Here is a 226,635-nt window from a genome sequence, read left to right as displayed (position 1 = left end):
CCATCCGCTGCGTGCACGGCGGCCTGTTCATGGCGAACCAGTAAATGCGTGATATCGACAGTTTCCTGGAGCGCATCGTAAAGCGGCAGAACGGCACCGCCCGGATATCCCCAAACCGTATCAACCCCCTCTTCACACAACACGGAGACGACAATCTGCGCTCCCGATGCGTGGACCTCTCTGCCCAACGCGCCCGAAGGATCTGCCTTCGCGACCTGTTGCATCTCCGAACCTGCAATCTTCATTTTTAGCTCCACATAGGGCGGATCACCGTTGCCACGGCGCGGCTCTGTGCTCGTCTCGCTTGCCATAGCGATCAACGGCCTGTCTAACGATATCGGCCGAGATTGCACCGTCGTCCGCAAGTGCTTTCAACGCAGCAATCGCGATCGAATTCCGATCGACTTCGAAGAAGGCTCGCAACGCCGCACGGGTGTCACTGCGCCCAAAGCCATCCGTACCGAGCGTCACGTAGCGGCGAGGCACGTACGCGCGGATGAGTTCTGGCACGGCGCGTACATAGTCAGTCGCCGCGATCACGGGTCCGTGGGAGGTAGACAGCGCAGACGTCACATACGGAGCACTGCTCTGATCCTCCACGAACAAACGCTCGATGCGCTCGGCTGCGGCGCCGTCTCGATGCAACTCGGTAAAGCTAGTTACGCTCCACACCGATGCTTCAATATTCCAGTCTTCCTTCAGGATGCGCGCCGCCGCCTGCACTTCACCCAGAATCGCGCCCGAGCCGAGCAACTGGACCTCGGCCCGTTCGAGCGATGCCGCGTCAAGCGGATACATCCCCTTGAGCACGCCCTCGCGAACGCTTTCGATGGGTGCACCTGGGAGCGAAGCCTGCGCATAGTTTTCGTTCGTCACGGTCAGGTAATAGAATACGTCGCGCTGACGTTCGATCATTTCGCGCATGCCTTCGTCGACGATCAGTGCCACCTCGTAGGCGTATGCAGGATCGTATGCACGGCAGTTCGGTACCGTTGAAGCCACCAGATGGCTCGTGCCGTCCTGATGCTGCAATCCCTCGCCACCGAGCGTCGTCTTGCCCGCGGTAGCGCCAACCAGAAAGCCACGTGCGCGCTGGTCTGCAGCCGCCCAGATCAGATCGCCGATGCGCTGAAAGCCAAACATTGAGTAATAGATGTAGAAAGGCAGCATCGGAAGATCGTGCACGCTATATGAAGTTGCCGCCGCGACCCACGACGACACAGCGCCAGCCTCCGAGATACCCTCTTCCAGTATCTGTCCGCCGGTATCTTCCCGGTAATAAAGCATCGAGCCCATGTCTTCCGGCTCGTACAGTTGCCCGAGCGGCGAATAGATCCCAACCTGGCGGAACAGATTTGCCATACCGAACGTGCGTGCCTCGTCGGCGACGACGGGAACAATGCGTGGGCCGATCGACGCGTCTTTCAAAAGGCTACCGAGCATCCGCACGATCGCCATCGTGGTAGACATCTCTTTACCGTTGGCTTCCAACGCGAATTGTCCCCACGCCGACATTGCCGGCAAGGTCAGCGTCTGCGACGCAGCTATCCGCCTGCGAGGCAGATACCCTCCGAGTGCAGCGCGTCGATCATGTAGATATCGCATTTCCGGACTGCTTTCCGCCGGTTTATAGAACCGCAACTGCTCGACATCTTCGTCGGAAAGAGGCAGACGGAACCGGTCGCGAAACTCTTTCAGTTGTTCGACGTCGAGCTTCTTCTGTTGATGCGTCGTCATGCGGCCTTGGCCGATCGAGCCCATGCCGAAGCCCTTCATTGTCTTCGCGAGAATGACCGTGGGCTGGCCAGTATGCTTAAGTGCCTTGTCGTACGCCGCATACAGCTTGCGCACGTCATGGCCGCCCCGCCGCAAGCGGTCGATGTCGTTGTTGCTCAGATGGGCGGCAAGCGCCTCCAGATCCTCGTTCTGTCCGAAGAAGCGGTCGCGGTTGTAGGCACCGTCGTTGGCTGAGAACGTCTGAAACTGTCCATCGACGGTATGTGCAAATGCGCGTAACAAGGCGCCGGTGCGATCGCGTGCGAAAAGGCCATCCCAGTCGGAGCCCCACACGACCTTGATGACGTTCCATCCCGCGCCCGTAAACTGCGCCTCGAGCTCGTCGATGATGCGTCCGTTACTTCGCACGGGCCCGTCCAGACGCTGCAGATTGCAGTTGATCACGAAGACCAGGTTGTCGAGCCCCTCGCGTGCCGCGAGCGACAATGCGCCGATCGATTCTGGCTCGTCCATCTCGCCGTCGCCGAAAAAGCCCCATACCGTGCGACCTTCAGTCTTCAGCAGGCCGCGATTCTGCAAATAGCGCATGAAGCGCGCCTGGTAAATGGAGTTGATTGGTCCGATGCCCATCGAGCCCGTCGGAAACTGCCAGAAATTGGGCATCAGCCAGGGATGTGGATAAGAACATAACCCTGGGCCCGAGATCTCGCGACGGTAGTGCTCAAGATGTTCCTCGCTCAGGAAGCCCTCAAGAAAAGCGCGCGCATACACGCCCGGCGACGAATGCGGCTGGAAGTACACGAGGTCGCCGCCATGCGCATCATTCGCACCGTGAAAGAAATGATTGAAACCGACTTCGAACAGATCCGCTGCCGATGCATAGCTCGCGATGTGTCCACCGAGTTCGCCGTATGCGCGGTTCGCCCGCACAACCATCGCGAGCGCATTCCAGCGCAACGCGGCCGCAAGTCGCTCTTCGATATCGATGTCACCCGGAAACGGCGGTTGTTGATCAACCGGAATCGTATTGGCATAGGGCGTGACATTCGCGCGTGCCGTCGCGATGCCGCTCGACAAGGCGTGCGAGGCCAGGCGGTCGAAAATATACTGCGCACGTTCTACGCCGACATGCTTCACCACGCCATCCAGCGCAGCGAGCCACTCGGCAGTCTCCTGCGGGTCGCTATCGATACGGGTCTGGGTGAGGGCAAGAACGGGCTTAGCACCGCTCGATAAATCGGTCATGGCGACTCCAGGCTTAACAATGAGATTCGTGGCCTTCGGGACTCGTGCGGGTCAAACTGCACAGTTCGATGCGGCAAGAAGAGTTTATCTAGCGCTTCACAAAATGTGCGTCTCTTTTGCTGGTGGTTTTTGTCGCAGATAGGGCATAAATTCCGGGAATGCAGTCTCCCGTGAGATTTCCATACTGAGACATCCGAAACAAATCTACCGACCCGCCGCTTGGACCGCACCGACATCGCGATCCTTCGACAGTTGCAGGACAATGCGCGCATCCCAAACGCTCATCTCGCACGCGCGGTTGACTCTCTCCCACTCCCTTCTTCAATCGCGTAAGCGCGCTCGAAAAGCTTGGTCTGTTCCGGTCGGCAACACGTCACCTTCTCGACGCCAGCACGCTCGGGTTGTGTATCGATGCCTTCATTCAGGTCAGGCTGGGGCAACAGGGTAGAAGACGTACTGCGCCGCTTTGAAAGGGAGATTGCTGACCGACCCGAAGAGATGGAACGCTATCTGATGGCGGTCGATTCAGATTATCTGCTGCAAGTTGTCGTGCCCGACATGCAGAGCCTCGAGCGCTTCATCGTGCAATGGTTGACGGAAATATCCGGCGTGTCGAACATCTGCTCCTGCTTCTTTCTCAAGCAGGTGCGCTATAAGACAGCCGTGCCGCCGCTGACTGCAAAACTCACATTGCCAAGTAGCGACGAAACGAGGACTTGAACGGGCAGTGGCTAATGTCTTTAGGCGATGGCGCTGCTAACGCCCTTGTGCCGACAAGTAGCCGACCGCACAGACAGTTAATGCAGAAGTTGAAAATACCCCGTCGCACTCCGCCGCTGCTACCGCAGCCGGCTCGCGAACTCTGGATTTGAGCCGAGCCCGGTTCCTGAAAACCTAACACCTTCACACCGCTATTGGACAGGCGAGCTCGATACCCTTTTTTCCCCTCACCGCGCCGACGGCGAGATTGGCCAAGGGACACTGGTCCTCGAGCCCGCATGATCTCATCGATTTAACCTCAGGCCGCGTCGACTAGAATTTATGACGAAGCCCGAGGCGCAGAACGAGCTGGTTGCGGTTCGAAGAAACGCCGTAAGCACCGGGTACGTATGCGACATCCAGCACTGAACCTGTCGTATCGCCTCCCACATGCTGGTAGGCTCCCTGAAGATAAACGTCAGTTCGCTTTGAAATGTTGTAGTCGCCCATCAACCCGAACGTCTGATAGTTCGGATGGAATCTGCCCGCCGCCGTGGTCATAGACGCATGTGTATAGGTGTACATCGCACCAACATAGAACGCTGGCGTGAACTGGTATTTGCCGTTGACCTCGAGGTTCTGGAAGCGAAGGTCCGAAGCCGGACCGCTAAGAGGCGTAATAGCGCCCACGTACCCGGAATTCGTCGGATTCTTCACATCCACGTTTGAGTACGCGAAACCGAAAGTGGCACTGCCAATATAGTAGTTGATACCTGCACCGAATATCCGCAGCCGGTCGCCCACGAAATTTTCATCACCGCCATTGTTGATGGCACCGGTTGCGGTTGAGGATGGGTTATTAGCCTGCAAATAGGACGCTGCGATCAGAAAGCTTCCTGTCGAATATTGGGCGCCTAGACTATATTGGCGATTGTTGGCAAAGTTGGTGTCATTAGAGAAACTGTAGGTTCCACCGAACTGGAAGCCACCAAAGTTCGGACTGGTGTATTTTGCCGTATTATTTACACGGAACGTACCATCCGTATTATCGTTGTCGTATGGGTGCGAGAACAGATAACCCGCCCAGTTACCATTTGCTGTCGTCAAGGAGAAGTAGTCAACAATCGAGTCATACTGCCGACCGAAGGTAATCTTGCCATAAGTCGAACTTGACAGGCCCACATATGCCTGACGTCCAAACATCAGGCCGCCCTGGCTAAGCTTTCCGTTATTGACGTTGAAGCCGTTTTCAATCTGAAACACTGCGTTCAATTGACCGCCGAGATCCTCGATACCTTTCAAACCCCAACGACTACCCTGAACATAGCCGCTTTGGAGTTCATAGGCCTTGCTTCCCGATGCGTTGTTCGTAAAGTCAAAGCCCTCGTCAAACAGACCGTACAAGGTAACCGATCCTTGCGCATATGCAGAGACTCCGACGGCGGTCAGAACCGACGCAACAAGCAATTTCATCTTCATTTAATGTCTCCAAATCCAAAAACAGCGTTATTTTATTTGTAGTGCTAACTACAACCTATACAGCTATCTTTTCACCTGAAATATTTCCTATTAGGCGCGTCAACGTCACCGCCTTCTGATTCAAGGTCCCGTCAAACGGATGTAAGGAACAACGTAGCTATCGCTCCTCGCATCCGAATGTCGACTTTACAAGTTCTTCACCTGTTTCGACAAATCCATCATTTCGCGGCCTAGTCAGAACGGCGATTTAGGCAATTTTTCCGCTTGAAAAAATTTGTCTGCTTATTTATGCAACAACTGGCTAAGGAATTGCTTTGCTCGCAGGTGCGTCGGGTTCCGGAAGAACGTCTCAGGGTCTGCAGATTCGATGATTTCCCCCCCGTCCATGAAGATGACTCGATCCGCAACTTCGCGGGCGAACCCCATTTCATGGGTCACACAGATCATCGTCATGCCATCACTTGCAAGCTCTGTCATTACGTCGAGTACTTCCTTAATCATTTCGGGATCCAGTGCAGACGTCGGCTCATCGAACAGCATAATCTCCGGCTTCATGCAGAGAGCGCGAGCAATGGCGACGCGCTGCTGCTGTCCGCCGGACAATTGACCAGGATACTTCCTCGCCTGATCCGGTATCCGGACTCGCTCAAGATTTGTCATCGCAATCGCTTCGGCCTCCGCTCTGGAGAGTTTGCGTGTTCGGACCAATGCTAAAGTGCAGTTATCGAGCACATTCAAATGCGGAAAAAGATTAAATTGCTGGAACACCATTCCGACATTGCGACGCACATGTGCCAACCCTTTCATTTTTGAGTGCATCTCGATTCCGTTCACAACAATCCGGCCTTCTTGGTGCGTCTCGAGTTGATTAATACATCGGATCAAAGTCGACTTTCCGGATCCCGATGGACCGCATATCACTATTCGTTCGCCGCATTCCACGTTTAAACCTACGTCGCGTAGAACCTGGAAAGCTCCGTACCATTTGGATACGCCCTCCATAGATACTGCGGTTGACCCAGGCGCTATCGCCTGCAGCCCAGCTGTGACGCATGGTTGCGTCAATTGGGATGCCATGTCTTCCTCCACAACAATTTTTTTCAAGGTTCTATTGAAATGCGACCTGCTTATCGATGAGGAGCTCCGACCCCAAGGTAGCGCTCAGCCTTTCCGACCAGTCCGACGGCGCCCAGAGCCAATACCAGAAAGAGCACGCCAGCAACAAGCATCGGTTCGGCGTAACGATAGGTTTCAGATGCCACATCCATTGCGCTGCCCAGCATTTCGGGAACCGCTATCACGGCGAGGTACGGCGTGGACTTCAGGATCGCGATCGAATATGCCCCCAGAGGGGCCGCGACGTTTCGTAGCATCTGCGGTGCGACGACGAAGACGATTGTGTCCCACCAGTTGAGCCCCAGGCTCTTCGCTCCTTCGGTCTGCCCAACTGGAACAGCATCAATCCCAGCCTTAAACACTTCTGCCATATACCCGGAATAGTAAAAACTGAGAGCGAAAATGCCGATGAAAAGCGCGGGCAAAACGACACCATAATATGGGAGAACAAAAAACAGAAAGTAGATCTGAACGAGTGCTGGCGTAGACCTTATCGCATCGATAACGAACTGAACGATGGGGCGCACTACACCATTAGAGCGTCGCAACAGTTCCCAGACGAATCCAAGCATCAGCGCCCCGACGAAGCTCAGGACCGCAACAAGGACCGTGTTCCCGATGCCCTCTAATACTTGCGGCACGATCCGCAACGCAAAGTCGAAATCGAAGTTCATGATCTCCCTCGCCGGTTTCCATGCGACCGTTCCAAATGGCGCCCAAAGATAGTCACTGGATAGCAAAGAATCAGATATGCAAACAGAAGACTCGAGTAGATCAACAAAGGGTTGTAGCTCAACTCAGAAATCTCTTTTGCGCGAAATGTCATGTCCGACAAAGTAATTAGCGATACCAACGCGGTCCCCTTGATCAGTTGGATAAGATCATTAATAAACGTCGGAATCATAGCCCTGATAGCCTGTGGCAATTCGACGAGTCGAAGCACTTCGAAGCGGGTTAGCCCCAGAGCCAGGCCGGCCTCACATTGCCCACGGGGGAGTGACTGCAATGCAGCGCGAACTGACTGACTGCTATATGCACCCGAATTCAATCCAAGCACAAGACCGCCTACGGTTATCCCCGACAGATAGATTCCAAAAGAGGGAAGCGTATAGTAAAACGCGTAGAGAAGCACAATAACCGGTGAGCTCCTCCATAACTCGATGATGAATGTAATGACCTTTCGGCTGATACCGGTCGTGAAGTTTTGCGAAATTCCCGCAAGCAGGGCAAACGGTATCGCATATAGCAGACCAAGGATAGTAACGGTTGCGGTTACTCCGAAACCTTTATATATCCCCAGCATGACATCGAGAAAGCTCATTCGCCCTCCTCCGTGAATGACGGCACGCTGTTTATCGATAACTCGTTCCGCAGATTTTTTTCGCTGTCACATCGTCGGGCACCATTTCGGCGTCACCAAATCCATAGTTCGCAAAGATCTTTTTAACGCTACCGTCAGCCTTCAGTTTTGCGAGGCTTTCGTTGTACAAGTCCCGCAACTTCTCATCTTCGGGCCGAAATGCGATTGCAGCGTAATTGGCAACCTGCTTTCCATTCTGTACCAATCCGGTAAATGGGACCGCACGCTCAAGTCTGCTGCTTACGTTGGGATCTTTAAGCGTACTGATCACGGTTGAAGCCGACTCTGTATCCGCGTCAATTCGACCAGCCAGCAATGCCCCGACAGAAGATTCGACATCCTTGAGCAAGAGGATCCAGTCTTTAGGAATCCCAGCTGCAATGGCGTGTTCGACAGCGGAACTTCCACGGCCACCGGCCATACGGATTGACGGGTTTTTCACTACATCAGCAAAGCTATGGATGTTCAGCGGGTTACCTTTCTTCACTAGGATGGCGTCGCCGATAGCCAGATCGGGATCACTGAAAATCACCTGCTTACAGCGCGGTGGGGTAATCGCCAGACCCGAAGCGACTGCGTCAATGCGCCTGGCGATCAGACTCGGAATGAGCGCATCGAAGTCCACGACGACAAAGTTGATCTTCTTGACACCAATAGGGCCGAGAACCGCGCGGATCATGTCGGGACCGACGCCGGCAACGCTGCCATCTGCGTTGCGGTATCCCCAAGGCGCCTGATTGTGGATCCCGACAGTGATTTCTCCACCGTGGTTATCCTTGTCGTTGACTGACTGCGCGCTGGCGATGGTGGCGCCCATCATGGTCACCGCTGCGAGGACACGAGCGAATCGTTTGGTCGATGCCAAGCTTGCCATAACTGTCTCCTTTCCTTTTGTTGGTATGTTGAGTATACTTGGCATACCAGGCATGTCAAGTAGCGATGACCGGCAGCGCACCCGTGCTTACCCCAGTGGCGGACCTCCGGTAGCAGACTGAGATGCTTATAAACACACTAAGACCGGAGACATCTTTGTCCTTGTACGAGACAGTGCGCGAGGAACTTCTCAGGCGGGTCAGAAATGGCACGTACGCTTGCGACACGCTCCTTCCGTCCGTAGCGACGCTGAGCGAAGAATTCGGCGTGAGCCCGATTACAGTAAAGCGAGCGTTGCGCGACCTGCGGGCTGCAGGTGTACTCGTCACAATCCGTGGCAAAGGCGCCTACGTTAAGAAACAGGTACGTATCCTGCGCCAGCTCGATATGCGCATGCACTCGCTGCACGGGACTGACATAAGCTTGATCTCGGTGACCCGGGAAAAAATCAGCGACCCGTCGATGGTCTCCTTAGCTCCACCCGATCAAATGATGCTTTGCGTCAGGAAAGTCATTTCCTCTGACGGAGCCCCGTTTCTATATGACGCCAGTTACCTTTCGTCGAACGTTGAAGACGAGATCGTCGACGAGTTCGGCAGGAACTTTATTGTCGACGCGCTGAGAAAACGTGAAATTCGGATTGTGAAGACCGAAATCGTCGTTGAAGCCTTCCCCGCAACAGGAAAAGCCGCTGAGATATTCGACGTCCCGAACGGATTCCCAATGCTCCGTCGCAATTACAAGATGGTAACGACCGACGCGAATATTACGATCTACGGAGTTGTTCAAGCCCCTTTCGACCGTCTAGCCTGTTCCATTGACTTCCCAACTCTTGCTATGGAGATTTGACCGTGACCCAACCGCAACTTGAAATCCCGAGCATCTTTCGGTCGCCCGCGCCTCCGGTGTCCGAAAGCGAACTCCGCCAGCGTCTGGCAAACATCCGTCGCGAAATGGCGAATGCCAAAATCGACGTCATTGTTCTTACTGATAAGAAGAACGTCGACTATTTCACGGACTATCAGGAGCTTTCGTGGGATCACAAAGCACGTCCGATCTTTGCCGCCATCTCGTCGCGAGACTTCGCGCTGTTCGGCAGTCTTGGTGAGGCCAGAACTGTCGAGCTCAGATCTCGCATTTTTGATCCGGTCTACTACAACGGATATCTTGACGAAGCAGTTATCGCAGTCTCGAACTGGGTAAAAGACATGACCACGGGTGGCGCCGCTCATATCGCGGTGGACTATGGCCAGGATATGTTCGGGCGCGGTTCGTTAGGCCTGGTCGACGCACTCAGTTCGATCGACGCGAACGGCCAGGTTAAAAGCGCAGCAGATCCGATCTGGAAAGTCAGGCTGATCAAATCAAGGTTCGAAGCAGACCTCAACCGCACGGCGTATGAGATCGTCAACACCGCATTCGACCAGACGATCGAGCATGCCTATATCGGTATGGCGGAGTATGAACTTTACTACCTTATGCAAGCGCAGATCTATCTCAACGGTGCTGAAAGTGCAGAGCCAATTGCTATGCTGTTTTCCAAAGGCGATTTCGCTTACGGACGCACCGCAAAAGAGCGGAAACTCGAGGCAGGCCACTACGTATGGACCGATTTTCGCGCCACATACGGCGGGTATCCGGCTGATCGCAATCGGATCGCCCGCGCCGGAGACCCTGCAGACTGGGAGATTCGCACCTATACGGCGGTAAGGTCACTGACACTGGATCTCGCAAATCAGATCCGACCCGGAATGACCTGCTCCGATGTGTATCAGAACTTCGACAAAATGTGGCGCGACGCCGCGCTCGGTACGGTGTACAGCGCCGTTTCGCGGATAGGTCACGGCGGCGGCCTCGACGTAACCGAGCCGCCTTCTCTGTCAAGAGCCGACACGACGCTCATTGAGCCGGGAATGATCCTCCATATCGAACCAAAGCTGGAACGCGACGGCGCCGTATTCCAGTTCGAGGAAGTCGTCTTCGTCACCGACTCCGGCATCGAATTCCTGAGCACGCCTTCGCCGGAAATCCTTCCGGTGATTCGATAAGCACTCGATTTTTATAGGTTTCAAATGTCAGGCTCCACACGAATCTGGTCGACGATCGACTACGAGAGGAACGGCAAGCAGGTCGATTGTCTGCGACTTCCGATCTCCACCGACACCTCTGCTTATGGTTGGATCCCAATTCCGGCCATCTGCCTGAAAAATGGCGATGGCCCTACTGCGGTACTCCTCGCGGGAACTCATGGCGACGAATATGAAGGCCAGATTGGCTTGATGCGCGTTGCAAGGCAGCTGGCTCCCGATAACGTGCGCGGGCGCGTAATCATTCTTCCTTCCATCAACTTTCCGGCAGTGAAGGCAGGACGAAGGGTTTCGCCAATTGACGAAGCCAACCTCAATCGCGTCTATCCCGGGCGCGCGCATGGGACCGCTACCGAAATGATCGCGCACTATGTCAGCGAGGTTCTCCTCCCAATGGCAGATCTCGTGGTTGATCTCCACTCGGGCGGCCGCTCCCTCGACTACATGCCGTGTGCGCTCGTTCGCGGCGGGAAGACGGACTTGGAAAATGACAATCTGCTCGAACTACTCCGAGTTTTCGGCGTACCTCTTGCAGAATTCACCAACGGAGCCGGTGGCGGCGGCAATACAACGCTTCCGGCTGCAGCCGCGCCGTTCGGCGTACCCGTTATTACTGCGGAGCTTGGCGGAGGTGCAACTTTGCGCCGCTACGGTTCCGCACTCGCCGAACAAGGCACGCTCAGGCTTCTCAAGTACATTGGAATTCTGGCTTCATGCGACGCTCCAGATCCCGAGCCCGTGAGGTTAATGAGTTGCGAAAGCACGGATTTGTTTGTCTATGCCGATAGCGACGGTCTTTTCGAGCCCATGGCCGAACTTGGCGAAGAAGTCGAGAACGGCCAGCTCGCCGGACTGCTTCACTCTGTCGACAAGCCTCACAGCGCTCCCGAGGAAATTTACTTCCGTCGAGACGGACTGATCGTTTGCAAGCGTCATCTGGCGCTGGCGAATCGGGGCGATTGCTTGTTCGGACTTTTGGAAGATGCCTCTGCGTCCCCCCCCTCCGGAGCCAAGTGATGAGCCAACTCAATCCCCATATTTCCGGCATGAAGTGCATTCAGTGTGGGTTGGTACACGCACTGGACGATTATTTTGAAGGCTGTCCGCGGTGCCTGAAGGCGGGCACACCAGCGAGCGTCGCACCGCATTACACGGATTTCCCGGCCGAATTGAACGCGGGAAATATCATGAACTGGCTGTCGTATCGCGGTGCGTCAGGCTTGGGTGAAGGCAGCACGCCACTATCGAGCCTGCCCCGACTCGCCGCTGTGTTGGGCGTAAATGCATTGCATACGAAGAACGAGTTCTGCAACCCCACCGGCTCCCATAAGGACAGAATGGGAGCAATCGTGATCCAGCGTGCAGTGGACGTCGGCGCGACAACCGTCGCTGTTGCCTCGAGTGGCAATGCTGGAGTATCGACGGCCGCATACGCAGCCCGGGCCGGCATCGAATGTGTCGTCGTGACGACGCCGGACATCAGCCCGAACTGGAGAAGAGCAATCGAAATGCATGGCGCGCGCATCATCGCGACGGAAAATCCAGATGATCGCTGGGCCCTTATCGCGCGACGCGCGCGGCAGGGCGATTGGTATCCCGTTACCAATTCCATCATGCCGCCCGTTGGGAGCAATCCGTTCGGCGTCGACGGCTATCGCGCCATCGCATTCGAGCTCCAACTGCAATTTGCGGCACAGCCGCCAACGGACATCGTCGTCCCGACCGCTCGCGGCGACTTGCTCTGGGGTATCGCAAAAGGCTATCAGGACCTGCGCGACTCGGGCCTGGTGCGCTCAATTCCCAAGGTTCATGCCGTCGAACCGTTTCCACGAATCAGTCTGGCGCAACAGGGGCATGGCGTGGTTTGCCGCGACTATTCAGGGGACACGACCATGGAGTCAATCGGCGGCAATACCGTTACCCGCCAGACTTTGCTGGCTCTCGAGTCCACCGGTGGGCTGGGCGTCGCGGTCCGCGACGAAGAGGTCATCTCTGACCAGCTTGTGCTCGCCCGAGCGGGACTGTACCTCGAGCGCTCGAGCGTTGCGGCGCTCACCGGGCTGCGCAAATTGATCGATCACGGACAAATTGGACAGGACGCTCGAGTCGTCATGGTTGCCACTTCACATGGCTACAAGGAAAAAACAGAATTCGACGACTCGCTATCGGCGGTCGACGTTTCTCGCGAAGTGTGATCCTGTCGGACGTAGAGGAGATGAGTGTTGAACGAAGAGACCTGCAATGTCTCGGCCGACGCACAACCCGTGTCGTCGCACCGAGACCATATCCTTTTTCCGAACAACCCAGTCCATGCGCACGCAGGGCTGTTGGCACGCTTTCTCACGGAACTTAGCTACGAGGACATCCCCGAAGACGTCGTCCATAAGGCGAAATTGCTGACGCTGGACACGATCGGGTGCATCGTCGCCGGAACGGACACGGTGCTCGGCCGCAAGATCCTCGCGGCCTACGGGAGCAGAGATCAAGAACGTGGCTGTACCGTGTTGGGTACCTCATTGCGCATGGCACCATCGCTGGCCGGCAAGGTGAACGCTTGGCTGTCGGATGTTCTCGACTACGAGGACGTCGCGGTAGGCCATCCAAGTGCGACGATCATACCCGCCGCACTGGCTCTGAGCGAACACACCAATGCAACGCCAAAGCGGTTTCTTGCCGGTGTCATAGCCGGTTATGAAGCAGGCCTCCGGCTGCACGACGCCACGCAGGCTAGCCCCGAAGCGTATCAGCGCTTCGCCGTATATCACGCGTGGCATGGCGTAGCTGCTGGAGCCGCCGCCATGGTCATCGCGGGCGGCTCGGAAGAGCAGTTCCGGTCCGCGCTCGGCCACGCTGCCGCCAATACCTGCCTACCGCTGTGGTACGTCCAGTACGGACAGCCTGCGCATGCGCTCAAGGCGAACTATGGCCAGATGGCTCTGGCGGGAATCGATGCCGCACTTTGCGCACGTCACGACATCATCGGCCCGTTCGCCATGCTGAGTGATCTCGAGAGAGGTTTTGCGAGGATCATCGGATCGGATCGATTCAACGCAAGCCTGCTCTCGACCGATCTCTGCCACAGTTGGCGCACAAGAGAATCATCCCTTAAAGCCTTTCCATGTTGCGCCTTTCTCCATACCACTATTGAAGCAGTTTCGAATCTTGTCGAACCGAACTCTCTTAACCACAAAGACATAGACAAAATTCTGATTCGAACCATTTCTCGAATACCGGAATGGTTCTCCAATATAAAGCCATCTTCCGACATCGATGCTCAATTGTCCGTACAGTACGTATCGGCGATGACGATTCTGTCTGTGGGCGTAGGAAGAGAATGGTATTCTCAGTCAATGATGGAAAATGCCGACGTTCATACATTGATGGAGAAGATCGAGGTCGAAATCGATCCCATCGCAGAGGAAGCATTCTGGAAGATCGACCAGCACATGTCGTCCGTAACCATCATGTTATCGGACGGCCGCTCTCTCGAGACATCGGTGCAATGGCCGCGGGGCCATTGGCGTAGACCATTCAGCGATGCTGACGTAAAAGGAAAGTTTTTGCGCAACGTTCGGGGAACTGCCCTGGAGTCAAAAGGCGCGGAAATTTTCAAGCGGGTGATGGACATGGAAAACTACAGCTCGATGCGTGAACTCACCGGCCTGCTGAGCATTACGGACTAGTGGAACCTCAATGGATTCGATCCACTGAGCTCAAGGGGGGCCGAATTCATGTCGTAGACCCTCTCTTTTTTTGCCCTATCACTAGCTCTGGAGTCGATTACCTGTGAGGAAAAAATCCGATTATGAGCTCTAACCCCCGACGACTCGATCGCATCGACGTCAGCATTCTCAACGAACTTCAGCAGAATGCACGAATCACGAATAATGAACTGGCTCGAGCGGTGAATCTGTCGTCGACGCCTTGCTTCAACCGCGTACGTACGCTTGAGAATCTGGGTCTCTTCAGGCAGCGCGTCACGCTGCTGAATCCCGAGGTGCTCGGCCTGCGGATCAACGTCTTTATTCAGGTAAGCCTTGAAAAGCAGGTCGAAGACGCGCTCAAACGCTTCGAAGAAGCCATCTCTCTGCATTCGGAAGTTATGGAGTGCTATTTGATGTCAGGTGATGCGGACTACCTTCTGCGGGTCGTGATGCCAGATATGCGCACGCTGGAGCGCTTCATCATCGAACGTCTGACCACGATCCCTGGTGTGTCAAATATCCGCTCAAGCTTCGCCCTGAAGCAGGTACGGTATAAGACGGCTCTGCCGCTTCCGCCGTCCGGTTTGACACTCACCGATCCCGATGAATGAATTCGACGCCGCGCGGTCGCGTTCATGGCGATTTCGATGAACTCATCGCTCTACGCTTTAATCAAGTATATGCGTGGTGATTCAGAATATCGACAAGCCCTGAGACTTTTTTCACGCAAATATGATTCGCTCTTCGTTGAGAAGCTGAATGAAAAGGACCAACGACTGGGCTGTCTTCATGTCGCTCTTTGCAGCCGGTCAACGGTACCTAGACGTGCAGAAGTGTCGATATCGTCACCGACATCGCGCTCCACAATCGATTCGGTCGAACTTTCACGCCCACGAAGAACTCGAGACCTGAGGGCCAGTGTTGCCAATCAACGCTCGCATTGTGTCTTCCAAAAGCATTCAGTGATAGCTGATTGGAACCGCCATCAGGACTCACGACGAACAGCTGGGACAATAGGCCCTCACCTGATATGAGGTAAAACGCAAGCCGACTATCACCGCCTTAGCGCATCATCGCAAGACAAGCACCGCGGAATGTCTCCACGACGCACGTTTCATAGCCGAAACTAATCTCCAATGTAAGCAGGAAACGAACTTCACATCAAGTCGGACAAAAAGTTAAAGCGGCGAACATGTCCACCCGCCGATGGACTGGGTTGGTCAATTGTCATAGATGTCGAAAGTGAAATACTTTTTCTCGATCCGAGCATATGTTCCGTCCTTGCGCATATCCGAAATCGCCTGGTTGACCTTTTCCTTCAAATCGGCGTCTTCCTTACGCAATCCTATTGCAGCACCTTTATCACTAGTCGGATCAATAATTTTGTCGCCGGCAAAGCCGTACCCGGTGCCACGAGGCGTTTTCAGGAAACCAATTTGCGCTTGAACGTCACCGATCAATACGGCGTCAAGTCGACCGACCGTCAAATCGTCGTACACCTGATCCTGATTTTGATACGGAACTACTCTCACGCCCCGCGGCGCCCAATTCTTTTTCGCGTAGGTTTCGCCGACCGTCCCTTGCTCGACCCCAACCGACTTGCCAGTTAGTGACTCTGCAGTGGGGAGAAGTTTTGAGCCCGTCTTCGTGACCAGGCGCAGCGACGAGTTCCACAGTTTATCGGTAAACGCAATCTGTTCTGCGCGCTGCGGCGTGATCGACATACCGGACAAAATTGCGTCAAATTTCCGCGCCTTAAGGCCAGGAATCATTCCGTCGAAGTCGTTTTCAACCCAAAGGCATTTCGCATGAAGACGGGCACAAATTTCATTGCCGAGATCGATTTCAAACCCCACCAGCTTGCCGCCGGTGTCTTTCGATTCGAATGGTGGATAGGTCGGATCGACGCCGAATCTAATCGCGGACCATTCTTTGGCATAAGCGCCAACTGATATAGCAGAGAGGACAAAAACCAGAAATAGCTTCTTCATTGCAGTCTCCATGAATATTGGAATTGTTAGCTTGCCGTGCCAAGCATCCTGAAAGTCCATCCCTTGCGACATCCTCGGCCGTTCTCGTTCGCATCTCGACATCAGTTGCGCGAATCGACCAAGTCTGCAGCCGGCAATACTGACGCCGGTGTGCGCACCTGCCGCCACCATCAACTCGCGCTACTGAAGTGCCGCCTTAGCAAATGCGAGAAGATCCAATATCGGCAGAGCCGTCACCTTGCGGATCACGTGCCGGAAATCTGGCACCAACGTGCATTCAAGGACCAGTACGCCGACATCTTCGAAGACGCCTTTGCTGCCAAAGGCCTCGTCTAGTCGCTCGGCAAACTCTCGCTCCATCTGATCCTTTGACCAGCCCACCGTCTGCTGATAGGTCAAGGATTTCTCCCATTCCGGCAGATCACCGACAGTCAAGAATCGGAGCCGCTCAAAGCCTGGATGATCGCGGAGCAGTGGTACGAGTGCATTCGCGTCCCACGTAAAGATTCCGATCGGTCGGTTAGTTATCCTCAGAGCGAGATCGACGAACTCAAGTGCGCTCGTGATAGTGGCGGTCGCTGTTTTCTCATAAAGACTCTGTCGCGACGCCCACATATATCCGCAATTACCGATGATCAACTGAACGTGACCATCCAGTTCGCGCGCAGCACTGGAGATGCCGCGGACGGCTTCGGCGGTGGGGATCTTGTTGGCGACAGGAGCGGCTCCCACTGCGACCATATTCTGGAAGGGTATTTTCCAGAATGACGGATCGCCGATCCAAAACGGCATGGCGGTGCCGCGTGCTATCACGTCAGCCGACGAATCCGACATTGCGTCCTCGCAATCGACCTGGATGATTCCAAGGATCGGCCGCTGTTCCATATCCTCCCGGCTCCTATCGATAGTCTAACAATCCACATGTGATACCTAGTATATCGGGTATATACACGATAGGCAACGGAAATTCTACTGCGGTCCTAGGCCCCACCGTGTTTCCCTTGACGGAATGAGTCGCCCAGCGTCGCTCCATCCGGTAGCCACCAAGCATAAGTAGTCACACAAAGGGCTTTACTCACGCGCTGCCGCCCACCGCTACTCTGGGCCTTGATCGCAATCTCCGCCCACGAAACGGATGCGCTCGACGTCTCGGTCCCTCTTCGATGCCACCCTATGGCGCTTGGAATACTAGGCATCTCAACCCACCCGAGCTATAGTCCGAGTGGCAGGCACCGACCTTTAGCGCACGAGAGATATCTTGATCAAGCCACAACTGCAACCTTCACAATCCCTACATGAATCCGTGCGGGAGGAGCTTCGCAGACGTATTGCTGCCGGCACTTATCCCCCTGATGTCGCCATCCCCTCGACAGCCATGCTGAGCGAGGAATTCAGTGTTAGTTCGATCACCATAAAGCGCGCCCTGCGCGATCTGCAGGCGGCGGGAACGCTTGTATCGATTCCGGGGAAAGGAACATACGTCAAACAACAAAAAAGGCTGCTACGTCAACTTGATGTGATGCAGCCATCCTTGGACGACACCAGCATACGTTCTGTGTCGGTGACGAGAGAAAAAATATCGGATCCAACCCTGGGCACAATTGCCCCTCGTGATCAGGTGATGCTGTGCGTCCGAAAAACGATTTGGATGGATGATGAGCCGATCATGCACGACACGACCTATCTTTCTCCGGATATCGGTAACGAAGTTGTGGATGAGTTTGGGGAGCGCTTCGTCGTAGATGCACTGGTCAGGCATTCGATTCATGTGACCAAAACCCATCTAGTCATTGACGCTGCTCCCGCCACCGCCGAAGTGGAAGAAATATTCGGCATCCCGAATGGTTATCCCATGCTACGGCGGCTATATCGAATGGTCACGAGCGACCCAGGGATTACTGTTTATGGTGTTCTCCAGGCGCCGTTTGACAGGCTCGCGTGTACTGTGGATTTCCCTTGAAACGCAAGCCTCCATATCGTTGCATCGCCGCTCGTGGACTGGGTTGAATGGCATCGAAATCTCGGCGAGAGTTCGGTCCTTGTCCGTGCTTGAATTCGATGCGCGCTTCGTTCGGGTTCACTGGAACTACCACCTACAAGCGCTGAACCTGATGTGGAATGACCAAGCGTCGGTTCTGATCGCATTTAACCGGCGTGTTACGGAGTAAAGCCGTACGCTCCGGTATCCTCATACGGATGTTATCAACCATCGATATCATCACTGCACTCGGCATCCCGAAGACGGCGGCTCCCCTCCCCGTGCACCTGCTCGAGAAACTCGGCTTTCTTGATCACGGCATCGAACGCGGACGCTATCAGGTTGGTCCGATTGCTGGAATTCGCGACCAACGTACTCGCTCGCCACCTCGTCTTCGCACAGCCACGTCCACGCACTTTTCAGGGAGCCTGCAAGCCGCACTTCGGAAACCGTGAGTCTTGACGTTATGGACCGACGAGGGGTGGCTTACGTCGATAGTGCAATCGGCGATTCACATCTAACACTCAATTTGCGCCTTTGCACGGCAAGTCTAGCGGCCGAGTGCTCATCGCCAACGTGGATCAGAAGCAACTCAACGCTTATATATTGAGCGGTCGTCGGGAACCAATTGCTCCTTACACAATTGTCAACCCCGATCGTTTAGGATAAGAAATCGATATGGCTCGCACGCAGGGTTATGCGATCAACGAGTCGGAGTTTTCAAGGTTGCGCGCCGCAAACCGGGCAGCACTTGGCATCTCGATGAGATGTTCGTGACGCTGCGCGGTGAGCCATACCTGCTGTGGCGGGCCGTCGATGAGCATGGTGCCGAACTCGAGATCCTGTTGCAGAAGCGGCGTGACAAGGCTGCAGCCAAACGTTTCTTCAACCGCGTACTTCGCTCATGCCCTGTGCCGCGCAAGATCGTGACCGACCAGTTGCGCAGCTACCCGGCCGCAAAGGCCGACATTCCCGAATTGGCGAACGTCAAACACGTGTTCGTTAAAGCCGCGGCGCGCGTGAACAATCGAGCGGAGAACAGCCACCAACCTACCCGCGAACGCGAGCGTCGCATGCGGGGATTTCGCGACTGCAAACGCACTCAGGCATTCCTCTCCGATACGGTAGCATTTCGCGCTCAAGCGGCATCTGCTGCGTGCTTCGCTCTATCGAAAACACCTCGCGGCTCGATTCGCTGCGTGGCACGAATTCACCGACCTCACCCAGAATCCGTCGAATGCTTGCTGAGCAATGGTGACCTCTGCCGCCATTTCGTCTCGCTACCGGCAAGTTGACAAAGCCGGTCAAGCTGGCTGAGGAAGCTGGTCGACCGCCCCGTGCCCGTGTAGCCCGCTGTGCCGATTGCCATGCATTGCACGAGCGACTGGAGCAAGTACGGCGAGTAGCCAGTCCCCGCTCAGCCGTGCTTTTCCCCGAGGCAGCCCCAATGCGTCTCACCGAGCCGTCAGCCGTGGACGAGAATCCTTTCGCCCACCTTCGAGCGCGGATCAGGCGATCCGACCACTTCGCCAACCTACTTCGAGTGCTCTAATACGAAATCGGTCGTTTCTTCGATAAGTGCGTCGACTGTCGTGGCACTTTGCTCGACGTCAAATCCGTGATCCACCGGTCTCGTCCAGAGTACATGTGGTCCGTGGTGATAGCTCAGGAGCCCCTCCGCTGCAAGAGGCTGCGGATATACGATCGTATCCTTCGTACCTACCGCCAGCAGCAACGGACCACGATATTTTTCGATTTCTGCCGCAGGAACCGTCGTGTAGAGGCTCTTGAAGAATGCGGATTGTAACTTGACGGTTTTCCCACCTCCTCTCATGGTCACGGCAATTGCCTGATCGCCGCTACCCAACCCCGCTTTCATGACGTCTTCACCATAGATGGAAGTAAATGCGGCAGGCAAATTGATGCCGGGATTCCAGAGTACGACCGATCTGAGCGGATGCGTCGTCCGACCGGCTACCGCGGTCGCTACCGCGCCGCCCAGGCTCATGCCGACAACAGAGATCCGCCGGCTGTCGATGTCATGCCGCGACGATAGAAAGTCCAGCGCTGCAAGTGCATCCTTGATCTCACTGTCAACAGTCATATCTTCAAACTTGCCATCGCTCTCGCCGCTACCACGAAAATCAATACGCAGGCTCGCCACGCCCTTTTCAGATAGAGCTTTCGCGCCGCGACCAAACAGCCCGTCTTTGACTACGGGCGACGACCACTCGTTGCGAGCACCGGTGAAGCCGTGCAGCATCAATATGACCGGCGGCGTTTGTACATTCTCGGGAAGTTCGAGCGTCCCGGAGATCTTCTGACCATCGACGGTGAAACTGATCGCCGTCTCTGCTGCATGACCCACAGCGGCAGCGCTCAGGCCGGCAACAAACATCGAGCATGTCAGGGCTCTTCTCAATCCGTACATAGGTACCTCTCCATGAAGCGAGTCTTTTTTAATGGACCGTCGTTATCAGACAAGCAAATCGGAAGGCCGTCGTCAGGACGGCTGATATTCTCTTGAACCATCAAGCGAAGTTGGCCTCCGCGAATGGCCAATTGATCAGATTGTCGAGGAAGGCCTCGACGTAAACCTGCCGCGCGTTGCGATGATCGATGTAGTAGGCGTGTTCCCACACGTCGATCGTAAGGAGCGGCCGCACATCGCTCGTGATCGGCGTGGCAGCGTTACTGGTCGACATAATGTCCAGTGAGCCGTCGGCTCTTTTCACAAGCCACGTCCACCCGGAACCGAAGTTCGAGACTGCTGCGCTTACGAACCCACGCTTGAATGCCTCCAGCGAGTTCCACCGGCCCTTGATCGCATCCGCAAAGCACCGCCCGGCTCCCCGCCACCCTGCGGCGATAGGCTGTTCCAGAAGAACGTGTGATTCCATACTTGAGCGGCGTTATTGAACACGCCACCCGATGATGTTCTGACTATCTCTTCCAGCGTCAGATTCTCGAACTCGGTGGCCTGGATCAGTTTGTTCAGATTTGTGACATACGCCTGGTGATGCTTACCATAGTGGTATTCGAATGTCTCCTCCGACATGTGGGGGGCCAGTGCATCCTTCGCATAGGGGAGTAGGGGAAGTTTGTGTTCCATTGGGTTTCTTTTTTTGTGCAGGAAAAAGTGTATCCGGCTTCCGCGCCAGCGAAACGGTTCGCGCACGGACTGCCAAACTGAACCGGCTTGTTCGACAATATGCGCCGCAGCCCCTGCTGTAAAACGACGATTCATGATGGGTAACTTCACTGACAGTGAATCATCATCCGTCATGCATTATCCGGGTCATCCGTCCCGGCGCGACACTGAGTTTCCTCCTGGTACGGCATCGTCATCCCGGACATCGATCGCGAATTGGCAGTAGTTCATCAAAAGCGATCGTCACCATCACGAATCGTTATTTGATGCGTAAAAATGGCCGGCATATCGTCTAATCCACACAGCGCTGCCGTCCCACGCCAACCGAATGTCATGGGCTGCAGGAAGCACCGACAACCACACGCAAATGGAGCAACCAAATGGCGACAATCACATGTTCCGGGGTCGCGCAGGCCCCCCTGTTCGATATCCTCGTCAGGCGCCGCAGACGATTCGTGGCTTGTCTCACCGCAGCGACGATCATCCCCTACTACGCCTTCATTCTTGTCGCCATATACGCGCCCTATCTCCTCGCCACCAAGATTTCCAGCACGAGCATTGTGAGTATCGGATGGGTGATCGGCGTAACGCTAATCGTCGGGACCTGGCTTCTCACCGGTTTGTACGTCCGTCGCGCCAATGGTGAATTCGACGGAATTACCGCGCGGATTCTGGCGGGAGAGCGGAAATGAACCGCGTGCGGCACTTCCTTCTTTTCGCAGCGATCCTTTGCCTGTCTACGACAGGCTATGCGGCGTTTGAGACCGTGCATGGGGTTAAAGCGCAGGCGATCAACATTCCTGCGATCGTCATGTTTCTGATATTCGTCGTGGGGACGCTGGGGATCACCTGGTGGGCGTCATCAAAAACGCAGTCGATGGACGATTTCTACACTGCGGGCGGCGGAATCACCGGGTTCCAGAACGGGCTCGCGCTAGCCGGCGACTACATGTCGGCCGCGGCGTTGCTTGGCGTGACCAGCATGATTTTCTTCAACGGTTATGATGGCATGATCTACGTGGTCAGCTTCTTCATCGCGTGGCCGTTACTTCTCTTCCTGTTTGCAGAACGCATCCGGAACCTGGGGCGCGTGACGATAGCCGATATCGCGTCCTATCGACTCGACCAGAATCGGATCCGCTCGCTGACGGCGATCGGTTCGCTGACCGTCGTCTGCTTCTATCTCGTGGTTCAAATGGTTGGCGCAGGCCAACTGATCGAGTTGTTGTTCGGCCTTCCTTACAACTACGCGGTGATTTGCGTCGGGTTGCTGATGGCAGTCTATGTAACCTTCGGCGGCATGGTCGCCACGACATGGGTTCAGATCATCAAGGCGACGTTCATGTTGTTCGGGGGGACGTTGCTCGCAGTGCTCGCACTCAGCAAATTCGGCTTCTCCTTTGACGCACTGTTCGAGAGCGCTGTGGCAACGCACGCGAGCGGAGCAAGTATTATGCTGCCGAGCAAGCATGTGTCGGATCCGATCGCGATGCTTTCCCTTTCTTTCGCACTGGTTTTCGGAACGGCGGGGTTGCCGCACATCCTGATGAGGTTCTTTACCGTTCGAGATGCCCGCGAAGCAAGGAAGTCGGTCTTTGTCGCGACCGGGCTGATCGGTTTCTTCTTCCTCGTCATCGTGATACTCGGCCTTGCTGCAATCGTGATCGTAGGCCGGAATCCGGCCTTCTACGAGGCCGGTCACCTGGGCGGAAAACTTATCGGCGGCAACAATATGCCGGTGATGTATCTCGCCAAAGCGCTCGGCGGAGACCTGTTTCTCGGCTTCCTGTCGGCCGTCGCATTCGCGACCATTCTCGCGGTTGTCTCGGGACTGACCATGGCCGGCACTTCCGCCATTTCGCACGACCTTTACGGGACGGTCTTCAAAAAGAACCGTGCCAGTCAAGCGGACGAACGACGTGTGTCGAAGATAGCAGCGGTTTGCATCGGCGTGATAGCGGTGGTGCTGGGCATCCTGTTCAAGGGACAAAACATCGCGTTCCTCGTCGCGCTTGCGTTCACGATCGCGGCCTCCGTGAATTTCCCGATCCTCGCACTCTCCATGTATTGGAAGGGACTCACGACTCGTGGTGCGCTGCTAGGGGGTCTTGCCGGACTGGCAAGTTCCGTTGCTCTCGTCGTTCTCTCGCCGGCTGTCTGGGTCAAAGTGCTCGGCAACGCTCACGCGATTTTTCCGTACGACTATCCGGCCGCCATCTCAATGAGCATCGCATTCTGCTTCAGTTGGCTGGGCTCTGTTACGGACGGCAGTCCTCGCGCCATCAGGGAACGGGCCAGTTTCGAAGACCAGTTCGTTCGAGCGCAAACAGGCCTCGGCGCATCTGGCGCAACGAGTCACTAGCTCGCGTTACCCGCCCGAGCATCATTCAAGGAGACAAACATGCAATTGCGAGATAACGGCCTCGGGTTCTCGCCTTTCACTGTGGTACTGCATTGGTTGGTAGCAGCGTTGCTCGTTTCAATCGTTGCATTGAGCATCGCCGTTTCGTTCCCGGTCGATGCAGCACCCGCGATGAATTTGATAAAGATCCGGAATTTGCTGGGCGTTCTGCTTTTTCTGGGATCAGTCTATCGATTCTGGGCGAGAATTTCTTCCTACCATCCCCTGCCTCTGGGCACCCCCAACCCTATCGAAGTCATCGTCAGCAGATCGGTCGCGATCGCACTGGCGTTGGCAATGGTATTGCTGCCCGTCGCCGCATGGCTGTCATGGTCGACCGCCGGAACGGCGATGCCGCTGCCTTGGGGAATCGCGATACCGGCCGTGATAGGGCCCAACGCGCAAGCACATCGAGTTATCGAATTCCTTTTCAGATTCGGTTCGACAGCCTTTCTCGCGGGCCTGGGCCTGCATATCTTCGGCGCGCTCAAGAATCACTTCGCTCTTCGGAACGATGTACTGAAACGCATGCTTGGCAAACACGTGGAGCTTTGAAATCATGCGAAACATTGAAAACGGGTTTCCCGGAAACGATGTGACCCGGCTATGCGGCGTGCGATACCCAATCTTTCTCGCAGGCATGGCAGCAATCTCGGGGCCGAACCTGGTCGCCGCGGTCGCGAACGCAGGGGGCATGGGCACGCTCGGCGGCCTTCGGTTACCGCCGCGTGTCCTGCGTCAATGGATACGTGAGACCCGGCAACTAACGGAACGGCCGTTCGGCGTCAACCTCGTTCCCTCCTTCGGCGGCCCGGATGTATTCGAAGCGCAGTTCCGGGTCATTCTCGAAGAAAGACCGAGGATGCTCTCGCTGTTCTATGCAGAGGACTACGCCGACATGATTCCCCGCGCCAAAGATGCCGGCTTGGCAGTAATGGTGCAGGTTGGCTCCGTCCAGCTCGCCCGGTTGGCGATCCAGCGCGGAGCAGACATCATCGTTGCGCAAGGCAGCGAGAGCGGCGGACACCTCAATCGCGGCACCATCGGGCTGCTTTCTCTGCTCCCCTCGATTATCGACGTTGCGCAAGGACGCCCCGTGCTTGCGGCAGGGGGCATCGTCAGTCGCGCCGATGTGTCAGCTGCGATGGGATTGGGGGCATCCGGCGTGCTGGTCGGTACCGCATTCGTCGCCAGCGAGGAGTCGAACGCTCATCCTCTCTACAAGCAGAAAATCGTTGATTCCACGGTCGACGATACCGAATATCGGACGGGCTACTCGTTCGGCTGGAAGTACGGCACGCCCCACCGGGTGATTCCCAATCGCAACAAGTGGAATCTGCTTCGTTTCATCGGGGGCGGCGCCCGCGCGATCGACAAGCCGCGCATGGCACAGAAACTATCCCTTTATGCCGGACAGGGTGTGGGAAAAATCAGTGCCGTCGTTCCCGCGGCCGATCGAGTCGCCGAGCTCACCGAGGGATTGCCCCATACATCCGTTTCCAGGGAAACTGCGAACGACGAGGCCGCCTGTCAGTCGCTGCCCTCGTCGATACAGCAACTCATCGTCGCAGGGGGCGCCAACTAATGAATACCGCCGGCCGCCCTTCGGCTGGCGGACCATTCCGGAAGTCTAGTGAACACCGGTCTCGATCGTGCCGGCAACCATGTGATCGAGGGAAATGCTTTCGTCGAGACCGGACTTAATGTCGCCGTTTGGCGGCGTGAGCTGACAGCGCGCCAGATCGATGAACGCGGTCAGTGCTGGACTAGCGAAGGTGTTGTTCCTGCGAATGAAAACCGTCTTGACGATGGCGAATTCGGTCGGCAATTGGTGATATCTGATCTCCAGCCTCGACCCGTAGCGCTCCACGATTGCCTTGGGCAGCAACGTAACGCCCATGCCCGCAGCCACACACGAAAGAATACCGTCCAAGGTCCCCAGCTCCAGGATCTCCTTCGGCATCAGACCCGCCTGATAGAACCAGTTCTCAAGCGTAGATCGATAGAAGCACCCCGTGCGAAAAACCAGCACCGTCTGAGCAGGCATAGTGTGGATCAGCGCAGTCAACGAATCGATCTCTGAGCTGCTGGCTAGAACGAGCTCCTCCTCGAACACCTCCTCCTGGAGCAGCGTCAGGTTCTGGTGAATCCCGCCCACAAACGCGCCGTCAAGCTCATGATTCTCTATGGCCTTGATCAGCTCGACGGTCGTACCGGTTACCAACGACAGTTGCACCTGCGGGTACCTCTGCCGATACTTCGTCAACACCTGCGGCAGACGTATCGCGGCCGTCGTTTCCATAGACCCGAGACGAAGCTGTCCTCCAGGCGTCGACGTATCCAGCATCGCAGTTCGACTCTCATCGGCCAACTGAAGGATACGGCGCGCGTAACCCAAAAAGGTCCGCCCCGCGGATGTAAGCAACACGCCGCCCTTGTTGCGGATGAACAGTTGCTGATTGAGCTCCTGTTCGAGTTCCTTGACTCGCATGGTGACGTTGGACTGGACAGTGTGCACCTTCGTGGCGGCGGCGGTGAAGCTGCCGTACTCCGCTACCGCGCAGAAAAACTTCAAATGACGCAGTTCCATGACACCACCTAATTATCACCAAGAGTGATTCATTTTATCTCTTATTATCACTTTACTGGGTCTCCGGGGCACGGCAAAGTGGCGTAAACACCTAACAGCAGTAACCGCGACCATGACGCTTAGCTCGACGATTGAATGCCTCTTTGCAGGAGGAACTGGCGTCCTTGACCTCGAAGGACACAGGAGCGGCATTTTCAAACGACAGATTCACGGCCACGCACGCATTGAGGTAGACGGCTTAGTCGGGGATGAGCACGCCGACTCAAGGGTGCACGGCGGTCCTGAAAAGGCAGTCCATCAATACGCCGCCGAAAACTATGCACGGCTCGCAGACGCTTTCGCGGAGCGCGCAAATGCACTGGTTCCCGGCAGCCTTGGAGAAAATCTTTCGGCGTACGGGCTGTCGGAATGCAACGTGCACATTGGCGACGTGTTCGCAGCCGGCACGGCAGTGCTGCAGGTTTCTCAGCCCCGCAGTCCCTGCTGGAAGATCAATCATCGCTTCGGCGTCGACCGTATGTCCGTCTATGTGATGCAGACCCGCATCACGGGTTGGTACTATCGGGTCATCAGCCCAGGCGTTGTTCGAGCAGGCGATCAGATGACACTTCTGGAACGTCAGACGGACCAGGTCTCTATCGATCGTTTCTGGCAGGTGCAATTGGCCCACCGCCCCACCATTGAAGATCTCAGAATCCTGGCCAACGTCCCGGGTCTCGCTCCCGATTGGAAGCGGCGTCTCAGTGAGCGGATGAGGTGGCTTTCAGCACAATCCTGTCCCCCGTCCTGAAAATTCGAAGACGCTGGAGAACTGCCACTGCAGTCAACGCACGGACGCAGCCACTTGACGCGCTGAAAATCCTTCCGGCTCAAAGTCGTATGCAAACCAGGCGCGGGCAACCGTCGTCGGTCGCTCGACAACATCAGCGCATCACCCGCTTATCCCTCGCGTCACAATCATATCGGAACATTGTCGTAGTACGCGTACGGCTAACGCGCGTTGCTCTCATTGACTTCATGGGAGAGCAGGACCACGCACTCAACCGCCGTCGTCCGCACGATTGTTCGATCGCTTTCACACGAGCGTCCACGCGACATAGCGCTCGCGGGCACGGCAGGCTCTGAACGCTCGGATCGCCGGCGCATGCTCCTCGTTAGTCGTTACGTTCGGCATTTACTCTCGCCGCACAGATTCTAGGCCGAATTGCCTCCTTTCGCGCGACTACATCACCGGCTGAGATGGAACGAATCAAAACAAAGAATTTCACCTTTTTATTTCGGATCGCAACCATGTTGGCAGCCGATGAGAAAACATCGGCAAAAGATCATCGCAGCATGCACCGAGATGAGCCAGCAATCAGCTCATTCTCTGCGCACTCTGCGTTTGCCATTCAACCGACGAACGGGCGACCATGGAGGGTAGATCAATGAAATTTACACATAACGGAGCAATCGCAATCGGCGCTGCGGGAATGGTGGCCGCCCTCGTTGTATCGGGATGCGGAGGCAGTACCACCACCTCGTCGTTCCCGACCACTGCGCAGAGATCGGCCTGCTCAGGATTGGTAGGCTCATCCTTTGGTCCCGCCACCGTCACAGCAGCATCTATTGTCGCCGCCAGCGGTGTGGCACCGGAATACTGTTCAGTGATCGCAAACGCAAACGGCAACCCGAGCGGATTTCAGATGGAGGCCTATCTGCCGACCACGTGGACCGGCGATCTGATTCATGGCGGTGGCGGCGGGCTCGACGGAAGCTTGCCGAATGGCAACGCGCTATGGAATAGCCGCCAGCCGCTGCAGGATGGATCCGTCTTTATCGGCTCCGACGGTGGGCGAAGCGATCCGACGGGCACCGGTGCCGGCTTGACCGACAATCAGGCGCTAACGGACTATTCCTATGCCGCTATCGGCGATACTTATGCATTCGGGAGGGCAGTAGTCAAGAGCTACTACAAGATGGATCCTTCCTACAAGTACTTCGTCGGTTGTTCAAGGGGAGGCGTCGAAGCCACGGTGGCGGCCGAGACGTATCCCGACAATTATGATGGTGTCATCTCTCAGGCGCCCGCCCTTCCTTTCCTTGGCTTTCTCATCCGTGCCGAGTCCCAGGTCGCGTCAACGGCAATGTCCAATGATGACTGGACAAAGATAAACAACGCATACATTTCGCAGTGCGACTCTCTGGACGGCGTCACCGACGGCATCGTCAGTAACCCGTCGGCGTGCAGGTTCGATCCAACTGCCCTTTCGAGCTGGTCACCGGACCAGCTTAAGGCAATCAAAACGCTCTACTCGGACATGGTGCTGGCGGACGGTACAACCGTGGCCTATAAGCTCGGCTTCGGACCACAGCAGCTGGGCTATAACGGCCTGAACATGTACCAGGCAATGGCATCGGTTGGCGCGGCGATTGCAAAGTACGTCGTATACAAGGGAACGTCATATGATCCCGCCGCATTCAATGTTGACACCGACTGGCAACGACTCGTGACCGCCGCCGCACCATATCATCTCGAGGTGGACCCTGCCGCAGTAGCGTCCTTTCTCAAGAAGGGGAAAAAAGTCCTCTTTTACCAGGGCACCGACGATGCAGCGCTGTCCGTTGATGCAACAGCCAACTGGTACCAACAGATTGCATCATTGGCCGGCGCTTCCGGAGCTAACACACAGATGCGGCTTTTCCCAGGAGTAGGTCATTGCGGGTACACGGGACCTACCATGAAAGGTCCCGTGCAGGCGGATATGATTGGGCAATTGCGCAACTGGGTGGAAAAAGGCGTGCCCCCCAGCGAGCTCACCGCCTCCAACGTGGATTCATCCGGTAACGTCACGCTGTCGCGCCCCATCTGTCAACTCGGAAAGTATCCAAAGTACAACGGCTCCGGCGATCCCAATCAGGCTCAGAATTTCTCGTGCGTACCAGTTGGAACTTAAACGGCGTAGCTCGATCCGACCGGGTCGGGTTCGCACCTCTCGGTCGGTATCTGCATTCATTCATATTGTTGTGCACGACGTGTGTGTCAGCGTTCATCTCAAACGATGTCAACGCGCGTCGCGCCATGACGTTGTTTCAGTCAATCTTCAGATTCTTCGGAGCTGCCCGGCAAGATTCTGGAATGCTGGCACATCGTAGTTGTTGCGCCAGATCAGGCAGGTTTCCGCGTAGCCCGCATGCAACGTCTTAAGAGACTGAGGCGCTTTGGCCAGCTCAAGGACACTTTTGGGCAGCAACGCAACGCACGCACCGGCGGACACGCATGCAATCATTGCGTGGTACGAGCCCATCTCCTGTACGTTCCAGTCGGTCGTGTCGGCTATGCCCAACCGCTCTTCCGCGATAGCGCGATACGTGCAGCCCCGCGAAAATGCTGCCAGCGATCGCGCCCGGACATCGGCCGCCCGACGCACCGACGATTCGCCGGGAGGCAACAGCAACAGCAATTCTTCCCGCCACACGCTTTTGGCCAATAGCCCCATATCCTCCAGTGTGACGTCATCGCCGATACCGGGGGGCAGAGCGAGAAAGGCACAATCGAGGCGGCCGGTGCGGACCTGCTCGAGCAACTGCCGCGAAGGCCCGGTCGTTACTTCCAGGCGGGTCGCCGGAAAGCGTGTGTGATAGCCCGCCAAAAGGATGGGGAGGCGACTGGCAGCAGTACTTTCCATGCATCCAATGCGCAATGCCCCTCCGTCCAGTCCGCCCGTCACCACGTGACGCGCCTCTTCCTCCAGCGCCAGAAGCCGCTGCGCATAGCCGAGGAAGCATTCGCCCGCCGTAGACAGGCTCATGCGTTTTCCGGTCCGAACGAACAATTCGACCCCTACGTCTGCTTCCAACTGCTGAATACGCGTCGTTACGTTGGACTGAACACGCCCTAGACGTGCGGCGGCGCGTGTGATGCTCAGCTCCGCTGCTACGACACAGAATATCTTGAGCGACTCCAAATCCATGCTATTCTCTATTGAGGAATTATTTAATCATTATATTCTATTTTCGGGATTCAATCAGACTCCACGTATGTATTCTTGAAAGGAGATATTTCATGAGTTTGTCCAGCGACTTCACCGCTCGACTCGGCGTTCAGTACCCAATCATTCAGGCACCCATGGCCGGCGTGGCCACCCCTCGACTAGCGGCGGCAGTGTCCAATGCCGGAGGACTAGGCTCACTCGGCCTGGGCGCGAGCACGACTGCACAAGCGCGCAAGATGATAGAAGAGACGCGGGCACTGACGAACCTGCCATTCAACGTGAACGTCTTTTGCCACAGGGCTGCCCAGCGAGATGTGGCGCGCGAATCGGCCTGGCTACAGCATCTCGCGCCTCTATTTGCGGAAAGCGGGATCGATGTGCCGTCGTCCCTTGAAGAGATCTATAAGACATTTGTTGGCGATGAAGAAACGCTCAACATGTTGCTCGAACAACGACCCGCCGTCGTTAGCTTCCACTTTGGACTTCCCCCGGCCGATTGCATCGACGCCCTGCGCAACGCAGGCATCGTTACGATCGCGAGCGTGACCAACGAAGCAGAAGCCACTTTGGTTGAGCAAGCTGGCATCGACGCCATCGTAGCCCAGGGAATCGAAGCTGGAGGTCACCGGGGGATGTTTGATCCCGACGCTGTCGATGAGGGCCTCAGCACAGCAGTGCTCGTACGCATCCTGGTCCGCCAGACAAAGCTGCCGGTAATTGCCGCTGGGGGAATCATGGACGGTCGAAGCATCCAGGCCGCACTGGATCTCGGAGCGGCAGCAGTACAACTCGGAACTGCATTCATTCTTTGCCCGGAATCCGCGGCGAACGAAAGTTATCGGACAAATCTGAAGTGTGAGCGAGCAAAGATGACTCGGCTTACGACGGCCCTATCAGGGCGCCCAGCGCGTGGCATGGGCAATCGCCTGATCGCCCACGGCAGTGCTGTCGGCAGCCCCATACCCGCCGATTATCCAGTTGCCTACGATGCAGCGAAACGGCTCCATGCCGCCGCTGCCAAACTCGGCAATCATGAGTTCGCCGCACAATGGGCGGGACAGGGGGCACCACTGGCTCGTGAACTTCCCGCCGGCGAACTGGTACGCACACTGGTCGAGGAGTGGCAGAGTGCGGTCGGGTGACGCCACTTTCGATCCGTGTGTCGCGACCTGACTTTTGTCCCTGCCTGACACGATCCGCGCATGCGTGCGCGGATCGTCGACAGCAAGATTCCGCTACATCGCAAAAAAGCGTTCGCGGCGCCGGGCCGGCAAGTTGGCTGTCAGGTGGAATCGTAGCGTGCAGCCATCAACCACCAAAAGATCCACGCAGCGCCCGAGCAAGATCTTCCCGCAAGTCGTCCGCGCTTTCCAGACCAATCGAAAAGCGCACCAGATGACCTGTATAACGTCCCGCACCGTCGCGGATGCTCGGAAGGTCATAGGGCATCACAAGGCTCATCGGCCCGCCCCAGGATAGCCCAATTCCGAAAAGCCCTAGCTGGTCGCAGAATGAATCGACGTGCGATGATGTATAAGCGTCGTCGACGAGAACGGAAAAGAGTCCCGCCGCAAGGCTGCAATGTGTCGCCCAGTGTTCGTGGCCCGGACTCCCTTCAAGCGCCGGGTGAAGAACCTTTAGGATGGCGGGTTGCGCGGCCAGCCATGACGCAAGATCGCGAGCGGTTGCATCATGCAGATGATATCGCGCCTCCATCGTCGGAAGACCACGCAGCACGAGCTCGACGTCATTGGCGCCTACACCCATGCCCAAATCCAGGTATGCGATCCGAAGCCGGTCATGCAGTGCATCATCGTTGGTTGTCACCGACCCCATCAATACATCGGCCCCGCCCGAAGGATATTTCGTCAAGGCGTGGATGCTGATGTCGACCCCGAGCTCGAAAGGCTTGAACGCGATGCCCGCCCCCCACGTGTTATCAAGCGCAACAACTGCGCCTTTGTTTTTCGCGATCGCTATCAGCTTACGAAGATCAGGGAACTCCATGGTGATAGAGCCCGGCGCCTCCACCCAGACGAGCTTCGTCCTTGAAGTCAGCTTGCGCTCCAGGTCGGCGGGGTCCATTGGGTCGTAACACTGGTGCGTGATGCCTAACGGGGGCAATGTAGTACGTGCGTGTCGCAACGCGGGCCCGTATACATTCGACGGAAGCAATAACTCATCCCCGACCGAAAGGAGGCCAAGATTGACGAGTGCGATGGCTGCCTGTCCGCTAGGCCCCAGCAGGCAGTGACGCGCGCCTTCCAGCGCGCACAAACGCTGCTCGAGCGTGTACGTCGTCGGCGTTCCGTAAAGGCCGTAACTGTATCCGTCCCGCAAGCCAAATGCCTTAACTCTCTCGCGCACCGTGGCCGCGTTGGGAAACAGTACTGTCGAGCCCTTGAATACTCCCGGCGGAACCGCCTTGTAGCCTGCAGGCGGAACGTAGTTGTCATGAATGAGCTTGGTACTGATATCTTTAGCCATGGGCAAACCCGCAGTCAGGAAAAAATGCGAACGAAGTTCTTCGTTTGCGACAGTTGAACGCGCGGCCCCGAAAGACTGCGGCAACGCGATCGTATCCGCATGACCGCAAGGTGCCGCAATCTTGATTTCGCACTGTACGCGCAGGAATCGCGCTTCACCACCCGGAAAAGAATCACTGGCCAGTGCAAATTTGCACAGCCACAATACTCACCGGCTCTTCTTTGGAAAGACTCATGAATATCAACCGGCTGAGCTGGGACGATCTGCGCGTTTTTCTGGCCGTCTCGCGCGCCGGCAGCTTTTCGAATGCAGGCCGTAGTCTTTGCATGGACCACGCCACCGTTGGCCGCCGAGTTTCTGCACTCGAGTTCGCAATGGAAACGCCACTCTTCGAGCGAGACCGTCATGGTTGTCGCCTCAATGCTCAAGGGCGCATGATACTGGCTCATGTTGAAGCGATCGAAGCGAACCTGCTCTCGCTCACTGACACGCTGGAAAACGGCACTCCCGCTCCCGCCGGGCACGTGCGCGTTGCGACAATGGAAGGGATTGCGTCGCTTTATCTGAGCGAGCAGTTCGCCCGCTTCAAGCAGGTACAGCCAAGCATAACTATCGAACTCGTGACGTCGTCTCACGACGTGCGCATCTCACAGCGCGAAGCCGATATCTTTCTCAGCTTCTTCGAGCCGCATGGCCTCAATCTCGAAGTGTCGCGGATCGGACGTTTTCCATTGCATCTCTATGCGAGCGCCGATTATCTCGGGCGGCACGGAACACCGATTTCGGTTGATGCATTGCGCAATCACGCGTTCGTCGGTTACATCGACGATCTGATCCAATTGGACGCCGTGCGGTGGCTCGATGAAGCGATCGCCGGGCCGGCGATCGCTTTCTATTCGAGCAGCATGCTCGCGCAGATGTTCGCGGCAGTCGCTGGCGCCGGGATAGTCATGTTGCCGGCGTTCGCGCGCGCTGAACGCTTCGGTCTCGTACCCGTGCTGCCTCAGCTTATCCAGGTAAACCGCGATATCTGGGTGAGCACGCATCAATATCTGAGCCGGCTGCCACGAATCAAAATCGTGCTCGCCTTTCTCAAGGAAACTTTTGCGGCGGAGTTTCCGTTTTAGGCGATGTCGTCAATGCAGACATCGACCCGCCACTGTACGCCCGCCGCCGGCGGGATGCCGACGGAAAATCAACGTCGGTCGCGATGTTCCGTATCTCGCGGAACGCGCATAACACAACGGCACGATTGACCAATCCAAGTCAGCCCCTACCCCGCGTTGCGTGTGGACCAAGCAACAACAGCAACTCCTTAGGCAAGGCGGCGGGTGAATTCGATCGCCTTTCGCATTCTCTTTTTAAGAATATTGTGATATTATCATTTCCTTTTTAAGAACCAAAAAGCGGCGCTTTGGACGTTCATGATTGGTAGCCGACGAGGCGAACCTCGCTCACGGCAGACGCGTTCAGTTGTCCACGCGAACACGAGCGTTCCTATCGCCGTCGGCGCGAAGCATCGCTCGATATTGCGAATGTTATATGGAAGATTCAACAAATGGATCCGGTGACCTTCAGCATCCCGGGAGAAGCAACGTGAATGCCTCGTCATCAATATTTGCCCAACGCTATGCATTGGGCCCATCGCTCGCCGCTGCTGCAGTCCTGGCTATCGGCATGGGATTCGGGCGCTTCGCCTTTACCGGCCTCTACCCATTGATGATCAGTGACCAGATCCTGACCGTTCATAGCGGAACCTTGGCCGCATCGGCAAACTATGCAGGTTACCTGACTGGCGCGCTGCTGGTGGCACGTGCCCGACCTTCCGACGCGCGCGGTCTGTCCATCGCAACCGCCATCATCAGTATCATCTGCATGGGTGCGTTGGCCTGGATTCACGGTCCGTGGGCTATCGTCGTGATTCGTGGACTCGCTGGTATTGTTAGTGCGATTTCGATGATTGCTGCGTCACTCTGGCTGCTTCAGCACATGGGGCACGCCCACGGCGCGCCGCTTTTGTATTCCGGTGTCGGCGCGGGTATTGTCCTGTCCGCAGAACTGATCGCGGCAGGCCATGCCGCCGGGCTTGACAGTTCGATGGTATGGCTCGTCCTGGCAATCAGCAGCTTGGTCATGGTGCTCGTCGCGATGCCCGCCCTGGGAGCCCAGCCGAAGCCCGAGTTGCATTTTGGCCGCGATGGCAGCGGCGCACGCGAGAACAATAGCTCCATACTCGACGCGGTCCGCCTGATTGTCATCTACGGCCTTGCGGGGTTCGGATACATCATCACCGCAACTTATCTTCCTCTCCTGATCAAGGGAGCCTCGGGCTCGGTGAATCCGATACAGGTCTGGGCGGTCTTTGGTCTTGGCGCCGTGCCGTCGTGCTTTCTTTGGCACACGCTGCAGGTCCGGTATGGCACGCGTTTTAGCCTCGTACTCAATCTTGTCGTACAGGCGATCGGCGTCGTGCTCCCGGCACTGGATCATTCCGCACTGTCGTACCTCACAAGCGCCTTACTCGTAGGCGGCACATTCATGGGAACCGTGACCATCGCGATGCCGGCTGCGCGGCGTGTGGCACATGCAGTACGTTTCAACATGCTCGCCGGCATGACAGCAGCCTATGGGATCGGCCAGATCGTCGGGCCACTGGTGGCCAATGCGCTGTACACGAGTAGCCACACCTTCACTGGATCACTCTTTACAGCAATGGGCACGCTGATCCTCGCGGCAATCCTGGCGATCGGCGTCGGTCCCGCCCATATCCGTTGATCACTTCACGCGGACAGGCTCTAGGATCGTGACCGGCTGGACGAGTTGTTTACGCTGTTGTTGGCGACAGATATCGACGCGGCAGCGAGCGCGACTTCATCTCATCGAAAAACATCCGCGTCACAACCTGCCGTGTTGCGCCGGCGAAAATCACTGACAGTGAAGCGAGGCATCATCAATTGGCATTTTACGTAAAGTGCCGTCTCGCCTATCGTTCGAGGGGTCCCGCGCGAGTCGCCAAATAAGTGCGACGACCGCCCGAATGATCTGTGGCTGGCAACTCTGGGTGCCTTGAAAACGGCACCGGGACCAGCCCCTTGAGGAGTGGCTTTCCCATGCTGACAAACGCCCAACGCGATATCATCAAATCGACTGTCCCGCTGCTGGAAACGGGCGGGGAGGTGCTCACCTCCCATTTCTACAAGCTTCTGCTCGCCGAAAACCCACAGGTGCGCCCCCTCTTCAATCAGGCGCACCAGACAAGCGGCGTGCAGCAGCGCGCACTAGCCAACGGAGTATTGCAGTATGCCCGCCACATTGATCAGCTCGAAGCCCTAGGACCACTCGCGGCACAGATCGTCAACAAGCACGTGGCCCTGCAAGTTCAGCCCGAGCACTATCCGATCGTGGGTGCATGCCTGCTACGGGCGATCAGCGATGTACTCGGCCCGGAAATCGCCACCGGCCCTGTCATCGAGGCTTGGGGCGCGGCCTATCAGCAACTCGCCGATCTCCTCATTGCCGAGGAGCGTCAGGTTTATGACAGACTCGCGATGGCGCCGGGAGGGTGGCGGGGCGCTCGACCGTTCCGCGTCGTACGCAAGGTCCCGGAGAGCGCGGAGATCACTTCATTTTACCTGGAGCCCGGTGATGGCGAGCGCGTCGCAGACTTCGCTCCAGGCCAGTACATTGGGCTGCGTCTGACTATCGACGGCGAGGAAATTCGCCGAAATTACTCACTGTCTGCCGCACCGAACGGTCACGGCTACCGCATAAGTGTCAAACGCGAGCATGGAGGAAAGGCGTCGAACTACCTGCACGACCACGTATTGGAAGGCAGCACCGTGGACCTGTTTCCTCCGGCAGGCGAATTCACCCTTCTGGATGGCAGCGCTCCTGTAGCCCTGATCAGCGGCGGCGTCGGCATTACGCCAACTCTGGCGATAGCGGAGACTGCTTTGACATCCGGGCGGCCAGTTGTTTTCATCCACTACGCGCGCAATGAACGGGTTCACGCCTTCGGCGGCCTGCTCGACGATTGGACCGCACGTTACCCTCAACTGCAGGCGTATGTTGTCTACGAGCATGTCGATTCGGCAGACAAACGCACGCCTGACGCAGTCGGCCGGCCCACTTTCGAGCAGTTGCGTCAGTGGCTTCCGGCCGATCAGTCGTTCAATGCGTATTTCCTCGGCCCGAAGCCGTTCATGGGTTTCGTGAAGCGAACGCTGCGCGATCTGGGGCAGCCCGACGAGCGTTGCCGATACGAATTCTTCGGCCCGGCAGAGGCGCTGGATTGACAACGAAAAGATAGAGTCGACTCCTGATCTCGCGGTATTCGGTCTGCAGGAGACTCGCGCCCGCGGACAGGAACTCGCTATCCGTCGTCGTGCTCGCCAGAGTTCCGCCGGGTCAGGACGCCGGAGCCGGCTCGCTTTCGCCGAGGCGATCTATTGAGTCGGATAAGGAACAAGACCGTCTCGGCGAAAACTGCTGGTCGTACGACAGGCCGTCGAAGTGGCGTGGGAATGACTCAACGCACCGGTTGTACGGTCCTCTCGATGTGTCGTACCTGGATGCACCCGCGCCAGTCAACAACACATGGGACGATGCAGTTGTCGTGAGGCCATAGCAGCCTGTCTGCGCGAGTCCGAAACCTGTCCGCGCCGTACCTCCTCCTCGCGCAGCAAGATCAAGCATGAAGCGGATTTACGACTCACTGGACCAGACGCGGGTCGTAGTCGAACTCCACCCGAATGCCGCCAGGCTCGTACACCATTGCATGGCGCTTCGGTCCGGCTCCGAGCGCTTTGGGCGAAAATTCGACTCGCACTCCAGGCCACTGGGATACTTTCGAAAATACTTTCACAAGGCATCTTCACTCGCGAGACGAAGCGCAAGACGGTGAAGCCCGATGTTGGTCTTGCGATCGAATTCAACTAGCGAAGTCTGTTTCTTGACTTCCCACAACGTCAATGTCACCGCACCGTCCGACACGAAAACCGCGGGATACTCGGACGCTCGCCTACCTGGCGCCAGCCGAGACATTCAATAAAAATCACGTGTGGTCGCAAGATCGGGGACGGTCAATGCGATATGGTCGATACCGCCAGTCAACGGGGCGTTGCTCATGCACCCTTCTCCTCACGCGTGTTTACGCATTCGATCTGTCTGACCGATCACCATGACCGCCCTATCCGATTTTTCCTCGCTGTCCGACGTGCCACCGTAGTCCGGCGCCAGCCGCTGACGCGAAAAATGTCCAGACGTCCGCCGGCTCGCACATGATTCCGCCCGGACGCGCTACACAACGCAACTTCCCGCCGACCGGCATGGTGTTCGAATGTCCTCAACCCCGGGGCAGGCGTCGCATGAAGCCGTGAACGAGTGCTGCAATCGCGTCGGGCTGTTCGTCCAACGCGAAATGACCGGCGTCGATCACATGAATATCAGCTTTCGGAAGATCCCGAGCGTAGGCTGCCGCTTCCGCGATCTGAAACGACGGGTCGTAGCGCCCCCACACGACGAGCGCCGCCGGTTGCGCCCTCCTCATCCAGTCCTGCCATGCCGGATAGGACGCGACGTTCGTCCGGTAATCATAGAAGAGCTCCGTCTGTATTTCCTTCTGACCCGGTCGATTCAGAAACGCGTACTCGTCGGCCCACAGATCCGGGTCATACCGCTCGGGATTAGGCGTCGATCCCAGATGACGTTGTTTCGTCGCCTCCAGAGAAAGGAAGTTGCCCTGCAGGGCGGCTTCGTTGGCTTCGCGGTCAGCCCAGAACGCACGGCGCTTCTCCCACAGAGGGCCAAGCCCGTCCTCATGCGCGACCGCATTTTGCACCACCAACCCGGCGACCCGCTCCGGATGCGCCATCGCAAGCCGGAAGCCGATCGGACCGCCATAATCCTGCATATACAGCACGTAGCGCCTGAGCCCGAGCGCTTCGACGAAGTCATTGGTCACCGAAGCAATGTGATCGAATGTGTAGGCAAAGTCCGTCGGGGAAGGTGCGGAGCTATGACCGAAACCTGGATAATCCAGGGCAACGAGGTGATATCGATCCGCCAGCCGCGCGAAGAGCGGCTCGAACATGCGTGATGAGGACGGAAAGCCGTGCAGCAGCAATATCGTCGGCGCATCGTTTGGGCCAGCTTCGCGATAGAAAATATCGAGGCCGTCGACCTTCACCGTTCGATATGTGGTCGGATAACGCGCAGCACTACTGTGCGCGGATAAATGAGTGTTGTCGCTTGCCGCAACCGCAAACGATGCGGCTAGCGATGTGATCAACGTCAAAAAACTCTTCTTCATCATCGGCTCCCGTGAAATTTACAACCCGCATGACGAGTACAGCGAACGCAAACCCGAGTATAGGGGCCTGCGGGTTTGTACAGAAGCCGTCGATCGTTCGACACAGTGTCCGTTTTAACAGGACAATCTGATGCCGAGTGTGCGTTACAGAATTACTCGCACGGCGAGTGCGCGTGGCTACACGCTGGCATCCGGAACGCTAACAACCGTATCTCTGGACGGACGAATTTTCGATGGTGCTCAAGGCGAAGACAAGTTCGGCGACTGCCAAGCCGGGTTCGCCCCACGCAAGATCATCTATCGCCGGTGCACTCCTGTCCTGGTTCGCCTGGGCTGCCGCAAGCAGACGCCAGCGCATTGCGTCCAATCATTCGGCAGGTTGCACCTTTTCAATTACAGTGAAAATTCGAAGTCAACAAGAGTATTCGATAAATCCGGACGATACGTTGAAGAGCGATGGCCGAACGCGTCTCGATGAAACGAGATCTAGCCGTCGCGCTTCGGCACGAACGGGAGGCCCGAAAACTTCGCAGTCCGCTATAACTAGCATCGGCTATGGACGCTCCAAAGAGCGCACGTTCCTTGGAAACTCCAATCTGAGCGGCCGCCTGGCCGGCGAAAGGCAGCGGCTTATCAAGGAGGCATTGGAGCGCTGAGCGCCGGATCGTACCCGCGCTGCCGCGCGTTGCTGCATCGCGAGTTCCATGCGATAACACCACACATGAAAGGCTGAGCGGAAAGGAAGTTTGCCGGCTCGCGCGCAAGAAACAATTGGTTGAGCAATCTCATTTCGAGCGCGCTTTCTCTTTGCCCGCTCGATTCTCAGCTGATACTGGAACGCATTGCCGCAATAGCTCAACGCTTCAGAAGAAACGGTGCGCCGTCGCCGCTGCGCGAGCAACGCCCCGGACAGCGTGTTTTGACCGTTGTTCTTGCTCTGTCGGGTATCAGATTGCCTGTCAGCGGATCATAAAGACACGCCCTCCCCTGGTTACATCAAGAAGGGTTTCATCGGCCTTTACGTGTTAACGAGCGGCCGCCGCGCGGCATCAAACCTAGCCGGCATCACGTCAGTTCCTTGGTAATGAACTGCGGGCGCCCCCTGCCGAAAGACCAGTCAGCGTCGTCGTTCTCGACAATCGAAACGATCACGTCGTCCGGCGAGATGCCACACTGCGTTTGCAGGTTCTCGACGAGCAACCGGTAGAACTCAATTTTCTGCGCTTCGGAGCGCCTCCGGCTCACCGCCGTCAGCAATACGACGTCTTTTGAACGCCTGTAGCCGAGCCCCGTATCCTCTAAGACCAATTCGCCAGGGCGATGCTGCGTGACGCATTGATATCGGTCGGAAACCGGTACATTGAAGGCCTGTACCATCGCCTCGTGCGTTGCATCGAGAAGGTTGCGCACCTGTTCGTCGGTGCGGCCCTGGATGAGGTCGAATTTCAGCATCGGCATGGGAATTTCTCCTTGAAAAAGACAGCTTCACGGAGGCACCCCGGCATCGGGACAGGCCCGGTGTGCCGTGTTTCGGGAACAATGCCTACGAGAAGGTCGACTGATCTGTCAACACCGCATCACGAGCGGCTGACCGCATCGCTTGTCGTCGGCTCCCGTTGCGTCGCGCGTACGATCGAAGCAAATTTGCACGCAGGGTTATCACGCTCAATCAAAGCAACGTCGCCAGTTGATGAAGCTCGGCAACCACCATCGTGAATATCAGCTTTGCCGCGTCATTATTCGCGTAGCAATGGGGTGCATCTGTCTTCGCCGCTGCCGACGAACCGGCAGAGACGGCGAGCTCCGCATCCCCTACCGTCATCGTGAGTCGCCCATGCTCCACATGAAATAGCTCGAACGTTCCCTGCGGATGTCCGGGCGACTCAAACCGCTCTCCAGGCTGCATTTCCCAGCGCCACAATTCAATCATGTTCGGCCCGCTCGTGCCTGCAAGCAGACGCGCCGACCCGCCCTTGGGGCCGGTCCACAAAGTCGGGATGTCCGTGTCTGCGATCAGACGCATCGACGGCGCGCCAGCTACGTCGACAATGTCCGCCACCGACACACCCAACGCCGCCGAAATCCTGCACAGGATCGCAATACTTGGATTGGCAGCGCATTTCTCAATCTCGACCAGCATGCCTTTGCTAACGCCAGCGCGCCGCGAAAGCTCATCGAGCGAAAGCTTGCGCTCCTTTCGGTACCCTTTGATCCGGGCGGCAACCGCCGCCCTGACGGCCTCGACGTTTGCTCCCGAGTCGGTCGATATATTGACTTTTTTGGTCATTGGTCGGCATTATAGGACAAGATAGTTACTGGTGCAGTTTCCAATGTTCAGAGTTCTTCCGTCAATCGATCCGGCCATTGCGAGCCTCGCGCCCGGGTTTCGCGCGCGCAGCATCAGCGTTGAGGCCACCCGGATCGTCGACCCGAATGTCGGCGCCAAAGCTTTGGTACGGGCTTGCCAGGCATTGACCGCCAACGACTCAGGATGGAAAGAAACGCATCTGTCGTCCTGGGCGGAGTTGTTCAGGAGGTTCGGAGCCAAGCCACAACGGACGCCATGTTCGGCTGATGCCTTGCGAAAACGAGCGATGCGCGACGGCAGCGTTCCAGGCGTGAACCCGGTAGTCGACCTGTACAACGCCGTCAGCATTGAATACGCCGTTCCCGTCGGCGGCGAAAATTTTGCCGCCTACATTGGCATGCCGAGGCTCGTGATTGCCAACGGAACGGAGCACTTCGACACCGTAAAGGACGGTGCGCCCGTCCACGAAATGGTTGACGCAGGAGAAGTCGTTTGGCGTGACGATCACGGCGCCACATGCAGGCGCTGGAACTGGCGTCAGGGCACCAGAACCAGGCTGGATTCCGATGCAAAACAGATGTGGTTTATTCTTGAAAGCTTGCCGGCCATGCCATTGGAAGCGCTGCATGAAGCAGGCGCTCGATTGACCGACGGACTCAATCTTATGATGCCAGGTGCAATGATCGATTCGAGATTGATCGGCTTCGGCTCCGACTAGCGGAACCCGGAGCGGCCGCTGGTTTCCTGCTGCCGCCCGAAGCCACGCAGGTCGTCGCACTCGCCAGGAAAGGCGCCGCCCTCTTCGCTGCCGATGCCGCCATGCACAGCAAGGGCAAAAGATGTCCACCACCGGAGAATTGCCGGGAATCGCGCGTGCTCCTCCTGGCCCGCGCCGCGATGCTGCGAATGTCGTTGCCAATGGAAGGCCATACCTCCAGGAACGCCGCAATACCCGTAAACGTTCGCGTGAAAAGATGGATTCATTCTCTTTCTGCGCCCACATCCACAGACCGAGCCGACATGTATCTACCCTCCCACTTCGCCGAGTCCCGAACCTGCGTTCTGCATGAACACATTGTCAAACGCTCGCTTGGCACCCTGTTCACGCACGGCAGCAACGGACTAGATGCGAACCACATCCCGTTTGACCTCGCAGCCAACGAAGGGGGACTTGGCGTGCTAAACGCGCATATCTCGCGAGCGAATCCCCTATGGCACAACGTCCTGAACGGCGATGAAGTTCTCGTCGTCTTCCAGGCAGGAGACGCCTATATCTCGCCAAACTGGTATCCGACCAAACAGGAATCGCACCGGCAAGTGCCTACGTGGAACTACATTGTTGTTCACGCACACGGACGTGTGCGCTTCCGCGACGACGAAAGATTTGTACGGAGCGTGGTGGCCAGACTCACTCGCGCACATGAAGCGTCGCAGCCAGTCCCGTGGAAGATGAGCGACGCGCCGACAGACTACCTCGACGAATTACTTCAACGTCTGATCGGACTCGAGATCGAGATCACCCGCCTAGTCGGCAAAAGCAAACTTGGGCAAGACGAAGTTGGACGTGACGCGCAAGGCGCTGGCAATGCGCTCGTGGAACTCGGAAACCACGAAATCGGCGACGCAATGCTCGCTCACGCTACAGGAAAACCGGAGTAGCGCTGGCGCCCTTGCGTCGCGCGCATGCCAGGTCACACGAGTTGCGGTCATCGCGTGTTGCAAAAATGCAGGCCACCGTGCGGATTCGCCTGTTTTCGGGATTCCACCGGCAATGTAATCTCGATGCCCAGGGATGTGCGGGTCGACGCCCGTTTCGGCAACTGACACACAAGACGCGGACTGGCGAGGATAGCAATGCTCGAGACAAAACTAACGGAGTCCGGAGAGGTGACGCTCACTCGCGAGGGATACGCATTGCGGTATCCCTCGCGTGGAGTTGCCGACCTTACGTCCTACGTTACGGACGACGACACGCTGTTTGTTGTTACGCACATGGCGCTGGCGAGCATTCGACCCGAGACCTGGCGCCTTCACATAGGCGGCCTGGTGGCCCGTGCAAGAACGCTCACGCTGGCGGACATTCTGCAATTGCCGCAACGTGAAATTGTCTCCGTGCATGAATGCGCCGGCAGTCCGCTCACACCGAAGGAACCCAAACGGCGCGTGGGCAATGTTGTATGGTGCGGCGCGCGGTTGCGCGACGTCTTGGACAGTTGCGATCTTCTGCCTGAAGCGGCGTTCGTCTGGACTCAAGGTCTCGAATGGGGCGAGTTCGCCGGTCTGAAAGACGAACCATTCGTAAAAGATCTTCCGCTGGCGAAGGCCCTTTCGCCGGAGGTCCTGCTGGCGGTGTCGATGAACGGAAAGCCGCTCACGTCGGACAGGGGCGGGCCGGTGCGGCTCGTCGTTCCAGGTTGGTATGGAACGAACTCCGTGAAGTGGGTTGGGCGGATATCGGTGTCGAGCACTCGCGCGCCCGGACCGTATACAACACGGTTCTATAACGACATCACCGCGACGGGAACGAAACCGGTCTGGGAGATTGCGCCGGAGTGCGTGATTGTCTCGCCAGGCGCTGACGCCATGGTGCGAGCCAACCGTGAGTTTCGCATCACAGGATGGGCGTGGGCGGAAGCCGGTGTGTCGCGCGTCGAGGTCAGCGTCGACGGCGGACGGAACTGGCTTGCAGCGAGGGTTGACGCTCGCGAGGGATTCGGGTGGCAATCGTTCTCGATCCCCGTGTCACTTGGACCGGGAAAACACACGCTGTCCTGCCGCTGTTTCGATGCCAACTGCCAAGGGCAACCCCAAGCGCACGCGCGTAACGCCATTCATTCCATCGAACTTGCGACAACGGAATGACTTGCAGTCCCGAAATGGGACTCGAAGGTTAGGGTCGAGACCGGATTGGGCGTCGGCCCGGTTCGACGCCCACAATACATGATCGGAGAAAGCCCGATTTATTACGTATCCCTACCTTTATGCGGGTCCAGGTACACACGGTCTCCAGACCGCAGATGCGAGTCTTCCATCGAGCCACTATCGAGCACAACATGACACTTCCAACCGTAAAAGTCGCAACCGCACACGCCGCCTCCGTTTACATGAACGCACCTGCCACGGTGCAAAAGGCGCTATCCCTTATCGAGGAAGCAAGCAGAAACGGTGCCGAACTGATTTCGTTTCCTGAATCCTTCATCCCTGGGTTCCCTGTATGGGCAGCGCTGTGGGCGCCGATTTACAACCACGAGTGGTTCAAGCGCATGGTCGGGAATAGCATCCACGTCGACGGCCCGGAAATCGCGCTGATCCGGGCTGCGGCGAAGCGATGCAGCGTTTTCGTTTCGATGGGCTTTAGCGAAGCCACCGACGTCAGCGTGGGCTGCCTGTGGAACTCCATCATCCTCATCGGCGATGATGGTCAAATCATCAATCATCATCGCAAGCTCGTTCCGACGTTCTACGAGAAGATGGTCTGGGCACCCGGCGACGGCTTCGGACTGAAGGTCAGCAACACCAGAATTGGCAAGATCGGCGCGCTCATCTGTGGCGAGAACACAAATCCCCTCGCCCGGTACTCCCTCGCGGCGCAGGGCGAGCAGATTCATATTTCCGCATGGCCCGCTATCTGGCCGACACGCCCGCCCGGCTCCGGCACGAACTTCGACAACCTCGCGGCAAATCGGATCCGTGCAGGCGGTCACTCGTTCGAGGCAAAGGCCTTCGGGATTCTGAACGCAGGATTCATGGACGACACAATGCTCGACGCGCTCCATTCGAACGGCGACAAGCAGGCACGTGAGGTGCTCGAGACGACGCCCCGGGCAGCGACACAATTCCTCGACCCAACCGGCGCCGTGATTGGCGACACATTGCAAACCGAAGAAGGCATTGGTTACGCGACCTTCGACCTGGAACAGTGTGTCGAGCCAAAGCAATTTCATGACATCGTCGGCTACTACAACCGGTTTGATGTCTTCGATCTTGTGATCGACCGTCGACGACTGAGCCCTGCCACATTCAAGGACAAGCGAGCTATGGAGCGCACCGTACCGCCAGTTGTTGAAATATCCGCTTTCGACGGGGCTGGTGAGCGGGCGGAGCGTTAGTCAATTCGTGATACTGCCTTGTTCGGGCACTGGCAGGTTTATACCGCAGCGCAACTGCCAGTATGGCGGGTCGGTGCCCGAGGGTGCTGAGGCTCGCGATCGGGACGTCAGAGGGTTTTCTGACCATAGCGTTGCTGTTAGACCTGTTACAAAACTCCCTCCCCGGGGCAAAAGCTTCCGCCTCATCATCCCTGCTCGACTCGCTCGCGCGCACATGGGCTGCGCCAGTTTCAGGTCGTAGGCGTGAACAACGGGCGACGACATCGGGCCGCGGGGGCCGCTTCTGCTGCCTGGCTGTCGCCGGGACCAACTGACGGCTGCTCCGCTCCGAACTCGCCGCACTCTGGACCGAGACGTATGGGCCTTGTTGTCGTGGGTCGCTTGACGTCCAGGCGGCAGCGAAACGATGTAGATCTGCCGTTCTTCGCTCAGGGATGTGCAATGATTCGTCCGGCTGTCGATCGGTTCAACGCCTGATGGCTGATGCTATCGACGCTGCCGCGCCTTCGCCGAGATCCCACCATACGCCTGCCATTAATGCGAGTGCTTCACGCGCGACCGAGGCAAGGAGGTGTTCATTCGGCGCATGCTGCGAACAGGCAGGATACGAATGCGGAATCCATATGGTGGGCAAGCCAAGCGTCTGCGCGAATACAGCGTTAGGCACGGTCCCACCAAGATTAGGTATAAGCGCCGGACGCTTGCCCGTGGTGCGCTCGATCGATGTCATGGCCCAATTGACCCAGGGATGCCTGACGTCGAGACGAGTTGCCTTCGATACCGACGTCACCGTCACCTGTACGTCGCTGATCCCGCATTCCTTCAAGTGATTCGTAAGGTGTTGTCCGGCGTTCTTCCAGTCCGTTCCAACGACAAACCGCATCTGACAGTAAGCCTTGGCAGTCGGGGGAATGGAGCCGACCGGAGCCTCGGGGTTGCCTGCGGTAAATGCCAGAACTTCGATTGTGTTCCATGCGAGAACCCGTTCCGCGATTGTTAAGCCGGGTTGCCCCCAGGCAGGATCTATATACGGCGCGTTACCGTCTTTGCCAATCTCAATACTCGCAATTGCATCGCGCACGGCGTCCGGTATGGGCGGAGGCAGCAGCTCCTTAACCAGGAGTCGGCCGTTGTTATCGATGATTGATGAAATTGCGCTCGCCAGCACAGTTGCAGCATTTCGAAGGATTCCGCCCCAGTTCCCTGAGTGATGCCCCCCTTCGCGCAGGGCCACCGTCAGTTCAAAGTTCAGTTCGCCTCGCGATCCCAGAAAGACCGTCGGCCGCTCGGCGGACACACGCGGACCATCGGACGCGATGAACAGGTCGCCGGCGAGAAACTTTCGTTCGGCAGCGCACAGCGCGTCAAGGCCCGGCGAATCAATCTCCTCACCGGTCTCGAAGATCACTTTCACGTTGTAGCCGAGCTTGCCTCTGCGGGCCTTGATCACTGCCGCCAGTGCGGCCAGGTTGATCGAGTGCTGCCCTTTGTTGTCCGCGATCCCCCGACCGTACCAGCGATCATCTTCCACCACGATGCGCCATGGCTCCAATCCGGAGCGCCATTGTGCATCCTGGCCCCGCACTACATCTCCATGCGCGTACGTGACTATTGTAGGCAGTGATTCGCTCTCCCACCGCGAGGCGAGCAGAATTGGCGCGTCCGCGCCAGAAGGATTGCGCAGGCACCGCGTCTCGAACCCCAGCCTTTGCAGCGTGGGGGCAATCTCATCGGTGAGATATGACAGCAAAGTCCCCGCCTTGGCGGAATCCTGGCTTTCCGTCCGGTAGTGTACGCGTCGGTCAAGGTCGGCCAGGAAATCGCCGGAGTCGAAAACCGCCTCTGCCAGCCTGATGGCTGTTTGCCGGTCACCTGTCTCGTTCATCATGTCCTCGTACCAAGTCACAGTTGTGCGGAATACGCTGGGTGCCTACCTGCCAGCAAGCGCCACCCGAACGACCTCTGCGAAGTAGCGAGCACCCAGCTCAAGAATGTCGTCGTTGAAATCGTAAGCCGCGTTGTGCAATGGAACATTGCCGCGCTGCGACTCATCCCCGTTACCGATGAAAATGAAGTTCCCCGGCACAACCTGAAGGAAGGCGCCGAAGTCCTCGGAGATCATCATCGGTTGGACGTTAGCGTCGACCTTTTCTGAACCGGCTACGTTCGCGGCTGCGGTTACCGCTGTGTCTACGAACTCTGCGCTGTTGACGGTCGGGGCGAACTCATGCGTATAGCTGAAGTCGCACTCGATACCGTTCGTGCGGCAGATACCTTCGCTAATCTCACGCATCCGGGTTTCAAGCATGCGCTGCACTTCAGGGAGATAGCTACGCGTGTCCCCCTTGATCGTCACTGTCGATGGAACCACATTGCGAAGTCCATCTGTTATGAACTCGGTGCAAGAGATAACGGCAGAAAGACTCGGGTCGAGATTGCGCGAGACGACCGTCTGGAGCGCAAGCACGATCTGAGACGCGACGACGATCGGATCGACGCCCATATGCGGACGCGCGGCATGCGTGCCTCGCCCCCGGACGACGATGACGAAATTGTCCTCGCTCGCCATGATTCCGCCTTGGCGGGTCGCAAAACTGCCTGCAGGCATGCCTGGCATATTGTGCGCGCCGAAGATCGCTTCGACCGGGAAGCGCTCGAACAGTCCATCCGCCATCATTGCTTTCGCACCGCGACCGTGTTCTTCGCCCGGCTGAAAGATGAACCGGACCGTGCCATCGAAATCCTTACTTTCAGCTAGCAGCCGCGCGGCCCCGAGAACCATGGCCATGTGCCCGTCGTGACCGCACGCGTGCATTTTGCCCGGTGAGCACGAGGCGTAAGCCCGACCAGGTGCGTTTTCGGCTATCTCCAGTGCGTCCATGTCGGCACGCACGCCGATGGCTCGATGACTGTTGCCGACCTTAAGGTTGGCAACCAACCCCGGCCCACCGATATTGCGATGTACTTCGAGGCCGAGCGCGGAAAGAATCCGTGCGACATAGTCGGAGGTCTGGACCTCCTCAAAACCCGTCTCCGGGTTCCGATGGAGGTGGTGTCGCCAACTGCGCAAGCTTTCCTGCAACGGACGGCCGAACGCGTGATCCAGTTCAACGGTCATATTCATCACTGTCACCGTACAGCGCAGCCCTGCAGCCACTCCTGCTGCCGCGCCAGCACCGATTGAGCGGATTCTCCAACAAGTTCGGAGTAGGTGTTCGGTGCCGTGGCACCTTCCGTACTGATCACCAGCACCCGCGATTCGGACGTCAGGCCCACCTCGCGAGCTTGCTCCGGGTTTTGCGCCAACACTGTCACGCCGGCGTATCCCGCAGCGCCGGATTCGCCGACAACCAGCGGCGCATCCCTTTCAGTGCCTCGTGCCAGTGTTTGCATCGCCGTCACCGCGTCATCGTCTGAAATCGTCATGAAATGGTCGACGCATGGTTCAAGGAACTTCCATGCGAGTGGAGAAGCTTCACCACAAGCCAAACCCGCCATCACGGAGTCGACCGAGCCGGTGGCCGTAGTCGCGTAGCCTTCGATTGCGCTCTGATAGAGGCAATCCGCCTGTTGAGGCTCAACCACGATGAAAGTTGGGCGTTGCACACCGTAGTGCTCCCAGAAATACGTCGCAATGCCAGCCGCGAGGCCGCCAACGCCGCCCTGCAGGAACACGTGTGTGAAAGGAGCCTTCGATGGTGAGCTTTCCAGCTGTGCGACAACTTCGTCAGGAATGACGCCATAGCCTTGCATGACATCGCGCGGGATGGCTTCGTATCCTTCATAGGAAGTGTCGGACACGACATGCCAGCCGTTTGTCTGGGCGAGATGCGCTGCATGTTCAACTGATTCGTCGTAGTTGCCCGAAATCCGGATGATCTCGGCGTTGTATGCAGCAATCGACTTTTCACGCTCAACGCTGACATTGGCGTGCAACACGATCACGCAGCGGCACCCAACGGCTTGAGCCGCCGCCGCAAGGGACTTTCCGTGATTACCATCGGTCGCACTGATCACAGTGAGACCTTCAAGCAGGCTGGAATAGCCGCCATTGATCAATACTCGTGGATCGAACATCGCTTCTGAGCTCCACAGCCGAGCGATAAGGCGCATCAACGCCACGGGAGCGCCAAGCGCCTTGAAGCTGCCAAGAGGCGACCGCACCGACTCGTCTTTGAGACACAGTTGTGCAATCCCGAAAGCTTCTGCTGCGTCCGGAAGATCCCACAACGGCGTGACCGACCGGTTTATCTGATTCCAGTGTGAGAGCCAGATACCGCTTTCCTGCGCTGACTTGATATTCATCACTGCGCGCAGGTCGTCCGGATAGGCACGGCGGGACGCTTGGGGATTTTTGATCAGCATCGCTATCTTTACTCCATGTGAGGTGCCGAACAGGCACGCGATTCTTCCGTGACAGCCAAAATGCTTCAATAGGCGACACGTGCCAGTCACAATAATATTTCATCACCCCGGTAACTACGTCTCTATTAACGGGGCTAAAATGCAAGTTTTTATCGCCGTCGGCTTTGATCACTCTCGACTCATTTGATCGCATGCTGCCCGCACAAATACAGCGAGATACCAAAGCGCCACAGGGCGGGCTCGGCGCGAGGGTTCAATCTCTGGGGCTGCGGCCGTCCCACAGGTGACGTAAAGGCTGTGTGAACGGTGGTCATATGACCGCTACGCGGCCCCATTTCTTCTCACGAGCTTCACCACGATATGAGGGTCGTCGCGAATGTGTAGGTCGAAAAACAAAGCGAGCAGATCGATTTGCCCGATGCCACGAAGCACGCGTTCGCGTAGAAAGGTTGAGCTTGATATACCGACGGGTTAAATGAGAGTCAGCAGTCAGAGCAAACCTCAGATCCGGGAAGAAGGGTCGCGCCAGGCTTCAGGCTTGGCGCCGCCTGTTTCTCATCGTTCGAAAAGAACGCGGGGCGAACGCGTCAATCGTTCTCCACCATCCTTCCTGACGACTACCGTCTCACTTAGCGCGATCCCTGCCGCTGAGGTATAGACATGAAACACCATGCCCGCTTCGAGTTTCCAATCAGCTTTCGGATTGAAGCAACGATGAAGATCGCTGGTCCGCTGGGTGGTGATCGGGGTCAAGCCGAGCGTGTATCCAGTGATGTTCTCGTAGGTTTCACGCAGGCCGGCTTCGATTACTCCCCGTCGAACAATGCTGTCTATCTCGGATGCAATCGCTCCCGGCCGCATTGCTTCGATCTGCCGATCCTGAATCTCGGCAAGCAACGCCGTTATGCGCTTCTGTTCAGAGCTGGCACCGCCCACAGCGACACAACGCATGATGCGAGCGGAGTATCCCCGCAGGCGCGGCAAAAGCTCGATATGAACCAGGTCTCCGGCTTTCAAAGGCCGTTCGGGCATGAATCCATGCAACGAATCCCATCCTGTAGCGACCGTAATCGGGCCAATGAATCCGTCGTCGAACCCGAGCTTATAAACCTGTGCTGCCGTCTCGGCTGCAACGATGCGAGGTAGTACACCCTCACCGATTGAAGAAACCGTGTGCTTCAGCGCCTGGTCGACAAGCGCGGAAGCTCGCCGCATCAGTGTAATTTCTTCTTCGGACTTGCAGCGGCGCAGATCCCACAGTGAGCGGTTCAAATCGCAGATATCTGCGCGCGGAAGAAGCTCGCGCAGGTCCCTCATCCGCGCAACGGTAAATGAGTGCGATTGAAAATCAACCGCCACACGCTCAAGCGCGAAATTCAGCGTTCGGGCAGTTCCAACCAAAAGCGGCAGTGGATCATCCCAATCAAGAAAGCCAACAATGTGTTTGAACCAGCTCCGCTCCTTCGCGGGTGCCATGTCCAATTTCCTCACGAGCAAAACCGGCTCGCCGACAGCCGGAACTGCACACGCGCGCCAAAGGTTTTCGGTCGTCCAGTAGCCGGAAAGCCAGCCCATCATCTCCGGCTCGTCCAGAATTGCGACGTCGATCTGCTGCGCGCGAAGTTCTCGTTGAATTAATTCAAGTCGGTTGCGGTATTCGTCGATAGTAAAAGCAAGGTCCGTCATGGTTCGTCCTACGTCTAAATGCTCAATTGATGGCCCACATCTCTCGCGGGGCCCGAACGGTCAGGACGTCGGCAAAACCGTCCTCTGTAATGGTGATGTTCTCTTCATGGACAATCATCTTTCCTGGCTCGTACTCCATACCAGGCTCGATGGTGATGACCATGCCAGGCTCCAGCACTGCCTCGTCCGCCGCACTGTTTGACGGAGGCTCGGTGACCTGAAGGCCAAGTCCGTGACCGAGCCGTCCGACGTTGTTGCCGCGCATACCAGCCCCTTCGAGGACTTCCATCATCGCCTTCCAAAGATCCCGGACCTTTGTGCCGGCTCTCGCGGATTTGATCCCAACTTCAGTTGCGACCCAGACTGCATCGTGAACTCGACGAGCATCGTCCGAGATTTTTCCGACGGCGTAGTTGCGATCGAAATCGCAAAAATATCCATCGATGGTCGCGCCGACGTCGATAATCAGCACATCGCCGTCCCTCAACTCACGCCGGCTTCCGCGTGCGATGATCTGATCGTATCCGCCGGGCCCCGATGCACACGCCACGTACGGCACCGTGTGGGCACCACGCAAGAGAATATCCACCGTCAGATCCCGAGATGCCTGCGCTTCAGTCACCCCTAGCTTCACAGATTCCGGGACCGATGCGAAGGAGCGGCTGACGATCTGACCGGCCTGACGGATTTTCTCGATTTCTGCACGAGACTTGATGTTGCGCACTTCCCAAATGCAAGGCGACCCGTCAACCGCCTCAGACGTCAACAAGTCGCGCAGCCGCAGAAAATCGAGTACCGGCATTCGCAAGGCGAACTCACGACCTAGCTCGAAGCCAACCTTTCCGAAGCGGCGGCCCAGATCGTTCACGACAGACGCGAGAAGCGACACGCCCTCGTCTTCGGGCCGAGGCGAGGGCCACGTCTCCACGCTGCCCGCCACACACTGCTTCACGACAACTTCAGCAATGGACGGGACAATCGCGATGGTCGGCCCGCTCGCTGGAATAACGAGAAACCAGGGACGGGTGGGGCTTTCCCAGAACTGACTGTCCAGACCTGTGAAGTAACGAAAATTCGCAGGCGTCGTTAGCACGAGCGCATCCAGTTCCGCTTTGCGCATAGACGCCTGCGTTCGTTCCAGGCGAGCATCAAACTCGCCTACCGGGAATGGCAAAGAGGTCATCATTTTTGTTCCTGTCGAAGCCGAGAGGTCCGTTATCAAGCCGTTGCCGTGACGTGCTCATGCTCTTCCCGGCATCCCTTCAAGAAGCGGGCCACGCGGGAATCACGCGGCATGGCCTGGTACTGCGCGGGCGTCATGTCGTGGGCGACGACGCCACCCTCCATGAAGAGAATTCGATCGGACACTTTCATTGCGAAGTCGATTTCGTGCGTGACGATGATCATCGTCATGCCTTCCCGAGCAAGGTCTTCGATGACACGCAAGACTTCACCAACCAGTTCAGGATCAAGCGCCGACGTCGGCTCGTCGAACAGCACGATGGACGGCTCCATGGCGAGCGCGCGCGCAATGGCAACTCGTTGCTGTTGGCCTCCGGAGAGTTGGTGCGGGTACTTGTACGCATGCGCCCCCATGCCCACCTTGTTGAGCAACTTCAGACCGTGGCGCTCCAGCATCTCGCCCTTGAGTCGGGAATGATATTGCGGGGCCAGGGTAACGTTCTCCAGGACGGTCCGGTGAGGAAAGAGATTAAAGCTCTGGAACACCATGCCGATGTGCAGAATGCCTTCGTGATAAGCGGCACGCGACTGATGGGAGCTTTTGTGATTCGAGAGGAACGGCTTGGTGTTGAGTCTTACTTCACCGTCGTCGATCAATTCGAGTCCGTTCAGCGTTCGAATCAGCGACGTTTTGCCCGATCCGGACGGCCCGATGACAGAGATCACTTCGCCCGTCATCACCTTCAGATTGATCCCTTTCAGTACATGATGGCTGCCGTAATGTTTATGGATATTCGCTGCCTCGATAGCGGTCATTGGCTTGCGGTCGGGGACAACGATCGGGACTACCTTTTCCGCGACGGCCGCGTCTCCGGTATGAACGTCTCCGCTTCGGCGCGTGAAATCGAGGTGTTTCTCGACATAACTTAGGAGATACCCGAAGACCGTTACGATGAGGACGTAATAGACCGCCACAGCGAGCATCGTTTCCAGAACTTTGAAGTTCTGGGTATACAAGCGCTCCCCGACGAGCAAGATTTCCTCAAGCGAGATAACAGACACCAGTGACGTCAGCTTGACCATGCTGATGTACTCATTAATCAGAGCCGGGAGGGCGACACGGAACGCCTGCGGCAGAACGACGAGCCGTTGGAGACCGATATAGCCAATCCCGAGTGCTTTTCCAGCCTCAAGCTGACCCTTATGAACGCCCGCAAGACCGCCCCGGTGGATTTCCGCGACGTATGCAGTCTCGCTGAGTGACATGGCTATCAGCCCGGCCCAAAACGCATTGGAGAGAAATGAGCCCGTCCATGGAAAAATCTGCGGAAGGTTGTAGACAAAAATCAGCAGTACGAGCAAAGGCAGGCTGCGAAAAAACCAGACGTAGCTGCGACAAGCCCATGAGAGTGGGCGCCACGTGGACTGCTTTCCGAGAGCGAGCAGGAAGCCTGCCACAATGCTGATGAGCCATGCGGCCAGACTCAGTTTGATGACCAACCATACGGCGGTCCAAAAGTCTGCGAGGGTCAACAGCGAGAGAGCGTAGTGCCAGTCGAAAATCACGGGGTGTCTCCTACAAAGTCAGCCGATTGCTGTTAAGGAACCTTCTTACTGTGCGGTTCCCATTGCCTTGGCGATTTCGGCCTCGGTCGGTGCAGCAACGTTGTATTTCTTCAGAAGCGCCTGATATTCGCCCTTTGCCCTCATCTGAGCGATTGCAGATTCGATTTGAGACTTGAGTTCTGTGTTGCCTTTCTTCATCGCGAGTCCACATACAACGGGATCGAGCGGACCGTTCGACGTGATCTTTAAACGGCCGCCGGACTTGTCGACGATGAGGCCCGCGATCGACACGTCTTCGTACTGTGCGTCGATGCCTTGTGAAAGGATGGCTTGAGCCGTCTCAGCGGATGTATCGTACTCGTGCACCTGAACGGCTGGTTTGCCTTGAGCAACGCAAGCCTTATCTGACGCGGCATTGATGTATTTGATCCATGCTGCGCCCTTGATCGAGCCGATTCGCTTTCCGCACAGATCACCAACGGTCTTGGGGTTCAGCCCACCCGTTGAGCTAACCATGATGGAACCGCCGGTCATAAAGTAAGGCACGAAGTCGACGACCTTGGTGCGCTCCGGCGTGACGTACAGGGCCGATGCAACGATGTCGTAACGCCCGCCCGTAACGCCCAGAATCAGATTCGCAAATCGCGTGTCGACAAACTTCGTCGTGTCGTTCATGTAAGAGGCGACCTTGCCGACAAACTCCGGATCAAAGCCGGCCGGTTTGCCGTGATCGAGATAGGTGTGAGGCGGCAGCGTCATGTCGCTGCCTACCGACAGCACGCCGGGGGTCAGCGTAGCCGCGGCGTTCGCGGCGCCGCATGCCAGGGCAGACGCTGCGGCGAATGCAGCCAGTTTCAGTAAGCCTGCGGACGAACGATTCTTCATGCTGGACTCCATGTGTGTCGCGTGGAAAAGCAAGCGCTGCCGGTACACGATGAGCTGGAGCGAGGATTCATCTTCAGCCAACAGGTGTGATATAACGCTTGATGAAGAAAGTTTATTTCGCCGTAGAATTTAAAAGTTATCTATTTTTGCCAGTTAATCGATACAATTTCTCATGCCTACTCGCCGATCTAGCTTGGAACTGGACGACTTCGATCTAAAGATTCTGGAAATTGTGCAGCGCAACAACCAGACTCCCCACCGAGAAATAGGCCAGCAGATCAATCTCTCAGTGCCGTCCGTCGCGCGGCGCCTGCAACGCTTGCGGGGTACGGGGGTGATCGCGTCGGATCGCAGTGTCTTAAACCCCGACGCTTTGGGGACACGGATCACGGTCATCGCGCACGTGTCCGCCGAGAATGAAGCCATCGAGTTGTTAGACGAGATGCGAGCCCGATTCGAAGCGTGCGAACAGGTCCAACAGTGCTACTACGTCACCGGCGACGTCGACTTCATCTTGATTCTTTGCTGTCGCGATATGGCTGAGTACACGGCTTTGACTCGCTCGTTGTTCTTCGCTGAAGGAAACGTCAAGAGCTTCCGTACTTTCGTTGCGATGGAGCGCGTCAAGATAACCCTCAATGTTCCCGTCGTGTAGGCGTCGCGGTTCAGCGAGCCAATAAGTCCAGCCATTCGTCCTGCCGTCTGTCACCTACGTGGCAGCCCCGGCTTTACGCTAGTTGGACACGAGATACTCAACTTCTGGTCTGTGAGGTAAGGCCTGTACGCGCATCGATGAATCTAGCGGCCGCACGCGAAAAACTGGCAGACTGAGAGTCACTGCCTCACGAGCATGGCGTGACGTGATGGCGTGGCACTGGTAATCATATAGCCGCCGGGTTGGGTAAGATGTTGCGATGAAAAAGACGAGATCGCTCTATCACGGCCACCGTTTCCCGCCGTCGTCATCAGCTGCGCGGTTCGCTGGTATTTCAGGTTCAGCCTGAGCCTGCGCGACATCAAGCAACTGCTGTTCGAACGGGGCGTCGTCGTGACCTACGAGACGATCCGCTGCTGGTGCGAGAAATTCGGCGCGGTGTTTGCCCTTCAGGCCCGGGCCGCCCGACCCAAGCCCGGCAGCACCTGGCATCTGGATGAGATGTTCGTGACGCTGCGTGGCGAGCCCTATCTGTTGTGGCGTGCGGTCGACGAGCATGGTGCCGAGCTTGACGTGCTGGTTCAGAAGCGGCGCGACAAGGCGGTGGCCAAGAGCTTCTTCAGGCGGGTGCTGCGTTCAAACCCGATGCCGTGCAAGATCGTGACCGACCAGTTGCGCAGCTATCCTGCCGCGAAGGCGGAGATCCCGGAGCTCGCTCACGTCAGGCAGGTATTCGTCAAGGCGGCAGCGCGTTAACAACCGCGCAGAGAATCGCCACCAGCCCACCCGCCGACGAGAACGCCAGATGGGGGGGTCGCGACCCCAAACACACGCAGGCATTTCTTTCCAGCTTCGGACCGATCCGCCAGCACTTCGCGTTGCCCAGACACCGGATGAATGCCTCGTGTCATCGTATTGAAGTCAAGGCGCGCCTGGCGGCATGGCAACGCTGGAGTGTGGACGAAACCTGCATCAATACCAAGTGATTAGGATACCAATACACTTTCACTCCGATTCAGCCGGTATCCGCCAACCTGACAATGCCCTCTGACGGCATCAAAGTCCAGTACGGGACCGGTCCCTGACCCTGCAGGTGATCTAGGGCGAGATTCGCGACGCAAACGGCCGCTTCGGCAACTCTACACGGCATCTCGATCGATTTCGGCCGGCGGGCCCCTACCGCGCTTGGCGCGCTGAAGTTCGATGCAGGCTACCAGTATCCGGGCGCGCCGGAATCTTCTGACGCAGGCTATTGCGGTAGCGCAACGCCGACGGCGCGGCTTGGGGGCGTCTCGCTGCCCACTGCGGTCGATCCCGTCTGGCTCGGCATGACGGGGCAGGTGAATCCTGCGACGCTAACGGACGCGGTCTATCACGCGAACGCAAACCATGGCAACGGCAATGCGGCGATGTTCACGCCCGCCGGCACATACAGCCTGTCGAAGCAGACGCTCTTGTGCTCGGAAGTCGGCTATCTTCGCAACAACGCAATCTCGAATCGGGGCCTGAACGGCGGCCAGTATGGCGCGAACACCATCGACGATCCTGCTTCGGGCGGCACGTCGAGCAGCGACCCGCGTTGCGGCCATAGCCCAGTTCGCTACGTTCGCAGGCAAAGCTGTCACGTTCTAACGTATCAGCCAGCCCTACCCGGTTCGGTGCGATACTCGTGGCCTCCGATCGCGCCGGGCACCACACATCGGCGGAAATGATCTAGCCGCCTGGAAACCGGCAAAAAAAGCGCCACGCAGTAACATCGCGCGGCGCGTGACTGACTAAAGCAACGCGCGTCGGCCTTACTTCGCTGTCGGCATCGCGAACTCAGCGCCCTTTTCGATGCTTTCCGGCCAGCGTTGCATGATGGATTTTTGCTTCGTATAGAACCGGACGCCTTCTTCACCGTACGCGTGCGTATCGCCGAACAGGCTGCGCTTCCAGCCGCCGAACCCATGCCAGGCCATCGGAACCGGAATTGGCACGTTGATGCCGACCATGCCTACCTCGATCCGACGGCCAAATTCGCGTGCGATATGACCGTCGCGCGTATAGCATGCGACGCCGTTGCCGAACTCGTGCGAATTGATCAGATCGACGGCCTCAGTGAAATCGTTGACGCGAACGCACGCGAGAACCGGTCCGAAGATCTCTTCCTTGTAGATGCGCATGTCAGGCGTGACGTTGTCGAACAGCGTGCCGCCGGTGAAGAAGCCGTCCTCATGTCCCTCGACCTTGAGACCGCGACCGTCGACCACCAGCTTTGCGCCTTCGTCGACGCCAGTCGCGATGTAGCCCTCGATGCGCTCCAGTGCCTGACGTGTGACGATAGGGCCCATTTCGGCGTCGGGCTCCATGCCGTTCTTCACGACCAGGTTGCGTGCGCGTTCGGCCAGGCGCGGAATGATCTTGTCGGCGACGTCACCGACCAGAACCGCGACCGAAATCGCCATGCAGCGTTCTCCGGCTGACCCATATCCGGCGCCCACCAGCGCATCGACAGCCTGGTCGAGGTCCGCATCGGGCATCACCACCATATGGTTTTTTGCACCGCCGAGTGCCTGTACGCGCTTGCCATTCCTTGCGCCGGTCTCGTAGATATAGTTTGCGATCGGAGTGGAACCTACGAAACTCACAGCCTTGACGTCCGGATGAGCGAGCAGCGCATCGACGACGACCTTGTCGCCTTGAACCACATTGAAAATGCCATCGGGCAGTCCTGCTTCCTTCAGCAACTTCGCCATGAACAACGAAGCGGATGGGTCACGTTCGCTCGGCTTCAGGATGAAAGCGTTACCGGCGGCAATCGCAACCGGGAACATCCAGCACGGCACCATGCACGGGAAGTTGAACGGTGTAATGCCGGCTACAACGCCGAGAGCCTGACGAACCGTCCAGTTGTCCATTCCGGTCGAAACCTGTTCGGTATAGTCACCCTTGAGCAATTGCGGAATACCGCAGGAAAATTCGATCACGTCGATGCCGCGTGCCACCTCGCCCTGTGCGTCGGAAAATACTTTGCCGTGTTCGGCTGTGATGATCGCGGCCAGTTCGTTGCTATGCCTGTTCATCAGTTCGAGGAAACGCAGCATCACGCGGGCACGGCGGATCGGGGGCGTGTTGCTCCACTTTGGAAAGGCGGCCTTCGCACTTGCGACCGCCGTGCCGACATCGGCCACCTCGCCCAACAACAACTGACGCGGACGCTCGCCCGTCGCAGGATTGAAGATGGGCTGGGTTCGCTGCCCCGACCCACGGACTACTTCACCGTGAATGAAATGCGCCACATCGGTCGTATCGTTAAACGCTTGCATGTCGACTCCTCTAGTTTTGGTTTCGGTGAAGCAGTGTATGAAGAACCATTGACCCTGCAAAGGCGCTAAGATTGAAATGACTGTTTTGAATAGTGAACAATACACTCATGGATATCGAAAAGGTCGAGGGCCTCTGGATGCATTTGCACTGGTTGACTGTGCTTGCGGAACAAGGAAGCTATACTGCCGCCGCGGCTCGCCTCGGGGTAAGCAAGGCGGCGATGAGCCAGCGCATCGCGGAGCTGGAACGGGTCGCGGGCGTTTCACTGGTACAGCGAACTACGCGTAGCGTGCGCTTCACCGAAGCCGGACAGCGGCTCGTTGAAAACATACGGGGAGAGTACGAACACATCGCGACCAGTTTCGCCACGGTCCGGGAAATGGCCGGCGTGGCACGCGGATTAATCCGGGTGACAGCGCCTGTGGCATTTGCCCGACAGCAACTAGTGCCGAAAGTGTCGGACTTTCTGCGGGCGAATCCTCAAGTCCGCCTGCAACTCGAAGTGTCCGACCGACTCAGTTCGATTGCCACTGAAGGATTCGATCTCGCAATCAGGCATAGCGCACAGGTACCGGAAACACATGTCGCCTGGAAACTGTGCGAAACACGCTCTGTGACCGTTGCGACGCGGGCTTACGTCAAGCGGCGAGGCCTTCCAGAATCCCCCGCGGACCTGGCGTCTCACAGTTGCCTGTTTTACCCCCGTGCGCTAGGTGCAGGAATCTGGTCATTTGACCGCAGGACGGCACGCAAATCAGATGCCGGACCAGTCACGGTCACGGTAAACGGGCAGTTTTCAGCCAACAACAGCGAGGCTTTGCGAGACGCCGCGCTTGATGATATGGGCATCGCACTCCTCCCTGACTTTACCGCCGAGACGGCCATTCGAGCAGGCAAACTAGTCGTCCTTTTGCCGGATTGGCGCCCAGTTGGGGCCTTCGCCGAACAGCTCTATGTCGTACGCCCCTACGCGCCTCACGTGCCGCGTGCCGTCGCACTGTTCGTCAAGTATCTTCGTGAAACGTTTGCCGCGGGCTTTTCAGTCCAATAGCGGCGTCAACAAAAACGGCAACGGCGTTCATTAATACTCTGGAAGAGGCTAAAAATTGGCGGAAGACGGCCGCCTGCACCAACCTTTTCGGAACGCGCGTCGGAAGAGGTGACGAATGAATTTCCTGAGCTTCGCGCCGTACTTCGCTTTCCAGAGGACGCGGGTTATGCTGCCGTATCCTTTGCATGCCGGACCTCGAGTCATTCTTACATAAGCTCGATTGGCGACGACAAAGCCGAGCGACGGACGAAGGCGACCGTACGTCGGCGGGCCGCTTGCGCTGCATGGTGGCACCATGCTTCCATGCTGTATCTCGCCACCCGTCCCGTCCCTCACGGATATACTGTGCGACCGTCCTCACTGCTCGCAAACTGGATCCCCAAGCAGATCCAAGGCCGTGCAATCTGCTGCGTTGGCATTGCATCGCTGCGGACTGCGCAACTACTTCCGGCGGTACCCACTGGTCTTCCATCGCTTCGATGCCCCTGTCGATCAACTGCTTGAGAAAATGCGACTGGCTGCGGCCTCTGACTTCCGCCAACTGCGTCAATCGCTGTTCGATCGCCGCCTCCACGCGTACAGCGATGACGTGCGACCTGTTCTCTCACTTTCTTCTAAACCTTTACTCCTGATGCATCTGTGCGCCGCAGGCTGGCGTCGGGCGGAGTAAGGAGAGTTACCGACACTGTGTCGATGTGAACACCCGCACATCCCTCACAAAGGGGTCCGCAGAACAATCCGTGAAGATGTACTCCCCTCAAAATAACGAGCGCCCAATAGCACTCTTAATATAAGTTTTCTTATCTAAAGGTGCCTGTTTCTACGCTAAACTCCGGGGGATGAAAACGCGCCTCACCCTGCCCTGCGCGCCTGCTGCTGACGCTGAATCCTCTGCATCCGGTTTTCCCGGTGCCGACGAGCTTGCCGTGCTGCGCGCGTGGTACGCCGGCGTGTCCGTGCGGCAGGCCGTGGCGCGTTACCTGCCCGCCGCACTCGGTGACGGGAAATCGGCGCGCGGCGTGCTCGGGCGCATCCGCGGCAAGCTGCTGGACGTTGCGCGCGCGGCCCATCGCGACGATCTCGTCGCACTTCTCACTCATCCGGTAGCGGGACGCGAGCAGCACGCGAAAGGCGTGGCGCAGGCGATCGATGTGCTGCGCACGGCGCGCCCGCCGGAACCGCAGATCGCCGACGACGTCGCACAGTGGTTTTCCCCGCGCGCGGTGCGCGTGCTGCACGCGTACGGCATCACGACGCTCGCCGATCTCACCGTGCGCATTCCGCGCCGGCGCCAGTGGTGGAAGGTCGTGCCGGGACTCGGCACGGCGAGCGCCCGTTCGATCGAGGCGTTCTTCGCCGCCTGGCCCGCGCTCACGGACAGGGCGCGTGGGCTGGTGGTCGCGAGCCAGCGCGGCGACATCGTGCCGTGGGAAACCCTCAAATTGCCGCACGAGGTCGACGGCTCCGCCGGCACGTTCCGCGCACCGCCCGCCACCTGCACGCTCGACGCGTCCAACGACTACGAGGCCGTGCAGACGTGGCTGTCCCTGCACGAGTCGCCCGCCACGCAGCGGACCTACCGCAAGGAAGCCGAGCGGCTGATCCTCTGGGCCATCGTCGAGCGCGGCCGCGCGCTGTCGTCGCTCACGACCGAAGACGCGATCGCCTACCGGACGTTCCTGCGCCATCCGGCGCCGCGCGGACGCTGGATCGGCCCGGTGCGCCCGCGCACGTCACCGGACTGGCGGCCGTTTAACGGCACCCTGTCGGCGCGCTCGGTCGCGCACGCGCTGTCGATTCTCGGCGCCCTGTTCCGCTGGCTGGTCGAACAGCGCTACGTGCTGGCCAATCCGTTTGCGGGCATCAAGGTGCGCGGCGGCAAGACGGCATCGGCGCTCGACGCGTCGCGCGCCTTTACCGACGGGGAATGGGCGCTGGTGCGTACGATGGCCGAGGGGCTGGAATGGTCTCACGGCTGGACGGTTCCGGCCGCGCAGCGCTTGCGGTTCCTGCTCGATTTCGGCTTTGCGACGGGTTTGCGCGCGAGTGAGCTGGTCGGCGCGACGCTCGGCCACGTCGAGACGGACGCACGCGGCGAGCACTGGCTGCGCGTCACCGGCAAGGGCGGCAAGATCGCACGGGTGGCGCTGCCGCCGCTCGCGTGGGACGCACTGGTCCGCTATCTGGCCGGGCGCCAGTTGCCGACTACTACGGCGCGCTGGCGGCCGGACACACCGGTCATCGGCAGCCTGGAAGCAGACAGTGACACGGCCATCAGCAGTGTGCGGCTGTGGAGCGTGCTCGAGCGCTTTCTCGTCCTTGCCGCCAATGCCATCGAGACCGATCACCCGCCGCTCGCGGAGAAGCTGCGCCGCGCGAGCCCCCACTGGTTGCGGCACACCCACGCTACCCACGCGCTCGGCCACGGCGCCGAACTCACCACGGTGCGCGACAACCTGCGGCACGCTTCTGTCTCCACGACCTCGATTTACCTGCACAGCGACGAAGTGAAGCGCGCGCGGCAGATCGGCGAGGCTTTTACAAACCGGAGGTGAGAGTGCCCGCTCGCGTCACGGACGCGCCTGTCAGGAGCCGCCCGTTATGCCCGCCTACCCGCCTCGCGATGTCTAGCAGTCTGTATCCTGATGCCGCCGACAATCGCCAACCTCATCAGACCCCCGGTGTCGAACCTCGCCCAGCGCGAGTCCAGCCGTATCACACCGCTGGTACGCGATGCATCTCCGATTCGGCGAACCGACGCTGGCTCAATGACGCACGCGTCTTGTGGGGGCCCGCTTGAAATCGATTTTAGCTAAACGCTAAATTCCATTGCACATAGCGTAACTGACCAGTTCGCCCCGGGCACCGACAGGTGTATGAAAGCGACCACAAATTCACTTCCATCGATCTATGGATCGAGAGATGATGGAATAAGATAGTCTCAACGGGTCTTGGGCGCTTGCGTTAATAGCAGTATCCGTCCGCCATCTGGATAACAGGTGCAATGTTTGACGCGAGCCGCGACGCGCCTGCGTTTGATGGTGCTGCGCTCGCGGGGCACGGGGCAGACGCTGCACGACGGGACTGGTTGAGCCGGACGATGCGAGACCGGACGCGTTTTCCCGCATCTGAAGATATTGCATATGGCATGGTTGGTGAGCCGACGACGAGACGCGTGTCTTCACCGGGTATTTGCGCACGCTGCTCGAAAGCATTTTCAGCCATTGGGCCGACCCCGGAAAAGAAGACCCTTGACACACCTTCAGGAGAGTCACCATGAGCACCTGTAACGAACCACATCATGCCCATCACGATCATCAGCACGGTCCGGCATGCGGCCACACGGCGATCAGGCATAACGATCACGTCGACTATCTGCACGACGGTCACCTGCATCACCCGCACGGTGATCATGTGGACGAACATCAACTCGAAGTGAGCGCAACCAATCCGGATCAATGTACGCCTGACTGCGGCGGCCACGAGTCGGGTCACGTCCACGGACCCGGCTGCGGCCACGAAGCGGTGCCGCACGGCGATCACGTTGATTATCTTGTCGACGGTCACCTGCATCATCCGCACGGTGACCACTGCGACGACCACGGACCGGTCGAGCAGGTGACGTCACCCTGAGCGAAATCGAAACCTGGATGCCCTGACGGGCGCCCACAAACCAACGCAGACACTTAGGACCAGCCTCAGCCACGCGCGACTGGATACCGGGAGGGCAGTACCCGCTCATCCCGCAGCCTCGTGTGCATCATGGGTGCAGTCGAGACTCTGGCCAACTGGGGCCATACGGCGGGTGGTCCGACACTTCGCCGCAACCATGCGAAACGTACACGGTCCGAACAATGCTTGGGTCTTATCCAAGGCCACCTGCTATACCCCGTTGCAGCGGGTCTGGTTGCTAATGCCTGGCTTCAGCAACTTTTGGCAGACCACGCGGGCCGCCTGCCCCGGCGACGAGTCGGCCCAGCGCATAGGAAATCGCACCGGACGCGCCGACGAAAAATCCCACGGGCCAGTTCGACTCGTACGAGAGAACAATAGCCGGTTGGATTTTTAGCACTTCAGGTGGAGCATTCAATGCCCAATCCGCAATCACCGCCAGGTGACGAGACGCCTGCAGCGAGAACCCGACGGTTCACGCCACTGCGTCGACGGGTACTCGGTCTGCTCGCCGCGCGTGCGATCGGCCACGGCTTATCAGCTGCTCGAGGACCTCAACAGACAGTCCCCTCATGCCGCGCCACCCACCATCTACCGCGCCTTGCAGTTCCTGATTGGTGAAGGTCTGGTCCGGCATGTGTCGACAACGAGCACGTTCCGCCTGACCGGGGAGAATCAAGGCCAACACGAAATCCTGGCGGTCTGTATGCACTGCCATTCCGTTCGCCCACTGCACAATACCGAGTTGCAGCAGGCGCTCCTCGACACCGCACTGACCGCTCACTTCGAGGTGCAGGGACAGCAAACCGAGATCAAGGGCATCTGTGAGGACTGCAACCAGCTCACCGTGACAAAACATTCGGCAAGAAAAAAGTAACAATCGGTTTTATTCTTTAATGCAATGATATAACATTGCTGTCGCTTGACTAACTACGTCCCGGACGACACCTCCGTGCATTGCCGCAACGGCAATAGCGGGCAGCTGCAGCTTTACGCGAGCGTGAAATCGCCCTCATACGAAATTCTGCACCAGGTGGCGAACTCATCTTTCGCATACCTAACAAATAACTGACAAAATGAGAAATCGCCATCACCTCACACAGGCTGCGCTGCTGCTGTTCGCTTTCGCGGCTCACGCATACGCGGCGCCGGCCGACAGTTCGATAACCGGTGCAATCACTGACAGTTCAGGCAAGGCCGTCAGCAAAGCGACCATCACCCTTCAGGACGCGAGCGGCAAAGCCGTAGGGGCGGCGCAAACCGACGCCAACGGTCATTTCACGCTCGACCACATCACGCCAGGTACCTATGCGATTGTCGTCACAGCCCCCGGTTTTGCCAGCGGCGGCAGCGTCGCGACAACCACGCCGGGGCATGAAAGTTCGGTGTCGATCGCACTCGCGAAGAGTGACGCGCTCGATGTGCAGGTCAACGCCCAGCGTCTGAACCGGGCGCGCAACGACCTGCTGCCCGAAACCGGCAGCAGCGTGTATCGCTTCAGCCAGAGTGACATCAACAACCTGCCAGCCGGACAGAACACCCCGCTTAACCAGGTCCTGCTGCAGGCGCCCGGTGTCGCGAGTGACTCGTACGGCCAGTTGCACGTGCGGGGCGATCACGCCAATCTGCAATACCGCATCAACGGCATCATCATCCCGGAACCTATCAGCGGTTTTGGGCAATCGCTGGACACGCGAATTATCGACCAGATGAATCTGCTGACCGGCGCCCTGCCTGCGCAGTATGGGTACCGGACCGCGGGTATCGTCGACATCCGTACCAAATCGGGCGATGACGGCAGCGGTGGTTCGATCGATGTGTTCGGCGGCAGTCGCCAGACGATCCGCACGAGCGGTGACGTCTTTGGCAGCCAGGGGCCATTCAGCTATTACTTCAGCGGGTCGGTCGGCGAGAACAATCTGGGGATCGAAAACCCGACCTCGAGCGCCAACGCGCTACACGATCACACGCGCCAGGGGAACGCGTTCGGTTACATGTCGTACATCATTAACCCGCTTACACGCGTAAGCGTGATGTTTGGCGTCACCAGCAACCAGTTCCAGATTCCCAACACACCGGGGTTGACGCCTTCGTTCACGCTCAATGGCGTCAATAGTTTTGATTCGAGCCAGCTCAACGAAACGCAGTCGGAACTGAACCAGTTCGCTGCGATAGCCCTCCAGGGAACAAACGGCGGGGCGCTCGACTATCAACTGGCTTTCGTGACCCGGTATTCGCGCACGCAGTTCAATCCGGACCCCATCGGAGATCTGCTGTTTAACGGCGTCGCGTCAAAGGATTTCCATAGTGACACGGCGAACGGGGTACAGCTGGACACCACCTACCGGCTCAACGACCGCCATACGATCCGCTCGGGCATCTTCGTCCAGCAGGAACACGCTGTGTTTGACAATGAGCTCTCCGTCTTTCCGGTCGACGAAAACGGCAACCAGTCCTCCGACCAGCCGATCAGCATTCCTGACTCGAGCAGCAAGACCGGTTATCTGTATAGCGCCTATGTGCAGGACGAGTGGAAGGTCACCAGCAAGCTGACGATCAACTACGGCCTGCGCTTCGACAAGATGGATGAATACGTCAGTGCCAGCCAGGTGAGTCCGCGCATCGGCCTGGTGTACGCGCTGACGCCGTCGACCACGGTTCACGCGGGCTACGCGCGCTACTTCACACCACCCGCTTTCGAACTGGTGTCGAGCGCCGACACTGCCCGTTATGCGGGGACCACGGCCGCGGTATCGGGGCAGAACGATCCGGTGCAGCCCGAGCGCAGCCACTACTTTGACCTGGGCGTCACACAGCGGCTGAGTTCAGCGCTCACCGTCGGTGTCGACGCCTACTACAAGAAGTCAAGCAACCTGCTTGACGAAGGCCAGTTCGGTACCGCGCTGATCTTCACGCCGTTCAATTACCAGTACGGCCGCGTTTACGGCGTCGAGTTCACGGCGAACTACAGGCAGGATAACGTGTCTGCCTACGTGAACGTCGGGCTCAGTCGTGCCCAGGGTAAAAACATCAACTCGGCACAGTTCAATTTCGACGCCGACGAACTCGCTTATACCAGCAGCCACTGGGTGTATCTGGACCACGACCAACGCGTGACGGCGTCCTTCGGCGGCACCTACACACTCGGTCAGACCACCTTCACGGTTGACAGCATAATCGGCAGTGGTCTTCGCAGTGGATTCGCCAATACCGATCGCCTGCCCTGGTACACGCAGCTTAATCTCGGCGTCATCCAGCACTTCAATGTCAATAACCCGCTGATCGGCAAATTCGATGCCCGCCTGCTGCTGATCAACGCATTCGACCGCGTCTATGAACTGCGCGACGGCTCAGGCATCGGCGTGGGCGCACCCCAGTACGGACCGCGCATCGCTGTCTATGCAGGTATTACCAAGAACTTCTGATGCGTGACCAGGGAATGTTGAAATGAAAGACTGGACGACTTTTCTGGGTGCCGTGCAGCTTGGCGGGTGGGTGATCTATCCGCTCAGCGTGCTTGCCATCGTGGCGATCACGATCGTGATCGACCGCTCCTATGTTTTTCTGCGCTTTGCCGGTACACCCGAACCAGGTGCGCGGCCCCCGGCTGCCGCAGGCATGTCCTCGGGCCTTCTCATCGAGGGGTTGGATTCGCTGCCGGCGCGACATGTTTTCAGGCGCCTGAGCGTGCCGCTTTCGGACCGTCCCGCTGCACCCGTCTGGTACCGCGTGGCGAAGACCGAAGCTCTCGCGGCGACGATCGAGCGGGACATGAGCAAGGGCTTCTGGGTGCTGGAGACGATCGTGACCGCAGCACCGCTCCTTGGATTGCTGGGCACGATCGTGGGTATGATGCATTCATTCCAGCTATTCGGCGGAAACGGCCTGGTCAATCCGGGCGGCGTCACGGGCGGCGTCGCCCAGTCGCTGGTGGCAACCGCTGTTGGCCTGGTTGTGGCGTTGTTCTCGCTGTTCGCTTTCAACTACTTTTCACGTCGCCTTGAGCGACTGATGGACGAACTCGAGTCGTTTGCGAACGAGCGTATCAGCGAGATTCGCCTCGCTTCGGAAGGACAGGGTGCCGCGCCGTGAAGTTTCGTCGCTCTCGCGCCGCGAAGCGTGGCCGCATCGAAATCATTCCGATGATCGACGTCATGTTCTTTCTGCTGGCGACTTTCATGCTGGCATCGCTCGCCATGCAACGACTGGATGCAGTGAAAGTGAACCTGCCGTCGGGTCATGCGCAGCAGATGTCTGCGGATGGACCACCGACCGTGAGCATTGACCGGAGCAATGCGATTTTCGTCAACCGCCAGGCCGTTCGTCCCGATCAGGTAGAGCCGGCTGTCAGGCGCGCGCTGCGCCCGGACCATGACGTCATCATAGCGGCCGACGATGCAGCGGGACATGGCGTTGTCGTGCAGGCGATGCTGGCGGCCCGTCGTGCGGGAGCCGAACATTTTCTCGTTGCAGTTCATCGTGAATAGACCATGGCGCCGCCTCATCAAGGTGGGTGACAGCCGGAACGTCAGGGTCGCGATTGCCGCGGCACTGGGCACACTTGTATGGGGACTATTTCTTTTAATGCTGGGACGGAGTCTGCACGCAATACCGGTACCCGAACCTACGCGGGAACAACCGATGCAGATGAGGCTCGTTGAAATTCCGACTGTCGCTCCACCGTTGCATGCTGCGACAGTAGGTTCGACACAGACGGCCCCCAAGCCGCCAAAGGCCTCTCCCCCAAAACAGCCGTTAGTCAAAGCCGCGCGCGCCCCGACGCTGCCGGTTCGCCCACCCATTCCTGCCCGGCAGTCCGAGACGATGATACGCGCCCCGGGGCCGGCCGCGAAACCCGACGCCACGGCCCCTCAAACGGCAACGGCAGCAGCACCCTCGACGTCTTCCGACCGTGGCGCGACAACCGCTGAGCGGACGTCCGCGGAATCGGCGCCCGGCAACTCGCCAGCGCGCGCCATCGCGCAACCGCTGCCCTCAGTTCCCGACGAGTTGCGCGAGCAGGCCTACCAGACGGTCGCGATAGCCCGTCTTGTCATCCATACAGACGGATCCGTCGCTGTCGAGCTCATCAAGCCCACCCAGTACCCGCGTCTGAATCAGATTGTTGTCGAGACCTTGCGAAGCTGGCGATTCTTTCCAGCAATGCAGGACGGGCACCCGGTTGAAACCCGGCAGGAAATTCGCGTGCACTTTAACGTGAGCTAATGCGATGAGCGGTCACTCCAGCCGGACAGAAGCTCGAGGCGGCCGGCTCCGGGTCCGACCAACCGCGGACGTTCGTGGGCAGCAGGCGACCCTCTTGCACGAGCCTCCGAAGAAGGCCAGGTTCCGGTCACCTGAAACAGATGAGGTGAGCGTCATTTCCTGGCCGACCGCCAGCCAGGTCCAACTTCCGCTGCCTGACCTATTCCAGTCACGCAGTACAGCGATCAACGATCGTATCCCGAACGCGCTGAATACTCGCGAATTTATGTTCCGTTTTTAGACGCTTTCCCGCTAAAAGGGAAACTGCACGCCAAGTCAATGCTACTGGCGCCCACACTTGCATGCCAGGAAATCTTGCGTTGAGGCTGCGTAGGGATTCTGGTCATAGACGGTTATTGACCAGCTGGAACGCGGCGATCTGCGTGGAACTTTGGGCGGCGACAACAAGCCCTCTTCCGGGCAAATCTGGCCGAAACCTCCGACGCACATCCGACTCTATCTGTTGAATACACCGCGGACTCGCGGGCTCGTTCGCGGCCTCTTCTGCACGGTCGCGGGGCGCCTGTCGTCAGGTCTCGTCAGCCAATTGACGCACATCGTGCACGAACGCGTCGACCGGATCGTCGTCCGCGCCGATCAGGCGTGCATGCCCTTTCGCATCGAATATGTAGATCGCCGAGCTATGGGTTACCTCTTATCCACCGTTCGCGCGGGGCTCGTCAGCCTGGTAAGCGACGCGATAGCGTTGCGCGAGCGCCTTGATCGCGCTATCGGAACCGGTCAGGCCGACGTCGTGCTTTGCGTCGAACGCATCGACATACGCATGCATCACTGCGAGCGTGTCCCGCGCCGGGTCGACACTCACGAACAGGACCTTCACGTGTTGTGCGGCGTCGCCGAGCTGATGTGTCATCTGAGCGAGCTTGGCCAGCGTTTCCGGGCATACGTCCGGGCAATGCGTGTAGCCGAAGTAGACGAGTGTGACATCACCTGCCAGGTTCGCCTGACTGATCTGCTTGCCGGCGTCTGAGGTCAGCGCGAAATCCAGATCGGGCAAATGCCCCCGGACGTCCGTGAGCTTCCACGGCTCTTCATGGTGGCAGACGGCCGGTGAAACAGAGAGCGTTGCGCCGACAACGAGACGCACACAGCGATGAAAGAATGGGGGCATGGATCGCGGCATTGCCGTCGCAAAGATCAGGATCGAGAAGCACAGTCTATTGCGGAGAGCTTTCATTCGTCTGCCCGCGTAGTGCCTCATCCGCTTTACAACTCTCGACGACAAGGCTCCATTCGAGGGCCGTTGCGCCACAGGCCGCGTCACACGAGCGCGTCAAAATGTCGCGCGTAAGGCGGGAAGCGAAGAGGGAGTGCTTAACCTGCTTACAGAACCAGTGCTAAACTGCGCCCGCTAACAAATTCAACCGCTCATGACCTTTCACGTCCGTCGAAGACTCTGCGCATGGCTTGGCACGCTTGCCATGTGCCTCGTCGTGTTCGTGCCGGTCGTGAGCCAGCTGATTGCGTCGGCCCGCACCGGTGAACCGGTCGCAGTGCTCTGTTCGGCTATGCAAACGGATAGCGTAAGTCATCATGCGGGCGACCCGTTATCCGCCTGCGGCTACTGCGATCTGCTCGCGACCCACACGGCGCCGCCACCGATACCGCCGGCTGTTGTGCCGGTGCTTCTGTTGCCGGTCGCAATTGCGGCAGCCGTGCTGTCCACACGCTTTACTCCGATCGGCGCTTTTCCGTCCGGCCGCCCACGGGACCCTCCCGCCTTTTCCTGACCGTCGTTCGCCGCAGCAATAGTACGCGCCCATCCAGGGCGCGCATGCGGCATTTATCAACGCACGCAGGAAAAGATCACATGCTTTGCTTCGCTCCGCGAAAAGTTCGCGGCGGCACACGCACGCGCCGTGTTGCATTCGGATTGTTGCCCCTCGCACTCGTCGGCCATCCTGCATTCGCAGATACAGCCGGCATCACAACCGCCCCCGCTGCGGCCTCTTCCGTTAACGCAACCGGCGCGGACCACGCGGTCACCACATTACCGCCAGTTTCCGTAACCGCGAGTGGCGCCGGGAGCTATCGCCCCGTCGTTGATCCGAACCTGCCCGCGTCGACCGAGACGGTCACGCGCGACCAGTTCAAAAACTGGAACGTCGTTAACACGGAAGACGTACTGAAGTATCTGCCGAATCTTGCGGTGCGCAAACGCTTCATCGGCGATCTGAACTCGATCATCGCGGTGCGCGGCACGAGTAACGTACAAAGCGCGCGCGGTCTGGTCTATGCGGACGGGCTGCTGCTGTCGAATCTGCTCGGCAACAGCTATTACTTTCCGCCGCGCTGGTCCATGGTGTTTCCGGATGAGATCCAGCAGGTAGACGTGATCTACGGTCCGTACTCCGCGCTCTATCCGGGCAATTCGCTCGGCGCAACCGTGCTGATCACGACGCGGATGCCCACCAGATTCGAAGCGGACGCGACCGTGAAAGCGTTCACGCAGCACTTCGACCTGTATGGGGTTAATCAGAATTTCAACGGCACTGAGACGAGCGCGACGATTGGCGATCGCGTTGGAAAGTTTTCGTATTTTGTTGGTGCCAATCATTTCGAGAACACGAGCCAGCCTCTACAGTTCGCCACGCTCGCAAAGTCGACCACGCCTGCAAAACCGGGCGACACGCCGGTCACCGGCGCGTATTTCTATAACAACCAGACCAACGCGCCGACCGCAGTGCTCGGCGTGAACGGCGAAGGGATCGAACGAACGATCCAGGACCAGCTGAAACTGAAGATGCAGTACGACTTCACGCCGACCGTGCAGGCCGGCTTCACGCTTGGCTACTGGCATCAGACCTATAACAGCGAGACGTCGACATTCCTGCGGGATGCGAACGGCAATCCGGTATATAGCGGCAAGGTTGCGATCAACGGATTCGAGTACAACATTCCGGCCGCCGCGTTCGCACCGAGCCTCGGCACCAGCGAGAACTGGCTGTACGGCGCGTGGCTGAAGACGCACAACGCTACCGGCTGGAACGGCGAAGCGATCGCATCGTACTATGACGTGTCGAACAGCGTTGCACGCACCGCCAACGCTGGCGGACCCGGCAACGGCCCGGGCGTCGTTACGTTCGGGGACGGCACCGGCTGGAAGACGCTGGACCTGAAGACCACCTACACACCGGCGACGCCGCAGGCAGGTTTCTGGAATCACGCCCTCACGTTCGGATATCACTACGACAACTATTTCCTCGACAACGAAACCTTCAACACCGCGGCATGGCGCGACGGTTCAGCTAGCAGCTTCGCCAACGCGTTCAAGGGCCGCACACAGACTCAGGCTGCCTATGCGCAGGACGCGTGGCGCTTCCTGCCGCGCTGGAAATTCGTCTACGGTGTGCGCTATGAGGACTGGCGCGCCTACGACGGCTCCCAGTCGCTCAGCGCGACGACTCTGCCTTATGCCGGGGCCGACCAGCATCATTTTTCACCGAAGGCGTCGCTGTCGCTCGACGTCACCGACGATCTGACGCTGCGTGCGTCGATTGCTCGCGCGTACCGTTTCCCGACAGTCGGTGAACTGTTCCAGGGGAAGATCAACGGTTCGTCGATCATCAACAACAACCCGAATCTGCAGCCCGAGGACGACCTCTCAAAAGAGTTGACTGCGGAATGGGCACACTGGAACGGTTTGTTCCGGCTGTCGCTGTTTCAGGACGATGTGAAGAACACGATTTTCAGCCAGACCGACACGACCGTGATTCCGAACATCACGAACTTCCAGAACATCGGCAAGGTGCGCTCGCGCGGCGTGGAAACCAGCTATCAGGGGCAGGATGTGTTCGTGCGCGGCCTTGACCTGATTGCGAACGCCGCGTACACGCAGTCGAAGATTCTTGCCAATGCGCAGAACCCCGCGACGGTAGGCAAATACTTCTACCGGATTCCGCTGTGGCGCGCGAACGTTGCCGCCACGTATCATTTCGACGCCCGTTCGGCGCTGACGCTTGCGGTGCGCTATTCGGGGAGGCAGTACAACACGCTGACCAATACCGACTCGAATCCGGACGTGTTCGGCGGGACGAGCTCGTACACGGTTGCGGATGCGAAGTTCACGTTCCGGCCGACAAAGCTGAGCGAGATCGGCGTGGGCGTCGACAATATTTTCGACTCGCGCTACTTCGTCTATCACCCGTACCCGGGCCGCACCTTCTATGTCGAAGGCCGGCTGCATCTGTAAAGGAGGGGGTATCTCATGTCCACTGCCGCAACCGACTCGCGTTCGACACCGGGCACCGCCGCAGCTGCGAGCCGCAGCTATCGCACGCTGTGGCGCTGGCATTTCTATGCCGGTCTGTTCGTGATGCCTTTTCTCGTGGTGCTCGCATTGACCGGCACGCTGTACTGTTTTCAGCCGCAGATCGAGCCGCTGCTGTATCCGCACAGGCTGGTGGTCGAGCCGCGCGATGTAACGCGCCTCGGCGAAGATTCGTTGCTGGCGAACGCGCGCCTGGCGCTGCCAGCGGACTCGCTAGCAATGACCGCGCGCATCTCGTCGCGCGCAGATCGCAGCGTGGAGTTCATTTTCCGCCAACCCGATGGCGAAAAGCAGAGCATCTACCTGAATCCGTACGACGGCACGGTGCTCGGCACGCTCAGTGTCGACCAACGCTTCATGCAGATTGACCGGATGATTCACCGCAAGCTTCTGCTCGGCAAGCCGGGCGAACTGCTGATGGAACTCGTTGCGTGCTGGACGCTCGTGATGATCGGCACCGGTATCGCGTTGTGGTGGCCGCGCGCGGGCACGACGCTGCGTGGCGCGCTCGTGCCAAGCTTCGCGCTGCGCGGCCGACCGCTGTGGAAAAGCATGCACGCGGCGCTTGGCATCTGGCTCGCCGCAGGCGCCCTTGCATTCGTCGTGACCGGCTTGCCATGGACGGGCTCATGGGGCAAGCATTTCAAGTCGCTCTCGGCAAGTCTCAACCTCGGCTCTCCACCGGGCTCGTGGGGCGGACTGCCGCTACACTCGATACTGCCGGGGGGTGCCGCTCAACTCGCAGCCGTGGTGGGCAACGCGGCCGATAGCCAGGAGGCTGGCATGGATTCGATGCCCGGCATGACGATGGATGACCTGCCGCTGCCGCAGATACCGTGGGCCGCGGGCGCAGCGACGGTACCGCAGTCGCAGGATGCCGCCCCCACGGTATGGACACTCGGCCGCGTCGTGGCGCAAATGCGTGCGCTCGGTCTGCCCGATGACTACGACGTTGCGTTGCCCGCCTCCGCCAGCGGCGTATATACGGTGTCGTATTTCCCGCCGGACCCGAAGCTCGAGCGCACGGTCTATATAGACCAGTACAGCGGCGCGATCCTGAAAGATATCCGCTACGGTGATTACGGCGCGGTGGGAAAGGCGGTGTCATACGGCACGTCGCTGCACATGGGTCGCTACTTCGGCCTCGCCAATCAGATTGTTTGCGCGGCGCTCTCGCTCGGCCTCGCGACGCTTGCCTTCACTGGGCTGTGTGATGTGGTGGAAACGCCGACCGGCGGGCAGGCTTGGGGCGCCCGGACGTGATCGCGCAGTGGTGCCAATGCGCGGCTGGAAGCTCGGGCTCGCGGCGCTCGGCGTGGTGTTTCCATTGATGGGCGTCACGCTCATCGCGGTCTGGCTGGCCGACCGCATGCTATCTGGCCGCCCGCTCCAGCCGCTGGCGGACTGAAGACGCAGTGCAACCCTGTACCCAGGAGATCAACATGAAGCCCACACTCAAATTCATTCTGTTTGCCGCGCTTTGCGGTTGCGCGGGAGGTGCTGCAGCGGCTCCCGCATCCGTGATGGTTTCCGACTGCTGGATACGCCTGCTGCCGGGCGACTTACCATCGGGCGGCTATTTCAGCGTCATGAACATGAGCGGGAAGCCGATCGACCTGACCGGCGTGCAAACTGACGCGTACGGCATGGCGATGCTTCACCAGACGCAGAGCAACGGCAGCACGTCGAAAATGGTGATGGTCCATAAGGCAACCGTGCCTGCGAACGGCACGCTGTCGTTCACACCGGGCGGATACCACGTGATGCTGGAACAGCCGAAAAAGCCGCTCAAGGTGGGGATGTCGATTCCGTTCACCTTCACATTCAGCGACGGCGAGCAGGTGAAGGCCGAGTGCGAGACGAAAAGTCCTGCGACCATGGGTCACTGAGCTGGCCTTCGCTCGGCGCGCGGTCCGGTTGAATACCTGACGCGCACCGCAAGCCGGAATTCCGACCGGGAGCAATGTATGCGTGCTATCGACCTCCTGTTGCGTGCGACATTCCATCTGATTGTGGGCGCCATGCTGGCCGTTGTGCTGTGGGGTTTCTGGATCGTGTCACTGACGGGATCTTCGGGCGCGGCAGACGCGCCCGTCGTGCAGATTCTTCGTCCCTGTCCTTGCATGGCTACGGCCCGACCGGCGAATCCCGCTGCCCGCACCTGAACTGCGAGCCGTGCCCGCGCCTTCGTCACGAGCGCCTGATCAGGATGCCCGTGAGGGAAGCTGTCCGCGCCAGTTCTGCGCGATAATCGGCGGTGCAATGGCTGCCGCAAGGCATTAATAGGGAATATGGTGAGGCGACTGCCAAGGCCATAGCTGTGCCCGCAACTGTAAGCGCGAAGTCCGACATCATGAAGCCACTGGGCAACCGGGAAGGCGACGCCGGACGAGGATGCGTAAGCCAGGAGACCTGCCGCGCCCGGGACGCAAACGCGCCCGGCTCAAGCTACCCGTACCGGGTGGTTCAACTGGCATGCGAGGAATTCATGCAACAGCGCTACCTTTCCCATCTTTTCGACGACGGTCCACATGCGCTACGCAGCAAGGTCATCGGGATCCTTTCGCTGCTCGTCGCAGCTAACATTGGTATCTGGATCTGGGCGCTGACCGCGCTACATGGCCGGCCGGCGCTGATCGGCACGGCGTTGCTCGCCTATACGTTCGGCTTGCGTCACGCGGTCGACGCCGACCACATTGCAGCGATCGACAACACCACGCGAAAGCTGATGCAGGGTGGCAAACGGCCGGTTGCCGTGGGGTTTTTCTTTTCCCTGGGCCACTCCACGATCGTCATCGCGCTGTCGATTGCCGTTGCGTTCGCGGCCGTTACGCTGAAAGCACGCTTCGAAGACATTAAAGCGATCGGCGGCATTATCAGCACCTCCGTCTCAGCAGGTTTCCTGCTGGTGCTGGCAATTGTGAACGTGATGATTCTCGTGTCGGTCGTAAAGACTTTTCGCCGTGTGCAACGAGGCGAGCGCCTTGTGGAAGAAGATCTCGACATGCTGCTCAACAAGCGCGGCATCCTTTCGCGAATCTTTCGCCCGCTGTTCCGGCTCGTCTCGCGTAGCTGGCATATGTATCCGATCGGCTTCCTGTTCGGGCTGGGCTTCGATACCGCCACGGAAGTCGCGCTATTCGGCATTTCAGCCGCTCAGGCCGCCAACGGCATGTCGCTCGCGACGATCCTGATTTTCCCGGCGCTTTTCACCGCTGGCATGTGCCTGATCGATACCGCCGACGGTGTGCTGATGCTCGGCGCCTATGGCTGGGCGTTCATGAAGCCGATCCGCAAGCTGTACTACAACATCACCATCACGTTCGTGTCGGTAGTCGTGGCCATGTTGATCGGCGGCATCGAAGCGCTGGCGCTGATCGCTGACAAACTGGACCTGAAGGGCGGTTTCTGGGAACTCGTCGGCACCGCGTCGGACAATTTCGGCTTGCTCGGCTACGCGGTAATTGGCGTCTTCGTCGTCAGCTGGTTGGCCTCTGTACTTTTCTACAAGCTCAGGCGCTACGACGATTTGCCTGTCAATATCGGCTGATCGAGAATGTTCGGACGCGTTGATGGTCCGAGGCAAAGTGCGGCCGATCGGCACCATATGATGGCGTGCGAAGCGCTCGTGGATATTGGCTGAGAACGTGTCCACGGCTTCGACAGCCAGCGATCACTCGCACGACAATGACGGTCCCGGAAGAGCCTGAACGTGTCGGGCATTGGGCATTGAACGGATGCGCTTCTGACACCAGCCGATTGAGGCGCGCACCCGCATCGAAGCCGGAATTACGGCACACCACGACAACTCGGGTCTTTGTGCCCTGAATGTCTCGTTATGGTTGGGGTTCGGCCGCTCCTTCTTCGCGGTTAAGTGACTGCTGAGGGTCGACACGGGTCCTTGCTTCTTGTTGGATGATCGCGCGGCGGATCAACACTCAGGCGGCAGGCCGATCGTCAGTATTATTCCTTTGTCGTTTTCGGTTGTTGAGGTTGATGCTGCGGGTCAGGTCCGCGTTGCGTCGGAGCCCTTGTACATGCGTCCGGGGGCGATACATAGCGCACGTCGTCGCAGCAGCACGCATAGACCGGAAATCCGTACACGTTCGTGCGGATGATAGTCGTTGGCCCGTGCAGCGGGCACACCGCTTTCATGGCGCCTCCTGAGACTCACCTATGAACTGTCTATGGTACCCGCGGCCCGTCACTTCGACACGGCCAAACACCGGTTCGCGCGTGCGGCAGCTGGTTTTCCCGAGCGACGGTGCGCGGCCAACTCCAGCCGTTCGCCATGGCGCCTGCCCGGACTATCGAACGTCGGCTTTACTCATTAGCTGCCCGTCTGAGCCGGTGACTATGTTTTACCGAGGCAGTTTCTCGGGACACTTCGTGCAAGTAAAGAGCCGAGCACGAATATCTGCGCCGCTTCGCCCGCGACGCACTATGAGTTGTCCCGTGCATTCTGTCGGGAGGCGCCTTCGAGACGAGGGCTACCATTCTCGCCCGCAGACGCCTTCGCAGGTATGGTCCACGCCCTGGAGCGATTGCGCGAACGTTCGCAAGATATGCCAACTCCGAGGAGCGCAACTGAGTAAATTAACGTATAGCCAAATCCGCCCAGCATGAAGCAACAAGACGCCAATGCGGCTGGCGTAAGAATCCAGCGCTGATAACCGCGCGCGATCTTGAAGAAGCAGTAGATGCAGACGAGGTAAAGCACAAGGAAGTTCTGATTCGCAAGTAGCACGAGAACAGTAAGATGAACATGAAAGAACGCTACGGCGAGGAGAACGCCGAAGAAGCACGCGGTCAGCAGGAGTAACGCATTGCGCGGCACACCACGTTTATCGAGTTCGGCGAAGAGCGGGGGAAGGAGACCGCTGCGTGCGGCGGCGTAGTACAAGCGACTCGCGCCAAAGATCCACGCGTTCGCAGTGGCCAGGATCACCACCAGCGTGACCACGAATAGGGCCATGCGCCGGTCTGGAGAAACCAGGTGTGCCAGACCTTCTGTGGTGTTGACTCGAGAAGTCCCGATGGAAGCGCCGTTCACGGTTGCTGCCAGGATGAAATACAGTCCGATCACCACAAGGAAGGACAGGAAATACGCTCGGCTGATGGACGTTTTCGGATCCTTGAATTCCTCGAGTCCGAATGAAACATTTTCCCATCCAAGAAACGCCCAAAAGACCAATGCGACTGCCTTCCACAGCCTTCGTAGATCTATATCCGCCCAGTGCGGACTTATCCAGAGTTCGACACCGGATCGAAGATCGGATGTGTGCATCGCACCGAGTAATAACACGGTGGCTGTGATCATGACGAGTGAGACCGTGTTCACAAGCGCAGCGGCACGGACGCCGCTCAGATTGATGCAGATCGGGCCGACCAGGAAAGCTATCGATAGCGGGAGCAGCATCGTACGATCGATTCCGAAGACAACCAGCGCGTAGCTAGCGCCGATCATCGCCTGAGCGGGAAGGACGAGTGGCAAGGTCCCGCATAAGACGGCGGCCACAGCATATTCGCCAGGTCGTCCAAGCGCCGCCTCGGCATACCGAGACAGGCCTCCGGCGGAAGCATATCGGGTGCCCAGAACGGAGAATATGCACAGTAGCGGGAAGCATAAAATCGCGCAGGTGAGCCAGGCAATCGCTGCTATTTGTGGCGAACTGATTTGCAATGCCAAGCCGGGAAGTCCAAAGAGGCCCGAGCCGACTACCATGCCGACGGCAAGAACAGTGCCTGTGAATACTGAGATCTGACAGCGCAGGTTATTCATATTGTTCCTTGCGGGCGCTTAGTGCCCGGTTGCCGCCGCGAAGCACGAATACCGGATTCGCGATATCGCGCCGATGAGCGCAATGCGATTGCCATTTGTTCGCAGGTTCGCGAATAGCACGCTTCCCTGGGCCGCTCGATTGCGGCGTTTTAACGCTAAAAAAATGGCGGATCGGGTGTAGTGACTTGCCTATACTTCCGGACGCAAGTCCGATCCGAAACTCCCATTTTGGGGGGATGACGATGACAAGAACCGAGAGCGTTTATGCGGCAATTCAGCACATTTACGAGGCGATGCTTTCACCCGACGAGTGGGAACTTGCTTTAGCGAGCATGACCACTGCAGTCGGCGCAAGCAGAGGCTTGTTGGTAGCGACCCAACATGGTGCGGCGACGCTTTCGGTGTCTACCGGATTCGATCCGACACGCGGGCGCCCAACTCGCGTTCGTTCTGACTAAAAGTAGCTGAGTTCATCGCCCGATTTACCCCCAGCGCTGGGGGTTTAATTGATAGCGACGCACAAATTTGAATTCTTACTTCTGGGATATTCGCCAGCGGGCATACGGCCACGCGGCAAGTCGTGGAATGAATCCGCCGGGGCCGCCGATTGATGTTGTCTACGGGGTACGCACGCCATGTCGAGGACTTCAAGCACAAAGCTCGGAGCACACATTCGGCACGTGTGCGCACTGAAATTTCACAGCGCGACCATCATTCCGTCCGTTGTGGCTGCCACGCGTGAAATCGTCGGTGCCGATTTTGGTCACTTTATGTGGTCGGACGAGAGATTCGCGATATCGAGCGTCTATAGCGAAATAGATGAAGCCTACAAAACCTTGGGCGCATATGAGCACCTGCGCCGTACGGGTCATGTGAGTCAGCTTATCGGTGACTTTTCAGAGTGGATGAGCCTGAGTTGCGGCTTCACGAACTCCGACCACCTCGGTCCTGCGCTCGAACGGAGTGCTTTCTATGGGGAAGTGCTATCACCTACCGGAGGCCGACATTTCATCAACGTTGTTGCGCGGCACGGTGCACGGGGCTGGGGATCTTTGATTCTCGTTCGCGAAAAAGGGCGGCGCCCTTTCACGGATGCCGAATATCGACTTGTCGACGCTTTTAGCAGGCATATTGGGAACGCAGTTCGCCATGGCAGCGACAGTGATGGCCCGTTTGCGGATGGAGCGAGGTCTGGGATACTTGTCGCGGATTGGAATGGCCGCATTCGGCACCAAAGTCGTTTTGCCTACAGACTAATGCTTGAATCCATTGACCGAACATGTTCCACAGGTATAGGAGATGACAATCTACCTTCAGAACTCGCTTCGGTGGTTCGAAGCTTGCGTGCGATCGAACGCGGCTTAGCGGTCGGCCCGGCAGTCAAAGAGATCACCAATAGATGGGGACGGTTCACCTGGAGCGCTTACCCGTTGAATGACCTTGGCTGTGTTCTTCACTGTCAGCACCAGGAGCCGATCCTGTTGCAGGCGTTACGTGCGGCGCGGAGCGCGGGGCTAAGCGACCGCAAGCAGATTGTCGCCGCGCGCCTGGTTTGCGGCTCAAGCTACCACTGCATCGCCTGTTTGCTGGATGTGAAGGAAAGTACCGTCGTGGACTGCGTGAGAAACGTCTATTGGCAACTTGGCGTGAGTTCCGTGAGCGAACTCCGGCAACGGCTTCTCAATAAAGTAGCCGCGTCTGAGGTGCGTTGAGAGACGAAAGGCGCGACCGGCACAAACACTTTCGTCAAGTGAGCAACAGATCGTCCACCAGAGACCGTACCTAGCGCATCGGGCGAGCCAAGTGCCCCGTCCACGAGTGTCGATGGACGCCGTCCATCGGGCATCCACTGCCGTTCGGCGGGCAGCGGTTGAACTGGCCGGGACCTGACGGGCGAGTTGTGCACCGTTCTTATGCAAAGCTTCACCTTTAGGCCGAAGAAGCAACACACACTCTGTCGTGGCGATTGAAAGGCCGCTAGTCGCGCTGAGCCGCCTTCTGAATGTCTTAGCGACGTTCCGAGCCAATGTCCCATCATGGCCGAGAGCACCAGTTCCGTGAACGTTCTACAGAGCTGACGTTGGAGTCGTCAATGCCAGCTCTCCGGCGAGGTGGCTGAACGCGTCCTGCCGGCCAGTTTCTGCCGCTCGCCGACTCACTCAGAGCGACATCCAGCTGTCCTCTTCGCTCAAACAGCGGACGCCCGACCAAACGGGCTCGCCGCGTCACGGCCCAAGCCGTCACTGCACTGAGCGCTCCCATCGACCGCTGCGAGTCCTTCCGATACCGGCCAAAGGCTTTCGGGGCCGAGGAGGGTTGTCAGTTTGAGATGACTGGTCATATAATCGCCGGCATGAATGCTCGCCGCACGGAAGATTTCCACGAAAAACTGCTTAACGCAGGTGTCACCCTGTTTGCCGAAAAGGGCTTTCACGGCACCGGCGTGAAGGATATCGTCGATCGCGCAGGGGTCCCCAAGGGCTCGTTCTACAACTACTTCGCAAGCAAGGAAGCATTTGGCGCAGCGATCCTCCGGCACTATGCGGACGAACAGGCAGCCGAGTGGGAGCAGTATTCACGCACTGCGGATTCGCCGGACCCGTTGCTGGCGCTTCGCACCATCTATGAGCGGATCGTCGCCGACTACGAGGCTTGCGAAGACCGTTGCGGCTGCCTGCTCGGCAATTTCGCCGGCGAAATTGCGCAGTCGAGCGAGCTTTGCCGGGATACCGCGCGTCACACAGTCGACGAATGGCGCGTCGGCTTTGCCGACTATCTTCGCCGCGGCCAGGACTTCGGTTCAGTGCGACGTGACCTGCCCGCAGATGCAATGGCCGACTTCTTCTGGAACGCATGGGAAGGCAGCCTGTTGCGAATGAAGCTGGAAGACTCCATTGAGCCTCTGAAGGCCTGCATGCGCTTGATGTTCGATATAACTTTTAAACCCGTACCCTAGCGGGGTGGTCCGCATCACTCGTCTATGCTGTGCCCGGTCGCGTTCTTTGACTTCCGGTTGAGACGACCGGTCATTTTGTTGCAGCCAAAAAGGAATCCCATGCAGAACTTCACCTTCCACAATCCGACCAGGATCATTTTCGGCGAAGGCCAGATCGACGCGCTTGACGCTGAAGTGCCGCGCGACGCACGCGTGCTGATCACGTGCGGCGGCGGAAGCATCAAGCACAATGGTGTGCTCGCGCAAGTGCAGGCGGCGCTCGGTGAGCGCGCATGGTTCGTTTTCGGCGGCATCGAACCGAACCCGACCTACGAAACGCTGATGCAAGCCGTAGAACTGGCACGCGAAAAGAACATCGACTTCTTGCTCGCGGTGGGCGGCGGCTCCGTGATCGACGGCACGAAGTTCATCGCGGCGGCGCTGAAGTTCGACGGTGAGCCGTGGGACATCCTGGCGAAGCAAGCCAAGGTGACTGACGCGATGCCGTTTGGCAGCGTGCTGACGCTGCCCGCGACCGGTTCGGAAATGAACAACGGTGGCGTGATCAGTTACCGGGCGAAAGGCGACAAGCTCCCGTTTCGCAGTGAGGCGACCTATCCCCGCTTTTCCGTCCTCGACCCGACGACCACCTACTCGTTGCCGCCGCGGCAAATCGCGAACGGCGTGGTCGATGCGTTCGTCCATATCGTCGAGCAATACCTGACCTACCCCGTTGGCGCACAAGTGCAGGACCGGTTTGCCGAAGGGCTCCTCGCCACGCTGATCGAAGTCGGTCCGAAAGCCCTCGCCGAGCCGCTCAACTACGAGGTGCGGGCAAATCTGATGTGGACCGCAACCCTGGCGCTCAACGGCCTGATCGGCGCCGGCGTGCCGCAGGACTGGGCGACGCACATGCTCGGTCACGAGATCACCGCGTTGCACGGCCTCGATCACGCACAAACGCTTGCGATCGTCCTGCCTGCGATGCTGACGGCACGCCGCGCGCAGAAGCACGCGAAGTTGCTGCAGTACGCCGAACGCGTATGGAACATCACTGAGGGCAGCGAGGAAGAACGCGTGACCGCGGCGATCGCCGCCACGCGCGGGTTCTTCGAGCGGATGACGGTCCCAACGCGACTGCGCGATTACGACATAGGCGGCGACTCAATCGAGACGCTGATCGCGAAACTGCAGGAGCACGGCATGACCGCATTGGGGGAACACGGTGACGTCACGCCCGAAGTCAGCCGCCACGTGTATGAACTTGCGGTTTAGGCGAGCAAACAGGAGTCATCCAATGAGGTTCACCGGCTTGCTTGTGCTCGCGTGCGCTGCGTTCGTCGGTGTTTCCGGCATTGCGCTTGCCGACGACGGCCCGCTTGCACCCCGGCAGGTCCCCGCGAAGACCCTGCCAGTGCCGACCGATGTCAGCCCTGAATTGCAAAAGCTCATCGCGGCGCCATTGAACCCCTCCTGGAATGTCCTATGGACGACGGGCGAGCAATGGAGAGCCGCTGCCAGCGCGCAGGCTGCCAAGGCCATGCAAACGCTTCCGGCCATGCGGGAACGCCTCGGCGTTACAGTGCAGCCCTTGACGATGAACGGGGTGAGAGTGTACGTCGTGACGCCCGCCGTCATTCCGCCCGAACACCGCGACAAGGTACTCATTCACATTCATGGCGGCTGCTACGAACTGTACCCTGGCGAGTCGGGTACGAGCGAGGCCGTCATCATGGCGGGCCTTGGGCACTACAAAGTGATTTCGGTCGACTACCGTATGCCGCCCGAAGGTTACTTTCCCGCAGCGCTCGACGACGTCGAGACGGTGTACAAGGCGGTACTACGGACGAACGATCCGGAGGACGTGGGCGTTTTCGGGACCTCGGCCGGTGGTGCTCTGGTACTCGAACTGATGCTGCGCGCGAAGCAGGAAGGGCTGCGAATGCCTGGTGCGATAGCACCCGGTACGCCCATGTCGGACCTCACGAGGACCGGGGATTCGTTCTACACGAACGAAAAGGTGGACAACGTCCTGGTTTCGCGCGATGGATTCTGCGATGCCGCGGCGGTTGTCTACGCGCACGGTCATGATCTGAAGGACCCGCTGCTGTCACCTGTCTACGGAGATATGCATGGCTTTCCGCCGGCGATCCTGACCACGGGGACACGGGACCTGCTGCTGAGCAACACGGTCCGTGTGCACCGGAAGCTTCGGGAGGCGGGTGTCGATGCGCAACTCGAGGTTTTCGACGGCATGTCGCACGCTCAATACCAGGTCGATGACCGTGTGCCGGAGACCAAGGAGGCGTTCGGAGAAATCACCGCATTTTTCGACAAGCATCTCGGCCATTGATGCGGCATCTTTACTATTGTGTTTCCAACCCCCGTCTCGGAGTAGAGAAAAAATGCAGCAACACACCATTGGAACGTCGAACCTTCGAATCGCACCGCTCGTCTTTGGCGGCAACGTCTTCGGCTGGACGGCCGATGAGCGAACGTCGTTTTCCATCCTCGACGCCTTCGTCGACCTTGGCTTGAACTTCGTTGATACCGCCGACAGCTACTCGCACTGGGCCGAGGGCAATCAGGGGGGCGAGTCCGAAACCATCATCGGCAAGTGGTTCAGGCAAAGCGGCAAGCGCGACAAGATCGTGCTTGCGACCAAGGTCGGCATGTGGAAGAAGCGGCCGGGGCTGTCGGCGGCCAACATCGAGGCAGCCGTCAACGAGTCGCTGCGCCGGTTGCAGACCGATTACATCGACGTCTATTTCTCCCACATCGACGACGACAAGACGCCGTTCGAAGAGACGCTCGGCGCATATCAGAGGCTGATCGAGGCGGGCAAAGTGCGCGTGATCGGAGCGTCGAACTTCAGCGGCGAGCGGCTCGAGGCAGCACTGAAGGTATCAAAGGAATCGGGATTGCCGGCGTATCAGGTTCTTCAGCCGGAGTACAACCTTTACGATCGGAAGGGCTACGAAACCGATCTCGAGCCGGTCGTGCAGACCCACGAATTGGCGGTGGTTACTTTCTTCAGCCTGGCGAGCGGTTTCCTGAGCGGAAAATACCGTTCGAAGGCTGACGCGGCGAAGGGTGCGCGCAGCGCGCTCGTGGACAAGTATTTTAACGACCGCGGGTTGCGGATCGTCGATGCTCTTGTTGAAGTCGCGAAGCGCAACGACACGACACCTGCAACGGTGGCGCTCGCCTGGATCATCGCGCGGCCGAGCGTGACGGCGCCGATTGCCAGTGCGACGTCGGTGGAGCAACTGAAAGGGTTGGCTGCAGCAACTCACTTGCAGCTTTCTTCCGAAGACATGAAGCTGCTCGACGAAGCCAGCGCACCGGCGCAATAACCGGGTAGTGTCCGATGGCTGGGGGCTCGCGCGAACTGACTGGATAACAGGCACTTTATGCGAGATCCCAGGCCAGCTATCCCGGCATTCGCAGTTGAGTTCCGGCGAGTTTGTGGAAAGACAGAAAGCTGGCCGTCAACAGCGTGCTACCGATATACCGACGGCGAGTGGAAAGTGCCAGTCCGCATAAGGCATAACCTGCGGCGGAATCCAGACCGAAAGCGCGGGCGGGACATGCACGCGACTCAGACGCGAGGTCGCAACTCCGACTAGCAGAAGCACGCCCTCGGCGCTCGCGGGACAGGTGCATATGTTTCTGCCCGCTGTCAGCCAGATGGCCGAACGACTGTTGCACCCCGAAAGCTGTCGTAGAGGGGATGCCGGCTTCTATGTCCGGAATGGGTCGGGAGTGTGAGTTCGCTGATGCAGAAAGCTGCCGCTCGGCCGCTCGATGCTGCCACTGTCGGCAATCCGTCGCACTGCCGACGTACAACCACGTCCTCTCCAACGTCGGCTCTGGCCGAGTTGCGCGCGTAGCGCGTCCGTCAGGTTCCGGAACATCGCGGCCGCTTTAGGGTAGCCCGTCGGAAATGTGTCACAGCTTCGCCAGGAAATGGAGAACTTTCGTGCGACGCCGCCGGCCAACCGTTTGCTCTTGTCGAGGAATCCCTCGATGGGTCGCGAGAAAGACGGCAATACCGGTTTCCGGTTCGCAATGAGGCGCGCCAGCACGCACCGCCGGTTGTCGAGTTTCGTCGTGAGCGGACAGTCGACGCGTTCCCCACGGCCATATCGAAGCCACGGGGCCGCGCTTTTCTCCTCGCTACCCCGATCACGCCTGTTCTTTCGTGACGTGTGAAAGAATACGCCTATTCTGAAACCCGCCGTTACGCAATCTGACGGGCAAAACAGCCTCTGTTCGTGAAGACAGGACGAAGCTTGCAACGGGGGGCATCCTCATGGGGCAGTATGGAGCCAAGGCGATCCTCTCAACGAACGGCGAACCCCGGCAATCAATTGCCTTTTCACTGGTTGCGGACGGCGTCCTCAGTCTGGGTCGTCGACGTGCCTCGTCGTCGGCTGACGCCCGAACGTACCGCGGCATGGTGCAGAATTCGGTGATAGGTCATTGCGCCATAGCCTCAACCGCGCTCATGGTGTCACGCAGCTGCGTGACACCCAATTCGATGCGGGTCGTCCGGTTTGACGCCCCGTTCAGAACAACGATGCCTGACGCGGATCACGCGCGGGCGGTCGCGAGGCGTTAGCCGCCTTGCGACTGCGCGCGGACCCGCGCCGCTGGGCGACACGGCGTAAATGCGCGATCAGGGACACGGTCTGCATGCCCGCCGTAAGCGTGAGTGCAAAGTGTCCGATGTGTCCCGGCGCACCCGGGCGACAGGCGCGCAGCGACGGCCGCAGCGAAAGGCGTCGGGCGCGGGCGATCAACTGGCTGCGGCTCATACCGGGCCAGCAATCCGCGACGAACTGGCGGGCGGTGGCGGGCAGTGACTCGGGGGCGACGTCGCCGGGCAACGCCAGGGCAACGAGTTCAAATGCATCAGCCATCGTGGAACACTCTCCTCCTCCAACGTCGTGCGAAGCAGGCCGGCGAACATTTCTGCCTGTGGGTTCGCGAACCCGTATCTGCTATCCGGTTCGGATCTTGCCACAAGTCGCGATATGAATAGCGCCGCTATCTATGCCTGATCATTCACTACGGTCTGCACCACCGCCTTGATGTTGCAGGAGGCGCCGATGCCTGCAAACGCTTCGTGACTCTGTGAACGACAAACCACCGCGCTCGATCACAGCAACAAGATCGAAGCTCTACTCAGAATCGTCATCTGACCGGGACGTCGCGACGGTGGCAGCCCGCCATCTGGCGAACGCATGTGTCGGGACGCACGAACTCTGAAAGTTACAATCCACAAAAGGTGAGCTAGAATCAGGTGCATTCTTCACCAAAGGATCGCTCACCATGCAAATGCAAAGCTGGGTAGGAACGATCGAGCGCGAATGGCATCAGTTGCGCCGCGCTGACCCTACCCTCGACGTCGAAAAGTTTTCCCGTCACGTCATTGCAGCAAACAAGACTGGCTTCCTGTCAGCCGAGTCGATCGCCGCCATCGCAAATGCTCTTCTCACCAGCACGCTCAGTCGCGCGCCGGACCTGGGCCGCTGGCTACTGGAGCGCATCGGCACGAACCGGCATCCGGCCTGGCGAATGGCAATGGCCATTTCTCTCGTCACACCAACGGGAGGCGAGGCGGACCTTGAGAAGGGTAATGTGATTTTCGAAGATGTGATGAAGGATGAGACCGCGGACGGTCATCTTCGCGGCATGGCCGCCGCCGCGCTGGCCGACAGCGCCCGACTCGGGCGCGGCATGCAGGCCGACGTGAGCCACGCGCTCTCGCTTTACGAGCAGGCCATCAAACTGGGGCACAAGGCCTCAGCTCACAATCTCGGGCTGTTCTGGGAGGGCGCGTGGGGTGCAGAAGACAGTAGCGGTATGCCGGACCGCACGAAGGCTATACAAAGTTATCGACGCGGTGGAGATGACATGCGTTGCCAACGCCGTCTGGCAGCGCTGCGGTGAAGCAGCCCCACCGCCTGCGAGACGAGCCGGAGGACGAGGTTAAGAGGTGAAAACGCGTCGAGTTGGCCGCACCTATGCGCCGGCAGGCAAACTGGTGCCGCGTCTGTCGGCGCCCGGACTGAAGCGTTCAGATCCATACGTAGTCAGAACCTCACGCTCCGCCGGGCGCCTTCGTGATGACACAGGCAGTGTCACTATCGGCGGCCTCTCCCCTTGGGACTTGCGTCAGGGATTGGCGACATCCGGCACTCGACAGACTCTCCCGTCAATGGATACGCCGACGTTACGGAGAAGAGACTCCTCCTGATGCGAGGGCGCGCATGGTCTGAACGCAGGTCTGCGCGAAATGAAAGGTGACGGAATCTCGGCGTCAATCGGAGAGCGGGCTTTCCTGATCGATACCAGCGATACGATTCAGCGAGGCGCGTGTGAGCTTCCCTGGCGCTTCGGATGTCGGCAGGCAAATACGTCACCGACGGTATGAGCGCAAATAATGCCTGGCAGTTTGAACGATTCCGGCTTGGAAAAATCCAACTGCGCTTTTGCGCGGCTTACCGTGCAAGTGACCCATCCCCTGACCGCGGACGGATCAACCGCCGGCGGGCGCATTTACGCTGAATGTGCGAGAGCCGGCGAATCAATCTTCCATCGCCTGCCGGATATTTGGAGGTGTCCCGTGATCGGCACAAGGGAGACTATGCGATGCCTCACAGGTCGAGCGCAATCAGACTGAGACTGGAAGATGCGGACGTGGGCGCAGTATCGCGTTGTGGCCCGGCTCCCGCGTGTATTTTCGCGGCAGACCGTCGTAGACGCGCCAAATGCCAGCATCGCCTCATTTATAATTCAAAAGTCAGCACGCCAATCATCGCAGGAGCCCTACTTTATGAGTCAACCCCGCGGACGATATGCGGGATCTCGGGACAGCGGCCAGCGCCAGCCTCGTCACCCAAAAAAATCTCCGTCCACCCGGCCGAGACAACCGTACGTCAATGCACCTGCCCGGGACTCCGCCCAGACGGCCTCCATTTTCAAGACACGGTCGTTCCAGTTTCTGGTCGATACGGTGGGCGCAGAGAATATCGCCCTGGGACTGGGATCGAACATGGCGCGGGTGGCCGAACTGATGAAGGGCGAAAGGTTCACGCCCGAGACCGCCTTTCACATGGAAACCACGCTTGGGTTGCCTCACGGCTTTTTTGACCAGCCCAATCCAGCGCTTGCGGCCGAAACCATCGCCCGCCTGAAATCACCGCTCGACTTCATTCAAACCGACGACGAACCGGAAGCAGTGTTGAAAAAACCTGAACCGGATTTCGCCCTGAGCGGCGACCAGCAACCCTATCCTGAAACCAGTTTGTCCGAGGAAGCGCAAATGCCGAAGAAAGCAACGGGCGGGTCGCCCAAGGCCGTCAGGAATGGTCGAAACCGGATGGCCGGACAGCCCTCCCCTCGTGCGCCGCAAAAAGGCTCACCCCCGAAAACCAGGACGTCTCCCGGAATAACGCAACAGCAAGCGCTGGCGCTGGACGACAGCGCCGCAGTTGAGAACATCCGGCGCGCCAACCTCCACGTTCTCACGGGTCGCAACGGATCGAAAGCAAGACTGGGTGTAGTCATGGCGATGAGCGGATCCAACATGGCCCATCGGCTATATGGCAAGAAACGCATGGACGGTGTCGAAGCAAACCGTTTCACGGAGCAACTTGGTTTGCCAACTGGCTGGCTGGATACGCCGCGCGCCGAAGCCGACATTCCGGAGTCGGTGTCACGTTTGCTCACGCCCGCTTCGCGCGGCCGTGCTTCCGTTGAACAGAACGAGCCGCACGCGGCCGCGGCGAAGGATGGCGTGCCAGCGAAGCATGCCGATGCGAAGGCGCGCACGGAGCGCGCACGAGCGGGCGTCCGGATCGAGCCGGAAAGCGCCTCACCCGTTTCGGCCGAGATCGCAGCAGAGAAACAACCGGTAGCCGTCAGCCAGCAGGATCATGACAGTGACGCTCCGGGGGTGCCTGTGGGGCGCTCAGCAGAAGAAGGTGATGGCGAGGCGCTGGCAGCCACACTGGCAAGCCTTGAGTCGCTTCCAGCCGCTGAAACCCCGCCGCAATCCCCCATCCCGCTCACTGCTTCCGTGACCAGCCTTGAGAATCTGCAAGGTATCGCGCCGATCGCGGAAGCGTTGATCAAGACGCTGGCAGGTAAGGCGCGCACGGGTCGACTGGACGAACTGAAGGCGCTCCAGCTTTTGCAGCAGGCAGTCCTCTTGTGAGTCGGCGGTAGCGTGCTACGACAGATTCTGCAATGACGCGTGAAGCGCATCGGGATAGCTGGCCCCGGTGCGCGAAGAATCGCCCTGTTCCTGAACGACGGTGGAGCGTAGCTCAATGGTCGAGATATTGCCTTAGCTGGTCGACCCGACCCGGGAGCATCCGTTTTCACACCGCCCTGCTTTCGATCTGCCGGATCCGTCCGCGTGCCAGGTCGAGCTTTGTGCCCTGCTCCTCGAACGTATGGTCGAACGCTGTTTTTAGCGCGGAACGCGTCCGGAGCACCTGCGCTTACGCGGCAAAAGTGCATCGAGCGCCTCATCGATCGCGACAAACGTAGAAAACATGCTCGCCGCACTCCGAGATGAAGACGGCCATCAACGATCAGGTATCCTGACTTTATACCTACAGTCTTTTCGCGCTGTCCCGACAAAGGTTGCTATGAAAGTTGCTCCGGATCTGCGTCTGGAACAGGCGAGCTGGCAGTGCCGGCGAGGAATTGCCGGAGGCGGTGTTCTGCGCTGATTATTTTGTGCAGGGGTGCGGTGGCAAGTTGCGCATCGCGCAAAGCCAGCAGGCTCTCAAAAACGGGAACAGCGTCTTCAGCGAGCACCCACTCGTTTGCTGCATGGGCCAGTTCCAGGGCGGCCTCCACGGCATGTTCCGCAGTCTTGAAGCGTCGGACCGGTTCGTTTCCGTAACCGTCCTCCTGGAGAAACCATGCGAGGTACACGGTTCGCATCAGTTCATTAAACAGGTGCCCGTTGCCATGACCGTCGCGGCAGGCAACAAGCGCAAGATGGGAGGTCAACGATTGCTCCCGAACCGACGCCTGAACCATCGGCAATAACATCGCTTTTGTGAGGTGTTTTCGTGGTCGCGAAACACCTGCCCCGCCTCGCCTTGAACTCATGTCGTCTGAAAATGTATGTGTGACAGTGCGACTATTCTAACGAGGTCTTCTCCGCGATCGGCGATTCTGGCGTCGCGAGTCTCTCGCCTTCCGTCTTCTCTCCGCGATAGTCCGTGCTACCCGAGCAGACCTTATCCGGGGGACGACGCTGGCGTAATGCGGTGAGTTACAAATTCATTGAATTATTTTGGCTCTGTCGCGCTAACGATTACAGCTTGAGCAAAGCGGAGTATCAGTAGTACTATTTACGCTGCCAACGAGTAGAATTGTTCGGCTGCAGTCGAGGCGGCGCCATTGTCACACATCTGCCCCTTGCGGATCATGTGTGCGATCTCTATGCCAGACAGGATGATGCGCGCACAGCGGAAATCCTTGAACCCCAGCATCGGTTTGATGATGCGTTTGATGGCACGGTGATCCTGCTCGACGACGTTGTTCAGGTATTTGTTTTGCCTGACCTTGATCGGCGTTAAACGCTCGGCATTGAGCGCTTCAAGTGCAGCCAGATTCGCACCGCTCCTGTCCACGGTAATTGTCTCGGGCTCACCGTTCTGTTCAATCGCCTTCTCGAAGTAGCGACGAGCAGCGGCCTTATCACGATGGGCGCGCAGCAGGAAATCCACCGTGTTGCCCGCGTTGTCGACGGCACGGTACAAATATTTCCATTGGCCTTTGACCTTGACGTAGGTCTCATCAACGCGCCAGCTCTTGCCGACAGGCTGTTTGCGTTTGCGGAATGCTTTTTCAAGCACCGGCAGCAGCTTGATGACCCACCGGTGCACGCTCGAATGATCCACCTCGATGCCCCGCTCGGCCATCATTTCCTCGAGGTTACGTAGGCTCAGCAAGTACGCCACGTACCACCGCACGCACAGTAGGATCACGTCCAGCGGGTAGTGCAGCCGCTTCAGTACCTTGCCAATGCCAGCGGGCAGCGTCTTGGGCGGCGTCTTCGTCTTTGCCATCATGCTTATCATGCGTTGCGGTCGACGGATTCTACTTGACCGCGTTAATGCGACAACACCCGTTGCGCACCCTGACCTCGGAGCCGGCTCTCGCGCAGGAGTTGGAACAGACGCGCCAGCGCGGCTATGCCATCGATGACGAGGAATTCACCGATGGCATCCGCTGCGTGGCTCGCCCTATCTACGACGCGCAGGACGAGATGATCGCCGCCATGGGCATCTCCTGCCCGAGCGTGCGCGTCGACGCCGCTCGCCTCGCCGAGCTGGGCGACATCGTGCTGCGCGAGTCGGGTAGCTGAACGGGGCTGATATCGTCCGTGGCGATTGCAGCAGCGACGCCCGCAATCGACCATGCGTTGACGGGAGCCGCAGCGCGGTAAAACTCTGAGCGCGCAAAGCATAGACGCATAGAGAGTCGCGCAAATAGGCGCCGCGAGGCGAGGATGTGTTTTGTTGAGACGCTACGGAAATCAACCGCTGGCGACATTCTGCGGCGGGCGCTACGCGACACGGGTTGAGCCAGCAGTCTGCTGGCTACAACTTATGAGGCCCAGTGTATTTCGACGGTCGAAACGGCAAACCTCAAATCGTCCGTCTTAAGACAACAGGCTTTCCACCCATCGTCTGTTTGGTCATCCATGCGGCAAGCGCCGAATCCAGGTAGTCGGCGTGTCCCGGGAACCAGTCGTACAGATGCATGCCGATGTCATGCACCAGCGCGCAACCGGCCTGCCCTGCTTCGACCGCTGCTTTGACGTCCCGGACTGACTTCAGCACGGCTTCGTGCTCTTCGATGTGGCAGTCGCGCGGGGGAAAGTTCGTCGTGCGCATCCATTCGTCTTCCTGCTCGAAATGGCTGACGGCGTGCTTCTCGAATTCCTCGATCGCGGCAAGGGCGCTCGCATCGGTGCAGGTCACGAGCCGTAGCGCGACTTCGTAGAATTCCTTATGCACGTCATCCATCGGAGTGAAGCCGAGTAGCCGTGCGTCTGACCACACAAGGCTGTTGTCACTTTCTCGCACAGGGGCTTCGACATCTTTCAATACAGAGTCTGTCATGTCCGTTCAATCCGGCTTTATCAAGAGCTATATCATAGCCGTCAAACATAGAACGCCGCGAATTTCCCAGCATTCCATCATCAGCGTGGCTTAAGTCCGTAAGTCTTTCGAAACTAGCCAGGTCGAACAATTCGGCCGGCATTCGTGCACGGCGCAGCGCTTTCCCTTCAGTTCTTCAGCACCTGGTCGCCGCTTGCGTTGCGCGCCCCTTTCGCGCCGGTGACTTCCCAGGATCGATGACCCATCCCGCCCCTTTATATTAGAGAGCGAATATTCCTGATCCAGGATCACTTCTGACCATACGTACTTTCCCGGATGCCCCGAAAGGTCCTTGCCAATTTCACTAGAGATCTAATATAGTTGAGCAACACCTGTTGATGAAGGCGACCTTTCGCCGGGAGACATTACATGCTGACCCACCAAGAAAATGAATTGCTGTGCCGCGTCGAAGGCGATGCCCCAATGGGCCAACTGATGCGCCGGCACTGGACACCGGTTTGCCTCATCGAAGAAGTCAGCGAGCCGGATGGCGCGCCTGTCAAAGCGCGCGTATTTGGCGAGGACCTCGTCGTATTCCGGGACTCGGAAGGCAGCGTTGGTGTGCTGGACGAGTACTGCCCGCACCGTCGCGCATCGCTCGTATACGGCCGCAATGAAGACTCTGGCCTGCGCTGCCTGTATCACGGCTGGAAGTTCGACGTCTCGGGCAACGTGCTTGAAATGGTGTCCGAGCCGGCAGCGAGCTGCATGACCGACAAGGTCAAGCACAAGGCCTACCCGGTGCAGGAATGGGGCGGCATGGTGTGGGCGTATATGGGCCCGCAAGACGCCATCCCCGAATTCGTGCCGCCGGCCTGGGCGCCGACTGCCGACACCCGCGTGAGCATCGCCAAGGCGCTGCTGCCGTGCAATTGGGCGCAAATCCTCGAAGGCGCGATCGACTCCGCGCACAGCTCCAGCCTGCATTCGTCCGACTTCGTGCCGGCACGCGTCGGCGGCGCCGAAGCGACCGGGAAGAACTGGTTGCGCCCGTCGACCGACAAGGCCCCGCGCCTGCAGGTCGAGCGCACCGACTATGGCTTCCGTTACGCCGCGCTGCGCCGCCCGATCTACAACGCCAACACGCACGACTACGTACGCTCCACGGTGTTCGTGGCGCCGGGAACGGTACTGATTCCGCCGAACAATCTCTACAACGTTGCAAACATCAACGTGCCGATGGACGACACGAACACGGCGTTCTACTTCATCGCCTGGGGCGATCCGGAGACGACGCCGGAAACCGAAACGTGGCGCAAGTTCTTGCGTCAGCAGGTCGGTGTTGATCTGGACCAGTACTATCGTCCGCTGCGCAATCACGACAACCGCTTCTGGCAGGACCGCCAGGCGATGAAGGCCGGCAATTTCACTGGCATTTCGGGCTTCCCGAACCAGGACATCGCCATGTGGGTCACGATGGGTCCGATTGCGAACCGTTCGGACGAGCGCCTCGGCGCAAGCGATCTCGCCATCGTCGAATTCCGTCGTCGCATGATCGATGCGATCGCCGAATTCGAGAAGGATGGCGAAGCAATTGGCACCGGAGCAAAGGCGATTTCCCGGGAAGTGTGCTCGTACCAGGCTGTCGTGCCGAAGGAAATCGACTGGCGCACGTATGCCGCGCGTTACGTCAGCAAGAAGAATCCGGAACCGGCCGATCAGCCGTCCGCGCTCGCAACCGACTATCAGGTCACGCCATAACGGGAGGCACACGGCCATGGAGCAGCGCCGTTTGCGCATCGGGGTAGCAGGATTGGGACGGGCATTCTCGCTGATGCTGCCGACCTTCCTGCGCGACCCCAGAGTCCAGCTCGTCGCTGCGTGCGATCCGCGTGACGAAGCGCGGCGGCAGTTCGCCGCCGACTTCGCTGCGCCCACGTATGCGGACGTGGCGGAGTTGGCGGATGACCCCAACGTCGAGATCATCTACGTTGCGAGTCCGCACCAGTTCCACGCGCAGCACACTGAAATTGCCGCGGCAAAAGCCAAACACGTGCTGGTCGAAAAGCCGATGGCGCTCGCCGCCGCGGACTGCGATCGCATGATCGATGCATGCCGCGCAGCGAACGTGCATCTGATCGTCGGCCATTGCCACAGTTTCGACACGCCATACCTGCGTACGCGCGAATTGATCAGTCGCGACGATTTCGGCGCGGTGAAAATGATCCAGGCTGTGAACTACACCGACTATCTGTATCGCCCCCGCCGGCCCGAAGAGCTGGCCACGGCTGAAGGCGGGGGCGCCGTCTTCAGCCAGGCGGCCCACCAGGTCGACATCGTGCGAATGCTCGCGGGCTCGCGTGCGACGAGGCTGCGGGCGAGTGTGGGGCGATGGGATCCGACACGCCCGACCGAAGGCGCTTATTCGGCGCTGATCTGGTTCGAGAACGGCGCCTATGCCTCACTCTCGTACAACGGCTATGGCCACTTCAATACCGAAGAGTGGAGCGGCTGGATCGGCGAAATGGGCGATCGTACGAGCCCCGACACGTACGGCAGCGCCCGCCGTCGTCTGGAGACGCTCGCATCCTCGGGCGATGAGGCCAGGCTCAAGGCGGCCGGCACCTACGGCGGATCGGCGTACAAGCCGCCAACGGCCACCGCGGACGAACCGCCGCGCTTTCATCAGCATTTCGGTCCGGTTATCGTCTCGTGCGAACGCGCGGACCTGCGCCCGCTGCCCGATTCGATCGTAGTCTACGGCGACGAACAGCGGCAAACGCTGCCACTGCCTGCACCCGTCGTGCCGCGCGCCGAAGTCATCGACGAGTTGTATGGCGCGGTCGTCGACGGACGCTCGCCCCTTCACGATGGCGAATGGGCAAAGGGCACGCTGGAAATCTGTATCGCGATTCTGAAGTCGAGCGAAACGGGCGCAGATGTAACGCTTTGATAGTTCGAGGCAAGCGCAAAAGCCCTCGTTGCCCTCGTTTAACTGAGCCATGCACAGTTAAAACGAGGGATTTTTTTATCAGCGCTTGCTTCTACGAGGCGCACACATGCGCCCCGATCTCGTTACCCGGCGAACGCCGCGAAGCGCAGCGAAAAATCAATCGCCCTGACGTTCTTCGTCAGCTTGCCTAACGAGATACGGTCCACGCCGGTCTCGGCAATGGTGCGCAGCGTCTGCTCGGTCACACCACCCGAGACTTCCAACTCGGCGCGCCCTGCGGTGACACGCACAGCCTCGCGCATCATCTCGATCGAGAAATTGTCGAGCAGAATCGCCGCGGCGCCCCCAGCCAACGCTTCCTTTAACTCATCGAGCGTCTCCACCTCGACCTGCACGGGCACATCCGCACCCAATGCTTGAGTGGCGCGAAGCGTCGACGCAATGCCGCCGCCGGCCGCGATGTGGTTTTCCTTGATCAGAATGCCGTCGTACAGCCCCCGACGATGGTTTTCGCCGCCGCCAACACGAACTGCGTATTTTTGCGCGAGGCGCAATCCCGGAAGCGTTTTTCGCGTGTCGAGAATCCGCGCAGACGTGCCTTCGACGACCCGCGTCATCATGCTTGTTTCGGTGGCCACGCCAGAAAGCAACTGAATGAAGTTGAGCGCGGTGCGCTCGGCGGTGAGCATGCCGCGCGCCGGGCCAGCGATCCGGCAAACGGCCTGTCCTTCGTACATCCGTTCGCCTTCGCCGACAAACCATTCAATCGTGATGCGCGGGTCGACCTGCTGGAGTGTTTCATCGAACCACGGTCTGCCGCACAACAGGGCGGCTTCGCGCACGGTCAAAACGGCTTCAGCCGAAGCGCCGGGGTCGATCAGTAGCGACGTCCAGTCGGCCTCGCCGACATCTTCCGCGAGCGCATCGCGGACGTTGCGCGTCATCGCCGCGCGGGTCATTCCATCCATTCCAGATCCGTATTTTTGAGCGAAAGAGCAGCATGCCGTGGCCTGCCGTCGTGCCTGTCGTTGACTTGGCACGTCCGCCAATATTATTAGATCTATAATGAATATGCTACTCGGGAATGACATGAAGCGCCGAGCTGCGCCTCACTCCTGATCGATTTCTTCCCCGCGTGCCGCGATCAGATTGCCCACTTCCCGCGTCGACGGGATTCGCAGCGCCGGGTTATCCGACTCGGATTCGTCGCGTGCCATGTTCTCGATGATCGTCAGCAGAACCTTCCGCGCGACGTTGATCTCGGTGGTTTTCAGGCCCCTGACGCTAATTTCGTTGACTTCTTCCGCGAGCGGGACCAGCTTGTTTTTCAGGCTCCGGCCGCGCGGCGTGAGATAGACGTGCGTGTTCTTGCGATTGCCGGGCTCATAGCGGCGCTCGACATACCCGAGTTTTTCCATTGCCGACACCGCACTGAACGTGGTGGGCGTGGTGGTGCCGGTCTCGTCGCTGAGCTCCTTCTGCGTGAGCCCGTCGGTGACCCATAGCACACGCAGATAAGCCCAGTGGCCGAACGAGACTTCATGCTGCGCCAGGCGCATTTGCAGGCCGCGAATCATCGCGCGGCCTGCATCCTTCACCAGGTGAGCAAGACGGTCATCCGGAACCGCCTCGCGCCAGTGCCGCAGAATGGGGTCCTCGCTCGCGCCCCCGCCCTTGCCCTTGCCCGAAGTACGTGCTGCTGCCATGCCTTCCTCGCTGTTATTGTGGCCAGACCGGTGATAATCATAGCGCTTTAGCCCGCGCGAGAGACACTGGAGCGCATCGCCAAAGCCGCTCAGAAGGTGTGGCGAATGCCCACGGTCACGCCCGCCTGGTCCATGCCTGGCGCAATGTCCACGCCCGTGCCGCGAATACCGACATTGGAAAATGAACGATTGGAGACATACGCCCCTTCCGCATACACGTCGGTGCGCTTGGACAGCGAGTAGTCGACGAGCAATACCCCCATCGTCGGGCCACCGTGCGGATTGCGAAACTGCGTGTGATAGACGCTGGCGGAAATGGAAAGCGGCGCATTCACCCTCCAGGTCACGCCGCCCCAATAGAGCAGCGAGCTCGGCGGCACATCCGTATTGCGCGTGTTCAGCCAGCGCAGGCCCGCCAGCGTCGTGACCGGCCCGAAGTCGTACGACACGCCGAGCAACGCGCGCTGCTGCGCATTGCTCTGTGTCGCGATCGAGGTGCCCTGTAACTGGTCGTACGTCAACCCGATGCTGAACGGCCCGCGATCATACAGGACCGCCGCGCTCATTTCGCGGCCCACCTTCGTTGCGCCGGGCACGCTCCCACCGTTCGGAATCGTCGCGTCGAAGCCGGTGCTGTACAGTGCCGCGAACGTGACGCCGCCGAGATGCACGCCGTAGCGCACCGAATTGTCCGCGCGATTCACGAACTGGCTGTCCATGCTTTGCGCCGAGTAGCTGGGGTTGAACGTCAGCGCGTCGTACTTATACATCAGCTCGTAGAGCAGGTTCTGGTGGCGTCCGAGCGTGAGCGTGCCGTACGGCGTTGAGACGCCAACGAATGCCTTGCGGCCGAACAGCCGTCCGCTCTGGCCTAGTGCGCCGGTGTTCACGTTGAACCCGCCCTCCAGCGTAAACACGGCTTTGTAGCCGCCGCCAAGGTCCTCTGATCCCTTGAGCCCCCAGCGCGATCCGGCCAGATTGCCCGACTGTTCCCGGATCACCGAGCCCGTCTGACCGCCTTGGGGCACCCGGTTGACGTACTCGACGCCCGCATCAACGATGCCATAGAGCGTGACCGAACTCTGCGCATGAGCCGCCGTGCAGGCGAGCGTCAGCAACCCGCCGCAGGCGAGCGGGAATGTGTGTCTCTTCATGTTGATCTTTACTATGGATGACCGATTATCCTGGATGTGTTGTCCCTTTCCGCGCATCTGTCGCGCACTCAGCGTCTGCCGGATGCGCGACAGCACGAGCAACCGCCGCGAGGGGATCAGATCTTGAATCGCTCCAGGCTGGCCGGGTGGAATAGTTCCGCAGGCTGCAGACGACGGCTCGACAATCCCTCGGCGTGGTGCTGCGCGAGGAAACGGTCGATCACATGCTCGTTGTTCGCGAATCCGTACGACCAGAAGTCGTGCCCCATCAGCCGCCGAGCATTGCGCAACTGGTCCTCGATGAACGGCAGCGTCACCTTGGTCGCCGAGGTGTCGCTCAAACGGGCCAGCGCCACTTCCTTCGATTGCTCGAACGCCTTCGCGATCGCGCCGGGCAGCCACGGGTGCTGATCCGCGAGCGTCTTGCGAACGCCCAGCGTGTGCATGATTGGGAAGAGCTGCCTGCGCTCGTACCATTCGGCGGCGCTCTTCTGCGGATCATCGAAAAGGTACTTGACCTTCGGATGCCCACGGTCGAAGCACGACGGCGCGCGCGGTCCGATCACGCCGTCAATCTCGCCATCGGCCAGCAGGTTCGAGATCGTCTGCCCTTCGGGCGCGCTTTCCAGAACGACGCCTTCAGGCAGCTTGAGCGCAATCTTCTCCACACGCGTCGGATCCTCGTAGCCGCCCCGCACCCAGTGGATATCCGACGCCTTCACGCCATATTCCTCTTCGAGAAAGAGCCGCACCCATACGTTGGCGGTCAGCTGGTATTCCGGCACGCCGATGCGTTTGCCCTTCAGGTCCTCGGGACGGTCGATCCCGCGATCGGAACGCACGTAGATCGAGCTGTGTCGGAATGCGCGCGACGGAAAGACCGGCACCGCGATGTAGGGCGAGGTGCCCGCGGCCGTCTTCACCGAATAGCTGCTGAGCGAAAGCTCGCAAATGTCGTAATCCGCGTGCCGGAACGCACGGAAGAAGATTTCCTCCGGGTCCTGCAGCATGAACACGGGATCGACACCGTCGATCTGGACGTCGCCGTCGATCAGCGGCCGCATCCGGTCGTAGTTCCCCACCGCGATGGAAAGTTGAAGCTTGCTCATTCCTGCTCCTGTCTGACTGTCAAAATGCTGGTCGTCGCGTGCATCGTCACGCACCGGATTGCTGTGCCTGCCGCTCGCGCGGCACGCCGAAGAAGACGGCGATGCCGCCGATGAAAACGAGCGCCGCGACCAGCAGGATGCCGGCCGAAAAACTGCCGGTCGCGCTCTTCACCCAGCCGAGGACGATTGGTGCGAAGAAAGCGCCCACCTGACCGAGACTGCTGATCACGCCGATCCCGCCGGCGGCCGCCGCGCCCTTCAGGAAGTTCGGCGGAATGGTCCAGATAATGGCTGCGGCCGCGAAATAGCTCACCGAAACGAGACTCAGGCACGCGATGGCGGCCACCGAGTTGTGCGTCAGAACGGTCAGGAGCACCGCGCCCGTGGCGCCGGCTGTCGTCGACAGCACGAAGTGCCAGCGGCGCTCGAGCCGCAGGTCGGAGCTGCGTGCGATCAGCAGCATGGCGACCGCGCCGACGATATAAGGCAGCGCCGACAGGAAGCCGATCTGCAACAGGTTGGAAACGCCCGCCTGTTTGATGATCGTGGGCGTCCAGTAGTTGAGGATGGTTCCGCAAATGGGCACCGTGGCCCAACCCGCGGCAATCACGTACACGCGCGGGTCGCGCAGCGCCGCGAAGAGCGTGCTCGGCGAGTTATGCGGTTTGCTGCGACCTTCCTCGTCGAGCGCGCCGATGACGATTCGTTTTTGATCCTCGGTCAGCCACGTCGCATCTTGCGGCCGGTCGATCAGGTAGAAGTAAGCCACGACACCGGCAATCACGGCGGGCACGCCTTCAAGGAAGAACAGCCACTGCCAGTTGCGAAAGCCCCAGACGTCCATGAAGTTTTGCAGGATGAACCCGGAGAGCGGGCCGCCGACAATCCCCGCAACCGCGATCGCCAGCAGGAACCGCGACGTGATACGAGCGCGGCGCTTCGACGGGTACCAGTACGAGAGATAGAGGATGATGCCGGGCCAAAAGCCCGCTTCGGCCGCGCCGAGGAGCGTCCGGGCAAGATAGAACTGCCATGGAGCGGTCATGAACGCCATGGCAGTGGAGATGGCGCCCCAGAGCAGCATGATCCGGGTGACGGTCTTGCGGGCGCCAATGCGCCGCAGCAACAGTGTGCTCGGCACTTCGAGCAGGATGTAGCCGATAAAAAACAGGCTCACGCCGAGCCCGTACGCCGCGTCGCTCAACCCAAGATCGTGCTTCAGTTGCAGCTGCGCGAAGCTGACGTTGACGCGATCGAGATAGTTGAGGACCCAGCACAGGAAAAGAAAGCTCATTAACCTGAACGTGATCTTGCGGTAGGTCGCCTCCTCCGCCGCCGAGTCGGCTACGGCAGACAGGGATAAATCCCCGGAGTGCAACGTTGAATGTGCCATGACTGAATGTCTCCGAATTTCACTCTGGATACCGGCCGGAACAGGGCTCCCCCGCCGCATAATTAGAGCTCTAATATTCAGCTTACGGTGACTTTATGCCACTTGCAAGCACGGGTTTTTACCGAGAGCAAGATCGCAAAGAAGCGGTCCTCTTGACTTGCGTAATTAGAGATCTAGTAATATCATGCGCTCATGTTGACACGACACAAAACCAGATCGGTCAGAAGGAGACAGACATGACGCCCCCCCAGGAAGACGGTTTTCTTCGTCTGAAGATCGCAGGCAAGGAGAAGATCGCCCGTGACATCTGGCGCTTTGAACTGACCGACCCGCAAGGCGCGCCGTTGCCGCCGTTCGAGGCGGGCGCGAACTTGACCGTCGTGGTGCCGAACGGCTCGCGACGCAGTTATTCGCTGTGCAATGGCTCGCACGAGCGCAATCGCTACGTCATCGCGGTGAAGCGTGACAGCAACGGACGCGGCGGCTCGATGAGCTTCGTCGACGATACGGCCGAGGGCGACGCCGTGGACGTCTCTTTGCCCCGCAGCGAGTTTCCCCTCGATGAGCGCGCAAAGTCATTCATTCTCGTCGCGGGCGGTATCGGTATCACGCCGATGCTGTCGATGGCGCGGCAGTTGCGAGCGGAAGGCCTGCGCTCGTTCAAGCTGTACTACCTCTCCCGCGATCCGGAAGGCACGGCGTTCTTCGATGAACTGACCAGCGACGAATGGCGTTCGGACGTGAAGATTCACCACGATCACGGCGACCCGTCGAAATCATTCGACTTCTGGCCCGTATTTGAGCGGTCGAAGTCGGCGCAACACGTGTACTGCTGCGGACCGCAGGCGCTGATGGACACCGTGCGGGACATGACCGGCCACTGGCCGTCGGGCACGGTTCACTTTGAGAGCTTCGGTGCAGGCAACGCGAATTCGCGCGAAAGCACGCCTTTCACTGTGCGGCTTTCGCGCAGCGGCACGTCGTTCGACATTCCCGCCAATCGCTCGATCCTCGAAGTGCTGCGCGACGCCAACGTGCGCGTGCCGAGTTCGTGCGAAAGCGGCACCTGCGGTTCGTGCAAGACAGCGTTGTGCTCAGGGGAGGCGGATCATCGGGACCTGGTGCTACGCGACGACGAGAAAGATACGCAGATCATGGTGTGCGTGTCGCGAGCGAAATCAGCGGAGCTGGTTCTCGATCTTTGAGTATTGCGGGCCCGCCGAGGGGCAAAAACCCTTGAATGTCGTTGTGCATGCTGGTTCTGATTCAGGAAATCCTGACGGCTGAAATCAGCGCTTCCTGAGACGACATTCCGCCAGCGCCGATTGGACGCACGCACCGATCTCCATAGCATCGACTTATCGTATATCGAAGGGAAAATCATGGCGGGCAACAGGTCACTGCGTTCCGAGGTCGAAAAACTCGTTGGCCCGACGCGGGGCCGCGGGGCCTGCGTGCGTCTGCTCGACCGCTCCCGCTCGGGCGGCACATGCCGCGTGTGCATTCAGATCGACCGGCCGTCCGGGACGTTTTCACTCTTCTTCTTTCGCCATGCCGACGGCACACGGCATGTGTTCCCGCCGGGCCAGCGCCGCCCGGAAATGGGGATTGGCCGCCTGGCTGCCTGATCGTTCATGAATCAATGAAACGTCACATCGTCGGGCGTTATCGCGGATTCGTTATCGAAGCGCACATGGAGCCGCGAACGGCCCGTTTGTCCGATGGAATCGCGCTGACCTATCGCGTCACGTGGTCGTTACGTAGAAGGACGCGAAAACAACACGTCACCGGTGACTTCGCCGATCCCGTTACATACGACTCGGAGAGCGTTGCCCTCACGTGCATCGACCGCGACGCGCGCGCTCTTATCGATGCGATGCTGGCGGCGAATCACGCCTAGCACACGCTGACCGTTATCACGCATTCTGCAGATCCGCGATCGTCGCCGCCAGGAAGCGGCGCCGCTTCACCGCCTGTCACGACGCGGTGATCGAACGTCAAGCTGAGCGGCAAGATCCGATGCACGGCAGGCACGCCGTCTGCCGCGACCACCTGTTCATGGATGCGCCCCGCGCCGAGGATCGTGACGGTCGGCGGCACGACGATGGGCGCTGCGTACTTCCCCGAAATCATCCCGAAGTTCGACAGCGTGATCGTGTTGCCGCGCATTTCTTCCGGCGGAATCTTGCGCGCGCGGATATCGGCGCGCATCCGGTCGAGACCGGCGCGCAGATCCGCCGCATCGCGATGCGCGACGTCGCGCAGCACCGGCACGAAAAGTCCATCGGGCAGATCGACGGCAATGCCGAGATCGATCTTCTCCAGTACGTGTCGTCGCCCCGTATGTCCGTCGACCATGAGTTCAATGCCGGCTCAGCGCGGCAGCCCGCGACCAGCGCGCGGATCAGACGGATCGTCACGTCGGTGTGCGGCGGCCAATGCCTTGGTCAGCCTGCCCAACGGCCTGTCCATTGATCACTTGATATGGCTATCGTGATAGCGCGTCACTGTTCGGGGTAAAGCGCGGCAACGTCGCATCCCAAAGAGATTGCGCCTTTGGGGAACAGGCATGGGGCGTTCAGAAGAATAGCCAGCGCTGGGCGATATTCGGCGATGCTGACTTGTAGGCGTCGCCGTTGCGATGTTCATGGTGTGCCCAGACGATACCCGCCATCCAGTCGACGAACTGAAGGGAAAAACTGTCCCTGCTTTCCCATGGGGTGGTCTGCAGCATGGTCTCGGCGCCGCGGCCCGCGAGTTCGGTGCACAGGTACTCGTGCAACGAATGTTTCAGTTCGACCTTCAGTGAACGCGCATCAGGAATGAAGCACACTGAATCGTACTCGCTCATGACCTCAAGAAGCAGAAGCTTCGCCATGAAGTTGTAAAGGCCGTTGGGCGTGCGCCGGAATGCGCTGTTCGCCTTTTCCTTGCGCACCGTAATCGTGACGAAACGGATGTCGGGACGCCTGGCTCGGATCTTCGCGAGTTCACCGGCGAAAGCCATTCGCTCGCCGGACGAGAGCTGGACGGACTTGAGTTCGTTGCCAGGCGAGCGTCCCCGATGCTTGTACACCCCGCGTACGACCCGTTCAAGAACAGGTTCCGCACCATCCGGGATGATTGCAGCGGCCAGCGTGAAGAAGCGGCTCGAGCCGCCTCGCTGGTAGGGCGCATCGAGTTTCCAGCCCAGGCAGCCGCTTTCGTCGAGATAAATCGTTGCGCCCAAATCGTTGCGCCCATATAAAAATAGCCTCCCGAAGGAGGCTACTGGAAAAGGTGCGGTACCCGGACCTGACGTACTCAAAGTACGCTTACGATCGCCGACGCCAATTTGTCGCAGGTGATCCGGGCATATTTAAACCGCAGCGCCGCTATACCTCCATTATGACGGTGGGATCCCGTTTTTTCAACCGGTACTGTAGCGGCCGCCAGCGCCAGCCATCAGCCCCCGTTGACGGCATCCTTGAACGCCTTGCCCGCCGTGAACTTGACGGTCTTCGCCGCGGGGATCTGGATTTCGGCGCCGGTCGCCGGATTGCGTCCGACCCGTGCGGCGCGCGCACCCGTGGAAAACGAGCCGAAGCCGATCAGCTGGACGGTATCGCCCTTTGTCACCGCGCCGGTGATCGCTGCGATCACCGCGTCGATCATCTCGCCGGTCGCGGCCTTGCTTTCATCGGTTAGCGCCGCAACCGCATCCACCAGTTCCTGCTTGTTCATCGTTGATTCCTCGTTGTGGTTGGGATGTCGCCACCCTACCCGATCGGCCTGCCTTCACGCAATCACGACCAGCGGGCGGTCCGGTTCTGCAGCAACCGGATCAATTTAAGGTGCGTTGACTTCGCCACGCGCCGTCAGGGGCGGTCGGAAGCGCCCGGGCACGGCAGATCAATCACGAATTGATCGCTCGCTACCGGGCGACGGCCGGAAAGCGCCACGCAAAAAAATCGCTACATCTGATAACTGGAGTCATCACGAACCGGCCATGACGCGAACGCAGGGCTGGCGGAAGAAGCACGCGCACACGCCCGAAGGGCGGCGAACCGCGCCGGCGTGCCCCGCGCTCAGCGACTCCCGGACGGCCGGGTCGCAAGGGTGCGCCGGTACTGATCGACCTCGAGAAGCAGATGGTCAACCCGCTCACGCAGCTGGCCGTTCTGCGCGCGCAGCGCGTCCGCCTCGCCGCTTGCCTGCAGCCGGACCGCGTCGTTCTGCATCTTGAGGAAGCGTTCGGTGCCGGCCAGCTGCGCGGCCGTTTGCGCGAGGGTCGTCGTGCCCAGGCCGGCGCGTTCGATCGACGCGTACAGCTCACCGAGCAGCCGGTTCACGTGTTCACCGGCCAGATCCCGCGCCGCATGCGCTTCCCCGAGTGCGCGGTGCAGCTGTGCGTTCGCCTGCTCAAGACGGCGGATCCGGGCGTGGGCATCTTCCAGCGCCGCCTGCAGCAGGGCCGCGGCCGGCTGGCGAGTCTCGCCCTCACCCGTCCGACGAAGGAAAAGTAGAAGCGTTCCGGAAGTAAATCTGGCAGCGGCAAAGAAGGCGCACTCATCGGTGCTGCACTTTCCGCGTGGCCATGTAGGCGCCGAACAGGCCAGCGTGCCACTGACTGAGTTCCTGACGCAGAGTGACCAGTTCGTGCTGGTCGCCTTCCTGCTCCCGGCGCAGGATTTCCCCCAGCAGGGCCGTCGCGCGTGACGCTGCCTGGTCACGCCGCACGCGCGCCTCGCCCAGCCGGCCCGCGAGCGCCGGCTTGACCACCAGCAGCCATGCCGGAAACCAGGCGTAATCGTCCACCTCGCCCGTGCCCGGAAACTCCGCATCGAAGCGCCGGCGTAGCGCGTCAAGCGAAGCGTCGCCCAGTCCGGGCAGCAATGCCGCGAACCGCGCGGGCGCCAGCCACGCCAGTTCCGCGAGCAGCGGCCACGCGACATCCAGCCCACCCGCTCTGTAACGCGCCTCGGTCATCCACGCGAGCGGTGCCGGAATGCGCCACCACGACTCAATGGTCTCGACCGCTTCGCTGGCGAGCACCCAGTCGGCCGCCAGCAGCCAGAGCGGCGCAGCATGGCTGTCGGCATCGGCGCCCCGAAATTCCAGGGCCGCGGCCCGCTGGGCGAGCGATCGCCAGCACGGTGCGAGCCAGGCGAGAACGGTGTGCGCGGGCAGTACCCGTGAGGCGGCGGGCGTCACCTCGTCGTCCACGTGCCGGCGCGCGATGGCCAAGGCCACATGGTCAGCGAGCGGCGCTGTCGATGCGCGCCCGAGTTCGCGAACCAGCACGACCATTGCCGGCAGCGCGCCATCGTGCGGAAATTCGACGCGCAGCAGATCCAGTGCAACGCGCGCGGCGGCCACATGGCGCCGCTGCAACTGCTCCAGCACGTCGTTGCGTAACATGACGTCCCGACTGTCGGCGAAGATGTCGAGCTGCTGCACGGTCTGCGGTAGGGTCATCGCGCTCAGAAAAGTTGATCGTGAAGAGCGCTCAGGCTAGCCCATTTCACGGTGCTGCGGAAGGCGCGGCCGTCCTCGTTGACCGATTCGATGATCACGCGCTGGCCGCTGGCTTCGGCGACCACCCGCACGATCCGTTCGCCATAACGCATCAGCGCGCTGATCGGCGGGCAGGCCGGGGCTTTGCGGCCTTTCCGCCGGCGGCTGTTCCTGTCTTCCATCGTGCCTACCCCCGCTTGCGACGCACCACGGGCTTGTCTGCCGTCGCTGGTGACGCCGGTGTTGCCGATGCCCTGCGCGACCGGCCCGGCGTGGCCGGCGACCGCAAGGCACGCGTCAGCGCAGGTGCCGCCGTTGGGCGAGCAGGCGCGGCCTTCGCGCGGGCTGGGCGGGCATCGTCCCCACGCGCTGCCGCGAGCTGTTGCTGCAGCGTCACGTTCGCGGCCTCGAAGGCATCGAGTCGCCCCTGCAGGACGCCCGCCTGATGCCGCGCGTCGCCCAGTTGTGCCTGCAGGCCATCGATCATGCTGCGGTGATCCGCCTCGCGCCGGTCAGCACGCTTTGCCGCCTCGTCGAGCTCCTTGCGCAGCTTCGCGGCCGCGCTCCGCTCGCGGTCGATCTCCAGCAGCGCCCGCTTTTCCGATGCACGCTGGCGCTCTTCCGCGCGCTCCGCGCTCTCGCGCAGCTTCTCGAGATCCCGCGAGAAGCCTTCCCGCACCTTTGTGAGTTCGCGGTCGCGCGCGACCACCTCCTCCTTGAGCCGTCCGATCTCGGCCTCGAACGCCTGCCGCACCGCGTGGCCTTCGGCCTGGGCCTTCTCCAGTTCGCGGACCTCGACCTGCGCAGCGAGCAGCGCCGCCGTGCGCTGCTCGAGCGCCGTTTCCGTCCGGTCGAGCTCGCCACGCGCGGCCGCGACACGCTGCTCCGCGTCCGTGCGCTGTCCTTCCACCTCGACGCGCAGTGCCTCGAGTTCGGCCTGAGCGGACGTGGTGGACCGGGACCATAGCGTCGCGACCAGTTCGCCGGCGGCGGCCTGCAGGTCGGCGGGCAGGTCTGGACGCTCGATGCGCACGCGGCTTTTCTCGCGCAGCGCGGTCCAGAACTCGCCGAGTACCTGGGTCGGCGTACCCATGCTGCCGCGCTTCACCAGCTGGTAGAGGCGGTTCGCGGTCGGCGTGATCCCGAAGCGGAAAAACAGCAGCGCGCAAACCTCGCGGTACAGCTCGCGCGTCTTCGGGAATTCGGCCTTCAGGCGGTCGATTTCGGCGGCGAGACGGGTTTCGTCAGGGAGGGCGTGGGCCATGGGAGCGTGTTGGCGTGGAATCGCGTAAATAATACTACGTAAACCGCACCATATCTAACGCATCAAACGCGATATTTTGACATTAATCCTATAATGTTGAATTTAACGGGCTGAATGTCTGCATAATTACGTCACACCTGAAATCCGCCTTCGACGCGTCTTCGCCCATGAACACCGCCCTGCCCGCCCCGCGTCCGCTCGATGCGCTCGAACTGCCCGCCGGTCTCGATGGCCGCCACGGCACGAACCGCGCAACCGGCCCCATGCAGGTCGCCGCTGCGACCGATCTCGACGCGCTCCGCGCGTGGCTCGCCCGCTTCGTCGATACGAAGACGACGTTCGACAGCTACCGCAAGGAAGCCGAACGGCTGCTGCTGTGGTCCGTTCTGCAGACGGGCAAGCCGCTCTCCTCACTCACGCATGAGGACCTGCTTGTCTACCAGCACTTCCTCGCCGATCCGCAACCGGCCGCGCGGTGGACCGCTGATGGCGGACGCAAGCACCCACGCAGCGATCCGCGCTGGCGGCCGTTCTACGGACCACTCTCTGAATCGAGCCAGCGACAGGCTATGGTGATCCTCAACGTCATGTTTGCGTGGCTCGTGCAGTCGGGGTATCTGGCCGGCAATCCCCTGTCGCTATCGCGCCAGCGCGCACGCCGGGCCAGTCCGCGCATCGTCCGGTACCTGTCGCCCGACCTGTGGCTCGAAGTCAAAACGTTCATTCAGGGGATGCCCATCCAGACCGGTCGCGAGCGTGAACATCACGCACGCGTGCGCTGGCTTTTTACGCTGCTTTATCTGGGTGGTCTGCGCATCACGGAGGTCGGCACGAACACGATGGGACGTTTCTTTCGTCGCCCGGACGACAGCGGGAAGGATCGCTGGTGGCTCGAAGTGATGGGCAAAGGGGGCAAGGAGCGGCTGGTGCCCGCCACGACGGAAATGATGAGGGAACTCGGCACCTACCGGCGAACACGCGGATTGCCAGTCCTCCCCTCGCCAGGCGAGGACACCCCGCTGGTGCTGCCGGTCGGCCAGTCACTGAAGCCGCTCACGCGCGCCGCGCTGCACCGGATTGTGAAGGACGTCTTCAGCGGCGCCGCAGAATCGTTGCGGGCCCGTGGCGACGACCATGCGCAGCGCGCAGACCGCCTCGAGCAGGCGTCGGCACACTGGCTACGTCACAGCGCGGGGTCCCATATGGCGGACCGGCAGGTGGATCTGCGACTCGTGCGCGACAATCTTGGGCACGCGTCGCTGACGACGACCAGCCTGTACCTGCACGTCGACGACGATCGACGGCATCGCGAGACCGATGAGAAACACCGCATTGACTGGTGACCGACAGCAGCCAGAGGCCTGCCGTCTGATCTCAAAATCCCCGGTCGTGAGCCTGACCGGTTCACCTGGACGCAGGCGGATTTTTCTCTCGGCGGCCGCGACAATGCGACGCCGCCCGTCAGCAAATGCCTTGAGCATGCGAACCTGATCTGCGTCTCCGGCAACCAGAATTGCGCTTCGGGCGCCTCCCGTGCGATCACGCAGGCGACCTCACTGCATTCACTGGCCAGGCGAAACGGGATTTCATGCCGGTCCGCCGCGACATCTGGCATCAGGTCAGCAGTGTCCATTTTCTGAACCTCGTGAATTCAGCAGCGAACTTTTAGTCTGCTGTCGCCTGTCTTCAGTTTTAAGAGCGATCGAAGACGGCAAGCCGCAAATTTCCACCACGTAGAACCCGGCCCTGTAGCGTTGCCCGCCTCCATGCAGGCAAGGGTTTGCGTTTGATGAGGACGCAATAACGCTTGACGGTTAGTTGCGTCTTCCTGAGCGACTCAGGTCTTCAAGGTGAGCCTTTACGGGACGCGGGCTGCAAGCAAAAAATCGAGACTCGATCATCTGGTTAACCCGGTCGGGCTTAGTAATGGCGCTTCTCTCTAGATCCGGATGGAGGACGCTGCGCCGGTTTTCGTTCGTAGCGAGTGCTGAGTCGACCCCGGGCCAACTGTCGACATACCGAAATCTCAACTGATCGTAATGTGGGGCGGACATTCGTCGGCTAAGGCCACGGCCGGATCATCGGCCATTGCCGACGTTCGGCGAGGCTCCGTTGAACGTCGGCAGTATGTCGCGTTGCCGACCGTGGCGACGCAGGGCGGACTGAGCGCTTTCATTGTCGTTCACATCATTCTGTAAGGTCCCCCAGCATACCAGCCGCCGCTATTGCGACGGAACCCTGAACGTACCTCCGCGCACCTCATTTTTTCTGCAAAACAGCACATCGACTTTCGTGCTCCTGCTCAGGAAGCCACGCCTCAGCATAGCGAACGCGCTAGCGTGCCAACTGTTTGCACAGCTCGCTCGATCTCGTGTGTCCAAGGGTGACCGTAGTTCAAGCGAATACAATTCCGATACCCGCGACTCCGCGAAAAGATCGGGCCAGGCGCAAGACTGATACCCTGCTGTAGCGACAGCTCGAACAGACGCACCGAATCGATCTGCACTGGCAATTCCAACCAAAGGAAATACCCTCCCTTCGGGCGCGCAACCTTGGTTCCGGGCGGAAAGAATCTCTCAATGGCCTTCAGCATGTTGCCTTGTTGGGCTACAAGGTTCTGCCGGAGTTGGCGCAGATGGCGATCATAGCTGCGGCCCTGTAGAAAATCGGCGATCGCTAACTGTGCGGGCATGGACGTGGATATGTTGGTCATCCACTTCGCTCGCGCGATCTGCTGCGTGAAGCGGCCCGCCGCGACCCAACCGAGGCGGTAGCCAGGTGTGAGGCTTTTTGAGAAGGAGCCGCAATGGAGCACCAGTCCCTTCCGATCAAATGCCTTAGCCGGTCGCTCGGGTGACGCCCCGAAATACAGTTCGGCGTATACATCATCTTCGATCAGCGGCACGTCGTGAGCGGCTAGCAGCGCAACCAGCGCTTCTTTGGTCGCGTCCGGCATGGTGGCGCCGGTGGGGTTCTGAAAAGACGTCATGAACCAGCATGCGCGGATTGGATGCCGTTTAAGTGCATCGGCAAGCACTGAAACGTCGAGAGCTTTGCTTGGGTGGATCGGTATCTCGACTGCCTTCAGCCGCAACCTGTCGAGTGCTTGAAGAGCCCCATAGAACGCAGGCGTCCGGATTGCGACGAGATCGCCGGGGCACGTTACTGTCTGCAAAGAAAGCGTTAGCGCTTCCAATGCTCCGCCCGTCACGACAACTTCATCGATCGGCAACGCCATCCCTGCCACCATATAGCGACGGCCAATCTGACGGCGTAAACCTTCGTTGCCCAGAGGCAAGTCCATGGGCGCTGCCCCAATGTTCATGGTCCGTGCAACTGCCGTGAGTGACCGATCCAGCAGGTTCGACGGGAACATCGCCGGACTCGGGAACGCGGCGGCAAGCGGCACGATACCCGGCGCCGCGGACGAACTGAGCACGTGAAATAAGAGGTCGTCTGTCTCAGGCGTGAGGGCGACGTCGTTCGGTCTGACGTACTGCGATCCCGGCGACGGCTGGCCCGCTAGCATAGATACGAAATGCCCCGCACGCGGTCGCGTCTCAATCAGTCCCTGTGATTCCAACGAGTGATACGCGTGAGCAACCGTGGCCGGGCTTACTCCATAAGACTTGGTCGCTTGGCGCACAGACGGGAGACGCATGCCTGGGGCAAGATCTCCGGCGCGAATAAGCCCCGCGATTTCTGTCGCCAAATTCTTGTAACGCATCGTTTGTTACCCCCACCGCGCTGCCGGTGGTCCAATTGACCCCAAGGTGTCAGCGGCGATCGATAATGGCGACAGCGCCGTGCGACAAGGATCCGTTTTACAATAAATTAGGGTCATAAACTTGGGTTACCCGATTGTCTGCCCGTAAGTGCAATGCGCCTTCCGCAGTTGCTTGGGCTGAAATACAGCTTTAAACGATGTATTGCCACTCCAAACGCCCTTCATGTCAACAGGTTGTATTGCCACCATCCAAGTGGTATGCGACAGGAGGAAGAAAGTGAGCACGGACAACCCAACACCGTTGTCGAGATCTATTGGGAAAGCTATCGCAAATCGAAGGGCGATAGCGAATCTCACGCAGGAGCAGGTTGCCGAAAGGCTCGGTATCGGGCAGGAAGCTATTTCGCGGATGGAGCGAGGCGTTGCTATTCCAACGGTGGCGCGTTTGGCAGAGTTAGCCGACGTCTACAAATGCAATCTTGATCAATTGCTCACTGAGGCCTCCGATCGGGAGGATGACCAGGCGAAGGCCATCCTGACCATCGTAGGTCGATTGTCCAATGCTGATCGACTCCTACTGATCGAATGGCTAAAAGTGTTTGCCAACAGGCTTCTACCGTCGCCCACATCAACTTAGTGTCGGTGAGCTTGCTATTTTGAGGTTTAGTGTCGGTGAGCTTGCTATTTTGAGGTCTAGGTTGGCGAGTGCCGGTGCAGCCAACTACCTCCTTTTGCATCGCGCCTTCTCTGAGTTCTCACCGCAAGCCGTGACGGGCCACCGCTTTCAAGGAATGCCGCGAGGCGTCTAATGGGCAGCGCGCGACTGTAGAAGAATCCTTGTCCAAGATTGGTTCTCGCCTTGTAGAGCGCCTCGTGGTGAGCTGCGCTGTCCACTCCTTCCGCCACGAGCAAAGCGCCTAAGTCGCGAGCGATTTCGGTCATCGTCGCAAGGCTCGACGTGCGATCGTAGCCATCAAGAGCGAGCACCTGCCTGTCCATTTTGATCAGCTCGAAATCGAACTTCCTGAGCAAGCCGAATTTCAGCGGGCTCAAACCGGCACCAGCGAGCGCGAATTGAACCCCCTGTTTCCGCAAGGCTGCCACTGATTCCAACACCCGTGGCGTGGAGTCCGCGCAATCGCTTTCCGTTACCTCCAGAATCAGACGGGGCAGTATTCCCTTGGCCGAATCCTGCACGTCTGACACGAGGTTGTCGGCGGCCATGTAAACGCCGGAGACCTGCAGCGCGACACACAACGATTTAGCGGCACCCAACGCTGCGACCTCGCTGGCTGCGGTGGCAAGCATGAATCGAGTCAGAGGACCAATCACCTTGCTGTTTTCGAGACGCCTCATGTAATGCATCGGCCCACGCAGACCAAATTCAAGGTTGTCCCAACGTAGCAGTGCTTCGATGCCGACGCATTTGCCTCGGCGAAGATCTATCATTGGTTGATACTCAAGGCCAAATTCTCCACGTAGCAATCCTCTTTGGGCCGCGCGAACGAGCCTCGCTTGCGGCGTAAATCGCCACCTATAGAGCGCCCAACATCCAAGAGCCATCAGAGCAAGAAGCGCAAGACCGGTCAACACCTTAGCGCCGAAAAGCACTGCCTGAGGATCTACAGCAAGGGAGCTGGACGCTTCCGACGACGGCTCGGAGGTAAACGTCCTGTTAGGCTGGACAGGCGCAGCCCGCTCAGCACATGCGTGATCTTGTCCGCAATTTAACGACACATGCAACTTTTCACCCGAGGGGGCAGCATCTGCAACGGCAGCAAAAACTGGCGCTGGGACCGACGTGGGGATGCTGAACGGCACGCCGGTCTGGGGGACGATAGAAGGGCTTAGTGCTACGGATGTTTCCGGAGTGACATTCGCGTCGACTGTGCTTACAAGCTCTCCGACGCCAATCTCCAACGGGGCGAGCACCGAAATGCAACGCAGTTGGCGAGCCTCTGCCTGTCCTATCGGGCCAGCGACCGGACCCGCCAGCGTTGCGGGCGTCGGCATGATGGCGGGAAGTGTGCAAACGGTGCCGAATTGGAGACGCGCAACGGGCGCCCGAGTGATGATCTCAGACAATCCTTGCGCGAAGGCCGCAATGCGGTTCCCCACGTCGCCGCTTGCAACATCCGGGCTCGTGCTGGCGTGCGCGGACGGTTCCAATGCGGCGAGCAGAAAAAGCATTACAAACACGAACTTAGTCATGCGAAATGATGATTCATAAACGGGTCTCATGGCATTGCGCTTTTGGCTTACTGCAAAAATTCTTTCTTTATATTCGTACGATGCACTTGTCTCTGTGTCGTCTCTCGCCGCTGCGTGCGAATGGCGAGGCGTTCCTCACTGGAACTTCAGAGCAGACGGGCCGCGATGGCGGCTCGCACTGGGCGAGCAAGAAAATATCCTTGCGCACTTGTGACACCGAGCGACTTCAACACGTCCAACTCTTCGGCCGTCTCGACCCCCTCCGCGACAATCTGGCTGCCGGTCTCGGTGGCAAACGAGACCATCGCCGCCACAAGTGCGCGTCTTCTGGCGTCGGTATCGATGCCTCGAATCAAGCTCGAATCGAGCTTGATAAACTCAGGATGAAGATTGATGATGTGTTGCATGTTGGCAAAGCCCGCACCCACATCATCCACAGCAATCCTGACTGAACGGCTCCGCAGCGGTTCGAGCGCCTGGATCAGTTTCTCGTAGTTGGAGACGCAGGCAGATTCCGTGATTTCCAGGACAATGCGATCGGTCTCCACGTCAGCGAACACAGCCTCAAGTTCGCCACTCAAGATGGTTTCCGGGGACGCATTGACCGCTAGGTAGAAATCCCGACCAACTGACATCTCCGCAAGTGCCTTGCGAATTGCCTTCAGCTCGAGTGGCACAGCCATGCCAATCTCGACGGCATCGGCAAACCACTGGCTTGGCGCACGAGCCGGCGTGGACGAGAATCGTGACAAGCACTCCAGGCCCACCATGCGGCGGGGGGCGAGCGAGTAGATCGGCTGGTAAACGATAGAAGGCTCATCACCTCTCAGGACACCCTGTATGCGAGCCATCTTCTCTTCATGCTCCCGAACAAGTGTGGCGTTTCGCATGCTTACCCTCGCTTATTGTCTACGCCTGATCAGCACGCGAAAACGAAGATCCTTAGTGCTTCCGTCCGAAGCAAGCCTCAGCGGCGTCAGCGGGGCACAGGCCGGCGAGAAAGTAGCCCCGAATAAGCTCTACGGTCGCGGCGTCGGCATGGTAGGGCGAACTGATATAGCCGGTTGCGGCGGCTTCCATATACCAAGCGCGCGTCCAAGCGTCTAGGTCACGCACGTATTCAGGCGCGAGCTGGATGAATTCGTCTGGCATATTGGACTCCAATCTCTCTATTACCATCTTGTGCGAGGTGGTCCTTAGCTACCGCTATCCGTCATGATGCAATTCAACATCTCGCATTGTTTTTACACATCGCGACTCCAGACGGTCGCCCGCGCGGCCTCTACTTTGCCGATGACGAGAAAGAAAAAATAGACTCAGATAGGGCCAAAAAAATAGGAGCAGCATGAGGCCTCCAAGTGTTCGTGGCAATGCGTTCAAGCCCGCTAGTCACGGCTGTCTCGCGTGGCCAGAATAGAACCATCGAAACAACTCTGACGACGCATATAATGCTTACTGGAGAAACTACGATGGGGATGGCAATGGGTTCCGTCGCAATAGCGGCGGCTGGTATGCTGGGGGACCTTACAGAATGATGTGAACGACAATGAAAGCGCTCAGTCCGGGGGTAGCCAAGGTGCTGAAACGGTTGCACTATCCGCTTGAGATCATGTTGGTGTGCGTACGTTGGTACGTGGCCTACCCGCTGAGCTTGCGCAATCTCGAAGAGATGATGGCCGAACGCGGGATCGCGGTCGATCATTCGACCGTTCACCGGTGGGCCATCAAGCTTCTGCCGGTGCTTGAAAAGGTGAACGCCGAGCGTGAGACGCCTATCAAGATCCGCCAGGTCAAGTATCTCAACAACATCGTGGAACAAGACCATCGGGCGATCAAGCGCCGTACCCGACCCATGTTGGGATTCAAGATATTTCGTTGTGCGCGCATCTTGTTAAGCAGCATTGAACTTATGCATATGATCGCCAAAGGGCAGATGAAAGACTTCAGCATCGGACAGACTCCAGCGGAGCAGTTCTACTCGTTAGCGGTATAAGTAGTCCTCACCATGCGGGGCATTGTTCAACGCACTTTTCTTATTGCGACAGAACCGCACCCGCTACAAGACCATGACGCTGGAGGCCGGCGAGTTCATACGCCGCTTCCTGCTGCATGTACTTCCCGTCGGTTTCCATCGCCTCCGTCACTATGGACTGCTGGCGAATCCGGTACGCCGCGCCAGTCTCGCGAAGGTCCGTGAACTGCTGCACGTCGCGGCGCAGGTCAACACATCACCGGAAGAGACTCCCGTTGAAACGTAAGCGACATTTGGCGGCCGTCTTGACGATCAGAATTTGATCTCGAAGAGGCGTTCGTTGGGGCCTTAGAGGTCAAAGGCAGCGGGATCGAAACTACCGCCGCACCAGTCGAGCAACCGGTGGTGTTCCTCATGAGCGGGATCGATGATCGCGTCGAGGAACTCGATGTAGCCGGGTACGCCGCCAACATCTTCTGGCGGACAGGCATTGCGGCCGCCCAGGCAGATGGGCGAGCGCAATTCAGGATCAGGCGGCAGAACCTTCTCGACCTTCACACGATGCTGCCAGTTGTCACCGTAATCGTAGATGTAGGTGAATGACTTCAGCGCACCGAGCGCACGGCCCAGGCTCAGCCGCGTTTCGTTGAGCATCTGTGAATTTCCGGCATATAGGCGCCATTTCGTTTTCGGCGTAATGGCGCCACCGGATTTCCGGCGTAATGGAGCCAGAGCGTTTTCGGCGTAAAGGCGCCAGTAGTTTTTCGGCCAGTGCCCGATAAGTCTCTCCCGCTGAAATGAGAAACTTACCCGGCAATCGAACCAGAGTAGCGTTCCATTTCGGGGATATTTTGGGGGTATCTGTCCTGGATCTAATTAATGATACCTGCGACCGGCCTTACTTTGCGCCGGCTATTCCAGTCCGGTCCCCGCTTCCTGCCGTGAGGTGCGGCAAGACAAATTGTTCGAACTGCCCGAGGCTCAATTCCGTTGGAATCCGTTGCCATTGCTGGCTTTGCGCCATTATCGACCGCCAAAGATCGGGAATTCTAGCGGATCCGGCAGAAATCGGCGAACGTCATACCCACAAAGGACTTCGGACAAATTCAGCAGCCTTGAGAAACCCGCAACCAGTTGTAAGTGTCCACCAAACCGGGTAACACCAATCGTTCAACGCCGGCATCCGCTAGCGGGACCTCATGGCGAGGATGCGCAGGGGGAAAAGCAAATTCTCGCCTCTGGTGCTCGCATTTGCAGCCAAAGTGCAAGCTTGAACACGACATCGCCTGCGCCATTTCTTGAATGGCGTCAATCGCACGGTAGTGCTGCACTGACTTGCACTCGATACAAAGGCAAGCGCTATGAGTTAGTCAGTTAATAAGGTTTGATGCGCGCTCCCCTGCCTTGCCAGTTGCTGCCCATCTCCGACCCGCTAATGGCCACGCGGTTCTATCCGGCTGCGGGTTGGGGGGCGGACTACAGCAGTCGGATGCCGAATTTGCATCGAGCAGATAAAGCGCTATATTTTTTGGGGCAAAGTTACTCGGTCGGTCCGCGTCGAACCATGTGTTGCCGCCGGGCGCGGCACCAGGACCATGCCTAGGAGTGCGGGATGAATCGCCCGATCACGTAGCCTGTGGCGGGGCCGGCAAGGCCCGGACCGCAAGGATAACGAAAGAAGAATCCACCTGGGAGCTGATGTGAAGACGACTCTGGGCGCTGTGGTGCTGCTCGCCGTCAGTTCGGCCGCCTGCGCACAATCGAGTGTCACGCTGTACGGTCGCGTGGACGGCGGCATCGAATACCTCAGTCACATCGCGAACGGCAACGGCGGCGGCTCGAGCCGCTGGAGCGCGGAAGGTGGCGACTGGGGCACCAGCATGCTCGGCTTCAAGGGCACCGAGGACGTGGGCGGCGGTACCGCCGCACTGTTCGACCTCGAAACCGCGCTGCAGATCATGAACGGCACTACTGGCGGCGGGCGTCTCTTCTCGCGCCGCGCATATGTGGGCCTCCAGAACGAGACCTGGGGGCAACTGCAAGCCGGCCGTAATCTCTTCATCGATAGCGACGGCGTGTGGGAATTCGATCCGTTCGTGCAGCAGGCGGTGTCGTCGGCCTCGCTCGTGCGCGGGCGCAACTGGCAGCAAACGAACAACAACGTCGAATATCACAGCCCCGTGTGGCACGGCTTCGACGTGCAAGGCCAGTATGCGTTCGGCAACCAGGCGAGCGGCTTCAACAACGGCGCCGAAGGCGAGTTCGGCCGATCAGACGGCATCATGCTCACGTATCACTCGCCGCTCTTCGACGTGCGCGGCATCTACGACGAGCTGCGCGATTCGAACGGACACTTCTCCAACATCTTCACGGCCTCGCGTGAATACTTCGTGGGTGGGAACCTGCGCGTGCAGAAGTTCAAGATTCAGGTCGCGTACACGCACTATTCCGCGCCCGATTCGCCGCCGGGCGTGACGAATACCGCCGACCACTATTGGCTCGGAGCGACCTGGCAGGCTACGCCGAAATGGGCCATGACCGCCGCGGGCTTCTATATCCACGTGGGCGAGGGCGCCGGCGACGTCTTGCACGATCCCGCGAGCCACGCCATCCTCTACGCTCTCGGCACCACCCACAACCTGAGCGCGCGCACGTTGCTCTACGGCACCGGTCGCCTATGTGAACAACAGCAAGAACGGCACGTTCTCGGTGTTCGCCACGCCGCGTGACTCGATCACGCCGACAAGCCCGCTGCCCGGCGAATCGCAGACGGGCGCCTACGTCGGCATGATGCATTTGTTCTGAGTCAGCACTTTACCGCCATCGCAGACGGCATTCATCGAGGAAGATCGAGATCATGGCCAGACAATCGAAAGCGCTGGGCGTCATCGGCGTCATCTCGCTGCTGTTCACGCTGCTGACGGCGGTCTATCTTGTGATCGGCGGCGCGTGGCTGCTCTCGCTCGGTGGCTCGCCGTATTACGTCGTTACCGGCGTCGTACTGCTTATCGTCGCCTGGCTGCTGTGGCGCGCCAGCGCCACGGCGTTCGTGCTCTATGCGCTCGTGCTGATCGGCACGATGATCTGGGGGCTCTGGGAGTCGGGGCCCGACTTCTGGGCGCTCGTGCCGCGCTCGGGCGTGCTGGTGGTGTTCGGCGTGTGGCTGCTATTGCTCATGAGCTGGCATCTCGAACGGCCGCCCCAGTTCGCCGTGGTCTCGCTCGTCATCGCGCTCGTCGTTTGTGGCGGCGTGCTCGTCTATGCGCACTTCAACGATCCGCAGCAGGTCAACGGCTCGCTGGCGGGCTCCAAGGGTACGCTCGCGCCGAATCCGGACGGCATCCAGCCTTCCGAATGGCCCGCCTATGGCCGCGACGACCAAGGCACGCGCTATTCGCCGCTGCAGCAGATCACGCCCGAAAACGTGAAGAACCTCCAGATGGCCTGGACCTTCCGCACGGGCGACATGAAAGGGCCCAACGATCCGGTCGAGATCACCAACGAAGTCACGCCGATCAAGATCGGCGATCTTCTTTACCTTTGCTCACCGCACCAGATCCTGTTCGCGCTCGACGCGAAGACGGGCGAACTCAAATGGAAATTCGATCCCAAGCTCCAGACCGATCCGTCGTTCCAGCATGTGACCTGCCGGGGCGTGTCGTATATCGATCTTTCGGCCAGCGCGGCGGCAAGGGGCGCAGCGCCCGCGAGCGACGCAGCGGCGGCTTCGGGCGCCGAGGCCGCTGCACCGGCAAGCGACCTCGCTTCGGATACGCAAGCCGCCGCCGCGCCCGCCAGCGACACCACGGCCGCCGCCAACGGCACCTGCATACGCCGCATTCTGCTGCCCGTCAACAACGGCCACCTCTATGCGCTCGACGCACTCACGGGCGAACGCTGCGCAGGATTCGGCAACAACGGCGATCTCGACCTGCAGCACGCCATGCCGGTGACGACGGCGGGCATGTACGAGCCCACCTCGCCGCCCATCGTCACGAAAAAGGTGATCGTCGTGGCGGGCGCGGTCGAGGACAACTTCTCGAACCGCGAGCCCTCGGGCGTGATTCGCGGTTTCGATGTGCGCACGGGCCAACTATTGTGGGCGTTCGATCCGGGCGCGGCAGACCCGAACAAGATTCCGGGTCCTGGCGAGCACTATACGTGGAACTCGCCGAACTCGTGGGCGCCAGCAGCCTACGATGCGAAGCTCGACATGGTCTATCTGCCGATGGGCGTGAAGACGCCGGACATCTGGGGTGGCGACCGCACGCCGGAGATGGAGCGTTACGCGACCGGTCTGCTCGCGCTGCATGCCTCGACGGGCAAGCTCGCCTGGTTCTACCAGACCGTGCACCACGACCTCTGGGACATGGACCAGCCCTCACAGCCCACGCTTGCTGACATCACGGACAAGGACGGCGATAAAGTGCCCGTGGTGTACGCGCCCACGAAGACCGGCAACCTGTTTGTGTTCGACCGCCGCACGGGCGCGCTCGTCGTGCCCGCGCCTGAAATGCCGGTGCCGCGAGGCGCGGCGCCCGGCGACCATGTCTCGCCAACGCAGCCGTTCTCGCAACTCACGTTCCGCCCGTCGAAGAATCTCACGGACGCCGACATGTGGGGCGCCACGATGTACGACCAGCTCGTGTGCCGCGTGATGTTCCACAAGCTGCGCTATGAAGGTACGTTCACACCGCCATCGCTGCAAGGCACGCTCGTATTTCCGGGCAACCTCGGTGTGTTCGAGTGGGGCGGTCTTGCAGTGGACACCGACCGCCAGGTCGCCGTTGCGAACCCGATCGCGCTGCCGTTCGTCTCGCGCCTGATTCCGCGCGGGCCGGGCAACCCGATGGAGCCGCAGCCGGGCGCGAAGGGCAGCGGCACGGAGGTGGGCATCCAGCCGCAATACGGCGTGCCCTACGGCGTGACGCTCAACCCGTTCATGTCGCCATTGGGCTTGCCGTGCAAGCAGCCGGCATGGGGCTACATCTCGGCGATCGATCTCAAGACCAACCAGATCGTGTGGAAGAGACGGATCGGCACCGTGCGTGACAGCTCGCCGATTCCGCTGCCGTTCAGGATGGGCATGCCGATGCTGGGCGGCCCGATGGTGACGGCAGGCGGTGTGATCTTCATCGGTGCGACCGCGGACAACTATCTCCGCGCGTTCGATGTGAACGACGGCAAGCTGCTCTGGCAATCCCGCCTGCCAGCTGGCGGACAGGCTACGCCTATGACGTACGCGGTCAACGGCCGCCAGTTCGTTGTGATCGCGGCGGGCGGGCACGGCTCGTTCGGCACGAAGCTCGGCGACTACGTAATCGCTTACGCGCTGCCGCAATGATACACAAGTCGCTGCGCTCGAGGCGCGTCCCATGGCGCGCGAGCCCGTATCCACGTTGATAAACACGCGCCACTGGTACGCGGTCGCGAACTTCCGCGAGACGGGACTGAAGGGCGCGCGGCCCGACACGCCCGCCGCTTCGCGCGTGGCGAGTGGCGGCCCCGCCAGCGACAGAATGTCATGACGCAGCCATTCAGTCAGCGTGCGGATGTCGCGCGCCCACTGATGCGCCTGCGCTTCACTCCGACGGGCCTGCCCCATCCCGGCCGCGAGGCCTCCGGCGCGCCCCCGCGAGTGTGCCTTGTTGATCTTGACTTCCAGCTTCTCGCGCCGTGGCACGGCGTGTCGCCCCAGGCGGCGTTCTGCCCGGCGCGCAGGCCCTGGCCGGCGTCGGCAATCGTGTACCCGGGCGCCAGTCCCTGTTGCGCCGCGTCGAGCAGGTGCACGCCCCAGGTGTCGCCGTCGCGATGGGCCTCGGCCGCCAGCAAATAGCAGTAGGTCGACCCGGCATCGACGCCAGCGAGCACCGGCCGCGAGCCCTGGAAGATCTCGTCGTGCAGGTCCCCCCGAATACCGGACAGGTCCTGCGCCCGGTTGAGCGCGCCCGCCTGCTGCGCGGCCCATTGCTGCACGTCGTGAACATTGCCCACACTGGTGGACACGCCCAGCAGGTCGCGCATGAACTCCACCACACCGGGGTAAGACCACTGCGGCAGATCAGCATCAGCGCGACCATCACCTGGCGCAGCCACCTCTGGCTGACCGGCACTCGAACAGCACTTCATCCTCCGGTACCGCAGACGCGAACACGTCCGCCAGCGCAACGCAGGCCTTGCGCATTTGCGCGTAGGCGAGCTTTCGGCTCACGCCGTGCCCAGCGGCCAGCGCGCTGATCGTCCCGGATCCCGCCAACGCCCGAACGGCCAAGTCCTGACGCTCAGGTTCAGGCAGCTTCGCTGCCGCGCTAGCGGATCGATTCATGCACGCACCTCGACTGAGAAAAATGGGCCGCCATTATCGACCATCGCCACCTCATCCGGCGCGGCGCGTGTAACCCATGCATGAACCTCGCCAAAACGTGGTCAACGCAACAATTCCCCGCTCAGTCGATTTCCGCGCGAAATGGGCTCAGCCAAAGACTTTCCTGCCGGCAATGCATAGCTTGCAAGCAGCGCGACCGCCGACGCGCCAATGACGTAGCAGGCTGGCGCCGCGAGGGAGCCGGTCTGGCCAATCAGCAGGGTCGCCAGCAAGGGCGCAAGGCCGCTGAATCCGACGACCGACAGGTTGTAGGCCAGCGCAATTCCGCTGAACCTGATCTGGACCGGGAACTGATCGGCAAGCACCGACGCCCAGGTACCGCTTGCCAGTGAGAAAACCACGCCGGCGAGGACAAACAGCAGGACCGGATCGACGGTATGGTTGACGAGCGCGCGATAGAACGGGTAACTCAACAGGATCAGTAGCGCCGTGGATGTGCGCAGCAAGTACCGGCGCGGAATCCTTTCGCCGAGCCAGCCCGCGGCGAGCTGATCAGTGACGACGCGTTCGGGAAAAAATGGGCTGCGATGTTATGCGCAAGGCCGACTTCTGCCGACCGCATCGGTCAGCGCGCGGCCCAGAGCGTGTCAAAACGCGTAGACACCGCAAATTAACGAAACCTGTCTTGCCGCAGGTCGCGACTTTTCGATTGCAGCGACAGCAACGTCAAATCAAAGCCGAAAGTATCGCCAAGGCGCAGCACCTCCCAATGAGCGTCACGCCCGCATCGCTGTCATCAACGCTTCGGAACCGAGTAGCTTGATCACCCGCTTCATGTTGTACGCCAGCACGTGCAAGCTCATCTCAGTACTCACCCGCTCAATGGTTCGGGTCAGGAAATGAGTGGCGCCCATCCATGCTTTTATCGTGCCGAACGGGTGCTCGACAGTCTGTCTCCGGATACGCATCATCTCGGGCGCGTGATCAAGTCGAACCTGCATCTCATCAAGAACCGCTTCGTTCGCGTTCCTTGGCGCGGCGCTCGCCCGCCAGGTCGGCCCCTAATTCAGCTGCCGCTTCGCCGGCTACGCGAACGGCAAATACCGGTGTCACAGCACGTGGCGGCTCGATATCCCACAGGAGAAATGAAATGGCTGATTGGAGCGGTAAGTCTTTCGGCAAATCCACAACGAGCGCGGGAGCGCCGGCCGTCAGCGACCGCAACTCGCTGACGGTAGGGCCAAACGGCCCGATCCTGCTGCACGACGTGCATTTCCTCGAGCAAATGGCGCACTTCAACCGCGAGAAGGTCCCCGAACGTCAACCGCATGCGAAGGGCTCCGGCGCATTCGGCGAGTTCAAGACCACCGAAGACGTCTCGCGCTACACCAAAGCTGCCTTGTGTCAGCCGGGCGCCACGACCGAAATGCTTGCACGCTTCTCCACCGTCGCAGGCGAAATGGGCAGTCCGGATACGTGGCGCGACGTGCGGGGCTTTTCCCTGAAGTTTTACACGAGCGAGGGCAATTACGACCTCGTCGGTAACAACACGCCGGTATTCTTCGGGCGCGATCCGATGAAATTTCCGCATTTCATCCGCAGCCAGAAGCGCCTACCCGACTCGGGCCTACGCGACAGCGAGATGCAGTGGGACTTCTGGACCAACAATCCGGAATCCGCGCACCAGGTGACGTATCTGATGGGCGAGCGCGGTCTGCCGAAAACGTGGCGCAACATGAACGGCTACGGCTCGCACGCCTACATGTGGGTGAACGCGCAAGGCGAGAAGTTCTGGGTCAAGTACCACTTCCACACCAACCAGGGCATGGCGTGCTTTACGAATGCCGAGGCCGAGGCGACGGCCGGTAGCGACGCCGATTTCCATCGCCGCGATCTGTTCGAGGCGATCAGACGTGGCGAATTTCCGTCGTGGACGCTCTCTGTGCAGATCATGCCTTACGCGGATGCGAAGACGTATCGCTTCAATCCGTTCGACCTCACCAAGACGTGGTCTCACAAAGACTATCCGCTCATCAAAGTCGGCACGATGACGCTCAACCGCAACCCGGAAAACTTCTTCGCACAGATCGAGCAGGCCGCGTTCTCGCCCGGCAACACGGTGCCGGGTATCGGGCTATCGCCGGACAAGATGCTGCTCGGCCGCGCGTTCGCCTATAACGATGCACATCGCGCGCGTATCGGCACGAACTTCGACCAGCTGCCCGTGAATCGTCCGAAGGTGCCGGTTCAGACTTATCAGTTCGACGGCCACATGGCGTACGAGCACAGCGGCAACGCGCCGACCTACGTACCGAACAGCTTCGGTCGTAAATGGGCCGACAAAACCGGCGCCGCGGAGGACGGCTGGGAAGCCGACGGCGAGATGGTGCGCAGCGCCTATACGCTGCACGCGGAAGACGACGACTTCGGACAGCCGGGCCATCTCGTGCGCCACGTCTTCAACGACGAGCAGCGCGAACTGCTGGTCGAGCAGATCGTGGCGAGCCTGAACGGTGTGCGCAGCCCGGTGCGTGAGAATGTGTTCGACTACTGGAAAAAGATCGACGCCGACGTGGGCGGTCGCATCGAGGAAAAGGCAGACGTGGCGAAGCAGGTCGCCGAACCCGCGAAGTGACGACGCGCTAGCGCGTCGGCGAGCTTGATGCAAGCCGGGACGGTGCAGGTGTACCGTCCCGGCTTACTGTCATGGTCAGCTGGACCGAATCAGCGCGACCGGCTCCCGCTGATCGCACGGTTCCTCACTCGTTGCTCGATCCTGGCTTTTCGGCTCAATCATCTTCAAAAGACCGCTTCCAAGGATGGCACCGACGTATGAATGCCCGTACGACGGCACGGGCCAATGGCCGGGCGCGGCCCCATGCGCTTTGTATATCCTCTTTGGAACACGGCCGCGATCGACAGCACGCGACCCGCTTCTGCCCTTCCGCGCCCGGGTCACACTGCAGATTTTCGATACATCTAGGCAGAAAAGAGAAAGAAGCACGCCCTTGGCGAGCTTAGGCTTGACGTCATGGGCCGAATCAGCCCGGCGCAAAAGCTGACGCCCTGGATGAAGTTCAATTTGGTTGAGATCAGAGCACCAGCGATGGACGAACTGTTAGCGCATGCATGGCGGATGCTGCTCCTGGTGCGAGGCATCGCGGGACTACTATTGGGCCTGCTCGCGCTGTTGGCGCCTGGAACTACGCTTGTTCTGCTCATCGCCATGTTCGCGGCGTACGCGCTGTTAGGATGCGCCGCGGCGGTCGTCACAGGGTTCCGGCATCGCTCGAGCCAAAAAGACTGGCGGATTCCATTGCCGCTCGGCCTATGCAGACCGTGATCACTGCAGTGCTGCTGATAGCACTCCGCAACAGTCCGCGCGGCCGGCGGCGTAGCGACTTCTCCGGCAAGCGGAACGGGCCGCTGCACCCATAAAGGCCGCGGCGGCGCCGGGGTGCCCCATTATTTGTTCGTACGCGTTGGGAGTACATCATGAATGAAAAACTCGAAAAGGCTACGAGAACCCTCTCACTTCTGCTCGCCGTGACGGCCACCGTGTTCCCGGCCAGCTCCGCGACGGGGCAGCAGCCCGCAGCCCCGGTCGCAGGCGCGGTGCCTCTCGGCGTGAGCGTCACCCAAACGCAACTCGTAGCGAAGGGGTGGCGTGCATCGAAGCTAGTCCACACCGACGTGTACAACGACAAAAACGAAAAGATAGGACGGGTCGACGACCTGATTATCGCGCCCGACGGGTCACTTTCCGTGGCCATTATCGATGTTGGCGGATTTCTCGGCATCGCCGCGCACCGCGTCGCTATTCCGGTGCAGCGGTTCAAGCAGATCACACCGAAGATGATACTGGAGGGCGCGAGCAAGGATGCGCTGAGCAAGCTCCCGGAATTCGAATACGCCAAGGGTTGAAATCAGCCGCCGATAATCCGATTTTCACCCTTTGCCCAGTTCATCTGGCGCGTGCGCCGCAGGCCGTATAGCGTGGCGCTGCTCGATGAGCGCAAGAAAGCGCATTCGGAGGTGCATAACCTGCTTCTGTAACTCTTCGACGAAGGCCGACTCACCCACGGCAAGGGACATCTGGTTGATTGTACGAATACGATAATCATCGCCGCCAGCAAACCATCTCGCGGACATCGGCTATGACCCGGAGTTCGGCGCACGCATGCTCAAGCGAAAAATCCCGCAGGAAGGGGAGTCGCAGCTCGCGGATGCCGTTTTGCGCGGCGACGTGCGCGAAGGCGACAAAGTTGTTGTGACCGACGACAGGGTGCAAACGCCGTGCTCGTACAGAAGCAGTCACCAGAGACGGACCTCCGAACAAGTCGACCAAGAAACCGGCGCACGTCTGACGCGATGCACGGCCGTAGGCGATGCCGCCTGAACGGCATCGTCCATGCGGCTGAGCCTGGACCAGGTAGGAGAGAGCGATACGAGAGGAAATGGGCGCTTGAAAAGACAAAGATAGGATCGCCGACGTCGCCGTCAGCTTCGCAGCACATTCCCGACGCGTCGGGCGTGGCCCGGAGCGGCAATTGAAACCGCACGGAGGAAAGAAATGGAAAGACGAACTTTGGTAAGCAAGGGGCTGGCGCTAGCGTTCGGAAGCCGGCTGCTCTGTTACTTCTGAACGCTGCGTAAGAGAAAGTGCGGCGAGCGCCGGCAAACGCAAGTCAATCGATTCGTCGGTGGACGCGACGCTTGAGCACCTCTACGCGGCCGCTCACGGTTCACGCGAACTGGTGAAAAAGTCGCGCAGCGCGATCGCGCGGAGTCCGCGATCCGCGTGGCGTTGTCATCGCTTCCCACTTCTCCTCTCCGGCCTCGCGACCTGGTACCGGTTCGAACGAAGTTGTCCTGTCAAAGCATCGGCACATCTAGGGACCGAGTGGTTTTACCTGACCACGATCTTGTTTTTCGTGGACGCGCGGCGTTGCGCTCGGCGACTGGATGGCCGGTTCAGACCGGGGTGGCCTTGGCCTCAGTTACGAACATGGCGCGTTGATCTTTGGAGCCAGACTCATCGTCCGGCTGCCCTCCACTTTCCGGACGAAAATTCCGCGCACTGTGCTCTTCTGGACAGCAATCATCCTGACGGGATCCTGCGGAGCGACTCAGGGTGACCTCCTTGAATAAGCCACTGGCGCAGGGGCTGCACGTCAGCCGTTTGTATGCGTCCCTGATCCTGCTGGGCTTCATTGTCGCCTGCATCGTGCTTATTTCCCGGCGGGCCACGAGGAGGGAGGAAACAGCTTGATTGAATTGGATGGCATTGATGGTTGGCCAATTGATTGATACCCCGGCCCTACGCCAGGCCCCCATCTTTACCTCACATGCGGCACGGGAGTCTCGGTGCATCGTGCCGCCGTTGCGGAGGCAGTTCGCGCACAAATGCAGGAATCCAACATGTCTGCGCGGGAAGAAGGAAGAAGCGCGAGAACCATGGACGTACGCTCTGCCCCAAGCCAACCCGTAGCAAGCTTCTAAAGGAGCTTCGCGAATGAAACGCGTCATACTGTTTCTCGCCACCAACCTAGCGGTGATATTGGTGTTTTCGATAGTACTGAATGTCTTCGGCGTCGGCCGCTTCCTGACTGAGAGCGGGATAAAAGTCAATTCCCTACTCGTGTTCTCCGCAGTGGTAGGCTTCGCCGGTGCGATTATCTCGCTGCTTATTTCAAAGCCGATGGCGAAATTGACAATCGGGGCGCGTGTCATCGACTTTCCACGCGATGCGACCGAGCAATGGTTGGTGGGCACCGTACGGCAACTCGCACAGAAAGCCCGCATCGGTATTCCGGAAGTTGCTATTTTTGAAGGTCAGCCGAACGCGTTTGCCACCGGCGCATTCAGGGATTCAGCCTTGGTGGCCGTCTCGACCGGCTTGCTGCAATCGATGAATAGCGAGGAAATAGAAGCGGTCCTCGGACATGAAATTACGCATGTGAGCAACGGCGATATGGTGACGTTGACCCTCATTCAAGGTGTGGTGAACACCTTTGTGATTTTCTTCGCACGCGTAGTCGGCTACCTCGTGGACAAGACTTTCTTTCGCACTGAACGCGGGGCGGGCCCTGGTTTTTACGTTACTGTTATTGCCTGCCAGATCGTCTTCGGTATCCTCGCTTCAATGATCGTCGCCTACTTCTCGCGCTTGCGCGAGTTTCGCGCCGATGCGGGATCTGCTCAACTGCTGGCTTCACCGCGGCCGATGATCAGCGCGCTCGCTCGCTTGGGTGGGCTTGAACCCGGCGAACTTCCACAAACTTTCAAGGCATTCGGCATCACCGACAAACCCGGTTGGCTTGGGTTGTTCGCGACGCACCCTCCGATCGACAAGCGCATTGCCGCGCTGCAAGGTCGCGAATAGGTCGGCGAAGTGGTGGGCGGTTTCAAGAGTGAAGCGCAACAGTGGCTAATGAATGGAAGCTGAGGTTATCGAAGCGGTTGCGAGCATACGTTCGAAGACCTCGAATGGCAAATGAAATGCATGGGTAGCGCGGGGTCGGCTGTTGAGGCTGTCGGCGATGGCATCGAGTTCGTCCTGACTGTAGATCGAGGGGTCAGTGCCTTCACGCCCTGAGGTAGTCCGTCAAGGTTCTTGAGCGGTAAGTTGCCCTCCTGCGTCCGGTTCGACACGCACGAGCAGGCCAGCCGAATGATCTTCTCGTTATCGAGGGCAGATGCAGCCCACATCCCCGCCCTTGCGGCCGCGGGTATCGCTCGCCGCACATTCATCAATCTGCGTATGTCGAGCAGAATGTCATGCGGGCGTCTCGCGAATTGCCCACCGGGCCGGAATCCAGCTGCGTAACCGCCGACCGGAACGGGTTACCCCGGAGGTTCGAGGTTCTTGAGCAGTGGCGAACCGCGCTTTCTCAAGGCGTTGAGGTAGATGGCTCGTCGTACGGTGTTCTGGTTGCCGGCGCCCTTGATGAAGTCGCCTTCCCAATAGCCTGGTATCACCCGGTCGTCGACCTCAGGCGGGCGCACATAGATGCTCACCATGTGTCGGGGATCTGGCCGCGCCGGTCAGCGCCCCGCTTGCGTGACATACGCGTGCTGTGGCAGTGGCGCAGACAGGCGATTAGCTGGCGACGCAGCTCACCGCGTGGCTGCGCATAGATGGCGGTGTAGATGGTCTCGTGCGAGACGTGCTGGGTCGGACCGTTGGGCCACATGCGCTTGGGCGTACCTAGATCTGCTGGGGCGACCACTTCCATTCCAGCAGGGTGAGTACGACGCGCCGCGACAGGCTTTGAGAGTGCAGCTTGGAAACATGGGCGCGCAGCCTCGCGTCGGCCCGTGCTGAGCGACTGCGCCGGCGCAGACGCATAGCCCACGGCAGAACATGTGTTTCTGGTCAGCTCGCGGCTCACAGTTGATGCCGGGCGCCCGAGTGTTCGGGCCATGGGCCGAACACTCGAACCCTGTTGCTTCATGCTTGCAATGGTCATGCGCTCTTCAGCCTGAAGCTATTGATACGTTCTTCTTTTTTGCATATGCGCACCTTACACGAGGAAGCTGTTGCACTTCACATTTTATCGCGCCCATTTAATGCGGTCTTCGGCAGGTCGCCGTCAATGCCTTCGCAGGTGCGCTTGAATTTCGCGCGCATCAAGGGCCGAGAGGTCTTCGTTAATCTCTTCGAAAATCATCTGACGCGTCTCCTCGCTCAGACGCTCACGCAGCATCCCGAGAAACTTCGGCTCCACGGCAAATCGCAATCGCTGATACCGCTGATGAAGCCGTCCCTGTTCGATGTAGTCGGCGACAATCTTCGCGAATTTTTCGCGATCCTTCTCGCTCAGCGCCGGTCCACCAGGGACGACATTGACGAGGTCTTCGATTTCCCGCAAGTCCAGCTTAAGTCCCGGTGTCTCGAAGATTCGAGCACGGCTGCCGTCGGCAACGACAACCCAGGTAGTGACAGCCATGGTGCGCCTCTCTGCGTGATCGGTCGCCGGTTCGGCGGGCATCGGAAATCGTCGCGTGACGCCAGCGAGGGCGCCGGTCAGCGACAGTCATCGCCAACGCCCATCGATGACGGAGCGTGGGGCCTCCCCGCGCTCCTGTGCGAGTGACGGATAGTCGGTATACCCGCGCTCGCCGCCCCCGTAGAACGTGGACGGTTCCGGCGAATTGAGCGGAGCGTGCGACCGGAAGCGTTCCGGCAGGTCAGGATTGGCGATGAACAAGCGTCCGAACGCGATCAGGTCCGCTTTGCCGTCCTCGAGCCATCTCTCCGCACTGCTGCCGTCGAACCCGCCCGCGACCATCAGCACACCGCTATAGGTGCGGCGCATCATCTCGTTCATGCGTTTCGCGCGCTCCGTGAAAGCGACATCCTCACCGGTCGCCGCCAGCGCGGGATTGACGATGTGCAAATAAGCGAGCCCGTATCGATTGAGCTTCTCGATGACGTAAGAGAAGGTCGCCTCGGGATCGTCGTCATGCATGTCGTTGAAGGTGCCGAGAGGAGAGAGCCGTACGCCCACCTTTTCCGGCCCCCACACTTCGCAAACCGTTTCGATCACCTCGAACAGCAGCCTGGCCCGGCGCTCGCTCGACCCGCCGTATTCGTCCGTGCGGCGGTTTGTGCCGGACAACAGGAACTGGTCGAGCAGATACCCGTTCGCTCCGTGCACTTCGACGCCGTCCATACCGGCAGCCTTTGCGTTGCGCGCACCCCTGAAATACTGGCGCACGAGATACGGCATCTCTTCGACCTGCAGCGCGCGCGGCGTGACGCAGGGCGCGACGACACCTTCGCCGCGCTCGTTCTCGACGAACGCCTCCGCTTTCGGCCGGACCGCAGACGGCGCAACGGGCAGCATCTCATCGGGCTGCAACGAGGGGTGCGATATGCGTCCGACGTGCCAGAGCTGCATGAACATCAACCCGCCCGCCTCGTGCACGGCGTGCGCCACGAGCCGCCAGCCTTCGACCTGCTCGCGACTATGAATCCCAGGCGTCCATGCATAGCCCTGCCCTTGCATCGACACCTGGGTCGCCTCGCTAATGATGAGCGCGGCCGACGCGCGCTGCGCGTAATAGCAGGCGTTCAGCTGCGACGGTATGTTGCCTGGTCGGCTCGCGCGCGAACGCGTCAGCGGCGCCATCACGACACGGTGACGCAGGTTGTAGGGCCCCACCTTGACGGGTTCGAAGAGCTTGCGCAGCGGGATTTGCTCGTCACACTGCCCGGCTTCCCCAAGCGCGATTTCCGTATCAGGCATATTCGCTCCTTGTGTTTCTGACGCGGCTCGAAAAGTGCTGCTATAGACGCTTCGAAGCGTCGGCTTCAAATGACATCGACAGGATCCCGTTCTGTGGCCAGTCTAGCCATGGCCTGCGCGCGCTTCTTTCCGGTTTCTGCTCAGATATGTCACGATCCTGCGGTCACCCGGTCCATCGCTCCATCGGGGATCGGATGCGGCCCTGCCGTGCCCCCAGCTACTCTGCCGCTTTGGAAAGATTCACGACCGGCGTTCGCCTCAAACTTCGCCCGATGCGTCGAAAAGAACGTCCGCACATTACGGACGTTCGACGAACTCTCAAAAAACGCACTCGGGTCGATAGAGACCGCCGAAGCGAGCGCGATGACCGGTTGGGAGCGAACCGACCGGTCTCTAGCCCGTCAGCGCCCGATGTTGATCCGGTTGTCGACGTGCGTCACACCGGGGGCAAGCCATGCGACCCGCTCGGCCTCCTCGCGCTCGGCCCACGAGCGGACCGTACCACGCAGGACGACCTTATTGCCTTCGGCCTCAACCGTGATGTGCTGCGCGTCGACTTCCGCGTTGCGCTTGAACGCGTCCTCGATCTTGCGCTTGAGATCCTCGGGCTTGACCTTCGGCTTGATCTCGATCTCGTTCGTCACGCCGGTTACGCCCCTTACCCGCAGCGCCGTGTCGGCCGCACGGCGGCGCTGGTAGTCCCATTCGACTTCGCCCTTCAGCGTCACGTATCCGTCCCTGACGACCGCCTTGATGTTGTCCGCCGAATAAGGGAGCTCGGCCTTTAGTTGGGCAATGATCTCGCGCACGATCTCCGGATCGGGCCGCTTGTTGATCAGAGGCAACCGAACCTCCACGTCATTTGCAATCCCCTTCACGCCGTGGACACGCGTCGCATCTTCCTCGGCCTTCCGCTTTTGCCTCCAGCTGCGCGCGAAACCAGACAGCGTGACCACGCCGTCCTTGACCGCCACCCCGATATCTGATGGATCGATGTCCGGATCCCACTTCAGTTCGTACTCCACGTCTTGCTTGATGTTTTCGTCGGTTCTCATCGCTGCTCCTCATCGGTTTGTTGATGGATTCACGCGCGCACGCGGGCTGCGCCTGCGCCTGCGCCGCACGAATTGGCCCATCGTAAAGCGTGCCGACGTGCATTTCTTCCCTTCGCCTGCACAGTTATTGCGCAATGCTGCTTTCGATTCCATCCTTTCTTTGCGAATGAACATGGCGACTTTGCGAACGTGGAACGGAATTGTCAACGCAAGGAAATCGGGCTGAAGCCATCCCCCGGGACGCTTGGTGTTCGCCGCAGTTACTCTGCGGTCGAACTGCGTCGCCCCTGATCGCGGTAAATGTGCACGTTGGATCATAAGTCTTTCCGACTTGTCCGGGCGCGTCGAACAAATCTACGCACCGGAAACGCTGTTTGCAGCGCGTCGAGAAGCTCGCCCTGTTGCTTTCCAGTACCCACGACGATTGAGTTTACTTCTTCGCGCGTTGCTCGGGCTCGGGGTGAACGGCAATTGGATCGCTCGCAGGAAAGGTCTCTTCGAGCGCTTCGTCCAGTTGCTCGTCCGGGGTCATCGGCGCTTCCTGCGCCCCGGCTTTCGACTTCGGGATGTCGACGCGACTTTCCTTTGTCATGTTGCGCTCCATAAGAGAATTAGCGGCATTTCGCATTGCAGCGGCGTTGTCTGCATGCAATCACGGCTATTGCAGGCGGAGATCGCCACCTTTCTACGCAGATCAAAGATCCCGGCATCGACGACATCGAAATCGACGTCCCTGATCTGCCGGGTGGCGCGAGAGACCGGGGCGTGCGTGAAGCGGGAGATGCTCGACACCACCGGCCTCGCCGTACGGGATTTGAGCCGGTGACCAACGGATTAGAAGTCCGTTGCTCTACCTCTGGAACTCACGACCCGAAAGAGACCTTGCCCGCCGCTTGCCCCACGTGCACATGTGTTCTCAACGACCTTGTTGCCCCCAGGAAGCACATCCAGTGACGAAGCGTCCGCTACAGCACGGTCGGCCGACGCTCAGTTCGCGCAACTGCTGGATTTCGATTTTCCGGCCCTTAGATTTGGTCGTATCAGTCTTCGCAAGTCTAAGCGTGAGCACTCTCCAATTCGAACTGCGCGTCGATGTGATGGACGTCCACGCGGAATAATCCGCATAACTTGTCGGGGTGTCGATCCGGCCCAAATGTGAACTTCAACAGAATTCAAGATCACAACCCTGATGCAGCGCAGGGAAGCTCATGCTGTCGCGCCACTGCTGTTCAGGCTCTCTAGCGCCTTCCTCAGGCGTTCCTCCTGATCGTTCGTGAGAGACGTCTTTAACACCTTTCCGCCGAACGGCTTCAGCTCTGGCAGAACCTTGTCGAAATTCACGCGACGCACGAGGATGAAGAGCGCCGACGAACCCGGCTCAATGTTCTGGCCCGTCGAGCGCATGAAATCGTCATCGATTCCATAGTCCGAGAGCGCGCCCGACAACGCGCCCGTACCAGCACCGACGGCCATGCCTGTTGCCAGCCCGACGAGCGGATTGAGCAACATCAGCCCAACCAGCGCACCAAACAGACCACCCCAGGCCGCGCCGCTGAGCGCGCCGATCTTGACGAGATCGACGGCCTGCTTGAGGTGTACCTTGCCCTTCGCGCTACGGACCACGATGCAGGCATCCTCAAGGTCGATCAGGTGTTCCTTTTGCATCTGCTGGAGTTTGGTCAACACCTGGTCGGCCGTCTCTTCGCCTTTGAAGCTTACAACGACCAGATCGCTCATCGATTTGCTCCTTTGCTCTGGGAAATAAGCCGGGACCGCTTCCGCGGCAAGACGGTTGAATTCATGCTCAGCGCCGCGCGCGAGCCGGTCGACCGCACCGCAAAGCAGCGGCGGTGCCAGCCAGCCATGCATGTCCCGCCCGGCGCGCACCTTCGGACGCTGACGGCGCCACTGACGCGATGACGATGACATCAAGACTAGGTTCTTGCCGGTTGCACTTCTTCCTCATTCCTGCAAGACGTGTCGGATCTCTGCGCTTGTGCTGCGCGGCCTTCAGATGTGAGCGTACGGCAGCATTTCGAAAAAACTACGCAGCAGTACGGAAGAAAATCGGCCCGGCGCGCCCTACCTTTGCCCTACCGTGGACGGATGCGTGTGGCACCGGGCGTGGCCCGCGTGCGCGCGTTAGTCCATCAACAAACTGACGAGGAGCGGCGATGAGAACCGACGAAGACATCAAGCGAGACGTGGAGTACGAACTGAAGTGGGATCCGCAGTCGATCGCATTGATCGAAGCCATGTATGCGGCGGGAAAGCCAGTCGCCGCGGTTTGCCACGCTCCCGGTGCACTCCGTCATGCAAAGCTGCCCGATGGCTTTCCACTTGTACGCAATAAGCCCGTCACCGGATTTGCCAATTCGGAAGAAGCGGCCGTCGGTCTTACGGACGTAGTGCCTTTCCTCGTCGAGGAGATGTTGAAGAAGAATGGAGGCAGGTATTCGAAGGGGCCAGATTGGCAATCACATGTGGTTGTCGCGGCAAACCTGATTACTGGCCAGAATCCCGCAGCAAAAGCGCTGCTCTCGAGGCTGAGCATCGCCTCAGACGACGCTTGAGTTGAAGAAGCGAGTCATGGCAAAGACGACCGGGGCCAGCAGGTCCGAAAGCCGAAACCAATCCAGCGACGTGATACATGTGCCTGAGCTTGCAACTTTATTTTGTACTACGCGAAAATGCCGGGCCACGGCCCCGATCAACGCTGACAGTCCACTGCCAAGGCGGAAAACAGATAAGCTACTTCGAGAAACTCTTGTCGCGCTGTTCAATCGCGAGCGCGGAAGTCCCGCGGTCGTTGTTTTGCTCGCAACTTCGCCAAATGAATCAGCTACCGTTCCGGTGGGCAAGTCGGAATGCACGCGGCGTCACACCGGTATATCTATGAAACACGTCGGTGAAATGCTGCTGAGTCTGAAACCCCGCGCGCGCGCCAACGTCAACCAGGGAAATAGTCTCCTCGCACAACATCGTCCTGGCAAATTTTACTCGTTCGAGTGTCACGTACAGATGGGGCGGGTTACCTGTCGCCGTTTTGAAAACGCGTGCAAACTTTGATGCACTCATGTGCACCAGAACTGCGAGTTGCTCGACCAAAATGGTTTCGGCTATGTTCTCATGAACGAAGGCTTGAATGCGAGCCAGCATTTGACGCGTAAGAGGCATGTCCGGCTCGACCGCGCCAGCACAGTGCCCGTAGCGGAGAGCAATGTGCACCGAGATGACATCGGCAAAGGCGTCGGCGCAGGCAGCGTCGATGAGATCCGCATTATGCAAGGCACCCAATGTATCCGCGGCCTCGCGCAGGAACGGATCCCAAGACCTAGACCATTTCGGGACCGCGTCAAACGCGTCTTGCGAGACTTGCCCAAGTACGCCCGGTTTGAGTGCGATAACCCATCCCTTGGGATCGTTGTCAGCGATCGTGGCCAGCTGCGCCCCCGCGGGGATAACTGCGACAAATGGTGCACTTATTAAGATTGTGTGACTCATTCCGAGGTCGTCGCAACCCGCAGCCTGCACAACAGTGCTACCTGTCGGTATAACGAGGCGAAGTACCTGCACCGAATTCAGCCTGCCATCGGTGAAAGCGACGTTCATTGGTTGGCAGCGCAACCCGTGATCCGGGGTCGATCTTGTTGCTTGCTTCATGATAAGCAGAAGTCTCCGCGTTGCCGCGTCGCACACCTAAGCTTACGTCGAATTCAAGGCTGCCTAAGGCGGATTCGTAATATGGGCAGAAGCAACCCGACTTCGTTGAGGGAGTTGCTGCTGAGCTATGTTGCTGGGCAACTCGGGACGACGCTCGACACGCTGTTAGCCGGGATTCGAAGCAATCCATCGCTCGTGAAGGCATTCTGCAAGCTGACGCTTACGCCGGGTATTGCGCAGCGTTCGAAAGCGGTCAGGTTCGCGAAGCGGCATGTCATGCGCACCGCACGCGCGTCCGTGATCTGGGAACACCGATCGGCCGTGGCTTGGGTAAGGTGATCGCGCTCGAAACAAGCCTACCGTTCATCGCGATACCGACCACGTATGCAGGCTCAGAGATGACACCGATCTATGGCCTGACCGAAGGCGGTCTGAAAGGTAGGGGACGCGGCGTGCGTGTCTTGCCGAAGACAGTGATCTACGACGCCGAGCTGTCACGTGAATGGCCGCCCGGCTTGTCTTTCGTGAGCGGCCTCAATGCCATTGCGCATGCGGCGGAGGTGATGTATGCCCACGACGGCAAACCAGTGTAAGCGCCTGGCCATCCCGTCTTGAGTTGGGTTGAAGGTCTTGGGAGCATCGTATCCACTAAAAATAGGCGGATACGTGAACACTATCGAAGAAGAAGTGCTACTTGGGCGGCGTCGACGCCGGCGCTATAGCGTCGAGTTCAAGGCGCAGGTGGTGTCAGCCTGCCAGGGGCCCGGGGTGTCGCTTTCGGCGATCGCGCTGCACCACAAGTTGAACGCGAACCTGCTCCGACGTTGGGTAGAACAGGCCGAAGGAAACGATCGCGTGCTGGTCGCACGTAGCGAGGTGCCGGTGCCGTCTGCAGCGGCACCAGCATTTGTGCCGTTGCCGCTTGAGACGAGAAACGCGCGCACGGCTGAGATCCGCGTCGAAGTACGTCGCGCGGACCAGTCGATAACGGTTAGCTGGCCGACATCAGAGGCAGCACAGTGCGCCGCATGGCTGCGGGAGTGGCTCGCGTGATCCGTATTGATGAGGTGTGGCTGGCAGTCGACCCGCTGGACATGCGTGCCGGCTTCGACACGGCACTGGCGCGGGTGGTCAAGGTGTTCGGCGCCGCGCATCCACATCATGCCTATCTGTTCGCCAATCGGCGCGCCAATCGCCTGAAGGTGCTGGTTCACGACGGAATCGGTATCTGGCTGGCAGCGCGACGTCTGAACGAGGGACAGTTCGCCTGGCCTCACGCTGGCAGCGAACCAAAGCAACACCCACTTACGCAGGAGCAGCTCGCAGGGCTGGTGGTCGGTTTGCCATGGCAGCGGATCGGCCCGAACGGTGTGATCCGCGTCGTATGAGGCCGACAGGGACGTAAACTGTTGCGCTTCCACGGTGCCTGGGGTTCTGGCAGACTGGTCTGCATGAACCTGCCCGCCGACCTCAACGCCCTCAGTCCTGAACAGTTGCGCACGCTCGCCGCGCAGCTGATTGCCCAGGTGCAGGAGAGAGACCGGGAGATTGGGGAGAAGATGCGGGAGGTCGAGGCGAACGAACGCGAGTTGCATTACCGGCAGACCCGTATCGAGCAGTTAAGCCACGAGATCTCCATCCTCAAGCGCCAGCAGTTTGGCCGACGCAGCGAACAGTTCAGCAGCGAGCAGATGAGCCTGCTGGAAGAAGCGATCGACGCCGATCTGGCCACCATCGAACTGGAGCTCGAGCAGCTTCAGCCACAAGCCGCAGCCGGCCAGTCACCCCAGCAACCGAAGCGCGCAGCGCTGCCGGCGCAACTGCCGCGCACAGAAATCCACCACGAGCCGGATAGCACCGTATGTCAGTGTGGCTGCGAGCGCGTACGAATCGGTCAGGACATCAGCGAGAAGCTGGACTACACACCGGGCGTATTCACGGTTGAGCGGCATATCCGTGGCAAGTGGGTGTGCAAGAACTGCGAAACGCTGATTCAGGCGCCGGTACCCGCGCACGTCATCGACAAGGGTATCCCGACCACGGGGCTGCTGGCCTCGGTGCTGGTCGCCAAGTACGCTGACCACCTTCCCCTGTATCGTCAGGAACAGATCTTTGCGCGGGCGGGTCTGGCAATACCGCGATCGACATTGGGTGCGTGGGTCGGCGCGTGCGGTATGCAACTGCAGCCACTGGTCGACGCACTCCATCAGGAAATCCTGCAGCAGGGTGTGCTGCATGCGGATGAGACACCGGTACAGATGCTCAGTCCCGGGAAGGGAAAGACACACCGGGCGTATCTTTGGGCATATACGCCCACGCACTTCAGCGAGCTGCGCGCAGTGGTCTATGACTTCGCTATCAGCCGTGCAGGCGAACATGCCCGCACCTTCCTCGCTGGCTGGCAAGGCAAGCTCGTGTGCGACGATTACAGTGGGTACAAGTCTGGTTTCCAGCAAGGCATCATTGAAATCGGATGTGCTGCGCACGCACGTCGCAAGTTCTTCGACCTGCACGCCAATCACAGCAGCCAGGTCGCTGGACAGGCCCTGCCGTACTTCGCTGCGCTTTACGACATCGAGCGCGACGCTGCAGTACTTGATGCGGATGAGCGCCGCAAGCTTCGGCAAAGCCTGGCCAAACCAGTGTGCGATCTACTTTACGAATGGATGGTGGCGCAGCGCAAGCTGGTTTCAGAAGGTTCAGCGATTGCGAAAGCGCTCGACTACAGCCTCAAACGCTGGGAGGCGCTCACGCGCTATCTCGACGACGGGCACGTGCCTATAGACAACAATTGGGTTCATGCCGCTAGCGGCATGAACCCAATTATGCCGACTCCCCGATTATGCCGCGTCATGCATGCGCGTGGCGGTGGGCATGGCCTTTCATGATCGCTGTGTCGGCATAAACATATGATTTCTCAGGCTGGCTATCGCGCTGGCCAGGAGAGATCAGATGAATGCGACACGCACAGTCAGCGAATCCGGCGGCCTGCCGGCCCATCACATCGATGTATTTCTTGATCGTCTACGGACGGCACACTACTCCGAGGTATCGCTTCGCAAGAAACGAAGAGTCCTGTGTGCGTTCTCTGGGTGGATGAAGAACAGGAACATCGACCTGATTGATCTCGATGAGTCTGTCACGGCTCGTTTTATGAAGCGCATGATCGACGCATCACGAGACCGCGTCCAGCGTGCGCGTCCCACATTACGGCAGTTTCTCGCCTATCTGCGCGCGGAAGCCATTGTGTGTTCGCCGACATTGAGCGGCCAGTCCGCGATCGCGCACATTTATCGCCGATACCTGGACTATCTGAGGCAGGATCGTGGACTCGCGAAGAACTCTCTGCTCGTCTACGGCCCGTTCATTCGCGACTTTCTCGACAGCCACTCGGCCGGCGACGGAAGTTTATTGCCAGATGCATTTGACGCGGTAACGATCCGGAATCATCTTCTTGCCCGCAGCAAAGGTCGATCGGCGGAGTACACCCGGCTGATGGCAGTTGCGCTTCGCTCGTTCTGCCATTTCCTCTTTCTGCGTGGCGATACGGCCCGAGACCTGTATGAGTCAGTGCCCCCGGTTCGTAAGTGGCGACAGTCGACTGTGCCGACGTTCCTCACGCCTGAGCAGCAAAAAGCTCTCATTGCATCTGCAGACCGGTCGACTCCGACTGGGCGCCGCGACTATGCAATCCTGCTGTTGTTGGCGCGGCTCGGCTTACGTGCCGGAGAAATCGTCGCAATCGAGCTCGACGACATTCACTGGCGTTCGGGGGAGCTCGTCGTTCATGGCAAGGGGCAGATGGTCGAGCACGTCCCGCTGTCATCGGAGGTCGGAGAAGCAATCGCGACATATCTCCGCGATGGTCGCGGAGCGAGTGCATCGCGGCGCGTCTTCATTCGCAGATTGGCACCTCGGGTTGGTTTGGCGGGGCCAGCGGCGATTGGCAAGATTGTTTGTCAGGCCTTCGCACGTGCCGGTTTCCGCCCCGCGTGCCGGGGCGCCGCACATCTGTTCCGTCACGGTCTGGCGACGACGATGATTCGCCACGGGGCCTCGATGGCAGAAATAGCCGAGGTCCTGCGGCACCGCTCACCGGACAGTACCGCGATCTATGCAAAGGTCGCGTTTGAGGACCTGCGCGAGGTCGCGCGCTCGTGGCCCACGGCTGGAGGTTCGATATGACGGCGATCCGCGATTCTCTCGCTCGGTACGTGGCGGTCCGCCGCGCTCTCGGGGCGTCATTCTACGAACCTGCATTGGCACTCGGCCATTTCGTTGATCTTCTGGAACATGAAGATGCTGAGTTCATTACTACCGATCTGGCTCTGCGCTGGGCGATGACGTCCACATTCGTCGAACGCGCCACTTGGGGGCGGCGCCTCTCTCAAGTGAGAGGATTCGCCAGATGGATGAACGTCATTGACGGTCGAAACCAGATTCCTCCGGCAGGGCTCCTGAGTGCCCGCAGGCGGCGAAACGCCCCGCATATTTACACTGAGCAGGAAATTGATCTGCTTATGACCCGAGCCGCTCAACTGCGATCCCGAACCGGCATGCGAGCACTGTCCTATTCGACGCTCATAGGGCTTCTTGTGGCGACGGGCCTCAGGCCAGGCGAAGCGTTTCGGCTTGACCGGTCCGACGTTGACCTCGTCAGCGGAATACTCTCCATCCGGGAATCGAAGTTCGGCAAATCGCGCTTTGTTCCTGTAGCAGAGTCGACCCGGGTGGCACTCGAACACTACGTCCAGAAACGCGATCGACTCTGTCCTTTACGATCGAGCGAGGCGTTCCAGGTTAGTGAGCGTGGCAAGCGACTGAAGGCCGGCACTGCACGAAGCATGTTCGTCAGAATGTCGCGCGCTGTCGGTCTGCGATCGGCGACAGAGGATGGACGCGATGGTTACGGCCCACGCCTTCAGGACTTCAGGCATAGCTTCGCGACTGGACGGCTGGTCGAGTGGTATCGTGCCGGTCTCGACGTAAGTCGGGAATTGCCGAAACTTGCTGCCTACCTTGGACATGTCAACGTCGGTCTTACGTACTGGTACATCGAAGCGGTTCCTGAGTTGCTCGAACTCGCGGCAGCCTATCTCGACAAGCACTGTCCAGGAGAACGGCCGTGAGCGCCGCCAGTCTTCCATCCCTCGTTCAGCGTTTTTTTAGCCAGCGCCTGCTCGAGCAACAAGGTCTGAGTTCGCATACGGTAGCAAGTTACCGTGACACGTTCCGGCTGCTTCTAGCGTTTGCCACGAAACGCATCGGGCACACGCCGTCAAAGCTGCGAATCGAGGACTTCGACGTGTCGTTGATCGCGGAATTCCTGCAGCACCTCGAACACGGCAGAGGCAATTCGGTGCGGACACGCAACACGCGGCTTGCTGCCGTGCATGCCTTCTTCCGGTTCGTCGCGGTCAGCGAGCCTGCGTTGTTTCTGCAGTGTCAGCGCGTTCTTGCAATTCCATCTAAACGCTGCGAGCACGGCCCTGTTGAGTTTCTGACAGAGAGCGAGGCCGCCGCTCTGGTAAGGGCGCCTGACGTACGAACGTGGATCGGCAACCGCGACCGAACACTGCTTCTTGTAGCGGTTCAAACAGGTCTGCGCAACAGCGAATTGACCGCACTCCGGCGCCAGGATGTGATGCTCGGCACAGGCGCACACGTCCGCTGCCTTGGCAAAGGCAGAAAGACAAGATGCACTCCGCTGCGACCGGATGTCGTTGCCGTCCTGAAACAATGGCTGTTGTATCAACCGGGCGAACCAAGTGATCCAGTCTTCCCCAGTTCGCGCGGTGGTCATCTCAGTGCCGATGCTCTTCAGCGACTCGTGTCGCGCAACGCCGTAATCGCACGTCTCTCGTGCCCCTCGCTGAAGAAAAAATCCATAACGCCTCATACGCTTCGGCACACGGCCGCGATGAGCCTGATGCATCACGGCGTCGACCTTACCGTGATTGCGCTCTGGCTCGGTCACGAGTCCTCCGAGACTACTCAGATCTACTTGCACGCCGACATGCAACTCAAGGAGCGCGCGCTTGCGCACGCCACGGCGAGCGGCGTCGCGCCGACACGCTACAAACCTCCAGATCCGTTGCTCGCCTTCCTGGAGGCTCTCTGATAATGCCGACAATCCGAGCGACCGGGAGCAGAGATCCACACAACCGTTGTGTGCGTGGATTCATGACGCGGCATAATCGGGGAGTCGGTATAACTGGGTAGAAAACCAGATACGTCCATGGGCCATCGGCAGAGCGAACTGGTTGTTCGCCGGCTCGCTGCGAGCAGGCCAACGCGCTGCCGCCATTATGAGCCTGATCCGCTCAGCCCAACTCAACGGGCACGACCCGTATGCCTATCTGAAGGACACTCTCACGCGGCTGCCGACCCACAAGGCCAGCAACATCGCTGCATTGCTGCCGCATCGCTGGCAGCCAACTGCGATCGTCGGTTAGCCGAACCCGTCAAGGTGCATTCCCCAGTCGCTTACAAACCAGTCATGTCGATGATGACTGAAGGCGGAATACGTGCGTTGGCGACCGGATTGCGCGGCATCAGGAACGGGCTCCAAAGCCTGTGAGCGCGCAGCGATTGTTTCTGAGGCGCATGACTATGTGGCCGTGCGCTGGGGCACATGGGAATGGCGCAGCATCACAAGCTTTGTCGTACTCGTGGCGGAAGCATCAGGCTGCGGCGTGCGTAAGCGCACGCGATCATATTGCCTTACGCACTGGCATACAACAGCACGGCGTCGCGTGAGGCCATGACACGAATCTGTCACGCGCCAGGCGGCGGGAGCGCTGCGCATGGTGTCTTCGATGCCTCGACGAGGGCTCGGCGTTCCATCTGGCTTGCGCGAGACTGGCATGCAGGAATTTGACCTCCCCTCGACGCTAGACTGTAGTGAGCAGCCAGGTGCTCGCCGAGCGCGACGGTACCAGGAAACCTTAGCGGGGGTGCCGATGATTTCACACGTGCAATTGCTTGAGGCGATCTTGCGCATGGTCGCAGCAGTGCTGCTGGGTTGTATCGTCGGGCTCGATCGAAACCTGCATGGCAAGCCAACCGGCGTCAAGACGCTAGGCCTCGTTGCGCTTGGCTCCTGTCTCGTCACGATGGCCGGTATGTCCTTCGAACTACACGGTTTCACCGACGGCAGCGACGCCGGCCGTGCGATTCAAGGCGTCATTACAGGCATCGGCTTTCTCGGCGCCGGGGTGATCCTGCAAAACCGCGCGACCGGCAGGATCAGCGGCTTGACGACGGCGGCTTCGATCTGGGTCACCGCCGCGCTCGGCATTGTGTGCGGCATCGGCGCATGGCAGATTGCGGGTATTGCCACCGGCCTGCTCCTGCTGTTGCTCTCGGTGGGCGGCAGCATCGAACGTGCGTTGCACCGGCGCTGGTTAGGAAAGTCGCCTGAAGAGCAGGCGGCGATCATGCGGCACGACGAATAGTCACGCGGCGGCGCACTCATCGGCGTACTGCCCATGGAACGAATGTGCCGCGCGCCAAATGCATCGATCACGGACGATGCGAGACATATGTCAGTGATGCTCGTCGTAGTCGGACCTTGCCTTAGGTGTCGCGCGTACCTTTGCGTATTGAAACTCGGGCAGCGCCTTGATCGCATCTTTCGTCGCGCCAGCAAGCACCAGTTTGCCATTGTTGAAATCGAGCTGCTCGATCGGAATGGCCACGTCGTGATGCGACACCCCCAGAAACTGGTTTGCGGCGACGATTGCAAACGATACCGATCGGTCGGGTGCCACGATAATGTCATGAATGACGCCGACGCGCTCACCCTTCTCGTTGAAGACCGGCTTGTCCATGATCGACTTTCTCACGCTCCAGCCTGCCACGATCGCGGCCGACTCTTCCACGCTGACACCAAGCGGCTGGGCTCCGGCCACCTGGGCGTGCGCGTCTAGCGGGAGTCCGAGCGACGATGCGAGCAGCCATACAAGCAGATTCGTTTTCATGAGATTCCCTTCGTGATGGTGTTGACGGTGCGACACCGGGCCGGCAATGATCACGCTCATGCCAGACCGTGCGCGGCATAAGCTCATGTTAGAACGCCTCACGGCGAGCCGCTATAAAAAGGCGGTGATGGATCGAGCTATTTTGGTGCATCTGGGATGCCAATCTGGATGCCATTCAGCGCGCGTGCTGAATGAACGCAGGATTGCGAAACGCACGGCAGAAACGTGAAAGAATCGCAGATGCGCGGAGCCTAGACTGAAGTTCGTCACCTGACGGTACAGCCTGGAGCCCCACATGGATGAACTGCTTGGACGCGCTTGGTGGATGCTCATTCTGCGTGGCACGGTCGCGCTGCTGTTCGGCACTCTGGCGCTATTCTGGCCCGGTCTCACTCTGCTACTGCTTATCACCCTCTTTAGCGCCTACGCAATCGCCGGCGGGATTGTCGCGATTGTCGCGGCCATCCGCTACCGCGCGACGCACGGCGGCTGGTGGGTGCCCTTGCTGCTCGGCATCTGCAGCATCGGCGCCGGTGTGATAGCCGCGCTAGTGCCGGGCATTACCACGCTCGTGCTCGTTGCCGTCATCGGCGCAAACGCGATTGTCACCGGCGTATTCGATCTGATCGCAGCAACGCGGCTGCGCAGGCGCCTGCGCAATGCGTGGATGCTGGTGCTAACCGGAGTGCTGTCCGTGCTGTTCGGCATCTTTGTGCTGCTTTTTCCTGGCGCCGGCGCAGTAGCGCTAGTCTGGCTGATCGGCGTGTATGCGTTGTTCACGGGCGCGCTGCTGTTCGTACTCGGCATCACGGCGCGTGCCTGGCATCGTGACGGCCTGACCGGCGAGCCACACGCGCCATTGCATCCGTAAGCGCACCGCTCACGGGCACTCGGTCACGAGGTCAAACCCGCGGGCGATGCCGGCCGTGCCTTGGCATCCGGAGGTCGAATGGATCGCCCGTCATCTCCAGTGGTCCAGCCTCAGGTCTGGCACTGGCGCACCTCACGTAAGGAGAATCACATGCCTCTCGATCTCGACAAATGGAATCCATTCCGGTTTTTACGCTCGCACCCCGTGCAAGAAAACGCATCGGGCCACGCCGGTGCGCCGGGCACCAGTCAGCAAAGCGCGCGGCAAACTGGGCAACAGACTGGCGGGACGCAAACGGATAGCCGGGCACCGATGGCAGGCGCTGCTGCGCCGGTAGCACTTGCGCCTGCCAGCTGGCCGCCGCCCGATCCGATTCATCTGTTTGCCGAATTGATCCGCGATCCGTTCGGCGGCCGTGGACCGCTCGGAAGCTGGTTCGGCGACTTCAGCGCCAGCGAGTTTCAACCGCGGATCGACGTCACCGACGAAGGCGACGCACTGCGTATCGTCGCCGAATTGCCGGGCATGACCCGCGATGACGTCGAACTCGAAGTGATTGAAGACATGCTGATCATCAGCGGCGAAAAGCGCTTCGAATCGACGAGCGAAGAACAGGGATGCTATAGGGTCGAGCGGTCGTTTGGACACTTTCAGCGCGCGGTTCCGTTGCCCGCGGGCATCGATCTCGATCGCGCAGAGGCCAGATTTGAAGACGGCGTGCTGACGCTGCGTGTCCCCAAAGCGACCGGAGAACCGGCAGCGAAGCGGCGCATCGAGATCAAATAACACCATCCACACTCCGCGGTCAGGCCTATCGTGAAACAGCCCGTCAGCTTTCGAGCGACTACCCGACGCTGGTTGACATGATCGACAAAACGCGACGGAGGACGATGGGTTTCGCCTGAAGCTCGCCGCGCCGCTACACTCGTTCGGACCCCAGACGAAATCGGCGGGGCGATCAGCAGATTTTCGAATTCTGGCAACCGGACGAAACGCTCAAGGTCGAAGACGTTCGGCCCGGCAGCGACGAAGAACCCAAAGAGGCAGCGAGCGAGCTTGAAGTGCGCTCGCTCCCGGGCGGGCTGGTCAGCCAGTTGCCCAACGCGCGGCGGCACGCGGTGGTGCTAGTGCAAGTGGACAATGTGCCGATGCGTTCCTGCGCACGGCTAGAGGAACTGGGTGGCGCGGGAACAACGGATCAATCGACGTGCCATCCACTGGATTACGTCGTTTCGGGTGCAGCGCGAGCCGAGCGCGCAAACAAGGCGGCATCGGAATAAGCAGCGGAACAGATATTTTCCACCCACCCTTACCCCCCCGGGAAGCGATGCCCTCACGGACGAAAAGGAGATCATCATGGCCGAGTGCAGTGTATGTGGAAAGCCCGCAACCTCGCAGATCACGATCACCGAAAACGGTCAGCGCCGTCAGCTGATGCTGTGCGATGAGCACTACATGGAGTTCATGGCGCGCAATCAGCGCCGCCTGTCGCCGCTCGAGTCCCTCTTTCACGGCGGACTTTTCGACAGTCTGTTCGACGACATGTGGCCACAGACGGAGGGCGGCCGCGGTAACCGGTCACGCATTGGACGCGCGCCCGGACAATCCGTCGGCGCGGATCAGGGTACCGGCGCCGGCAACGGGCAAATGGGCGATTCAGCGGGCGGACAACCAGGCGGCCGGACACGCCGGCGTCGCCGGGCGCGTGAAGCGGTGGACCTGCAGACGTACCTGAGCCAAAGCGGTCTGGACCGGCTGCAAGCCGCAGCGCAGGCAGCGGTCGAATATGGCAAGAACGAAGTCGACACGGAACACCTGTTGCGCGCGGTCGCCGATAACAATGTGGTTCAGGAAATCCTGCGCGAATTCAAGCTTGATCCCGAAGAGATCAAGAAGACCATCGACCAGACCGCGCCGCGCGGCACCCGCAAGGAGCCGAGCGACAACGAGCAGATCGGCGTGTCGCCACGCGCCAAAAGTACCCTGGAAAACGCGTTGAAGTCGTCGCTGGAACTGGGTCACAGCTATGTCGGACCAGAACACATTCTGATTGGGCTCGTCGAGGAAGAAGACGGCTTTGCAGGTGAATTGCTGCGCAAGCTCGGTCTGTCGTCGCCGTCGCTGCGGCAAAAAGCAGTCAAGGTGGTCGGCAAGGGTGCAGAAGACGGCAAGATGGAAGACCGCTCGACCACGCCCACGCTCGACAAGTACGCGCGCGATCTTAGCGCGCTTGCGCGTCAGGGCAAGCTCGATCCGGTGATCGGCCGTGACAAGGAAATCGAAACCACCATTGAAGTGCTCGCGCGGCGGCGCAAGAACAATCCGGTGCTGATCGGCGAACCCGGTGTGGGCAAGACCGCTATCGTCGAAGGCCTCGCGCAACGCATTGCTCAGGACCAGGTGCCGGAAGTGCTGCGTGGCAAGCGCGTGGTCGAACTGAATATCAATAGCGTCGTGGCAGGCGCGAAGTATCGTGGCGAGTTCGAGGAACGCGTCAAGCAGGTGCTGGACGAGATCATCGAGAACCAGGACCGTCTGGTTGTGTTTATCGACGAACTGCATACGATTGTCGGCGCTGGCCAGGGCGGCGGCGAAGGCGGCCTCGATATCGGCAACGTCTTCAAGCCGGCGCTCGCTCGCGGTGAGCTGCACCTCGTGGGTGCGACCACGTTGAACGAATACCAGAAGTACATTGAAAAGGACTCGGCATTGGAGCGGCGTTTTCAGCCCGTCATGGTGCCTGAGCCTAGCGTCGAGGAAACGATCGAGATTCTGCGTGGCCTGCGCGACCGGCTCGAAGCGCATCACAAGGTGAAAATCACCGAAGAGGCGATCGCTGCCGCGGCCAAGCTCTCCGACCGCTACATCGCCGCACGCTTTTTGCCAGACAAGGCAATCGATTTGCTAGATCAGGCCGCCGCCCGCGTGCGCATTTCGTCGAATTCGCGTCCGCAGCCATTGCACGATGTCGAGGCGAGCATCCGCCGCATCAAGCAGGAACAGGACGCGGCCAGCGCTGCTAAGGAATTCGATAAAGCCAAGGAACTGGAAGAACAACTCGTCGCGGAACAAAAACGCCTGCATGAAGCCACTGAAACGTGGAAGAAGGAGCGCGGCACCAGTTCGCAGAAAGTGACGGCGGAAGACATTGCGCAGATCGTTTCGTCGCTCACGGGCGTACCGTTATCTGAACTCACGGCTGAGGATCGTGAAAAGCTGTTGCGACTGGAAGACCGCCTGAAGGAGCGCGTGGTCGGCCAGGATGAAGCCGTCTCCGCGGTCGCCAAAGCAGTGCGGCTTTCGCGCGCCGGTTTGACGGAGGCCGGCAAGCCGACCGCGAGCTTCCTCTTTCTTGGACCTACAGGTGTGGGCAAAACCGAACTCGCGAAGGCGCTTGCCGCTTCGGTGTTCGGCGACGAGAACGCGCTGGTGCGCATCGACATGAGCGAGTATTCCGAGCGTCACACGGTGGCGCGGCTGGTTGGCGCGCCGCCCGGATATGTCGGCTACGAGGAAGGCGGGCAACTCACCGAGCGCGTGCGGCGCAGGCCTTATTGCGTGGTGCTGCTCGACGAAATCGAAAAGGCGAACTCGGAGGTGCACAACCTCCTGCTGCAACTGTTCGACGAAGGGCGGCTCACCGACGGCAAGGGACGTCTGGTCGATTTCACCAACACGATCATCATCGCGACCAGCAACGTCGGCTCACAGCTGATCCGGGACAACATGAAGGCCGACTCGAAGCAGCTCGACTATCCTGAACTGCGCGACCGGTTGATGGAAATCCTGCGGCATCATTTCAGGCCGGAGTTTCTCAATCGCGTCGACGAGGTGGTTGTGTTTCGTGCGCTCGGCAAGGAGCAGATTCGCAGGATCGTCGATCTGCAACTTGCGCGCGTACACCGTACAGCGCTGGCCCAGGGCATCGATCTGTCGTTCGACGATGCGTTGCGCGATCACCTTGCGCAGATCGGCTATGATCCCGAGTTCGGCGCGCGGATGCTCAAACGCAAGATCCGGCTTGAAGTGGAATCGCAACTCGCCGATGCACTGCTGCGAGGCGACGTGCGCGACGGCGACAAGGTCACAATGACCTACGACTCGGGTACGCACTCTGTGCGTGTGCAGAAAGGAGCAGCGCCCACAGAAGCACCCAGCGAGGCGTCGAAGCAGGCACCGGCGCATGCGTGACGCTGGCATGCTGAAGAACGCAACGCCGCCCGCACGTGCGGGCGGCGTCGCCGTCACGATTCAAGTTCACCTGCGACGATCTCGTCGCGATAGCACCAGATCCACGTTTCGCCGGGTTCGATTGAACGTACCAGCGGATGGCCGGTCGCGTGAAAATGCCTGCTTGCATGCCGGTTGGGCGACGAATCGCAGCAGCCGACGTGTCCGCAAGAAAGACAAAGCCTCAAATGTACCCACGGCTGGCCGAGCTTCACACAGTCCTCGCAATAGTCGATGGGCGTGTGGAGAATGCGGGCTTCACCCAGGTGCGTGCAACCAGGGGTCATGATCGTGCTCCTCGGACAGGTGCGCGCAGACGCGCGCGGATCAAGGTTGCGCTTGAGGTTGCGTTTGCGCTCAAGCGCTATTCAGATAGCGATGCACCAGCGCCACAGCCATTGCCCCCTCGCCGACTGCGGACGCTACGCGCTTGATCGACGCGTGACGCACGTCGCCTGCTGCGAATACGCCGGGCATACAGGTTTCCAGATGTAGCGGCGCGCGTTCAAGCGGCCATTTCAGGTTGGCCCGATATTCCTGCAGGTCGGGACCGGTCACGAGATAGCCGCCTTCATCGCGGACAATGCCAACCTCCTGCGCCCATTCGGTCTGTGGCACGCCGCCAATGCAGACGAATAGCCAATTCGTCCCTACCGTGCTTTGCCGGCCGGTGCGCACATCGGTCAGCGTGATCTCCTGCAACACGTCACTGCCTGCGAGCGCGGTAACTTCGGCGCACGTGCGCACTTCGATGTTCGGCGCCGACGTGATGCGATCCACCAGGTATTGGGACAGCGTGTTCTTAAGCGATGCGCCACGCACAAGCATATGGACGCGGTTGGCGGACTGCGAAAAATGCATGGCGGCCTGTCCCGCCGAATTGCCGCCGCCCACCACATATACGTCTTCGCCATGGATCAGCGCGGCCTCACTGGCGCCGGCGCCGTAATAGAGACCCGCGCCGAGAAAACGCTCTTCACCTGCCAGGCCTAACGTGCGATATGCCACGCCGGTCGCGCAGATAGACGTGCGCGCCGTGATACGTGTGCCGTCTTCCAGGTACACGATGCCCTGGCCGGGCGGAAACTCCGCGTGCACGCCGGCGCGCGCGAGCAGGATCTCGGCGCCGAATTTGATGGCCTGGTCGCGCGCCCGTTCAGCGAGCTCTGCGCCGCTCACGCCCTGTGGAAAGCCCAGATAGTTCTCGATCTTCGAACTGCTGCCTGCCTGTCCGCCCAGTGCCCAGCGCTCCACCAGTATGGTATGCAGGCCCTCCGATGCGCCGTACACCGCCGCGCTCAATCCCGCCGGTCCTGCGCCGTAAATCGCCAGATCGTAGGCCTCACGGGATGGACTTGCGAACCAGCCGAGCTTCTCGGTGATTTGCCGGATGGTGGGACATTCGAGCCGCGTGCCGTCGTGGAAGACACAGACCGGCAAGCGCGAATCGCGAAGATGCTGCACGTGCGCCAGTTCCTCCGCTTCCTTATCGCTGCCCAATTCGACCCATTTGAACGGTATGTCGCAGCGATGCAGGAAGTCGCGTATCGCGTAGCCATCTGCGCTGCGCATGCGTCCATAAATAGTGACCATGGCAATGCTCTCCACCTTTGAGGACGTTAGCGACTTTCTTTCGTTTCACGCGCTTCACAAGCAGGCGACCGCGTCGGGGTAACGGCGGTCGGCCGTATTCGTGCACCGCAAGCACATTGCAAGGGGCGTCTTTCGCAATACCGCCGGGTTTGTTCGCTTTCCGCTAATGGCTCCATCACATCGGGTCGTGCGACTCTTCCAGCTTGCGATCGACAAAACGCGTGCCCCATTCGATGCCGTCGCGCACCGCCTCCTCCCGCGTAAGCCACTCCGGCTGAACCGTATCCGGACGGAATTCGGCTAGGGTGCTATCGGCATGGCGCACACTCACCTTCGCCTGCCACGCGCCGTATGCGTTCTGCTCTGGCTGTACCACGATCTCGTAGCCCCGATGCTCAAACACGTGCGTTTGCATGAGCCGCTCCGGTTTCGTATCAAGGCGTCAATCTGGAAGCACGAACTCGGTACGCATGTCTTCGATCACCTTCTGGACATGATGTGCCCAATCTGCGCCGGGGTCATTGAGCGGCACTATGTTCCAGTTGCGGCCGGATGCGTCGGGCGGGTGCCGCTCCGGTAGCGGTATGCGCACGCGCAAAGCTCCCGGCACGCCAGCGGCGATTTTCGTCATGCGGTTCTGCAGTTCGTCGCGAATCTGCTCAGCGTTTCGAACGGTCTTCGGCATCGGTCTGCCTCCCTTGGTCGCGCGTCCGGATCGTGACTGAATTGCGCATACGCTTCTCCTGCGGGAGCATGCGCCAACGATGCTTTAAGTCTAGTCGCTAATCCGGGTGTGTTTGGACAATCGGTCGCTTCTGCGGACTGCATCACGGGAGGGCGCACCGCAAAGCTGCTTTTCGAAAAAATGCGCAAAAAGCCGAAAGACGCCGGCGTGCAAAGGCCCGATCGTCTCCAGGCCGACCCGCAGCGTATCTTAAAGCGGTTGTCCGCAGCTGATGGGCTGCTGGCGAGCTGGTAAAAACGAAGATGCTCGACCTGCTAGACCCGAGTGACCGGGCCACGCTTGAAGTCGTACAGGCGCTGGATCGGCGGGCGCGGTGTCGAGGTCCTGACGCTGGACGTAATGTTCCGGTTGCGCAATAACCGCAGCAGGCCAGTGCGTGTGCAGGTGGCCCTGAAGCAGGCGACGCCGGACCGCGACGGAGGCTGGTTGTCTGTTATTCAGGATACGCAACCGGACCAACGGGAAAAGGCCGCGCGTGATGCGCGCGTGGCTGCATTGAATCGTGCGTCACGCGAGGCCTCCTGAGACCTGCATAGGTCGTATGAGCGGTTGACGACCGGTCGGCACATCCTGGTGGAGTGGTAGTGACGTAATCCCTGATGGGCGCTGCCAAAATGGCGTATTCCATATTGCGTTCGTCGGAGTACAGTGCATGGACCTGCTGCTTCAAATCTAGTACCTCTTCGAGTACATGGCAGGTACCCTGTATCAGAAGCGCGAAATAGTTCGACATCTGTTATCAGTAACTGAATACGTCCGTTCTGCTTTGGGCAACTATCCGCAAAGAGCCCGCGCAAACGCGAAGGACCGTAGCACGTGCGTTACGCGACCGTCGAATGAACAGTGCACGGCCCATGTGCAATCCATGCACGAGCGCGGTGCGTTCGCGGTGCAGCGACGGCCGCCCGGCAGCCAAATCATGGAAAGCAAGAAAAGCTGGCTGCGCAAGGATCTCGATGCGTTGCGTCTACAGTGGGACATGCTCACCTTTTATGAGCGGTTCGAGCAGCTTGTCGCGCATGTGCTGAGCGTGGTGATTTCTATCATCATCCTCGTGTCGCTCTGGCAGTTGATTCGCGCGGTGATTTCATTGCTGGTTTCGGACGCGCTGAACCCGCTGGATCACGCGGTATCGAAGAATTTCTCCAGATCCAAATCTACAACCCATCGATACCCCGACTGGATGTAGCTTTGCGCCTGCGCCACTGCCTGATGCGCCGAGCGTCCCGGACGGAAACCGTAGCTGGATTCCGAGAACCTCGGGTCCCACTGTCTTTGCAACACTTGCAAGACCGCCTGCGCAACGAGTCGATCAAGCGCAGAAGGGATGCCGAGCTTGCGCACGCCATCGCCGTCAGGCTTGGGTAGCTCGACCCGTCTCACAGGTTGAGGCCTTTATGTGCCGTTCAGCAGCGTGTCCCGTATCGACGGCCAGTGCTCCCGCAGAAACGCCGGGAGTGCCTGCACCGTCATGCCGTCCACGCCCGGTTGTCCCTTGTTCGCCTTCACACGCTTCAACGCCTGCTTCAGGTTCTCCCTCTCGCAGACTTCTTCCATCAGTCCGTCACACGCCGACGGGCTTTCAGATTCGGCGTTCGCCACAATAGGTTCAGCCCCTCGATCAGCAGCCATCGGGGCTTCACCCCTGCTTCCGCTATCGAGGACGCGATGCGTTTTCTGCTGCGTTCCCGTGTCGCGTTCTCCGGGCCTACTTGCCGCTCCTTTCCGTTTGGACCTTCAGGCGTCGCCGCCCTACTATGCCCGCTGCTGACTCCTGCGCGGTGGTCAAACGTCCCTTGCGGTCCGTTCAGTCCTGATTGCAGGACACCGGGCAGGCCTCCCGAGGTAAGCTCAACCGCCTTCGCCACACGCCTGCCAGATTTACCACCCAGGCTCTTGATGGTTATGTACTTCGCAATCACATGCTTGCTCGTCCAGCCCGATAGGCCTCGTATCTGGTTTCTGTTCGTCAGGTCATGGCTCTGCTACGCGCTTCTTTCAGACCCCGCCGCACGACGACGCCCTTGCGTTTCACTAGTCCTTCACCACCATCAGGCTGGACAGGGGACTTGCCCCCCCACGCTGTTGCACATGCTCGGCGCACAAAACAAAAGCCACGGGGCGAGCCCCATGGCAGTTCACTAGGGGCGAAACCTGGCCCGCCTGGACAATCTTCCAGCGGGCTATTCGACGTTCCAGTAGAACGCCGCCTGCGTGCTCCCTTTGCTGGCAATGCTGACGGTCTTCGTCTGATCGCGGTCCTTGTAGGTCGCGTGCACCGTATAGCGGCCGGGACGCAGCTTGACCAGCATGAACGGGCCGAGCGAATCGGCTTGCAGCACCACGTTGTTATGTGCGTCGACGATCCGGACGTGGACATCAGCGAGAAAGTCCGATCCCGGTCCGATAAACTGCATCGACAGCGGCCAGTGGCTTCGCGCGCGCTTCAGCGCCGTCGATTCGTCCTGGCCGACGCCGCCCGACACGTAGGACACGTCGCCCTGTTGCTGGATCTGCGGCAAGCCTCCGCCGTTTGCGTTGCCGGCACTGCTGTGGGTGACGGTGCCGCCGACCGCTCCAGTGGCTTGCGCCGCAAGCGCGTTGCCGGCAGGGCCGAACGCGAACGCAGCCGCGAGGGCCGCGGCGACAGCCATATGCTTGCTGTTTTGTGCTTTCATAGTTTAACGTGGCATTCGTGTCGCTCTCCGTACTTGCGTCGAGCGCTCAAAAATGACTGCGTCCCATCTTGCGTTTCACTGGGCCGTTGCCGCAAACAGTCCGGCAAGCTATCTGCCGATCGCCAGCGCGTATCGCAGTATCAACGTCATGCTGCGACCACCAGAGACGCGTCGATCAGGTGCTCCGCGAGGAACCAGACCTGCAATTCGTTAGTGCGCAATACGTCGCTGACCAGCACGTCATTGGTGCCAAAGTCGCCCAACTCGTTGGCCTTGCTGGCTGCACTGCGAGTGGCCACAATGACGATCTCATGCGCCTCCAACAGACGCGAAAGCTGTACCGGCACCTCTTCGCGTCCGCGTGGCGGACGCGGGACCATGGTCATTTCCGCCACATCGGCAGCCATGGCGATGCTGACTCCACCGGGCAGTTGGATCCGCTCTGCTAGCGTGTCGACGAGTTCGACCTGCTTATCATAATGCGCGTCATACAGCAGATGCAACGACTGGAACGTAGGCCCAACGACCTGCCAATGATGCTTCTTGTACATGTCGCGCAGCGTCATAGTGTCGGCCAGGATCTGATTCAACAATTCTATGCTCGTTTCGCACGCGGTTTGGGGCAACGCGATTGGCAGCTTTACGACATGACCGTACGGCTGCAGTTCATGTGCGCGCTGGTGCAGCTTCGGCTCGGGCACATGTATCACGTCGCTGGATTGGTTTCGGCTTTCGGACCTGCTGGCCCCGGTCGTCTTTGCCATGACTCGCTCCTTCAACTCAAGCGTCGTCTGAGGCGATGCTCAGCCTCGAGAGCAGCGCTTTTGCTGCTGCTTCCGACGACGCGGGATTCTGGCCAGTAATCAGGTTTGCCGCGACAACCACATGTGATTGCCAATCTGGCCCCTTCGAATACCTGCCTCCATTCTTCTTCAACATCTCCTCGACGAGGAAAGGCACTACGTCCGTAAGACCGACGGCCGCTTCTTCCGAATTGGCAAATCCGGTGACGGGCTTATTGCGCACGAGTGGAAAGCCATCGGGCAGCTTTGCATGACGGAGCGCACCGGGAGCATGGCAAACCGCGGCGACTGGCTTTCCCGCCGCATACATGGCTTCGATCAATGCGATCGACTGCGGATCTTCTGCCAGATCCCATAGCGGTCCGTGCCCGCCGGGATAGAACACGGCGTCATAGTCCGCAGCCGAGACAGTTGAAAGCTTCGCTGTATTTGCCAAAGCCGCTTGCACTTCGTTGTCCTTCTTGAGACGCCGGGTCGCTTCGGTTTGCGAATCCGGATCGTCACTCCTGGGGTCGAGGGGCGGCTGCCCGCCTTTGGGCGAAGCGAGCGTCATCTCGACGCCTGCGTCCTTGAACACGTAATAAGGCGCGGCAAACTCTTCGAGCCAGAATCCGGTTTTCCGGCCGGTATCGCCGAGCTGGTCGTGTGAAGTCAGTACCACCAGGATTTTCATGACAACCTCGCGAGCCGGTTCAATTCAAGTTGCAACGAGCCGACGAGCGGTGTCATCGACCCAGGTCATTCTGGCAGAATGCGGCTGCCAAGAGCGCCGAGGGCGTTTCCGGTTTTGGTGCGTGTCCTTTCCCGCCCCTCGGCCATTCGGTATGCAAGCGAGCCGCGCGGTCTCCAGCGGCCTGTCAGTAATCGATGGTGATCCGGTTGTCGACCCGCATCACACCGGGGGCAAGCCATGCGACCCGCTCGGCCTCCTCGCGCTCGGCCCATGAGCGGACCGTGCCGCGCAGGACGACCTTATTGCCTTCGGCCTCGACCGAGATGCGCTGTACGTCGACTTCCGCGTTGCGCTTGAACGCGTCCTCGATCTTGCGCTTGAGATCCTCGGGCTTGACCTTCGGCTTGATCTCGATCTCGTTCGTCAGGCCGGTTACGCCGCTCACCCGCAGCGCCGTGTCCGCCGCGCGGCGGCGCTGGTAGTCCCATTCGACTTCGCCCTTCAGCGTCACGTCTCCGTCCTTGACGACCGCCTTGATGGTGTCCGCCGCAGAAGGCAGCTCGGCCTTCAGTTGGGCAATGATCTCGCGCGCGATCTCCGGGTCGGGTCGTTTGTCGATCAGCGGCACTCGCACTTCCACGTCATTGGCGACCCCCCTCACGCCGCGCACACGCGTCGCGTCCTCTTCGGCCTTGCGCCTTTGCCGGAAGCTGCGCGCGAACCCGGACAATGTGACCGCACCGTCCTTGACCGCAACCCCGATGTCTGATGGATCGATGTCCGGATCCCACTTCAGTTCGTACTCCACGTCTCGCTTGATGTCTTCGTCGGTTCTCATCGCCGCTCCTCGTCAGTTTGTTGATGGACTAACGCGCGCACGCGGGCCACGCCCGGTGCCACACGCATCCGTCCACGGTAGGGCAAAGGTAGGGCGCGCCGGGCCGATTTTCTTCCGTACTGCTGCGTAGTTTTTTCGAAATGCTGCCGTACGCTCACATCTGAAGGCCGCGCAGCACAAGCGCAGAGATCCGACACGTCTTGCAGGAATGAGGAAGAAGTGCAACCGGCAAGAACCTAGTCTTGATGTCATCGTCATCGCGTCAGTGGCGCCGTCAGCGTCCGAAGGTGCGCGCCGGGCGGGACATGCATGGCTGGCTGGCACCGCCGCTGCTTTGCGGTGCGGTCGACCGGCTCGCGCGCGGCGCTGAGCATGAATTCAACCGTCTTGCCGCGGAAGCGGTCCCGGCTTATTTCCCAGAGCAAAGGAGCAAATCGATGAGCGATCTGGTCGTTGTAAGCTTCAAAGGCGAAGAGACGGCCGACCAGGTGTTGACCAAACTCCAGCAGATGCAAAAGGAACACCTGATCGACCTTGAGGATGCCTGCATCGTGGTCCGTAGCGCGAAGGGCAAGGTACACCTCAAGCAGGCCGTCGATCTCGTCAAGATCGGCGCGCTCAGCGGCGCGGCCTGGGGTGGTCTGTTTGGTGCGCTGGTTGGGCTGATGTTGCTCAATCCGCTCGTCGGGCTGGCAACAGGCATGGCCGTCGGTGCTGGTACGGGCGCGTTGTCGGGCGCGCTCTCGGACTATGGAATCGATGACGATTTCATGCGCTCGACGGGCCAGAACATTGAGCCGGGTTCGTCGGCGCTCTTCATCCTCGTGCGTCGCGTGAATTTCGACAAGGTTCTGCCAGAGCTGAAGCCGTTCGGCGGAAAGGTGTTAAAGACGTCTCTCACGAACGATCAGGAGGAACGCCTGAGGAAGGCGCTAGAGAGCCTGAACAGCAGTGGCGCGACAGCATGAGCTTCCCTGCGCTGCATCAGGGTTGTGATCTTGAATTCTGTTGAAGTTCACATTTGGGCCGGATCGACACCCCGACAAGTTATGCGGATTATTCCGCGTGGACGTCCATCACATCGACGCGCAGTTCGAATTGGAGAGTGCTCACGCTTAGACTTGCGAAGACTGATACGACCAAATCTAAGGGCCGGAAAATCGAAATCCAGCAGTTGCGCGAACTGAGCGTCGGCCGACCGTGCTGTAGCGGACGCTTCGTCACTGGATGTGCTTCCTGGGGGCAACAAGGTCGTTGAGAACACATGTGCACGTGGGGCAAGCGGCGGGCAAGGTCTCTTTCGGGTCGTGAGTTCCAGAGGTAGAGCAACGGACTTCTAATCCGTTGGTCACCGGCTCAAATCCCGTACGGCGAGGCCGGTGGAGGACGGCATGAAAGCAGGAAGCACCACTATTGCGGCGCTCGCAGCGGTCGTCCTGTCGGGGCTCGTCTATGTGAATTGCCCACAGATAAGATCGCTATGCGCCGAAGGCATGACACTCGACCTGGCCGTCTGTGCTGCGTCTAAGATCCCGGTCGCTTGTAAGACGGAAGCGCGCCGGAAGTACAAAATGTGTGTGAAACGGACGACATGCTCCCTTTAGGTAATGCCCGCCGTTAGCGTTCGGGTTCCAAGGCGAGCACACAAAGCGTGGCCAAATCGAGAAACCAGGGTGAGTATCTGCATGCCAGATCGTGCGACGTCAGAAACGCGAGCCTTTCAGGCTTGTACAACTCAGAACCGATCTTCGCGAGCAGCTTGTTAGGCGCGGTGCCGGGGTGGAGCATCTCCTGCTTCACGCGCGCGCCGGTCTCTCGCGCCACCCCGCAGATCAGTGACGTCAATCTGGATGTCGTTGATGCCGCGATTTTCGATCTGCGTGATGAAGGTGACGATCTCCGCCTCCAATGACCGTGATTGCATGCACGCAACGCCGCTGCAATAGTGAAATTCCGCTGATTCCCTTATGGAGCGCAACATGACAAAGGAAAGTCGCGTCGACATCCTTAGACCGTATTAAAGTTGTCACCGTCGCGTCAATAAAAGTGTCAACAGGCGACCATACGGATCGCCGACGGCGGCAGAGCCTTACTGGGCAACCATTTGCACCGTGCGAAATAAATTTGTCACCGGCAGCCGTCGGCCCAGGAGCGGCCGGTCGACGAACTCATATGAAATCGCGAGAATTCTCATCCCAACAAGACGACGATGAGCCATTGCACATGAACCTGGTCAAAACGGTGGTGATTGGAAACTCAGGCTCGGGAAAAAGCTGGCTGTCGGAGCAGCTTGCCACCTCGCTCGGTAGCGCTTGGGTCGTCCTACCGGTCGCGTACAGGTTCCAGTTCGCATGACGCGCACGAGGCGATCTTCAATTCGTTCCGGGGACCAAAGGCATGCCTGAAAACTCGGGACCAAGTTACTGCATTCGCTCACAGCTACAAACGAGGATTTTTCTGCGACCGAAATGCCCGACCAAGTTCGGGCAAGAGCAGACGATTGGCATAGCAGGCTGGTCGTTGACAATCTTGGTTCCGTCGCAATACCGGCGGCTGGTATGCAGGGGGGAATGCAAAACCCGGAGAAGTTGTCGTTGCGGTACCGGGTTATGCGTAAGCGGCTCACCTGGGCCATTCGTCCACGCGCGTGCGCGTAAGGCATGATGGTGATCCGGATTTGTCCGGTCAGGTAGGGGAAGTCGGCAGACCGCCAGATGTGTGCAGCTTGTCTGCCACGCGCCACGGTAGAAGCGGTTATGCCCTTTCTCTGCTGCGAGAGAAAGTGAGCCGAAGCGGCAGTGACTTGTCGACACTGGCAAGGTGACGAAGTCCGTGGGAAACGGGGCTTGCGGCGAAGCGGTTACGCTAAGATGAGCCTCCAGGCTGAGCATGGGACGGTTGAGGAACAAGAACCTGTTTGAACGCATCTGAGGGGTGAATCGTCACCCCTGCCTACACCGCTTAACAGGCAGGACGCGGATTGTTGCCGATCATATGTACGGCCCGGCAACGCGAATGCTGACTGGATATGTAGGCCCATCAGCAGGGAGCCATGGAGAGCCCGCAGCTAGGCCGTGGCATTCGCGACGACTTGCGGCAAGCAAGGATAAAGACCGCGACAGGCACCCTCGCCCGTGCGCTTGAGTCCAGCATGTGAACTGGGGAAGGCTTGCACAGATGTTAAGGGGGGGTGCCCCCGATGATGCGCAAGCTGGCGGAGCCTCCGTAGTAGTCCGAGGTCGGGAAAGCCGGCTACATGGCGAAGGGAGGCAGTTGAAGTGGTTTGCCTGGTTGACTAACTGACTGTAGTGAGGTGAAGACCTTCGATAATCAGTGAAATACAAAGCAAACGGGCGGCACGGTGCAACGGTGTCGCCTTCGATTGGAACGACACTTCAGCGGAGAGCCGGATGCGCTGAGAGGTGCACGTCCGGTTCGGGGAGGAGAGGCAGGGAAATAGTTCGACTACGCCCTGTCTCTTACTCCACTCAAAGTCAAGGGGCAATGGACCTATCTGTACCGCGCCGTCGACAAGGCCGGCAACACGGTTGACTTCCTGCTGCGAGCCAGGCGGGACAAGGAAGCGGCCCGACGGTACTTCGAGAAGGCCATCGATCAGAATGGCGTGCCCGAAACCGTAACCATCGACAAGAGTGGTGCCAATCTGGCCGGGCTGCACGCCGTGAACGCCGAGCGTGAGACGCCTATCAAGATCCGCCAGGGCAAGTATCTCAACAACATCGTGGAACAAGACCATCGGGCGATAAAGCGCCGTACCCGACCCATGTTGGGATTCAAGATATTCGTTGTGCGCGCATCTTGTTGAGCGGCATTGAAATTTTGCATATGATCGCCAAGGGGCAGAAGAAAGACTGCGGCATTTGACAGACTCCCCGCGGAGCAGTTCTACGCGTTAGCGGTGTAAATAGTCCTTAGCATGCCGGCCATTGTTCAACGCACTTTTCTTATTGCGACAGAACCAAGCTGGCTACCTGGGCCGGCAACCCACTGTAGCTAACGCGCCAGCGGTCCCGCCGTCAGGCGCCGCGGACCACCCGTTACCTGGAGCGCGACCTCTGGCAGGAGGTCAAGGTCTATATCGACGGCCTGCCCCGTGATAGCGATCGGGAACAGAAACGTTACTGGCGCGCTCGATGGTTTTTTACATTGCTCGACCTGGGCGGCCTGCGGATCTCGGAGGTCGGCGGCAACACGATGGGCAAGTTTTTCTGCCGGCGTGACAACGAGGGGCACGAGCGGTGGTGGCTGGAGGTGCTTGGCAAAGGCGACAAGGAATGACTCGTGCCCGCCTCCGCCGAGATGATTGTCGAACTCGCGCGCTACAGGCGCGCGCGCGGGCTCGTGCCGCTCCCGTCCTCGGACGAGGACACGCCGCTGGTGTTGCCGCTCGGCAAATCCATGAAGCCTCTCACGCGTGCCGCGCTGCGCTCGATCATCAAAAAAAACATCTTTGCTGGCGCAGCGGACAAATTAAGGCTTCGCGGTGAAGACTATGCCGCGCGCGCTACGCATCTCGTAGGACGTAATGAATCTGTCACCGGCCCTCGCCAGTAACCGCGGGCCAGAACGCGCGCGAGTTGACACTTTTATGTCCCTTCGAGTCGGCATAAAAGTGTCAACTCGCATATGTCCGTATTAAATTTGCCAATTCACCTCCTACACTTCGAATCCCGTCCTTAGGAGGCTGACCTCATGGCGGATACCCGTCAGGTAACCAGGCCGATCGCGCTTGCCCGTCCACGCGGCGCACATCGATTTGAAGCCTTCAGCCCCAAACTCGCGCGCCGCGTGATGCTCGTAAGCGGCTCACCTGAGCCATTCGTCCACGCGCGTGCGCGTAAGGCATGATGGTGATCCGGATTTGTCCGGTCAGGTAGGGGAAGTCGGCAGACCGCCAGGTGTGTGCAGCTTGTCTGCCACGCGCCACGGTAGAAGCTCGTCGATGCGATTGATTTTGTGGTCTGCGATGTGAGTTAGCACGTAGTCCAGATAGGCGCGCGGATCGATGTCGTTCTGTGCACAAGTGCGGATCAGCGCGTACATCGCGGCTGCCCGTTCTCCACCGCTGTCCGAGCCAGCGAATAAAAAGTTTTTCCGGCCCAGGCTTACACAACGCAGCGCGTTCTCCGCGATGTTGTTGTCGATCTCGAGCGTGCCGTCTTCGCAATACAGCGTCAGTGCGTGCCACTGGTTAAGCGAGTAGTTGATTGCCTTGGCAGTGTCGGACTTCGACGACAGCGTTTCGAGCCTGGCCCTGAGCCACGCTTCGTAGATCTGAAGCAGTGGTCTGGCTCTCTCCTGGCGTATTCGCAGCCGTTCGGCCGCAGGCTTGCCGCGGATGGAGGCCTCGATGTCATAGAGACCGCCTATATATTCGAGAGCCTGTTGCGTCGTGTCGGACGGCGTTCGCACATGGATGTCGTAGAACTTTCTCCTGGCGTGGGCATGGCATGCCGCCTCGCGTATCGAGCCATCGCGGAACAATTCGTCGAAACCCGCATAAGCGTCCGCTTGCAGAATCCCTTTGAAGTTGGCGAGATGGGTTTGAGGATGGATGCCTTGCCGGTTCGGCGAGTACGCGAACCAGACCGAAGCCGGTTGCATCGAGCCCGAGCGGTGATCGTCACGCACATAGACCCACAGCCGGCCGGTGCGGGTCTTCCTGTTGCCCGGTGCGAGCACCGGGATCGGCGTGTCGTCTGCGTGCAGCTTGGTGGCGGCCATCGTATAGCGGCGCAGCGCCTCTGTTAGCGGTGCGCACAGTGCCTCGCACTGGCCGACCCAGCGCCCCATACTGGCCCGGTCAAGCGTCACGCCATCGCGCGCCGCGATCGCCGATTGCCGGTACAACGGCTGGTGGTCCGCGTATTTCGAGACGAGGATGTCCGCCAGCAAGGTCGGATGGGCGATGCTCCGCTCGATCGGCAGACCGGGCATCGGCGGTTGCCTGATGGTGCTGCAGCATGGACAGACCAGTTTGCGCCGGATCGTGCGAATGACCCTGAACGCCGCCGCGACCCGGGCAAGTTGTTCGGACACGTCCTCGCCGAGCATCTGCATTGGCTGACCGCAGTCCGGGCAACTTGATTCGGGCTCAAGTACATGATCCTCGCGCGGCAGATGCGCAGGTAGCGCTTGCCTCGAAGCCGCTTCGTCCGTCGGGGCATTGGAGGCGGACACGTTTGCTACTCTAGCCTGCGCACTCTGCACGTCCGCAACGCCGCGTCCGGCAGCCAGATCCTCAAGTTGCGTCTCGAGCGTCTCGATCTGCCGCTGCAACTGTTCGGACTTGCGACCAAACTGCATGCGTCTGAGTTTGTCGATCTGCGCCTTGAGCTGCTCGATCTCGACGTCGCGTTCGGCAAGCAGGCTACGGGCCTCTGCCAGCAAGGCCTTCAGGAGTTCGACATCGTCTGGGAGATCGGCGCCGTTCGACATGCGCCGTAGTTTACGAGTCTGCCGCGCGGTTTACAACATCGATAACGCGGCGGTGCGACGGGGCTGTCGCCAATCGATGCCCTCGAGAAGCATCGACAGTTGCGCTGAACTCAGATGGACCTTGCCGCCGTCGGCCTGGGGCCAGATAAATCGGCCTCGCTCAAGCCGCTTCGCGAGAAGCCAGATTCCGTCCTCCGTTGCCCAGAGGATTTTTATGAGGTCGCCCCGGCGGCCTCGGAAGATGTAGACGTTGCCGCCCAGTGGATTCTCTTCAAGCGCCGTTTGTACCTTCGCGGCCAGCCCCTGGAAACCGCAGCGCATATCGGTCACGCCCGCAGCGATCCAGATGCGCGTACCAACTGGCAGAGAGATCATAATCGCAGACTACTCAGCACGGTCCGCAGCATGTCAGCGTCGACCAGGCCGTCTACCTTAACCACCGCACGGCCGATGCGGATCTCGATCGTGCCCCCAGGCGACGCCGGCTTCATATCAAGCGCTTGCGGTTCGGCCAAAGATGACGCAACGACCTGTGTCGGCGCGTCATTCAGCAGTACGACAGGGAAGAGGCCGGCAGACGGAGCTTGCTGCTCGGCAAGATATCGCCGCCGCCAGATGTACAGCATGTTCGCGTTGATACCATTCTCCCGGGCCAGTCTCGCGACCGAGACTCCCGGCTCACACGCTGCTGCCGCTAGCCGGTCGCGAAGCTCCCGTGGGTAATTCGGACGGCCCGCACGACTACCCGGCTTCTTCTCTGCAGACTCTGACAAAGTGGTGTCCATCAGATCGAAAATGATGGACATCACTTTGCTGTGTATCCCTGTCACCGCCTACGACGGTCGGGGCGAGCCGCTTACTGATGCTCTACCGTCGTGCGTTGCTTGAACAATGGTTACTACTCGAGGCGAACCCGAATGTGACCACCTTCTGCGAGCGACCGGGCTATGTGCTGATCAACGAAGACCGTCACGTCGCTGATTTCTGGGTGCGCTACGTTGATCGCGAGGAGTTGGTTGTACTAAGCGAACTGCTTCTTGGATCCAATGCAGACGGCTCATGCGCCGAGCTTGACGCTTGCACCGCAGAGGTCCGGCTTGTCGGATCGGCTGATCTCGCAGCGGCGCGTGCATGGACGGACAACTGGCAGCGCATCCTCCCCTACCTTGTTGCGAACCGGGGCCTCGTGCCAGCAACGTTACTACCGGCAATCATGCAATTCGTGGACGAGCCACGGCGACTGCTCGATATCGAGCGCGAGTTCCTGACCAGTGACCCGGTGATCGTTCGCGCTGCCTTGTTCAGCTTGCTCCACAGCGGTAACGTCACCGCGTCGGCACTTCAGACGCAACCACTGTCGCTGCTCACCTCCTTCACAGCGTTGGAGGCAACATCATGAGTCGCCGCAAGCCGGAGTTGCAGACGATCGATGTCAATGCATGGCCCACTGTCGCTCACACCGAACTCGACGAGCCAGTCTGCCATAAGTTCGAGGCACGGCGGCAGGCCATATTGCGCTATATCGCCGGTGAACCGATCAGAGCCATCGAAAAGTCGACACACTTCAATCGCCGGCAGTTGTACCGCTGGCTTGAGCGCGCGCAGGCCGTTCACCCTGACGGCCGCCCCTTCGGCTTCCGGGCACTCATCCACTACGTGCGCATCGCAGAATATGCGCGAGTGCGTGACGTGCAGCTGCGCGGCGAGCGCGGCAGCCGCGGCGCCGCCGGTGCACTCGCGCAGCTGCTTGAACGCTACCCGACGTTGACGGGGTGGCTGTTGCTTCAGGTGAAGCAACGCAAGGTATGGCTTGAACAGATGCATACTGACGGGCAACTGCGCACGCGTCTGCCCGGTCTGCAGTCTCTACACGACAATTTCCTGCGCCAATGCCGCTCAGTCGGGTTGACGGCGGCCGACTACCCGCTGAACACGGGCGACCATGCGATCCGCTCGCTTTCACGACGGGTATAGTCGGAGATGCTGCGAAGCTTCGGCTCGGCTGCACGCTCCGCGGGCGCCAGCCATCTCAAAGGCCTGCCGCGGGTTGACGACTCCGGTCCACCCGCAGCGGTCCGGCCATATCAGGTCGTCGAGTTCGATGGTCACCGGATGGACGTCCGTCTCAAGGTCGTCGTGCGCGATCCGCTAGGTTTCGCACATGAATTCGAGATGGAAAGAGTATGGCTGCTTGTGATCATCGACGTTTGCACGCGCGCCGTAATCGTATATCACATCGCGTTGGCAAGGGAGTACAGCCGCTACGACGTCATCAAGACTATCGAGAATGCGCTGACACCGCACCGCCCGCGAACGTTCACTATACCTGGCCTCACCTACGGACCGCATGACGGTTTTCCGTCAGGGAAGATGCCTGAACTGGGCTACGTGACCTGGGAGTGGATCCGGCTCGACAACGCGAAGGCCAACCTCGCAGACGAGACGATGACGGCGTTGTGCGAATTCGTGGGCTGCCTCGCTGATGCCGGCCCGAAACACAGCCCGGACGAGCGCCCCTATATCGAACGCTTCTTCGGCACGATTGCCAGTCGACTGTCTTCACGTTTCCCGGGATACACCGGTTCTCACATACGCGACCTGCGCCGTGCGCTCTCGGATCCCAAAGGCGATCTGCGCCTCTATGTCTCCCTTGATGAACTGGCGGAACTCGTTGAGTACGCCATCTCAGGCTACAACGGCACACCGCACAGGGGACTCAACAACGCGACTCCACTCGAAGCGATGGAGTACTTCGTACGCGGTAGGGAGACGATGTTGGTCTGGCTGGCAGAGCATCAGCGCCGGACGCTCTGCCTGATGCAGTCGGCACTGCGGTGCCGTGTGCGGGCCTACCTTCAACAGGGTGTGCGACCACACATCAACCTGTATGGCGTGCGCTACACAAACCGTGTCCTTGCAACGAGTACGCACCTCATTGGTCGGCATCTGCTGATCTACATGAACGCCGACGACCTGCGCTCCGTGCGCGCTTTCCTGGTTGACGGCATGGAGCTGGGTGTACTCGAGGCGCAAGGAGCGTGGCGCGTGGTACCACACAACCTCAAGCTGCGTCAGCAGATACTCAAACAATCGGGCAGGCGGCGAAGCAACGCAATCCCCAATCTCAACCCGATTGAAGCCTACGTCGACGAGAAGATGAAGCAGGCGAAGAAGACCCGCAAGGCTGCGACGGAGCTCGCTCATGCGACGCGACTGCTCGGTTCAGCACCGACTGTTCGCACTCCCGTCGGTCCGCCCCGCCCTCCCGGGACAGATACCGTCACACCGGCTAGCGCGCGAGAGATGGAGGCGCAGGCGGCAACGGTCAACGAGCTTGCTCCACGCACTTCAGTTCGACCGCGAAAGCTTTAGATCGGCACCGGTCAGGTGTTTTAACTCCGCTGTTCAAGCTGCGAGGTATGTCATGTCGCTCCAGATTCCGCGTCCGGTCGACCCATCACTGCATCCACTCGTCAACGGCAATTATCGTCTTGCCACCCCAGCGATCGAGGCGTTCTACGAGCTCGTCACGCGCTGCCTGCGCTACCGCATCATGGGCGCGCTGATCTATGGGCCGTCGCGGATTGGTAAAACGCGGGCCATCGAATACGTTCGGCTCCTGCTCGCGCGTCAGTACCCGAAGATAACGACCTACCATGCGCAGTGCGAGCACAAGCCGCGGCATGCAGAAGGTCCCTTCTTCGCGAATCTGCTGGAGGCGGTAGGCGATCACGCACCGAACGCCGGTACCAGTTCGGCAAAACGCTCCCGCCTGTCGCTTCGTATTCGCGAGGCAGCCGCCCGCTCCGGAAGCAGCGCCGTGCTCCTGTTCTGCGACGAGGCTCAACGGTACAACGAGAACGAATACGAATGGCTGCGCGACGTGCACGATGTGCTTGATCGCCAGCAGATCAAGCTTTTCACCTTCCTCGTCGGGCAGGAGGAACTGCTCGCGCAGAAAACCGCGTTACAGGTCGCAGGCAAGACGCAAATCGTTGCGCGCCTCATGGTCGACGAACTCGCGTTCTACGGTATCCGCAATGCCCACGATATCGCTACGTGCCTGAATGGTTACGATCAGACTGCTTACCCGGAAGGCACTCCATGGAGCTTTACACGTTTTTACGTGCCAGAGGCGTTTGATGCCGGCTATCGCCTCGTCAGTGACGCCGCGTTGCTATGGCAGACGTTCGAGGCTGCCCATCATAAGGCGAGCTTGCCCGGCAGCCTTGAGATTCCGATGGAATCGTTCGCACGCGCCGTCGAAATCGTGCTCAAGGAAAGCGAGATCAAGGATGCACCGGGTTACTGCCCCGAGGCAGTCTTGTGGACCCACGCCGTTCATCACTGCGACTATATCCAGTCCCGTCATGCCACCGGACGCGTGCTCGCGACGGCGTAAGCGGAAAGCGCTCAGGACACCGCGCTTTCCGATTCTCACGTTCGATGAATGGCAACTCAGGCTCGCGCTGGGCAGTGACTTCAACATCGCATGGTTGATGCCGGGTGAGTCCCTCGTTTCGATTCTGTGGAAGTTCGCATGCGCCAACGCGCTGCCTGGGGATGTGCTCCTCCGTATGATGAGCCCCGATGTTGATCCGCGTGAAGGCGTCGCACCACGGCGGGACGCTATCGATATTGCGCTCCTGCGCCACCTGGTGCGGCTACCCAGAAAGGTATTGGATGCATCGTTGATCGATTCGACTGTGCATGAACGGTATCACACGGTCTTCCGGTATTGCAGGCAGTGCGCGGCGCACGGCTACCACAGTGTGTTGCATCAGCTTGACGAAGAAGATCACTGTCCGGCAAATCGACAACCACTCCTGACTCGTTGTCCGCAATGCATGCGCGAGAGTCCATTCATCATTAACAGCAATGCGATCGACGCTCCCTTCCGGTGCGTATGGTGCCGTTCGCACTTCTCCTATGGCCGCTTGTCGATTCTGTCGACCACACCTGCGATGTGCAGGCGAGACCGCCTCGCCATCAGGCGTCAAGTGCTTCTACGACTAGGCAGTGATGCCCCGGGTGTGTCGAACGGGTAATCGTCGCGGTCGGAGGTAGCGGACTGCCCTTCCCTTGCCGACTTGGTTTGTGGCGAAGCGACTGGGCGGGTCTGCTGTGGCTGACGGTTAGTTGCATTTCCACTCCGCTGACGCGAGGTGACACATTTAATGACGCAACAGAGACAAAATTAATACGTTCTACGTCGCCTGAATGCGCCTTCGCAGCAGATCACGATCGGCACCGGACAAGCCGCCGTCATCTGCGGATGGCCACTTCGCAATATCACGCAATTCCTCTGGGATCGATTGGCGGTCGAAGCGAAGGTCGCCGAAGGCCATCATCTTCATCCCCGCACCAGCAGGGTATGTCGACCGATTGGCTCAAGGGCAAGAGTTGGACAGCGTAGGCGACCGTCGAGGACCAGCATGAATGCGACAGTCCGTGCCAGCACGGGGTCGTGGGGGAACTGTCTGCTTTCGAGCTCAAGCAGGCTCCCGCCTCTCTCGCTCGAGTCAAGCGCGTGCTGCTTCATCCTCTCCGAGACGAAAGCGTGCCCTGCTGCAACGTGGTGAGGTATGGTGGCCTGATTGCGACGCAGTACCTCACCTGTCACAGCTTCTTTCCGCTCGACAAGACAAACCCGCATTCGGGACTTCGCGGCCCACGCTTCGAATGCCGCGAACCAGCGTGGGGGCATTGTGGCCCATTGCAGTTCCGAAGTCCGAAGCAGAATGAGGAGGCGCTCGGTGTCATCGGCTTTCGCCCAGAAATCTATCCGACGAGCTGGCAACGCACCGGGAGCGCGCAGCGGGCGTTCGCAATAGCTGACAACATCGGGATCGAACTCAAGCTGCAGCCACGCGTTCAACGCCCGTCGGCCGAACAGTGTCAGGCGACGGTCGATCTTCAGGCGATATCGCGCACTCGCGCTGCCGACGGCGCACGGACCCTCTTATCTCCCGGAAGGCGCAAAAAGCATCGGTGTATGGATACTACACTTTACGTAACAAATTATACATTCGGTGTGTCAACTCCCGGCGCGTAGTTTTAACTCGCAGGAAAGACCGCAACCAAACGCGTCCAGGTGGCAGTATGCCGATTTTTCCGTGAAACATTTTCATGCAATCGCCCGGCAAAGCCTTGGTCGTCGGCGGTCTGGCGGATACACCTTTTGTTCACGAATGTTTCACGGATCTGCGAGCCCCTCTATGGCGATGCAGGCGGAGGCACGAGTCAAGACCATCACACGGTGGCAGGCATTTAATAGTCCTAAGTTTATAACATTTAATTCGACTTTTCGCGATTTCGAACTTTTGCTTCTTCCGACTGCAAGCAAATCTGGAAGCAACGCACCGCCGAAGCCTTATAAATAGGACGGTCGCGCTTCCGACGGTGCTGTTTCTTTTACTTCAACGGACGATTTACCCTGTTCACCGCGTTTCATCCCTGATCATGGCCAACCGGTCCCTGCCCCTCGCCCTGACGCGCACCTATAGCCGCACCGACTTCGCCGCGCTGCGCGCCTTTGTTCGCGTGCCGCCGGCGACTATCGCGCGCCTGTACTTCACCGAGGACAGCGACGGCAATGTGCTAGGCGCGGGCTGAGTCACGACCTATCTGCGACAGATGCAGGCCGATCTCGTGGACCTCACCATCGAGCATGGCTTACCCTTGCTCGCTGACCACCTGAAAGCGTCGGCACGCGCACGCGGCAGCGCACGGCTCACGTCGGTCAGCCTCAAGATGGTCGAGCAGGCGGCCGCGCTCGCCGTGGCGCGACCCGATGCGCGGCATCCGGTCGGCATGTGGTTCCGTCCCCTGGTGGCGATGCGACTCAAGGGCGAAGGGATCAGGACGCTGGGGGACCTTATCAGCTTCTGCAACCGGCGCGGGGGCAGCTGGTGGCGCCCGGTACCGCGCATTGGCGCGTGCCGGGCCTGGCACATCGTCGCGTGGCTGAGGCAGCACGAGGCGTCGATCGACGAGCGGATCGTCGACGATGTCGAGCTCGACGACCCGCTGATCGCGACTGAGGTGGTTGTCATTGACGGGCCGCGCAGCGCCCTGGCGCCGCTTGAGCGGATGGCGTTCGGTACCGCGCTGTCCGGCGCGATGGGCGCCAACCGGTCCGCTGTTTTCCCGTTCACCCAGGCACGCAACGATCTCGATGCGGTGCGCGCTTACCTGAACCACTACCGGGATCAGCCGCAAACACTACGCGTGTACACCAAAGAACTGGGGCGCTTTCTCCTGTGGGCGGTGGTCGTCCGCGGCAAGCCGATGAGCGCGTTGCTGGTCGAAGACTGCGAAGCCTACAAGGACTTCCTCGCCCTACCCTCGCCGTCGTTCGTCGGCCCGAAAGCTCCGCGACACTCGGCACGCTGGCGACCTTTTGCGACCGGCGCGCTGACGGCGGAGTCGCAGGGCTACGCGACGCGCGCCCTGCGCGCGGCGTTCACCTGGCTGGTCGATGTCCGTTATCTGGCGGGCAATCCGTGGAAGGCGGTGAATGATCCGCGGGTTGGCCGGCGCGAGGCCAGTATCAGCATTGACCGGGCGCTCGCTGGGGGCCTATGGGAGCGGGCGCGGCAGTTCATGGACCGCGCCTGCGAACCTGCCGACGCCACACAGTAGCGGATTGCACGCGCGTTGCTGCTGTTGATGGGCGAGTCCGGTCTGCGGCGCGAGGAGGCCGCCCGCGCGCGACGCGACCCGCTGATGGTTTCTCCGCACAGCTCGCGGCTGGATCCGATCTAGAAACTGTCCGTGATCGGCAAGCGCAACCGGGAACGGACGGTACCCGTGAGTCCCGCCACGGTGGTCGCACTTCGTGCTCACTGGCGCGACAGGGACGAATCTTTCGATGACCCAAGGTCGACGGCCCCGCTGCTTGCCCCGCTGGTCGTCCCGCACTTCCCGACGGCTGAAGCCCGACATGGCGGTGAAGGGCCCCACTGCTATACGACGCATGGGTTGTGGAAGCTGGTCCGACGGGCGATGAACGGCATGCTGGCGGAGATGGAGAACCTCTCGGAAGCGGACCGGATGTCGCTCCATCAGGCGTCGCCGCATGGCTTTCGGCACACGTTTGGCACCCACGCCGCAGCAGAAGACGCGCCGATCGACGTGATCCAGCGGGCACTCGGACACGCAAGCGTGCAGACAACGTCGATCTACGTGCAGGCCGAGCAGCGCCGCATGGCCGTTGAATTCGAGAGGTTCTATTCGAGCGGACCAGACTCAGGTGCCGCGGAATAGTGGTTCATCGCGAGCAAGCGCACTGTATACCGCGCCGGAACTGTAGCACGATCACTCTTAGCGTCTGCCCGCAACCGGGCGCGAAGCGCCGAGGTGATGGATGCATCCAAATTCAGTATATAAGGCTGACGAACGGCAGTTGTGAGTCGGTAAAACCGGCATCGACCACGGCACAACACACGAATCATATTTCCTTCACGCGTACGTTTTCATGCTGTGGGGTCGTCACGTACCCAGTCGTATCTTGAAGCGTGGTCGGGTGCTCCCGGGTTCTTCGAGATAAGCGGCCCCGTCGGCGGGTCTAGAAAACGTCAGAGATCTGTCAGAAAACTGATAGAAGCATCCTTTCATCCGTAGGATTTGACTACACTGGCAGATTTCTGGCAGAAAAATGTTGGCGCTGGCCGCTCGTCGCCAGTGATCTCTTTAAACTTATTTCAAATCGTTCTTTGGGCAACCTTGCCGCGCCCAAAGCAAAGTCGATTTTCCACCGGCCCTTAGATTGAATCATTCGTCTGCAACAGATGCGGATTTCAGGATCGGCTACTAAGGGAACCGACAAGCCCAAGCCTCGCGAGGTGATGCCCCATTAGGGACAGCTATTCGACTTCATGGCGCGGATTTCATTTCGGTCGGGCCAGGCTCTAGATGGTTTTCGAACTCTCCGGCGACGAAACATGTCTCTTGTTTTGGACGTGAGCGACCGCATTCATCGCTCCGAAGATGCGAGTGTGTCCCTTGGGGACAATCGGGTTTAAAGGACAGGGTTACGGGCACTTGCCGTTCGCGTTTTCTTTCGAGGGGTTTTTTGGTGTCCCCATTGGGGACACTTCGGCGCGGAGGGGAAGGAATCTGTCGCCAGTCGCTTGCTTGCGGCCGAGAGTTGAGATCCCCGCGTTGATTTTTTAGTTGTCGTGCCCTGTAGGCAACTATTGGGTCTACGGTGCACGTGTCCCCATTGGGGACACGTGCACCGTCAGCACCTAGTCACCGCTGGTGTGACCTGCTGAGAACAGCTCTGCGATAAGTGTTCGAATCTGTTGCTCCTTATCCACTGTCAGCATGCCCGCCTTGATTTTCACGGTGAAGCCAATCGCATCCTTTGTGATCGAACCGGCCTGATTTTTCCCTGCAAAGATCTTTTCAATACTCCGGTCGCTGACCCCGCTGGGGACTTGCCCCCCAGTTTCGATTGCGAGCTTGATCGCCCGTCCCAGCCTGGACTGGTCAAGCTCACCGCTAACCAGTCTTGCCCAAACCCCTCGCGCTATCTCGAAGGCTCGTTCATCTTTGTCGCGAAGCGCTGACACGACAGCTTCCGCCGCGTGGGCGCCAATCAAGCGAGGTTGGACATCGAGGTCTTTGCTTATAAATTCGGGAAGATCGTTAAACGCGAGATATCGGTAAAGCTCCGAGCGGGATATACCAAGTGCCTCCGCCGTCCTCTTTCGGTTCGGAAATTCCTTCTCAGTCCGTCGAATCGACCGCGCAATTTCATAGTCAGAAAGATCCTCTCGTGCAACGTTTTCCACGAGAGCCAACATTGCCATCTCCTCGTCAGAGATTTCAATAATGACTACCTTGATCGTCTCCTTCCCAATCATCTTGTGGGCACGCCAACGCCGCTCGCCCGCAACTATTTGATACCCTTCGACAGCGCGACGGACCACGATCGGCTGGACTAGACCAGATGCGCGTATGGATTCGGCGAGTTGTTGTAGCTTCCCCTCGTTGAACAACTGACGAGGTTGCCACGGATTCGGGACGATATCCGCGACGGCCACATCTGAAGCAGCACCCGTCTTTTCAAGTTCCGAGATGCGTTGTTGCGCATGCGCCAGTGCCCCTGCCATCCCAGGCGCAGTCCGTGGGCTAGCCGGTTTATCTTGCTGCGGATCAAGCTTTATATCTTTGGCTGCACGGACATCTGCAGTCTTGCTCATCATGCGTTCGCGAAGGCTACTCATTGTCCATCCCTCCATTGGGCCACGTACTGGTCATCAATCCACTTGCAATAGTCCAGCAGCGGCTGTTTCACCCGAGCCAAGGTCTTGGCCACTGCGTCGGAACGGGATAGGTCGAATACCGTCGAAAAGGCGAGCGCGCCGTTACTCATCACCGAGCTTGAGGGAATTTCTGTAGTATGGAGCCAATCCCCATATGCGCGCTGGGACCACGAACGCACCACAGGAGCCGACGAAGTAGTGCCGTAGTCAACTCTCGAGAGGAGGACGGATATAAAGTCATACGTCTTATCGACTTCATGTTTGACGAATCCATTCGCGACCTCAGAAAACAGCGACCAGAATGATACCGACGATATAAAGTCCAGACTTTCCGGGACCAGCGGCATCACCATAGAGTCCGCGGCCATAAGACCGTTGAGAGTCATATACGAAAGGGAGGGTGCTGTGTCGAGAATGATGTAATCGTATTGCGCTCGCAACGGTTCGATCCCTTTGCGGAGAACGGACCAAAACTCGAAGCCAGGATTTGTTTGCTGCGCCGTCGGCAAATGAAACTCCGCGTCATGGAGGTAGTTATGGGCCGGAATCACATCAATGCCGTCCCAATATGTACTTTGCACTTTAGACGCCAAGCCTCCTTCCGCGTCGGGCTCATAAATGAACGGCAGCACCGTGTCTTCCCACGTCACATCCTTTTCGGCGTATAACCCGCATAACTCTGAGAGCGACGCTTGGGGATCCAAGTCAATGACCAAAACTTTCCGTCCGCGCAAACTCAGCCCTTGTGCGAGACACATTGTGGTTGTAGTTTTACAAGAGCCTCCTTTGAAGTTGGCAGTGATCAATACACGGCCCCGGTGGTCACGCGTCCCGCTGACGAGCGGAGTCTGGTAAATATCAGACACCTGTTGCACCCAAGTTCGCACGTCTTTCAGGGAAAAAATGCGCGCTCTACCGGTGCCGTGCGTCATACCTGGCGGCAACTCCCCGCCCTCCTTAGTGGCCAGATAATTTATCTTCTGTCGATCAATGCTGCAAAGCTCCGATAATTCTCCAATCGTGAAAACTGGCGGATTCTTGCGCGGACGGGGCGCCAATATTTGGTCGCGCAATTCATTCGCCATCACCGACAAGCGCTCGGCGAACTCTCCGAGATTCGAGAGCTTCACGCGCCGATCAATTCCTGGCAACTCGCTCAGATTCATTTGCACACTTCCTTTTCGATGACGGTGAGCGAATTTCTCAACGCTCTCCATGCGTTTTTACGGTTTCTACGTATTGATACGCCAAACCGTAGAATACTCATCACACCGGTTAATAGCTACAAAAATATTCGATACCACTCCATAGGCCGCCGTTCACGCCAAAATTATGTTGTTTTCAATGGCTTAGCGAGAGGTTTACGCCACACAATGCCTCCGCTTTTAAGATACAGGCCGTCTTGACCCCGTTTCGTCATACGTGCGCAACACAATTTGCCTCACCTAAAAGATCCCAAAGCTGCAAGTTCCTACGCTGCTTTCGCCCTCCAACACAATTCGCCTCACCTTCAAGAACCGTGGTAGACGGGTGGATCCAAGGCTGAATTCTCAAAAATCCATTTCTAGATGCAAACGATGCGTATGTACATGGACCTTGCAGATTGGGCGCCCCCAAATTCCGGTCTGAGGGACGGGTGGTAAGCTTTTATATAAAAATCAAACCAACAAACCACTAACCGGACCAGCCCGGACTATAGGAATCAATGAGTTACGAATGCAAGGTGAGGCGTTCTGTGCTAAAGGTGCTGTGAATTGAGCAGAGAGGTGAAGCGTTTACCCCGCTAAAGTGAGGCAAATTGGCGACCAAGGTGAGGTGTTGTAGCGTCAATGGTGAGGTGAAATGTGACGGTCCGATAGGAAGGTGAGGTGTTCTGTGATTGAACGTAGGGCTAAGGTGAGGTGTTCTGTGTTGACACTGCACCTTACGGTCGGTACCGTACCGCTCCAGATCACCCTCAAACCATCAATTCGGGAGGCGGAATGTCGATAGGGCAGGTAGCCACCTCGCGGCAACTAGCCCTAGCTTTGTTCGACGACGCGAATGCCCAGGATCTCCCGGTTGACGCGGCTCGTTCGGACGTCGGTTTCGCACGAAAGAATGTTCTTATCCGTATCGTCGACTTGGGGGTCGCAGCTAGACGGTTGATTGATGCTGCCTACTTTATCGTCGCGCAGGACGATAAAGTTCGAGACTTGTATGACGTAGAGTTGGACTACTTCAAGTGGCTCATGCGCTACTCCAGTCGCAATAACACGCACCTTGAGCAGGTCATCACCGAGGCGCAGAGAGCATTGATTCAAGCGACCGCCGCGCCGGATGCGGACGGAGAGAAGCCTTTCGGTTCTGTCCAATTGATCGGTCGGATATCCTACGCCGGCGGTCGGTTTCAGTTCCGGGTGCCCCCCGATCTCATAGGCATTATCAGAGGTCCCGGGAAATCACATTGGCTAAGTCTGCGCATTACCTCTCTGTTCTCGCTCAGCTACGCTCGGGTCATGTATGACCACCTGCTCCCCTATGCCGATGAAGGTGAGACTGATTGGCTTGCGCTGGAAGAATTGCGCTCTTGGCAGGGGGCGATGGGTGCGAAGGCGCACGAGTTTAAGTATTTCAAACGGGACTGGCTCGCGCCGGCCGTCGACCAGATTAACGAAGTATCCGATCTGAAGCTATCTTACGAGACGCGCAATGAGCAGGGCTCTCGCAAGATTGGCCGCTTGAAGTTTCGCATCGAGCGAAAGGAAATGGCGGAGCGAGTTCTGCAAACGCACGAGCAAGCCCAAGTAATCTACCAGACGTTGAAGCAGGAATTCGGCTTGTCCAGCGCGCAGTTGAATCAGATTGCCGCTCAGCGCGATACGTACACCGACGACCGATTGGAGCAGGCGATCGAGCGCACTCGTTTTAGCCTGAAACTGGGTAAGGTGTCTAAAAGCCCGGCTGGGTTCTTCATGAAGGCGTTGAAAGAAGGGTGGATCGTCTCTGACGCGGAACGCAAGATGATCGAGGTTCAGGAAAGCCTCGCCTTCAATGAGCAACGCGAGGTCGCCGTAAAGCAGCAGGCTGCGACTCAGATAGCGCTGCGCGTCGCGGCCCAAGATGTAGATGCGCAGGACCGTCGAGTGAATGAGATTCGACGGGGGTGGGACGCATACGAAGCCGCAGGATCAAAGCAGCGAGAGGAATGGCGACGCACTTATAGGACGACCCCAGCCGGTAAGTTGACTTTGCGTCGACTTGGCATCGACCCAACAGCCGACCTGGCCGAGCTCACGATTGGAAGGTACCCCGATCTGAAGGACGGGTTCGCAGGCTACGTTTTCAACAGGGCGAAATCCACCAAGTCTAAGAGCTGAAGAGGGAGCGAGGGCAATCGCATAGACGGCTTGGTGTCCGCGGTAGAAACCAGCGCGCTGTATCGATTAGATAGCCGAGTACGGGCAGTTTGCAGCGCATAGTACTTACTCAGCAATGGCTCTGAGCTTGCCAGTCTCAAGCATCGAGGAACGTGACAGCGAAATCGACATGCTTTCGTGCGCATCTACATGAGGCGCGGACACGTCGCATTGTTGTCGCGGCATCGTAAATGGCTTTGCCGCGACAACAATGCGACCTCAGCCCAAAAGAGATTCTTAGAGTCCCACCATACGCGCTGCAAGAATCAAAGCCGTCTCCAGATCATGCAGTCACGAGACTAGTTTCACGATATTGGGCGACTCGATCCGAATATATAGACCTCCGCGACCTACGGACATCCTGATCGAGTGCGATAGATCGCTTGGCGGCTCGCTTCGTACCAACGCGTCCAGGATGTGAGTGTAGTCAGCTCAGAGCGCCCCCCGCGGCTGATTCAATTGAGTCGGCCCAATTGGATAAATAGTCACACGCCAACGAGTCTGGTGCATCTTGACCGCAATCGCTACAGCGTGCCGACGGAGTACGCGCATCACATCGTCAGTCTCCGAAGCTACGCGTCCATCTCGCTGCTGTGCCAGCCATCCGGTGAGGACTACCTTGTCGGCTTTGGCGCAATCGGTCTAGACGGTGCTCAAGCAACGCTTACATTAGCTCGACCCCCGACACACTCACAGGATTGCCGAATCGGATATCAGCGGAATCCGCAAGTCCGCCTCGAATGAACTACTTGGCCGCCTGGCTGCGGCAAAAGGAAACACGGCTCACGACAGCAACTGCATAGCGAGTCGAATTTTCGCTTCGAGCTTCCCGATGTCCTGTCTAGCAACTCTAGGTAAGTACAGTCGCAAATAATTTTCCTTTGGATTCCGCACTAAACGCATTTCCGCGCCTGTCGCCGCGTTTACTTCGCCGGTCTGCAATGCCCGCAAGATTTCCCCGATCGGGAGATCGTCTCTTGTTCCAAGGCGTCGCGCGTTTTCTAATAGCTTGTTTTCGCCTATACGCGCGGCAATCTCTGCCAGCATGGTGGCCGTACGGCGAGAGACCGTACGATCTCCAAAAACGGTAGCGATCTGTTGCGGCACACGAACTAGCTTGAGGCATCTGGATACTTTGAGCGGTGATTCGCCTATGCCTTCGGCCACGGCCGCCTGCGTCGGCCATAAGCCGTAAGCGAGCAACTCCGCAAAGAATCGGCCTAGTTCAATCGGTGCCGCATCGGACCGACGCAGGTTCAGATACCGCGCTTTGGAATCGGCACGCCGTCGTGCGAGGTCGAGTACCGCTGGGTCCGCAATATCAGTCATTAGTTCAAATCCAGAGATAGCGGTTCTTAAAGAAGGGACAGGCTGCCGGAATAGTTACGAACGATGCAAAAGGACCCTGATCCGGATCGGCATCCATCAAATAAAATCGCCCTGGATATCAAGGGCTTACAAATAACCCTAGGGGGATAGCGGGATATAGCATCGCCGAGAATGGATACTACTTCGCGGCGGAAACATGTCAAGCGTCGAAAGCTGACGAAATTCGGCGTCTTTCTGCCTGGTGACCTTGAACCGGATCAGCCAATTGGCGCGCAAAGGTCTCATGTTGGAAAGCGGCTGAAAATCGCATCTCTTTTGCATGACTGGCTTCCTCTTCGGGCTGATTGAATTGAGTCGGCCCTAATGGATCGACTGTCATGCGTTTATTCCGCAGTAAGAAACAGATTGCTCTCTCGACCGCGCCTGGCGGTTACTCACAGGATGACCCCGAGAAGATTATCTTCGACATGGGCGCACGCCTGCGCACTGAAGCTAATCATTGGAAGACTTTCTGCTTCATTCTGGCGTTCGTCGCGGGGGGAGCGGTCTACACGCGCAATCCACCGCCGTCGGAAGTTAAGTCATATGGTGTCGCGTCCGACGCCAATGGCCATGCTGTAGTCACCCAGCTTGCGGCCTATAAGCCAGACGACCAGGCGATCCGCACCTCGCTGCGTGAATCGGTCGAGCGCTGGTGGACGATCGAGCCGGTTCTGACGGACGACATCCAGTCCTCGCGGATGGCCAAGAACATCAACGGCGTGAAGGCCATGATGGTGGGCAACGCACGCAATCAGTTCGGTGACTGGGTTAAGGCCGACGCGCCGTTCCAGGCCATTACGTTGAATCCAAAGTTGGTGAGAGAGGTGCGCGTCACTAATGTTGCGCTACTCGAAGACTCCACCGGCGTTGTCGAGTTCACGACCAGCACAACCCAGTCGCCTACCGACCGACCTGTCGTCCAGAAGTACGCCCTCACGATTCGCTACCAGATCGTCCCGCCGACATCCGAAGACGCGCTAGGGTCCAATCCGTTCGGACTGTTCTATCCGTTGTTCTCGATCCAGAAGACTCAATAATGATTGCCTCTCGCACGCTCGCTTCGTGGGCCATCGTTTTCGCTTGCGCCGGAGCAGTATGTCCGGCTGTGTATGCAGCGAGAAAAAGCGCGCCCAGTTCGGCCGCATCGTTCGATCTCGCTACTGCAATGAGCGATCCGATGAGCCCGGTGAACCCGTATAACGCCGGGTCCGACCCGGTCACCATGCCGGGTGATGCGCGCATGGCAGTCTTCCCATACAGCCGCGACCAGATTTACCGGATCATGACCGCGCCGCTCAAGAACACCACCATCGAACTGGCGAAAGGCGAGCGACTGACAACTGATCCGGCAATGGGCGATTCGGTCCAGTGGGTTATTGACACGGACGGCGAGAACCACGTCTTCGTCAAACCCGTTAAACCCGGCCTGGTCAACACTCTGCACTTGACTACAAATCTCCGCGAGTACGACATGACGCTCGTCTCGTCGCCGATGGGTGGCCTGTTCTATCAGACGGTGCGCTTCAACTACCCTGGCTCCGTCATGGCAAAGGTCCGCGCGAGAGAACAGACGGGCGGCGTCGGTGGAGGGCAGGGTGATGACGCTGGCGGGCAGACTGACTCCGGTCCGATCGGTGTCTCCCCCGACAAGCTCAACTTCGACTATAAGGTGTCCGGCTCCGCTTCCTTCAAGCCCGAAACCGTATTCGATGACGGCAAGGCCGTGTGGCTTCGTCTGCCAGCTGACGCTCCCTTTGCGGTCCCGGTTGTCAAGGATCATGGCGACTACGTCAGCCCCAACTTCATTCGTCGCGGGCAGTACATCGTTGTGCAGGAAATTGCTAACGAAATCGTGCTGCGCGCGCCGAATGAGGAAGTGACCATCACGCGTCGCCGCCCGGGCCTGTTCGGGTTCTAAGGAAAGGCCATGAACCAACCGAACGGTCAACAGAACAATCAGCGCGCGAGCCTCTTCAAGGGGAAATCGCCCCGTAACGCGCTCTTCGCGGTAGGTGGTGTCGCGGCTATTGTGATCGCGGGGCTCGGCTTCTACTACCAGGTTAAGGAAAGCGCGAAGATTGACGAAGAAGCAGCGCTCAGAAAGAAAGCGAAAGCAGCCGAAGTCGTCGACAAGTCGAACAATCCTCAAGACGTCAGCAAGATCATCGAGGACCAGCTGAGTGCCGCCCGCAGGCTCGCGGCCTCGGAGGCACGCGCCGCGGCTGCCGCGCGAGCGTCATCGACAGCAACTATGCAGAATGCCGGAAATGCGGCGCCTGCGTTGACGGCCGACGGATTCATCAACGACGAGCAGACCCGCAAGATCAAGGCTGAGTCCGACACGGACGCGATCTATGCCTCGCCGATTTTCAAACCGGGCCTGAAGGTCAAAGATACGGCGCCAGCAGCACCTAATCAGCTTGCCGGGATTCTCACGCCCGCGCAGGTCGCAGCGCAACAGGCTGCGGCGCAACAGGCAGCAGCGGGCTCCGTCGGTGACCGTGTGTCGGCCGCACTTGCCGGAGCGGGGTTCGGCGGTCAGCCGCAATCGGCACGTCCGTATTCGAGTCAAGATCACGATTCAGGCTTTATCAAGAACGTGTCCGCGCAGTCGGGCGGTCAGGACTTCGCGCGTGCCGGCTTCGTCGGTCAGGCGCGCGGCTGTGTGCTGTCGCCTCCGCATCACATTGGTGTGCTGTCGACGGAGCGCCTGAATTCCGATCGTCCCGGCACCGCCTCGCTGATGGTCGAAAAAGATGTGTACGACAGCATTCACGGCGGCTGTCTGATGATCCCGAAAGGCAGTTTCATCACCGCGCCGTATAGCTCGGACATCCAACCGGGGCAGGAAAGCATTCTCGTGGCGGCGACGGAACTGCGCCTTCCGAACGGAAAGCATGTGCCGCTCTTTGGTGCGCAGGGCGCGGATGGCGACGGCTCGGCGGGCTTTTCGGGTGACGTAAATAACCACTTCTTCAAGATTTTCGGGACGTCATTTCTTGTCGCGATCCTGCTGCGCAAATACGACAACAGTGACGCCACGACGACTTCCAGTCCGCTCGGCGTCACCCAGGTGAGCAGCACGGGCGGACAGGTCGCGGCGCAAACCGCACAGTCCATCCTCGAGCGCTACAAGAACATCCCGCCGACGATCACGTCGGACGCTGGGCAGCGTCGATTCATGCTCAAGGTCAATCGCGACATCGTGCTGGAGCCGTACCGCGATGAGTAAGTGCAAGGGAACACGCTGGGTATCGCGCCTGCTGGTGGCGGCATTTCTAGCGCATGCCCATTTCGCCAGTGCTACGTCGATCGCCGAAGTGGTCAGTCCGACGAGCATCCTGCTGGTGGAAGGCAATGTCCGGTCGCTCGCGTCGTTCGATGGAAAGCCGGTTTTCTGGTGCGGCCAGAAGGCTTTCGAGAGTTGGGCCGTGCCGCTCGTCGGTCAGCCCGTCGCGAGCAACCCTGACGCCGGCATCACGGTCACCGTTGACTCACGTGACGTTTCCCTTGAGCGGTTGCTGGTGAGCAAGGGTTGGTTGCAGCCCGTCGCACTTGACGATGATGCGCAGGCGGCGATCACTGAGGGACGTGGTGGCTGGGCGTGCGCAAGCGCTGCGGCTCCGTTTGAGCTGATGCACAAGAGTGTCGATCCCAAGGTGCTCGCGGGTATCGCGCTGAACGAATCAGGACTCAATGGTCGGGCCTGGCCATGGACGTTGAATATCGCCGGGCGAGGCTTTTTCTTCAAGACACGCGAAGACGCCTATCGCGTGGTGATGTCGTTGATCGCGCACGGTCGCAGCGACTTCGACGTAGGGATCATGCAAATAAATTGGGGATACCACGCCCGGCGATTTGCCTCGCCGTGGGATGCCCTCGCGCCTGCGACGAGCGTTCGTGTTGCTGAAGAGATTCTCAACGAGAACTACAGCAAGACGCATTCGGTCGCGAAGGCAATCGCCTACTACCACAGCGCCAATCCGGTTCCGGGCCAGGCGTATCTCGTGCGCTTCGCTCGACACCTCAATCAGATCCAGGCCGGACTATGAAGCACACCGTTTCCCGCATAGCCTTCGCGTGTGCCACGCTGTCCGTGGTGATAGCGTCGCACGCTGCGAACACTGACCCGTTCGACTTCGATTACGAGATCGAGGGTGGCATCGCCGAGCGCCCCGCGCTCATCTTCAACGACGGGTCAAAAACATATATCCAGCCGCACGCGGCCCAGGTCATCACAGCCGCGGGCGGTCATCAGGAAGGGCCGTATGTTGTCGTCGATGGCACACCCGAAACGATCACGTACACGGTGGCCGGCCGCTCGGCTAGTGCGCGCTGGACGAAAGCAAACGCCTTTATCGGCGCTGGCGCGCGTGGCCCACTCGCAACGTTGCGTGACGACCAGCCCGCTGCGTTCGACGGCTTCACGAATCGACTGGTGTTGATCGGGTCGCACGAGTCGCTCGAGCCCGTGCGTGTAGTCAAAGGTTCGATGCCCGTCGCCGCGATCGTCAAGGCGCTGGTGCCACAGGGCTGGACCGGCGCTGCACAGAAAGATGTGGATCTCACTGATAGCAGCAACTTTTCCACGCGTGCCGGCGAGAACTGGCTGCAGGCGCTTGATCGCCTGATGGCTCAGAGCGGCCTCTACGCCGACGTCGACTTTACGTCACGTCACGTCCGGCTGCATCGCGACGCGCCGAAGTCCGGGGCACTTAACTACGCGGCAGGCCAGAAACCGCCAGCCGACGCGATCGCGCAAACGGTCGCAGCGAAGGAAGGCGTGGCAGGCGGCTCAGTCGTACCTTCGCCGCAAAGCTCAATGCTCGCCCAGTACTTCGGCGCACAGGCGATTCGCGATGGCGACGACACCCACACGCAGATCCGGTTCGCGGCAAAGCCTGCGGCCGAACTGACGTTCAGGACGCCGGAGGGTCGCTCCCTGCATCCCAAATGGGACAAGGAAACCGGTGTCATGACGGTCGAGCGCGCCGAACGCATGCTCGTTTCCGACGGTTCGCGCACGGTCGAAGTGGGCCGCTCAGCGGGCACGGTGTACGACTTCGACGCGGCGAGCGCAGCGCATCTGGAGGCGGTGTTCGACCGCGACGGCCAGACGTTCTTCAAGTTCGGCGACTCGGTCGTCCAGGTCCATGTGAGCGACGTCAAGCACCTGGGCTCCGGTGAGCAGAAGGGCCGCTACTACATGTTCAACGGCACGGCCGACCAGTTCATCGTGACGGCCGATGGCGCCACCGTCAATGTCACGCGCCGTCATGACGTGAAGTATTTCGAGCGTCCCGCAGCGGCCACACCGGCGACGGCGTCCGCCACGGCTGCGGTAGCGAAATCATGATGCGCGTGATTCCTGTCCTCGTTGTTGCTGCTCCTGCACTGTGCGGGCCGCTCGCGCACGCCGACTGCCTCGACGACGCTGCCGTGTACCAGCACGTGAGTACGCAGCTTGTCCATGCAATCGCACAGCACGAATCCGGCATGCGCGCAAACGCGGTGAACCTGAACAGCAACGGCACTGAAGACATTGGCCTGATGCAGATCAATTCATCGTGGCTGCCGAGACTCGCGCGGTATGGAATCCGCCGTCAGGACCTCTTTAACGCGTGCGTGAACGGCTATGTCGGCACATGGATTCTTGCGTCGAACATCCGGCAGTTTGGGCCGACATGGAAGGCCGTCGGCGCGTACAACGCGGTTTCGACGCAAAAACAGTTGATCTACGCGAACGCCATTTATCGCCGCCTGCAGCGGCTGGGGCAACAACAATGAATGTGACCATCGAACGTAACGACCGGGTGCGCGTAATTACGCGTGTTCTCGCAGCAATGCTCTTCCTCGCCGGGCCCGCATGGACGAACGCAGCGAGCGACCTTCATCAGGCGCGCGTCGGCGCGCCCGCTGGCGACGGTTGGCAGGTCCTATCCAGTGTTCCGGCCGCCACTGTGTCCGGTGAGTCGCCCGTTGTAGCTACAGGCGCTTCGAGCTTGCCCCTCACTGCCGCCCCGACGTCGCTGGCCGTGGCACCGGTTGTTTTGCCGACGGCGACGGGGGCTTCCGGCGGTGCGCTGACGTTTTCCGTGTCGCCTTCGGACCGCAATCTGCGCAACGCCCTGGACCGCTGGTTACAGACCCAGGGCTGGCAACTCGCGTGGAAGGTCGACGATGACCTGCCGATCGAGTTCAACGCGACGTTCACTGGCGACTTCACGTCAGTCCTCGTTCAGGTCATGAAAGCGACCAACCACATGCGCGTGCCAACCCGCATCTGCCGTCATTCGAACAACGTCATCCGCGTCGTGGCACGCGCGGCCAACTGCCAGGAGTAACCGATGCGCCACGCTTTCATTGTGAGGACTGCCATTGCGGCTGCGTGCTCGCTGGTCATTGCCGGCTGTGCTGTCACGCAAGGCGATGTGAATTCGGCCTACGACTCGGCTAACAGCACGGCGAGTGCTGCCATGAATAATCTTCCCGGCTCGATGGCGCTCGTTGAAGATGTTCCCACGGCGTTCCTCGGCGATCGCCTCGTGCCGGTCGCGTATGAAGCGACCTTGCCGGCGACGTTTCGCGAGAAGCGCATCACGATGCCTGCGAACCTCGACATCAACCAGATTGCGAACCTGGTTTCCGGCGCGACAGGCTATGCCGTTCATTTGAGCCCCGACGTCTTCGTGCCGCGGAGTTCACTGGTGCCGCGCGAGGGTGGCTCCTCCGACGGCAAATCGTCGTCACCGTCAGGGGGCGCTAGCGGCAGCAATTATGAAAAGCCACACTATGACCAGGTCTTTGACGGATCGGCGGGCGAGTACCTGACCAGGATGACGCAGGATCTCGGCCTTGACTGGTCGTTCGATGGTTCGACGATCAATATCACGCGCTTCGTGACCCGCATGTATCAGATCGCCGCCATCCCGGGCAAGGTCTCCATCAAGTCGACCATGTCCAAGGGCATGGACACCTCGACGGGCAATCAGGCAAACGGCAGCGGTGGTGGAGGAAGCGGTGACACCGGTTCTTTCTCGGCGCAGACCTCGACGGGCCGTCAGGGTGAGTTCGACCAGATCCAGTCGATCACGGACGCGCTGAACAAGCTGCGCTCGCCCATGGGCAGCGTCAACGTCAACCCGCAGAGCCGTCTCGTCATGGTGCACGACACGCGCGAGGCCGCAGATGCGATGGGCAAGCTGCTCGCGCAGGAAAACGCGGTATCGACGCGTCAGGTGGCGATTCGCGTGCGCACCCTGCAGATTGCACTGAACCGCGGCAGCCAGGCGGGCGCCAATGCCGATGTCGTGTTCAACGCGATTGAGGGCGGCCTCGCCAAGTACGCGATCAGCTTCACGTCGCCCACGTCGCTGTCGTCTGGTGGCGGGACGCTCGGCATGTCGGTTCTGCGGCCGAATGCGCCGTTCTCGGGCACGAACGCCGTCATCAACGCACTGAACCAGTACGGCCGGACGGTGCAGGACAACACGCAAACCAAGCTCACGCTCAATGGCCTGCCTGTTTCCATCGCTTCGTTCCAGAGCGACGACTACCTGCGATCGACGACGTCCTCCGCTGGCAGCCTGACGGCAACGTCGGGCGGCGTTCCGGGCCTGAATCCGGGCACCGTGACGACCGGCGATTTCGTCAACATCCTGCCGTCCGTAAACGATCATAACCAGATTGTTCTCGCATACTGGAGCGACAGTTCGAAGCTGAATGGTCCGTTCACCGAGAAGTCGGTGGGCTCCGGCCAGACGCAGCAGACCATCCAGCTTGCGCACACCGTTGGCAGCAAGGACGATCAGATTGTCGCGCTGGCCGACGGCCAGACGGTCGTGCTGTACGGCGAGATGACCGATCACGCCGACAGCACGACGAATGGTGGCATCGCCGGTATCACGGGCCTGTGGAACAAGGCGAAGACCTTCCAGGTGATCATGCTGACGGCGTCGGTCGTCCCGTCGATGTGAGCGGGCACATGCACATCACGGATCCACTGCCGCGCGAAAAGAACGCGCGTCTTGTCTTCGGGCTGGAGTGGCGCGCGTATCCGTCGCGGCAGATGCGGGCGGAACGCCGTCGCTATGCCGATGACTTCGGCTCGACACACTACATCGAATACAAGAACGGCAAGGACGTCATTGGTGGCTTCTGCGCGCCGGAGATGGCGGAGCTCAAGGGCGCGAAACTTTACTCGGGCGCTGCGCGCATTGCACAGCATGACCGCGTGAAGGGGAAGGCGGCCGTGGCTGTCCTGCTGCAGGACGAGCAGCGCGTGCACGTCATCTTCGTGGTACGCGGGGTAGTGCGCAGCGATGAGGTGCTCACGGTACCGCAGGCCCGCGAGAGGAAGCTTGCCATCGAGCAGGAATGTCTGAAGCTGAACCTGCCGCTCACGACGCTCGGCTCGGGCCCAGCCGTGGGGGACGTCGACGAGAGCTTCGGTGCGGCCGCGCTTCTCGATGCCCGCAGAAGCGCGCGCGTGAGCAAGGTGCCCGCCAGCGTTCCTTCCATTGTGCCCATCGTGGTGATTGGTGCCGCGCTGATTTTCGGCGGCATCCAACTGGTCGACATTCTCAATCCACCGCCGCCACCGGCGCCGCACGAGCCGTCGTTCGAGGAGAAGCACGCCACGCGGGTGCGTCAGACGTTCGCCGCAAAGATGCCGCGCGCGAATCTGCTTGCGCCCGCGCTGCTTGCGACGCTCGGCAACAGTGAAACGGTCGTTGCAGGCTTTGTGTTCGAGAAGGCGGTGTGCGGCACACAGGGCTATTGCGCACTGACGCTGCGCCGGTACGGCGGCAGCTTCGACGATCTCCGCCAGAACGCCCCCGAGTCGATGCGCCCGCTGCATTTTGATGCGGACGGACTGCATGCTGGGGCGCGCGGTCCTCAGGTTCCCGCAGTCCCGTTCGTGGCCGAGAAAGACCAGGGCACCTGGCCCACAGAGCAGGGACTGATCGACGCCTTGCAGACACCGCCACAAAAGCTTTCGGCAAAGCCGTTCGAACTCGACAGCTACGGGTACACCGTGCACCTCGAGCCTCCGAAGCCACTTCTTGCAGTTCCGATGGGCACCAACGATTCGCGCCCGGCGCAGATGATCCGCGTGGGCGAGTGGACGATCAGCGGCTTTCGCTGGCAATCGCCATTGCTGGCGAGGCTGCCGTCGAACATGACACTGGACACGATGACCGTTGAGCTGAAGCTTGGAGAGGCCGGCGCAAATACATCGCAAAACGGCGGGACGGTCATCCAGAACGGGATCCATTTCACAGCCAGGGGCAAATACTATGTTCTCAATTAAAGTCCTGCCGGCGCTCGCGTACGCCTTGATGGCTGCATCGGTTGCAGCCTATGGCCAGCCGAAAGCGGCGACGACGCATACGCAAGCGGTGCATGCGCACATGCCTTCGGCAGACATCGACCTCGGCGGAGACCAGCCGGCCAGCGGCGGATTTGCGCATGCGGGCCCCGATCCGCAGCCGCCAGTAGCGGTTGCTGCGTCCGCTGTCGCTCCGTCAGCACCCGCCGAGCCGCGCCTCTCCATCGAGGACGTGGACCGGATCGCGCGATCGTCCATCGCGCGGCAACTGGCGGGCAACGGGAGCGCGCTGCCCGCCGGTGTGGCTCTGAATGGCGCTGCCCCTGCGGCGGCGCCCGTCAATGCTCCTGTATCCCCCGTCAATAGCAAACCGGCGCCTGTTCGTTCGCGCTCAGAGCCTGTGCGTTTCGTTGGCGCCTTCAGCGACGTGAGCGGACAAGGGGTGCTCTACGAATACCGCGCTGCAGCGTACCCGGCACACGTGGGCGCAAAGCTGCTCAACGGATGGACCGTGAAGCGCGTCGACGGCTTCGTCGTGACCGTTGCAGAAGGGACGGGCAAGGGCGCGCGTACCTGGACGGAGACGATCAGCGGTGGCACCCCCGCCCGTGACACACAGCAGTCGCCGGTCGGCGGGTTGGCGTTTCGCGGTTTGCCCGATCTCTCCGGCCCGCTGCCGCCGTCGATGCCCCTATCCGCTGTCGGCCGGTAACACAGGGAGCTAACCATGAGCATGTTTTCTGGCATTGAAAAGAACGAGCCGTCCACTGGTGGCATCTTCGGGCGCTTCCGTGCGTTCCGCGCTGGCTTTTCGGAGGAGTCCGCCTCGATGCCGATTGCCGGCGTGGAGAAATTAGACGCTGGTGACCGTGAGCCGCGCTTCGCGGGTAAAAGCACGAAGCTCAAAGCCGAAGCGGTCGAGGCGAAACCGGGGCAGCCGATGACGCTGGGCATGCGACTGCGGATGGCCGACATCAGCGATGTCGATGTACACGAGGAAGGAGAGACGGAATTCGCGCGGTCCGCAGAGCCGAAGCCGTTCGTACAGAACGCCCCGCAAATGGCCGACCCGATACCCGGGGAAGCAGCGGACGGGCCCACGGCGACAGGAAGTGGCATCTTTGACGTTGCTCCGTCGGCGAGCTCGGCCGGCGACCTCTATGCCGCGGCTGAATCCGCGAACGACGGGTTGCTTCGCCCGACGGATCGCACGGACAACCTGCAGGCGGAAGAGGGGGCGGTGGCGCCGGATAACTCGGGTGTCCCCTCATCGCTAGCAGACCGGGTGCACGAAGCGCATGCTCATAACGAACCCGTCGCTATGCAGGAGCCCGAGCTGATTCCGGTTGGCTTACCGCAACTGCCGTCGGCCAATGCACTCGCGTTCAAGCGCATTCTGAGCGAGCGCGGCGCCGATGCGACGTTGCGTATCACTGATGCGGCGCGCCGCGAGTTCGTGGCGGTGGAGGTGCAGGCCGGCATGGCGATCGTCGTGACCACGCAGGCGTTTCACGAGTCGGCGCTCTATCCGACGTACCTGAAGGATCTTGAGCGCGCCGACATCAAGGTGCATGAAGAGATGATCGCCGCCGAGGCGGTGATAGCCGCGATCTACGCTCGTGAGCGTAATCGTTCGGCGGCCATCGTGCCGGAATCATCGCGCGCGATCGGCACGTTTCGCGATGTCGCTGAAGCGGCCCACGAATACGGCGCCGGCGACATCCACTACGAGTACCGCGATTTCAACGACGACGTCGAAGTGCGGTTTCGAGTGAACGGTGATCTTTACACCTATCGCAAACTGTCAAAGTCGCTGGTGCGTCGCGCTCTGTCTGCGTCCTATCAGGATCTTGTCGCACGCAATACGAATTCAGGCGAGACATTCCAGCCGAGCGCACCGCAGTCGGCCATGATCCCGCTCGTCGTGCACACGGACATCCTCAACATCCGCTGGCAAAGCTCGCCGCTCGTTGGCGGTTTCGACGTTGCGCTCCGCCTGCTCGACGGCAACTTCCGCAATCTGAAGCTGCTGATGCCGGACCAGATGGGTCTCACACGCAGCCAGTTGAAGATCCTCGACTCCTTATGCAACGTAAGTGGCGGGGTATCGATCTTCACCGGTGAAACCGGGTCAGCGAAATCAACACTGCTGCGCGCGCTCTCCTACATGCTGTCATCCCGCGATCTGCGCAAGCAGTATGTCGTGAGCGAACCGTCCGAGTACCCGCATCCGTGGCTGTCGGAAATCTCGATTCCGCGCCGGCCGGACGAGTTGGACGAGGACGCGAGTCGCAAAGGGGCAGAGGTCATTCGCACACTGATGCGGATGGACCCGGACGACCTGACCGTCAATGAGATTCGCGACCGCGTGATGGCGGCCCTCGTTGCGGAACTGGCACTGACCGGTCACCCGGTCAGAACGACGCTGCACGCGGACAGCGCGATCGGCGCATTCATGCGGCTCGCAGGCGGCCGTCTGCAATTGCCGATGGACGAAATGTCGTCGGAGAAGTTCGTCAACGCGGTCGCCAACCAGAAGCTGATTCCGCTGCTGTGCCCGCATTGCAAGGTCCCCGCGCGTGACGTGCTGAGCGCAACGCAGGTACACACGCTCGAGAAGAAGTTCGGGCTCGATACGTCGACGATGGCATGCCGCGATGAAGCCGGTTGCGAGCACTGCCGCCTCAAGGGCCTATTTACCCGCGCGGGCAAAGTCGCCGCCGGTACCAAAGGGCAGACGCTTGCGATGGAGATTTTCCGGCCGACGCTGGAGTTTCTGGACCTCGTGGCGATACGGGACTGGCGCGGCGCGGAGAGGGCATGGCGTTCGACGCGCGTGTCCGGATTTGACGATGACGACATGACGGGCAAGACGATCTACGAGCACGCCCTTTACAAGGCGTCGCAAGGCATCATCGACCCCCGCTTCATCGACACGGCGATGCGGTCGTTCGATGAGTACAGGATATTCCCAGATCGCGATGGGAGGATGCCGTCGTGATCCAGGGACTTGTCTATACGCTCTTCATGATGCTGCCGCACAAGGAGCGCATGCGGGTAGCAACGTGGCGCTTCAGCAAGTTGCGGGAGAACTTCTACCGCGAAACGCGGCTTGATGTGGCCGCAAAGGGCCTGCGCAATCGCGAGACGCTGCTCGAGCGGCTAACGACGCTGGAAAAGCGTCACCGTAATCGCAAGGGACTCGCGTGGCCGGTCTTCCAGGCTATCGCCAAACGGATGGTGGCGGGCGACAACTTCGCGAACGCGATCCGGCCGTACATCCCGACCGACGAATATGCGCTGCTGGAAATCGCGGGTGCGTCGACGCAGCAGGATGCGGCGATCCGCGGCCTCGAGCTCGCGGAGATGGCGGCGAACGCAAAAACGGTGCTGGGCACGACGACATCACTGCAGATGGCCTATCCGGCGCTGCTCATCGTCTACATGTACCTGTACGCGATGCTGTTCGGCGGAACGATCTTTCCGGCCGTCGCCGATACCAAACCGATCTCGGAATGGTCCCCGTTTGCGCAGGCGCTTTATGCGTTCGACAGCTTTGCGTACCACTACTGGTGGCTCAGCGGCTCGATCGTTGGAGGCCTTGTCTTCGGATATTTTCATTCGCTCAAGCGCTGGACCGGGCACCTGAGAAACAAGGTCGATTCGATGCCGCTGATGTGGCGCAACCGGCGTGACCTGCGCGCCGCTTTGCTGATCGTTTCACTGGCGGGGCTCTTCGATTCAAACCTGACCCTGCGCGCGTCGCTCGACCGGCTCACGAAGACTGCAGATCCGTGGCTTAGATGGCATCTGAACCGGATGGGTCGAAGGCTCACGCAGCATCCCGACCAGACGATGCGCGCGCTCGACACCGGCATCTTTTCGGAGACGGTGATGGACACGATCGCCGACGCGGCCGGTCGTGACCAGTTCGTGCAGGCGATCAAGTCGCTCGGCCGGAACTCGCTGGACCGTGTGGTCGCGACGGTCCGGCGCAACGCCCGCATCACGCATTACGTGCTGCTCGGCTTTGCTGTCTCGCTCTTTTTCGTTTTCGGCATCGGATCCTACGTTGCGACCGGTGCTGTCAGCTTCGATTCGTCATCGTCGGCTGGCGCCAACTACTGAGGAAAAAAAATGAACATGAACAACACGATGCCAAAGAAAAGCGCTTCAACGTCGGCAATCTCATCGGCCTCAACTGAGCGCAAATCGTCGCTGACCCGGATGGGTCGCCGCCGCCGGCAGTCGGGCGAACTGTCGCTCATCGAGGGAGCGGCCGTGATGGCTGGCGCGGCGCTGCTCGCGCTTGTGGTCTATCAGGGGCGGTCATTCGTGATGGATCGTATCCACGCGCATCAGTTCAAGAGCGAAGCGCAGCTTTTTCGCAGTGGCATTCAGGACGCCACATCGAGCGACGTCGATTTCTCAAGCGAGACGCAGCAGACGCTTGCGAAGAACCATGCGTTTGACTCGGCGAATTCCCGCGTGAACACGTCCACCGGCGCGCTGACGGGAATTTTTGGCGGTGCGGTGACCGCGGTGCCAGGAACGATCTCCGCGACGGACGACGCCATGATCGTGACCTATCCGGTGCCGAGTACGGTATGTTCGCTGTCGATCGGTGCCGTCGCTGGCGCCTACGCAAAGGTGACCGTCAACGGGACAACCGTGTACGACCCGAACACGCCATTCAGCGGTGCGACGGCAGGCACGGCATGCGCTTCGGCCGGTGCGACAGCCAGCATCGGCATGTACGCCACTCACAATAACTAAGGGCGCCGGGTATGTTCAGCATCGTTGAGATGGTGGTTGTGCTGGTCGCTGCGGCATTGATGACGGTCGTCGGGATCAAGGAGGATGCAGCGAAGCGGCGCAACCAGGTGCTGACGACCGAAGGGCAGAACGAGGCGGTCATCAACGCCGCGCTCGGTAACTGGGTAACCAAAAACTACGCGACGCTTACCCAGAACGGGCCGGTTGCTGTTGTGCCCGCAACGGACCTGCCCACGCTCAACGATCTGTTCACGCAGGGGAACCTGCAGCAACCGCACGCGAATGGGCCGTTCTGGGGCGGGGCGTACGTCATCAGCATGAGCGTCGGCCCGTCGACGTGTTCGGTGAGCGCGGGGGACTGCCATGTCACCTACGTGCTGTACCCGTCAAAGCCGGTGACGCGTGGCGGCAATCCCGATGTGATCGGCGCTTCCATCATCGCTCAGGCTGGCGGTAATGCGTTTGGCTTCTCGAAGACGCAAAACTCCGGAACCGTTACCGGCATCAACGGTGCCTGGAATGCGACCAATCCATTGGCGGGCAACCCGGCTGCGGTGGTGCTCGCTACGAACGGCCCGACGTCGGATGGTAACTCGGTCTACATCCGGCGAGACGGCGCACTGACGTGGACCGGTGATCAGAACGTCAATCACGTCAGCCTTCACGACGTCCATAACCTGGATGCGGAAGGTACGGTCAGTGCGGCCAACATCGGGGCAACTGACGCAGTCACTGCGAGCGGCGCGGTTTCCGCTGGCACGACGGTCTCTACGGGCAACATCGGTTGGCCGCGAGTGGCGTGTCCGAAGGTTAACCAGATGACAGGCGCGAGCGACAACTCGGGCCTGATGCTGTCGTGTCAGAACGTGTCTGGTGTTCTGCAGTGGATGCCGATCGGCGGTCCCAAGCTCTGGTACGGCTACACGAACATACCGGGCGGCGGCGGTACGTACGTGCCAAATCCGGATTGTCCTGCGGGCGGGACACCGCAACTGGTGGTGTCGGGCCAGAGCATGTACACGGACCCGACTGCGGTCATCAACTACCCAACGGCCGGAAGCGGTCCATGGACGGTCTATATCACGGATGGCAGCGGAAACATCATAAGCGGAACTGCCGTCGCGACAAGCTTCTGTACTTATTGAAGAGGATGGGAAATGAGCTTCGCCAGAATTTTTATATGGATAGCCGTGGTTATTGGGATCGCGACGGCCAGCAGCGCAGCAATGACGGGGCCGGTACGGTGCTCGGTCAACAATCAGGATTCGACATGTGTCGGGCATCTGACGACCGCATGGCAGACGCCTCCCGCGTGTCCGAACCAGCCGGGCTGGACCACGATCGCATCAGCACAATGGATTGGCTCTCAATACTCCGCGCCGCAGTGCAACTATCAGGCGGCGCCGACGTGCCCATCTGGCTATGCCCAGACATCTGCCCCGAACTGGGACGGGGCGACGTGGACCGCTCCGGGATGCGCGGCGCCTCCGCCACCAGGAAATACAGGTAGCGGCGGCGGATATAGTCCTTCCGATCCCACGTCCCACTGCAAAGCTAACGCTGTCGCGGCTGGATATACTGTCCCTTCCGGTTTGGCTGCGTCGTTGACGAAGATCGGCAGCTACACGCAGGTCGCGATGTGCTACGTCAACGGTCCTTACTACGACGGCGGCGGGCCTAACGGGGGCACTCAGTACGAGTACGCGTGCTTCTTCAACAATACAACTGGCGATCAGGTCATGGCCGACCGTACGATGATTTGGTCTGCATGCCAAGGATATTCGTCAAACTGATTCAGCACGCTTCGTAAAAAAGCGCCCGGCAGGGCGCTTTTGTGCATCTTAGACGCTTGGATCAGTTGCCCGTCGTGAACGTCCAGGTCAACGGCTGGTTGTTGTTGAGCGGCGTTCCGTCTCGCGACCCGCTAAACGACACGTTGTAGGTCGTGTTAGCGGCAAGCGGCGCAAGCGGCAAAAGAACTACGACGCCAGGGAAAAACGCGTTATTAACGTCGGCCGTCGCGCCGGTCGACCCCGTCAGCGCAGCTGAGGGAACGATGACTCGCGCAGGGACCGCGGTTCCAGAAGAGGAGGTCAGCGTAAAACTCGTGACGGTCAGCACATCGCCCTGATTCGCCGCATTGACGCGAACCATGATAGGGCGGCCGGGAGCCGTCAGGTCGGGCGCCGGATTCGGGGCTTCCGCAACCATTGCAAGTGCAACGCCTGTCTCGTTGCTCAAAGGGGAATGCGCGATCGATCCGACTGGCAAAATCTGACCGGCAGCGACATTCAGCCCGTTTGTCATCGGCGTGCCGCTGACACCGGAAGTCTGGCCAAAATCTAGGACGCAGCTGTATATCGGATACGACCCGAAGCTCTGTTGAAAGCCAATACCAATGGATTGCTGGTTGGCAGTGACGCTCTGGAGGTGGTAGACCGTATTGAGGTATTGGCGAAGGCAATCCGTTCCATAAGCCGTGCCGCTGGTCTGCGGCAGTCCGGCGGCAACTACTTCACCTATCCACTCGGTCACCGGCGCACCGGCCTTCTGTGCGCGCGACAGAGGCGTATCGCCATAATAGTTTGCAAATGACGAGTCCTCGTTATGCGCCAGCGCTGTCAGCTTGCCGCTTGCGAGGTTCGAATCGAGATACAACGCATGCGCTTGCGCCGACGTGTCAAGAATAGGGTCTTGCGCGAGTTCACCCACTCCCATTGCGAGCCGGTACGCGTTCAATTGTGCAAACGTCGCTTGCTGCATTGTGCTCGCACTGTATGTCGGTGCAGGGACCGAGGTCTGCGGCGTCGTTGCACCGGCAGGAGAAGTCGTCGGCGCACTTGCGCCGCTCGCCGGCGCAGCGGCTCCGGAGCTACTGCTGCCCCCACCGCCACCCCCACATGCCGAAAGAGCGATCGCTGCGGCGAAAGAAACGGCGGTCAGTTTGAAAGTCTTGTTCATTTTTTCTATCACTCAGTGTTGGTATTGGTGTGCCCCTTGCACAACCATGAATCCAGTCTACCTGGCGGCCATCAATGTCAAGTCGCCACCAGATCGCGATTCCTCTCTCGACGAGCTGGCGTGCGTTCATGCCGAACAGCGCGTCATTCTAGTGGTATCGGAAAGATCGGGTAAGGCTGAGCGAAACGTCTGATGCGTAAGGATTAACGGGCGAAAAGTGAGCAGCGCATGACTATCGCGACTTGCGCCGGCGTCGATGGAAAACTCGCAAACCGACAAAAGCAACGACAAGGCCGATGCCCGTAACGGCCGGCCCGACTCTCGCCAGTTGCGGAACGATCCGCGTGCCCATGTAGAGAGCGAAAAGCGCGATCGCTAGACGGCCTACCCACGGCGCACTCAGGAAAGACAGTAGCGGTGACGGGTGGCTGCTCGAGTACTCCACGTATCCTTCGTTGGACTTCTCAAGGTCGAAGCCAGATGCATTTCCCGCCCGCTCGTTCTGGTAAAACCTTTCGTATCGTTCGAAGCGGCCATCGCCGCGCCCAGCAAGCCACGCAGCGTTGCTTTCCTTGGCCAGATATGCAAAGTCTTCCATCGATATCTCTCACTAGTGCACGCGTCCCGCATGCCACGCGACGGCGCCGATCGCGTCGGTGATAATGCCGCCGTCCGCCTCTGCGTAGTACGCACCGGTTTCGGGGTTCTGCCAGCCAAACTGTGCGCGACCATCACTGCCGAAGATGACAAGTCCTGCGGGCAATTCCTGTGGGTTCGTTTTCGGGTCAGATATCACCGGTCGACCTCCGTGCCGCGCGCTTCTTCGCGCCGAGCTGCTGGCTGCAGGCCGGGCAGGTGAAGCGACTGTGCATTTCAATTTTCGCGTCGTTGTTCGATACAACGTAGTGGGTGCTGCAGGTCCGGCACGGAGCTACGGTCAGGCGGGCGTCCGCTGCCATCGAACGGATCAGATTCCATCCCCGGTCAGGGTTGATGAGTCGGTTTCCGCCGAAGAGCCTGTCGTAGACGTCGTTCGTCGCAAGCAGGGCTTCCGCAGGGTTGGCACCCATCGCTGTGGCCGAGCGGTAAAGCCACGTGTAGACAGTTGCATGAAGCCGGTGGACGTGTGTCTCGACAAACCAGGTCAGCGAGGTCGCCGTATTCCCCATCGGCGAGCTCTTTCCATGGATCTCCTGATATCGCGTTCGCATCTGATGCTGGTTCAGCCCGAAGAGGTTGGTCGCGGTGGAAGCGCGCAAGCCATAAAACATCATTGCGCTCGCGAAGGCTTCATTCTTCATGCGACCGAGCCGCAGTTCGCCCCACTGCGCGGTGTACGGAAGGTCGCCGATACGCGAGGGCGATGTGAGCATGATCTGGTGAGCGATCATCTCGTCACTCAGCGTGCTGCCGCGAAACTCCCACCAGAATGTTGGACTGTTGAAGCGCCAGCGAAATAGAGGCAGTTCCTTCATCCGGCCGAGCGCAACGCTTAGCTTGTGCGTCGGAACGGAAAGCAGATACTTCGCGACGTCGGTCGAGATGCCGAGGAGAGGCGCGCTCATGACGCTCATATTGAGCACCTGGGTGATGAGCGACACAAAGACCGAGTTCTGCTGGTTCACTGCATAGGCTGTCAGCGAGTCGAGCGGGGGAGTCTTATGGCGGAGTACGTCGACGGCCACGGTGGTCGCCGTGTTGTCGACGAAGCACCGCCAGTCCTCGACCGACTGCAAGGTCGGTTCGACCATCAGGAACGGCGCTCGAAGGAGATTCCGAAGCGAAGACGGATTGTGCTGAAGCTGCTCGATTTCCTTGCGCTCGACATTGAAAACCTCGTTGAAGCGGCTGTCCTGCTTGAGCAGCCATTTCATGTGGTCAACAAGGTTGAAGTTGGCCACCTGAATCTGATCTGTAAGCCATTCCGGTACGTAGAACCGGTCGATTGCCCGATAACTGTCTTTATTGTTCACCGCTTTTTCCTTATCTCTCAACAACTTGTTTCGTCTGTGCCCTTAGGCTGCACGTACGGCTGCCTGCAACTCCCCGTGGAATTTCCCGGTCAGATCAGCCAGCCCCGTCAGCAGGCCTTTGAACCGACCAAGCGAGCCATCGGCTGTAACGAGCAACTGCACGCTGTGGAATTCCTGGATGAATGATCCGAAGGTCTCGACCAGTCCGGCGACACGCTTTTCAACGGCGACCTTCTGTTCGATTTCCGCTTCCTGCTTTTTCCTCAGGGCCTGCAATTCCTCAAGGCGCTTTTTTGCTTCATCGCATTCAGCAGTAACCCTGCTAAGTTCGTCGAATCGGCTTTGCGCAGCCGCTTCCAGATTGCGCAGGTGTTCGGGCGTGACTTCGACCTGAACTTCCTTGATCGTGACTCTTTCATGGGCCTCCTTGAGCTCGCGGCTCCTGGCCTCGGCCTCACGCTCGAGTTTCGAAATCGTGTTCTGCAAGCCACTGGTCGCCCGTTCGGCTTCTGCAAGGTCAACGAGAGTCCGCTTCAACTTCTCCCTGTCGTCCTTGACGTCCTGATTGAGACGGTCGGCTTCGGCGGCCAATCGTTCATTGTCGCTTTTCGCGTCTGAGAGTTGGCCATAGGTCTCATGCAACTGGCTCATTACCGTTGAGAGTGCGCTGTCTTTCTCGGCGAGACGATCTTCGTACTCGTCGATGATCTTCTTGATGTCGCGCTTGCTCAGATTTGGATCGTCGCGCCTCGCGTCGATCACCATCTCGACCACTTCATCGCTCTTGTTCACGAGCAGCTGCATGTCGCTGATCGACAGCATTTCGACAGCGCCGCTATTGGTGCTGAAGCGCTCGTAACAACGTATGTAAAGTCGCACCGAATCGCGCTTCTTGCGAAATGTGTCCTCGATGAAGTCATACACGCGTTCCGCCGCCTTGCGGCGCACTGGCGTTGTGTCGCCATACGCGCTGACGTAGTGACCTTCGACGCGCGTGCGGATGTGATAAAACGCACCTCCGATGCGCATATGTTCAAGCAGAATCTTGCGAGTCGAGTGGGCGACTTCCTCTGCCTCCTCGGCGATTGAAGCGCGTAGCGCGTCCGGGATCTCGTCGCCGCCGAAAAACTCGGTGACTTTCTGGCTGATCTCTGTGTTCGACGGCACGTGTGCGAAAGCGAGCGGCAGGTCCCGCTCAATCGCATTGTCGCCTCCCTTGCCGTCGTGGCCCTCCGGACGGGTGGGGTCAAAGTCGTCGTCTGACGCTTCAGGGGTGGTGTTGTTTCGCTTGCTCATATTGCTCTCGTATTTGACGGTTGGTCGTGGCGTGTTTCAGATCGCGGCCGGATTCGGACCACTGCGCATCACCAACTCTTTTAATGTGAGCGTTTGGTTCTCCGGGAGATCGGTGAAACGTTGATAGCAGCGGATGTAAAACCGCACTGCGGCGGGACTACGACCGAACTCTTTCTAGAGAGACAAATAGGTGGCGTCCAGAGCGCGACCCCGGTTCTGCGGTGTATCGCCGTTTTCACCCGTATATGCAGCAACCGCCTTTTCAACGATCTTCGAAAGGCACGCGCCAATTCGCAGGTGTTCCGACAGATGTCCATGAGCCTCTGGCCCCTTGCCGTCTGTTCCTCGGTAACAGGCAGCCGTGCGGAGTGACGCTGCGTCTGCGTCGATTCGGTTGTGTTCGCTGACGTCTTCAATTGACGCAGGCGACTTCTTCTGGTTTTTAGTCATTCACAAACTCCAACTAGTCGTGGTGATATGCCCAGGCGCTTTGGCCGAACGCCCGATTTTTGTGAGCACTGAACTCTTCCACGGGGAGAGAGCATGCTCAGATTACGCGCCGTTCCTCTACCGTTGCGCCCTAAAGACGCGCTGTTTCATATAGCTTTCGCTTTGCGAAACATCGGAAGCTGCCAGGGGAGCAAACGTGTAATTGATTCTTATTCGGCAATGCTTGCCGAAACTTTAGGCAAAGACGGTAATTTTTTTAGGGTTTTCCCTCAGCTTTGCGCGATGGCGGTCGATCGCATCTGCCGCCGTTTCTGACACCGCGAGGATTGCCCGTTGTGCCTGCCGCACGTTTATTCGCGTGCCGCCTGCTGACGCGTGCCACGACCTGCGGCTGCGCAGCCATTGGCGCAGGTCGCTGGCGCGCACGATATTCACGGGAAGCGCGGGCGAAATGTCGCTGAGTGGATGAGAAAAGGCTGCGATCCCTTCCACCGCCCATATACCGGGCAGCATCGCTCGCAGAAAAGCAACTTTCGAACGGTTCTGATGGAGGGGAGAGCGGCGCATTTCCCATTGCCCATCCGTACCGAATCGAACGATGGTCGCGTCCGTCGGGCCGGGTTCGATGTGACCCGCCCAGTGTTTTGTCTCGACCACGAAAATGCCGAACGGCGTCACTGCCAGGTGGTCGACTTCGGCCGTGGGAAAGTCGGTGCCAGGAGCGTGATTGAGCAGCAGCGCGCCCGGATGGAGATAGAAGTCGTCACCGCAGAGCCATTGAAGGGCGGAAAGCAGCTCCGCGTGGACTAGCGCTTCGCCCTCTTCGCCAAGTTGTTGACTTCGCGTCACGGGTGTCGTGCGTGGCTTAGTGGCCGTAGCCGCACGCCCTTTCCGATACTTCGCGGCGTAGCAGATCACCGCAGTGACGATGACAGGTAACCAGATGGACATGTGCGCTCCCGTTTAGATACACGAGTTAAGTCTGCCCGGTCTATTTCAAAGTCAAGTGTCTGCGGCTGAGTAGCGCTTTCAGGTGGCTTTCGCGCTACCCTGGAAAGCTACATGGTTTAGTCGAGCTTTTCGGGTTATGACCTTGATCCGGCTCCGGCGAGCGCCGCCCGGACGCACTCAAGTGCTGAGGCTCAAAGCTGCACGACATTGGCGAGCATTTGCCGCACGGAGCCACCGACCGCGCGTTAAGCTTGCCCTATCCAATGGCGTCTTCCGACGCATCGACTTTCCGCGAGTGATCGCGCGCCCCGTTTTCCATTTCCATCTTTTCGCATGAGGCCAGTGCTTTCGTGCGCGCCTTTCACAGACGCGCACGAAAGCGCTTCGCGCCCGCGTTTCCTTGCTCATCGAGCATCGAAACTACCGGACAAGAGTCCGGACATTCCCTGTTGATAATTTTTCTGGAGAGAAAAATGCTGACCGTCATGTTCAAAGACGCTATCAAGTCGCCGGCCAAAGTACTGGCTCTCTGCTTCATCGCGTACTTCGCGACCATCTCGTTTGTCGTTTCCGGCTTTCTCGTTCTGCTGGCTATCCACTGGGTAGTCAAGGAAATGAAGAAGAAGGGCAAGGCCGTTCTTGCAGCAGAAGCAGATGCCGAAGCTGCTCGCATCGAGACTGAAAAGCTCGCTGCGCGTGCTGCTGCCGAAGCGAAAGCTGAGGTCGCCCCCGCTGCAACTGCAGCCGCCAACGACAGCAATGCGAAACCGGCACCGATGAAGCAATACGCCAAGTCGGCTGTCATTCTTCCGTTCAAAACCGGCACCCGCTGATCGGGTTGCCGCAACCACCTACCGTCACCTTGGGCGTTTGCCCAATGTGACGGCACCTTAACCCTGTCGGGAATTCCATTCCCGGACACGGGCCATGGGATTTCCGGCACCACCGGAGCAATCCCATGGAAACGCATGTGGCGGCCTGGCAGCTGGACATGTTCGGCGAATCATCGCCGGTTATCGTTACACCGCCCAAGCCCGACCCGTTGCCCGATCCGCATTTGTGGAGCGAGTCGGTTCGCACGAAGATGGTCGACGCGTTGATCTCGCTTGCGAGCGACAGCCGTCGAGGTGACAACATGCCGGAGTCGCTGATGGACTGCGCGGATATGTTGTCCGAGCGCCTGCGCAACCGGAAGATCGACGTAGAGGACTACCGCGCGACCCTTGGCTGGATCATTGGCTACTGGGATGGCGCACTTCCATATGTGTACGTGTGCAAGGTCAACGGGGTCGACCCGGAGATACTGCAGGACGTGATACTGAGCACGCCGCTGCTCGCGCATGATCTACGCGAACTTCAACGTGTGTGCTTCGGCACGCTTCTGTAGGAGCGAACCATGCCGAACGCAGTGACACTTTTCGCCCGCGTCATTGCGGACGTCTTCACTGGTAAACCGCCAGCCCAGCCCTCTCAAACAGCCGCTGCGCCGAACACACAGCAGGAAGCTCCAGCAGCGCCCGCCGTAAAGCCTGCGCACGCTGAGGTGCCTTCGGTCACTAGCCACGTTGTCGGGCAGGGCGCGTCGAACGAGACCGTCATGACGATTGGCGATATCCCTCATCTGTTCGTTGATGAAGGCGATCACGTCGTCCAGTTCACTCCCGCATTCGACGACCACGCTGAAGAGACAGAGTTCGGACTGAAGATCGTGCCTGACCTCGAGCCTCACTGGTCCAGGGTAGCTATTCATCGTTGTCCGCTCAAGACAGCTATCGCTACCGCCATACGCCAGGGAGCCAACGCTGTCATGAGCGGTGCAGTGAAGGCGACGCCGGAGGTCTCCGACGACGGCCCCCCATCACTTCCCGAGACGGAAAAAGAACGCTTCGATGCCGACGATGTGAGTCCGGTGCGCCAGCGTCGTGAACAGTCGGTAGACGCCTCTACGGTGGTTGGTCGGATTGCTTCCTGGGGCGAAGAGCAGTTTCCCGACAGGAAGAAGCCCGGGCGATTCTACAAGTCGTTTGCCATTCATATCGACACCGCATCCGGCGAGCGGACACTGCAGGGCGAGGGCTTGAAGGAGGCCATAGCGGAATGCAGGTGTGTCGTCGGTGACGTTGTATCTATCAGGCGGCTACGCAAGGTCAAGGTCCCGGCCATCAGAGCGGATGGCTCGGCGATGCTCAAGGACGGCAAGCCGGTCATGTGGGACAAATGGCTCTGGTCAATTACTAAATAGAGGTAATTTAAATGGCATCTGTAAATAAGGTGATCCTCGTCGGCAACCTCGGCGCTGATCCCGAAGTGCGTTATCTCCCTAGCGGCGACGCGGTGGCTAACATTCGCCTAGCAACAACCGACCGCTACAAGGACAAGGCGTCGGGCGAAATGAAGGAAGCAACGGAATGGCATCGTGTTTCCTTCTTTGGTCGGCTTGCCGAGATCGTTTCGGAATATCTGAAAAAGGGTTCGTCGGTCTATATCGAAGGCCGTATCCGGACGCGCAAATGGCAGGCGCAGGATGGCACCGATCGTTACTCGACTGAGATCGTCGCTGAGCAGATGCAAATGCTCGGCGGTCGTCGCAGTGAAGACGATGGCGATGGTGGATTCGAGCAGCGAGCCAGCGGTCGCGCTCAACGCCCGGCGCCAGCGTCCCGGTCAACTGGGTCCCGCGCGGCTGATGACGTTGGAACTCGTGCTCATCCTCCGCAACCTTCGCATGGTGGCGGTGGCGGTATGCGAGCACCAGCGGGCGGCGGATTCGATGAGATGGATGACGACATTCCCTTTGGCCCTGCTTACGCACGGGCCGCTTGGTCTGCAATCTGATCCCGGAAACACTCACCGATCTGTCAGCTTCACTCCCGTATCTCCTCACCATCGCAACGGCACACCTTCGGGTGTGTCGTGCGACGGATCTTCTGCTCGGCGGTTCTCGCGATTCTCTTGCCTCATAGCACGTCTGCTGAAAAAAGCCGCCCGCTCGTGCGCGGACCGCTTTTTTGAGCACGCGTTTTCACGCCTGTCTCAGGCACCGACCAAACCCACTCACTTCAAGGAGAGTGATTCATGACTGTACGAGCAAAAGAGCTGACGCCAGATCAATACGCGTGGCTTCAGCGCGCGCTGGCCGGCTTCTCGCGTTCCCCGGAGCAATGGATTTCGCTCCTGATGAGCTACGGGGTGCCTGCAGACCGTCTTACCGGCAACGCATGCGCGTGCCCTATGTGCGGAGGAACCGATCGCTTCACCTACGATAACAAGCGTGGGCGGGGAGATTGGGTTTGCCGTCAGTGCAACAACGGCAAGCCCGCGGCTGGTGACGGCCTGCAGCTGATCACACGTCTCAATCGGATAGGTCTGTATCGACTGATGTGCGAGCTGGATGGCGGCATCGTGCCACGGCCCACGCGTCGTGTTGATGCAGCCAACCCGCCGAAGCCCAAGCGCAAACCTGACGCGAAGTTCATTTCGAACAGGCTTACGTCGATGTGGGATGCAGCAAAACCCGTGTGCAACGACGACCTCGTGATGCGTTACCTGGCCGCCCGCGTTCCCGGGCTTAGCGTCGCACCGTCGAACGCCTTGCGGCTTGGGATGCTGGAGTATTGGCACGACAGGAAAGTCATCGGCAGCTGGCCGGGCATTCTCGCGCGTTTCGAGCTGCCGGATGGTCGACTCGGAACACTGCATCGCACCTATCTGGAGCGATCCACGCCCACAAAGGCACGGATCGTTTCGGGTGATGGTGAGATCCTGGACTCGAAGCTCAATGACCTGACGCTCAACCCGTTGGGAGGCGGCGCTGTGCGGCTGATGGAACCGGTGAATGGTGAGATCGGCGTCGCAGAAGGTCTCGAGTCGGCGTATGGCGCATACATGGAATCCGGCGTCCCGATGTGGTACTGCCTGAACATCGGGCTGCTGCGACAGTTTGTCGTCCCGGAAGGGCTGGGCATTCGGGTCGTGCACATCTTCGTTGACTTCGACGATATCAATCCGAAGACAGGGCAGTCCGTGGGCGTGGCAGGTGGCCTCGAACTGGCCACGCGCCTGCGGGCAGAAGGCTTCACGGTGTTCGTCCATCGTCCTCGCGTCCGGGGGACGGATTTTGCCGATCAGTGGTGCGCACGATCGGCGAATCGCGTGGCTCCCGCAGCTTCGACAAGTATGTATCACGCTCGATCTGAGCTGGTCGCCGCAGCTTAAGCGACTTCTTTTTTTTCGCGGCTACGGCCGCACTTCTTTAACTTGCCCGGTGGGGATACTCCCCACCGGGGGATGTCTCGTCGGGCCAAATTCTATGGAGTAGAAAATGGCTTCGTTCCAGGTTCTCGTAGGTGGCTTTGCAATCGTCGCAACCAACGGCGCGGAAGGTGGCCGGCAGCGCGTGGGAAAGTCTGAGGCAGTTGCGTTCGACGTGATTGACCGCACCGCTCAGGGCAACACCGCATATGCATGCCGCGACCAGTCCTTTGTTGATGCGTGGGACTTTTGCGCGCTTCGTCTTCTCGTTACTGCGGCTCCCCTGTCGCATTGATCGCGTAAATAAAAACGGCTCCCCGAATCTTGGGGAGCCGTTTTTTTTTGTCCGCGGCTCGGTCATTTCATGATGGCCAGGCAGACCGCGACGATGATCGCGAAGACCTTCCACATACGCCACAAACCGCTGGACCACAATACGCCCGCCGCGCCGGTGAGGAGCAGAACCACGCACAGATCGTTGTTGACGTGTTTGCTGGAGAGCAACGCACCGAACCACCAGAGCGAGAGCGAGGCCCCGAAGATGACTGCCCGCCGTGTGAAGAAGGGCAGCGCCATGAACTTGGTGTAGCACGCCGTAAGCCGTTCAGCTGCGTTCATTTACTTCTCCGTCTTGCTCGCAAATCGTTCGATAACCGGCAGGCTGTACCAGCCTGCGATGCCTGATGCCGCAAATGCGGCGAAAAAGAGCCACGTGCGCAGTTCGGACAGCGGCAAGCCATGACGCACGATTTCGATCAGTTCCAGCATATATCCACCTTGTTAGTTGACGCTCCGATGCACCGCGCCCCGCGCGGTGAACATCGGAGCCATGACCCATCTTCGCATCTGCGCGACGAAGTCAAGTCTCAGTAAGAGACGCGTTAGTGATTGCCAGTCTGGGACGCGGGAGCGGTGCGAGCGATAACAATGTCTTTGCCGGGTATGTTGAATGTGACGTTCGAGTTCAGGTCGCGGATTAGCCAGCGTGAGCCTAGCGAATTAAGAACCTGGGCGGGACCCACGAGGCCGGGTCCGTCGTTGCCTGCACTGCACGAGCTACCAATATTTTTTGCGCTCGATGTGACCATCCGGCAGAGCGCAGCGGGCATGGCGAGCATGACAGGTTCGGGCTCCGCGACACCGACTTCGCGGGCAATCATAGACGTCGGAGCGGTCTGGACGCCAAGAATGATAACCACCTCGAACAAGATAATTGCTGCGGTAATCAGATGTGCAATGCCTTCGCTCACACTGAACACCAGATGAATCGGGCTCAGGCAAGCCAGGATGAAAAGCGCCGCGATGAATCGTGGTTCGTTGCTCAGAGACTGGGTAGCGTTGCTCTGGAAGAGCCAGACGATCAGCAGGCTAAAACCGGCGGCGACCACTCCACCGAGAAGCGTCGCCCAGAACACACCCCTATGCTCAATCCCTTCAGATGTAATTGCCAGCGGCGATTCGACAAGAGCAACAATCGCCGGAATAGACAGCAGGGCAAAGAACGGTCCAATGAGCGAATGCTCATAACCCTTGTGCGTCGGCCAGTAAGCCCATGCAAGGAAAACGGCGAAGGTGCTAGCTTGGGCGAGCATTGAACGTCGAACCAATGCTTTTAGTGTCTTCCTGCGGGACTTGATCGGGAGTGAGTGAGGGTTGATAGCCAGGATGTAAATCCAGCCGGGAGCGGAAAAGATACACGCCACTCCCCATGTGAGGAGTGCGCCGGTGATTCCTGCCTGCGCAGCAACGATTGCACCCTGCGCAACCGTAATGTCTGGCGTGAAACCAATACTGAGGTAATACAGTACGAGGACCAGTATCCCGATCGGGGAGACGTATTTGCTCCAGCCGAGACTGCGGGCTATAAGCGGGCGAAGATTCTGGATGTGCATTGCGGCTGTAGTGCCCGGTTCGCCTGATTTCTTCAAGACTGCTCCTTTACTGTTTGAATTGAATTCGCGGCTCAGCGCCTGGTTGTGAGCCGGCGATTCTCGCTCTAGAAAAATGCCTGAAATGCGTCCGCGAGCTGCTCAGAGTCGTGCCCCGTTCCTGATGAGTCGCCTGTAACCGTCTGTACCAACTGGTCCGCTCCCCCACGCCCTTCAGTCGGTGGCCGTTCCACCGGCCGCTGCAGGCGCTCGCCGTCGGGCACAGGAACCAGATCTGGGGCAGCCACGCGTGACGCAGAGAGAATTTCGCCACGTAAGGTGGTCGACACCTCAGCCCGTAGTGCGGCCTCAGCGAGGCTGCGCAGTAATGCCGCCCGCTCCCGGAACGAGCTTGCCTGAGTCAGACGGGCATGCAGGAGAGGCGTCGTCACCGCGTCGATGACCAGCTTCATGTCGAACTTGCCGTTCATGCTTTCGCGGCTGCCCGCTCGCGGGCGAGGCTTGCCTCACCAACAATGAGGAAGCCCTTCGCGTTGGCAGTGCACGGTGCCTCGATGACCTCAAGGGTGACCCGCGGGAACGCTTTCCGAATGGCGGGCGCATATAATGCGGCGCCGCCACCTGACAGAACGATCGAACGCACGCTGGTAAGTGGGCCGACGTTGTTCTTGATATCTTCGACCACCCCGGCGATGACGGGCTGAGACTTTTCAAGATACTGATCGAGATTGATGTCGTGGCCGTAGAAGAAAAACGGTCTGTGCTCGCGCAATGCCTTGTCGATGAGCTCGATGTCTTCCACCTTTTCCTCCTGGTCCTTGCCGATGAGCTCGGCGATGCGTTGGCAGACTTGCGATGCGCCGCCAGGCATACCGTTGCTACGTTTGTCATCCATCGTGAAGCCGTTGGCGTAGACCCAGTCCGTCGTGAAATATCCAACGTCGATCACCAGGTGCGCGCTGTCGCGGCCGAACTCGCTCTGGCGGTTGGCCGATGCCGCGACCAGAGAGCCCAGCGGCTGCGGAATCACGACAACCTTGTCGATCGTTACCCGACTGGGGCCGTAATCGAAGGTCCCAGTGAACCGGTCCCGCAACGCGCCCGAATATTTACTCATAGTGTGAACAGGCAAGCCGAGTAGCAGCCGCTCCACATGAGTCACGCCCGCGAAATGGATTGCACCAAAGAGCAGGGCCTCATAGTTATTGGAAGCGACGAAATCGTTCGAGAGTGTGCGGCCGGTCTTACCATATGCGGCCGTGAGGGCCACGTCGGGGCCAACCTCGTATTCAATATCGTCGATGACGATCGTCGCGACCTTGCGCGAGGTGAGCACGCTATCGCCATAGCCGGAAAGAGCCTGGCTCGCGGCGAGGGGAGCGAGCGAGGGAAACATGCCCGTCGCGATGGTGCCGCTTGCTGCGCGGTGAGCGTATTTTGTGTTGCCGTAGCCAACGTCGATTGCAAAGACGGAAGTTTTCAAGATGACTCCATGCGTTAAGTGGGCACGCACCAAAGTGTCAGAAAACTGATAGATAAGTATCAGTTTGAATTGCTTCGGTCGCGTGATGCCGACGAACTATCAGATATCTGACAGACAAGTGTCAGTTCATGTCGCGTCGGCTTTATCGGAGCAAACTGGCACTTTTCTGTCAGTTCTACCTAAGGTCAGTCTAGCGACCGGCCATCAAAGTCAAGTCAACGAAAGCCGACCGGTTCTGACTATCTTTCTATCCGGGGCGCTTGCGTGCGTGGCCTTATCCTTGGCATACCTGCCGCGTCTCTGACGCATCGAATGCGAGTGCATGGCACTCGCACGTCTGTATCCCATGCCCGCAACGGGCCAGAAGTACCCAACTGACCGGGCCGCACAGTGATGCGGCCTTTTTCTGAAGCGAATCAAGTCCATAGTGGTCCACGTTGAGGACCCCCGGACACTGCGATATCCATACGATTGGCGGCGGTTTGCCGCGTTGTGACGCGTTGAGGACATGTGGAGAGGCCGGACACCGGACACTTTCTACATCTCGGCGGCGTCTGAACACGCCCTTACAGCTACGGCTGGGTGCGCTCACGAAGCCCGATACACCGCGGCGGAGATGAGTGACTTGGGGGCGGGGGAAGCCTTGCGGACCGGCAAAGACCGGATCACCGCGATTCCCTGACGGAAGAAGACACGGCGTACCGCGGCCGTAAAAGAACGCGTAACGGGTTTTGCCCGGCAAGAGCACAAAGTTGAACAAACGGTTGTGCTGGCAAGGGTAGCCACGAAGCTGCACACCGCGGAGAGATCCGCAAAGCGCAAACCGCCGCGAGGCGATGCGCGATAGGTCGGAGGTGGATTGCGCGAAGCGCGATTCACGCTGGCAGGCAGCAGGTTGGACGGTCGGAAAGCATGTCTTCCCATGCTTCTGGCCGATCGGATGGAATCGCTAAAGGATCGGAACGCAGGACCCACGCGACGGGGATACGGCGCAGCCGCCACAGAGGCGGGCAAAGAAGGGCGGACCCGGGTGGTCGGGTGAAAGCATCAGGTAGGGATGCTGCGACCATCGGGCCGGATAATGACACGAAGAGGCAGCGCGGCAGCGTTGCAGAGGATCTCGGATGGCGGCAATTCTCAACGTAAGGGCAATCGTCAACAGCTATGGTTTTAGTCCCGAACTCCGGGATTCGCTGCTCAAGCTGTTTGACGGGAACGTGGCACGCGTTCATAGCACGACGCGGATCAGCGGCCGCGCGTTGTCGATCAAAACGCAGGAATATCGCGCGGCCAAACTGTGCAAGGCTTTCAGGGAGCTACTGGACGGCGGCTTCTTCCTGCGGACGCCTTGGTCTCTTAAACACAAGCATGTAGCGTTTCTGGTCAGTTCGTGGGTCGCGGCCGGGCAGACTGGCGGCACGATCGAAAACAAGCTGACGTATCTTCGCGCGCTCGCGCAATGGATGGGCAAGACCAATCTGATCGGCTCGCTTGACGACTATGCAGATCGCGAGGCTCTCGGTCTCAGGCGAAGTTACGTGGCGACAGAGGATAAGTCGTGGGTAGCACACGGCGTCGATGCTGTGGCGAAGATCGAAGAGATCGCGCAAACGTGCCCGCATACGGCTGTCCAACTCAAGTTGCAGGCCGCATTCGGCTTGCGGATCGAAGAGAGTTTCATGCTTCGACCAGCTGAAGCCGCACGCAATCCACGGTTGCTTGCTGTGACGCGCGGCACGAAGGGTGGGCGCCCGCGCGAGGTGCCAATAGAGACGAAAATCGGAATACTGGAAGAGGCCGCGATGCTCAGCAACGGGCTGACGGGGTCGACAGTGCCGGCCGACCGGACCCTAAGCCAATGGCGTGACTGGTATTACTACGTTCTCGAGAAACATGGCATCACCAAGCGTGGGATGGGTATTACGAGTCACGGCCTGCGGCATGAGTATCTGCAGACGCTCTATAAAGAGACCACTGGCGTGCCGGCGCCTATCAAGCGGGCGGATGCGAGGCCAGACCCGCAACTGCATGAAGAGGCGATGCGTAGGGTTGTCGAAGCGGCAGGTCACTCCCGGCTGAACAAGTCAGGCGCATACCTGTCCACATTCGCGATGCAGGAGCGGATGCAGAGGACACTTCCGACTGTTGACCAGGCGCAAAGCGCGCTAGCCGATGCGGGCGGGAACAAGAGCCACGCAGCAAACGCGTTGGGTATTTCGCGGCAAGCGCTGTACAGGATTTTAGGAGCCGCTGACAACCGGCGATAGAGCGAACTGCTTTGCGGAAATGACGCGCGATTTTGTACCTCATACGCCCCATTGGGGTGGTTAGCGCCGCGGCACAATGAGTCATCTCTCAGGTTCTGGCATCGGCCCTCGGAAATGTGCCGGAACTTTTTAGCAAGCCGACTTCTTGGAGTCGGCTTTTTTTTATCTGTTGCAAACCATTGCGACAGCCTGACAGCGACCAATGCTCTCCTATACTGGACAACGGCCGTTCCCAATTTTGGCCGCAAGGAGCGAGATGATGATTCTCTGGGACACAGGTGCGGTTCAGGAGGTGCAGATGGCGAAACTCCAGTTCGAGGACGGGCACATGCGGTACTTCAATACGTCCGATCAGATCGTGGGGTATCTCAAGGCTCGTCCCGATCAGAAGTTCCGCCTCGACGCCGTTACGACCGGCGCTACTGTTTACGTGCGTGGCGACCCGAATAGAACGCTGTACTCGGGCGAGGCGGGTGACGTATTTTGTGGAGACGAAGTCTGGTATGACTCGGGCGAGCAGCAGGTGAAGACGTTAAACCTCAGCAGCCGGCTGTGGGGTGGCTAACCGGGCGCGCAAGACGGGGGGCGCAATTCGGGTGCTCCCTGCTTGGAGGTTTAACGAGGTTACCAACGATCACGATCCGGCATGCCGTCGATCGCCAAAGCAATCCTGTCTTCGAACATGAGATCGGAGTGCTCGCGCGGCGTCGGGATCATGGGGAACTGGACGTTTCGATCCCCGTCGATATCAACCCACTTCGCGAGCTGCACCAGCTTGCGGTATCGGGCGGCATCGCGCAGCACCGGTTCGATCGGCCAGCTGTCGATTGTCGATACGGAAGCGTCAACGAGTCGTTGCGCGAGCATCGCGAACAGCGGGCCACGCGTCTCCCAGTCGTCGTCGTTACGCGCGAGCATATCGATCACCATTTGCACGTCGCATGCCCCGATCTCTTTCTCGATGAGGTCTCGCAGATCGCCTTCGGTGATTTCGGGTCGGGTCAAACGGCGGTTCCAGACCGGCGCAGCCAGCTTCAACGCTTCGCGCTCATCGTGGGCATAGGGAAACCAGGGTGTAGACATGCCGCAGTCGGCGCAATAGATGCACGCAAGCCGCTCGGTCTGTGGAGCAAATGGCGGGCGGCGCATGGTATCGCCCACTACGGGAGGGCCGGCGTGGCGTCCAAACTGGCCGTAATCGAAACCGGATTGCCCGATTTCAGCAACGACGCGTTGTGACTGGCCGACGGTGCCGCGCCCACCGCAGTGGTCGCAGGGATAGAGCTGTTCGTACATTTGGGGTTCGCGCGCGGTGTTTGGTTCGAATTATCGTTGGACACCGGGCGCTGGAGAAGCCGAATTTACATTTAGAAAGCAACTTGCTCAGTGCTCGCCCGCCATTTCGGGAAAATCGTCGTGCAAACGGCCGTCAAGATGGCGCCCCGCAGCCTTCTTGCCGATTTTGTCCATCGTCTGACGAAAGGCGTTCGGACCCAGCGGATTCCACCCATCGTTGTAGTCAAAAAATCCGCTGGCGATCTTTTGCCGGTCCCGGTCAATCAGATCGTTGCCCGCGCAGCTATTTCCCGGTGCCCATTCGCCCCATTGTTTGAAGTGAAACCTAACCCCGGCGTCGCGGCACTGGTCGCGCACCGATCGCGCCCAGGACGGATGCATTGGGCGCGCTCCCCGTCCACTTTCCCCGCCAACGAATACACCGTCGATCATTGGCGGCGCCTGGAGCTCGGTCGGACCGCCCCATGGACCAATCCAGTCGTACAGGCTGACAGGACCAAGCAACGGTTCCATCGAAAGAAAGCGGACGCTGGCAGGTGCGGCGACCAGTCGGGGAATGTCCCGGTCAGCCTCCGCCTGATTGACGATTGTTGCTCCCAGCCAGACATTCGCGGGCGTGCCCTCCGGAAACATGGCTGCCAGCATCGGCCCGGCGTTGCCGATACGTTTGGTGAGCAGTAGCCACACCAGATTCGGCGTGCATCGGATGAGTTCCGCGAAGCGCTCTCTTTGCCCCTCGGGAGCAGCGTTATCAACCGGGTCACAGACGCTCGGGAAAACCTTCCGGTGACGGCCGGTCTTCGCGGCGTCGGCGTCCCAGCGCAGAGGCTTTTTCCAGTGCTCTTCGCTGTAGGTCCGCCGCGGTGCGCCGGGCCCCCAGTTGCTGCCGCTACGCAGCCATCGGTTCATCGACTCCGCATAGCAATGATCGCAGCCCGGGCCGACCTTCTGGCAGCCCTCCCACGGACTCCAGCTGCTGTCCGTCCATTCAATGGCAGTGTTTGCTCCCATGTCCCGTCACCTTCAGGCCGGTTCGAATTCGAGACGTGACACCGCGAGCGTGCCGCAGCGCCGGGCGCGAGCTTCGATGCCGTCAAGCCATGTCAGATGCGTCTCGTCGTTCGCATGGTCGTGGAGCGAAGGGGCAATTACATGGTCTAGCGCGCCCGCGGTGACGTTGATTCTCGCGAGCGTCCGTTCATCTGGAACGGCCCAGCAATACCAGCGCTGCACGAAATACCACCATGTCTTCGCGCGGGCCAGTTCTTCCCATGTGGCCGTGAAGTCGAGCACCGAGCCCACAGCGCTGAAAAAAACACAACGCACGCCGTCGGTCGTGAGCGATGCAGCAACGATCTGCCGGCCGCCTGACAGCGACTGCGGGTCATGGCAAGCGCAGCCGAGCGCAGGGTAGCGGCCAGACCAGTCTGACGACCGCGAGATCGCGCGCTGGAGAAAGAAGGTTTTGCCTTGCATGAGAGGTCCTCGGGTGGTGGCCCGTCATATGCGGGCATGCATTCATGCTGCCGCATTACCGACATAGTCAAGCCGCGCCGAAGTGCGTGGCACTGAGGGTCCGGAAACGCACCGGAGTTTCTGCGTAGATGGATGCGCCGCCCACAAGCCGAATTTTCGTCACGGGTTCTTTGGATGAGGCAGTCGGACTGTTGCCAGGGCGTTTTTATCGACGTCCCATTCGACGGCAGGAATATGGCGTGCGGATCGCAGCGCGCGTTTCTGCTGCTTGCGCGCTTCGTACGATGGGACACCGTTCATTCCATACACTTCGATGTGCGTCTCAATGTCCGTGTCGCGCAGTATGAAGTCGGGCAGCATGTCGTCGCCCTCAGCGATGCGAACGGGCTTTACGAAGTCACGTAGTTCTGCGACAAGCCTGTTCGCCATAGCGACTTCGTGTATCGAATCACATGGCAGAAATGCGTGTGAGCAGAGCATTGCAGCGAGATCCACGATCTTCACATGCCCCTTCGGTGTGCGCTCAACGAGCAGAAGCGCGACGACGCGCGAGCTGCGATCGCCAAGCGCGCGCCATGCGTGCGAATAGGTGCGCGCGGCGTGATCGATGAGGGTTGTGCTGGCGTAATACTTACGTGCACTCTGCCTGAGGCTGAGCGCGTGGCCGTACTGCGTGGGCGACACTTCGTTGATTTCGCCGATAACCAGTCCTCGCGTCGTTGTGCGCTGTTCGACGCTCAGGCGGGCAATGAACGCATCGAATTCCGCGTTGATCGCGGCGCGATCGGCTTCATCGAATCGACGCATGATGTGCAGGACATCCTGCGCGTCGGTGCCATTAATCAGCGCTGTACCGACCTCGGCGAGGAGCTGGCCGTTGCAATGCCCCCAGTGCCGGGACGTGCTCTTGCCACTCCACTGGTTAAGCCCGGCTTCGACCCAAAGCGTCTGCAGGAATGCGAGCAGGCTTGCCGAGCGGCGGCTCGCGCGGTTCGACGGTTTTGCCGGCGAGCCGCGTGACCCCGCGGTCGTTTCACGCAGGGTGAGTGAAGCGTCAAGTTTAACGTTCAGGCCGGTCGGCGTCGCGAATATTGCGGCTTTCGTGTCCCCTCCGCCGGGTGGCTTTGAAGCGTTTGGATCCTTAAAAAACGCACAATCGCGGTCGTGACGGTGGCCGTCATCAGGCCATCCGGCAAGATGGAAGAGCGAGCCGTAACGTCGTATGACAAGCTGCAACGGCGTCGACCGGATTTGGCAGAAGCAGAAAGCGTAACCGGGTGTGACCTTTGCGCGCTCGAGCCGCTTCACGTAGCGCGCCGGATTTTCCTGTACGTCACTGAGCGCGAACTCACCGCCATCGAAAGATACGTGGGACATGGTTTCCTCTGCACCATAGAAAAGGGCCGCGTGCAGCGGCCGTGGAAAGGGCTGGACAGATCACGGATCACGCCTGCCCGTCGCGACCGTTAGAAGGGCAAAACTCCCGTCCGGTTTCCTTGTCGACCAGGAACCACTCGCCGGAGTGCAGCCGTACGACGTTGCACTGCGGATAGCGCGCCGTCATCGTCGCCAACTCCCGCTTCTCACGGCTCTTCCTGATCGTTGATATGAGCCTGCCGATCTGGTGGGCGGTCCACAGCACATACAACGCCGCCGCGATGATTGCGGCCGGCGCCCACGATGGCCAGTGGAATTTTGAAGTCACGAAACTGGCGAGATGCCAGACGGCGTAGCCAATCATCACGATCATGGCAAAGATCGGGGCGGGGTTTGGAAGCATTGTTAGCTGGAGATGTGGTTGACGCGAAAGCTACATGGTTTTGTCGAGCATTCCGCCTTAGGAGGCTGATCCGGCTAAGCCAATTTCCGATGTGACCTGCGAGCGGACCACATAGACGAAGGAAAGACGGGTCGTGCGGTTCGGCGAACATGCAGTGGGGTAATCCACAGGGTTATCATGGATAAGTTTGCCTGCGGTTCACCGGCATCCTGCCGATGAAAGCCACATCAAATGCGCAGTCATTTCGCGGGTAGGCCTTCCAGTGCGGGCGCTACCATCTGATTATCTTCCGCGTCTTTGACGCATCGACCACCCGCCTGCGACGAGCAGGCGTTCTTCATTCACCCCGACGGGCTTCACACCCGTTGCGGGCGTGCTCCCGTCAAATCGTTGGAGCCCGCATGAATCGTCAACGCATCTTCTCTTTCGGCCTGATGGTCTGGCAGACGCACGGCCTTTCTCACGAGGAACTGCTGCGAATCGTCAAGGCGAAGAAACGCTATTCGCCACATTTCCGCGCGGCAGCGCTACGGCATCTCGTCATGGCCGCTCCGCTGTCGGTGACCGCTGGCCGTCCTTTCGCAGAGCGGCGCCGGCGCGTTCGTGCCCACTACCGCATCTAGCCAGCAACATTTCATTCACCCAACGGGGCCGCCCCGTTGGGGATGCGCTCCGGATCATCTACGGAATCCGGCATGTTCAATCACTTTATTCAGACCTTCATTGACGCGCAGACGGCGGCATGGCGTCACTACAGCGCGATCGCAGCGACTGAAAAGCGCCTGTTTGGCGAGGGCCCCGACCCCGCCGTGCGCGTGCCGACTACCGCACAGGTGGTCGACGAGCTACGACGTACGTACGAGACGCTTGCCACGCGCATTATCTGGAAAGCGCGCGAGCAATTTGCCTGCGAGGGGAAGCGACCATTAGTTCATCGCGCCGCGATTCTCAAGGCGGCCGACTTCGATGTCGAGCGCTCGCTCGCGCTGGGCGAGGCCCCTGACTTCGACCTCCTGTGGACGGTGCTCGAATCGCAGTTGGGCAATATCGGTGCCCCGGCAGGGGAACGCTAATGGGACGCCAGCAGAGGAAGGAGCGTGCCGCGAGCAGTGGCGATCCGCACAAGGCTGCGATTATCAAGCTGATGCGCGAGTTCACGCATTCGCACGACCCGTACACGGTGTTCGCGGATTTCGTTGAAGTAAGCGCGATCGCCATTAGCAGCAAGGTCGACCAGTCGCAGTTCGAAGCACGCGAGAAGCGTTACCTCGAAATCGTCGGCAAATACAAACGGGAGGAAGTTAACCGGTTTGCCGCGATGTTTGCGGAACTGCAGATGTGCTATCGCACGCGCATCGATGCGATCGGCGATCCGGGCTCCGGTCATGAGCCTGCCAGTGGGCTTGGTGACGTGCTCGGCGAGATTTTCATGGCGCTGGAACTCGGGAACGCTCGCGCAGGTCAGTTTTTTACGCCCTACAGCGTGTCGCTGCTGATGGCCATGATGACTGTGGGCGATGGCACCTCGATTCGCGAGCAGGGCTTCGTTACCTTGCAGGAGCCAGCCTGCGGATCGGCTGGCATGGTGGTGGCAACGGCACAGGCGATGCATCAGGCGGGCCTGAATTATCCCGAGACCCTCCATGCGACCTGTGTCGACATTGACCCGCGGTGCGTGCACATGGCGTATGTGCAGCTGTCGCTGATGGGCATTCCCGCCGTGGTAGTGCACGGTAATGCGCTGTCGCTCGAGGTCTGGTCGGTGTGGTACACGCCAGCCCACGTTCTCGTAGGCTGGAACAGGAAGCTCAGGCGCAGCAGGCCGCAGTTGCCAGTTGAGCCTGAAGTGTCCCCCGCAGATGAGGCGGGGATGTCGCAATCCAGTCTCGAGTCACCTGAGGCAGCGACGACCCATGACGTCGAAACAGACTCAGGCACTTGCCGGCTGCACGCTGGCGATACCGCTGTTTGTGAAGAATCCGATATCGCCGTCGCGGTAGAGGATCGAAGCGACGGTTGCGCGCCGCTGACCGTGGCGTCGTCGCTTGCGGACCTCTTTGAGCAGGTGACAAAGGAGCCAGGGGCAAAGCGCACTGAGCCCACGATCTTCGATCGTATCGGCCAGATGACGTTGTTTTGATGGATCACTCTTCTTTCACGCCGATCCGGGTGGCAGCACCCGGTGAAAGCGACGTATGTAGAAAGCCCGGTCTTGCGACCGGGTTTTTTTTCGTCCGCTGAAGGCAAAAGGCAATACGATTTCTGCACCTTTTCACTGCGGCGACGCGCGTCACTGGCGGTATCGTTCAAATACTTACCGCGTCTCTGACGCATCGACCTTGCCGGCTCTATCCGGCTTTTCATCTTTGACCCCATCGGGAACCACTCCCGAACGGGGGCAGGTTCCCTCTCTGGAGAACCTGCAATGCAAGAACAACTTACTGCTCCCCTCAAGCGCATCAGAATCGGTCGGAACCCTCGCACGTATTTCGATCCGAAGGCGCTCGCGGAACTGACCGAGTCGATCCGTCAGCACGGCGTGGACACACCGATCATCGTGCGTCCGATCGTCGACGGCGACTTTGACTACGAGGTGATCGCCGGCGGCCGACGTTACCGCGGCGCCATGGAAGCCCACGGTGAAGACTTTGCGATGCCCATCGTTGTAAAGGACGTCGACGAAGTCGAAGCGCGGCGTATTGCGCTCACTGAAAACATCCAGCGCGATAACCTTTCTCCCGCCGAAGAAGCTCGCGACGCTGCCGAGTTGCTCGGTCTGCAGGGCGGCGATCGCGACGTGACTGCCAAGATCCTTGGCTGGTCGCGCGCGACGCTCGATAGCCGCCTTGCGCTGCTCAACTGTTCGACGGCTGTGCTCGATGCACTGAGCGAGCGGAAGATCAACATCGCCCACGCCGAGCTGCTGGCGGCGCTCTCGAAAGAGAATCAGGACAAGGTCCTGCCTGTCGTCGTCGCTGAAAAGCGGTCGGCCGCCGACGTGCGCAAGCTGGTCGAATCGGCGTCGTGCGCGTTGGCGTCGGCCATCTTCGACAAGGCCGACTGCGCGGGCTGCCCGCACAACTCGTCGACGCAAGCGCAGATGTTTGGCGAAGCGATCGGCACTGGCAACTGCACGAACCGTAGCTGCTTCAACGATAAAACCGAGAAGCAGCTTGAGGCCACGGCCACGGGTTTGCGCGATGAGTTCCAGACCGTGCGGATCGTACGGGCTGGCGACAACAACACGCGCGTGCAACTGGCGGTGGACGGCCCCAAAGGCGTCGGACTTGAACAGGCGAAGGCCTGTCATGCCTGCACGAACTACGGCGCGGCCGTCAGCGGCTTGCCGGATTCCGTTGGGAAGGTCTATCGCGGTCAATGCTTCGACACCGTCTGCAACATGAAGAAGGTGGCGGCTCGTATCCAGGCAGAGAAGGCCGCGGTGCAGCCGAAGCAGGCCGAAGGCGCGAAGTCGGCGCCGGCGGCGAAAAGCCCGAGCGGCACCGCGAGCAAGACTGCAGGCGCGCCGGCGTCGACGAACCCGTCGGTCACGGTGATTGCCGAGTCCGAGAAGGTCAAGGCATATCGCGTGAAGCTCTGGCGCAAGGCATTGCGTGTGGACATCGGCATGAACCACGATCTGGCTCGCCAGTATCTGATCGCAGTCGTCCTGAGCGGCAACGCGCGGCACATTGAAGACGGTGCGTTCCGCAAGTTCTTTGAGCGCATGGTCGGTGGCGACGTCGATTTGCCAATGGCGGATCTTCCGAAGTCGGTCAGCGCAGTTCAGGCGACCAGCGAGAAGATCCAGGCGGACCTGATGATCGCCATGCTGTTTGCGGCGATCGAGGGGCTGGAAGTCACGCGGCTCACGCAGTTGTGCAAGTCGCACAGGCTGGACCTGAATAAGCACTGGAAGCTCGACAAGGAGTTTCTGGAGCTGATCACGAAGTCCGAAATGCTGGTGCTGGCCGACGAGATCGGCATTCGCGCCGCGCTCGGAGACAACTTCAAGAAGGTTTTCGCGAAATCGAAACCCGAACTCATCGAGGCACTGCTCAAGGTCGAAGGTTTCGACTATGCGGGCAAGCTGCCGAAGGTGCTGAAGTTCTGAAAGCAGGGGACACGTTCTGTGTCCTTCCCTCTATACGTATACGCCGCCATTGCGCGGCGTTTCTCTTTTCTGGAGTCAATCATGTTTCAGCAACTGGAAGCGCTCGTGCGTTCCACAGGCAAGGTCGTCATGACGCTGCAGGCGGCCGGTGATCAGCTGGCGGTGTTTGTCGTACCGCAAGGTGCGACGGATCCGGCGCTGCGTCAGCCTCTCGTGCTCACGGCCACTTCGGCGGAGCTCGATGAGGGTTTCGCGGCCGCGCTGGTGACCTACACCGGTTCGCACAAGTCGCTCGAGGAGCAGGTCGCAGCAACAACGGCGATCCTCGAGGAAGCGAAGAAGTCGCAGGCTGGCAAGGCCCAGAAGGCGTTGCAGGGCGGTTCGAAGAAGGCGCTTCCCGCGCCGGCATCGAAGAGCACTGCGGACAACGAGGAGAGCGATGAGGATGAGGATGCGCAAGCGTCGGATTCCGCACCTGCTGTCGTGTCGTCCGAGCCCGCATCGGGCGAGCCGAAAGGCACGGACCTTCTGTCGCTTCTCGGATAAGGGGGCCTGCCATGTCTATCTCCATTGCGGCAGTGATTCGCGAGTTCGCCTACAACGGCGTGAATCTGATAGACCCCGGCGCGGCATTTTCGCCGGTCGAGGTCCGTGATCTGTATTCGGCGCAGTATCCGGAATTGACGACGGCTGTCATAGACGGACCTGAATACAGCGGGGAAGTCGCCCGCTACAAGTTCGTTCGTGCCGCCGGTGCCAAGGGTACCCATGCGTAAGCGCGACCTGATGAGAGCACTGGCCGAAGAGTCCAGTGCGCAATTCACACAGAAGCCGCCCGAAAGGGCGGTTTTTTTTCAGAATGAGGAGATGAAATCATGCTGTTCGATTCTCGAACGTATGGTGACGGATTCGCTGAAAACGCCCCGGCTTCCCGGGAATCGTGCCGCAATTCCATTGCCCGACGCAAACCTTCCGCTGATTTTCTGACACTCCCCAAGGTTGGGTCCTCAGTACCGTCGATGGGGCAGGTCAGCTTCCAGACAGAACGCGCCTTGTGTGACCTGGTGGCCATGCAGTTTTCGGCCGGAGTCCTCGAAGCGCGGGACGTCCAGTCTTACGGCAGCGCGCCGCAAGCGATGGCTCAGGCCTTCACGGGGTGGCTCAGACGTCAGCAAAGGCAGTGGCGGGCGCTGAACTTCCAGTTCCTGCTTTACGGAAGTGAAGCGGTGGCGGAAATTGTCGAGTATCAGGAACATAGGGACGATTTCGAGCCAGATGCACCGCTCTATCTCACGGTGGAATTTCCTGACGACTATGTCTACTCCATCGGTGCTCACGCTGAAGAGCTACGCATGGCGGATCCACGTTTGTTGCCGACCGCCTTGCGGTTAATCGCCAAGGCGTCAGGCCGGACCCTCAACGTGCGCTTACCGCACGAGTTTCTTGAGGACTTCGCCTGCTGGTATTGGGACGGCGACGCAACGGTCACGGACACCGATGTGGTGAAGGAATTGCGCAGGTCGTATGGGCGCAAAAAAACGGATTACCAGCGCTATCTACCGTCCGTAGCCTCCGACCAGCTATGTCCTGTTGACATGGACATTTACAGCATCCGTCAGAAGGAGCGTCGGTTTCGACCACAGCCGAAGCTGTCGATCGCGGCGCTGCGGCGTTTGCATCGAACGACAGCCGGTCGAGCCTCCCGACTTGCTCAGGAACTGGCTGAACTGTCGCGACTGCTCTGCGACCGCGACACGAAGCCGGCTTTCGATTTCGCTTTCATGCCGGAATGTGTGTATGCCGCTTGCACGCTGATCGCACATGACAACGACTACATCGGCCAGCTACTCGACGACCGGTACAACTTCGCTGCGCAAGGTTCTGGCACGACGTACTTCGGCTTTATCCCCTTCGCAACTGAGCCCGAAGGCATCCGCAAGCAGTACGCGCGTTGGACCAAGGGCATCCGTCTTCTTTCCCAGCTGGACCGCGTCCTCGCGCTCCTTATCAAACCTTGAGGCAATCATCATGATCGGTATGAATGTGTCGTCTGGTGGCGACGCGGAGGTGCGGCTCGTCTCTGCAATTCTTCTTTATGAACAGCAGAACCGTGGCGTGCAGTACGGCACCGTTCACCCGGTGAAGTTCGAGAGCGGGAAGCAACGGCCGTCCATCGGGCCCGGCAGGCCGATCGACAGAGCGGCGCTGCACACCGCACTGAACGAGCTGGCCGCGAACACGGCTGCGAAGGCCGCTTTCCTGCCTGAGACGGTGCTGGCGCTGTCGCCTGAATCGATCACCTGGTGGCATAGGCCGACGCACAAACGGGTCTTCTTCCAATGTCCGGAGATCAAGTCCGCCGGCGCTGTGGTTCCGCATCCGGGGCTTGTATTTCATGCGTCGTTGGCGGGTTTTCGCGTCTTCGCAGTCACGGAGGACACGCGCCCAACTCCTGAAACTTTGCTCCACGAGCCGCCGTATTTCAACACGTGGGACTGGGGAAAGATCTGTATCGGGTCCGCAAAGGTGCCGAACCGGATCGACGTCGCTGCCATTGATGGTTGGGAAAGCGGGTTCTTCGAATCTGCCTTTACCCATCCGAACACCGGCAAGCGCCGCGTCGAGTATGAGAAGGGGCCCTATGCCTTCTGGCGCGACATGCTCGGTGGCAAGTTCAAGCAGTTTCCCAAGAATTCCCTTATCTCAATGAATCTCACGCTGGCCGATCTGATCGGCGGCAATATTGGAGAACCGAAATGAATGTTCTGGATTTGACGCTGCAGCGATCGCTGCCAAGTGTGATGGTGCCAAAGCGTGAGCCCTTGGCGCCTATGCCGACAAACGGTGAGCGTCTGCTCGTGGCGTCCAACGGTGTCTTTATCGAGATCCGCCGCTCCTGGCTGTCCCTTGTGCGCAGGATCGCGACGTATGCTGTCGCGACGGCGATTCCTTACGGAGAAATCAGTGAGGATACACAACTGGGATGCGGTGCGGTCCCGGCGGCTCTGATCGGCCGGTTCGCGACGATGGCCCGCGCGGCTTTTCCGAAGGAGACGGGTGCCTGGATCGTATGGAGCCCGACATCCCGGGACTTCAGGCTGGTCCCGCTGGTGATCCGCTCGCATGATGAGGGCTCACTGGACTATGAGCCGCCCCAGCTGGAAGGTGACGAGCAACTCGTAGTTGACTGCCATTCACATGGCCGGTATCCGGCGTATTTTTCGGAGACAGATGACGCCGATGACCGGCACGAGGTTAAATTCTCACTGGTCGTTGGAAACTGTCAGGCGTCGACGCCGAGCCTTGCGCTGCGGCTTTGCGCCAAAGGCATCTTCGAGAAATTCGAGCGTGCGCCGTCGGCCTGGTACAGAGCGATAGCGATGGAGGCGGCATGAACGCGCCCATGCTTCACAACGTACCGTCGCGCATGATGTCTGGTGCCTGGCGTGTGGTGGTTGTCGGCGCCGGCGGGACCGGAAGTGCGGTTCTGCCGGCGCTCGCCCGTCTACATCATGCGATGCTTGAACTCGGTCACCCGGGCGGCATCGCGTGCACGGTGTACGACGATGACCGGGTCAGTCCTACAAACGTCGGCAGACAGGGTTTCTATCCCAATGACGTCGGCGAGTACAAGGCTGCGCTCATCGTCAACCGGATCAACTTGCTCATGGGAACGGACTGGGAAGCGCGCACCTCGCGCGTGAACTCGGGGTCTAACCTGCACGCGGCCGATCTGGTGATTGGCTGCGTGGATACCCGCGCTGCCCGACGGGCAATCCTGCAATCGTTGACCTACGGCCGCGGCTACTACCTGGACTGTGGAAACGACGCTGACAGTGGACAGGTAATTCTTGGGCATGCTCCCGGCGTCGGGGCTGTACGTCTCCCGCACGTCGGCGACCTGTTCCCTGAACTCGTCGACCCGCGCGGCGACGCAGCCGACGAGACGCCTTCGTGCTCGATGGCTGATGCGCTTCGCAAGCAATCGCTGGTCATCAATCAGGCGGTTGCAGTTCAGGCGTTCAACCTCCTATGGACCATGTTTCGCACCGGGCGCGTGCCGTTCTCGGGTGTCTTCGTGAACCTGAGTACGGGTAGAACCAGTCCGGTACCGCTCGATCCTGCTGCATGGGCACGCTTCGGATACGAGGTGCCCAAACCGGCGGAAAAGAAGGCTCGCAAGAGCCGGAAAACATCGGCCGCAGTGTGATATGCCGCTTCCTTCGGGAAGCGGCTTTTGTGTGCCGAGCATGCTCACCAGCTCGGGGGTGCAAGTCCCCTGTCCAACCTGATGGTGGTGAAGGACTAGTGAAACGCAAGGGCGTCGCCGTGAGGCGGGGTCTGAAAGAAGCGTGTAGCAAAGCTATGACCTGACGAACAGAAACCAGATACGAGGCCTACCCGGCCGGACGAGCGGGCAAATGATCGCGAAGTCCATAACCATCAAAGACTGGGTCGGTAAATCTGGCAGGTGTGTAGCGAAGGCGGCTGAGCTTACCTCGGGAGGCCTGCCCGGCGTCCTGGAATCAGGACTGAACGAACCGTAAGGGACGTTGACGGCCGTGCAGGAGTCAGCAGCGGGCATAGTAGGGCGGCGACGCCCGAAGGCCCAAACGGAAAGGAGCGGCAAGTAAGCCGGAGAACTCGACATGGGAGCGCAGCAGAAAACGCGTGGCGTCCTTCGCGACGGAGATAGGGGTGAAGCCCGGAAGGACGTCGATCAAGGGGCTGAACCTATGGCGGCGAACCCTGAGCCTGAAAGCCCGTCGGCATGTGACCGATTGATGGAAGAAGTCTGCGAAAGGGAGAACCTGAAGCAGGCGTTGAAGCGTGTGAAAGCGAACAAGGGTGCACCGGGCGTGGACGGCATGACGGTTCAGGCACTACCGGCGTACCTGCGTGAGCATTGGCCGTCGATACGGTCCATGCTGCTGAACGGCACATACAAAGCTCAACCTGTGAGACGCGTCGAGATACCCAAGCCGGATGGCGGTGGCGTGCGCAAGCTCGGCATCCCTTCTGCGCTTGATCGATTCGTTCAGCAGGCGGTCTTGCAGGTGCTGCAAAGGCGGTGGGACCCGACGTTCTCGGATGCCAGTTACGGCTTCCGTCCGGGACGCTCGGCGCATCAGGCAGTGGCGCAGGCGCAAAGCTATATCCAGTCGGGGTATCGATGGGTTGTAGATTTAGATCTGGAGAAATTCTTCGATCGCGTGAACCACGACATCCTGATGAGTCGGGTCGCGAAGCGGATCAGCGACAAACGGATGTTGAAGCTGATTCGCTCGTTCCTGACGGCGGGCGTAATGGAGCACGGACTGGTTGGTGCGACGGACGAGGGTACGCCCCAGGGCGGTCCTCTATCCCCGTTGTTATCCAACCTGATGCTCGACGATCTTGACCGGGAGCTTGAGCGGCGAGGACTTCGTTTCGTGAGGTACGCTGATGACAGCAATGTCTATGTGCGTAGCGAACGCGCGGGTCAGCGGGTGATGGCGGGCATCAAAGCCTTCCTTACCGACACGCTCAAGCTGAAAGTCAACGAGTCCAAGAGCGCCGTCGCAAGTCCGGAAGAGCGCAAATTCCTGGGCTTCACCTTCATCGAGTACAACGGCAAGGTGCAACGTATCGTCGCGCCCAAAGCCATCGCCCGGTTCAAGGAAAAGGTCCGGAAATTGACTCGACGCACATGCGGGGTCAGCATCGAGCAGGTAGTGGAGGAGTTGCGCCGCTACCTGACGGGCTGGCGTGGCTACTTCAGCTTTGTGGAATTGACCAACCAGCTACGAAACCTCGACGCATGGCTCCGGCGACGACTGCGCTGCATCCTATGGAAGCAATGGAAGCGCGGCCGCACCCGCTTTGCCCAACTGCACGCACGGGGCGTTTCCCGGACGTCGGCCGCACAAACGGCCAGTTCCGCTCTTGGCGTGTGGCGACTCAGTGGTAGCCCGGCGGTGTCCCAAGCACTGCCCAATCGCTACTTCTCTTCTCTTGGGCTTCCTTCACTGCGTCCCTAGCCGATCAACCGATCCGAACCGCCGTGTACGGACCCGTATGCCCGGTGGTGTGGGAAGGGTCGGGCCGCGAGGTCTGCCCCTATCCCGATTTTTTTTGGGCCTCCAGCCACGACCGGCGTGACAGCGCATGTCACGACGTGTCGTGGCGCTATACGCTACGTTTGAAGGAGAAAATCATGAAAGAGGCGATCGTCGGTTGCCTTGCCCGTCACGGCTGGCACAAGGATCGAATAGTCGACGCGTTCAGTAAGACATTCGAGACTATCGTCGCGCCGAAACGCGCCAGCATATGGTTGCGCTTCGACGAAGAGTGCAATCGCTGGTGGCTCACCCACGGCGACTTCACGAGCGCCGGCGAAAATGTCCTTGCGGGCAGCTATGCAATTTTCCCGGTCGATATGTCTGACAGGGAGATCGCGCAGACTGTCGTGGCGCTCGTCAGTGAGATGGAGCGAAAGATTGCGGGAGCGTATTCAGTACGTCTTCTCGGTCATAACGCCCTGACGGGCGAACGAAATCTGGAAGGAGTGGTCGGCAGTTAGGGCTCTCATATCATGGCAAGCAGCGCCGCGTCCTTCGGGAGCGGCGCTTTTTTTTGCACGCCCGTTGTGCTCACCAGTAACGACGGCGACGATATTCGTGGACCACGGCGACACAAAGCAGGGCAACGAAAATGAACTCGACGCCCCACGTCATCCACCCGCTGTCAATGAACGAATCCTGTTGCCACGGACGGAACGAAGAGTCCGGGTCATTGCAGCCGTTCGCAATGCTGGTCAGAACGGGCCACGTCGTCGGCCATCCGAAGGCAAAAAAGGCCGCAAAGAGTTGCAACCAAAAATCCCTAACAAAGTACCAGACGCCGATAAGAACGCCGCCAATGATGAAAAGCGATGGAGCAGTTGATAGGACCGATGCAAAGCTGGCGCCGATCGAGCGGGAAACTACGAGGAGGAATGCGAGAACTACGACCAAGCCGAGAATAAAAATTGCGGGCACCATGCCGTTGTCGCGGTTTTGCATCTATGAAGACCTCATAAAAAAAGAAGGGTGACCGGTCTATGGCATGCGGCACAAGCTTCTGAAGGGACAGAAGATGGACGCTGCCAATCGGCAGCAAGCGACGCCTGCGTAGGAACCAACTCCGGTAACTCATCGTCGCACCTGTTCCGGGAAGTCAAGTCCGTCAAGATTCACGCGGCGAAAGAAGGGTGGTTTTCTCGATGTTTCCGGGCATCGGCGACTAGCGACGGCTCTAAACTCACCGTATCACCCGCGCCTCTGCGCATCGAAAGAACCTCCGGCTTGCTGGAGTGATCGTACCTTTGACCGGCAATGCCGGTCTTCCACGACGGCTTAAACCCGTCTGTCAACCCTGTTGGGAGCCATCCCAACGGGACCGGCTCCCGTTTTTTTAGGAGCTATTCCATGTCGATCGAAATAACGCGTCCGCGGCCGTTTCGTTCCATTTCGTTCTTATCGTTGTTGCCGTTCTCGCTCGAACGGGCTGCGCACTGGTCTTTTATGGCTGCGCGTTCGAAGCGCAGGGCCAACTCGATCTGCTGCGTGCATCGGGACCGGCCGCTCTTGACGCCTATCTGACGCACGTCGGTTCGCATCAAATGTCTTTCGCTGCTCTCATGGTCGAGTCCATTACCGGACACGGCTACGCATACGGCGCGTTCGTGCAAGGCGTCGGTTTCTGGTTTGTCTTCGTTCTCGCACCGCTGTCGGCTGCGC

General features: G+C 59.5%; 200 protein-coding genes, 26 pseudogenes and 1 riboswitch (1 of these 227 running past the window's edge). Of the genes and pseudogenes, 123 read left to right on the top strand and 103 right to left on the bottom strand.

All coding sequences use genetic code 11. From position 1 onward, the window contains the following. Together B0G69_RS40525 and mdeB are read right to left on the bottom strand one after the other, a co-directional pair. Positions 1-224, bottom strand: a 224-nt coding sequence (locus tag B0G69_RS40525) for a thiamine pyrophosphate-binding protein (protein ID WP_277873625.1), incomplete at its 3' end; no start/stop codon positions are given. A 43-nt stretch (positions 225-267) separates the two neighbouring features. Then, a complete protein-coding gene (gene mdeB, locus B0G69_RS40520) occupies positions 268-2,982 on the bottom strand; it encodes an alpha-ketoglutarate dehydrogenase (RefSeq protein ID WP_121325611.1) in 2,715 nt (904 codons plus the stop codon). A 219-nt stretch (positions 2,983-3,201) separates the two neighbouring features. On the opposite strand from mdeB, the pseudogene B0G69_RS40515 reads away from it, so the two are divergent. Next, positions 3,202-3,702 (top strand): annotated as a pseudogene (locus tag B0G69_RS40515) (Lrp/AsnC family transcriptional regulator). 312 nt (positions 3,703-4,014) lie between these two features. Here the strand turns inward: B0G69_RS40515 and B0G69_RS40510 are convergent. From B0G69_RS40510 to ehuB, 5 genes are all read right to left on the bottom strand, one after another. Continuing rightward, on the bottom strand, positions 4,015-5,160 hold the full coding sequence (locus B0G69_RS40510; protein ID WP_121325609.1) for a porin: 1,146 nt from the start codon (positions 5,158-5,160) through the stop codon (positions 4,015-4,017). 282 nt (positions 5,161-5,442) lie between these two features. Further along, positions 5,443-6,162 (bottom strand): amino acid ABC transporter ATP-binding protein, encoded by a 720-nt coding sequence (locus tag B0G69_RS40505; RefSeq protein ID WP_241991768.1) that lies wholly within the window; start codon positions 6,160-6,162, stop codon positions 5,443-5,445. Between the two features lie 125 nt (positions 6,163-6,287). Beyond that, positions 6,288-6,950 carry an amino acid ABC transporter permease gene (locus B0G69_RS40500; protein WP_121325605.1) on the bottom strand — a complete coding sequence of 221 codons (663 nt, stop codon included), beginning with the start codon at positions 6,948-6,950 and terminating at the stop codon, positions 6,288-6,290. Next, positions 6,947-7,597, bottom strand: coding sequence for an amino acid ABC transporter permease (locus tag B0G69_RS40495; RefSeq protein ID WP_121325603.1), 651 nt, complete (start codon positions 7,595-7,597; stop codon positions 6,947-6,949). The genes B0G69_RS40500 and B0G69_RS40495 overlap by 4 nt, the downstream gene beginning before the upstream one ends. Before the next feature lie 31 nt (positions 7,598-7,628). Then, the gene (gene ehuB / locus B0G69_RS40490; RefSeq protein WP_121325601.1) at positions 7,629-8,510 is read right to left on the bottom strand and encodes an ectoine/hydroxyectoine ABC transporter substrate-binding protein EhuB; all 882 of its coding nucleotides are present in this window, start codon (positions 8,508-8,510) and stop codon (positions 7,629-7,631) included. A 155-nt stretch (positions 8,511-8,665) separates the two neighbouring features. Here ehuB and B0G69_RS40485 point away from each other — a divergent pair, with 155 nt between their 5' ends. The 6 genes from B0G69_RS40485 to B0G69_RS40460 all read left to right on the top strand — a co-directional run bounded on the left by B0G69_RS40485 (position 8,666) and on the right by B0G69_RS40460 (position 14,911). Continuing rightward, positions 8,666-9,358 (top strand): GntR family transcriptional regulator, encoded by a 693-nt coding sequence (locus B0G69_RS40485; protein WP_121325599.1) that lies wholly within the window; start codon positions 8,666-8,668, stop codon positions 9,356-9,358. Positions 9,359-9,360: 2 nt separating this feature from the next. After that, a complete protein-coding gene (locus tag B0G69_RS40480) occupies positions 9,361-10,557 on the top strand; it encodes a Xaa-Pro peptidase family protein (protein WP_121325597.1) in 1,197 nt (398 codons plus the stop codon). Positions 10,558-10,581: 24 nt separating this feature from the next. Continuing rightward, complete coding sequence (locus B0G69_RS40475; RefSeq protein WP_121325595.1) at positions 10,582-11,613, top strand: succinylglutamate desuccinylase/aspartoacylase family protein; 1,032 nt, start codon at positions 10,582-10,584, stop codon at positions 11,611-11,613. After that, positions 11,613-12,791 (top strand): pyridoxal-phosphate dependent enzyme, encoded by a 1,179-nt coding sequence (locus tag B0G69_RS40470; protein WP_241991759.1) that lies wholly within the window; start codon positions 11,613-11,615, stop codon positions 12,789-12,791. The genes B0G69_RS40475 and B0G69_RS40470 overlap by 1 nt, the downstream gene beginning before the upstream one ends. 27 nt (positions 12,792-12,818) lie before the next feature. Further along, on the top strand, positions 12,819-14,279 hold the full coding sequence (locus B0G69_RS40465; RefSeq protein WP_158609073.1) for an MmgE/PrpD family protein: 1,461 nt from the start codon (positions 12,819-12,821) through the stop codon (positions 14,277-14,279). A gap of 122 nt (positions 14,280-14,401) precedes the next feature. After that, on the top strand, positions 14,402-14,911 hold the full coding sequence (locus B0G69_RS40460; protein WP_121325591.1) for an Lrp/AsnC family transcriptional regulator: 510 nt from the start codon (positions 14,402-14,404) through the stop codon (positions 14,909-14,911). A gap of 609 nt (positions 14,912-15,520) precedes the next feature. Here B0G69_RS40460 and B0G69_RS40455 read toward each other — a convergent pair. Next, complete coding sequence (locus B0G69_RS40455) at positions 15,521-16,291, bottom strand: ABC transporter substrate-binding protein (RefSeq protein ID WP_121325682.1); 771 nt, start codon at positions 16,289-16,291, stop codon at positions 15,521-15,523. Between the two features lie 180 nt (positions 16,292-16,471). After that, a complete protein-coding gene (locus tag B0G69_RS40450) occupies positions 16,472-17,176 on the bottom strand; it encodes a hypothetical protein (protein WP_121325589.1) in 705 nt (234 codons plus the stop codon). A 373-nt stretch (positions 17,177-17,549) separates the two neighbouring features. Between B0G69_RS40450 and B0G69_RS40445 the strand changes: the two genes are divergently transcribed. Both B0G69_RS40445 and B0G69_RS40435 read left to right on the top strand, forming a co-directional pair. Next, entirely contained in the window at positions 17,550-18,251 is a 702-nt protein-coding gene (locus B0G69_RS40445; RefSeq protein ID WP_121325587.1) for a GntR family transcriptional regulator, read from the top strand. A 746-nt stretch (positions 18,252-18,997) separates the two neighbouring features. Further along, positions 18,998-19,517: pseudogene (locus B0G69_RS40435) on the top strand (DDE-type integrase/transposase/recombinase); the annotation flags it as partial. Positions 19,518-19,803: 286 nt separating this feature from the next. Here the strand turns inward: B0G69_RS40435 and B0G69_RS40430 are convergent. After that, positions 19,804-20,700, bottom strand: a complete 897-nt coding sequence (locus tag B0G69_RS40430; protein WP_121325582.1) for an alpha/beta fold hydrolase — start codon at positions 20,698-20,700, stop codon at positions 19,804-19,806. A gap of 100 nt (positions 20,701-20,800) precedes the next feature. Beyond that, positions 20,801-21,381, bottom strand: a pseudogene (locus tag B0G69_RS40425) (Fe-Mn family superoxide dismutase). Positions 21,382-21,800: 419 nt separating this feature from the next. Between B0G69_RS40425 and B0G69_RS40420 the strand changes: the two are divergent. From B0G69_RS40420 to B0G69_RS40405, 4 genes are read left to right on the top strand one after another with little or no spacing between them, the layout of a single operon-like run. Next, complete coding sequence (locus tag B0G69_RS40420; protein ID WP_121325580.1) at positions 21,801-22,112, top strand: DUF485 domain-containing protein; 312 nt, start codon at positions 21,801-21,803, stop codon at positions 22,110-22,112. Beyond that, positions 22,109-23,782: a cation/acetate symporter ActP gene (gene actP, locus B0G69_RS40415; RefSeq protein ID WP_121325578.1), complete on the top strand. Its 1,674-nt coding sequence runs from the start codon at positions 22,109-22,111 to the stop codon at positions 23,780-23,782. The genes B0G69_RS40420 and actP overlap by 4 nt, the downstream gene beginning before the upstream one ends. A 39-nt stretch (positions 23,783-23,821) precedes the next feature. Further along, positions 23,822-24,376, top strand: a complete 555-nt coding sequence (locus B0G69_RS40410; protein ID WP_121325576.1) for a cytochrome b/b6 domain-containing protein — start codon at positions 23,822-23,824, stop codon at positions 24,374-24,376. 4 nt (positions 24,377-24,380) lie between these two features. Further along, the gene (locus B0G69_RS40405) at positions 24,381-25,406 is read left to right on the top strand and encodes a nitronate monooxygenase (RefSeq protein ID WP_121325574.1); all 1,026 of its coding nucleotides are present in this window, start codon (positions 24,381-24,383) and stop codon (positions 25,404-25,406) included. 45 nt (positions 25,407-25,451) lie between these two features. Here B0G69_RS40405 and B0G69_RS40400 read toward each other — a convergent pair whose 3' ends face one another. Then, positions 25,452-26,411 carry a LysR family transcriptional regulator gene (locus B0G69_RS40400; protein WP_121325573.1) on the bottom strand — a complete coding sequence of 320 codons (960 nt, stop codon included), beginning with the start codon at positions 26,409-26,411 and terminating at the stop codon, positions 25,452-25,454. Between the two features lie 112 nt (positions 26,412-26,523). Between B0G69_RS40400 and B0G69_RS40395 the strand changes: the two genes are divergently transcribed. Continuing rightward, positions 26,524-27,201 carry an MOSC domain-containing protein gene (locus B0G69_RS40395; protein ID WP_121325571.1) on the top strand — a complete coding sequence of 226 codons (678 nt, stop codon included), beginning with the start codon at positions 26,524-26,526 and terminating at the stop codon, positions 27,199-27,201. Positions 27,202-27,838: 637 nt separating this feature from the next. Further along, positions 27,839-29,347: a tannase/feruloyl esterase family alpha/beta hydrolase gene (locus B0G69_RS40390; protein ID WP_158609071.1), complete on the top strand. Its 1,509-nt coding sequence runs from the start codon at positions 27,839-27,841 to the stop codon at positions 29,345-29,347. A 147-nt stretch (positions 29,348-29,494) separates the two neighbouring features. Here the strand turns inward: B0G69_RS40390 and B0G69_RS40385 are convergent, their stop codons facing one another. Continuing rightward, complete coding sequence (locus tag B0G69_RS40385; RefSeq protein ID WP_121325568.1) at positions 29,495-30,364, bottom strand: LysR substrate-binding domain-containing protein; 870 nt, start codon at positions 30,362-30,364, stop codon at positions 29,495-29,497. Positions 30,365-30,456: 92 nt separating this feature from the next. On the opposite strand from B0G69_RS40385, the gene B0G69_RS40380 reads away from it, so the two are divergent. After that, complete coding sequence (locus tag B0G69_RS40380; protein WP_121325567.1) at positions 30,457-31,527, top strand: nitronate monooxygenase family protein; 1,071 nt, start codon at positions 30,457-30,459, stop codon at positions 31,525-31,527. Positions 31,528-31,693: 166 nt separating this feature from the next. Here the strand turns inward: B0G69_RS40380 and B0G69_RS40375 are convergent, their stop codons facing one another. Next, complete coding sequence (locus tag B0G69_RS40375; RefSeq protein WP_121325566.1) at positions 31,694-32,872, bottom strand: PLP-dependent transferase; 1,179 nt, start codon at positions 32,870-32,872, stop codon at positions 31,694-31,696. A gap of 233 nt (positions 32,873-33,105) precedes the next feature. Here B0G69_RS40375 and B0G69_RS40370 point away from each other — a divergent pair, with 233 nt between their 5' ends. From B0G69_RS40370 to hmpA, 3 genes are all read left to right on the top strand, one after another. Then, positions 33,106-33,999: a LysR family transcriptional regulator gene (locus B0G69_RS40370; RefSeq protein WP_121325565.1), complete on the top strand. Its 894-nt coding sequence runs from the start codon at positions 33,106-33,108 to the stop codon at positions 33,997-33,999. Positions 34,000-34,468: 469 nt separating this feature from the next. Next, entirely contained in the window at positions 34,469-35,647 is a 1,179-nt protein-coding gene (locus tag B0G69_RS40365; protein ID WP_241991758.1) for a YbfB/YjiJ family MFS transporter, read from the top strand. A 335-nt stretch (positions 35,648-35,982) separates the two neighbouring features. Beyond that, positions 35,983-37,167 carry an NO-inducible flavohemoprotein gene (gene hmpA / locus B0G69_RS40360; RefSeq protein WP_121325563.1) on the top strand — a complete coding sequence of 395 codons (1,185 nt, stop codon included), beginning with the start codon at positions 35,983-35,985 and terminating at the stop codon, positions 37,165-37,167. A gap of 416 nt (positions 37,168-37,583) precedes the next feature. Here the strand turns inward: hmpA and B0G69_RS42645 are convergent. Next, a pseudogene (locus tag B0G69_RS42645) lies at positions 37,584-37,999 on the bottom strand (VOC family protein). A 217-nt stretch (positions 38,000-38,216) separates the two neighbouring features. Continuing rightward, positions 38,217-39,185, bottom strand: coding sequence for an alpha/beta hydrolase (locus B0G69_RS40350; RefSeq protein WP_121325562.1), 969 nt, complete (start codon positions 39,183-39,185; stop codon positions 38,217-38,219). A 772-nt stretch (positions 39,186-39,957) separates the two neighbouring features. Between B0G69_RS40350 and B0G69_RS40925 the strand changes: the two genes are divergently transcribed. Continuing rightward, entirely contained in the window at positions 39,958-40,155 is a 198-nt protein-coding gene (locus B0G69_RS40925) for a hypothetical protein (protein ID WP_147440854.1), read from the top strand. A gap of 92 nt (positions 40,156-40,247) precedes the next feature. Here B0G69_RS40925 and B0G69_RS40345 read toward each other — a convergent pair whose 3' ends face one another. Both B0G69_RS40345 and B0G69_RS40340 read right to left on the bottom strand, forming a co-directional pair. Continuing rightward, entirely contained in the window at positions 40,248-40,640 is a 393-nt protein-coding gene (locus tag B0G69_RS40345; protein ID WP_121325561.1) for a tautomerase family protein, read from the bottom strand. Positions 40,641-40,851: 211 nt separating this feature from the next. Further along, positions 40,852-41,469 carry an XRE family transcriptional regulator gene (locus tag B0G69_RS40340; protein ID WP_121325560.1) on the bottom strand — a complete coding sequence of 206 codons (618 nt, stop codon included), beginning with the start codon at positions 41,467-41,469 and terminating at the stop codon, positions 40,852-40,854. 43 nt (positions 41,470-41,512) lie between these two features. Between B0G69_RS40340 and B0G69_RS40335 the strand changes: the two genes are divergently transcribed. After that, complete coding sequence (locus B0G69_RS40335; protein WP_121325559.1) at positions 41,513-42,208, top strand: B3/4 domain-containing protein; 696 nt, start codon at positions 41,513-41,515, stop codon at positions 42,206-42,208. Here the strand turns inward: B0G69_RS40335 and B0G69_RS40330 are convergent. After that, a complete protein-coding gene (locus B0G69_RS40330) occupies positions 42,205-42,474 on the bottom strand; it encodes a hypothetical protein (protein WP_147440853.1) in 270 nt (89 codons plus the stop codon). The genes B0G69_RS40335 and B0G69_RS40330 overlap by 4 nt on opposite strands. 36 nt (positions 42,475-42,510) lie before the next feature. Between B0G69_RS40330 and B0G69_RS40325 the strand changes: the two genes are divergently transcribed. The 3 genes from B0G69_RS40325 (at position 42,511) to B0G69_RS40315 (ending at position 45,599) form a co-directional block, all read left to right on the top strand. After that, on the top strand, positions 42,511-43,149 hold the full coding sequence (locus B0G69_RS40325) for an FMN-binding negative transcriptional regulator (RefSeq protein WP_121325557.1): 639 nt from the start codon (positions 42,511-42,513) through the stop codon (positions 43,147-43,149). A gap of 195 nt (positions 43,150-43,344) precedes the next feature. Then, entirely contained in the window at positions 43,345-44,352 is a 1,008-nt protein-coding gene (locus B0G69_RS40320) for a molybdopterin-dependent oxidoreductase (protein WP_121325556.1), read from the top strand. 191 nt (positions 44,353-44,543) lie between these two features. Further along, positions 44,544-45,599 (top strand): carbon-nitrogen hydrolase family protein, encoded by a 1,056-nt coding sequence (locus B0G69_RS40315; RefSeq protein WP_121325555.1) that lies wholly within the window; start codon positions 44,544-44,546, stop codon positions 45,597-45,599. 466 nt (positions 45,600-46,065) lie between these two features. Here the strand turns inward: B0G69_RS40315 and B0G69_RS40310 are convergent, their stop codons facing one another. The 7 genes from B0G69_RS40310 to B0G69_RS40280 form a co-directional block, all read right to left on the bottom strand. After that, entirely contained in the window at positions 46,066-47,487 is a 1,422-nt protein-coding gene (locus B0G69_RS40310) for a M20 family metallopeptidase (protein ID WP_121325554.1), read from the bottom strand. Positions 47,488-47,529: 42 nt separating this feature from the next. Beyond that, positions 47,530-48,717, bottom strand: a complete 1,188-nt coding sequence (locus B0G69_RS40305) for a M20 aminoacylase family protein (RefSeq protein WP_121325680.1) — start codon at positions 48,715-48,717, stop codon at positions 47,530-47,532. Positions 48,718-48,728: 11 nt separating this feature from the next. Beyond that, positions 48,729-49,964 (bottom strand): diaminopropionate ammonia-lyase, encoded by a 1,236-nt coding sequence (locus B0G69_RS40300; RefSeq protein ID WP_121325553.1) that lies wholly within the window; start codon positions 49,962-49,964, stop codon positions 48,729-48,731. A 555-nt stretch (positions 49,965-50,519) separates the two neighbouring features. Next, positions 50,520-51,650 (bottom strand): Xaa-Pro peptidase family protein, encoded by a 1,131-nt coding sequence (locus B0G69_RS40295; protein ID WP_121325552.1) that lies wholly within the window; start codon positions 51,648-51,650, stop codon positions 50,520-50,522. A 22-nt stretch (positions 51,651-51,672) separates the two neighbouring features. Continuing rightward, a complete protein-coding gene (locus B0G69_RS40290) occupies positions 51,673-52,836 on the bottom strand; it encodes a Xaa-Pro peptidase family protein (protein WP_121325551.1) in 1,164 nt (387 codons plus the stop codon). Positions 52,837-52,868: 32 nt separating this feature from the next. After that, entirely contained in the window at positions 52,869-54,398 is a 1,530-nt protein-coding gene (locus B0G69_RS40285) for an amino acid ABC transporter permease/ATP-binding protein (RefSeq protein ID WP_121325550.1), read from the bottom strand. A gap of 45 nt (positions 54,399-54,443) precedes the next feature. After that, the gene (locus B0G69_RS40280) at positions 54,444-55,283 is read right to left on the bottom strand and encodes a transporter substrate-binding domain-containing protein (protein ID WP_121325549.1); all 840 of its coding nucleotides are present in this window, start codon (positions 55,281-55,283) and stop codon (positions 54,444-54,446) included. Positions 55,284-55,455: 172 nt separating this feature from the next. Between B0G69_RS40280 and B0G69_RS40275 the strand changes: the two genes are divergently transcribed. From B0G69_RS40275 to B0G69_RS41275, 3 genes and pseudogenes are all read left to right on the top strand, one after another. Then, the gene (locus B0G69_RS40275) at positions 55,456-55,938 is read left to right on the top strand and encodes an Lrp/AsnC family transcriptional regulator (protein WP_121325548.1); all 483 of its coding nucleotides are present in this window, start codon (positions 55,456-55,458) and stop codon (positions 55,936-55,938) included. Positions 55,939-56,197: 259 nt separating this feature from the next. Further along, positions 56,198-56,924, top strand: a pseudogene (locus B0G69_RS40270) (IS6 family transposase). 354 nt (positions 56,925-57,278) lie between these two features. Further along, positions 57,279-57,650, top strand: a complete 372-nt coding sequence (locus B0G69_RS41275; protein ID WP_158609070.1) for a hypothetical protein — start codon at positions 57,279-57,281, stop codon at positions 57,648-57,650. Positions 57,651-57,734: 84 nt separating this feature from the next. On the opposite strand, the gene B0G69_RS40260 is transcribed toward B0G69_RS41275, so the two are convergent. Further along, positions 57,735-59,246, bottom strand: coding sequence for a CoA-acylating methylmalonate-semialdehyde dehydrogenase (locus B0G69_RS40260; protein ID WP_121325546.1), 1,512 nt, complete (start codon positions 59,244-59,246; stop codon positions 57,735-57,737). 107 nt (positions 59,247-59,353) lie between these two features. On the opposite strand from B0G69_RS40260, the gene B0G69_RS40255 reads away from it, so the two are divergent. Continuing rightward, positions 59,354-60,298 carry a LysR family transcriptional regulator gene (locus B0G69_RS40255; RefSeq protein WP_121325545.1) on the top strand — a complete coding sequence of 315 codons (945 nt, stop codon included), beginning with the start codon at positions 59,354-59,356 and terminating at the stop codon, positions 60,296-60,298. An 839-nt stretch (positions 60,299-61,137) separates the two neighbouring features. Further along, positions 61,138-62,853: a site-specific integrase gene (locus B0G69_RS40245; protein WP_121325544.1), complete on the top strand. Its 1,716-nt coding sequence runs from the start codon at positions 61,138-61,140 to the stop codon at positions 62,851-62,853. Between the two features lie 409 nt (positions 62,854-63,262). Here the strand turns inward: B0G69_RS40245 and B0G69_RS41640 are convergent, their stop codons facing one another. Beyond that, positions 63,263-63,901: a hypothetical protein gene (locus B0G69_RS41640; RefSeq protein ID WP_199731518.1), complete on the bottom strand. Its 639-nt coding sequence runs from the start codon at positions 63,899-63,901 to the stop codon at positions 63,263-63,265. Positions 63,902-64,412: 511 nt separating this feature from the next. Here B0G69_RS41640 and B0G69_RS40230 point away from each other — a divergent pair. From B0G69_RS40230 to B0G69_RS43085, 5 genes are all read left to right on the top strand, one after another. Then, positions 64,413-64,847: a transcriptional repressor gene (locus B0G69_RS40230; protein WP_158609069.1), complete on the top strand. Its 435-nt coding sequence runs from the start codon at positions 64,413-64,415 to the stop codon at positions 64,845-64,847. 199 nt (positions 64,848-65,046) lie between these two features. After that, entirely contained in the window at positions 65,047-67,395 is a 2,349-nt protein-coding gene (locus B0G69_RS40225; RefSeq protein ID WP_121325541.1) for a TonB-dependent receptor, read from the top strand. A gap of 22 nt (positions 67,396-67,417) precedes the next feature. Then, positions 67,418-68,062 carry a MotA/TolQ/ExbB proton channel family protein gene (locus B0G69_RS40220; protein ID WP_121325540.1) on the top strand — a complete coding sequence of 215 codons (645 nt, stop codon included), beginning with the start codon at positions 67,418-67,420 and terminating at the stop codon, positions 68,060-68,062. After that, positions 68,059-68,457 carry a biopolymer transporter ExbD gene (locus B0G69_RS40215; protein WP_121325539.1) on the top strand — a complete coding sequence of 133 codons (399 nt, stop codon included), beginning with the start codon at positions 68,059-68,061 and terminating at the stop codon, positions 68,455-68,457. The genes B0G69_RS40220 and B0G69_RS40215 overlap by 4 nt, the downstream gene beginning before the upstream one ends. Beyond that, positions 68,366-69,196: a TonB family protein gene (locus B0G69_RS43085; RefSeq protein ID WP_347232551.1), complete on the top strand. Its 831-nt coding sequence runs from the start codon at positions 68,366-68,368 to the stop codon at positions 69,194-69,196. The genes B0G69_RS40215 and B0G69_RS43085 overlap by 92 nt, the downstream gene beginning before the upstream one ends. A 694-nt stretch (positions 69,197-69,890) precedes the next feature. On the opposite strand, the gene B0G69_RS40205 is transcribed toward B0G69_RS43085, so the two are convergent. After that, on the bottom strand, positions 69,891-70,367 hold the full coding sequence (locus B0G69_RS40205) for an SCO family protein (RefSeq protein ID WP_241991756.1): 477 nt from the start codon (positions 70,365-70,367) through the stop codon (positions 69,891-69,893). 259 nt (positions 70,368-70,626) lie between these two features. Here B0G69_RS40205 and B0G69_RS40200 point away from each other — a divergent pair, with 259 nt between their 5' ends. From B0G69_RS40200 to B0G69_RS40180, 5 genes and pseudogenes are all read left to right on the top strand, one after another. Then, positions 70,627-70,986, top strand: coding sequence for a DUF2946 domain-containing protein (locus B0G69_RS40200; protein ID WP_121325538.1), 360 nt, complete (start codon positions 70,627-70,629; stop codon positions 70,984-70,986). A gap of 146 nt (positions 70,987-71,132) precedes the next feature. Next, positions 71,133-73,448, top strand: a complete 2,316-nt coding sequence (locus B0G69_RS40195) for a TonB-dependent receptor (protein ID WP_121325676.1) — start codon at positions 71,133-71,135, stop codon at positions 73,446-73,448. Between the two features lie 15 nt (positions 73,449-73,463). Further along, positions 73,464-74,934: pseudogene (locus B0G69_RS40190) on the top strand (PepSY domain-containing protein). A gap of 34 nt (positions 74,935-74,968) precedes the next feature. Next, positions 74,969-75,415 carry a copper chaperone PCu(A)C gene (locus B0G69_RS40185; protein ID WP_121325537.1) on the top strand — a complete coding sequence of 149 codons (447 nt, stop codon included), beginning with the start codon at positions 74,969-74,971 and terminating at the stop codon, positions 75,413-75,415. Positions 75,416-75,772: 357 nt separating this feature from the next. Further along, positions 75,773-75,961, top strand: a riboswitch (cobalamin riboswitch). Between the two features lie 53 nt (positions 75,962-76,014). After that, positions 76,015-77,076, top strand: coding sequence for a HoxN/HupN/NixA family nickel/cobalt transporter (locus B0G69_RS40180; RefSeq protein ID WP_121325536.1), 1,062 nt, complete (start codon positions 76,015-76,017; stop codon positions 77,074-77,076). A gap of 891 nt (positions 77,077-77,967) precedes the next feature. On the opposite strand, the gene B0G69_RS40170 is transcribed toward B0G69_RS40180, so the two are convergent. Further along, positions 77,968-79,308, bottom strand: a complete 1,341-nt coding sequence (locus B0G69_RS40170; protein ID WP_121325534.1) for an APC family permease — start codon at positions 79,306-79,308, stop codon at positions 77,968-77,970. A 680-nt stretch (positions 79,309-79,988) separates the two neighbouring features. On the opposite strand from B0G69_RS40170, the gene B0G69_RS40920 reads away from it, so the two are divergent. The 5 genes from B0G69_RS40920 to B0G69_RS40145 all read left to right on the top strand — a co-directional run bounded on the left by B0G69_RS40920 (position 79,989) and on the right by B0G69_RS40145 (position 85,599). Then, a complete protein-coding gene (locus B0G69_RS40920; protein WP_147440852.1) occupies positions 79,989-81,020 on the top strand; it encodes a hypothetical protein in 1,032 nt (343 codons plus the stop codon). Between the two features lie 641 nt (positions 81,021-81,661). Continuing rightward, positions 81,662-82,264: a TetR/AcrR family transcriptional regulator gene (locus tag B0G69_RS40160; protein ID WP_121325674.1), complete on the top strand. Its 603-nt coding sequence runs from the start codon at positions 81,662-81,664 to the stop codon at positions 82,262-82,264. Between the two features lie 99 nt (positions 82,265-82,363). Beyond that, positions 82,364-83,518 (top strand): alcohol dehydrogenase, encoded by a 1,155-nt coding sequence (gene yqhD / locus B0G69_RS40155; protein ID WP_121325532.1) that lies wholly within the window; start codon positions 82,364-82,366, stop codon positions 83,516-83,518. Positions 83,519-83,540: 22 nt separating this feature from the next. After that, the gene (locus B0G69_RS40150) at positions 83,541-84,596 is read left to right on the top strand and encodes an alpha/beta hydrolase (protein ID WP_121325531.1); all 1,056 of its coding nucleotides are present in this window, start codon (positions 83,541-83,543) and stop codon (positions 84,594-84,596) included. Between the two features lie 52 nt (positions 84,597-84,648). After that, entirely contained in the window at positions 84,649-85,599 is a 951-nt protein-coding gene (locus tag B0G69_RS40145; protein WP_121325530.1) for an aldo/keto reductase, read from the top strand. Positions 85,600-86,814: 1,215 nt separating this feature from the next. Here B0G69_RS40145 and B0G69_RS40140 read toward each other — a convergent pair. Next, positions 86,815-87,168, bottom strand: a complete 354-nt coding sequence (locus B0G69_RS40140; protein ID WP_121325529.1) for a hypothetical protein — start codon at positions 87,166-87,168, stop codon at positions 86,815-86,817. Between the two features lie 412 nt (positions 87,169-87,580). Here B0G69_RS40140 and B0G69_RS40135 point away from each other — a divergent pair, with 412 nt between their 5' ends. Together B0G69_RS40135 and B0G69_RS40130 are read left to right on the top strand one after the other, a co-directional pair. Beyond that, positions 87,581-88,201, top strand: a complete 621-nt coding sequence (locus tag B0G69_RS40135) for a sel1 repeat family protein (RefSeq protein WP_121325528.1) — start codon at positions 87,581-87,583, stop codon at positions 88,199-88,201. Between the two features lie 886 nt (positions 88,202-89,087). After that, positions 89,088-90,470 carry a hypothetical protein gene (locus B0G69_RS40130; protein ID WP_121325527.1) on the top strand — a complete coding sequence of 461 codons (1,383 nt, stop codon included), beginning with the start codon at positions 89,088-89,090 and terminating at the stop codon, positions 90,468-90,470. A 166-nt stretch (positions 90,471-90,636) separates the two neighbouring features. Here the strand turns inward: B0G69_RS40130 and B0G69_RS40125 are convergent, their stop codons facing one another. From B0G69_RS40125 to B0G69_RS40115, 3 genes are all read right to left on the bottom strand, one after another. Beyond that, a complete protein-coding gene (locus B0G69_RS40125; RefSeq protein WP_121325526.1) occupies positions 90,637-90,753 on the bottom strand; it encodes a sigma factor-like helix-turn-helix DNA-binding protein in 117 nt (38 codons plus the stop codon). Positions 90,754-90,907: 154 nt separating this feature from the next. Further along, positions 90,908-91,279, bottom strand: coding sequence for a hypothetical protein (locus B0G69_RS40120; protein ID WP_241991755.1), 372 nt, complete (start codon positions 91,277-91,279; stop codon positions 90,908-90,910). Positions 91,280-91,626: 347 nt separating this feature from the next. Then, positions 91,627-92,349, bottom strand: a complete 723-nt coding sequence (locus B0G69_RS40115; RefSeq protein ID WP_199731517.1) for an IS6 family transposase — start codon at positions 92,347-92,349, stop codon at positions 91,627-91,629. 32 nt (positions 92,350-92,381) lie between these two features. Here B0G69_RS40115 and B0G69_RS40110 point away from each other — a divergent pair, with 32 nt between their 5' ends. After that, the gene (locus B0G69_RS40110) at positions 92,382-92,645 is read left to right on the top strand and encodes an IclR family transcriptional regulator C-terminal domain-containing protein (protein ID WP_241991754.1); all 264 of its coding nucleotides are present in this window, start codon (positions 92,382-92,384) and stop codon (positions 92,643-92,645) included. A 283-nt stretch (positions 92,646-92,928) separates the two neighbouring features. Here the strand turns inward: B0G69_RS40110 and B0G69_RS40105 are convergent, their stop codons facing one another. Continuing rightward, complete coding sequence (locus B0G69_RS40105; RefSeq protein ID WP_121325525.1) at positions 92,929-93,405, bottom strand: hemerythrin domain-containing protein; 477 nt, start codon at positions 93,403-93,405, stop codon at positions 92,929-92,931. A gap of 408 nt (positions 93,406-93,813) precedes the next feature. Between B0G69_RS40105 and B0G69_RS40100 the strand changes: the two genes are divergently transcribed. After that, positions 93,814-95,145 carry a Rieske 2Fe-2S domain-containing protein gene (locus tag B0G69_RS40100; protein ID WP_121325524.1) on the top strand — a complete coding sequence of 444 codons (1,332 nt, stop codon included), beginning with the start codon at positions 93,814-93,816 and terminating at the stop codon, positions 95,143-95,145. Between the two features lie 16 nt (positions 95,146-95,161). Continuing rightward, entirely contained in the window at positions 95,162-96,337 is a 1,176-nt protein-coding gene (locus B0G69_RS40095) for a Gfo/Idh/MocA family oxidoreductase (RefSeq protein ID WP_121325523.1), read from the top strand. Between the two features lie 122 nt (positions 96,338-96,459). Here B0G69_RS40095 and nadC read toward each other — a convergent pair whose 3' ends face one another. The 5 genes from nadC to B0G69_RS40070 form a co-directional block, all read right to left on the bottom strand. Further along, positions 96,460-97,305, bottom strand: coding sequence for a carboxylating nicotinate-nucleotide diphosphorylase (nadC, locus tag B0G69_RS40090; RefSeq protein WP_121325522.1), 846 nt, complete (start codon positions 97,303-97,305; stop codon positions 96,460-96,462). Between the two features lie 141 nt (positions 97,306-97,446). After that, positions 97,447-98,043 (bottom strand): MarR family transcriptional regulator, encoded by a 597-nt coding sequence (locus tag B0G69_RS40085; RefSeq protein WP_121325521.1) that lies wholly within the window; start codon positions 98,041-98,043, stop codon positions 97,447-97,449. A gap of 89 nt (positions 98,044-98,132) precedes the next feature. Further along, the gene (locus B0G69_RS40080) at positions 98,133-99,197 is read right to left on the bottom strand and encodes a porin (protein ID WP_121325520.1); all 1,065 of its coding nucleotides are present in this window, start codon (positions 99,195-99,197) and stop codon (positions 98,133-98,135) included. A 116-nt stretch (positions 99,198-99,313) separates the two neighbouring features. Beyond that, positions 99,314-100,306: an ABC transporter substrate-binding protein gene (locus tag B0G69_RS40075; RefSeq protein WP_121325519.1), complete on the bottom strand. Its 993-nt coding sequence runs from the start codon at positions 100,304-100,306 to the stop codon at positions 99,314-99,316. A gap of 46 nt (positions 100,307-100,352) precedes the next feature. Further along, on the bottom strand, positions 100,353-101,699 hold the full coding sequence (locus tag B0G69_RS40070) for an MFS transporter (protein WP_121325518.1): 1,347 nt from the start codon (positions 101,697-101,699) through the stop codon (positions 100,353-100,355). A 236-nt stretch (positions 101,700-101,935) separates the two neighbouring features. Here B0G69_RS40070 and B0G69_RS40065 point away from each other — a divergent pair, with 236 nt between their 5' ends. Together B0G69_RS40065 and B0G69_RS40060 are read left to right on the top strand one after the other, a co-directional pair. After that, the gene (locus tag B0G69_RS40065) at positions 101,936-102,904 is read left to right on the top strand and encodes a PDR/VanB family oxidoreductase (RefSeq protein ID WP_121325517.1); all 969 of its coding nucleotides are present in this window, start codon (positions 101,936-101,938) and stop codon (positions 102,902-102,904) included. Between the two features lie 177 nt (positions 102,905-103,081). Further along, complete coding sequence (locus B0G69_RS40060; RefSeq protein WP_121325667.1) at positions 103,082-103,327, top strand: hypothetical protein; 246 nt, start codon at positions 103,082-103,084, stop codon at positions 103,325-103,327. 288 nt (positions 103,328-103,615) lie between these two features. Here B0G69_RS40060 and B0G69_RS40050 read toward each other — a convergent pair. The 4 genes and pseudogenes from B0G69_RS40050 to B0G69_RS40035 all read right to left on the bottom strand — a co-directional run. Further along, positions 103,616-104,137, bottom strand: a pseudogene (locus B0G69_RS40050) (2-oxo acid dehydrogenase subunit E2); the annotation flags it as partial. 140 nt (positions 104,138-104,277) lie between these two features. After that, the gene (locus tag B0G69_RS40045) at positions 104,278-105,006 is read right to left on the bottom strand and encodes a DUF3800 domain-containing protein (protein WP_147440851.1); all 729 of its coding nucleotides are present in this window, start codon (positions 105,004-105,006) and stop codon (positions 104,278-104,280) included. Between the two features lie 137 nt (positions 105,007-105,143). Then, positions 105,144-105,437: pseudogene (locus B0G69_RS40040) on the bottom strand (HU family DNA-binding protein); the annotation flags it as partial. 329 nt (positions 105,438-105,766) lie between these two features. After that, the gene (locus B0G69_RS40035; RefSeq protein WP_121325514.1) at positions 105,767-106,030 is read right to left on the bottom strand and encodes a hypothetical protein; all 264 of its coding nucleotides are present in this window, start codon (positions 106,028-106,030) and stop codon (positions 105,767-105,769) included. Between B0G69_RS40035 and B0G69_RS41270 the strand changes: the two genes are divergently transcribed. Next, positions 106,031-106,204, top strand: a complete 174-nt coding sequence (locus tag B0G69_RS41270; RefSeq protein ID WP_158609068.1) for a hypothetical protein — start codon at positions 106,031-106,033, stop codon at positions 106,202-106,204. It abuts the gene before it with no gap. Positions 106,205-106,247: 43 nt separating this feature from the next. Here B0G69_RS41270 and B0G69_RS40030 read toward each other — a convergent pair whose 3' ends face one another. The 3 genes from B0G69_RS40030 to B0G69_RS40020 are packed head-to-tail and all read right to left on the bottom strand — an operon-like array spanning position 106,248 to position 108,459. Continuing rightward, the gene (locus B0G69_RS40030; protein WP_121325513.1) at positions 106,248-107,156 is read right to left on the bottom strand and encodes a hypothetical protein; all 909 of its coding nucleotides are present in this window, start codon (positions 107,154-107,156) and stop codon (positions 106,248-106,250) included. 5 nt (positions 107,157-107,161) lie between these two features. Beyond that, positions 107,162-107,377, bottom strand: coding sequence for a hypothetical protein (locus B0G69_RS40025; protein WP_121325512.1), 216 nt, complete (start codon positions 107,375-107,377; stop codon positions 107,162-107,164). Between the two features lie 5 nt (positions 107,378-107,382). Next, a complete protein-coding gene (locus B0G69_RS40020) occupies positions 107,383-108,459 on the bottom strand; it encodes a DNA-binding protein (RefSeq protein ID WP_121325511.1) in 1,077 nt (358 codons plus the stop codon). Between the two features lie 167 nt (positions 108,460-108,626). Here B0G69_RS40020 and B0G69_RS40015 point away from each other — a divergent pair, with 167 nt between their 5' ends. Next, entirely contained in the window at positions 108,627-109,802 is a 1,176-nt protein-coding gene (locus tag B0G69_RS40015) for a tyrosine-type recombinase/integrase (RefSeq protein WP_121325510.1), read from the top strand. A 974-nt stretch (positions 109,803-110,776) separates the two neighbouring features. Here B0G69_RS40015 and B0G69_RS40010 read toward each other — a convergent pair. Together B0G69_RS40010 and B0G69_RS43080 are read right to left on the bottom strand one after the other, a co-directional pair. Beyond that, positions 110,777-111,835, bottom strand: coding sequence for a PLP-dependent aminotransferase family protein (locus B0G69_RS40010; RefSeq protein WP_347232553.1), 1,059 nt, complete (start codon positions 111,833-111,835; stop codon positions 110,777-110,779). Positions 111,836-112,003: 168 nt separating this feature from the next. Continuing rightward, positions 112,004-112,186: pseudogene (locus tag B0G69_RS43080) on the bottom strand (winged helix-turn-helix domain-containing protein); the annotation flags it as partial. A gap of 277 nt (positions 112,187-112,463) precedes the next feature. Between B0G69_RS43080 and B0G69_RS40005 the strand changes: the two are divergent. Next, positions 112,464-112,823 carry a helix-turn-helix transcriptional regulator gene (locus tag B0G69_RS40005; protein ID WP_241991753.1) on the top strand — a complete coding sequence of 120 codons (360 nt, stop codon included), beginning with the start codon at positions 112,464-112,466 and terminating at the stop codon, positions 112,821-112,823. 56 nt (positions 112,824-112,879) lie between these two features. On the opposite strand, the gene B0G69_RS40000 is transcribed toward B0G69_RS40005, so the two are convergent. After that, positions 112,880-114,427: an EAL domain-containing protein gene (locus B0G69_RS40000; protein ID WP_121325507.1), complete on the bottom strand. Its 1,548-nt coding sequence runs from the start codon at positions 114,425-114,427 to the stop codon at positions 112,880-112,882. Positions 114,428-114,543: 116 nt separating this feature from the next. Beyond that, positions 114,544-115,287, bottom strand: a complete 744-nt coding sequence (locus B0G69_RS39995) for an EAL domain-containing protein (protein WP_121325506.1) — start codon at positions 115,285-115,287, stop codon at positions 114,544-114,546. A gap of 656 nt (positions 115,288-115,943) precedes the next feature. Between B0G69_RS39995 and B0G69_RS39985 the strand changes: the two genes are divergently transcribed. Together B0G69_RS39985 and B0G69_RS39980 are read left to right on the top strand one after the other, a co-directional pair. Next, on the top strand, positions 115,944-116,390 hold the full coding sequence (locus B0G69_RS39985; RefSeq protein ID WP_121325504.1) for a DDE-type integrase/transposase/recombinase: 447 nt from the start codon (positions 115,944-115,946) through the stop codon (positions 116,388-116,390). A 58-nt stretch (positions 116,391-116,448) separates the two neighbouring features. After that, positions 116,449-116,601 (top strand): annotated as a pseudogene (locus B0G69_RS39980) (transposase); the annotation flags it as partial. A 116-nt stretch (positions 116,602-116,717) separates the two neighbouring features. Here B0G69_RS39980 and B0G69_RS39975 read toward each other — a convergent pair. Continuing rightward, positions 116,718-117,068: a plasmid pRiA4b ORF-3 family protein gene (locus tag B0G69_RS39975; protein ID WP_277873624.1), complete on the bottom strand. Its 351-nt coding sequence runs from the start codon at positions 117,066-117,068 to the stop codon at positions 116,718-116,720. Positions 117,069-118,057: 989 nt separating this feature from the next. On the opposite strand from B0G69_RS39975, the pseudogene B0G69_RS39965 reads away from it, so the two are divergent. After that, positions 118,058-119,174, top strand: a pseudogene (locus tag B0G69_RS39965) (porin). A 52-nt stretch (positions 119,175-119,226) separates the two neighbouring features. Next, positions 119,227-121,713, top strand: coding sequence for a glucose/quinate/shikimate family membrane-bound PQQ-dependent dehydrogenase (locus tag B0G69_RS39960; RefSeq protein ID WP_121325502.1), 2,487 nt, complete (start codon positions 119,227-119,229; stop codon positions 121,711-121,713). A gap of 197 nt (positions 121,714-121,910) precedes the next feature. On the opposite strand, the gene B0G69_RS39950 is transcribed toward B0G69_RS39960, so the two are convergent. The 3 genes and pseudogenes from B0G69_RS39950 to B0G69_RS39935 all read right to left on the bottom strand — a co-directional run. Next, complete coding sequence (locus tag B0G69_RS39950; RefSeq protein WP_147440850.1) at positions 121,911-122,393, bottom strand: hypothetical protein; 483 nt, start codon at positions 122,391-122,393, stop codon at positions 121,911-121,913. Between the two features lie 402 nt (positions 122,394-122,795). Further along, positions 122,796-123,242, bottom strand: a pseudogene (locus B0G69_RS39940) (MFS transporter); the annotation flags it as partial. A gap of 228 nt (positions 123,243-123,470) precedes the next feature. Next, positions 123,471-123,716: pseudogene (locus tag B0G69_RS39935) on the bottom strand (transposase); the annotation flags it as partial. A gap of 128 nt (positions 123,717-123,844) precedes the next feature. Here B0G69_RS39935 and B0G69_RS39930 point away from each other — a divergent pair. From B0G69_RS39930 to htpX, 5 genes and pseudogenes are all read left to right on the top strand, one after another. After that, positions 123,845-125,329: a catalase gene (locus B0G69_RS39930; protein ID WP_121325499.1), complete on the top strand. Its 1,485-nt coding sequence runs from the start codon at positions 123,845-123,847 to the stop codon at positions 125,327-125,329. A gap of 396 nt (positions 125,330-125,725) precedes the next feature. Further along, positions 125,726-126,037 (top strand): DUF308 domain-containing protein, encoded by a 312-nt coding sequence (locus tag B0G69_RS39925; protein WP_241991752.1) that lies wholly within the window; start codon positions 125,726-125,728, stop codon positions 126,035-126,037. Between the two features lie 152 nt (positions 126,038-126,189). Further along, positions 126,190-126,618, top strand: a complete 429-nt coding sequence (locus tag B0G69_RS39920; RefSeq protein ID WP_121325498.1) for a PRC-barrel domain-containing protein — start codon at positions 126,190-126,192, stop codon at positions 126,616-126,618. Between the two features lie 48 nt (positions 126,619-126,666). Beyond that, positions 126,667-127,093: pseudogene (locus B0G69_RS39915) on the top strand (AAA family ATPase); the annotation flags it as partial. A 1,116-nt stretch (positions 127,094-128,209) separates the two neighbouring features. Then, complete coding sequence (htpX, locus tag B0G69_RS39910) at positions 128,210-129,079, top strand: protease HtpX (RefSeq protein WP_121325497.1); 870 nt, start codon at positions 128,210-128,212, stop codon at positions 129,077-129,079. 45 nt (positions 129,080-129,124) lie between these two features. Here htpX and B0G69_RS42635 read toward each other — a convergent pair. The 9 genes and pseudogenes from B0G69_RS42635 to B0G69_RS39870 all read right to left on the bottom strand — a co-directional run. Further along, a pseudogene (locus B0G69_RS42635) lies at positions 129,125-129,283 on the bottom strand (IS30 family transposase); the annotation flags it as partial. Positions 129,284-129,540: 257 nt separating this feature from the next. Then, positions 129,541-129,717: a hypothetical protein gene (locus B0G69_RS41635; RefSeq protein ID WP_199731516.1), complete on the bottom strand. Its 177-nt coding sequence runs from the start codon at positions 129,715-129,717 to the stop codon at positions 129,541-129,543. Then, positions 129,711-130,151, bottom strand: coding sequence for a helix-turn-helix domain-containing protein (locus B0G69_RS39900; RefSeq protein ID WP_241991766.1), 441 nt, complete (start codon positions 130,149-130,151; stop codon positions 129,711-129,713). The genes B0G69_RS41635 and B0G69_RS39900 overlap by 7 nt, the downstream gene beginning before the upstream one ends. Positions 130,152-130,289: 138 nt before the next feature. Beyond that, entirely contained in the window at positions 130,290-130,646 is a 357-nt protein-coding gene (locus B0G69_RS39895; RefSeq protein WP_121325661.1) for a host attachment protein, read from the bottom strand. 87 nt (positions 130,647-130,733) lie between these two features. Further along, a complete protein-coding gene (locus B0G69_RS39890; RefSeq protein ID WP_121325496.1) occupies positions 130,734-131,948 on the bottom strand; it encodes an alkene reductase in 1,215 nt (404 codons plus the stop codon). Between the two features lie 248 nt (positions 131,949-132,196). Then, positions 132,197-132,262: pseudogene (locus B0G69_RS39885) on the bottom strand (Lrp/AsnC family transcriptional regulator); the annotation flags it as partial. Positions 132,263-132,349: 87 nt separating this feature from the next. Beyond that, positions 132,350-133,003, bottom strand: a complete 654-nt coding sequence (locus tag B0G69_RS39880; RefSeq protein ID WP_121325495.1) for a BON domain-containing protein — start codon at positions 133,001-133,003, stop codon at positions 132,350-132,352. Positions 133,004-133,433: 430 nt separating this feature from the next. Next, a complete protein-coding gene (locus tag B0G69_RS41630) occupies positions 133,434-133,595 on the bottom strand; it encodes a hypothetical protein (protein WP_166679193.1) in 162 nt (53 codons plus the stop codon). A 614-nt stretch (positions 133,596-134,209) separates the two neighbouring features. Continuing rightward, positions 134,210-134,740 (bottom strand): DUF1269 domain-containing protein, encoded by a 531-nt coding sequence (locus tag B0G69_RS39870; RefSeq protein WP_121325657.1) that lies wholly within the window; start codon positions 134,738-134,740, stop codon positions 134,210-134,212. A 473-nt stretch (positions 134,741-135,213) separates the two neighbouring features. Between B0G69_RS39870 and B0G69_RS39865 the strand changes: the two are divergent. Further along, positions 135,214-135,576: pseudogene (locus B0G69_RS39865) on the top strand (type 1 glutamine amidotransferase domain-containing protein); the annotation flags it as partial. 265 nt (positions 135,577-135,841) lie between these two features. Here B0G69_RS39865 and B0G69_RS39860 read toward each other — a convergent pair. Continuing rightward, positions 135,842-136,507 (bottom strand): AraC family transcriptional regulator, encoded by a 666-nt coding sequence (locus tag B0G69_RS39860; protein ID WP_241991751.1) that lies wholly within the window; start codon positions 136,505-136,507, stop codon positions 135,842-135,844. A 353-nt stretch (positions 136,508-136,860) separates the two neighbouring features. On the opposite strand from B0G69_RS39860, the pseudogene B0G69_RS41625 reads away from it, so the two are divergent. The 10 genes and pseudogenes from B0G69_RS41625 to B0G69_RS39810 form a co-directional block, all read left to right on the top strand. Further along, positions 136,861-136,971, top strand: a pseudogene (locus B0G69_RS41625) (transposase); the annotation flags it as partial. A gap of 18 nt (positions 136,972-136,989) precedes the next feature. Beyond that, positions 136,990-137,256, top strand: a pseudogene (locus B0G69_RS41620) (iron-containing alcohol dehydrogenase); the annotation flags it as partial. 76 nt (positions 137,257-137,332) lie between these two features. Continuing rightward, on the top strand, positions 137,333-137,719 hold the full coding sequence (locus tag B0G69_RS39845; RefSeq protein WP_158609067.1) for a transposase: 387 nt from the start codon (positions 137,333-137,335) through the stop codon (positions 137,717-137,719). Beyond that, entirely contained in the window at positions 137,707-138,054 is a 348-nt protein-coding gene (gene tnpB, locus B0G69_RS39840; RefSeq protein ID WP_158609066.1) for an IS66 family insertion sequence element accessory protein TnpB, read from the top strand. The genes B0G69_RS39845 and tnpB (B0G69_RS39840) overlap by 13 nt, the downstream gene beginning before the upstream one ends. 63 nt (positions 138,055-138,117) lie before the next feature. After that, positions 138,118-139,461, top strand: a pseudogene (locus B0G69_RS39835) (IS66 family transposase); the annotation flags it as partial. A 157-nt stretch (positions 139,462-139,618) separates the two neighbouring features. Next, positions 139,619-140,851, top strand: coding sequence for a site-specific integrase (locus B0G69_RS39830; RefSeq protein WP_121325489.1), 1,233 nt, complete (start codon positions 139,619-139,621; stop codon positions 140,849-140,851). Continuing rightward, positions 140,848-141,795 carry a tyrosine-type recombinase/integrase gene (locus B0G69_RS39825; protein ID WP_121325488.1) on the top strand — a complete coding sequence of 316 codons (948 nt, stop codon included), beginning with the start codon at positions 140,848-140,850 and terminating at the stop codon, positions 141,793-141,795. The genes B0G69_RS39830 and B0G69_RS39825 overlap by 4 nt, the downstream gene beginning before the upstream one ends. Next, the gene (locus B0G69_RS39820; RefSeq protein ID WP_121325487.1) at positions 141,792-142,787 is read left to right on the top strand and encodes a tyrosine-type recombinase/integrase; all 996 of its coding nucleotides are present in this window, start codon (positions 141,792-141,794) and stop codon (positions 142,785-142,787) included. The genes B0G69_RS39825 and B0G69_RS39820 overlap by 4 nt, the downstream gene beginning before the upstream one ends. A 91-nt stretch (positions 142,788-142,878) precedes the next feature. Further along, positions 142,879-143,121: pseudogene (locus B0G69_RS39815) on the top strand (transposase domain-containing protein); the annotation flags it as partial. A 507-nt stretch (positions 143,122-143,628) separates the two neighbouring features. Beyond that, entirely contained in the window at positions 143,629-144,123 is a 495-nt protein-coding gene (locus B0G69_RS39810) for an MgtC/SapB family protein (protein ID WP_121325486.1), read from the top strand. A 90-nt stretch (positions 144,124-144,213) separates the two neighbouring features. Here B0G69_RS39810 and B0G69_RS39805 read toward each other — a convergent pair whose 3' ends face one another. Next, positions 144,214-144,648 (bottom strand): PRC-barrel domain-containing protein, encoded by a 435-nt coding sequence (locus tag B0G69_RS39805; protein WP_121325659.1) that lies wholly within the window; start codon positions 144,646-144,648, stop codon positions 144,214-144,216. A gap of 295 nt (positions 144,649-144,943) precedes the next feature. Between B0G69_RS39805 and B0G69_RS39800 the strand changes: the two genes are divergently transcribed. The 3 genes from B0G69_RS39800 to B0G69_RS39790 all read left to right on the top strand — a co-directional run bounded on the left by B0G69_RS39800 (position 144,944) and on the right by B0G69_RS39790 (position 149,710). Continuing rightward, on the top strand, positions 144,944-145,519 hold the full coding sequence (locus B0G69_RS39800; RefSeq protein ID WP_121325485.1) for a DUF308 domain-containing protein: 576 nt from the start codon (positions 144,944-144,946) through the stop codon (positions 145,517-145,519). 150 nt (positions 145,520-145,669) lie between these two features. Next, positions 145,670-146,305 (top strand): Hsp20/alpha crystallin family protein, encoded by a 636-nt coding sequence (locus B0G69_RS39795; RefSeq protein WP_121325484.1) that lies wholly within the window; start codon positions 145,670-145,672, stop codon positions 146,303-146,305. 564 nt (positions 146,306-146,869) lie between these two features. Then, positions 146,870-149,710 carry an ATP-dependent Clp protease ATP-binding subunit gene (locus tag B0G69_RS39790; protein WP_241991765.1) on the top strand — a complete coding sequence of 947 codons (2,841 nt, stop codon included), beginning with the start codon at positions 146,870-146,872 and terminating at the stop codon, positions 149,708-149,710. Between the two features lie 53 nt (positions 149,711-149,763). Here the strand turns inward: B0G69_RS39790 and B0G69_RS39785 are convergent, their stop codons facing one another. The 4 genes from B0G69_RS39785 to B0G69_RS39770 form a co-directional block, all read right to left on the bottom strand. After that, positions 149,764-150,036: a UBP-type zinc finger domain-containing protein gene (locus B0G69_RS39785; protein WP_121325482.1), complete on the bottom strand. Its 273-nt coding sequence runs from the start codon at positions 150,034-150,036 to the stop codon at positions 149,764-149,766. 70 nt (positions 150,037-150,106) lie between these two features. Next, entirely contained in the window at positions 150,107-151,342 is a 1,236-nt protein-coding gene (locus tag B0G69_RS39780; RefSeq protein WP_121325481.1) for an FAD-dependent oxidoreductase, read from the bottom strand. Between the two features lie 175 nt (positions 151,343-151,517). Next, positions 151,518-151,757, bottom strand: a complete 240-nt coding sequence (locus B0G69_RS39775; protein WP_121325480.1) for a DUF6566 family protein — start codon at positions 151,755-151,757, stop codon at positions 151,518-151,520. 27 nt (positions 151,758-151,784) lie between these two features. Next, a complete protein-coding gene (locus B0G69_RS39770; RefSeq protein WP_121325479.1) occupies positions 151,785-152,027 on the bottom strand; it encodes a hypothetical protein in 243 nt (80 codons plus the stop codon). A gap of 339 nt (positions 152,028-152,366) precedes the next feature. On the opposite strand from B0G69_RS39770, the gene B0G69_RS41265 reads away from it, so the two are divergent. After that, positions 152,367-152,612 carry a hypothetical protein gene (locus tag B0G69_RS41265; protein WP_158609065.1) on the top strand — a complete coding sequence of 82 codons (246 nt, stop codon included), beginning with the start codon at positions 152,367-152,369 and terminating at the stop codon, positions 152,610-152,612. 394 nt (positions 152,613-153,006) lie between these two features. Continuing rightward, positions 153,007-153,219 (top strand): annotated as a pseudogene (locus B0G69_RS39760) (diguanylate cyclase); the annotation flags it as partial. On the opposite strand, the pseudogene B0G69_RS39755 reads toward B0G69_RS39760, so the two are convergent. The 5 genes and pseudogenes from B0G69_RS39755 to B0G69_RS39735 all read right to left on the bottom strand — a co-directional run. Beyond that, positions 153,219-153,719, bottom strand: a pseudogene (locus B0G69_RS39755) (reverse transcriptase domain-containing protein); the annotation flags it as partial. The pseudogenes B0G69_RS39760 and B0G69_RS39755 sit on opposite strands and share 1 nt — an antisense overlap. 551 nt (positions 153,720-154,270) lie before the next feature. Continuing rightward, positions 154,271-154,765 carry a carboxypeptidase regulatory-like domain-containing protein gene (locus tag B0G69_RS39750; RefSeq protein ID WP_121325477.1) on the bottom strand — a complete coding sequence of 165 codons (495 nt, stop codon included), beginning with the start codon at positions 154,763-154,765 and terminating at the stop codon, positions 154,271-154,273. A gap of 146 nt (positions 154,766-154,911) precedes the next feature. Beyond that, entirely contained in the window at positions 154,912-155,529 is a 618-nt protein-coding gene (locus B0G69_RS39745) for a DNA starvation/stationary phase protection protein (protein WP_121325476.1), read from the bottom strand. 16 nt (positions 155,530-155,545) lie between these two features. Then, complete coding sequence (locus B0G69_RS39740; RefSeq protein WP_121325475.1) at positions 155,546-156,241, bottom strand: type 1 glutamine amidotransferase domain-containing protein; 696 nt, start codon at positions 156,239-156,241, stop codon at positions 155,546-155,548. 184 nt (positions 156,242-156,425) lie between these two features. After that, on the bottom strand, positions 156,426-157,079 hold the full coding sequence (locus tag B0G69_RS39735) for a BON domain-containing protein (protein ID WP_121325474.1): 654 nt from the start codon (positions 157,077-157,079) through the stop codon (positions 156,426-156,428). 437 nt (positions 157,080-157,516) lie between these two features. Here B0G69_RS39735 and B0G69_RS39730 point away from each other — a divergent pair, with 437 nt between their 5' ends. Beyond that, positions 157,517-158,047 carry a DUF1269 domain-containing protein gene (locus B0G69_RS39730; RefSeq protein ID WP_121325657.1) on the top strand — a complete coding sequence of 177 codons (531 nt, stop codon included), beginning with the start codon at positions 157,517-157,519 and terminating at the stop codon, positions 158,045-158,047. Positions 158,048-158,696: 649 nt separating this feature from the next. Here B0G69_RS39730 and B0G69_RS39720 read toward each other — a convergent pair. After that, positions 158,697-158,924: a hypothetical protein gene (locus B0G69_RS39720; RefSeq protein ID WP_147440849.1), complete on the bottom strand. Its 228-nt coding sequence runs from the start codon at positions 158,922-158,924 to the stop codon at positions 158,697-158,699. 1,636 nt (positions 158,925-160,560) lie between these two features. Here B0G69_RS39720 and B0G69_RS39705 point away from each other — a divergent pair. Both B0G69_RS39705 and B0G69_RS39700 read left to right on the top strand, forming a co-directional pair. Beyond that, positions 160,561-161,004 (top strand): annotated as a pseudogene (locus tag B0G69_RS39705) (IS6 family transposase); the annotation flags it as partial. 55 nt (positions 161,005-161,059) lie between these two features. Then, positions 161,060-161,606: pseudogene (locus tag B0G69_RS39700) on the top strand (integrase); the annotation flags it as partial. 363 nt (positions 161,607-161,969) lie between these two features. Here the strand turns inward: B0G69_RS39700 and B0G69_RS39695 are convergent. Genes B0G69_RS39695 through B0G69_RS39685 form a run of 3 tightly spaced genes read right to left on the bottom strand, consistent with a single transcriptional unit; the run spans position 161,970 to position 164,344 of the window. Then, entirely contained in the window at positions 161,970-163,538 is a 1,569-nt protein-coding gene (locus B0G69_RS39695; protein ID WP_121325470.1) for an IS66 family transposase, read from the bottom strand. Positions 163,539-163,568: 30 nt separating this feature from the next. Continuing rightward, the gene (gene tnpB / locus B0G69_RS39690) at positions 163,569-163,913 is read right to left on the bottom strand and encodes an IS66 family insertion sequence element accessory protein TnpB (RefSeq protein WP_121325469.1); all 345 of its coding nucleotides are present in this window, start codon (positions 163,911-163,913) and stop codon (positions 163,569-163,571) included. Next, on the bottom strand, positions 163,910-164,344 hold the full coding sequence (locus B0G69_RS39685; RefSeq protein WP_121325468.1) for a transposase: 435 nt from the start codon (positions 164,342-164,344) through the stop codon (positions 163,910-163,912). The genes tnpB (B0G69_RS39690) and B0G69_RS39685 overlap by 4 nt, the downstream gene beginning before the upstream one ends. A gap of 56 nt (positions 164,345-164,400) precedes the next feature. Here B0G69_RS39685 and B0G69_RS39680 point away from each other — a divergent pair, with 56 nt between their 5' ends. The 3 genes and pseudogenes from B0G69_RS39680 (at position 164,401) to B0G69_RS39670 (ending at position 167,940) form a co-directional block, all read left to right on the top strand. Continuing rightward, positions 164,401-164,937 carry a hypothetical protein gene (locus B0G69_RS39680; protein WP_121325467.1) on the top strand — a complete coding sequence of 179 codons (537 nt, stop codon included), beginning with the start codon at positions 164,401-164,403 and terminating at the stop codon, positions 164,935-164,937. After that, a pseudogene (locus tag B0G69_RS39675) lies at positions 164,934-166,910 on the top strand (integrase). Before B0G69_RS39680 ends, B0G69_RS39675 begins: the two are co-directional and overlap by 4 nt. A gap of 52 nt (positions 166,911-166,962) precedes the next feature. Then, positions 166,963-167,940 carry an ATP-binding protein gene (locus B0G69_RS39670; protein ID WP_121325466.1) on the top strand — a complete coding sequence of 326 codons (978 nt, stop codon included), beginning with the start codon at positions 166,963-166,965 and terminating at the stop codon, positions 167,938-167,940. Positions 167,941-168,745: 805 nt separating this feature from the next. Here the strand turns inward: B0G69_RS39670 and B0G69_RS41260 are convergent. Continuing rightward, positions 168,746-168,895, bottom strand: coding sequence for a hypothetical protein (locus B0G69_RS41260; RefSeq protein WP_158609064.1), 150 nt, complete (start codon positions 168,893-168,895; stop codon positions 168,746-168,748). Positions 168,896-170,000: 1,105 nt separating this feature from the next. Between B0G69_RS41260 and B0G69_RS43075 the strand changes: the two genes are divergently transcribed. The 3 genes from B0G69_RS43075 (at position 170,001) to B0G69_RS43065 (ending at position 171,806) form a co-directional block, all read left to right on the top strand. Beyond that, entirely contained in the window at positions 170,001-170,153 is a 153-nt protein-coding gene (locus B0G69_RS43075; RefSeq protein WP_347232550.1) for a hypothetical protein, read from the top strand. A 36-nt stretch (positions 170,154-170,189) separates the two neighbouring features. Continuing rightward, on the top strand, positions 170,190-171,182 hold the full coding sequence (locus B0G69_RS43070; protein ID WP_347232549.1) for a phage integrase family protein: 993 nt from the start codon (positions 170,190-170,192) through the stop codon (positions 171,180-171,182). Between the two features lie 132 nt (positions 171,183-171,314). After that, the gene (locus B0G69_RS43065; protein ID WP_347232548.1) at positions 171,315-171,806 is read left to right on the top strand and encodes a site-specific integrase; all 492 of its coding nucleotides are present in this window, start codon (positions 171,315-171,317) and stop codon (positions 171,804-171,806) included. Positions 171,807-172,789: 983 nt separating this feature from the next. Here B0G69_RS43065 and B0G69_RS39655 read toward each other — a convergent pair. Both B0G69_RS39655 and B0G69_RS39650 read right to left on the bottom strand, forming a co-directional pair. Next, a complete protein-coding gene (locus tag B0G69_RS39655; protein ID WP_121325464.1) occupies positions 172,790-173,773 on the bottom strand; it encodes a ParB/RepB/Spo0J family partition protein in 984 nt (327 codons plus the stop codon). Then, entirely contained in the window at positions 173,770-174,978 is a 1,209-nt protein-coding gene (locus B0G69_RS39650) for an AAA family ATPase (protein ID WP_121325463.1), read from the bottom strand. Before B0G69_RS39650 ends, B0G69_RS39655 begins: the two co-directional genes overlap by 4 nt. A gap of 816 nt (positions 174,979-175,794) precedes the next feature. Between B0G69_RS39650 and B0G69_RS39645 the strand changes: the two genes are divergently transcribed. After that, on the top strand, positions 175,795-177,171 hold the full coding sequence (locus tag B0G69_RS39645) for a replication initiation protein (protein ID WP_121325462.1): 1,377 nt from the start codon (positions 175,795-175,797) through the stop codon (positions 177,169-177,171). Positions 177,172-177,993: 822 nt separating this feature from the next. Here B0G69_RS39645 and B0G69_RS39640 read toward each other — a convergent pair. Both B0G69_RS39640 and B0G69_RS40915 read right to left on the bottom strand, forming a co-directional pair. Continuing rightward, positions 177,994-178,539: a hypothetical protein gene (locus tag B0G69_RS39640; RefSeq protein WP_121325461.1), complete on the bottom strand. Its 546-nt coding sequence runs from the start codon at positions 178,537-178,539 to the stop codon at positions 177,994-177,996. Between the two features lie 199 nt (positions 178,540-178,738). Further along, the gene (locus B0G69_RS40915) at positions 178,739-178,918 is read right to left on the bottom strand and encodes a hypothetical protein (protein WP_147440848.1); all 180 of its coding nucleotides are present in this window, start codon (positions 178,916-178,918) and stop codon (positions 178,739-178,741) included. Here B0G69_RS40915 and B0G69_RS39635 point away from each other — a divergent pair. The 14 genes from B0G69_RS39635 to B0G69_RS39570 all read left to right on the top strand — a co-directional run bounded on the left by B0G69_RS39635 (position 178,917) and on the right by B0G69_RS39570 (position 193,833). Next, complete coding sequence (locus B0G69_RS39635; protein WP_121325460.1) at positions 178,917-179,618, top strand: type IV secretion system protein; 702 nt, start codon at positions 178,917-178,919, stop codon at positions 179,616-179,618. The genes B0G69_RS40915 and B0G69_RS39635 overlap by 2 nt on opposite strands. Further along, on the top strand, positions 179,618-180,499 hold the full coding sequence (locus B0G69_RS39630) for a TrbG/VirB9 family P-type conjugative transfer protein (protein ID WP_199731513.1): 882 nt from the start codon (positions 179,618-179,620) through the stop codon (positions 180,497-180,499). Before B0G69_RS39635 ends, B0G69_RS39630 begins: the two co-directional genes overlap by 1 nt. 9 nt (positions 180,500-180,508) lie before the next feature. Beyond that, the gene (locus B0G69_RS39625; RefSeq protein WP_121325458.1) at positions 180,509-181,813 is read left to right on the top strand and encodes a TrbI/VirB10 family protein; all 1,305 of its coding nucleotides are present in this window, start codon (positions 180,509-180,511) and stop codon (positions 181,811-181,813) included. A gap of 88 nt (positions 181,814-181,901) precedes the next feature. After that, positions 181,902-182,633: a transglycosylase SLT domain-containing protein gene (locus B0G69_RS39620; protein ID WP_241991749.1), complete on the top strand. Its 732-nt coding sequence runs from the start codon at positions 181,902-181,904 to the stop codon at positions 182,631-182,633. Then, a complete protein-coding gene (locus tag B0G69_RS39615) occupies positions 182,630-183,937 on the top strand; it encodes a hypothetical protein (RefSeq protein ID WP_121325456.1) in 1,308 nt (435 codons plus the stop codon). The genes B0G69_RS39620 and B0G69_RS39615 overlap by 4 nt, the downstream gene beginning before the upstream one ends. Then, the gene (locus B0G69_RS39610; protein WP_121325455.1) at positions 183,934-184,368 is read left to right on the top strand and encodes a lytic transglycosylase domain-containing protein; all 435 of its coding nucleotides are present in this window, start codon (positions 183,934-183,936) and stop codon (positions 184,366-184,368) included. Before B0G69_RS39615 ends, B0G69_RS39610 begins: the two co-directional genes overlap by 4 nt. Next, on the top strand, positions 184,365-184,925 hold the full coding sequence (locus B0G69_RS39605; protein ID WP_121325454.1) for a toxin co-regulated pilus biosynthesis Q family protein: 561 nt from the start codon (positions 184,365-184,367) through the stop codon (positions 184,923-184,925). Before B0G69_RS39610 ends, B0G69_RS39605 begins: the two co-directional genes overlap by 4 nt. Before the next feature lie 3 nt (positions 184,926-184,928). Next, positions 184,929-186,557, top strand: a complete 1,629-nt coding sequence (locus tag B0G69_RS39600) for a type II secretory pathway protein (protein WP_121325453.1) — start codon at positions 184,929-184,931, stop codon at positions 186,555-186,557. Between the two features lie 8 nt (positions 186,558-186,565). Beyond that, complete coding sequence (locus B0G69_RS39595) at positions 186,566-187,894, top strand: hypothetical protein (protein ID WP_121325452.1); 1,329 nt, start codon at positions 186,566-186,568, stop codon at positions 187,892-187,894. Next, a complete protein-coding gene (locus B0G69_RS39590) occupies positions 187,881-188,624 on the top strand; it encodes a hypothetical protein (RefSeq protein WP_121325451.1) in 744 nt (247 codons plus the stop codon). Before B0G69_RS39595 ends, B0G69_RS39590 begins: the two co-directional genes overlap by 14 nt. Before the next feature lie 15 nt (positions 188,625-188,639). After that, positions 188,640-190,913, top strand: a complete 2,274-nt coding sequence (locus tag B0G69_RS39585) for an ATPase, T2SS/T4P/T4SS family (protein ID WP_121325450.1) — start codon at positions 188,640-188,642, stop codon at positions 190,911-190,913. After that, on the top strand, positions 190,910-192,040 hold the full coding sequence (locus tag B0G69_RS39580; RefSeq protein ID WP_121325449.1) for a type II secretion system protein: 1,131 nt from the start codon (positions 190,910-190,912) through the stop codon (positions 192,038-192,040). Before B0G69_RS39585 ends, B0G69_RS39580 begins: the two co-directional genes overlap by 4 nt. A gap of 99 nt (positions 192,041-192,139) precedes the next feature. Next, complete coding sequence (locus tag B0G69_RS39575; RefSeq protein ID WP_241991764.1) at positions 192,140-192,688, top strand: type 4 pilus major pilin; 549 nt, start codon at positions 192,140-192,142, stop codon at positions 192,686-192,688. 11 nt (positions 192,689-192,699) lie between these two features. After that, positions 192,700-193,833 carry a hypothetical protein gene (locus B0G69_RS39570; RefSeq protein ID WP_121325448.1) on the top strand — a complete coding sequence of 378 codons (1,134 nt, stop codon included), beginning with the start codon at positions 192,700-192,702 and terminating at the stop codon, positions 193,831-193,833. Between the two features lie 709 nt (positions 193,834-194,542). On the opposite strand, the gene B0G69_RS39555 is transcribed toward B0G69_RS39570, so the two are convergent. The 7 genes from B0G69_RS39555 to B0G69_RS39530 all read right to left on the bottom strand — a co-directional run bounded on the left by B0G69_RS39555 (position 194,543) and on the right by B0G69_RS39530 (position 200,319). After that, entirely contained in the window at positions 194,543-195,649 is a 1,107-nt protein-coding gene (locus B0G69_RS39555; protein ID WP_121325445.1) for a CAP domain-containing protein, read from the bottom strand. A 232-nt stretch (positions 195,650-195,881) separates the two neighbouring features. Next, complete coding sequence (locus B0G69_RS39550) at positions 195,882-196,247, bottom strand: hypothetical protein (protein WP_121325444.1); 366 nt, start codon at positions 196,245-196,247, stop codon at positions 195,882-195,884. Positions 196,248-196,259: 12 nt separating this feature from the next. After that, entirely contained in the window at positions 196,260-196,412 is a 153-nt protein-coding gene (locus tag B0G69_RS39545) for a hypothetical protein (RefSeq protein WP_241991748.1), read from the bottom strand. Positions 196,413-196,434: 22 nt separating this feature from the next. Then, on the bottom strand, positions 196,435-197,622 hold the full coding sequence (locus B0G69_RS39540; RefSeq protein WP_121325443.1) for a FlhC family transcriptional regulator: 1,188 nt from the start codon (positions 197,620-197,622) through the stop codon (positions 196,435-196,437). A gap of 42 nt (positions 197,623-197,664) precedes the next feature. Then, positions 197,665-198,918, bottom strand: a complete 1,254-nt coding sequence (locus tag B0G69_RS39535; protein ID WP_121325442.1) for a hypothetical protein — start codon at positions 198,916-198,918, stop codon at positions 197,665-197,667. A 174-nt stretch (positions 198,919-199,092) separates the two neighbouring features. Next, positions 199,093-199,368: a hypothetical protein gene (locus tag B0G69_RS40910; protein WP_147440846.1), complete on the bottom strand. Its 276-nt coding sequence runs from the start codon at positions 199,366-199,368 to the stop codon at positions 199,093-199,095. 234 nt (positions 199,369-199,602) lie between these two features. Further along, positions 199,603-200,319 carry a nuclease-related domain-containing protein gene (locus B0G69_RS39530; RefSeq protein WP_121325441.1) on the bottom strand — a complete coding sequence of 239 codons (717 nt, stop codon included), beginning with the start codon at positions 200,317-200,319 and terminating at the stop codon, positions 199,603-199,605. Between the two features lie 473 nt (positions 200,320-200,792). Between B0G69_RS39530 and B0G69_RS39525 the strand changes: the two genes are divergently transcribed. The 6 genes from B0G69_RS39525 (at position 200,793) to B0G69_RS39500 (ending at position 204,865) form a co-directional block, all read left to right on the top strand. Next, positions 200,793-201,152, top strand: coding sequence for a hypothetical protein (locus tag B0G69_RS39525; RefSeq protein ID WP_121325440.1), 360 nt, complete (start codon positions 200,793-200,795; stop codon positions 201,150-201,152). A gap of 125 nt (positions 201,153-201,277) precedes the next feature. Next, positions 201,278-201,706 (top strand): hypothetical protein, encoded by a 429-nt coding sequence (locus B0G69_RS39520; RefSeq protein ID WP_121325439.1) that lies wholly within the window; start codon positions 201,278-201,280, stop codon positions 201,704-201,706. A gap of 9 nt (positions 201,707-201,715) precedes the next feature. After that, on the top strand, positions 201,716-202,561 hold the full coding sequence (locus tag B0G69_RS39515; protein ID WP_121325438.1) for a hypothetical protein: 846 nt from the start codon (positions 201,716-201,718) through the stop codon (positions 202,559-202,561). Positions 202,562-202,572: 11 nt separating this feature from the next. Next, the gene (locus tag B0G69_RS39510) at positions 202,573-203,154 is read left to right on the top strand and encodes a single-stranded DNA-binding protein (protein ID WP_121325437.1); all 582 of its coding nucleotides are present in this window, start codon (positions 202,573-202,575) and stop codon (positions 203,152-203,154) included. A gap of 240 nt (positions 203,155-203,394) precedes the next feature. After that, positions 203,395-204,534, top strand: coding sequence for a primase-helicase zinc-binding domain-containing protein (locus B0G69_RS39505; protein ID WP_121325436.1), 1,140 nt, complete (start codon positions 203,395-203,397; stop codon positions 204,532-204,534). Between the two features lie 106 nt (positions 204,535-204,640). After that, a complete protein-coding gene (locus B0G69_RS39500; protein ID WP_121325435.1) occupies positions 204,641-204,865 on the top strand; it encodes a hypothetical protein in 225 nt (74 codons plus the stop codon). 62 nt (positions 204,866-204,927) lie between these two features. Here the strand turns inward: B0G69_RS39500 and B0G69_RS39495 are convergent, their stop codons facing one another. From B0G69_RS39495 to B0G69_RS39480, 5 genes are all read right to left on the bottom strand, one after another. Further along, entirely contained in the window at positions 204,928-205,188 is a 261-nt protein-coding gene (locus B0G69_RS39495) for a hypothetical protein (RefSeq protein ID WP_121325434.1), read from the bottom strand. After that, positions 205,189-205,338, bottom strand: coding sequence for a hypothetical protein (locus B0G69_RS41615; RefSeq protein ID WP_199731512.1), 150 nt, complete (start codon positions 205,336-205,338; stop codon positions 205,189-205,191). 113 nt (positions 205,339-205,451) lie between these two features. Next, on the bottom strand, positions 205,452-206,498 hold the full coding sequence (locus B0G69_RS39490) for a hypothetical protein (RefSeq protein ID WP_147440845.1): 1,047 nt from the start codon (positions 206,496-206,498) through the stop codon (positions 205,452-205,454). A 68-nt stretch (positions 206,499-206,566) separates the two neighbouring features. After that, positions 206,567-206,929 carry a hypothetical protein gene (locus tag B0G69_RS39485; RefSeq protein ID WP_121325432.1) on the bottom strand — a complete coding sequence of 121 codons (363 nt, stop codon included), beginning with the start codon at positions 206,927-206,929 and terminating at the stop codon, positions 206,567-206,569. Continuing rightward, positions 206,926-207,942, bottom strand: a complete 1,017-nt coding sequence (locus tag B0G69_RS39480; protein ID WP_121325431.1) for a PRTRC system protein D — start codon at positions 207,940-207,942, stop codon at positions 206,926-206,928. Before B0G69_RS39480 ends, B0G69_RS39485 begins: the two co-directional genes overlap by 4 nt. Positions 207,943-209,066: 1,124 nt before the next feature. Here B0G69_RS39480 and B0G69_RS39475 point away from each other — a divergent pair. Both B0G69_RS39475 and B0G69_RS39470 read left to right on the top strand, forming a co-directional pair. After that, positions 209,067-210,209: an integrase domain-containing protein gene (locus tag B0G69_RS39475; RefSeq protein ID WP_121325430.1), complete on the top strand. Its 1,143-nt coding sequence runs from the start codon at positions 209,067-209,069 to the stop codon at positions 210,207-210,209. A gap of 256 nt (positions 210,210-210,465) precedes the next feature. Then, positions 210,466-210,774, top strand: a complete 309-nt coding sequence (locus B0G69_RS39470) for a hypothetical protein (RefSeq protein WP_241991747.1) — start codon at positions 210,466-210,468, stop codon at positions 210,772-210,774. A gap of 59 nt (positions 210,775-210,833) precedes the next feature. Here the strand turns inward: B0G69_RS39470 and B0G69_RS39465 are convergent, their stop codons facing one another. The 5 genes from B0G69_RS39465 to B0G69_RS39445 form a co-directional block, all read right to left on the bottom strand. Next, positions 210,834-211,505, bottom strand: coding sequence for a Lar family restriction alleviation protein (locus B0G69_RS39465; protein WP_121325428.1), 672 nt, complete (start codon positions 211,503-211,505; stop codon positions 210,834-210,836). Between the two features lie 87 nt (positions 211,506-211,592). Continuing rightward, positions 211,593-212,516 carry a phage Gp37/Gp68 family protein gene (locus B0G69_RS39460; protein WP_121325427.1) on the bottom strand — a complete coding sequence of 308 codons (924 nt, stop codon included), beginning with the start codon at positions 212,514-212,516 and terminating at the stop codon, positions 211,593-211,595. A gap of 12 nt (positions 212,517-212,528) precedes the next feature. Further along, positions 212,529-212,981, bottom strand: coding sequence for a hypothetical protein (locus B0G69_RS39455; protein WP_121325426.1), 453 nt, complete (start codon positions 212,979-212,981; stop codon positions 212,529-212,531). A 159-nt stretch (positions 212,982-213,140) separates the two neighbouring features. After that, positions 213,141-214,358 (bottom strand): DUF1173 family protein, encoded by a 1,218-nt coding sequence (locus B0G69_RS39450; RefSeq protein ID WP_121325425.1) that lies wholly within the window; start codon positions 214,356-214,358, stop codon positions 213,141-213,143. Between the two features lie 67 nt (positions 214,359-214,425). Next, on the bottom strand, positions 214,426-214,731 hold the full coding sequence (locus B0G69_RS39445; RefSeq protein ID WP_121325424.1) for a hypothetical protein: 306 nt from the start codon (positions 214,729-214,731) through the stop codon (positions 214,426-214,428). Positions 214,732-215,162: 431 nt separating this feature from the next. On the opposite strand from B0G69_RS39445, the gene B0G69_RS39440 reads away from it, so the two are divergent. From B0G69_RS39440 to B0G69_RS39385, 12 genes are all read left to right on the top strand, one after another. Then, a complete protein-coding gene (locus B0G69_RS39440; protein ID WP_121325423.1) occupies positions 215,163-215,384 on the top strand; it encodes a hypothetical protein in 222 nt (73 codons plus the stop codon). 72 nt (positions 215,385-215,456) lie between these two features. Beyond that, the gene (locus B0G69_RS39435) at positions 215,457-215,834 is read left to right on the top strand and encodes a hypothetical protein (protein WP_121325422.1); all 378 of its coding nucleotides are present in this window, start codon (positions 215,457-215,459) and stop codon (positions 215,832-215,834) included. Then, entirely contained in the window at positions 215,834-216,901 is a 1,068-nt protein-coding gene (locus B0G69_RS39430) for an N-6 DNA methylase (protein ID WP_121325421.1), read from the top strand. Before B0G69_RS39435 ends, B0G69_RS39430 begins: the two co-directional genes overlap by 1 nt. A 285-nt stretch (positions 216,902-217,186) precedes the next feature. Continuing rightward, the gene (locus B0G69_RS39425) at positions 217,187-218,875 is read left to right on the top strand and encodes a PRTRC system ParB family protein (RefSeq protein WP_121325420.1); all 1,689 of its coding nucleotides are present in this window, start codon (positions 217,187-217,189) and stop codon (positions 218,873-218,875) included. Positions 218,876-218,956: 81 nt separating this feature from the next. Further along, on the top strand, positions 218,957-219,421 hold the full coding sequence (locus tag B0G69_RS39420) for a PRTRC system protein E (RefSeq protein WP_121325419.1): 465 nt from the start codon (positions 218,957-218,959) through the stop codon (positions 219,419-219,421). Between the two features lie 11 nt (positions 219,422-219,432). Then, on the top strand, positions 219,433-219,651 hold the full coding sequence (locus B0G69_RS39415; RefSeq protein WP_121325418.1) for a PRTRC system protein C: 219 nt from the start codon (positions 219,433-219,435) through the stop codon (positions 219,649-219,651). Positions 219,652-219,750: 99 nt separating this feature from the next. Then, positions 219,751-220,893, top strand: a complete 1,143-nt coding sequence (locus tag B0G69_RS39410) for a PRTRC system protein F (RefSeq protein WP_121325417.1) — start codon at positions 219,751-219,753, stop codon at positions 220,891-220,893. Between the two features lie 10 nt (positions 220,894-220,903). Then, positions 220,904-221,635, top strand: coding sequence for a PRTRC system protein B (locus tag B0G69_RS39405; RefSeq protein WP_121325416.1), 732 nt, complete (start codon positions 220,904-220,906; stop codon positions 221,633-221,635). Next, the gene (locus B0G69_RS39400) at positions 221,632-222,270 is read left to right on the top strand and encodes a PRTRC system protein A (RefSeq protein WP_121325415.1); all 639 of its coding nucleotides are present in this window, start codon (positions 221,632-221,634) and stop codon (positions 222,268-222,270) included. The genes B0G69_RS39405 and B0G69_RS39400 overlap by 4 nt, the downstream gene beginning before the upstream one ends. Then, a complete protein-coding gene (locus B0G69_RS39395) occupies positions 222,267-223,085 on the top strand; it encodes a PRTRC system ThiF family protein (RefSeq protein ID WP_121325414.1) in 819 nt (272 codons plus the stop codon). Before B0G69_RS39400 ends, B0G69_RS39395 begins: the two co-directional genes overlap by 4 nt. 439 nt (positions 223,086-223,524) lie before the next feature. After that, positions 223,525-224,895, top strand: coding sequence for a group II intron reverse transcriptase/maturase (ltrA, locus tag B0G69_RS39390; RefSeq protein WP_121325413.1), 1,371 nt, complete (start codon positions 223,525-223,527; stop codon positions 224,893-224,895). Positions 224,896-225,071: 176 nt separating this feature from the next. Continuing rightward, complete coding sequence (locus B0G69_RS39385) at positions 225,072-225,437, top strand: hypothetical protein (protein ID WP_121325412.1); 366 nt, start codon at positions 225,072-225,074, stop codon at positions 225,435-225,437. A gap of 70 nt (positions 225,438-225,507) precedes the next feature. Here the strand turns inward: B0G69_RS39385 and B0G69_RS39380 are convergent, their stop codons facing one another. Then, entirely contained in the window at positions 225,508-225,918 is a 411-nt protein-coding gene (locus B0G69_RS39380) for a hypothetical protein (protein WP_121325411.1), read from the bottom strand. A 398-nt stretch (positions 225,919-226,316) separates the two neighbouring features. Further along, on the bottom strand, positions 226,317-226,635 hold the 3' portion of the coding sequence (locus B0G69_RS40905) for a hypothetical protein (RefSeq protein ID WP_147440844.1). 74 nt of this gene lie beyond the right edge of the window; only the last 319 of its 393 coding nucleotides appear in the window; its start codon lies off the right edge, out of view; its stop codon occupies positions 226,317-226,319.

This window comes from Paraburkholderia sp. RAU2J, from assembly GCF_003634845.1.
Taxonomy (GTDB): Bacteria; Pseudomonadota; Gammaproteobacteria; order Burkholderiales; family Burkholderiaceae; genus Paraburkholderia; species Paraburkholderia fynbosensis.
Note: the sequence above shows the minus strand (reverse complement) of the source record. Positions and strands in the feature narration are given on the sequence as shown.

What these genes read in the sequence shown, in the direction of transcription:
- mdeB (WP_121325611.1), bottom strand. Translation starts at nt 2,982, where the DNA reads ATGACCGATTTATCGAGCGGTGCTAAGCCCGTTCTTGCCCTCACCCAG.
- B0G69_RS40510 (WP_121325609.1), bottom strand. Translation starts at nt 5,160, where the DNA reads ATGAAGATGAAATTGCTTGTTGCGTCGGTTCTGACCGCCGTCGGAGTC.
- B0G69_RS40505 (WP_241991768.1), bottom strand. Translation starts at nt 6,162, where the DNA reads ATGGAGGGCGTATCCAAATGGTACGGAGCTTTCCAGGTTCTACGCGAC.
- B0G69_RS40500 (WP_121325605.1), bottom strand. Translation starts at nt 6,950, where the DNA reads ATGAACTTCGATTTCGACTTTGCGTTGCGGATCGTGCCGCAAGTATTA.
- B0G69_RS40495 (WP_121325603.1), bottom strand. Translation starts at nt 7,597, where the DNA reads ATGAGCTTTCTCGATGTCATGCTGGGGATATATAAAGGTTTCGGAGTA.
- ehuB (WP_121325601.1), bottom strand. Translation starts at nt 8,510, where the DNA reads ATGGCAAGCTTGGCATCGACCAAACGATTCGCTCGTGTCCTCGCAGCG.
- B0G69_RS40475 (WP_121325595.1), top strand. Translation starts at nt 10,582, where the DNA reads ATGTCAGGCTCCACACGAATCTGGTCGACGATCGACTACGAGAGGAAC.
- B0G69_RS40470 (WP_241991759.1), top strand. Translation starts at nt 11,613, where the DNA reads ATGAGCCAACTCAATCCCCATATTTCCGGCATGAAGTGCATTCAGTGT.
- B0G69_RS40460 (WP_121325591.1), top strand. Translation starts at nt 14,402, where the DNA reads ATGAGCTCTAACCCCCGACGACTCGATCGCATCGACGTCAGCATTCTC.
- B0G69_RS40455 (WP_121325682.1), bottom strand. Translation starts at nt 16,291, where the DNA reads ATGAAGAAGCTATTTCTGGTTTTTGTCCTCTCTGCTATATCAGTTGGC.
- B0G69_RS40450 (WP_121325589.1), bottom strand. Translation starts at nt 17,176, where the DNA reads ATGGAACAGCGGCCGATCCTTGGAATCATCCAGGTCGATTGCGAGGAC.
- B0G69_RS40430 (WP_121325582.1), bottom strand. Translation starts at nt 20,700, where the DNA reads ATGTACGGATTGAGAAGAGCCCTGACATGCTCGATGTTTGTTGCCGGC.
- B0G69_RS40420 (WP_121325580.1), top strand. Translation starts at nt 21,801, where the DNA reads ATGGCGACAATCACATGTTCCGGGGTCGCGCAGGCCCCCCTGTTCGAT.
- actP (WP_121325578.1), top strand. Translation starts at nt 22,109, where the DNA reads ATGAACCGCGTGCGGCACTTCCTTCTTTTCGCAGCGATCCTTTGCCTG.
- B0G69_RS40410 (WP_121325576.1), top strand. Translation starts at nt 23,822, where the DNA reads ATGCAATTGCGAGATAACGGCCTCGGGTTCTCGCCTTTCACTGTGGTA.
- B0G69_RS40405 (WP_121325574.1), top strand. Translation starts at nt 24,381, where the DNA reads ATGCGAAACATTGAAAACGGGTTTCCCGGAAACGATGTGACCCGGCTA.
- B0G69_RS40400 (WP_121325573.1), bottom strand. Translation starts at nt 26,411, where the DNA reads ATGGAACTGCGTCATTTGAAGTTTTTCTGCGCGGTAGCGGAGTACGGC.
- B0G69_RS40395 (WP_121325571.1), top strand. Translation starts at nt 26,524, where the DNA reads ATGACGCTTAGCTCGACGATTGAATGCCTCTTTGCAGGAGGAACTGGC.
- B0G69_RS40390 (WP_158609071.1), top strand. Translation starts at nt 27,839, where the DNA reads ATGAAATTTACACATAACGGAGCAATCGCAATCGGCGCTGCGGGAATG.
- B0G69_RS40385 (WP_121325568.1), bottom strand. Translation starts at nt 30,364, where the DNA reads ATGGATTTGGAGTCGCTCAAGATATTCTGTGTCGTAGCAGCGGAGCTG.
- B0G69_RS40380 (WP_121325567.1), top strand. Translation starts at nt 30,457, where the DNA reads ATGAGTTTGTCCAGCGACTTCACCGCTCGACTCGGCGTTCAGTACCCA.
- B0G69_RS40375 (WP_121325566.1), bottom strand. Translation starts at nt 32,872, where the DNA reads ATGGCTAAAGATATCAGTACCAAGCTCATTCATGACAACTACGTTCCG.
- B0G69_RS40370 (WP_121325565.1), top strand. Translation starts at nt 33,106, where the DNA reads ATGAATATCAACCGGCTGAGCTGGGACGATCTGCGCGTTTTTCTGGCC.
- hmpA (WP_121325563.1), top strand. Translation starts at nt 35,983, where the DNA reads ATGCTGACAAACGCCCAACGCGATATCATCAAATCGACTGTCCCGCTG.
- B0G69_RS40350 (WP_121325562.1), bottom strand. Translation starts at nt 39,185, where the DNA reads ATGATGAAGAAGAGTTTTTTGACGTTGATCACATCGCTAGCCGCATCG.
- B0G69_RS40345 (WP_121325561.1), bottom strand. Translation starts at nt 40,640, where the DNA reads ATGCCGATGCTGAAATTCGACCTCATCCAGGGCCGCACCGACGAACAG.
- B0G69_RS40340 (WP_121325560.1), bottom strand. Translation starts at nt 41,469, where the DNA reads ATGACCAAAAAAGTCAATATATCGACCGACTCGGGAGCAAACGTCGAG.
- B0G69_RS40335 (WP_121325559.1), top strand. Translation starts at nt 41,513, where the DNA reads ATGTTCAGAGTTCTTCCGTCAATCGATCCGGCCATTGCGAGCCTCGCG.
- B0G69_RS40330 (WP_147440853.1), bottom strand. Translation starts at nt 42,474, where the DNA reads ATGAATCCATCTTTTCACGCGAACGTTTACGGGTATTGCGGCGTTCCT.
- B0G69_RS40325 (WP_121325557.1), top strand. Translation starts at nt 42,511, where the DNA reads ATGTATCTACCCTCCCACTTCGCCGAGTCCCGAACCTGCGTTCTGCAT.
- B0G69_RS40320 (WP_121325556.1), top strand. Translation starts at nt 43,345, where the DNA reads ATGCTCGAGACAAAACTAACGGAGTCCGGAGAGGTGACGCTCACTCGC.
- B0G69_RS40315 (WP_121325555.1), top strand. Translation starts at nt 44,544, where the DNA reads ATGACACTTCCAACCGTAAAAGTCGCAACCGCACACGCCGCCTCCGTT.
- B0G69_RS40310 (WP_121325554.1), bottom strand. Translation starts at nt 47,487, where the DNA reads ATGATGAACGAGACAGGTGACCGGCAAACAGCCATCAGGCTGGCAGAG.
- B0G69_RS40305 (WP_121325680.1), bottom strand. Translation starts at nt 48,717, where the DNA reads ATGACCGTTGAACTGGATCACGCGTTCGGCCGTCCGTTGCAGGAAAGC.
- B0G69_RS40300 (WP_121325553.1), bottom strand. Translation starts at nt 49,964, where the DNA reads ATGCTGATCAAAAATCCCCAAGCGTCCCGCCGTGCCTATCCGGACGAC.
- B0G69_RS40295 (WP_121325552.1), bottom strand. Translation starts at nt 51,650, where the DNA reads ATGACGGACCTTGCTTTTACTATCGACGAATACCGCAACCGACTTGAA.
- B0G69_RS40290 (WP_121325551.1), bottom strand. Translation starts at nt 52,836, where the DNA reads ATGATGACCTCTTTGCCATTCCCGGTAGGCGAGTTTGATGCTCGCCTG.
- B0G69_RS40280 (WP_121325549.1), bottom strand. Translation starts at nt 55,283, where the DNA reads ATGAAGAATCGTTCGTCCGCAGGCTTACTGAAACTGGCTGCATTCGCC.
- B0G69_RS40275 (WP_121325548.1), top strand. Translation starts at nt 55,456, where the DNA reads ATGCCTACTCGCCGATCTAGCTTGGAACTGGACGACTTCGATCTAAAG.
- B0G69_RS40260 (WP_121325546.1), bottom strand. Translation starts at nt 59,246, where the DNA reads ATGCAAGCGTTTAACGATACGACCGATGTGGCGCATTTCATTCACGGT.
- B0G69_RS40255 (WP_121325545.1), top strand. Translation starts at nt 59,354, where the DNA reads ATGGATATCGAAAAGGTCGAGGGCCTCTGGATGCATTTGCACTGGTTG.
- B0G69_RS40245 (WP_121325544.1), top strand. Translation starts at nt 61,138, where the DNA reads ATGAAAACGCGCCTCACCCTGCCCTGCGCGCCTGCTGCTGACGCTGAA.
- B0G69_RS40225 (WP_121325541.1), top strand. Translation starts at nt 65,047, where the DNA reads ATGAGAAATCGCCATCACCTCACACAGGCTGCGCTGCTGCTGTTCGCT.
- B0G69_RS40220 (WP_121325540.1), top strand. Translation starts at nt 67,418, where the DNA reads ATGAAAGACTGGACGACTTTTCTGGGTGCCGTGCAGCTTGGCGGGTGG.
- B0G69_RS43085 (WP_347232551.1), top strand. Translation starts at nt 68,366, where the DNA reads ATGCAGCGGGACATGGCGTTGTCGTGCAGGCGATGCTGGCGGCCCGTC.
- B0G69_RS40205 (WP_241991756.1), bottom strand. Translation starts at nt 70,367, where the DNA reads ATGCCCCCATTCTTTCATCGCTGTGTGCGTCTCGTTGTCGGCGCAACG.
- B0G69_RS40200 (WP_121325538.1), top strand. Translation starts at nt 70,627, where the DNA reads ATGACCTTTCACGTCCGTCGAAGACTCTGCGCATGGCTTGGCACGCTT.
- B0G69_RS40185 (WP_121325537.1), top strand. Translation starts at nt 74,969, where the DNA reads ATGAAGCCCACACTCAAATTCATTCTGTTTGCCGCGCTTTGCGGTTGC.
- B0G69_RS40180 (WP_121325536.1), top strand. Translation starts at nt 76,015, where the DNA reads ATGCAACAGCGCTACCTTTCCCATCTTTTCGACGACGGTCCACATGCG.
- B0G69_RS40170 (WP_121325534.1), bottom strand. Translation starts at nt 79,308, where the DNA reads ATGAATAACCTGCGCTGTCAGATCTCAGTATTCACAGGCACTGTTCTT.
- B0G69_RS40160 (WP_121325674.1), top strand. Translation starts at nt 81,662, where the DNA reads ATGAATGCTCGCCGCACGGAAGATTTCCACGAAAAACTGCTTAACGCA.
- yqhD (WP_121325532.1), top strand. Translation starts at nt 82,364, where the DNA reads ATGCAGAACTTCACCTTCCACAATCCGACCAGGATCATTTTCGGCGAA.
- B0G69_RS40150 (WP_121325531.1), top strand. Translation starts at nt 83,541, where the DNA reads ATGAGGTTCACCGGCTTGCTTGTGCTCGCGTGCGCTGCGTTCGTCGGT.
- B0G69_RS40145 (WP_121325530.1), top strand. Translation starts at nt 84,649, where the DNA reads ATGCAGCAACACACCATTGGAACGTCGAACCTTCGAATCGCACCGCTC.
- B0G69_RS40140 (WP_121325529.1), bottom strand. Translation starts at nt 87,168, where the DNA reads ATGGCTGATGCATTTGAACTCGTTGCCCTGGCGTTGCCCGGCGACGTC.
- B0G69_RS40135 (WP_121325528.1), top strand. Translation starts at nt 87,581, where the DNA reads ATGCAAATGCAAAGCTGGGTAGGAACGATCGAGCGCGAATGGCATCAG.
- B0G69_RS40130 (WP_121325527.1), top strand. Translation starts at nt 89,088, where the DNA reads ATGAGTCAACCCCGCGGACGATATGCGGGATCTCGGGACAGCGGCCAG.
- B0G69_RS40115 (WP_199731517.1), bottom strand. Translation starts at nt 92,349, where the DNA reads ATGATGGCAAAGACGAAGACGCCGCCCAAGACGCTGCCCGCTGGCATT.
- B0G69_RS40105 (WP_121325525.1), bottom strand. Translation starts at nt 93,405, where the DNA reads ATGACAGACTCTGTATTGAAAGATGTCGAAGCCCCTGTGCGAGAAAGT.
- B0G69_RS40100 (WP_121325524.1), top strand. Translation starts at nt 93,814, where the DNA reads ATGCTGACCCACCAAGAAAATGAATTGCTGTGCCGCGTCGAAGGCGAT.
- B0G69_RS40095 (WP_121325523.1), top strand. Translation starts at nt 95,162, where the DNA reads ATGGAGCAGCGCCGTTTGCGCATCGGGGTAGCAGGATTGGGACGGGCA.
- nadC (WP_121325522.1), bottom strand. Translation starts at nt 97,305, where the DNA reads ATGGATGGAATGACCCGCGCGGCGATGACGCGCAACGTCCGCGATGCG.
- B0G69_RS40085 (WP_121325521.1), bottom strand. Translation starts at nt 98,043, where the DNA reads ATGGCAGCAGCACGTACTTCGGGCAAGGGCAAGGGCGGGGGCGCGAGC.
- B0G69_RS40080 (WP_121325520.1), bottom strand. Translation starts at nt 99,197, where the DNA reads ATGAAGAGACACACATTCCCGCTCGCCTGCGGCGGGTTGCTGACGCTC.
- B0G69_RS40075 (WP_121325519.1), bottom strand. Translation starts at nt 100,306, where the DNA reads ATGAGCAAGCTTCAACTTTCCATCGCGGTGGGGAACTACGACCGGATG.
- B0G69_RS40070 (WP_121325518.1), bottom strand. Translation starts at nt 101,699, where the DNA reads ATGGCACATTCAACGTTGCACTCCGGGGATTTATCCCTGTCTGCCGTA.
- B0G69_RS40065 (WP_121325517.1), top strand. Translation starts at nt 101,936, where the DNA reads ATGACGCCCCCCCAGGAAGACGGTTTTCTTCGTCTGAAGATCGCAGGC.
- B0G69_RS40060 (WP_121325667.1), top strand. Translation starts at nt 103,082, where the DNA reads ATGGCGGGCAACAGGTCACTGCGTTCCGAGGTCGAAAAACTCGTTGGC.
- B0G69_RS40030 (WP_121325513.1), bottom strand. Translation starts at nt 107,156, where the DNA reads ATGACCCTACCGCAGACCGTGCAGCAGCTCGACATCTTCGCCGACAGT.
- B0G69_RS40025 (WP_121325512.1), bottom strand. Translation starts at nt 107,377, where the DNA reads ATGGAAGACAGGAACAGCCGCCGGCGGAAAGGCCGCAAAGCCCCGGCC.
- B0G69_RS40020 (WP_121325511.1), bottom strand. Translation starts at nt 108,459, where the DNA reads ATGGCCCACGCCCTCCCTGACGAAACCCGTCTCGCCGCCGAAATCGAC.
- B0G69_RS40015 (WP_121325510.1), top strand. Translation starts at nt 108,627, where the DNA reads ATGAACACCGCCCTGCCCGCCCCGCGTCCGCTCGATGCGCTCGAACTG.
- B0G69_RS40010 (WP_347232553.1), bottom strand. Translation starts at nt 111,835, where the DNA reads ATGTTCCCGTCGAACCTGCTGGATCGGTCACTCACGGCAGTTGCACGG.
- B0G69_RS40000 (WP_121325507.1), bottom strand. Translation starts at nt 114,427, where the DNA reads ATGAGACCCGTTTATGAATCATCATTTCGCATGACTAAGTTCGTGTTT.
- B0G69_RS39995 (WP_121325506.1), bottom strand. Translation starts at nt 115,287, where the DNA reads ATGCGAAACGCCACACTTGTTCGGGAGCATGAAGAGAAGATGGCTCGC.
- B0G69_RS39985 (WP_121325504.1), top strand. Translation starts at nt 115,944, where the DNA reads ATGAAAGCGCTCAGTCCGGGGGTAGCCAAGGTGCTGAAACGGTTGCAC.
- B0G69_RS39960 (WP_121325502.1), top strand. Translation starts at nt 119,227, where the DNA reads ATGGCCAGACAATCGAAAGCGCTGGGCGTCATCGGCGTCATCTCGCTG.
- B0G69_RS39950 (WP_147440850.1), bottom strand. Translation starts at nt 122,393, where the DNA reads ATGCGCGACCTGCTGGGCGTGTCCACCAGTGTGGGCAATGTTCACGAC.
- B0G69_RS39930 (WP_121325499.1), top strand. Translation starts at nt 123,845, where the DNA reads ATGGCTGATTGGAGCGGTAAGTCTTTCGGCAAATCCACAACGAGCGCG.
- B0G69_RS39925 (WP_241991752.1), top strand. Translation starts at nt 125,726, where the DNA reads ATGGGCCGAATCAGCCCGGCGCAAAAGCTGACGCCCTGGATGAAGTTC.
- B0G69_RS39920 (WP_121325498.1), top strand. Translation starts at nt 126,190, where the DNA reads ATGAATGAAAAACTCGAAAAGGCTACGAGAACCCTCTCACTTCTGCTC.
- htpX (WP_121325497.1), top strand. Translation starts at nt 128,210, where the DNA reads ATGAAACGCGTCATACTGTTTCTCGCCACCAACCTAGCGGTGATATTG.
- B0G69_RS41635 (WP_199731516.1), bottom strand. Translation starts at nt 129,717, where the DNA reads ATGGTGAGCATCTATGTGCGCCCGCCTGAGGTCGACGACCGGGTGATA.
- B0G69_RS39900 (WP_241991766.1), bottom strand. Translation starts at nt 130,151, where the DNA reads ATGAAGCAACAGGGTTCGAGTGTTCGGCCCATGGCCCGAACACTCGGG.
- B0G69_RS39895 (WP_121325661.1), bottom strand. Translation starts at nt 130,646, where the DNA reads ATGGCTGTCACTACCTGGGTTGTCGTTGCCGACGGCAGCCGTGCTCGA.
- B0G69_RS39890 (WP_121325496.1), bottom strand. Translation starts at nt 131,948, where the DNA reads ATGCCTGATACGGAAATCGCGCTTGGGGAAGCCGGGCAGTGTGACGAG.
- B0G69_RS39880 (WP_121325495.1), bottom strand. Translation starts at nt 133,003, where the DNA reads ATGAGAACCGACGAAAACATCAAGCAAGACGTGGAGTACGAACTGAAG.
- B0G69_RS41630 (WP_166679193.1), bottom strand. Translation starts at nt 133,595, where the DNA reads ATGACAAAGGAAAGTCGCGTCGACATCCCGAAGTCGAAAGCCGGGGCG.
- B0G69_RS39870 (WP_121325657.1), bottom strand. Translation starts at nt 134,740, where the DNA reads ATGAGCGATCTGGTCGTTGTAAGCTTCAAAGGCGAAGAGACGGCCGAC.
- B0G69_RS39860 (WP_241991751.1), bottom strand. Translation starts at nt 136,507, where the DNA reads ATGAGTCACACAATCTTAATAAGTGCACCATTTGTCGCAGTTATCCCC.
- B0G69_RS39830 (WP_121325489.1), top strand. Translation starts at nt 139,619, where the DNA reads ATGAATGCGACACGCACAGTCAGCGAATCCGGCGGCCTGCCGGCCCAT.
- B0G69_RS39825 (WP_121325488.1), top strand. Translation starts at nt 140,848, where the DNA reads ATGACGGCGATCCGCGATTCTCTCGCTCGGTACGTGGCGGTCCGCCGC.
- B0G69_RS39810 (WP_121325486.1), top strand. Translation starts at nt 143,629, where the DNA reads ATGATTTCACACGTGCAATTGCTTGAGGCGATCTTGCGCATGGTCGCA.
- B0G69_RS39805 (WP_121325659.1), bottom strand. Translation starts at nt 144,648, where the DNA reads ATGAAAACGAATCTGCTTGTATGGCTGCTCGCATCGTCGCTCGGACTC.
- B0G69_RS39800 (WP_121325485.1), top strand. Translation starts at nt 144,944, where the DNA reads ATGGATGAACTGCTTGGACGCGCTTGGTGGATGCTCATTCTGCGTGGC.
- B0G69_RS39795 (WP_121325484.1), top strand. Translation starts at nt 145,670, where the DNA reads ATGCCTCTCGATCTCGACAAATGGAATCCATTCCGGTTTTTACGCTCG.
- B0G69_RS39785 (WP_121325482.1), bottom strand. Translation starts at nt 150,036, where the DNA reads ATGACCCCTGGTTGCACGCACCTGGGTGAAGCCCGCATTCTCCACACG.
- B0G69_RS39780 (WP_121325481.1), bottom strand. Translation starts at nt 151,342, where the DNA reads ATGGTCACTATTTATGGACGCATGCGCAGCGCAGATGGCTACGCGATA.
- B0G69_RS39775 (WP_121325480.1), bottom strand. Translation starts at nt 151,757, where the DNA reads ATGCAAACGCACGTGTTTGAGCATCGGGGCTACGAGATCGTGGTACAG.
- B0G69_RS39770 (WP_121325479.1), bottom strand. Translation starts at nt 152,027, where the DNA reads ATGCCGAAGACCGTTCGAAACGCTGAGCAGATTCGCGACGAACTGCAG.
- B0G69_RS39750 (WP_121325477.1), bottom strand. Translation starts at nt 154,765, where the DNA reads ATGAAAGCACAAAACAGCAAGCATATGGCTGTCGCCGCGGCCCTCGCG.
- B0G69_RS39745 (WP_121325476.1), bottom strand. Translation starts at nt 155,529, where the DNA reads ATGGCAAAGACGACCGGGGCCAGCAGGTCCGAAAGCCGAAACCAATCC.
- B0G69_RS39740 (WP_121325475.1), bottom strand. Translation starts at nt 156,241, where the DNA reads ATGAAAATCCTGGTGGTACTGACTTCACACGACCAGCTCGGCGATACC.
- B0G69_RS39735 (WP_121325474.1), bottom strand. Translation starts at nt 157,079, where the DNA reads ATGAGAACCGACGAAGACATCAAGCGAGACGTGGAGTACGAACTGAAG.
- B0G69_RS39730 (WP_121325657.1), top strand. Translation starts at nt 157,517, where the DNA reads ATGAGCGATCTGGTCGTTGTAAGCTTCAAAGGCGAAGAGACGGCCGAC.
- B0G69_RS39695 (WP_121325470.1), bottom strand. Translation starts at nt 163,538, where the DNA reads ATGTCGAACGGCGCCGATCTCCCAGACGATGTCGAACTCCTGAAGGCC.
- tnpB (WP_121325469.1), bottom strand. Translation starts at nt 163,913, where the DNA reads ATGATCTCTCTGCCAGTTGGTACGCGCATCTGGATCGCTGCGGGCGTG.
- B0G69_RS39685 (WP_121325468.1), bottom strand. Translation starts at nt 164,344, where the DNA reads ATGTCCATCATTTTCGATCTGATGGACACCACTTTGTCAGAGTCTGCA.
- B0G69_RS39680 (WP_121325467.1), top strand. Translation starts at nt 164,401, where the DNA reads ATGCTCTACCGTCGTGCGTTGCTTGAACAATGGTTACTACTCGAGGCG.
- B0G69_RS39670 (WP_121325466.1), top strand. Translation starts at nt 166,963, where the DNA reads ATGTCGCTCCAGATTCCGCGTCCGGTCGACCCATCACTGCATCCACTC.
- B0G69_RS41260 (WP_158609064.1), bottom strand. Translation starts at nt 168,895, where the DNA reads ATGAAGATGATGGCCTTCGGCGACCTTCGCTTCGACCGCCAATCGATC.
- B0G69_RS43075 (WP_347232550.1), top strand. Translation starts at nt 170,001, where the DNA reads ATGGCCAACCGGTCCCTGCCCCTCGCCCTGACGCGCACCTATAGCCGC.
- B0G69_RS39655 (WP_121325464.1), bottom strand. Translation starts at nt 173,773, where the DNA reads ATGAGTAGCCTTCGCGAACGCATGATGAGCAAGACTGCAGATGTCCGT.
- B0G69_RS39650 (WP_121325463.1), bottom strand. Translation starts at nt 174,978, where the DNA reads ATGAATCTGAGCGAGTTGCCAGGAATTGATCGGCGCGTGAAGCTCTCG.
- B0G69_RS39645 (WP_121325462.1), top strand. Translation starts at nt 175,795, where the DNA reads ATGTCGATAGGGCAGGTAGCCACCTCGCGGCAACTAGCCCTAGCTTTG.
- B0G69_RS39640 (WP_121325461.1), bottom strand. Translation starts at nt 178,539, where the DNA reads ATGACTGATATTGCGGACCCAGCGGTACTCGACCTCGCACGACGGCGT.
- B0G69_RS39635 (WP_121325460.1), top strand. Translation starts at nt 178,917, where the DNA reads ATGCGTTTATTCCGCAGTAAGAAACAGATTGCTCTCTCGACCGCGCCT.
- B0G69_RS40915 (WP_147440848.1), bottom strand. Translation starts at nt 178,918, where the DNA reads ATGACAGTCGATCCATTAGGGCCGACTCAATTCAATCAGCCCGAAGAG.
- B0G69_RS39630 (WP_199731513.1), top strand. Translation starts at nt 179,618, where the DNA reads ATGATTGCCTCTCGCACGCTCGCTTCGTGGGCCATCGTTTTCGCTTGC.
- B0G69_RS39625 (WP_121325458.1), top strand. Translation starts at nt 180,509, where the DNA reads ATGAACCAACCGAACGGTCAACAGAACAATCAGCGCGCGAGCCTCTTC.
- B0G69_RS39615 (WP_121325456.1), top strand. Translation starts at nt 182,630, where the DNA reads ATGAAGCACACCGTTTCCCGCATAGCCTTCGCGTGTGCCACGCTGTCC.
- B0G69_RS39610 (WP_121325455.1), top strand. Translation starts at nt 183,934, where the DNA reads ATGATGCGCGTGATTCCTGTCCTCGTTGTTGCTGCTCCTGCACTGTGC.
- B0G69_RS39605 (WP_121325454.1), top strand. Translation starts at nt 184,365, where the DNA reads ATGAATGTGACCATCGAACGTAACGACCGGGTGCGCGTAATTACGCGT.
- B0G69_RS39600 (WP_121325453.1), top strand. Translation starts at nt 184,929, where the DNA reads ATGCGCCACGCTTTCATTGTGAGGACTGCCATTGCGGCTGCGTGCTCG.
- B0G69_RS39595 (WP_121325452.1), top strand. Translation starts at nt 186,566, where the DNA reads ATGCACATCACGGATCCACTGCCGCGCGAAAAGAACGCGCGTCTTGTC.
- B0G69_RS39590 (WP_121325451.1), top strand. Translation starts at nt 187,881, where the DNA reads ATGTTCTCAATTAAAGTCCTGCCGGCGCTCGCGTACGCCTTGATGGCT.
- B0G69_RS39585 (WP_121325450.1), top strand. Translation starts at nt 188,640, where the DNA reads ATGAGCATGTTTTCTGGCATTGAAAAGAACGAGCCGTCCACTGGTGGC.
- B0G69_RS39575 (WP_241991764.1), top strand. Translation starts at nt 192,140, where the DNA reads ATGGGTCGCCGCCGCCGGCAGTCGGGCGAACTGTCGCTCATCGAGGGA.
- B0G69_RS39570 (WP_121325448.1), top strand. Translation starts at nt 192,700, where the DNA reads ATGTTCAGCATCGTTGAGATGGTGGTTGTGCTGGTCGCTGCGGCATTG.
- B0G69_RS39555 (WP_121325445.1), bottom strand. Translation starts at nt 195,649, where the DNA reads ATGAACAAGACTTTCAAACTGACCGCCGTTTCTTTCGCCGCAGCGATC.
- B0G69_RS39550 (WP_121325444.1), bottom strand. Translation starts at nt 196,247, where the DNA reads ATGGAAGACTTTGCATATCTGGCCAAGGAAAGCAACGCTGCGTGGCTT.
- B0G69_RS39535 (WP_121325442.1), bottom strand. Translation starts at nt 198,918, where the DNA reads ATGAGCAAGCGAAACAACACCACCCCTGAAGCGTCAGACGACGACTTT.
- B0G69_RS40910 (WP_147440846.1), bottom strand. Translation starts at nt 199,368, where the DNA reads ATGACTAAAAACCAGAAGAAGTCGCCTGCGTCAATTGAAGACGTCAGC.
- B0G69_RS39530 (WP_121325441.1), bottom strand. Translation starts at nt 200,319, where the DNA reads ATGTCCATCTGGTTACCTGTCATCGTCACTGCGGTGATCTGCTACGCC.
- B0G69_RS39525 (WP_121325440.1), top strand. Translation starts at nt 200,793, where the DNA reads ATGCTGACCGTCATGTTCAAAGACGCTATCAAGTCGCCGGCCAAAGTA.
- B0G69_RS39520 (WP_121325439.1), top strand. Translation starts at nt 201,278, where the DNA reads ATGGAAACGCATGTGGCGGCCTGGCAGCTGGACATGTTCGGCGAATCA.
- B0G69_RS39515 (WP_121325438.1), top strand. Translation starts at nt 201,716, where the DNA reads ATGCCGAACGCAGTGACACTTTTCGCCCGCGTCATTGCGGACGTCTTC.
- B0G69_RS39510 (WP_121325437.1), top strand. Translation starts at nt 202,573, where the DNA reads ATGGCATCTGTAAATAAGGTGATCCTCGTCGGCAACCTCGGCGCTGAT.
- B0G69_RS39505 (WP_121325436.1), top strand. Translation starts at nt 203,395, where the DNA reads ATGACTGTACGAGCAAAAGAGCTGACGCCAGATCAATACGCGTGGCTT.
- B0G69_RS39500 (WP_121325435.1), top strand. Translation starts at nt 204,641, where the DNA reads ATGGCTTCGTTCCAGGTTCTCGTAGGTGGCTTTGCAATCGTCGCAACC.
- B0G69_RS39495 (WP_121325434.1), bottom strand. Translation starts at nt 205,188, where the DNA reads ATGAACGCAGCTGAACGGCTTACGGCGTGCTACACCAAGTTCATGGCG.
- B0G69_RS41615 (WP_199731512.1), bottom strand. Translation starts at nt 205,338, where the DNA reads ATGCTGGAACTGATCGAAATCGTGCGTCATGGCTTGCCGCTGTCCGAA.
- B0G69_RS39485 (WP_121325432.1), bottom strand. Translation starts at nt 206,929, where the DNA reads ATGAACGGCAAGTTCGACATGAAGCTGGTCATCGACGCGGTGACGACG.
- B0G69_RS39475 (WP_121325430.1), top strand. Translation starts at nt 209,067, where the DNA reads ATGGCGGCAATTCTCAACGTAAGGGCAATCGTCAACAGCTATGGTTTT.
- B0G69_RS39470 (WP_241991747.1), top strand. Translation starts at nt 210,466, where the DNA reads ATGATGATTCTCTGGGACACAGGTGCGGTTCAGGAGGTGCAGATGGCG.
- B0G69_RS39465 (WP_121325428.1), bottom strand. Translation starts at nt 211,505, where the DNA reads ATGTACGAACAGCTCTATCCCTGCGACCACTGCGGTGGGCGCGGCACC.
- B0G69_RS39460 (WP_121325427.1), bottom strand. Translation starts at nt 212,516, where the DNA reads ATGGGAGCAAACACTGCCATTGAATGGACGGACAGCAGCTGGAGTCCG.
- B0G69_RS39455 (WP_121325426.1), bottom strand. Translation starts at nt 212,981, where the DNA reads ATGCAAGGCAAAACCTTCTTTCTCCAGCGCGCGATCTCGCGGTCGTCA.
- B0G69_RS39450 (WP_121325425.1), bottom strand. Translation starts at nt 214,358, where the DNA reads ATGTCCCACGTATCTTTCGATGGCGGTGAGTTCGCGCTCAGTGACGTA.
- B0G69_RS39445 (WP_121325424.1), bottom strand. Translation starts at nt 214,731, where the DNA reads ATGATCGTGATGATTGGCTACGCCGTCTGGCATCTCGCCAGTTTCGTG.
- B0G69_RS39440 (WP_121325423.1), top strand. Translation starts at nt 215,163, where the DNA reads ATGAATCGTCAACGCATCTTCTCTTTCGGCCTGATGGTCTGGCAGACG.
- B0G69_RS39435 (WP_121325422.1), top strand. Translation starts at nt 215,457, where the DNA reads ATGTTCAATCACTTTATTCAGACCTTCATTGACGCGCAGACGGCGGCA.
- B0G69_RS39430 (WP_121325421.1), top strand. Translation starts at nt 215,834, where the DNA reads ATGGGACGCCAGCAGAGGAAGGAGCGTGCCGCGAGCAGTGGCGATCCG.
- B0G69_RS39425 (WP_121325420.1), top strand. Translation starts at nt 217,187, where the DNA reads ATGCAAGAACAACTTACTGCTCCCCTCAAGCGCATCAGAATCGGTCGG.
- B0G69_RS39420 (WP_121325419.1), top strand. Translation starts at nt 218,957, where the DNA reads ATGTTTCAGCAACTGGAAGCGCTCGTGCGTTCCACAGGCAAGGTCGTC.
- B0G69_RS39415 (WP_121325418.1), top strand. Translation starts at nt 219,433, where the DNA reads ATGTCTATCTCCATTGCGGCAGTGATTCGCGAGTTCGCCTACAACGGC.
- B0G69_RS39410 (WP_121325417.1), top strand. Translation starts at nt 219,751, where the DNA reads ATGCTGTTCGATTCTCGAACGTATGGTGACGGATTCGCTGAAAACGCC.
- B0G69_RS39405 (WP_121325416.1), top strand. Translation starts at nt 220,904, where the DNA reads ATGATCGGTATGAATGTGTCGTCTGGTGGCGACGCGGAGGTGCGGCTC.
- B0G69_RS39400 (WP_121325415.1), top strand. Translation starts at nt 221,632, where the DNA reads ATGAATGTTCTGGATTTGACGCTGCAGCGATCGCTGCCAAGTGTGATG.
- B0G69_RS39395 (WP_121325414.1), top strand. Translation starts at nt 222,267, where the DNA reads ATGAACGCGCCCATGCTTCACAACGTACCGTCGCGCATGATGTCTGGT.
- ltrA (WP_121325413.1), top strand. Translation starts at nt 223,525, where the DNA reads ATGGGAGCGCAGCAGAAAACGCGTGGCGTCCTTCGCGACGGAGATAGG.
- B0G69_RS39385 (WP_121325412.1), top strand. Translation starts at nt 225,072, where the DNA reads ATGAAAGAGGCGATCGTCGGTTGCCTTGCCCGTCACGGCTGGCACAAG.
- B0G69_RS39380 (WP_121325411.1), bottom strand. Translation starts at nt 225,918, where the DNA reads ATGCAAAACCGCGACAACGGCATGGTGCCCGCAATTTTTATTCTCGGC.